This is a genomic window from Tsukamurella serpentis (assembly GCF_054780975.1).
In genome coordinates this window covers 851,500-1,079,689 of the sequence record NZ_BAAGVH010000002.1, presented here as the reverse complement: position 1 = coordinate 1,079,689, position 228,190 = coordinate 851,500, and the positions used below count along the sequence as shown (strand labels likewise).

207 protein-coding genes, 1 tRNA gene and 2 riboswitches (2 of these 210 running past the window's edge) are annotated in these 228,190 nt (G+C 69.3%); of the genes, 105 read left to right on the top strand and 103 right to left on the bottom strand.

Annotation, left to right across the window (positions count from 1 at the left end):
- Positions 1–183, top strand: the 3' portion of a protein-coding gene (locus tag ACYVHG_RS07600) for an MBL fold metallo-hydrolase (RefSeq protein ID WP_461166792.1). It extends 663 nt beyond the left edge of the window; only the last 183 of its 846 coding nucleotides appear in the window; the start codon falls outside the window, past its left edge; the stop codon is at positions 181–183.
- A gap of 25 nt (positions 184–208) precedes the next feature.
- Here the strand turns inward: ACYVHG_RS07600 and ACYVHG_RS07595 are convergent, their stop codons facing one another.
- Both ACYVHG_RS07595 and ACYVHG_RS07590 read right to left on the bottom strand, forming a co-directional pair.
- The gene (locus ACYVHG_RS07595; RefSeq protein ID WP_461166791.1) at positions 209–883 is read right to left on the bottom strand and encodes a Crp/Fnr family transcriptional regulator; all 675 of its coding nucleotides are present in this window, start codon (positions 881–883) and stop codon (positions 209–211) included.
- Positions 884–1,091: 208 nt separating this feature from the next.
- A complete protein-coding gene (locus ACYVHG_RS07590) occupies positions 1,092–1,307 on the bottom strand; it encodes a hypothetical protein (RefSeq protein WP_461166790.1) in 216 nt (71 codons plus the stop codon).
- Positions 1,308–1,382: 75 nt separating this feature from the next.
- On the opposite strand from ACYVHG_RS07590, the gene nth reads away from it, so the two are divergent.
- The 4 genes from nth to ACYVHG_RS07570 are packed head-to-tail and all read left to right on the top strand — an operon-like array spanning position 1,383 to position 4,709.
- Entirely contained in the window at positions 1,383–2,150 is a 768-nt protein-coding gene (nth, locus tag ACYVHG_RS07585; protein WP_461166789.1) for an endonuclease III, read from the top strand.
- Positions 2,147–2,806, top strand: a complete 660-nt coding sequence (locus ACYVHG_RS07580; RefSeq protein WP_461166788.1) for a TlpA family protein disulfide reductase — start codon at positions 2,147–2,149, stop codon at positions 2,804–2,806. The genes nth and ACYVHG_RS07580 overlap by 4 nt, the downstream gene beginning before the upstream one ends.
- Positions 2,807–2,850: 44 nt before the next feature.
- Complete coding sequence (locus ACYVHG_RS07575; protein WP_461166787.1) at positions 2,851–3,513, top strand: NUDIX hydrolase; 663 nt, start codon at positions 2,851–2,853, stop codon at positions 3,511–3,513.
- Complete coding sequence (locus ACYVHG_RS07570) at positions 3,510–4,709, top strand: MarP family serine protease (RefSeq protein WP_461166786.1); 1,200 nt, start codon at positions 3,510–3,512, stop codon at positions 4,707–4,709. Before ACYVHG_RS07575 ends, ACYVHG_RS07570 begins: the two co-directional genes overlap by 4 nt.
- A 9-nt stretch (positions 4,710–4,718) precedes the next feature.
- Here the strand turns inward: ACYVHG_RS07570 and ACYVHG_RS07565 are convergent, their stop codons facing one another.
- Genes ACYVHG_RS07565 through nhaA form a run of 3 tightly spaced genes read right to left on the bottom strand, consistent with a single transcriptional unit; the run spans position 4,719 to position 7,420 of the window.
- Complete coding sequence (locus ACYVHG_RS07565; RefSeq protein WP_461166785.1) at positions 4,719–5,684, bottom strand: alpha/beta fold hydrolase; 966 nt, start codon at positions 5,682–5,684, stop codon at positions 4,719–4,721.
- 25 nt (positions 5,685–5,709) lie between these two features.
- Entirely contained in the window at positions 5,710–6,168 is a 459-nt protein-coding gene (locus ACYVHG_RS07560; RefSeq protein ID WP_461166784.1) for a phage holin family protein, read from the bottom strand.
- 37 nt (positions 6,169–6,205) lie between these two features.
- Positions 6,206–7,420: a Na+/H+ antiporter NhaA gene (nhaA, locus tag ACYVHG_RS07555; RefSeq protein ID WP_461166783.1), complete on the bottom strand. Its 1,215-nt coding sequence runs from the start codon at positions 7,418–7,420 to the stop codon at positions 6,206–6,208.
- 62 nt (positions 7,421–7,482) lie between these two features.
- Between nhaA and ACYVHG_RS07550 the strand changes: the two genes are divergently transcribed.
- Positions 7,483–8,802: an MFS transporter gene (locus ACYVHG_RS07550; RefSeq protein WP_461166782.1), complete on the top strand. Its 1,320-nt coding sequence runs from the start codon at positions 7,483–7,485 to the stop codon at positions 8,800–8,802.
- On the opposite strand, the gene mug is transcribed toward ACYVHG_RS07550, so the two are convergent.
- Positions 8,762–9,364: a G/U mismatch-specific DNA glycosylase gene (gene mug, locus ACYVHG_RS07545; RefSeq protein ID WP_461166781.1), complete on the bottom strand. Its 603-nt coding sequence runs from the start codon at positions 9,362–9,364 to the stop codon at positions 8,762–8,764. The genes ACYVHG_RS07550 and mug overlap by 41 nt on opposite strands.
- Before the next feature lie 49 nt (positions 9,365–9,413).
- Positions 9,414–11,360, bottom strand: coding sequence for an acetate--CoA ligase (gene acs / locus ACYVHG_RS07540; protein WP_461166780.1), 1,947 nt, complete (start codon positions 11,358–11,360; stop codon positions 9,414–9,416).
- 115 nt (positions 11,361–11,475) lie between these two features.
- On the opposite strand from acs, the gene ACYVHG_RS07535 reads away from it, so the two are divergent.
- From ACYVHG_RS07535 to ACYVHG_RS07515, 5 genes are read left to right on the top strand one after another with little or no spacing between them, the layout of a single operon-like run.
- On the top strand, positions 11,476–13,125 hold the full coding sequence (locus ACYVHG_RS07535; RefSeq protein ID WP_461166779.1) for a peptide ABC transporter substrate-binding protein: 1,650 nt from the start codon (positions 11,476–11,478) through the stop codon (positions 13,123–13,125).
- Positions 13,126–13,131: 6 nt separating this feature from the next.
- Positions 13,132–14,058 (top strand): ABC transporter permease, encoded by a 927-nt coding sequence (locus ACYVHG_RS07530; RefSeq protein ID WP_461166778.1) that lies wholly within the window; start codon positions 13,132–13,134, stop codon positions 14,056–14,058.
- Complete coding sequence (locus ACYVHG_RS07525) at positions 14,051–15,004, top strand: ABC transporter permease (protein WP_461166777.1); 954 nt, start codon at positions 14,051–14,053, stop codon at positions 15,002–15,004. The genes ACYVHG_RS07530 and ACYVHG_RS07525 overlap by 8 nt, the downstream gene beginning before the upstream one ends.
- Complete coding sequence (locus tag ACYVHG_RS07520; RefSeq protein ID WP_461166776.1) at positions 15,004–16,698, top strand: dipeptide ABC transporter ATP-binding protein; 1,695 nt, start codon at positions 15,004–15,006, stop codon at positions 16,696–16,698. The genes ACYVHG_RS07525 and ACYVHG_RS07520 overlap by 1 nt, the downstream gene beginning before the upstream one ends.
- A gap of 36 nt (positions 16,699–16,734) precedes the next feature.
- On the top strand, positions 16,735–17,472 hold the full coding sequence (locus ACYVHG_RS07515; protein ID WP_461166775.1) for a Fic family protein: 738 nt from the start codon (positions 16,735–16,737) through the stop codon (positions 17,470–17,472).
- Between the two features lie 433 nt (positions 17,473–17,905).
- Here ACYVHG_RS07515 and ACYVHG_RS07510 read toward each other — a convergent pair whose 3' ends face one another.
- Positions 17,906–18,730, bottom strand: a complete 825-nt coding sequence (locus ACYVHG_RS07510; RefSeq protein ID WP_461166774.1) for an HAD family hydrolase — start codon at positions 18,728–18,730, stop codon at positions 17,906–17,908.
- Between the two features lie 149 nt (positions 18,731–18,879).
- On the opposite strand from ACYVHG_RS07510, the gene ssd reads away from it, so the two are divergent.
- Genes ssd through ACYVHG_RS07470 form a run of 8 tightly spaced genes read left to right on the top strand, consistent with a single transcriptional unit; the run spans position 18,880 to position 23,828 of the window.
- Positions 18,880–19,947: a septum site-determining protein Ssd gene (gene ssd / locus ACYVHG_RS07505; protein ID WP_461166773.1), complete on the top strand. Its 1,068-nt coding sequence runs from the start codon at positions 18,880–18,882 to the stop codon at positions 19,945–19,947.
- Positions 19,944–21,134: a TadA family conjugal transfer-associated ATPase gene (locus tag ACYVHG_RS07500; RefSeq protein WP_461166772.1), complete on the top strand. Its 1,191-nt coding sequence runs from the start codon at positions 19,944–19,946 to the stop codon at positions 21,132–21,134. The genes ssd and ACYVHG_RS07500 overlap by 4 nt, the downstream gene beginning before the upstream one ends.
- Positions 21,131–21,931 carry a type II secretion system F family protein gene (locus ACYVHG_RS07495; protein ID WP_461166771.1) on the top strand — a complete coding sequence of 267 codons (801 nt, stop codon included), beginning with the start codon at positions 21,131–21,133 and terminating at the stop codon, positions 21,929–21,931. The genes ACYVHG_RS07500 and ACYVHG_RS07495 overlap by 4 nt, the downstream gene beginning before the upstream one ends.
- A complete protein-coding gene (locus ACYVHG_RS07490) occupies positions 21,928–22,527 on the top strand; it encodes a type II secretion system F family protein (protein ID WP_461166770.1) in 600 nt (199 codons plus the stop codon). The genes ACYVHG_RS07495 and ACYVHG_RS07490 overlap by 4 nt, the downstream gene beginning before the upstream one ends.
- Positions 22,528–22,554: 27 nt before the next feature.
- On the top strand, positions 22,555–22,749 hold the full coding sequence (locus tag ACYVHG_RS07485) for a DUF4244 domain-containing protein (protein ID WP_461166769.1): 195 nt from the start codon (positions 22,555–22,557) through the stop codon (positions 22,747–22,749).
- A gap of 23 nt (positions 22,750–22,772) precedes the next feature.
- Positions 22,773–23,081 carry a TadE family type IV pilus minor pilin gene (locus ACYVHG_RS07480; RefSeq protein ID WP_461166768.1) on the top strand — a complete coding sequence of 103 codons (309 nt, stop codon included), beginning with the start codon at positions 22,773–22,775 and terminating at the stop codon, positions 23,079–23,081.
- A gap of 59 nt (positions 23,082–23,140) precedes the next feature.
- Positions 23,141–23,461 carry an Rv3654c family TadE-like protein gene (locus tag ACYVHG_RS07475; RefSeq protein WP_461166767.1) on the top strand — a complete coding sequence of 107 codons (321 nt, stop codon included), beginning with the start codon at positions 23,141–23,143 and terminating at the stop codon, positions 23,459–23,461.
- A gap of 37 nt (positions 23,462–23,498) precedes the next feature.
- Positions 23,499–23,828, top strand: coding sequence for a TfoX/Sxy family protein (locus ACYVHG_RS07470; RefSeq protein WP_461166766.1), 330 nt, complete (start codon positions 23,499–23,501; stop codon positions 23,826–23,828).
- Positions 23,829–23,831: 3 nt separating this feature from the next.
- Here the strand turns inward: ACYVHG_RS07470 and ACYVHG_RS07465 are convergent, their stop codons facing one another.
- Positions 23,832–26,147, bottom strand: coding sequence for a DEAD/DEAH box helicase (locus ACYVHG_RS07465; protein WP_461166765.1), 2,316 nt, complete (start codon positions 26,145–26,147; stop codon positions 23,832–23,834).
- 353 nt (positions 26,148–26,500) lie between these two features.
- Here ACYVHG_RS07465 and ACYVHG_RS07460 point away from each other — a divergent pair, with 353 nt between their 5' ends.
- The 3 genes from ACYVHG_RS07460 (at position 26,501) to topA (ending at position 30,498) form a co-directional block, all read left to right on the top strand.
- A complete protein-coding gene (locus ACYVHG_RS07460) occupies positions 26,501–26,704 on the top strand; it encodes a cold-shock protein (RefSeq protein ID WP_068523077.1) in 204 nt (67 codons plus the stop codon).
- 135 nt (positions 26,705–26,839) lie between these two features.
- Positions 26,840–27,415 (top strand): hypothetical protein, encoded by a 576-nt coding sequence (locus tag ACYVHG_RS07455; RefSeq protein ID WP_461166764.1) that lies wholly within the window; start codon positions 26,840–26,842, stop codon positions 27,413–27,415.
- A 158-nt stretch (positions 27,416–27,573) separates the two neighbouring features.
- Positions 27,574–30,498, top strand: coding sequence for a type I DNA topoisomerase (topA, locus tag ACYVHG_RS07450; protein WP_461166763.1), 2,925 nt, complete (start codon positions 27,574–27,576; stop codon positions 30,496–30,498).
- 12 nt (positions 30,499–30,510) lie between these two features.
- Here the strand turns inward: topA and ACYVHG_RS07445 are convergent, their stop codons facing one another.
- Positions 30,511–32,052 carry an adenylate/guanylate cyclase domain-containing protein gene (locus tag ACYVHG_RS07445; protein ID WP_461166762.1) on the bottom strand — a complete coding sequence of 514 codons (1,542 nt, stop codon included), beginning with the start codon at positions 32,050–32,052 and terminating at the stop codon, positions 30,511–30,513.
- A gap of 52 nt (positions 32,053–32,104) precedes the next feature.
- Here ACYVHG_RS07445 and ACYVHG_RS07440 point away from each other — a divergent pair, with 52 nt between their 5' ends.
- A complete protein-coding gene (locus ACYVHG_RS07440; protein WP_461166761.1) occupies positions 32,105–33,325 on the top strand; it encodes a DNA polymerase III subunit delta' in 1,221 nt (406 codons plus the stop codon).
- Between the two features lies 1 nt (position 33,326).
- On the opposite strand, the gene ACYVHG_RS07435 is transcribed toward ACYVHG_RS07440, so the two are convergent.
- The 5 genes from ACYVHG_RS07435 to ACYVHG_RS07415 all read right to left on the bottom strand — a co-directional run bounded on the left by ACYVHG_RS07435 (position 33,327) and on the right by ACYVHG_RS07415 (position 38,125).
- The gene (locus ACYVHG_RS07435; RefSeq protein ID WP_461166760.1) at positions 33,327–34,889 is read right to left on the bottom strand and encodes a serine/threonine-protein kinase; all 1,563 of its coding nucleotides are present in this window, start codon (positions 34,887–34,889) and stop codon (positions 33,327–33,329) included.
- Positions 34,890–34,971: 82 nt separating this feature from the next.
- The gene (locus ACYVHG_RS07430) at positions 34,972–36,465 is read right to left on the bottom strand and encodes a flavin-containing monooxygenase (RefSeq protein WP_461166759.1); all 1,494 of its coding nucleotides are present in this window, start codon (positions 36,463–36,465) and stop codon (positions 34,972–34,974) included.
- A gap of 285 nt (positions 36,466–36,750) precedes the next feature.
- Positions 36,751–36,826, bottom strand: a tRNA-Thr gene (locus ACYVHG_RS07425).
- A 118-nt stretch (positions 36,827–36,944) separates the two neighbouring features.
- Positions 36,945–37,193, bottom strand: coding sequence for a type II toxin-antitoxin system antitoxin (locus tag ACYVHG_RS07420; RefSeq protein ID WP_461166758.1), 249 nt, complete (start codon positions 37,191–37,193; stop codon positions 36,945–36,947).
- A complete protein-coding gene (locus ACYVHG_RS07415; protein WP_461166757.1) occupies positions 37,193–38,125 on the bottom strand; it encodes an SPFH domain-containing protein in 933 nt (310 codons plus the stop codon). Before ACYVHG_RS07415 ends, ACYVHG_RS07420 begins: the two co-directional genes overlap by 1 nt.
- 277 nt (positions 38,126–38,402) lie before the next feature.
- Here ACYVHG_RS07415 and ACYVHG_RS07410 point away from each other — a divergent pair, with 277 nt between their 5' ends.
- Both ACYVHG_RS07410 and ACYVHG_RS07405 read left to right on the top strand, forming a co-directional pair.
- Positions 38,403–38,861, top strand: coding sequence for an SgcJ/EcaC family oxidoreductase (locus ACYVHG_RS07410; protein WP_461166756.1), 459 nt, complete (start codon positions 38,403–38,405; stop codon positions 38,859–38,861).
- 157 nt (positions 38,862–39,018) lie between these two features.
- Entirely contained in the window at positions 39,019–39,681 is a 663-nt protein-coding gene (locus tag ACYVHG_RS07405) for a hypothetical protein (protein ID WP_461166755.1), read from the top strand.
- A gap of 4 nt (positions 39,682–39,685) precedes the next feature.
- On the opposite strand, the gene ACYVHG_RS07400 is transcribed toward ACYVHG_RS07405, so the two are convergent.
- From ACYVHG_RS07400 to ACYVHG_RS07380, 5 genes are read right to left on the bottom strand one after another with little or no spacing between them, the layout of a single operon-like run.
- Entirely contained in the window at positions 39,686–40,312 is a 627-nt protein-coding gene (locus ACYVHG_RS07400; protein WP_461166754.1) for a PaaI family thioesterase, read from the bottom strand.
- Positions 40,313–40,315: 3 nt separating this feature from the next.
- Complete coding sequence (locus ACYVHG_RS07395) at positions 40,316–41,488, bottom strand: lipid-transfer protein (protein WP_461166753.1); 1,173 nt, start codon at positions 41,486–41,488, stop codon at positions 40,316–40,318.
- Positions 41,485–41,901, bottom strand: a complete 417-nt coding sequence (locus ACYVHG_RS07390; protein ID WP_461166752.1) for a MaoC family dehydratase — start codon at positions 41,899–41,901, stop codon at positions 41,485–41,487. Before ACYVHG_RS07390 ends, ACYVHG_RS07395 begins: the two co-directional genes overlap by 4 nt.
- Positions 41,898–42,911: a bifunctional MaoC family dehydratase N-terminal/OB-fold nucleic acid binding domain-containing protein gene (locus ACYVHG_RS07385; RefSeq protein WP_461166751.1), complete on the bottom strand. Its 1,014-nt coding sequence runs from the start codon at positions 42,909–42,911 to the stop codon at positions 41,898–41,900. Before ACYVHG_RS07385 ends, ACYVHG_RS07390 begins: the two co-directional genes overlap by 4 nt.
- The gene (locus tag ACYVHG_RS07380; protein ID WP_461166750.1) at positions 42,908–45,199 is read right to left on the bottom strand and encodes an acyl-CoA dehydrogenase; all 2,292 of its coding nucleotides are present in this window, start codon (positions 45,197–45,199) and stop codon (positions 42,908–42,910) included. Before ACYVHG_RS07380 ends, ACYVHG_RS07385 begins: the two co-directional genes overlap by 4 nt.
- A gap of 99 nt (positions 45,200–45,298) precedes the next feature.
- On the opposite strand from ACYVHG_RS07380, the gene ACYVHG_RS07375 reads away from it, so the two are divergent.
- A complete protein-coding gene (locus tag ACYVHG_RS07375) occupies positions 45,299–46,168 on the top strand; it encodes a TIGR03619 family F420-dependent LLM class oxidoreductase (RefSeq protein ID WP_461166749.1) in 870 nt (289 codons plus the stop codon).
- Positions 46,169–46,185: 17 nt separating this feature from the next.
- On the top strand, positions 46,186–46,602 hold the full coding sequence (locus ACYVHG_RS07370) for a nuclear transport factor 2 family protein (protein WP_461166748.1): 417 nt from the start codon (positions 46,186–46,188) through the stop codon (positions 46,600–46,602).
- A gap of 9 nt (positions 46,603–46,611) precedes the next feature.
- Here ACYVHG_RS07370 and ACYVHG_RS07365 read toward each other — a convergent pair whose 3' ends face one another.
- The 6 genes from ACYVHG_RS07365 to ACYVHG_RS07340 form a co-directional block, all read right to left on the bottom strand.
- Entirely contained in the window at positions 46,612–47,469 is an 858-nt protein-coding gene (locus ACYVHG_RS07365) for a MaoC/PaaZ C-terminal domain-containing protein (protein WP_461166747.1), read from the bottom strand.
- An 8-nt stretch (positions 47,470–47,477) separates the two neighbouring features.
- Complete coding sequence (locus ACYVHG_RS07360) at positions 47,478–48,545, bottom strand: 2Fe-2S iron-sulfur cluster-binding protein (protein ID WP_461166746.1); 1,068 nt, start codon at positions 48,543–48,545, stop codon at positions 47,478–47,480.
- Positions 48,546–48,866: a hypothetical protein gene (locus ACYVHG_RS07355; RefSeq protein ID WP_461166745.1), complete on the bottom strand. Its 321-nt coding sequence runs from the start codon at positions 48,864–48,866 to the stop codon at positions 48,546–48,548.
- Between the two features lie 4 nt (positions 48,867–48,870).
- On the bottom strand, positions 48,871–50,037 hold the full coding sequence (locus ACYVHG_RS07350) for a Rieske 2Fe-2S domain-containing protein (protein WP_461166744.1): 1,167 nt from the start codon (positions 50,035–50,037) through the stop codon (positions 48,871–48,873).
- Positions 50,034–51,755 carry a 3-oxosteroid 1-dehydrogenase gene (gene kstD, locus ACYVHG_RS07345; RefSeq protein ID WP_461166743.1) on the bottom strand — a complete coding sequence of 574 codons (1,722 nt, stop codon included), beginning with the start codon at positions 51,753–51,755 and terminating at the stop codon, positions 50,034–50,036. The genes ACYVHG_RS07350 and kstD overlap by 4 nt, the downstream gene beginning before the upstream one ends.
- A gap of 131 nt (positions 51,756–51,886) precedes the next feature.
- Positions 51,887–53,353: an FAD-dependent oxidoreductase gene (locus ACYVHG_RS07340; protein ID WP_461166742.1), complete on the bottom strand. Its 1,467-nt coding sequence runs from the start codon at positions 53,351–53,353 to the stop codon at positions 51,887–51,889.
- Positions 53,354–53,511: 158 nt separating this feature from the next.
- On the opposite strand from ACYVHG_RS07340, the gene hsaA reads away from it, so the two are divergent.
- The 4 genes from hsaA to hsaB are packed head-to-tail and all read left to right on the top strand — an operon-like array spanning position 53,512 to position 57,072.
- Complete coding sequence (gene hsaA / locus ACYVHG_RS07335) at positions 53,512–54,687, top strand: 3-hydroxy-9,10-secoandrosta-1,3,5(10)-triene-9,17-dione monooxygenase oxygenase subunit (protein WP_461166741.1); 1,176 nt, start codon at positions 53,512–53,514, stop codon at positions 54,685–54,687.
- A 2-nt stretch (positions 54,688–54,689) separates the two neighbouring features.
- Positions 54,690–55,568, top strand: coding sequence for a 4,5:9,10-diseco-3-hydroxy-5,9,17-trioxoandrosta-1(10),2-diene-4-oate hydrolase (gene hsaD, locus ACYVHG_RS07330; RefSeq protein ID WP_461166740.1), 879 nt, complete (start codon positions 54,690–54,692; stop codon positions 55,566–55,568).
- A gap of 2 nt (positions 55,569–55,570) precedes the next feature.
- The gene (hsaC, locus tag ACYVHG_RS07325; RefSeq protein ID WP_461166739.1) at positions 55,571–56,497 is read left to right on the top strand and encodes an iron-dependent extradiol dioxygenase HsaC; all 927 of its coding nucleotides are present in this window, start codon (positions 55,571–55,573) and stop codon (positions 56,495–56,497) included.
- Positions 56,497–57,072, top strand: a complete 576-nt coding sequence (hsaB, locus tag ACYVHG_RS07320) for a 3-hydroxy-9,10-secoandrosta-1,3,5(10)-triene-9,17-dione monooxygenase reductase subunit (protein WP_461166738.1) — start codon at positions 56,497–56,499, stop codon at positions 57,070–57,072. Before hsaC ends, hsaB begins: the two co-directional genes overlap by 1 nt.
- Positions 57,073–57,146: 74 nt before the next feature.
- Here the strand turns inward: hsaB and ACYVHG_RS07315 are convergent, their stop codons facing one another.
- From ACYVHG_RS07315 to ACYVHG_RS07295, 5 genes are read right to left on the bottom strand one after another with little or no spacing between them, the layout of a single operon-like run.
- A complete protein-coding gene (locus tag ACYVHG_RS07315; RefSeq protein ID WP_461166737.1) occupies positions 57,147–58,196 on the bottom strand; it encodes an acyl-CoA dehydrogenase family protein in 1,050 nt (349 codons plus the stop codon).
- Complete coding sequence (locus ACYVHG_RS07310) at positions 58,193–59,188, bottom strand: acyl-CoA dehydrogenase family protein (protein WP_461166736.1); 996 nt, start codon at positions 59,186–59,188, stop codon at positions 58,193–58,195. Before ACYVHG_RS07310 ends, ACYVHG_RS07315 begins: the two co-directional genes overlap by 4 nt.
- Positions 59,185–60,345, bottom strand: coding sequence for an acyl-CoA dehydrogenase family protein (locus ACYVHG_RS07305; RefSeq protein WP_461166735.1), 1,161 nt, complete (start codon positions 60,343–60,345; stop codon positions 59,185–59,187). The genes ACYVHG_RS07310 and ACYVHG_RS07305 overlap by 4 nt, the downstream gene beginning before the upstream one ends.
- Positions 60,345–61,271 (bottom strand): enoyl-CoA hydratase, encoded by a 927-nt coding sequence (locus ACYVHG_RS07300; protein ID WP_461166734.1) that lies wholly within the window; start codon positions 61,269–61,271, stop codon positions 60,345–60,347. Before ACYVHG_RS07300 ends, ACYVHG_RS07305 begins: the two co-directional genes overlap by 1 nt.
- Positions 61,268–62,797 (bottom strand): FadD3 family acyl-CoA ligase, encoded by a 1,530-nt coding sequence (locus ACYVHG_RS07295; protein ID WP_461166733.1) that lies wholly within the window; start codon positions 62,795–62,797, stop codon positions 61,268–61,270. Before ACYVHG_RS07295 ends, ACYVHG_RS07300 begins: the two co-directional genes overlap by 4 nt.
- 112 nt (positions 62,798–62,909) lie before the next feature.
- Between ACYVHG_RS07295 and ACYVHG_RS07290 the strand changes: the two genes are divergently transcribed.
- The 4 genes from ACYVHG_RS07290 to ACYVHG_RS07275 are packed head-to-tail and all read left to right on the top strand — an operon-like array spanning position 62,910 to position 66,640.
- Positions 62,910–64,088 (top strand): acyl-CoA dehydrogenase family protein, encoded by a 1,179-nt coding sequence (locus ACYVHG_RS07290; protein ID WP_461166732.1) that lies wholly within the window; start codon positions 62,910–62,912, stop codon positions 64,086–64,088.
- Positions 64,085–64,873 (top strand): SDR family oxidoreductase, encoded by a 789-nt coding sequence (locus tag ACYVHG_RS07285; RefSeq protein ID WP_461166731.1) that lies wholly within the window; start codon positions 64,085–64,087, stop codon positions 64,871–64,873. The genes ACYVHG_RS07290 and ACYVHG_RS07285 overlap by 4 nt, the downstream gene beginning before the upstream one ends.
- Entirely contained in the window at positions 64,866–65,480 is a 615-nt protein-coding gene (locus ACYVHG_RS07280; RefSeq protein WP_461166730.1) for a TetR/AcrR family transcriptional regulator, read from the top strand. Before ACYVHG_RS07285 ends, ACYVHG_RS07280 begins: the two co-directional genes overlap by 8 nt.
- The gene (locus tag ACYVHG_RS07275; protein ID WP_461166729.1) at positions 65,477–66,640 is read left to right on the top strand and encodes an acetyl-CoA C-acetyltransferase; all 1,164 of its coding nucleotides are present in this window, start codon (positions 65,477–65,479) and stop codon (positions 66,638–66,640) included. The genes ACYVHG_RS07280 and ACYVHG_RS07275 overlap by 4 nt, the downstream gene beginning before the upstream one ends.
- Before the next feature lie 5 nt (positions 66,641–66,645).
- Here ACYVHG_RS07275 and ACYVHG_RS07270 read toward each other — a convergent pair whose 3' ends face one another.
- Genes ACYVHG_RS07270 through ACYVHG_RS07255 form a run of 4 tightly spaced genes read right to left on the bottom strand, consistent with a single transcriptional unit; the run spans position 66,646 to position 70,119 of the window.
- Complete coding sequence (locus ACYVHG_RS07270; protein ID WP_461166728.1) at positions 66,646–67,704, bottom strand: NAD(P)H-dependent flavin oxidoreductase; 1,059 nt, start codon at positions 67,702–67,704, stop codon at positions 66,646–66,648.
- Entirely contained in the window at positions 67,701–68,444 is a 744-nt protein-coding gene (locus tag ACYVHG_RS07265) for a CoA-transferase subunit beta (RefSeq protein ID WP_461166727.1), read from the bottom strand. Before ACYVHG_RS07265 ends, ACYVHG_RS07270 begins: the two co-directional genes overlap by 4 nt.
- Positions 68,441–69,316 carry a CoA transferase subunit A gene (locus ACYVHG_RS07260; protein WP_461166726.1) on the bottom strand — a complete coding sequence of 292 codons (876 nt, stop codon included), beginning with the start codon at positions 69,314–69,316 and terminating at the stop codon, positions 68,441–68,443. Before ACYVHG_RS07260 ends, ACYVHG_RS07265 begins: the two co-directional genes overlap by 4 nt.
- Entirely contained in the window at positions 69,313–70,119 is an 807-nt protein-coding gene (locus ACYVHG_RS07255; RefSeq protein ID WP_461166725.1) for an enoyl-CoA hydratase family protein, read from the bottom strand. The genes ACYVHG_RS07260 and ACYVHG_RS07255 overlap by 4 nt, the downstream gene beginning before the upstream one ends.
- Before the next feature lie 104 nt (positions 70,120–70,223).
- Between ACYVHG_RS07255 and ACYVHG_RS07250 the strand changes: the two genes are divergently transcribed.
- Complete coding sequence (locus ACYVHG_RS07250) at positions 70,224–71,030, top strand: SDR family oxidoreductase (protein ID WP_461166724.1); 807 nt, start codon at positions 70,224–70,226, stop codon at positions 71,028–71,030.
- 10 nt (positions 71,031–71,040) lie between these two features.
- A complete protein-coding gene (locus ACYVHG_RS07245; protein ID WP_461166723.1) occupies positions 71,041–71,946 on the top strand; it encodes an SDR family oxidoreductase in 906 nt (301 codons plus the stop codon).
- A gap of 91 nt (positions 71,947–72,037) precedes the next feature.
- Here the strand turns inward: ACYVHG_RS07245 and ACYVHG_RS07240 are convergent, their stop codons facing one another.
- Both ACYVHG_RS07240 and ACYVHG_RS07235 read right to left on the bottom strand, forming a co-directional pair.
- Positions 72,038–73,024: an NAD-dependent epimerase/dehydratase family protein gene (locus tag ACYVHG_RS07240; protein WP_461166722.1), complete on the bottom strand. Its 987-nt coding sequence runs from the start codon at positions 73,022–73,024 to the stop codon at positions 72,038–72,040.
- Positions 73,025–73,028: 4 nt separating this feature from the next.
- Entirely contained in the window at positions 73,029–74,189 is a 1,161-nt protein-coding gene (locus ACYVHG_RS07235) for a steroid 3-ketoacyl-CoA thiolase (protein WP_461166721.1), read from the bottom strand.
- A gap of 245 nt (positions 74,190–74,434) precedes the next feature.
- Here ACYVHG_RS07235 and ACYVHG_RS07230 point away from each other — a divergent pair, with 245 nt between their 5' ends.
- Positions 74,435–75,658, top strand: a complete 1,224-nt coding sequence (locus tag ACYVHG_RS07230) for a cytochrome P450 (RefSeq protein ID WP_461166720.1) — start codon at positions 74,435–74,437, stop codon at positions 75,656–75,658.
- A 116-nt stretch (positions 75,659–75,774) separates the two neighbouring features.
- Here ACYVHG_RS07230 and ACYVHG_RS07225 read toward each other — a convergent pair whose 3' ends face one another.
- The 3 genes from ACYVHG_RS07225 to ACYVHG_RS07215 are packed head-to-tail and all read right to left on the bottom strand — an operon-like array spanning position 75,775 to position 79,000.
- The gene (locus tag ACYVHG_RS07225; protein ID WP_461166719.1) at positions 75,775–76,950 is read right to left on the bottom strand and encodes a thiolase domain-containing protein; all 1,176 of its coding nucleotides are present in this window, start codon (positions 76,948–76,950) and stop codon (positions 75,775–75,777) included.
- The gene (locus tag ACYVHG_RS07220; protein ID WP_461166718.1) at positions 76,947–78,023 is read right to left on the bottom strand and encodes a thiolase domain-containing protein; all 1,077 of its coding nucleotides are present in this window, start codon (positions 78,021–78,023) and stop codon (positions 76,947–76,949) included. The genes ACYVHG_RS07225 and ACYVHG_RS07220 overlap by 4 nt, the downstream gene beginning before the upstream one ends.
- Positions 78,023–79,000 (bottom strand): Zn-ribbon domain-containing OB-fold protein, encoded by a 978-nt coding sequence (locus ACYVHG_RS07215; protein WP_461166717.1) that lies wholly within the window; start codon positions 78,998–79,000, stop codon positions 78,023–78,025. The genes ACYVHG_RS07220 and ACYVHG_RS07215 overlap by 1 nt, the downstream gene beginning before the upstream one ends.
- A gap of 123 nt (positions 79,001–79,123) precedes the next feature.
- Between ACYVHG_RS07215 and ACYVHG_RS07210 the strand changes: the two genes are divergently transcribed.
- Positions 79,124–80,692, top strand: a complete 1,569-nt coding sequence (locus ACYVHG_RS07210; RefSeq protein WP_461166716.1) for an AMP-binding protein — start codon at positions 79,124–79,126, stop codon at positions 80,690–80,692.
- A 62-nt stretch (positions 80,693–80,754) separates the two neighbouring features.
- Here ACYVHG_RS07210 and ACYVHG_RS07205 read toward each other — a convergent pair whose 3' ends face one another.
- Positions 80,755–81,549: a crotonase/enoyl-CoA hydratase family protein gene (locus ACYVHG_RS07205; RefSeq protein WP_461166715.1), complete on the bottom strand. Its 795-nt coding sequence runs from the start codon at positions 81,547–81,549 to the stop codon at positions 80,755–80,757.
- 118 nt (positions 81,550–81,667) lie between these two features.
- Here ACYVHG_RS07205 and ACYVHG_RS07200 point away from each other — a divergent pair, with 118 nt between their 5' ends.
- Together ACYVHG_RS07200 and ACYVHG_RS07195 are read left to right on the top strand one after the other, a co-directional pair.
- On the top strand, positions 81,668–82,768 hold the full coding sequence (locus ACYVHG_RS07200; protein WP_461166714.1) for an NAD(P)H-dependent flavin oxidoreductase: 1,101 nt from the start codon (positions 81,668–81,670) through the stop codon (positions 82,766–82,768).
- A gap of 4 nt (positions 82,769–82,772) precedes the next feature.
- On the top strand, positions 82,773–83,270 hold the full coding sequence (locus tag ACYVHG_RS07195) for a pyridoxamine 5'-phosphate oxidase family protein (RefSeq protein ID WP_461166713.1): 498 nt from the start codon (positions 82,773–82,775) through the stop codon (positions 83,268–83,270).
- A gap of 71 nt (positions 83,271–83,341) precedes the next feature.
- On the opposite strand, the gene ACYVHG_RS07190 is transcribed toward ACYVHG_RS07195, so the two are convergent.
- Positions 83,342–84,349, bottom strand: coding sequence for an LLM class F420-dependent oxidoreductase (locus ACYVHG_RS07190; protein WP_461166948.1), 1,008 nt, complete (start codon positions 84,347–84,349; stop codon positions 83,342–83,344).
- Positions 84,350–84,408: 59 nt separating this feature from the next.
- Here ACYVHG_RS07190 and ACYVHG_RS07185 point away from each other — a divergent pair, with 59 nt between their 5' ends.
- Positions 84,409–85,989, top strand: coding sequence for a succinic semialdehyde dehydrogenase (locus tag ACYVHG_RS07185; protein WP_461166712.1), 1,581 nt, complete (start codon positions 84,409–84,411; stop codon positions 85,987–85,989).
- A 3-nt stretch (positions 85,990–85,992) separates the two neighbouring features.
- Here ACYVHG_RS07185 and ACYVHG_RS07180 read toward each other — a convergent pair whose 3' ends face one another.
- From ACYVHG_RS07180 to ACYVHG_RS07165, 4 genes are read right to left on the bottom strand one after another with little or no spacing between them, the layout of a single operon-like run.
- On the bottom strand, positions 85,993–87,534 hold the full coding sequence (locus ACYVHG_RS07180) for an AMP-binding protein (protein WP_461166711.1): 1,542 nt from the start codon (positions 87,532–87,534) through the stop codon (positions 85,993–85,995).
- 1 nt (position 87,535) lies between these two features.
- Positions 87,536–89,179 carry a GMC family oxidoreductase gene (locus ACYVHG_RS07175; protein WP_461166710.1) on the bottom strand — a complete coding sequence of 548 codons (1,644 nt, stop codon included), beginning with the start codon at positions 89,177–89,179 and terminating at the stop codon, positions 87,536–87,538.
- A complete protein-coding gene (locus ACYVHG_RS07170; protein WP_461166709.1) occupies positions 89,176–90,255 on the bottom strand; it encodes an acyl-CoA dehydrogenase family protein in 1,080 nt (359 codons plus the stop codon). The genes ACYVHG_RS07175 and ACYVHG_RS07170 overlap by 4 nt, the downstream gene beginning before the upstream one ends.
- A gap of 18 nt (positions 90,256–90,273) precedes the next feature.
- Positions 90,274–91,455: an acyl-CoA dehydrogenase family protein gene (locus ACYVHG_RS07165; protein ID WP_461166708.1), complete on the bottom strand. Its 1,182-nt coding sequence runs from the start codon at positions 91,453–91,455 to the stop codon at positions 90,274–90,276.
- Between the two features lie 118 nt (positions 91,456–91,573).
- Here ACYVHG_RS07165 and ACYVHG_RS07160 point away from each other — a divergent pair, with 118 nt between their 5' ends.
- Positions 91,574–92,461: a 3-oxoacyl-ACP reductase gene (locus ACYVHG_RS07160; RefSeq protein WP_461166707.1), complete on the top strand. Its 888-nt coding sequence runs from the start codon at positions 91,574–91,576 to the stop codon at positions 92,459–92,461.
- 20 nt (positions 92,462–92,481) lie between these two features.
- Entirely contained in the window at positions 92,482–93,243 is a 762-nt protein-coding gene (locus ACYVHG_RS07155; protein ID WP_461166706.1) for a glucose 1-dehydrogenase, read from the top strand.
- Between the two features lie 6 nt (positions 93,244–93,249).
- Here ACYVHG_RS07155 and ACYVHG_RS07150 read toward each other — a convergent pair whose 3' ends face one another.
- Positions 93,250–94,023, bottom strand: coding sequence for an IclR family transcriptional regulator (locus ACYVHG_RS07150; protein WP_461166705.1), 774 nt, complete (start codon positions 94,021–94,023; stop codon positions 93,250–93,252).
- A 40-nt stretch (positions 94,024–94,063) separates the two neighbouring features.
- On the opposite strand from ACYVHG_RS07150, the gene ACYVHG_RS07145 reads away from it, so the two are divergent.
- Together ACYVHG_RS07145 and dmpG are read left to right on the top strand one after the other, a co-directional pair.
- Positions 94,064–94,972 carry an acetaldehyde dehydrogenase (acetylating) gene (locus ACYVHG_RS07145; RefSeq protein ID WP_461166704.1) on the top strand — a complete coding sequence of 303 codons (909 nt, stop codon included), beginning with the start codon at positions 94,064–94,066 and terminating at the stop codon, positions 94,970–94,972.
- A complete protein-coding gene (gene dmpG, locus ACYVHG_RS07140; RefSeq protein WP_461166703.1) occupies positions 94,969–96,015 on the top strand; it encodes a 4-hydroxy-2-oxovalerate aldolase in 1,047 nt (348 codons plus the stop codon). The genes ACYVHG_RS07145 and dmpG overlap by 4 nt, the downstream gene beginning before the upstream one ends.
- A gap of 50 nt (positions 96,016–96,065) precedes the next feature.
- On the opposite strand, the gene ACYVHG_RS07135 is transcribed toward dmpG, so the two are convergent.
- The 13 genes from ACYVHG_RS07135 to rfbB form a co-directional block, all read right to left on the bottom strand.
- Complete coding sequence (locus tag ACYVHG_RS07135) at positions 96,066–96,254, bottom strand: ferredoxin (protein ID WP_461166702.1); 189 nt, start codon at positions 96,252–96,254, stop codon at positions 96,066–96,068.
- Positions 96,255–96,274: 20 nt separating this feature from the next.
- Positions 96,275–97,060 (bottom strand): 2-keto-4-pentenoate hydratase, encoded by a 786-nt coding sequence (locus tag ACYVHG_RS07130; protein ID WP_461166701.1) that lies wholly within the window; start codon positions 97,058–97,060, stop codon positions 96,275–96,277.
- Positions 97,061–97,119: 59 nt separating this feature from the next.
- Complete coding sequence (locus ACYVHG_RS07125; protein ID WP_461166700.1) at positions 97,120–99,210, bottom strand: acyl-CoA dehydrogenase family protein; 2,091 nt, start codon at positions 99,208–99,210, stop codon at positions 97,120–97,122.
- Between the two features lie 21 nt (positions 99,211–99,231).
- Complete coding sequence (locus ACYVHG_RS07120; protein WP_461166699.1) at positions 99,232–100,317, bottom strand: MlaD family protein; 1,086 nt, start codon at positions 100,315–100,317, stop codon at positions 99,232–99,234.
- The gene (locus ACYVHG_RS07115) at positions 100,314–101,333 is read right to left on the bottom strand and encodes an MlaD family protein (RefSeq protein WP_461166698.1); all 1,020 of its coding nucleotides are present in this window, start codon (positions 101,331–101,333) and stop codon (positions 100,314–100,316) included. Before ACYVHG_RS07115 ends, ACYVHG_RS07120 begins: the two co-directional genes overlap by 4 nt.
- Entirely contained in the window at positions 101,333–102,451 is a 1,119-nt protein-coding gene (locus tag ACYVHG_RS07110; RefSeq protein WP_461166697.1) for an MlaD family protein, read from the bottom strand. Before ACYVHG_RS07110 ends, ACYVHG_RS07115 begins: the two co-directional genes overlap by 1 nt.
- Positions 102,421–103,413 (bottom strand): MlaD family protein, encoded by a 993-nt coding sequence (locus ACYVHG_RS07105; RefSeq protein ID WP_461166947.1) that lies wholly within the window; start codon positions 103,411–103,413, stop codon positions 102,421–102,423. Before ACYVHG_RS07105 ends, ACYVHG_RS07110 begins: the two co-directional genes overlap by 31 nt.
- Positions 103,410–104,408 carry an MlaD family protein gene (locus ACYVHG_RS07100; protein ID WP_461166696.1) on the bottom strand — a complete coding sequence of 333 codons (999 nt, stop codon included), beginning with the start codon at positions 104,406–104,408 and terminating at the stop codon, positions 103,410–103,412. Before ACYVHG_RS07100 ends, ACYVHG_RS07105 begins: the two co-directional genes overlap by 4 nt.
- Positions 104,408–105,430 (bottom strand): MlaD family protein, encoded by a 1,023-nt coding sequence (locus tag ACYVHG_RS07095; protein WP_461166946.1) that lies wholly within the window; start codon positions 105,428–105,430, stop codon positions 104,408–104,410. The genes ACYVHG_RS07100 and ACYVHG_RS07095 overlap by 1 nt, the downstream gene beginning before the upstream one ends.
- A gap of 19 nt (positions 105,431–105,449) precedes the next feature.
- Positions 105,450–106,325 (bottom strand): ABC transporter permease, encoded by an 876-nt coding sequence (locus ACYVHG_RS07090; RefSeq protein ID WP_461166695.1) that lies wholly within the window; start codon positions 106,323–106,325, stop codon positions 105,450–105,452.
- Positions 106,325–107,143: an MlaE family ABC transporter permease gene (locus ACYVHG_RS07085; protein WP_461166694.1), complete on the bottom strand. Its 819-nt coding sequence runs from the start codon at positions 107,141–107,143 to the stop codon at positions 106,325–106,327. The genes ACYVHG_RS07090 and ACYVHG_RS07085 overlap by 1 nt, the downstream gene beginning before the upstream one ends.
- A gap of 127 nt (positions 107,144–107,270) precedes the next feature.
- A complete protein-coding gene (gene kstR, locus ACYVHG_RS07080) occupies positions 107,271–107,906 on the bottom strand; it encodes a cholesterol catabolism transcriptional regulator KstR (RefSeq protein WP_461166693.1) in 636 nt (211 codons plus the stop codon).
- A 146-nt stretch (positions 107,907–108,052) separates the two neighbouring features.
- Positions 108,053–109,054, bottom strand: coding sequence for a dTDP-glucose 4,6-dehydratase (gene rfbB, locus ACYVHG_RS07075; protein ID WP_461166692.1), 1,002 nt, complete (start codon positions 109,052–109,054; stop codon positions 108,053–108,055).
- Positions 109,055–109,098: 44 nt separating this feature from the next.
- On the opposite strand from rfbB, the gene rfbA reads away from it, so the two are divergent.
- Both rfbA and rfbC read left to right on the top strand, forming a co-directional pair.
- Positions 109,099–109,968 carry a glucose-1-phosphate thymidylyltransferase RfbA gene (gene rfbA, locus ACYVHG_RS07070; RefSeq protein ID WP_461166691.1) on the top strand — a complete coding sequence of 290 codons (870 nt, stop codon included), beginning with the start codon at positions 109,099–109,101 and terminating at the stop codon, positions 109,966–109,968.
- Entirely contained in the window at positions 109,965–110,537 is a 573-nt protein-coding gene (rfbC, locus tag ACYVHG_RS07065; RefSeq protein ID WP_461166690.1) for a dTDP-4-dehydrorhamnose 3,5-epimerase, read from the top strand. Before rfbA ends, rfbC begins: the two co-directional genes overlap by 4 nt.
- A 61-nt stretch (positions 110,538–110,598) precedes the next feature.
- Here the strand turns inward: rfbC and ACYVHG_RS07060 are convergent, their stop codons facing one another.
- The 5 genes from ACYVHG_RS07060 to ACYVHG_RS07040 form a co-directional block, all read right to left on the bottom strand.
- Entirely contained in the window at positions 110,599–111,897 is a 1,299-nt protein-coding gene (locus tag ACYVHG_RS07060; RefSeq protein WP_461166689.1) for an RNA polymerase sigma factor, read from the bottom strand.
- A gap of 31 nt (positions 111,898–111,928) precedes the next feature.
- Positions 111,929–112,282, bottom strand: coding sequence for a YciI family protein (locus ACYVHG_RS07055; protein ID WP_461166688.1), 354 nt, complete (start codon positions 112,280–112,282; stop codon positions 111,929–111,931).
- A gap of 154 nt (positions 112,283–112,436) precedes the next feature.
- Positions 112,437–113,813, bottom strand: a complete 1,377-nt coding sequence (locus ACYVHG_RS07050) for a M1 family metallopeptidase (RefSeq protein WP_461166687.1) — start codon at positions 113,811–113,813, stop codon at positions 112,437–112,439.
- Positions 113,814–113,869: 56 nt separating this feature from the next.
- Positions 113,870–114,358, bottom strand: coding sequence for a GNAT family N-acetyltransferase (locus ACYVHG_RS07045; RefSeq protein WP_461166686.1), 489 nt, complete (start codon positions 114,356–114,358; stop codon positions 113,870–113,872).
- Positions 114,358–118,266, bottom strand: coding sequence for a Pls/PosA family non-ribosomal peptide synthetase (locus tag ACYVHG_RS07040; RefSeq protein WP_461166945.1), 3,909 nt, complete (start codon positions 118,264–118,266; stop codon positions 114,358–114,360). Before ACYVHG_RS07040 ends, ACYVHG_RS07045 begins: the two co-directional genes overlap by 1 nt.
- A gap of 147 nt (positions 118,267–118,413) precedes the next feature.
- On the opposite strand from ACYVHG_RS07040, the gene ACYVHG_RS07035 reads away from it, so the two are divergent.
- Both ACYVHG_RS07035 and ACYVHG_RS07030 read left to right on the top strand, forming a co-directional pair.
- The gene (locus tag ACYVHG_RS07035) at positions 118,414–119,385 is read left to right on the top strand and encodes an alpha/beta hydrolase (protein ID WP_461166685.1); all 972 of its coding nucleotides are present in this window, start codon (positions 118,414–118,416) and stop codon (positions 119,383–119,385) included.
- Complete coding sequence (locus ACYVHG_RS07030) at positions 119,382–119,963, top strand: hypothetical protein (protein ID WP_461166684.1); 582 nt, start codon at positions 119,382–119,384, stop codon at positions 119,961–119,963. The genes ACYVHG_RS07035 and ACYVHG_RS07030 overlap by 4 nt, the downstream gene beginning before the upstream one ends.
- A gap of 28 nt (positions 119,964–119,991) precedes the next feature.
- Here ACYVHG_RS07030 and ACYVHG_RS07025 read toward each other — a convergent pair whose 3' ends face one another.
- Positions 119,992–121,860, bottom strand: a complete 1,869-nt coding sequence (locus ACYVHG_RS07025; protein WP_461166683.1) for an ABC transporter ATP-binding protein — start codon at positions 121,858–121,860, stop codon at positions 119,992–119,994.
- Positions 121,861–122,038: 178 nt separating this feature from the next.
- On the opposite strand from ACYVHG_RS07025, the gene ACYVHG_RS07020 reads away from it, so the two are divergent.
- From ACYVHG_RS07020 to ACYVHG_RS07000, 5 genes are all read left to right on the top strand, one after another.
- Positions 122,039–122,971, top strand: coding sequence for a SpoIID/LytB domain-containing protein (locus tag ACYVHG_RS07020; protein WP_461166682.1), 933 nt, complete (start codon positions 122,039–122,041; stop codon positions 122,969–122,971).
- Between the two features lie 83 nt (positions 122,972–123,054).
- Positions 123,055–124,065, top strand: a complete 1,011-nt coding sequence (gene fgd / locus ACYVHG_RS07015; RefSeq protein WP_461166681.1) for a glucose-6-phosphate dehydrogenase (coenzyme-F420) — start codon at positions 123,055–123,057, stop codon at positions 124,063–124,065.
- A 64-nt stretch (positions 124,066–124,129) separates the two neighbouring features.
- The gene (pta, locus tag ACYVHG_RS07010; protein ID WP_461166680.1) at positions 124,130–126,235 is read left to right on the top strand and encodes a phosphate acetyltransferase; all 2,106 of its coding nucleotides are present in this window, start codon (positions 124,130–124,132) and stop codon (positions 126,233–126,235) included.
- Positions 126,232–127,389 (top strand): acetate kinase, encoded by a 1,158-nt coding sequence (locus ACYVHG_RS07005; protein ID WP_461166679.1) that lies wholly within the window; start codon positions 126,232–126,234, stop codon positions 127,387–127,389. Before pta ends, ACYVHG_RS07005 begins: the two co-directional genes overlap by 4 nt.
- Positions 127,389–128,957 carry an adenylate/guanylate cyclase domain-containing protein gene (locus ACYVHG_RS07000; RefSeq protein WP_461166678.1) on the top strand — a complete coding sequence of 523 codons (1,569 nt, stop codon included), beginning with the start codon at positions 127,389–127,391 and terminating at the stop codon, positions 128,955–128,957. The genes ACYVHG_RS07005 and ACYVHG_RS07000 overlap by 1 nt, the downstream gene beginning before the upstream one ends.
- Before the next feature lie 8 nt (positions 128,958–128,965).
- Here ACYVHG_RS07000 and ACYVHG_RS06995 read toward each other — a convergent pair whose 3' ends face one another.
- Positions 128,966–129,886 (bottom strand): iron-siderophore ABC transporter substrate-binding protein, encoded by a 921-nt coding sequence (locus tag ACYVHG_RS06995; protein WP_461166677.1) that lies wholly within the window; start codon positions 129,884–129,886, stop codon positions 128,966–128,968.
- A gap of 42 nt (positions 129,887–129,928) precedes the next feature.
- Between ACYVHG_RS06995 and ACYVHG_RS06990 the strand changes: the two genes are divergently transcribed.
- The 3 genes from ACYVHG_RS06990 (at position 129,929) to ACYVHG_RS06980 (ending at position 133,037) form a co-directional block, all read left to right on the top strand.
- Complete coding sequence (locus ACYVHG_RS06990; protein ID WP_461166676.1) at positions 129,929–131,032, top strand: FecCD family ABC transporter permease; 1,104 nt, start codon at positions 129,929–129,931, stop codon at positions 131,030–131,032.
- Positions 131,029–132,141, top strand: coding sequence for a FecCD family ABC transporter permease (locus tag ACYVHG_RS06985; protein WP_461166675.1), 1,113 nt, complete (start codon positions 131,029–131,031; stop codon positions 132,139–132,141). Before ACYVHG_RS06990 ends, ACYVHG_RS06985 begins: the two co-directional genes overlap by 4 nt.
- A gap of 86 nt (positions 132,142–132,227) precedes the next feature.
- Complete coding sequence (locus ACYVHG_RS06980) at positions 132,228–133,037, top strand: ABC transporter ATP-binding protein (RefSeq protein ID WP_461166944.1); 810 nt, start codon at positions 132,228–132,230, stop codon at positions 133,035–133,037.
- Between the two features lie 56 nt (positions 133,038–133,093).
- Here ACYVHG_RS06980 and ACYVHG_RS06975 read toward each other — a convergent pair whose 3' ends face one another.
- Genes ACYVHG_RS06975 through ACYVHG_RS06965 form a run of 3 tightly spaced genes read right to left on the bottom strand, consistent with a single transcriptional unit; the run spans position 133,094 to position 137,751 of the window.
- Positions 133,094–135,421 carry a serine/threonine-protein kinase gene (locus ACYVHG_RS06975; protein ID WP_461166674.1) on the bottom strand — a complete coding sequence of 776 codons (2,328 nt, stop codon included), beginning with the start codon at positions 135,419–135,421 and terminating at the stop codon, positions 133,094–133,096.
- An 18-nt stretch (positions 135,422–135,439) separates the two neighbouring features.
- Positions 135,440–136,417, bottom strand: a complete 978-nt coding sequence (locus ACYVHG_RS06970; RefSeq protein WP_461166673.1) for a glutamate ABC transporter substrate-binding protein — start codon at positions 136,415–136,417, stop codon at positions 135,440–135,442.
- Positions 136,414–137,751 carry a hypothetical protein gene (locus ACYVHG_RS06965; RefSeq protein ID WP_461166672.1) on the bottom strand — a complete coding sequence of 446 codons (1,338 nt, stop codon included), beginning with the start codon at positions 137,749–137,751 and terminating at the stop codon, positions 136,414–136,416. The genes ACYVHG_RS06970 and ACYVHG_RS06965 overlap by 4 nt, the downstream gene beginning before the upstream one ends.
- A gap of 154 nt (positions 137,752–137,905) precedes the next feature.
- Here ACYVHG_RS06965 and ACYVHG_RS06960 point away from each other — a divergent pair, with 154 nt between their 5' ends.
- Positions 137,906–138,376 carry an NUDIX hydrolase gene (locus tag ACYVHG_RS06960; protein ID WP_461166671.1) on the top strand — a complete coding sequence of 157 codons (471 nt, stop codon included), beginning with the start codon at positions 137,906–137,908 and terminating at the stop codon, positions 138,374–138,376.
- Between the two features lie 8 nt (positions 138,377–138,384).
- Here ACYVHG_RS06960 and thiE read toward each other — a convergent pair whose 3' ends face one another.
- Positions 138,385–139,056: a thiamine phosphate synthase gene (gene thiE / locus ACYVHG_RS06955; RefSeq protein ID WP_461166670.1), complete on the bottom strand. Its 672-nt coding sequence runs from the start codon at positions 139,054–139,056 to the stop codon at positions 138,385–138,387.
- 31 nt (positions 139,057–139,087) lie between these two features.
- Positions 139,088–139,200, top strand: a riboswitch (TPP riboswitch).
- On the opposite strand from thiE, the gene thiO reads away from it, so the two are divergent.
- The 5 genes from thiO to ACYVHG_RS06930 all read left to right on the top strand — a co-directional run bounded on the left by thiO (position 139,196) and on the right by ACYVHG_RS06930 (position 144,010).
- Positions 139,196–140,230 carry a glycine oxidase ThiO gene (thiO, locus tag ACYVHG_RS06950; RefSeq protein ID WP_461166669.1) on the top strand — a complete coding sequence of 345 codons (1,035 nt, stop codon included), beginning with the start codon at positions 139,196–139,198 and terminating at the stop codon, positions 140,228–140,230. (Overlaps the previous riboswitch by 5 nt.)
- Positions 140,221–140,418: a sulfur carrier protein ThiS gene (gene thiS / locus ACYVHG_RS06945; RefSeq protein WP_461166668.1), complete on the top strand. Its 198-nt coding sequence runs from the start codon at positions 140,221–140,223 to the stop codon at positions 140,416–140,418. Before thiO ends, thiS begins: the two co-directional genes overlap by 10 nt.
- A complete protein-coding gene (thiG, locus tag ACYVHG_RS06940) occupies positions 140,411–141,208 on the top strand; it encodes a thiazole synthase (protein ID WP_461166667.1) in 798 nt (265 codons plus the stop codon). Before thiS ends, thiG begins: the two co-directional genes overlap by 8 nt.
- Positions 141,209–141,266: 58 nt before the next feature.
- Positions 141,267–142,616: an ABC1 kinase family protein gene (locus ACYVHG_RS06935; RefSeq protein ID WP_461166943.1), complete on the top strand. Its 1,350-nt coding sequence runs from the start codon at positions 141,267–141,269 to the stop codon at positions 142,614–142,616.
- Between the two features lie 11 nt (positions 142,617–142,627).
- The gene (locus ACYVHG_RS06930) at positions 142,628–144,010 is read left to right on the top strand and encodes a TetR/AcrR family transcriptional regulator (protein WP_461166666.1); all 1,383 of its coding nucleotides are present in this window, start codon (positions 142,628–142,630) and stop codon (positions 144,008–144,010) included.
- On the opposite strand, the gene ACYVHG_RS06925 is transcribed toward ACYVHG_RS06930, so the two are convergent.
- Both ACYVHG_RS06925 and ACYVHG_RS06920 read right to left on the bottom strand, forming a co-directional pair.
- Positions 143,997–145,346, bottom strand: coding sequence for an MFS transporter (locus ACYVHG_RS06925; protein ID WP_461166942.1), 1,350 nt, complete (start codon positions 145,344–145,346; stop codon positions 143,997–143,999). The two genes, ACYVHG_RS06930 and ACYVHG_RS06925, sit on opposite strands and share 14 nt — an antisense overlap.
- Before the next feature lie 177 nt (positions 145,347–145,523).
- Complete coding sequence (locus ACYVHG_RS06920; RefSeq protein ID WP_461166665.1) at positions 145,524–146,390, bottom strand: LuxR C-terminal-related transcriptional regulator; 867 nt, start codon at positions 146,388–146,390, stop codon at positions 145,524–145,526.
- A gap of 134 nt (positions 146,391–146,524) precedes the next feature.
- On the opposite strand from ACYVHG_RS06920, the gene ACYVHG_RS06915 reads away from it, so the two are divergent.
- The 3 genes from ACYVHG_RS06915 (at position 146,525) to ACYVHG_RS06905 (ending at position 149,485) form a co-directional block, all read left to right on the top strand.
- Complete coding sequence (locus ACYVHG_RS06915) at positions 146,525–147,463, top strand: ATP-binding cassette domain-containing protein (RefSeq protein WP_461166664.1); 939 nt, start codon at positions 146,525–146,527, stop codon at positions 147,461–147,463.
- A complete protein-coding gene (locus tag ACYVHG_RS06910; RefSeq protein ID WP_461166663.1) occupies positions 147,460–148,218 on the top strand; it encodes a hypothetical protein in 759 nt (252 codons plus the stop codon). The genes ACYVHG_RS06915 and ACYVHG_RS06910 overlap by 4 nt, the downstream gene beginning before the upstream one ends.
- Positions 148,219–148,300: 82 nt before the next feature.
- Positions 148,301–149,485, top strand: coding sequence for an AbrB family transcriptional regulator (locus tag ACYVHG_RS06905; RefSeq protein WP_461166662.1), 1,185 nt, complete (start codon positions 148,301–148,303; stop codon positions 149,483–149,485).
- Here ACYVHG_RS06905 and thiD (ACYVHG_RS06900) read toward each other — a convergent pair.
- The 5 genes from thiD (ACYVHG_RS06900) to ACYVHG_RS06880 form a co-directional block, all read right to left on the bottom strand.
- Positions 149,451–150,299: a bifunctional hydroxymethylpyrimidine kinase/phosphomethylpyrimidine kinase gene (gene thiD / locus ACYVHG_RS06900; protein WP_461166661.1), complete on the bottom strand. Its 849-nt coding sequence runs from the start codon at positions 150,297–150,299 to the stop codon at positions 149,451–149,453. The genes ACYVHG_RS06905 and thiD (ACYVHG_RS06900) overlap by 35 nt on opposite strands.
- Before the next feature lie 10 nt (positions 150,300–150,309).
- Complete coding sequence (gene thiD / locus ACYVHG_RS06895; protein ID WP_461166660.1) at positions 150,310–151,203, bottom strand: bifunctional hydroxymethylpyrimidine kinase/phosphomethylpyrimidine kinase; 894 nt, start codon at positions 151,201–151,203, stop codon at positions 150,310–150,312.
- Positions 151,200–152,888, bottom strand: a complete 1,689-nt coding sequence (gene thiC / locus ACYVHG_RS06890; protein WP_461166659.1) for a phosphomethylpyrimidine synthase ThiC — start codon at positions 152,886–152,888, stop codon at positions 151,200–151,202. The genes thiD (ACYVHG_RS06895) and thiC overlap by 4 nt, the downstream gene beginning before the upstream one ends.
- Positions 152,885–152,996: riboswitch (TPP riboswitch) on the bottom strand. (Overlaps the previous gene by 4 nt.)
- Before the next feature lie 30 nt (positions 152,997–153,026).
- Positions 153,027–154,175, bottom strand: coding sequence for an ABC transporter permease (locus tag ACYVHG_RS06885; protein ID WP_461166658.1), 1,149 nt, complete (start codon positions 154,173–154,175; stop codon positions 153,027–153,029).
- Complete coding sequence (locus tag ACYVHG_RS06880) at positions 154,172–155,011, bottom strand: ABC transporter ATP-binding protein (RefSeq protein WP_461166657.1); 840 nt, start codon at positions 155,009–155,011, stop codon at positions 154,172–154,174. Before ACYVHG_RS06880 ends, ACYVHG_RS06885 begins: the two co-directional genes overlap by 4 nt.
- A gap of 133 nt (positions 155,012–155,144) precedes the next feature.
- Between ACYVHG_RS06880 and ACYVHG_RS06875 the strand changes: the two genes are divergently transcribed.
- Positions 155,145–155,489 (top strand): GNAT family N-acetyltransferase, encoded by a 345-nt coding sequence (locus ACYVHG_RS06875; RefSeq protein ID WP_461166656.1) that lies wholly within the window; start codon positions 155,145–155,147, stop codon positions 155,487–155,489.
- A 36-nt stretch (positions 155,490–155,525) separates the two neighbouring features.
- On the opposite strand, the gene ACYVHG_RS06870 is transcribed toward ACYVHG_RS06875, so the two are convergent.
- From ACYVHG_RS06870 to ACYVHG_RS06860, 3 genes are read right to left on the bottom strand one after another with little or no spacing between them, the layout of a single operon-like run.
- Positions 155,526–156,008 carry a DUF1990 family protein gene (locus tag ACYVHG_RS06870; protein ID WP_461166655.1) on the bottom strand — a complete coding sequence of 161 codons (483 nt, stop codon included), beginning with the start codon at positions 156,006–156,008 and terminating at the stop codon, positions 155,526–155,528.
- Positions 156,005–156,901, bottom strand: coding sequence for a GNAT family N-acetyltransferase, cg3035/Rv0428c family (locus ACYVHG_RS06865; protein ID WP_461166654.1), 897 nt, complete (start codon positions 156,899–156,901; stop codon positions 156,005–156,007). The genes ACYVHG_RS06870 and ACYVHG_RS06865 overlap by 4 nt, the downstream gene beginning before the upstream one ends.
- 1 nt (position 156,902) lies before the next feature.
- Positions 156,903–157,493, bottom strand: a complete 591-nt coding sequence (locus ACYVHG_RS06860) for a peptide deformylase (protein WP_461166653.1) — start codon at positions 157,491–157,493, stop codon at positions 156,903–156,905.
- 121 nt (positions 157,494–157,614) lie between these two features.
- Here ACYVHG_RS06860 and ACYVHG_RS06855 point away from each other — a divergent pair, with 121 nt between their 5' ends.
- From ACYVHG_RS06855 to ACYVHG_RS06815, 9 genes are all read left to right on the top strand, one after another.
- Positions 157,615–157,923 (top strand): DUF3263 domain-containing protein, encoded by a 309-nt coding sequence (locus tag ACYVHG_RS06855; protein WP_461166652.1) that lies wholly within the window; start codon positions 157,615–157,617, stop codon positions 157,921–157,923.
- Positions 157,924–157,946: 23 nt separating this feature from the next.
- Entirely contained in the window at positions 157,947–158,417 is a 471-nt protein-coding gene (locus ACYVHG_RS06850) for a LytR C-terminal domain-containing protein (protein WP_461166651.1), read from the top strand.
- A 61-nt stretch (positions 158,418–158,478) separates the two neighbouring features.
- Positions 158,479–159,234: a superoxide dismutase[Cu-Zn] gene (gene sodC / locus ACYVHG_RS06845; RefSeq protein WP_461166650.1), complete on the top strand. Its 756-nt coding sequence runs from the start codon at positions 158,479–158,481 to the stop codon at positions 159,232–159,234.
- A gap of 2 nt (positions 159,235–159,236) precedes the next feature.
- A complete protein-coding gene (locus tag ACYVHG_RS06840) occupies positions 159,237–160,373 on the top strand; it encodes a glutamate--cysteine ligase (protein ID WP_461166941.1) in 1,137 nt (378 codons plus the stop codon).
- A gap of 67 nt (positions 160,374–160,440) precedes the next feature.
- Positions 160,441–161,508 carry a FecCD family ABC transporter permease gene (locus ACYVHG_RS06835; protein WP_461166649.1) on the top strand — a complete coding sequence of 356 codons (1,068 nt, stop codon included), beginning with the start codon at positions 160,441–160,443 and terminating at the stop codon, positions 161,506–161,508.
- A complete protein-coding gene (locus ACYVHG_RS06830) occupies positions 161,505–162,254 on the top strand; it encodes an ABC transporter ATP-binding protein (protein WP_461166648.1) in 750 nt (249 codons plus the stop codon). Before ACYVHG_RS06835 ends, ACYVHG_RS06830 begins: the two co-directional genes overlap by 4 nt.
- A 26-nt stretch (positions 162,255–162,280) precedes the next feature.
- Positions 162,281–163,276, top strand: a complete 996-nt coding sequence (locus tag ACYVHG_RS06825) for an ABC transporter substrate-binding protein (RefSeq protein ID WP_461166647.1) — start codon at positions 162,281–162,283, stop codon at positions 163,274–163,276.
- Positions 163,273–164,079, top strand: coding sequence for a Rossmann-like domain-containing protein (locus ACYVHG_RS06820; RefSeq protein ID WP_461166646.1), 807 nt, complete (start codon positions 163,273–163,275; stop codon positions 164,077–164,079). Before ACYVHG_RS06825 ends, ACYVHG_RS06820 begins: the two co-directional genes overlap by 4 nt.
- Positions 164,079–165,293 (top strand): MFS transporter, encoded by a 1,215-nt coding sequence (locus ACYVHG_RS06815; protein WP_461166645.1) that lies wholly within the window; start codon positions 164,079–164,081, stop codon positions 165,291–165,293. Before ACYVHG_RS06820 ends, ACYVHG_RS06815 begins: the two co-directional genes overlap by 1 nt.
- A gap of 16 nt (positions 165,294–165,309) precedes the next feature.
- On the opposite strand, the gene mnhG is transcribed toward ACYVHG_RS06815, so the two are convergent.
- From mnhG to ACYVHG_RS06785, 6 genes are read right to left on the bottom strand one after another with little or no spacing between them, the layout of a single operon-like run.
- The gene (gene mnhG / locus ACYVHG_RS06810) at positions 165,310–165,642 is read right to left on the bottom strand and encodes a monovalent cation/H(+) antiporter subunit G (RefSeq protein WP_461166644.1); all 333 of its coding nucleotides are present in this window, start codon (positions 165,640–165,642) and stop codon (positions 165,310–165,312) included.
- Entirely contained in the window at positions 165,639–165,962 is a 324-nt protein-coding gene (locus ACYVHG_RS06805) for a monovalent cation/H+ antiporter complex subunit F (protein ID WP_461166643.1), read from the bottom strand. The genes mnhG and ACYVHG_RS06805 overlap by 4 nt, the downstream gene beginning before the upstream one ends.
- Positions 165,959–166,594 carry a Na+/H+ antiporter subunit E gene (locus ACYVHG_RS06800; RefSeq protein WP_461166642.1) on the bottom strand — a complete coding sequence of 212 codons (636 nt, stop codon included), beginning with the start codon at positions 166,592–166,594 and terminating at the stop codon, positions 165,959–165,961. The genes ACYVHG_RS06805 and ACYVHG_RS06800 overlap by 4 nt, the downstream gene beginning before the upstream one ends.
- Entirely contained in the window at positions 166,587–168,260 is a 1,674-nt protein-coding gene (locus tag ACYVHG_RS06795; RefSeq protein ID WP_461166641.1) for a Na+/H+ antiporter subunit D, read from the bottom strand. Before ACYVHG_RS06795 ends, ACYVHG_RS06800 begins: the two co-directional genes overlap by 8 nt.
- Positions 168,257–168,826, bottom strand: coding sequence for a Na(+)/H(+) antiporter subunit C (locus ACYVHG_RS06790; RefSeq protein WP_461166640.1), 570 nt, complete (start codon positions 168,824–168,826; stop codon positions 168,257–168,259). Before ACYVHG_RS06790 ends, ACYVHG_RS06795 begins: the two co-directional genes overlap by 4 nt.
- Positions 168,823–171,717, bottom strand: coding sequence for a Na+/H+ antiporter subunit A (locus ACYVHG_RS06785; protein WP_461166940.1), 2,895 nt, complete (start codon positions 171,715–171,717; stop codon positions 168,823–168,825). Before ACYVHG_RS06785 ends, ACYVHG_RS06790 begins: the two co-directional genes overlap by 4 nt.
- Positions 171,718–171,798: 81 nt before the next feature.
- On the opposite strand from ACYVHG_RS06785, the gene ACYVHG_RS06780 reads away from it, so the two are divergent.
- A complete protein-coding gene (locus ACYVHG_RS06780) occupies positions 171,799–172,227 on the top strand; it encodes a hypothetical protein (protein ID WP_461166639.1) in 429 nt (142 codons plus the stop codon).
- A gap of 108 nt (positions 172,228–172,335) precedes the next feature.
- On the opposite strand, the gene ACYVHG_RS06775 is transcribed toward ACYVHG_RS06780, so the two are convergent.
- From ACYVHG_RS06775 to ACYVHG_RS06750, 6 genes are read right to left on the bottom strand one after another with little or no spacing between them, the layout of a single operon-like run.
- On the bottom strand, positions 172,336–174,579 hold the full coding sequence (locus tag ACYVHG_RS06775) for an AAA family ATPase (RefSeq protein ID WP_461166638.1): 2,244 nt from the start codon (positions 174,577–174,579) through the stop codon (positions 172,336–172,338).
- 42 nt (positions 174,580–174,621) lie between these two features.
- Entirely contained in the window at positions 174,622–175,515 is an 894-nt protein-coding gene (locus tag ACYVHG_RS06770; protein ID WP_461166637.1) for a CDP-alcohol phosphatidyltransferase family protein, read from the bottom strand.
- The gene (locus ACYVHG_RS06765; protein WP_461166636.1) at positions 175,512–176,234 is read right to left on the bottom strand and encodes a phosphatidylserine decarboxylase; all 723 of its coding nucleotides are present in this window, start codon (positions 176,232–176,234) and stop codon (positions 175,512–175,514) included. Before ACYVHG_RS06765 ends, ACYVHG_RS06770 begins: the two co-directional genes overlap by 4 nt.
- 56 nt (positions 176,235–176,290) lie before the next feature.
- The gene (locus ACYVHG_RS06760; protein WP_461166635.1) at positions 176,291–176,599 is read right to left on the bottom strand and encodes a GlsB/YeaQ/YmgE family stress response membrane protein; all 309 of its coding nucleotides are present in this window, start codon (positions 176,597–176,599) and stop codon (positions 176,291–176,293) included.
- Entirely contained in the window at positions 176,596–177,819 is a 1,224-nt protein-coding gene (locus ACYVHG_RS06755; protein WP_461166634.1) for a molybdopterin molybdotransferase MoeA, read from the bottom strand. The genes ACYVHG_RS06760 and ACYVHG_RS06755 overlap by 4 nt, the downstream gene beginning before the upstream one ends.
- A complete protein-coding gene (locus ACYVHG_RS06750; protein ID WP_461166633.1) occupies positions 177,816–179,195 on the bottom strand; it encodes a M20/M25/M40 family metallo-hydrolase in 1,380 nt (459 codons plus the stop codon). Before ACYVHG_RS06750 ends, ACYVHG_RS06755 begins: the two co-directional genes overlap by 4 nt.
- A 73-nt stretch (positions 179,196–179,268) precedes the next feature.
- Here ACYVHG_RS06750 and ACYVHG_RS06745 point away from each other — a divergent pair, with 73 nt between their 5' ends.
- Positions 179,269–180,435, top strand: a complete 1,167-nt coding sequence (locus tag ACYVHG_RS06745; RefSeq protein ID WP_461166632.1) for a DUF7373 family lipoprotein — start codon at positions 179,269–179,271, stop codon at positions 180,433–180,435.
- 11 nt (positions 180,436–180,446) lie between these two features.
- Here ACYVHG_RS06745 and ACYVHG_RS06740 read toward each other — a convergent pair whose 3' ends face one another.
- Positions 180,447–180,905: an SRPBCC family protein gene (locus tag ACYVHG_RS06740; protein ID WP_461166631.1), complete on the bottom strand. Its 459-nt coding sequence runs from the start codon at positions 180,903–180,905 to the stop codon at positions 180,447–180,449.
- Between the two features lie 253 nt (positions 180,906–181,158).
- Between ACYVHG_RS06740 and groL the strand changes: the two genes are divergently transcribed.
- The 3 genes from groL to htpG all read left to right on the top strand — a co-directional run bounded on the left by groL (position 181,159) and on the right by htpG (position 185,603).
- On the top strand, positions 181,159–182,781 hold the full coding sequence (gene groL / locus ACYVHG_RS06735; protein WP_461166630.1) for a chaperonin GroEL: 1,623 nt from the start codon (positions 181,159–181,161) through the stop codon (positions 182,779–182,781).
- 225 nt (positions 182,782–183,006) lie between these two features.
- Complete coding sequence (locus ACYVHG_RS06730) at positions 183,007–183,477, top strand: hypothetical protein (protein ID WP_461166629.1); 471 nt, start codon at positions 183,007–183,009, stop codon at positions 183,475–183,477.
- A 191-nt stretch (positions 183,478–183,668) separates the two neighbouring features.
- Entirely contained in the window at positions 183,669–185,603 is a 1,935-nt protein-coding gene (htpG, locus tag ACYVHG_RS06725; RefSeq protein WP_461166628.1) for a molecular chaperone HtpG, read from the top strand.
- A 21-nt stretch (positions 185,604–185,624) separates the two neighbouring features.
- Here htpG and ACYVHG_RS06720 read toward each other — a convergent pair whose 3' ends face one another.
- A complete protein-coding gene (locus tag ACYVHG_RS06720; RefSeq protein ID WP_461166627.1) occupies positions 185,625–186,551 on the bottom strand; it encodes an LLM class F420-dependent oxidoreductase in 927 nt (308 codons plus the stop codon).
- 162 nt (positions 186,552–186,713) lie between these two features.
- On the opposite strand from ACYVHG_RS06720, the gene ACYVHG_RS06715 reads away from it, so the two are divergent.
- The 8 genes from ACYVHG_RS06715 (at position 186,714) to ACYVHG_RS06680 (ending at position 206,080) form a co-directional block, all read left to right on the top strand.
- The gene (locus ACYVHG_RS06715) at positions 186,714–187,589 is read left to right on the top strand and encodes a siderophore-interacting protein (RefSeq protein WP_461166626.1); all 876 of its coding nucleotides are present in this window, start codon (positions 186,714–186,716) and stop codon (positions 187,587–187,589) included.
- A 656-nt stretch (positions 187,590–188,245) separates the two neighbouring features.
- Positions 188,246–189,541, top strand: a complete 1,296-nt coding sequence (locus tag ACYVHG_RS06710; RefSeq protein ID WP_461166625.1) for a lysine N(6)-hydroxylase/L-ornithine N(5)-oxygenase family protein — start codon at positions 188,246–188,248, stop codon at positions 189,539–189,541.
- Positions 189,541–190,479, top strand: a complete 939-nt coding sequence (locus tag ACYVHG_RS06705) for a methionyl-tRNA formyltransferase (protein ID WP_461166624.1) — start codon at positions 189,541–189,543, stop codon at positions 190,477–190,479. The genes ACYVHG_RS06710 and ACYVHG_RS06705 overlap by 1 nt, the downstream gene beginning before the upstream one ends.
- Positions 190,480–190,516: 37 nt before the next feature.
- On the top strand, positions 190,517–191,521 hold the full coding sequence (locus ACYVHG_RS06700; protein ID WP_461166623.1) for an iron-siderophore ABC transporter substrate-binding protein: 1,005 nt from the start codon (positions 190,517–190,519) through the stop codon (positions 191,519–191,521).
- The gene (locus tag ACYVHG_RS06695) at positions 191,514–191,720 is read left to right on the top strand and encodes an MbtH family protein (RefSeq protein ID WP_461166622.1); all 207 of its coding nucleotides are present in this window, start codon (positions 191,514–191,516) and stop codon (positions 191,718–191,720) included. The genes ACYVHG_RS06700 and ACYVHG_RS06695 overlap by 8 nt, the downstream gene beginning before the upstream one ends.
- Entirely contained in the window at positions 191,717–193,516 is a 1,800-nt protein-coding gene (locus ACYVHG_RS06690) for an ABC transporter ATP-binding protein (RefSeq protein WP_461166621.1), read from the top strand. The genes ACYVHG_RS06695 and ACYVHG_RS06690 overlap by 4 nt, the downstream gene beginning before the upstream one ends.
- Positions 193,517–193,559: 43 nt before the next feature.
- Positions 193,560–204,410, top strand: coding sequence for a non-ribosomal peptide synthetase (locus tag ACYVHG_RS06685; RefSeq protein ID WP_461166620.1), 10,851 nt, complete (start codon positions 193,560–193,562; stop codon positions 204,408–204,410).
- Positions 204,407–206,080 (top strand): ABC transporter ATP-binding protein, encoded by a 1,674-nt coding sequence (locus tag ACYVHG_RS06680; RefSeq protein WP_461166619.1) that lies wholly within the window; start codon positions 204,407–204,409, stop codon positions 206,078–206,080. The genes ACYVHG_RS06685 and ACYVHG_RS06680 overlap by 4 nt, the downstream gene beginning before the upstream one ends.
- 1 nt (position 206,081) lies before the next feature.
- On the opposite strand, the gene ACYVHG_RS06675 is transcribed toward ACYVHG_RS06680, so the two are convergent.
- Entirely contained in the window at positions 206,082–207,266 is a 1,185-nt protein-coding gene (locus tag ACYVHG_RS06675) for an alpha/beta hydrolase-fold protein (protein WP_461166618.1), read from the bottom strand.
- Between the two features lie 127 nt (positions 207,267–207,393).
- Here ACYVHG_RS06675 and ACYVHG_RS06670 point away from each other — a divergent pair, with 127 nt between their 5' ends.
- Positions 207,394–208,479 (top strand): isochorismate synthase, encoded by a 1,086-nt coding sequence (locus ACYVHG_RS06670; protein WP_461166617.1) that lies wholly within the window; start codon positions 207,394–207,396, stop codon positions 208,477–208,479.
- Here the strand turns inward: ACYVHG_RS06670 and ACYVHG_RS06665 are convergent.
- Positions 208,440–209,090, bottom strand: a complete 651-nt coding sequence (locus ACYVHG_RS06665) for a TetR/AcrR family transcriptional regulator (protein ID WP_461166616.1) — start codon at positions 209,088–209,090, stop codon at positions 208,440–208,442. The genes ACYVHG_RS06670 and ACYVHG_RS06665 overlap by 40 nt on opposite strands.
- A gap of 88 nt (positions 209,091–209,178) precedes the next feature.
- Here ACYVHG_RS06665 and ppk2 point away from each other — a divergent pair, with 88 nt between their 5' ends.
- The 3 genes from ppk2 to ACYVHG_RS06650 are packed head-to-tail and all read left to right on the top strand — an operon-like array spanning position 209,179 to position 211,874.
- On the top strand, positions 209,179–210,117 hold the full coding sequence (gene ppk2 / locus ACYVHG_RS06660; protein ID WP_461166615.1) for a polyphosphate kinase 2: 939 nt from the start codon (positions 209,179–209,181) through the stop codon (positions 210,115–210,117).
- Between the two features lie 54 nt (positions 210,118–210,171).
- Entirely contained in the window at positions 210,172–211,038 is an 867-nt protein-coding gene (locus tag ACYVHG_RS06655; protein WP_461166614.1) for a hypothetical protein, read from the top strand.
- Positions 211,035–211,874, top strand: a complete 840-nt coding sequence (locus ACYVHG_RS06650; RefSeq protein WP_461166613.1) for an alpha/beta fold hydrolase — start codon at positions 211,035–211,037, stop codon at positions 211,872–211,874. The genes ACYVHG_RS06655 and ACYVHG_RS06650 overlap by 4 nt, the downstream gene beginning before the upstream one ends.
- A gap of 74 nt (positions 211,875–211,948) precedes the next feature.
- Here the strand turns inward: ACYVHG_RS06650 and ACYVHG_RS06645 are convergent, their stop codons facing one another.
- Positions 211,949–212,641 carry a L,D-transpeptidase family protein gene (locus ACYVHG_RS06645; RefSeq protein ID WP_461166612.1) on the bottom strand — a complete coding sequence of 231 codons (693 nt, stop codon included), beginning with the start codon at positions 212,639–212,641 and terminating at the stop codon, positions 211,949–211,951.
- A gap of 65 nt (positions 212,642–212,706) precedes the next feature.
- On the opposite strand from ACYVHG_RS06645, the gene ACYVHG_RS06640 reads away from it, so the two are divergent.
- Positions 212,707–213,144, top strand: coding sequence for a DoxX family protein (locus ACYVHG_RS06640; RefSeq protein WP_461166611.1), 438 nt, complete (start codon positions 212,707–212,709; stop codon positions 213,142–213,144).
- Here the strand turns inward: ACYVHG_RS06640 and ACYVHG_RS06635 are convergent.
- Both ACYVHG_RS06635 and ACYVHG_RS06630 read right to left on the bottom strand, forming a co-directional pair.
- On the bottom strand, positions 213,132–213,437 hold the full coding sequence (locus ACYVHG_RS06635) for a thiamine-binding protein (RefSeq protein WP_461166610.1): 306 nt from the start codon (positions 213,435–213,437) through the stop codon (positions 213,132–213,134). The two genes, ACYVHG_RS06640 and ACYVHG_RS06635, sit on opposite strands and share 13 nt — an antisense overlap.
- Positions 213,434–215,533 (bottom strand): prolyl oligopeptidase family serine peptidase, encoded by a 2,100-nt coding sequence (locus tag ACYVHG_RS06630; RefSeq protein ID WP_461166609.1) that lies wholly within the window; start codon positions 215,531–215,533, stop codon positions 213,434–213,436. Before ACYVHG_RS06630 ends, ACYVHG_RS06635 begins: the two co-directional genes overlap by 4 nt.
- On the opposite strand from ACYVHG_RS06630, the gene lpdA reads away from it, so the two are divergent.
- Positions 215,522–216,910, top strand: coding sequence for a dihydrolipoyl dehydrogenase (lpdA, locus tag ACYVHG_RS06625; RefSeq protein ID WP_461166608.1), 1,389 nt, complete (start codon positions 215,522–215,524; stop codon positions 216,908–216,910). The genes ACYVHG_RS06630 and lpdA overlap by 12 nt on opposite strands.
- A gap of 18 nt (positions 216,911–216,928) precedes the next feature.
- Positions 216,929–217,792 carry a hypothetical protein gene (locus tag ACYVHG_RS06620; RefSeq protein ID WP_461166607.1) on the top strand — a complete coding sequence of 288 codons (864 nt, stop codon included), beginning with the start codon at positions 216,929–216,931 and terminating at the stop codon, positions 217,790–217,792.
- 44 nt (positions 217,793–217,836) lie between these two features.
- On the opposite strand, the gene ACYVHG_RS06615 is transcribed toward ACYVHG_RS06620, so the two are convergent.
- Entirely contained in the window at positions 217,837–218,379 is a 543-nt protein-coding gene (locus ACYVHG_RS06615; RefSeq protein WP_461166606.1) for a carboxymuconolactone decarboxylase family protein, read from the bottom strand.
- 10 nt (positions 218,380–218,389) lie between these two features.
- On the bottom strand, positions 218,390–219,790 hold the full coding sequence (gene ramB / locus ACYVHG_RS06610) for an acetate metabolism transcriptional regulator RamB (protein ID WP_461166605.1): 1,401 nt from the start codon (positions 219,788–219,790) through the stop codon (positions 218,390–218,392).
- Positions 219,791–220,195: 405 nt separating this feature from the next.
- On the opposite strand from ramB, the gene aceA reads away from it, so the two are divergent.
- The 3 genes from aceA to ACYVHG_RS06595 all read left to right on the top strand — a co-directional run bounded on the left by aceA (position 220,196) and on the right by ACYVHG_RS06595 (position 223,310).
- Positions 220,196–221,488 carry an isocitrate lyase gene (aceA, locus tag ACYVHG_RS06605; RefSeq protein WP_461166604.1) on the top strand — a complete coding sequence of 431 codons (1,293 nt, stop codon included), beginning with the start codon at positions 220,196–220,198 and terminating at the stop codon, positions 221,486–221,488.
- A 156-nt stretch (positions 221,489–221,644) separates the two neighbouring features.
- The gene (locus tag ACYVHG_RS06600) at positions 221,645–222,514 is read left to right on the top strand and encodes a 3-hydroxybutyryl-CoA dehydrogenase (RefSeq protein ID WP_461166603.1); all 870 of its coding nucleotides are present in this window, start codon (positions 221,645–221,647) and stop codon (positions 222,512–222,514) included.
- Between the two features lie 43 nt (positions 222,515–222,557).
- Positions 222,558–223,310: a class I SAM-dependent methyltransferase gene (locus tag ACYVHG_RS06595; RefSeq protein ID WP_461166602.1), complete on the top strand. Its 753-nt coding sequence runs from the start codon at positions 222,558–222,560 to the stop codon at positions 223,308–223,310.
- 133 nt (positions 223,311–223,443) lie between these two features.
- Here the strand turns inward: ACYVHG_RS06595 and ACYVHG_RS06590 are convergent, their stop codons facing one another.
- Positions 223,444–224,295 carry a polyphosphate kinase 2 family protein gene (locus tag ACYVHG_RS06590; RefSeq protein ID WP_461166601.1) on the bottom strand — a complete coding sequence of 284 codons (852 nt, stop codon included), beginning with the start codon at positions 224,293–224,295 and terminating at the stop codon, positions 223,444–223,446.
- Positions 224,296–224,473: 178 nt separating this feature from the next.
- On the opposite strand from ACYVHG_RS06590, the gene ACYVHG_RS06585 reads away from it, so the two are divergent.
- The 5 genes from ACYVHG_RS06585 to ACYVHG_RS06565 all read left to right on the top strand — a co-directional run.
- Positions 224,474–225,700, top strand: a complete 1,227-nt coding sequence (locus tag ACYVHG_RS06585) for a DUF445 domain-containing protein (protein WP_461166939.1) — start codon at positions 224,474–224,476, stop codon at positions 225,698–225,700.
- A gap of 81 nt (positions 225,701–225,781) precedes the next feature.
- Positions 225,782–226,195, top strand: coding sequence for a helix-turn-helix domain-containing protein (locus ACYVHG_RS06580; protein ID WP_461166600.1), 414 nt, complete (start codon positions 225,782–225,784; stop codon positions 226,193–226,195).
- A complete protein-coding gene (locus ACYVHG_RS06575) occupies positions 226,192–226,857 on the top strand; it encodes a heparin-binding hemagglutinin (protein WP_461166599.1) in 666 nt (221 codons plus the stop codon). Before ACYVHG_RS06580 ends, ACYVHG_RS06575 begins: the two co-directional genes overlap by 4 nt.
- A 115-nt stretch (positions 226,858–226,972) precedes the next feature.
- Positions 226,973–227,269: a DUF2516 family protein gene (locus tag ACYVHG_RS06570; protein WP_461166598.1), complete on the top strand. Its 297-nt coding sequence runs from the start codon at positions 226,973–226,975 to the stop codon at positions 227,267–227,269.
- A 24-nt stretch (positions 227,270–227,293) separates the two neighbouring features.
- Positions 227,294–228,190, top strand: the 5' portion of a protein-coding gene (locus ACYVHG_RS06565; RefSeq protein WP_461166597.1) for an alpha/beta fold hydrolase. 156 nt of this gene lie beyond the right edge of the window; 897 of the gene's 1,053 nt are visible here — the first part of the coding sequence; its start codon is at positions 227,294–227,296; its stop codon lies beyond the right edge, outside the window.

Below are 228,190 nucleotides of genomic sequence, written 5' to 3'. Positions count from 1 at the left end.
GTGCGCACCGCCCTGGACGAACTCGGTGTCACCGCGGCCGAGGCCAAGCCGATGAAGGTGGTCAAACACGTCTACCGGGACGTCGACAAGAAGGCCTGGCCGGCAGCCCGGATGTCAGTGCGGGTGCAACTCGCCTACCTCACCGACCACGACGCCGATCAGGACGTCGCACCCGACCGCTGAACCCGGCCGGACGCCGGCCCGGGGGTCACCGGGCGCGGCGCGCCAGACGCTCGGAGTCGGTGATCACCACGGACTTGCCCTCCAGCCGCAGCCAGCCGCGGTGCGCGAAGTCGGCGAGGGCCTTGTTGACGGTCTCCCGGGAGGCGCCCACCAGCTGAGCGATCTCCTCCTGGGTGAGGTCGTGCGTGACCCGCAGGGCACCGTTCTCGTGGGTACCGAAACGCTGCGCCAACTGCAGCAGCTGCTTGGCCACGCGACCGGGCACGTCGGTGAAGATCAGATCGGCCAGGTTGTTGTTGGTACGGCGCAGGCGGCGGGCCAACACGCGCAGCAGCTGCTCCGCGATCTCCGGCCGGTCCCGGATCCACGTCCGCAGGGCCTCACGGTCCATCGTCATCGAGCGGACCTCGGTGATGCAGGTGGCGCTGGAGGTGCGCGGGCCCGGGTCGAAGATCGACATCTCACCGAACATGTCCGACGGGCCCATCACCGACAGCAGGTTCTCCCGGCCGTCCGGCGAGCGGCGTCCGAGCTTCACCTTGCCCGACAGGATGATGTACAGCCGGTCGCCCGGCTCACCCTCGTTGAAGATCACGTGACCACGGGGGTAGTCCACCTCGTGCAGATCCTTGGTGAGCGCCTCGACCGCGCTCGGCTCGACACCCTGAAAAATGCCGGCCCGCGCCAGGACCTCGTCCACGGGGTACCTCTTCCTTGATCGACCAATCACCCACGTGCGTGCATTGCAGCGAGCGAAAAACAGTGTGAGTTTATGCAGCGATCCGTGACCATGTGGGAAAACGCACAGACAACCACAGTGAAGACTACCTGTTCACATAGCGAAGGGCACGTTGACATCGCGTAACCGTAACCCCCCAGGGGTGTCTTCACGGGGCGCCGGGGCGGCGTCAGCTGGCGCGGCGGACAGCTCCTCCATCGAGGTCAAGACTGTCCACGGCCTTCGGCAGGCCGATCGTCGCGAGGGTCTCCACATCGGGAGCGTCGTCGTCGGCGAGGACGGGGACCGGTGCGGCCTCCGACGTCACGCGCGCTTCGATGCGTTCCATGGCAAGTGCGAAGAGCATCAGCACAACCGGGAACAACAGCCCGAGCATTCCTTGCATGCCGGATAGTAAACACAGCCAAGGTCTCGATACGGCAACGAAGCAGCCACGGCACCGTCGTTAGAATCGGATCCCATGCCCTCGGAGCCGGAATCCCACCTCGCGTTGGTGCGCCGCGCCCGGCGCATGAATCGCACCCTGGCGTCGGCCTTCCCCCACGTGTACTGCGAACTCGACTTCACGGACCCGTTGCAGCTCTCAGTCGCCACGATACTGTCTGCACAATGCACGGATGTGCGCGTGAATCAAGTCACACCTGGGCTTTTCGGAAGATATCGGACAGCCGCCGACTACGCCGGAGCCGATCGCACCGAACTCGAAGAGCTGATCCGCCCCACCGGCTTCTATCGCAACAAGGCCACCTCGATCATGGGTCTCGGCCAGGCTCTGGTGGACCGCTTCGACGGTGAGGTGCCGCGCACCATGAAGGAACTGGTGACCCTGCCAGGCTTCGGGCGCAAGACCGCCAACGTGATCCTGGGCAACGCCTTCGACGTCCCCGGCATCACCGTCGACACCCACTTCTCCCGCCTGGTGCACCGATGGGAATGGACCGAGCTGACCGATCCGGTGAAGATCGAACACGCCGTCGGCGAACTCATCCCGCGCAAGGAGTGGACACTGCTCAGCCACCGCGTGATCTTCCACGGCAGGCGCGTGTGCCATGCCCGTAAACCCGCCTGCGGCGTCTGCGTGGTCGCCAAGGACTGTCCCTCGTTCGGGACCGGCCCCGTCGACCCGGCGCAGGCGGCGGAGCTGGTCAAGGGACCCGAACGCGAGCATCTGCTCGATATCGCGCCGCCGCCACCACGGCGCCGCCGGACCGCGGGGACGGCGAGGTGACCGCGCCGCTGCTGCCCGGGGAGCGGCCCGGTCGCGTACCCGCCCGGGTGCGCTGGCTGATCGTCTGCGCCGTGGTGGCGGTCGCACTCACGGTGGCCATCTGGCCGCGCAGCCCACAGTCCGCGCCCGCTCGCCAGAGCGGTGAGCCGGTGCAGACCAGCGTCAGCCCGGACCAGCTCGCCGCGTCCCGGGCCCGCGCCGCGCTGCCCCCCTGCCCGGCAGGTACCGGCAGTGCTGCCCTCGCCGGGCTGACGCTGGACTGCCTGGGCGACGGGCGCCCCGTCGACCTGGCCGCCGGCTCCGGCCGTCCCACCCTGCTCAACGTCTGGGCCTGGTGGTGCGGACCGTGCCGGGTCGAGCTCCCGGCATTGGCGACGGTGGCTGAACGCGCCGGTGACCGGCTCACCGTGCTCACCGTGCACGCCGATGCCAATCCGGCCGCGGGCCTGGACCTGCTCGCCGAACTGAAGGTGAGACTGGCGACCGTCTCCGATCCGCAGGCCCTGGTGGCCACCAAGCTCGGGGCTCCGCGCGCCTACCCCGTGACCGTTCTGTTGCGTGCCGATGGCACTGTGGCCGGTGTGCACGCGCGCCCCTTCACCTCCTTCGACGACGTCGCCGCCGTGGTGCGGTCCGAACTCGGGGTGCAGCTATGAGCGCGCCGCGGTGGATGGATCCACTGCTGCATAACCTCGGCGGCGTGCCCGAACAGCTCAAACACCGCGGAGGTGCGGTCGCGGCGCTGCAGCGGGTCCGGAATCCACGGCGTGCTTCGGTCCTGATCCTGTTCGACGGTGACCCGTCGGCCGGCGGCTCGCAGCCGCCCGGAGATGCGACGGTGCTGCTCACGCAACGTGCCTCCGCGCTGCGCCAGCACTCCGGGCAGGTGGCCTTCCCCGGTGGCGCCCGCGATCCGGAGGACGCCGACGATGTGGCCGTCGCGCTGCGCGAAGCCTGGGAGGAGACCGGGCTGGAACCGGATTCGGTCGAGGTGGTCGGCGAGCTCGACCCGATCGACGTGCCGGTTTCCGGTTTCCAGGTGGTTCCGGTGATCGGCTATGCGGCGCACGCCTCGCAGGTGCACGCGGTGGATCCGGCCGAGACCGCTCTGGTCCGGAAGGTGCCACTGGCCGAACTGATCGACCCCGCGCACCGTTTCCAGGTGCGCAAATCCTTCTACCGCGGTCCGGCCTTCGCGGCCGGCCCCATGCTGGTCTGGGGCTTCACCGGGGGCCTGATGAACGCGCTGCTCGGGGCGGCCGGCTGGGAGCAGCCGTGGAACACCTCCGATGTGCGACCGCTCACCGACGAGGTGCGGGCCGCCGCGGCACGCGCCGAGAGCTGGCAGGAGGGGGTCCGATGAGCGGTTCCACCATCGTCGATCTGCTGGTGGTGATCCTGATGGTCGTCGCTGCGGTCTCCGGCTACCGGCAGGGCGCCGCCGCCTCGGTGCTGGCGTTCATCGGTGTCGTCCTCGGGGCCACCGCGGGGGTGCTGCTGGCCCCGCATGTCCTCGGCTCGGTGCAGGACGCCCGCGGCCGGCTGCTGCTCGGTGTGGGCCTGCTGGCGGGCCTGGTGATCATCGGCGAACTGTCCGGCATGGTGCTCGGCCGGGCGGTGCGCAGCTCAATCCGCAGCCCCGGGTTGCGCGCCGCGGACTCCGGGGTCGGCGCGGTGGTGCAGGTAGGGGCGCTGCTGCTGGCGGCGTGGCTGGTCGCGATCCCGCTGACCACCGCCGCGGCCCCGCAGATCTCCCGCGCCGTGAACGGCTCGGCGGTGCTGGGCAAGGTCAACGATTTCGCGCAGCGCATCGGTGCCGACGGCCTGCCGCAGAAGTTCTCGGCGATCATCGACGACTCCGGCCTGCCGCAGGCACTCGGACCGTTCGTCAAGACGCCGGTGGTCACCGTCGACGCACCGGAGCGTGTGGACTTCACCGATCCGGTGGTGCAGCGCGTCCGCTCGTCGGTGGTCCGCATCGACGGGCAGGCGCCGGGTTGCAGCCGCGCCCTGGAGGGCTCGGGTTTCGTCTCCACCGCCGGCCGGGTGGTGACGAATGCGCACGTCGTCGCGGGTACCACCAGCGTGCAGGTCACCGTCGAGGGCGTCAAGAAGTACGGCGCGAAGGTGGTCTACTACGACCCGCGCACCGACGTCGCCGTGCTGGAGGTCCCCGGACTGCAGGCCAGGCCGCTGCCGATCGTGTTCAACGGCGCCAAGCCCGGCGATCCGGGATTCGTGCTCGGCTACCCGGGCGGAGGGCCGCTGACCCTGTCGGCGTCGCGGGTGCGCAGCCAGCAGACGCTCGAGGGGCTCAACATCTACCGGGACGCCCAGGTGCGGCGTGATGTGTACCTGCTGCGCGGTCAGGTGCGGCCGGGCAACTCCGGGGGGCCGATGTTCGACCGTCAGGGCAACGTGGTCGGGGTGATCTTCGGGGTGGCCGTCGACGACGGTGACACCGCGTTCGCGCTCACCGCCAAGCAGGTCGAGCCCGCTCTGCAGGCCGGCGCCGCCTCGACCGTGGCGGTGGGCACCGGGGGCTGCGTCAAGCGGTAGGTGAGGCGGTCAGGGCAGCAGCCGCGGCCCGGGCAGGCCCGCCAGGAAGTGCACGAGCTGCGGCCCGACGGTGTCCGGCGCCTCCTCGTGCGCGTAGTGCCCGGCGTCCTCCACCGGGCGCATCCGGAAATCCGTGGCCCAGTCGTGGCTCGAGTACATCGGCTGCGGCAGGACGTACGGATCGGATTCCCCGCGGAAGGCGAGCACCGGGATGTGCAGCCGCTGGTTCATGCTGCTCAGGAATCGGCTCCCGTCCGGCCGGAACTGGCTGCGCCAGGCCCAGCGGGCGTATTCGAGGGCGCTGTGCGCGGTGCCGGGGATGCCGATCGCACCGCGGTAGCGGCGCACGGCGTCCGCGTAGTCGGCTGTGCGGCGCCACTGCGGTGCGCTGCGGTCGGCCATGATGGTCTCGATCGCGGCACCGTCGTCCCTGGTCAGTCGGTCTTCAGCGATTCGGGGTAGTTGCGCGAAGGTGATCGGACCGAGCATCGCCGAACGCTGCTCCCGGTTGCGCAGCGCCGAACGTTTGAGCGCGATCGGGTGCGGTGAGGAGATCACGCAGATGGCCGAGACCGTCCGTGGGTGCAGGGTGGCCGTCGCCCAGCAGCCGAGTCCACCCTCGGCGTGCCCGACCACGGCGGCGGTGGTGTGCCCGAGCGCGCGGATGAGACCGTTGACGTCACCGGCGAGGGTCCAGCCGTCGTAACCGCGGGGCGGCTTGTCGCTGTCGCCGTAGCCGCGCAGGTCCACCGCGACCGCGCGATGACCGGCGGTGTGCAGCTGCGGCATCAGGTGCCGCCAGCTCCACCACAGCCCGCCGAAACCGTGCAGGAACACCACCAACGGTCGGTCCGGCGACGGTGCCGCATCGCCGGGACGGTACTCGGCGGCGTGCAGCCGGATGCCGTTGGCGCGGACGTCCAGGTGCTCCCAGGGGCCGGGGTACCGGACGCTCGAGGGATCTGGATTGGTCACCGCGAGTGCCTGGCAGACGGTCCGGTCAGGAGCGGCCGCCGGACAGCAGCGACTGCGACTGCTTGAGCGAGTCGATGGTCTTCTGCGGGCCGCGGATGCGCTTGACCTTGAGGTAGCCCAGCAGCGCCGCGATGCCGGCGACCACCAGCATCAGCACGAAGACGATCAGCGACGAGGCCCACATCGGCAGCCAGATGTTCAGCAGCCAGGTGAGGAAGAAGAAGAAGAAGAACGACGAGTACAGCGCCACGACGCCGGCGATGGCGAAGAACGCCGAACCGGTAGCGGCCTTCTTGACCTCCGCGACCGTCTCCGCTTTGGCGAGTTCGACCTCGGCGCGGACCAGCGATGAGACCTGCGTCGACGCGTCACGGACCAGGCTGCCGAGCGTCGGGTCACCCGAGGCCGTCACGTTCGGGTCGGTGAGGGGGATCGCCGAGAGGGTCTGCGGCGTTCCGGTGGTAGGTGTGCTGTCCAAGCTCACTGTCGTCCTCCTCTAGTTGCTGTCATCGTGCCAGAGGTCAGGCGTCCGCGTGTACGCGACCGCGCCGCAGCAGCAGCAGCGACCCGACCACGGATGCCGCGATCGAGGTGAACAGGACGGTGGCCTTGGCCAGATCCGCCTCTCCGGCGGGCAGTGCCAGCTCGGCGACCAGCAGGCTCACCGTGAAGCCGATCGCGCCGAGCACGCTGAGCGCCAGGATGTCTCGGTTCGCCAAACCCTCGGGGCGGTCGGCCAGTTTCAGTTTCACCGCCAGCAGGCTGGCCCCGGAGATGCCGATGATCTTGCCGAAGAACAGGCCGACCATGATCGCGATCGCCAGATCGTCGGTGAACATCTCCTTGAAGACGGCACCGTTCACCGCGACGCCGGAGGCGAAGAAGGCGAAGATCGGCACGCAGATCAGGGCGGAGACCGGCTGGATCCGGTGTTCGAGCCGTTCGGCCGGCGAGGCGTGTTCGTCCGGGTCCGGCTTGACCCGGGTGAGCAGGCCCAGGGCCACACCGGCGATGGTGGCGTGTACGCCGGACTGCAGCACCGCGACCCAGACGATCAGCGCGACCGGCAGGTACAACAGCGGCGTGGTGATCCGACGGTGCTGCCCGAACCAGTAGACGGCGCAGCCGGCTGCGGCCACCGTGATCCAGAACAGGCTCAGCGCACCGGCGAACAGCACTGCGATCACCATGATCGCGATCAGATCGTCGACCACCGCCAGGCCGAGCAGGAAGACCCGCGCGCCCGACGGCAAGCGCGACCCGGTGAGCGCGAGGATGCCGAGCGCGAAGGCGATGTCGGTGGCGATCGGAATCGCCCACGCGGTGGCGATGTCCGGGTTGTTGTTGGCGATGGCGAAGGCGAGTGCGGCGGGCACCACGACGCCGCCCACCGCGCAGATCACCGGCAGTGCCGCGCCGCGCAGGGTGGAGAGCTCACCGACCACCAGCTCGCGTTTGAGTTCGAGTCCGGCGACGAAGAAGAACACGGCGAGCAGCCCGTCCTTCGCCCAGTCGGCCAGGGTGAGCTTCAGGTGCATGCTCTGGCCGAACACCGACCAGTCGTCAGTGCCGATCTTGAACTCGCCCAGTGCTTCGTAGCCACCGGCCCAGGGGGAGTTGGCCCAGATCAGGGCGATGAACGCGGCGATCAGAAGTGCGGTACCGCCCACCGTCTCGGTGCGCAGGAACCGGATCAACGCGCGTGAGGCCCTGACTGGTGACGGTGCATCGGTCATTGGATGAAGGTACCGCAGGGGTGGTGGGTGATGCGGGTCACCGAAACTGTAACCTACGCGAAATGAATCGCAGGCGCATCGTCGTAGCCTCCATGGTGGGGACCACCATCGAGTTCTTCGACTTCTACATTTACGCGACCGCAGCAGTGCTGGTCTTCCCGACGCTCTTCTTCCCGAAGGGGAACGACGCGGCAGCGCTGTTGGCGTCGTTCGCGACCTTCGGTCTCGCCTTCGTCGCGCGGCCGCTGGGTTCGATCCTGTTCGGCCACTTCGGTGACCGGGTGGGCCGCAAGGCCACTCTGGTGGGGTCACTGCTCACCATGGGCGTCGCGACCTTCCTCATCGGTGTCCTGCCGACCTACGCGATGGCGGGCTACCTGGCGCCGGCCCTGCTGGCACTGATGCGCTTCACCCAGGGCCTGGGGCTCGGCGGGGAGTGGTCGGGTGCGGCGCTGCTGGCCACCGAGACGGCGGAGAAGGGCAAGCGGGCGTGGGCCGCGATGTGGCCGCAGCTGGGCGCCCCGTTCGGGTTCTTCCTCGCGAACGGACTGTTCCTGCTGATCATGCAGGTGATGGATTACGACTCGAAGACCGCCGATGTCAATCACGCCTTCCTGGACTGGGGCTGGCGCATTCCGTTCCTGCTGTCCGCGGTGATGGTGATCGTGGGCCTGTACGTCCGTCTCAAGATCGCCGAGACGCCGGTCTTCGCGCAGGCCGTCGAGGAGGGCAAGAAGCTCAAGACCCCGCTGGGCGAGGTCGTGCGCACCGCGTGGCGCCCGTTGATCCTCGGCACCTTCGTGATGGTGGCCACCTACACGCTGTTCTACCTGGTGACCACCTGGATCGTCTCGTACGGCACCGGCAAGGTCACCGACAGGTCCGGGGTGAAGCTGGGCATCTCCTACATCGAGTTCCTGCAGATGCAGCTGATCGCGGTGGTCTTCTTCGCGGCCTTCGTCGCGGTCTCCGGACGCCTGGCCGATCGGTACGGCCGGCGATTGGTGCTGATCATCGCGACGCTCGCGATCATCGTCTACGGCCTGTCGTTCAACTGGATCCTCGATCCCGCGACCATCAGCGCCGACTCCATGCTGGTGGTCCTGATCGTCGGCCTGACGCTGATGGGCCTGACCTTCGGTCCGATGAGTGCGGTGCTGCCGGAGCTGTTCGCCACGAACGTCCGCTACACCGGCAGTGGCGTCTCGTACAACTTCGCCTCGATCATCGGCGCCGCAGTCGCGCCGTTCATCGCGACCTGGCTGGTGAAGGACTACGGAGTCGGCTGGGTGGGGGTGTACCTGGCGATCGCTGGCGTGGCCACGCTGATCGCGCTGGTGCTCATGAAGGAGACGCGGGAAGTGGATCTGGAGAAGGTCTGAGCTCGACCCCGGCGGCGGCTGCGGCACGGCGGTACGCCGCCGCGAGCGTCGCTACCGTCTCGTGCGCGTTCAAACCGCTCGGGTTCGGCAGCACCCACACCTCGGTATCGCCGACGGTGCGGTGCTGCCGCCCGGCGGTCGCCGAGGGACGGCCGAAGGCGGTGCGGTAGGCGGTGATCCCGAGTACCGCCAGTACCCGCGGCCGAACCTGCAGGACCAGCTGCGTCAGGGCCCGTCCGCCCTCCTGGAGTTCCTCGGCGGTGAGTTCGGAGGCCTTCGCCGTCGCCCGCGGCGCCACGTTGGTGATTCCGATTCCGGCGGCCACCAGGGCGCTGCGATCGGCGAAGCTCATCCCGTCGGCGGCGTCGATGACGTGGCCGACGATCCCGGCGGCGTGGAGCGCCGGGTAGAAGCGGTTGCCGGGCCGCGCGAAATGCGCGCCCGTCGCCGCGGTCCACAGTCCCGGGTTGATGCCGGCGAACAGCAACCGGCAGTCCGGTCCGATCAGGTCCGGCACCGTCGTATCCGAGTAGGCGAGCAATTGCTCGCGGGTGAAGCCCATGGCTCCTGCCTACCAGCCGGACGCGGCCACCCGCGTCCGGCCGGAAGTGCTAGCCCTTGTTCCTGCTGATGTTCTCGAATACCGACGGGTCGACGAGGGTCGAGGTGTCGCCGAGCTCGCGGCCCTCGGCGACGTCGCGGAGCAGGCGGCGCATGATCTTGCCGGATCGGGTCTTCGGCAGCTCCGGCACGATGTTGATCTCGCGCGGCTTGGCGATCGGTGAGATGTCCTTGGACACCTGGGCGGTCATCTCCGCGATCAGCTTCTCGGGATCGGAGTCGTCCACGCCCTGACGCAGGATGACGAACGCGGCGATGGCCTGACCGGTGGTGGCGTCGGAGGCACCGACGACCGCGGCCTCCGCCACCGCAGGATGACCGACCAGCGCCGATTCGACCTCGGCGGTCGAGATCCGGTGGCCGGAGATGTTCATGACGTCGTCCACCCGCCCGAGGACCCACAGCGCGCCGTCCTCGTCGAACCGGGCACCGTCGCCCGCGAAGTACCAGCCCTGATCGGCGTAGCGCGACCAGTACGTGTCCACGAACCGGTCCGGATCGCCCCAGATCCCGCGCAGCATCGCAGGCCAGGGCTGGTCGAGTACCAGCAGGCCCTGTTCGCCCCGCGGCTCTGTGTTGCCCTCGTCGTCGACGATGTTCGCACTGATCCCGGGCAGCGGCTCCATCGCCGAGCCGGGCTTGAGAGTGGTGGTGCCGGGCAGTGGTGCCACCATCGCGGCGCCGGTCTCCGTCTGCCACCAGGTGTCGACGATCGGTGCCGTTCCCGCGCCGATCACGTCGCGGTACCAGCGCCAGGCCTCCGGGTTGATCGGCTCACCGACGCTGCCGAGCAGCCGGATCGATGACAGGTCGTGCGCGTCGGGGATCTCGCGGCCCCACTTCATGAAGGTGCGCACCAGCGTCGGAGCGATGTAGTAGATCGAAACGCCGTACTTCTCGATGATCTCGAAATGACGGTGCTCGTTCGGCGAGTTCGGGGTGCCCTCGTAGACGATCTGCGTGGCACCGTTGGCCAGCGGGCCGTAGACGATGTACGTGTGCCCGGTGACCCAGCCGATATCGGCGGTGCACCAGAAGACGTCCTGCTCGGGCTTGAGGTCGAACAGGTAGTAGTGCGTGTACGCGGCCTGCGTGAGGTAGCCACCCGAGCTGTGCACGATGCCCTTGGGTTTGCCCGTGGTACCGGAGGTGTACAGCAGGAACAAGGGGTGTTCGGCGTCGAAGGCCTCCGGGGTGTGCTCGGGGGCGGAGGTGGTCACCGATTCGTGCCACCAGACGTCGCGGTCGTGCCACTCGATGTCGTTGTTGCACCGCTTGACCACGATGACCTTCTCGACCGATTCGGCCGTCTTGCCGTCGACCTCGAGATCCAGTGCCTCATCGACGTTGGCCTTGAGTGCGGTGGGCTTGCCGCGGCGGAACTGTCCGTCGGTGGTGATCACCACACGGGCCTGCGCATCGTCGATGCGCGAACGCAACGCGGCCGCGGAGAAGCCGCCGAAGACCACCGAGTGGGTCAGGCCCAGGCGGGCGCACGCCAGCATGGAGGCGATGGCCTCGGGGACCATCGGCATGTAGATCGCCACCCGGTCGCCGGCCTGCAACCCCAGCGAGCTGAGGTAGTTCGCGGCGCGGCTCACCTCCTCCTGGAGATCGGAGTAGGTGATGTCACGGGTGTCGCCGGGCTCGCCGACCCAGTGGATCGCGACCCGATCACCGTTGCCCGCTTCCACATGACGATCGACGCAGTTGTAGGCCACGTTGAGCTTGCCGCCCACGAACCACTTCGCGAACGGTGCGCCGCTCCAGTCCAGTACCTCCCCGAACGGGGTGTCCCAGTGCAACCTGTTCGCCTGCTCCGCCCAGAAGCCGAGCCGGTCAGCTTCGGCACGGTCGTACAGTTCACGACCCTGGGTGTTCGCCTGAGCTGCGAATTCCGCGGACGGCGGGTAGGCGGCGGTGGAGGAATCAGTCATGGGTCAATCGTAGGGAGAGGCCGCTCCGCGGGCAGCGGAAAGCCGAAAATCGGTGAGCGGCGCAACCGGTTATCGGGACAGACGGCGTAGGGCGACCTAAAGTGCTCAGAATCTGATGGCCGAGACCGGCGGAGGAACTGTGGCAATTCGAAGAAGACGGTGGCCGGTGCGGGCGATCCTCGCAGTCGCGGTCGCCGCGAGCCTGACGGTGTCGGGCTGCAGCATGGACGGCGCGAAGTCCGTCTACGGCACCGGGCCGGACGCGGTTCTGCGGGTCAATGCGGGTGAGCCGCAGAGTCCGCTGATCCCGACGGATACCAATGAGAACATGGGCGGTCGCATGATCGACGCCCTGTTCACGGGCCTGTTCGACTATGCGCCGAGCGGCGATCTCGTCCTTGCGAACGCAGAGTCGGTGGAGACCACCGACAACCAGAACTTCACCGTGAAATTGAAGCGGGACTGGACTTTCCACGACGGCACCCCCGTCAAGGCGCACAACTACGTCAAAGCGTGGAACTTCGGCGCCGCCACCGTGAACCTGCAGAAGCAGCAGTACTTCTTCGAGCCGATCGAGGGCTACGACCAGGTCGCGGACAAGGGTGCCACGGCGACCGAGATGTCCGGACTGCGTGTGGTCGACGATTACACCTTCACCGTCCGGCTCAAAGCCCCCAGCTCCGATTTCAAACTCTCCCTTGGACACTCACCGTTCAAGCCGCTGCCGGACGTGTTCTTCACCGAGGGGAAGGAGAAGTTCGGGCAGCAGCCGATCGGCAACGGTCCGTACAAGTTCAAGCAATGGCGGCACAACGTCCAACTGGACGTGACCCGCAACGACGAGTTCAAAGGCACGAAGCCGAAGAACGGCGGGTTGGCTTTCGTCATGTACGAGTCGTACGACGCCGCGTACGTCGATCTGCAGTCGGGCAACCTGGACGTGCTCGACACCATCCCCAACAGCGGCTTGCGCTCGTACCAGAGCATCCTGGGTTCGCGGGCGCAGATCCGTCCGGTGGCCGTCACCGAGACCGTGGTGATCGGCAACTACCTCGACCACTTCTCCGGTGAGGAGGGGCGGCTGCGCCGGCAGGCGATCTCGATGGCCATCGACCGCGGGGCGATCACGGACAAGGTCTTCCGGGGCACCCGTAACCCGGCGTTGGACTTCACCGCGCGGGCGATCCCGGGCTGGCGCGGTGATCTGCCCGGCAACGACACCGTGAAGTACAACCCGGAGCGGGCCAAGCAGTTGTGGGCGCAGGCGAATGCGATCCGTCCGTGGAGCGGGCAGTTCCAGATCGCCTACAACTCCGACGGTGACCACAAGCAGTGGGCGGACGCGGTATCGAACCAGGTCAAGAACACGCTCGGCATCGACGCCTCAGGTAGGCCCTACGCCACGTTCAAACAGATCCGCGACGAGATCACCAAGCGGACCATCAGAACCGCGGCGCGATCCGGATGGCAGGGGGACTACCCCTCGCAGTTGAACTTCCTGGTCTCGAAGTACACAACTGGCGCATCGTCGAACGACGGTGACTACTCCAATCCGGCCTTCGATCTGCTGATCACGCAGGCCCAGGCCGCTGCCGACCAGACGGCGTCCAGGGATCTGATCGCCCGTGCGCAGGAGATCCTGCTCAACGAACTCCCGGCGATCCCACTGTGGGATCGCTCCCAGCCGGCCGGCACCGGTGCGGGTGTCAAGGCCGAGCTCACCTGGAACGGCCTTTTCGACTACGTCGGCGCCGAGAAGAGGTAACCGGACATGCTGAGATATCTCCTGAGCCGACTCGGGCAGATGGTCATCGTCTTCTTCGGTGCCACGCTGCTCATCTACGCCATCGTCTTCCTGGTTCCGGCGGACCCGATCGCCGCGCTCGGCGGCGACCGGACACTGCCGCCGGACGTCGTCGAAGGTCTTCGCGCCCAGTACCACCTGGACCAGCCCTTCCTGGTCCAGTACTGGTACTACATCAAGGGCGTGTTCACGCTCGACTTCGGCACCTCGTTCTCCGGACAGCCGGTGTGGGACGTGATGAAGCGGGCCTTCCCGGTCACGGTCAACCTGGCACTGATCGCGCTCGTCGTGGAGGCGGTCCTCGGTGTCTTCTTCGGCGTGCTCGCCGGTTTGAAGAAGGGCAAGTGGTTCGATTCGACGATCCTGTTCGTGTCCCTGGTGATCATCGCGGTGCCGATCTTCGTGTTGGGCTTCATCGCGCAGTTCGTCTTCGGTGTCGAACTCGGCTGGTTCCCGGTCACCGTCGGCGGCAACCTGGACTTCTACCATCTGTTGCTGCCGGGCATCGTCCTCGGACTGGTCTCGTTCGCCTACGTCGTGCGGCTCACCCGCTCCCAGGTCGCGGAGAACCTCACAGCCGATTACGTGCGCACGGCCACCGCCAAGGGACTCCCGCACTGGCGGGTCGTGGTGGTGCACGTGCTGCGCAACTCGCTGATCCCGGTGGTCACCTTCCTCGGTGCCGATCTGGGAGCCCTGATGGGCGGTGCGCTGGTCACCGAGGGCATCTTCAACATCCCCGGCGTCGGCGGCACCATCTACCAAGCGGTGATCCGCGGTGAGGCCACCACGGTGGTCTCCTTCGTGACCGTGCTCATCATGATCTACCTCATCTCCAACGTGGTGGTCGACCTGCTCTACGCCGCCCTCGACCCGAGGATCCGCTATGCCTGAGAAGAAGATTCATCCCGGTCAGGAACGGTTCGTCGCCGCACCCGGCGACGTCGAACTCGCCGCTGTGGACGCCGTCGATACCGAGTCGGCGCCCACCGGATTCTGGAAGTCGGCGTGGATCGAGCTGCGGCGCAAGCCGGTCTTCATCATCGCCTCGATCATGCTGCTGCTCATCCTGCTGATCGTGCTGTTCCCCAAACTGTTCGTGTTCACCGGCCAGGACCCGATGTACGCCTCCCTGGACCGATCGTTGCTACCGCCGAGCTCGACCCACTGGTTCGGCACCGACCTGCAGGGGTACGACATCTACGCCCGCACCATCTACGGCGCCCGCGCCTCGGTGCTGGTGGGGGTACTCACCACCGCTGCGGTGGTGCTGATCGGCGGATTGCTCGGTGCGGTGGCCGGCTTCTACGGCGGCTGGCTCGATTCGGTCATCGCGCGGCTCGCGGACGTCTTCTTCGGGATCCCGCTGATGCTCGCGGCCGTGGTGGTGATGCAGATGGTCACCGAGCGCACCGTCTACTCGGTGGTGATCGTCCTCGCGATCTTCAGCTGGCCGCAGATCGCCCGCATCGCGCGGTCCGCGGCGATCGCGATCCGCAACGAGGAGTTCATCACGGCCTCGAAATCGTTGGGGGCCTCGAAGGTCCGTACCCTGTTCACCCACGTGATCCCGAACTGCCTGGGGCCGGTGATCGTGGTCGCGACCATTTCCCTCGGCATCTACATCGTCACCGAGGCCACGCTGTCGTTCCTCGGTATCGGCCTGCCCACCAGCGTCGTCTCGTGGGGCCAGGACATCTCCGCAGGGCAGCAACTGCTCCGCGAGGGCAACGCGATCCTGTTCTACCCCGCCGGCGCGCTGGCGCTCACCGTGCTCACGTTCATGATGCTCGGCGACGTTCTGCGTGACGCACTCGATCCGAAGGCGAGGACCCGCTGATGACCGATCACACCAAGCCACTGCTGGAGATCAACGATCTCGTCGTCGATTTCCGGGTCCAGGACCGCCGGGTCCCCGCCGTGCGCGGTGCGAACCTCACCGTCTACCCGGGGCAGACGGTGGCCATCGTCGGCGAGTCGGGTTCGGGCAAGTCGACCACCGCCGCCGCGGTCCTCGGACTGCTGCCGGGTACCGGAAGGGTGGCCGGAGGGAAGATCGTTTTCGACGGTAAGGATCTCGCGAACGGCTCCGAGAAGGACTTCCAGGATGTCCGAGGATCAGGGATCGGGCTGGTGCCCCAGGACCCGAACTCGAACCTCAACCCGTTGTGGCGCATCGGCTATCAGGTGCGGGAGGCGCTCAAGGCGAACGGCGCGGAGCAGGGTGACTCCCGCAAACGCGCTGTCGAACTGCTCGCCGAGGCGGGCATGCGGGACCCGGACAAGCGGGTCAACCAGTACCCGCACGAGTTCTCCGGCGGTATGAAGCAGCGGGCTCTCATCGCGATCGGCCTGGCCTGCCGGCCGAAGCTGTTGATCGCCGACGAGCCCACCTCCGCCCTGGACGTCACCGTGCAGCGACAGATCCTCGACCACCTCGAACAACTGACAGACGAGCTGGGAACAGCCGTGCTGCTCATCACCCACGATCTGGGTCTGGCTGCGGAGCGGGCCAGCCATCTGGTGGTGATGTACCGAGGTCGGGTCGTCGAATCCGGTCCCGCACTGGAGATCCTGCAGGACCCGCAGCACGAGTACACGAAACGCCTGGTCGCGGCCGCACCGTCGCTCGCGGCCCGGCGCCCGGTGTCCGGCGTGGTGGAGCGTCCCGTCGCCGAGCCGGCGGTCGCGCCTGCTCGGCGGGCCGGTGAGTCCGATTCCGGGGGCGATGCACCGGCGGACGTGCTCGTGGCCTCGAACCTGGTGAAGGACTTCCCGATCCGAGGGGCAGTCCCGTTCCGCAGCAGTACTTTCCGTGCCGTCGACGATGTGAGTTTCACGATGCGCCGGGGCACCACCACGGCGGTGGTGGGCGAGTCAGGTTCGGGCAAGTCGACCGTCGCACAGATGGTGCTCGGGCTACTCGAACCGACAAGTGGCACCGTCGAATTCGACGGTACCGACGTCGGCGGGCTCACCGGCGCAGCGGCGAAGAAGTTCCGCCGCAGGGTGCAGCCGGTCTTTCAGAACCCCTACGGCTCACTCGATCCCATGTTCTCGGTGTACCGGGCGATCACCGAGCCGCTTGCGGTGCACGGCATCGGTGACAAGGCCTCACGGGTGGATCGAGCCCGTGAGCTGCTGGAGATGGTGGCTCTGCCCACGGCCACCATGCACCGGTACCCGAACGAGCTGTCCGGTGGCCAGCGTCAGCGCGTCGCCATCGCGCGGGCGCTGGCGCTGAATCCCGAGGTGATCGTGCTCGACGAGGCGGTCTCCGCGCTGGACGTGCTGGTCCAGGCGCAGATCCTCACCCTGTTGGAGGGGCTGCAGTCCGAGTTGGGGCTGACCTACCTGTTCATCACGCACGATCTGGCCGTGGTCAAGCGGATCGCGCACCAGACGATCGTGATGTCGCAGGGCAAGGTGGTCGACGCCGGCCCCACGGACCGGGTCTACTCCGATCCGTCGTCGGACTACACCCGGACCCTGATCGAGGCGATCCCCGGCGGTTCGATCGAACTGGCCGGCTGAACGGGTGGGTCCGCGCAGGCGGGTTAGGGTTGGTCCGTGACCGACCCGCTCAGCCCGCTAGCCCAGGTACCCGCCGTCGCGGAGGCCTCCGCCGCCGCCCGCGAGGCGCTGGCGAAGGTGCACCGTCATCCTGCGAACCGGCGGGAGTGGCGTGCCACGGCCACCGAATCGTCGCTGCGCGGAGCACGCGCCTCCGCGGCGCTCGACGGCGGTGCAGTGGCGCTGAGCCGGGACGAGCTGATCGACGATCCGGTCCTGGCCGGTGCGATGCGTGCCTATCAGGCGATCGACGGTGATGCCCTGGACGCCACCGTCGGTGTCTGGCGGCGGGCTCCGCTGCAGGTGCTGGCCCGTCTGCACACCCTGGCCGCGGCGGATCTGGTCGACGGTGACAACACCCGGCTGGGGCGTCCCCGCCCGGGCGCGGGTGAGCGACTGACCTTGCTCTCCCAGTTGGTGACCGGTGGTACGCAGGCTCCGGCGCCGGTGCTCGCCGCCGTGGTGCACGGTGAACTGCTGGCGCTGCGGCCGTTCGAGGTGGCCGACGGCGTGGTGGCCAGAGCTGCATCGCGGCTGGTGACGGTGTCGTCCGGGCTGGACCCGCATGCGCTGGGGATCCCGGAGACCAACTGGCTCAAGTTCGCGCCCAGCTACGCCGAGGCGGTGGACGGGTTCGGGATGGGTGATCCGGATGCGGTGGTGGCCTGGGTCGTGATGTGCTGTCAGGCGCTGGAGGCCGGCGGCCGGGAAGCGCTGGCACTGGCGGAACGCTGACCGTGCGTGGACATGCGCAACGGCGACCCGGCCTGAGCTGAGGAATGTGCACCCAGGGTGGCGCAGTCCTCAGAACGGGTCCGAATCGCCGTTCGCTAGCACGGATCCCGGTTACCAAGCGTGCATGGGGTGGGCTGTGTGGCGGCCTCGGCGTACACCGGTGGAGAGGTCCACTATCCGCAGACCCGGTTAACTGACCACTGATTTCCCCGGTGGCGCAGGCTTACAGCGCTTTCCGCCATAGGTGGCGAGCTCCGCGTGGGTGCCTGGTGTCCGTGCTGGGAGCCTTGACGCTCGGGAACCCTCGACCTTCTCTTCCGGTGGGGGTTTGGCTTTGCGCCGCTCCGTCCTTCATTTGTACCCTGTGACAGCTGTCACATCAAGGGGTGCGGCGAAGAAATTTCGTCACATCCCACGCAACCCCGGTGCGTCCTCAATCGTTCTTCCTGCGGTGCAGCACAAGGTAAGTGGCCAATCCTGCGCCGGCCGTGACCAGGCCCAGTCCGGCCGAGGCGAGCAGCGAATTGCGCGACGGCGTGGGAATCCGGTCCCGCAGCGGCGTGGGGTTCGAGAAGGAGAGCACCGGCCACCCGCGCTCGGCGGCCTCCTTGCGCAGGCCGCGGTCGGGGTTGACCGCTGTGGGATGGCCCACCGCGGCGAGCATCGGCACGTCGGTGATCGAATCGGAGTACGCGAAGCACTGGGTCAGGTCGTACCCGTGCTCCATCGCCAGTGCCTCCATGGCGAGAACCTTGTTCTCGCCGTAGCAGTAGAACTCGATCTCACCGGCGTACTTGCCGTCTTCCACCAGCATCTTCGAGGCAACCGAGTAGTCGGCGCCCAGCATCTCCGCGATCGGTGCGACCATCTCCTCGCCGGATGCCGAGACCACGACCACGTCGTGGCCGCGGGCTTGATGGCCGGCGATCAACTCAGCGGCCTCTGCGAAGACGAGGGGATTGACCACATCGTGCAGCGTCTCCCGCACGATCGATTTCACCTGTTCGACGTTCCAGCCCTCGCACATCTGGGTGAGGTGACCGCGCATGCGTTCCATCTGGTCGTGATCGGCGGCGGTCAGCATCATCAGGAACTGGGCGTAGCTGGACTTCAGTACTGCGCGACGGTTGAGCAGGCCCTCGTCGAAGAACGGACGCGAGAAGGCCAGCGCGGACGACTTCGCGATGATGGTCTTGTCCAGGTCGAAGAATGCGGCGATCCGGCGCGCCGGGACCTGCGCGGGCGAGGTTGGACTCACACCGGTCAGCCTACCGCCGCAGTCTCGGTGCGTGCTGCGCAAGAGGGGGCCGCGGATTCCTCCACAGGTTTTTCGAATCGGGCGGTTTCCTCCACAGGCCGGTGACGGAACGGACGAAACGGACCGGGACTGTGGTCACAGTTGACCGCATGCGGGGTATCGAGATCGGGATGGCAGTGGCCGACGCCGGCTTGGCCGACGACGTTCGGCGGGCCGCTGCGGCGGCGTCGCGCACCGTCACCGACGTCGATCGGGGCCGCCCGCGTGCGGCATGGGCCTCGGCGGCCGGACTGGTCCTGGACCTGGCCGCAGCGTCGGCGATGGCGGAGGCGGCGCGCGCGGGCGGCCTGCCGCGCCGGGAGGGGATCGCGCTGGTGGCGCACCAGGCGGGCATGTCCGAGTTCGCCGCGGCGGTGCAGATCGGTGCCGCGCAGGTCTTCGCGCTGCCCGAGCAGGTACGTGAGCTGGCGCGGTTCCTCTCCGCCCGGGAACGTGACGACGGTATCCGCTCCCGAGTGATCGCCGTACTGGGCGGGCACGGTGGAGCCGGGGCGTCGGTCCTGGCCGCGGCGATCGCCGTCGTCGCACCCGGCCACGGGGTCACCGCACTCGCAGTGGACGCCGATCCGTGGGGCGGCGGCCTCGACCTGCTTCTCGGCTGCGCCGACCTCCCCGGTCTGCGCTGGGGTGATCTCGCGCTACGCGGTGGGCACGTGCCCTCGGACGCACTGGTCGCAGCGCTTCCCGGCCGGGCCGGGTCGGTGGCCGTGCTCTCCGCGGGTGGAGCACCGTCGCCCGAGATACCGGTGGAGGGGCTGCTCGCGGTGATCGATGCGGGGCGTCGGAGCGTGGGAGTCACCGTCGTCGACCTGCCGCGTCGTGACGATCCGCTCACCACCGCCTGCCTGGAGGTGGCGGATGTGGTGGTGGTCGTGGTCGCCGCGACGGTCCGGGGCGCGTCGGCGGCGCGATCACTGACCCCGTCGGTGACGGGCCGAGCGCGCCGGGTCGCGCTGGTGGTGCGCGGTCCGTCCCCGGGAGGACTCTCGGCACGGGACGTCGAGCGCGCCGTCGGGATACCGCTGCTGGCGTCGATGCGCCCCCAGTCCGGTCTCGATGCGCAGCTCGACGGTGGGGGCCTGCGCCTGCGCAAGGGTTCGCCGCTGGCGGTGACCGCGGGACGGATCCTCGACGGTGTGCGGCGAGGTGCGGCGTGAGCGCCGCGGCGGCGTCGCGGTCGGACCTGTTGGCGCGGGTCCGAGAGCGGCTGGCGCACACCTCCACGGTGCTCACCCCGGATGTGATGGCGGCGGCGCTGCGGGCCGAATGCGGCGGAGTGCTCGGCGATACCGATCTGCTGGACGGACTGGCCTACCTGGAGACCGAACTGATCGGCGCCGGGCGTCTCGAACCGCTTCTCACCGACCCGGACGTCGCCGACGTGCTGGTGTGCGGTCCGCAGCGGGTCTGGGTGGACCGTGGCGCCGGACTCGAGCGCACCGGCATCGTCTTCGAGGACGACGATGCCGTGCGTCGGCTGGCGGCGCGGCTCGCCCTGTCCGCCGGTAAGCGGCTCGACGACGCCGCGCCCTGGGTCGACGGGCAGTTGTCCTCGGGGCCGGGGGGCCGGGCCGGCAGCGGGATCCGGCTGCACGCGGTTCTACCGCCGCTCGCGCACGGGGGCACCTGCATCTCGCTGCGTGTGCTTAGGCCGGCCACGCAGACCCTCGACTCGTTGATCGCTTCGGGGGCGGTGCCCGCGCAGGTGGCGGACGTGGTGCGCGCGGTGGTCGCGGCACGTCTGGCCTTCCTGGTGATCGGTGGCACAGGCAGCGGCAAGACCACACTGCTCAACGGGTTGCTCGGCGCGGTCGACCCGGCCGAGCGGGTGCTCTGCGTGGAGGACGCGCACGAGCTGGATCCGGTGCACCCGCACGTGGTCTCGCTCCTGGCGCGGGGCGCGAACGTCGAGGGCGTCGGCGAGGTCACCGTGCGCGAGCTGGTGCGGCAGGCGCTGCGGATGCGACCGGACCGGATCGTGGTGGGGGAGGTCCGCGGCGGCGAGGTGGTCGACCTCCTGACCGCACTCAACACCGGGCACGACGGTGGCGCGGGTACGGTGCACGCCAACTCACCGCGGGAGGTGCCGGCCCGGCTGGAGGCGTTGGCCGCGCTCGGAGGGCTCGGCCGCGAGGCGCTGCACGCGCAATTGGCTGCGGCCTTCCACGTGATCTTCTCGGTTCACCGCTGGCCGTCCGGGGAGCGGGGGCTGCGCAGCATCGGTGTCGTCGAGCGGGGCGAGGACGGGTACGTCCGAGTGCGGTCGGCGTGGGACCGCGACGGGGGATTCACCGATTCGGCGAACCGTCTGCACACGCTCCTGGCGGAGCGGGGTGCATCGTGATCGCCGCCGGACTGCTGCTCGGCGTCGCCGTCCTGGCCTGGCCGAGTGGTCCGGGCACCGCGCGACTACGGGCGGCGTGTGCGCCCGCGCGTGCGCCGCGGACACGGCGCTGGGGGTGGCTGGTGATCGCGGTGCCACTGGGAGCGCTGTTGATCGGTCCAGGTCAAGCGCTGGCAGCGGGGATCGCCGTCGGCACTCTCCGCGAACTGCGGACCCGCCGACGCACCCAGCGCACGACCGCGGCCAGGCTCTCGGCGGTGCTCGCCGGTGTCGATGCGATGGTCTCCGAGCTGTCCGTGGGTGCGCACCCCGCCGCGGCGTGCGCCACAGCCGGGCGAGACGCCGAGGATCCCCATGTGCGGGCGGTGTTCAACGAGATGGCCGGCCGGGCGGAACTCGGCGGCGATGTGGCTGCGGGGCTGCGACCGCACAGCTCCGCGAGTGCAGCGTGGCCCCGGATCGCGGCCGCGTGGGAGACCGGAACCCGCCACGGGATCGGCATGGGGGAGCTGTTGGCGTCGGTCCGTGACGATCTCCGCGCCCGCGAACGGTATGCGCGCCGGGCGCATTCGGCACTCGCGGGTGCCCGCGCCACCGCGCAGGTCCTCGCCGCACTTCCGGTGCTGGGGATCGTCATGGGGCAACTGATCGGGGCGAACCCGGTCGGCACTCTGCTCGGAACCAGTGCCGGCGGAGTGCTACTGGTGATCGGAATGTGCCTGACCTGTGCTGGTCTGCTCTGGGCGGAGACCATCGCCGACGGTGCCGCCGGGCGCTCTCCGGGAGGCGGGGTATGAACGGTCACGGCCCGTTGGCGGCGGCCTTGGGGCTCATCGCTGCGGCGCTGGTGGTCCTGCCGTTGACGGCACGAGAACGGTTGACGGTCAACGGTTCCGCTGGAACCGCCCGACGCGGGCTCACTCTCGTGCGGCGTGCACCCGCACCGGATCCGTTCGAGGCGGCCGCCGCGTACGACCTGTTCGCTGTCTGCCTGCGTGCCGGTATGCCGACTGCCGATGCCGCGCGCGCCGTCGCAGCGGGCGCACCTGCCGCGCTGGCGCAGGTGCTCGATCGGGCGTCGGAACTGCTCGTCCTGGGGTCCGATCCGGAGACCGCCTGGCGCACCGAATCCGACGATCCGCAGGTCCTGGGGCTGACCAGGATGCTCCGGCGGTCGGCGCGTGCCGGTTCTTCGCCGGCGACGGGGCTGGTGGACCTGGCGCGCACCGAGCGTGCGCAGGCGGAGGACCGCGCGGTGGCTGCCGGTGAACGGGCCGGGGTCGCCGTGGCCGGACCACTGGGCTTGTGCTTCCTACCGGCGTTCGTGTGCCTGGGCATCGTGCCGGTGGTGATGGGACTCGCGGGCAAGGTGCTCGGGGAGGGGCTGTTGTGAGCGGCCCGATCAAGAAGGGGGATAGCGATGTGGAATCGACTGCGCTGCCGGGTGACCGAGTTGATGATCGAGGAGGAGGGCATGAGCACCGTCGAATACGCGATCGGCACGATCGCGGCCGCGGCCTTCGGCGCGGTGCTGTACGGGGTGGTCACCGGCGACAACATCGTCAGCGGTCTCACCTCGATCATCGGCAAGGCACTGGGCACCTCCACCGGTTAGCCGGCGAGGCGGGCGCGGTCACCGTGGAGGCCGCGTTCGCCGTCGCCGGACTGATCGCCGTGCTGGTGCTCGGAATCGGGGCAATCCTCGGTGTCACCGCGCACGTGCGGTGCGTCGACGCGGCGCGAGAAGCGGCACGGCTGAGCGCCCGCGGCGACGACGAGCGCGCCGCTCGCGCGGTCGCAGAGGTCGGACCGCCGGGCGCGTCATCGGCGATCACCCGCGCCGGAGACACGGTGACGGTGCAGGTCAGAGCTCCGGTGGTGGTTCTCCCGGGGCTGACCGTTTCGGCCACCGCGGTCGCCGCGCTCGAACCGGGCACCGGCCCGTGAACCTGCCCGTGAACCGGCCGGTGCCGCGGGGGCGCCGGTGCGCCGGTTCGGAGGACGGAGTGGCCACGGTGCTCGCCGCCTTCCTCATCGCGGTGATCGTCGCGGTGCTGGTCCTGGTGATCGATGTCGGGGCCGCGGTCTCGGCGCGGCACCGGGCGCAGACCGCCGCCGATATGGCGGCGCTCGCCGGGGCCGCGAGCGCCGTCGATCCCGAGGCGGCCTGTGCCGCCGCGGGGCGCCTGGCGGCTGCCAACGGCGGATCGTTGCGCGGATGCACCGTGGACGGCTTCGATGTCGCAGTGCGGGTCGGTGTGTCCGCGCCGCTGGTGGTGTTCGGGTCCGGTGAAGCCCTCGCCACCGCCCGGGCCGGCCCCGAATGAGCTGCCGTGCCGGGCTGGTTCGGTGCACACTGGTCTCGTGGCCTACGACGAAGCGCTCGCGGAACGGATCCGGGACGCGATCGACGGTGAACCGGGTGTGCGTGAGAAGCGCATGTTCGGTGGGCTGGCGTTCCTGGTCGACGGTCACATGGCGATCGCCGCGAACAGTCGGGGTGAAGCGATGGTCCACCTCGATCCGGACGTGGCGGAGGGGCTGCTGGCCCCGCACGTGACCCGCACGGTCATGCGCGGGCGGGAACTGCGCGGCTGGCTCGACCTCGCTCCGGAGGCCACCGCCTCGGACGTCGAGCTCGCAGCGTGGGTGGCGCGCACCGTCGAATACGCCCGGTCGCTGCCGCCGAAGTAGCCGTCAGTCTCGGGCCAGCGCCGCCAGCACCAGATCGAGCACGATGATCGCGCCGGCTTTGTCCAGTGGATCGTTGCCGTTGCCGCACTTGGGGGACTGTACGCACGATGGGCACCCCGACGGGCACTCGCACGCCGCGACCGCATCGCGGGTGGCGACCAGCCAGGTGGCGATCGATTCGTAACCCCGTTCGGCGAAACCCGCACCACCGGGATAGCCGTCGTAGACGAAGATCGACGGTAGTCCGGTGTCCTCGTGCAGTGCCGTCGACAACCCACCGATGTCCCACCGATCACACGAGGCGACCAGCGGGAGCAGTCCGATCGCCGCGTGCTCGGCCGCGTGCAGCGCACCCGGCCAGCGTTCGGGTGCCAGTCCCGCACCCTCCAGCGTCTCCGGCGTGAGGGTCAGCAGCGCCGCCCGGGTCGCCAGCGTGGTCTCCGGCAGATCCAGTTCCACCGCGTCGAGCACCTCGCCGGTGCGCAGCGTGCGGAGGTAGCCGACCACCCGGCTGGTGACCTCCACCGAGACGAACCGGGCCGTCACCTCACCGAGCACCTCCGCCGAGTGCACGGCGGTCACCCGCACGTCCAGATCCTCCCGTGCGGAGGTGGTCCACTCCGGCTCCTCCGCGTGCACCAGTGCCAGGCCGTCGTCCAGATCCAGCTCGTCGACCAGGTACGACTCGCCCTGGTGCACGTGCACCGCGCCCTCGTGCACCGTCGACAACGCGCGGGTGAAGTCCACCGTCCCCAGCAGTCGGCCGGTGGCCTGCTCAACGATCAGGATCTCGCTGCCCGCGCCGCCGCGAATGTTCACCCCGGCGTGCGGATCGATGCCGGCGGCGAGGAAGTAGCCCGACGGGCGCTCGCGAAGCAGTCCGTCGGCGGTCAGCCGGCCCACCACGTCCACCGCCCCGTATCGGGTGACTTCCTCTCGGGTGAGCGGGATCTCGGACGCGGCGCACAGCAACTGAGGTCCCAGTACGTACGGGTTCCAGGGATCGGTGATGGTCGCCTCCACCGGGCGGCCGAGCAGCGACTGCGGATGATGCACCAGGTACGTGTCCAGTGGGTCGTCCCGAGCGATGAGCAGGATCAGCGCCCCCTGCCCCCGTCGCCCGCTGCGACCGGCCTGCTGCCAGAACGAGGCGACGGTGCCGGGGAAGCCCGCCATCAGCACCGCATCCAGTCCCGCGATGTCGACGCCGAGTTCCAAGGCGTTCGTGGTCGCCACTCCCAGCAGTGCACCGTCGTTCAGGCCCTTCTCCAGCGCCCGGCGATCATCGGAGAGATATCCGGCGCGGTACGCCGCGATGCGCTCCGCGATCTCCGGCGCCGTCTCCGTGAGCATCCGGCGCGCGGAGAGCGCGACGGACTCGGCGGAGCGCCGCGATCGCACGAAGGCCAGTGTGCGGGCCCCCTCGACGGACAGGTCGGCCAGCATCCGGGCGGCCTCCGTGGTGGCGGGCCTGCGGACGGGGGCGCCGTTCTCCCCCTCGACGTCCGGCAGTAGCGGAGGCTCCCACAGCACGACGGTGCGCGACCCGTGCGGAGACGAATCCTCGGTCACGGCAACGCACTCGGCACCGACCAGCCGGCCCGCCGCGCCCGCCGGATCGGAGGTGGTGGCTGAGGCCAGGATCACCGTCGGGGTGCTGCCGTAGTTGGCCGCCACCCGGAGCAGCCGGCGCAGCACCAGCGCGGTGTGTGAGCCGAAGACGCCCCGGTAGTGGTGGCATTCGTCCACCACCACGTACCGCAGGCCCCGCAGCAGTCGTGCCCACTTCGCGTGCCGGGGAAGCAATCCCACGTGCACCATGTCCGGATTGGTGAACACCCACCGGCTGTCGGAGCGCGCCCAGCGGCGCATCTCCTGGGAGGTGTCCCCGTCGTACATCGCAGGCGCGGCGTCCGCCGGGCCGAATCGCGTGGTCAGCGTCACCGCGGTACGGTGCTGGTCGGTGCCGAGCGCCTTGGTGGGCGAGAGGTACAGCACCGTGGCGTGCGGATCCGCGTCCAGCGCGGCCAGCACCGGTAGTTGGTAGGCCAGCGACTTCCCCGAAGCGGTACCGGTCGAAATCACCACATTGCGGCCGGAATGGGCGTGCTCGGCGGCCAGCGCCTGATGCCGCCATGGACGCTCGACGCCCTGCTCGATCAAGCCATCGCGGACCCGTGAGGGTACCCAAGCCGGCCAATCGGAGAATTCCGCTCTGCGGGGAGCAATATCCATCACATGCGTCAGGCTCTGCTCGTGCGCACCGGCCCCGCGCTGGATCACCCCCAGGAGCTCTCGGCCGAAGGTGTTGTCCGACAACGATTATCCCCTCAATCGTGCCCGCCGGTCCGGTTGCCCGGCGGATGCCCGCCCGGTGTCGCGGTGGCGGTTGGTCGGCGGACTCCGGCCGCACAGTGGGTGAACGGGAGGCGAATTCCGTCCGCCCGCTGTTGCTCGCCTGAAATTCGTGATTGACTGTACGCGGTCGCAGCTCCCGCCGGGGGTCCGAAGGGGCCATCGGGGGATCGATGTTGCGGGCGTGGTACTGAAGGTTTTTGTGTGCGGTCTCCGCAAACGGCTCCAGAAAGTATGGCGGCCGGAACCGGCCAGGAACCCGGCCCTCTCGGGTAGTGGTTCCTACACCGGTAGAAAGACAGTTAGGAAACATCTCAATGGCACAGGGAACTGTGAAGTGGTTCAACGCGGAGAAGGGCTTCGGCTTCATCGCACCGGCCGACGGCTCGGATGACGTGTTCGTCCACTACTCGGAGATCCAGGGCAACGGCTTCCGTACCCTCGAGGAGAACCAGCTCGTGGAGTTCGAGGTCGGCCAGGGCACCAAGGGCCCGCAGGCCACCGGCGTCCGCGCCCTCTAAGAAACCCGCACCACGCGTCAAGTTTCTGCCGACGTCCCCCACTTCTTCCGGAGTGGGGGACGTCGCGCGTTTCGACTCGGTCACGAGTCCCGTGTCGGCGATCGCCGCCGGGATCGAGGGCTCTAGTCTTAACTGGTGTCCCAGCTGTCACTCTTCTCCGCGGAGCAGACCGAGCCGTCGCCCCGCGATCTCGCGGGCCTGCTCGCCGGACCGGGGCAGATCGTGCAGTTCGGCGGTAGCGCCCGCGTCTCGGTGGTGGTAGCCGCCCCGTGGCGTGCCGAGGCCATCGCCGTGATGATCGACGAGGCGGGCCTGCGCGCACAGACCGACACCTCCGACGAGGGATCGCCACTGGTGCGCACCCTCGCGGCCCCCGAACTGCAGCCCATGGCGCTGGCCTGGACCCGCGGAGCGATCAAGACGCCGCCCCCTGGGTGGGTGCCCGGGCCGCGCGCACTCCGGGCCTGGGCGCTCGCGGCGGGCGAGGTGGACGGTGCCCACTACCTGCTCCATCTCGATCCTCACACCCCCGACAGCGCGCCCGTGCTGGCGACCGCGCTGATGCGTGCGGGCGTCGCTCCCACGCTCGTCGGAGCCCGCGGTAACCGGCCCGCGTTGCGGGTGTCCGGACACCGCCGGCTGCTACGCCTGCGGGAGAGCATCGGCGACCCGCCGGCCCCCGCGGCGGAGGCGAACTGGCCGCAGCCCTGACCCGTCCTCGGTGAATTCCACGACGTGCGCAGCGGACCCTGTATATAAGGTGGGGCGAAAGGTGCGGCAGAATGGGCACCCGAGTGACCGGTGCGTCGGAGGAGACGCCAGGGGCGAGGTGGTGATGATGACGCCACCGGAACAGAGCAGGAGGGTCCATGGCGGCACGAGGGAGTAGAGGCGGCTCGGCTGATGGAGCCCTGCAGCGCCTGGTGATCGTGGAGTCCCCCGCCAAGGGCAAGAAGATCGGCGACTTCCTCGGTCCGGACTACACCGTCCGCGCGTCGATGGGGCACATCCGCGATCTCCCCAGCCGCGACAATCCGCTTCCCGAGGCCGATCAGGGCAAGCCCTGGTCCCGGCTCGGCGTGGACGTCGACCACGAGTTCGAGGCCCACTACGTCACCTCGGCCAGCAAGCGCTCCACCGTCTCGGAACTGAAGTCCCTGCTCAAACAGGCCGACGAGCTGTACCTCGCGACAGACGGTGACCGCGAGGGCGAGGCCATCGCATGGCACCTCAAAGAAGTCCTCAAGCCCAAGGTTCCGGTCAAGCGGATGGTCTTCCACGAGATCACCCGGCAGGCCATCCTCGCCGCCGCCGAGGAGCCCCGCGAGCTCGACATGAACCTGGTCGACGCCCAGGAGACCCGCCGCATCCTCGACCGCCTCTACGGCTACGAGGTCAGCCCGGTGCTCTGGCGCAAGGTCAACCAGGGCCTCTCGGCGGGCCGGGTCCAGTCGGTGGCCACTCGCATCATCGTCGACCGCGAACGCGAGCGCATCGCCTTCCGCACCGCCGGGTACTGGGACATCGCCGCCACCCTCGACGCCGGAGCCGACGCCACCCCCCGCACCTTCGGCGCGCGCCTGGTCAGCGTCGACGGTGACCGTGTGGCCACCGGCCGCGACTTCGACGCCCAGGGTCGGCTGAAGAAGCCGTCCGGGATCACCGTGCTCGATGGTGCCCGCGCGAATGCCCTGGTCACGGGCCTGCAAGGGGCGAACCTGACGGTTACCTCCGTCGAGGAGAAGCCCTACACCCGCAAGCCCTACGCACCGTTCATGACCTCCACGCTGCAGCAGGAGGCGGGCCGCAAGCTGCGGTTCACCACCGACCGCACCATGCAGGTCGCTCAGCGGCTCTACGAGGGCGGCTACATCACCTACATGCGTACCGACTCGACCACGTTGTCGGAGTCGGCGATCGCGGCCTCCCGGGATCAGGCACGCCAGCTCTACGGCGCCGAGTACGTCCACCCCACGCCGCGGCAGTACACCCGCAAGGTCAAGAACGCGCAGGAGGCGCACGAGGCGATCCGCCCGGCCGGCGAGACCTTCCAGACCCCCGGCAGCCTGGCCTCGGTCCTCAACTCCGACGAGTTCCGTCTCTACGAGCTGATCTGGCAGCGCACCGTCGCCTCCCAGATGGCGGACGTCAAGGGAACCACCCTGAGCCTGCGGATCGGTGGCACGGCATCGTCGGGCGAGAACTGCGAGTTCGCCGCGTCCGGCCGGACCATCACCTTCCCCGGCTTCCTGCTGGCCTACGTCGAGACCGTCGACGATCAGGCCGGCGGCGAGGCCGACGACGCCGAATCGCGGCTGCCGCAGCTGGTCAAGGGGCAGCAGGTCACTGCAGCGGACCTGGCGGCCGCCGATCACGTCACCAGTCCGCCCGCCCGGTTCACCGAGGCCTCACTGGTCAAGACCCTCGAGGAACTGGGCATCGGCCGACCGTCGACCTACGCCTCGATCATCAAGACCATCCAGGACCGCGGCTACGTGGTGAAGAAGGGCAACGCCCTGGTCCCGCAGTGGGTCGCGTTCGCCGTGATCGGGCTGCTCGAAGGGCACTTCGGCGGCCTGGTCGACTACAACTTCACGGCCTCCATGGAGGACGATCTCGACGAGATCGCCGGTGGCCGTGAAGGCCGGGTGCAGTGGCTCACCCGCTTCTACTTCGGTTCCGACGTGGTCGAACCGAACGGCAGCGAGCGGGTCTCTCCGGGCCTGAAGAACCTGGTCGACGAGAACCTCGACGCGATCGACGCCCGCGAGATCAACTCGATCCCGCTGTACACGGACGCCGACGGCAACGTGGTCTACGTGCGGGTGGGCCGCTATGGTCCGTACCTCGAGCGCACCGTCGCCGCGAAGGCCGGCGAGACCGAGCCGCAGGTCCAGCGTGCCAACATCCTCGCCTCGATGACGCCGGACGAGCTGACCGAGGAGGTCGCGGAGAAACTCTTCGCGACCCCGCAGGACGGCCGTCCGCTGGGTGTCGACCCGGCCACCGGTCACGAGATCGTGGCCAAGGAGGGCCGTTTCGGCCCGTACGTCACTGAGATCCTGCCCGAGCCGGAGGCCGACGCGGAGGCTGAGAACCTCGACGAGGCCACGTCGAAGCCCAAGCGCAAGAAGAAGGCCGACGCGCCCAAGCCGCGCACCGGTTCACTGCTCAAGAGCATGGACATCGAGACGGTGACTCTCGAGGACGCGCTACGACTGCTGTCCCTGCCGCGGGTGGTGGGCGTCGATCCCGAGTCCCAGGAGGAGATCACCGCGCAGAACGGCCGGTACGGGCCGTACCTGAAGAAGGGCACCGATTCCCGCTCGCTGGCCACCGAGGAGCAGATGTTCACGGTGACCTTGGAGGAGGCGCTCAAGTTGTACGCCGAGCCCAAGCGCCGGGGCCGTGGCGCCGCCGCCGCGCCGCCCTTGCGCGAGCTGGGCGACGATCCGGTCTCCGGGAAGCCGATGGTGATCAAGGACGGCCGGTTCGGCCCCTATGTCACAGACGGTGAGACCAACGCTTCGCTGCGCAAGGGCGACGAGGTCGCCTCGATCACCGACGAGCGCGCCTCCGAACTGCTCGCGGACCGTCGCGCACGGGGGCCGGTGAAGAAGAAGGCCACCAAGAAGGCGGCCGCGAAGAAGGCGCCCGCCAAGAAGACCGCTGCGAAGAAGACGGCCGCCAAGAAGACCGCTGCGAAGAAGACGGTGGCCAAGAAGACCACTGCGAAGAAGACGGTCGCGAAGAAGGCCCCGGCGAACACCGAGGAGACCGCACCCGCGGAGTGACCTGCGGCTCCGTCAGCCGTCGTACTCCTCGTCGATCGGGCGCGCCAACTGGGTGAGCTGGCCGCGCCCACGTAGCTCGATGGCCTCGCCGAGCGACCACAGGGCCTGCTCCGCGGGGGTGCTGGCCTTCACCGCGCGGCCGGCCGCCAACAGGCACGACGGTTCCGACTTCGCGATCTCGGTGATCCTCGCGGCCTCGTTCACCGGGTCACCGATCACCGTGTACTCGAAGCGCGCTTTCGCCCCGATGTGGCCGGCGACCACGGAACCGGCGGAGACCCCGATACCGAAACCGGTTCCACCCAGGACCTCGCTGAGCTGGACTCGCATCTCCCGGGCGGCGGCCAGCGCCGCCCCCGCCGGATCGGGACGCGGCAACGGGGCTCCGAAGATGGCCAGGGCTGCGTCACCCTGGAACTTGTTGACGAAACCGCCGTGCAGATCCACCAGGTCCACGACCACCTTGAAGAAGTCGTTGAGCAGGTCCACCACCGCCGCGGGCTCCTCGGTGACCGCCAGCCTGGTCGATCCGACCAGATCCACGAACAGCACACCAACCTCGCGGATCTCCCCGCCCAGGTGCGTGCCGTGTTCGAGCGCCTGCCGGGCCACGTCCTCACCGACGTAACGGCCGAACATGTCGCGCATGCGCTGCCGCTCGGCCAGGTCGTGCACCATGTCGTTGAAGCCGGCCTGCAGCAGGCCGAGCTCACTGGAGTCGTAGATCTTCACCGAGGCGTTGAAGTCACCGTCGCGCACCTTGCGCTGCGCGATGAACAGGTCGCGGATCGGGTCGCCGATGGACTTCGCGGCGCGGACGGTGCCCAGCAGGCCGGCGGCGAGCGCGACCACCGACAGCAGCAGCACCGGGTCGACGACGGTCTGGGCCGTGGGATCGATCACGCCGGTCTGCTGCGAGATGATCACCATGATGATGCCCACGATCGGTGTCGCGGTGCCCAGCACCCAGCTCAGCATGATCCGCGTGGTCACCGACAAGCCGGCGCTTCCCTGCGGTTCCTGCGCCAGCGCGGCCACCGTGATCGGTCGCAGCACCCGCTCGGTCTGCATGTAGCTCAGCGCGCAGGTGGTGATCGCGCCGAGCAGCACCGTCATCGCGATCACCACGGGGGCGCCGCGCGCGGCACTGAAGTTGATCACCACGAACAGCACGCCGCCCACCAGCCACAACACCGCCTGGAGCAGCGCCATCCGGCCGGGGATCGCCAGCGCCCGCCGGGAGATCTCCGGGTCGGTCGGGGCGCTGCGACGGTGCCAGCGCAGCACCGGGAGCACCAGCCGCAGGCACAGCACCATCCCGACCAGCGTCGACGCAATCAGGTAGGCGACGAAGACGAGAAGGTTCACGCCGCTGATGTCCTGCAACTGCACGGTCTGCGTGACCGGCAGCGCGAACCTCAGGAAACCGAAGACGAAGACCGCACCCAGGATGTTCGAGCGCAGGATGTCCAGCGCGAAGATCGGCCACGGCGTCCTGGCCAGCCACCGCGCCAGCCGCAAAGCGCGACTGAGTCTGTTCTGCGGTGGTGCCACTGGTCCAATTTAGCCTGCGATCGTGGATCTGCGAACGGGCTAGGGTATGGGGGTGAGTTCCGTCTTCGATCGCCTGGTGGGCCAGGACGCGGTGGTGGCCGGCCTGCGGAGCTCCGCGGCAGCCGCGCGGGAGGTCGTCGCCAGCGGCGGAACCGTCGCCGACCTCGCCGGATCCGCGATGACACATGCGTGGCTGTTCACCGGCCCGCCCGGTTCCGGACGGTCGGTCGCGGCCCGCGCCCTGGCTGCGGCACTGCAGTGCGACGACCCGTCGGAGGCCGGCTGCGGGCGGTGCCGGGCCTGTACCACTGTATTGGCCGGCACCCACGCCGACGTCCGATCGATAGCGCCGGACGGCCTGTCGATCGCGGTCAAGCAGATGCGTGAGGTGGTCGCGGACGCCTCCCGCCGCCCGTCCGTCGGCCGCTGGCAGATCGTGCTCATCGAGGACGCCGACCGGCTCACCGAACAGGCGGGGAACGCGCTGCTCAAGATGGTGGAGGAGCCGCCGGCACAGACCATCGTGCTGCTGTGCGCGCCCACCGTCGACCCGGAGGACATCTCGGTCACCCTCAAATCCCGGTGCCGGCACGTACAACTGGTCACCCCGTCGGTCTCCGCGATCGCAGCGGTCCTGCAGCGCGACGGCATCACCGACGAGCAGGCCGTGTGGGCGGCCGGTGTCGCCGGCGGACATGTGGGCCGGGCGCGCCGTCTCGCGACCGATCCGCAGGCGCGGGACCAGCGCAGACAAGCGCTCGGTGTGGCACGTGCCGCCACCTCGGAGGGGGTGTACGGGGTGGTCGAGCAGTTGCTGCGGGACGCCGAGAGCGCGGCCAAGGAACTCAACGCCGACCTCAACGAGCGTGAGACCGAGGAACTGAAGACGGCGCTCGGCGCCGGCGGCACCGGCCGGGGCACCGCCGCGGTCATGCGTGGCTCCGCCGGGCAGCTCAAAGACTTGGAGAAGCGGCAGAAGGCCCGCGGCACCCGTGCGGTGCGCGACTCCCTCGATCGCGCGCTGATCGACCTCGCCGCGTTGTTCCGGGATGCGCTGGTGCAGGGCGCCGGAGCCCGGGTCGAACTGATGCATCCCGACGAGGCCGAGCAGACCCGCCGGCTGGCCGGTTACGCCCGGTCGGAGGGACTGCTGGCCTGCGTCGAAGCAGTTCTCGAATGCCGGGAGGCGATCGAGATGAACGTCAAACCGGTGGTGGCACTCGACGCGATGGCGGCGGGGGTGTCGTCGGCGCTGCGGGACAATCGCCGCTGACTCATCCGATTCCGGTGAGCTCGACCCGCCCGATCGTGGTGGACCAGCCCTTGGGCATCTTCACCAGCCCGGTGATCCACACCAGCACGTACTTCGACGACGGTGCCCCGCTCGCGGTGAAATCGGTGCTCCCGCTGCGCAGGGTGCCGTCCCACACCTTCTGGGTGGCATCGAGGGAACCGGGTGAATCGGAATCGGCGATCCGGATCTGCACCGTGGAACCGTCGCTCGGTGAGGTGATCGTGCCCGAGGTGAGCTTGGCGGCCCGGTCCAGCGTGATCAGCAGTCCGGTACCGGATTTGAGGCCGGCGAAGCCGGGCCCGGAGAGGTAGTAGTCGGTGCGCCAGGACGGCTCGGCGCCGGTCAGGACGTTGCCGATGGTGTCCGAGGCTTCTGCTTTGCCCTGGAAGTAGACCTGCTTGACCGAGGTGGCGGTGAGCGTCCGGCCGCCATCCGAGCCGCCGTCGGAACCGGCGCCGGTCAGGTAGAACGTGGCCGCGGCGATCGTGAGCAGCACGACGACCGCGGCCGCGGCGACGGCGCGGCCCCAACGTCGCGGACGCATCTGTGCAGGTGCGGCGAGTCGTTCCCGGGCGGCGGGCATCGCGGGCTCCGTGCGGGTCGGGGCCGGCTGCGCCGTAGTGTGCGGGCCCGGATAGGCGGCGGTGTGCCGCGGCGGGTACTCACCGGTGGCGGCGGGAATCGGCTGCGGGGAGGTCCCCGTCGGCACCGGTTCTGCGAGTTCGCCGCGCAGCCCGGCGACGAACTCGGCGCAACTGCTGTAGCGATCTTCCGGGCGCTTGGCGAGAGCCTTGCGGAACACCGGGTCCAGGTGCGCGGGCAGCGCGGGATTGTGGGAGGTGATGCGCGGGACGGGCTGGTTCAGGTGCGCCGCGATCACCGCGGCCGGGGAGTCTCCGGGGAACGGCGGAGCGCCGGTGAGCAGCTCGAAGACGGTGCAACCGAGGGAGTACAGGTCGGCCCGGTTGTCGAGGTTCCGGTTGTCGAAGGCCTCGGGGGACATGTACGACATGGTCCCGATCGTGATCCCGGTCGAAGTGACGGCGACCGCTTCACCGGCCGCTTTGGCGATCCCGAAGTCGGCGAGCTTGACCTGTGGGGCGCCGTCGGAATCGAAGGCCACCAGGATGTTCGCGGGTTTGACGTCGCGGTGGGTGATCCGCGCCTGCCGGTAGGCGTAATCCAGGGCCGCACCGGCACCGTCGGCGATCTCGACGGCCAGCGGCAGCGGCACGGGCCCGCGCTGAGCCAGCATCTGCGAGGTGTCCGGCCCGGCGACGTACTCCATGGTCAGCCAGAGGCGGCCGTCGAACTCACCACGGTCGTACAGGTGGATGATGTTGCGGTGGTTGAGCTGCGCGAGCACGTAGGCCTCGCGTTCGAACCGCGCCTTGTACTGGGGATCGCTGCTGACGGAGGTGTGCAGCAGTTTGAGGGCGTCCTGCCGGGGGAGGCGGGGATGCTGGACGAGGTACACCTCGCCCATCCCGCCGCCACCGAGCTTGCGGACCACCCGGTAGCCCGCGATCTGCTGCACGTCCATCCGCTCCTTCCGCCCGGCCACCGCGCCGGACGCATCCCGTCAACGGTAGCGTCAGGCGGGCGGTGAGCGGATTTCGTGCAGGTCAGACGCTGGCCCATGCCCGCGGTGCGGCGCACAGGTGCAGTCCGGACTCCTCCCCGAACGAGGGATCGCGGCGCAGCCGCTTGGCATCCTCGAAGTAGCTCATCGACATGCGCCAATCGTCGGAATCACCCTGCCGGGGCAGCTCGTGCAGGGCCCGACGGACGTACCCGGCGTCGAAGTCCAGGGCGGGGCGGGTCGGCATGTCCGGGTCGGCGACCGCGACGGCGATGTCGAGGCCGCGCTCGTCCATGGTCGTGATCAACGTGGTCATGTACTTCCAGAGCATTCCGACCTTGAGCGTCCACGACGAATTGGTGTAGCCGATCGCGAGCGCGGCGTTCGGGACACCGGAGAGCATCGCCCCGCGGTGGACGACGGCGTTCGGCAGGTCGACGGGGCGTCCGTCCACCGACAACCGCACCCCGCCGAGCACCTTGAGCTTGAGGCCGGTCGCGGTGACGATGATGTCGGCATCGAGGTGCTCACCACTGGCGAGCTCGATCCCGGTCTCATCGAAGGTGCTGATGGTGTCGGTGGCGACGTGCGCCCGGCCGGAACGGATCGCCGCGAACAGGTCACCGTCGGGAACGGCGCACAGCCGCTGGTCCCACGGGTTGTACGGCGGGTTGAAGTGCACGTCCACCGGGTAGTCCTTGGGGAGCCGTTTGGCGTTCTCGTGCCGGATGATCCTGCGCGCCAGGTCCGGGAAGCGCTGCGCGAAGACGTACACGCCGCGCTGCTGCCAGATGAACCTCTTGCGGGAGAGGACATGTCCGAGCCGGTGGCCGAACAGGCGGTGGAAGGCGATGGTCAGCGGGTCCTGCTTGGGCACCGGCATGATGTAGGTGGGCGTGCGCTGCAACATGGTGACCTCCGCGGCCTGCCCGTCGCCCTCCAACAGAGACGGAACCAAGGTCACCGCGGTCGCGCCGGAACCGATGACCACCACCTTCTTGCCGGCGTAGTCGAGATCGTCCGGCCAGAACTGCGGGTGGACGATCTGACCGGCGAAGCGGTCACGGCCGGTGAACTCGGGGGTGTAGCCCTGCTCGTAGTCGTAGTAGCCGGTGCCGGCGAGTACCCAGTTCGCGGTCATCGGAACCTGCTCGCCGTCCCGTTCGACCTGGAGCGTCCAGCGGGCGTCGTCGCTCGACCAGTCCGCCGAGATCACTTTGTGGCCGTAGCGGATCTTGTCGGTGAGGTCGTTCTCCTCGATGGTCTCCCGGAGGTAGTCGAGGATCTTTCCGGCGTCGGCGATGGAGTCCTTGGCCTCCCAGGGCTTGAACTCGAAGCCGAAGGTGTGCAGATCGGAGTCCGAGCGGATGCCCGGGTAGGTGAACAGGTCCCAGGTGCCGCCGAAGGTCGAGCGGCTCTCCAGGATCGCGAACGACTTCTCCGGCAGGTCACAGGTGATGTAGTGGCCGGCGCCGATGCCGGAGATCCCGGCCCCGATCACGAGGATGTCGTGGTGTTCGGGCGTGGTGCTCGTCATGGATGTCTCTCCTACTCCGAGGGTTCAGTGGCCGGACTGCAATACCCACTCCTGCGGGTTCTGCGTCGATGCGACCACTCCAGAGTGCACTCCGATCGTCGAGATCGTGGTGCATATCGTCACGCATCCCCAGATCCCACCCGCACGTCGACCTGTCGATTCGAGAACCGGGGCTTCAGCTGGCTTCTGGACAGGTGGGGATGGTCTGGAACCGTCGACGCAGGCAACACTTGCGGGGACGACGAAACGCCAGGCAGGAAATGGGTCCTGACCTGGCGTTTCGGGTGGAGCCGCCTGGGGGAATCGAACCCCCGACCTTTTCATTACGAGTGAAGCGCTCTACCGACTGAGCTAAGGCGGCGTGGCCCCACACGCATGCGGGACCGAGGACCAAGTGTACTGATCGCCACGGCAACCGTCCAAATGTGCCGTTCACCTGGTCGTTCCCGGATCACGGGGTGAGTCGACTGCCATTCCGACTACTCGCTGCTCGGATCGGCATCGGCGGGAGGTCGGCCCGGCCCGCGCATCGGGCGCGCCTTCGCCGGCATCCGCCCGGCGTCGTCGAGCGCTCGACGCAGCAGGAACTCGATCTGGGCGTTCACGCTGCGCAGATCGTCGGCGGCCCACTTGGCGAGCGCCTGATGCACCGCAGGATCGATCCGGAGCGGGACCGACTTACGGCCTCGCCCCGGTCCTGTTGCGCCCGGGGAGTCCGTGGAGCCCACTAGCTGTACAGGCTCCCGGTATTGACCACCGGAGTGGTGCGACTGTCCGAGCACAGCACCACCAGCAGGTTCGAGACCATGGCGGCGCGCCGTTCGTCGTCGAGCTCGACGATGCCCTGCGTCTCCAGGCGGGTCAACGCGTTCTCCACCAAGCCCACTGCACCCTCCACGATCTTCTCCCTGGCGGCGAGCAGGGCCGATGCCTGCTGTCGTTGCAGCATCGCCTGGGCGATCTCCGGAGCGTAGGCGAGCGCCGAGATCCGCGCCTCGAGGATCTCCAGGCCCGCTAGTTCCACCCGCGCGGCGACCTGCTCGGCGACCTGCTCGGCGAGCTCGGCGGCGACCTGGTCGGTCGAGCCGCGCAGGCTGGTGGCGCCTGCGACGGCGTCGTCGGCGTCGTACGGGTGGCTGGTGGTGACGTGCCGCAGCGCGGCTTCGGCCTGCGCGACGATGAACTCCTCGTAGTCCTCGACGGCGAAGGTCGCTCGTGCGGTGTCGGCCACCTGCCAGACGATGATCGAGGCGGTGTTCACCGGATTGCCGGTGGAGTCGTTCACCTTGAGCTCGGCGGTCTCGAAGTTGTGTACTCGCACCGACAGGCGTCGCCGCGTGGTTAGCGGGAGCACCAGCCCGAGCCCTGGACTGCGCACCGTTCCGACGTACTTGCCGAACAACTGCACCACCAGGGTGTGCCCGGGAGCGACCACTACGACCATGCTGATCAGCGTCACCGCTGCGAGTGCCAGCAGCACACTTCCGGCGATCAGCAGAGGCGTCTGGGTCGCGATCGCCAGCGGTGTCAGTGCGGCGGCGCCCCCGATCAGGGCGATGACGCCCAGGCCCGCGGCGACTGCGGCACCCGCTCCCGTGTGCCACGCGGCACGCTCGGTGATCGCCACCTGTGTGTCCTCCGGTTGAACGATTCCGGTCATCACCCCTCCTTGAAAACTGATATCACTTAACTAAAGTGATATCAGTTTTCTGAGCCGGACGTCAAGGATGCGTCAGGGCCCCGTCAAGACGGGTACCGTGCCGCGCGGCTCGGCTCTAGCGTTCGGCCCATGACGTTCATCTTGGTTCTGGCGACGATCATCGTGGTGGTCCGCCTGGTCAACGACTTCTACTATCGCCGCTCGGACCGGACGGTGATCGAACCGCGGTGAATCGAAGCCTTGACCTCAACCGGGGTTGATAGGCGAACCTGTACGCATGGCTGACGTTCCGTCCGGAGTCCATCCGGAGATCCTCGGCGACGGTGCTCCGTCGGATGCCACTGCGATCGCCGAGTTCGTGACCGAGATTCACGCCGCGCAACGTGCCGGCAGTGTGCCGAGGGTGCGCGCACTGTTCCGGGACGACGCGGTGTGGACCACCGCGCACGGCCGCCGCCTGCACGGCCGAGCCGCGATCGATGCCTTTCTGGCTCGTACCGTGCGGGAATCGGCCGCCCGGACGCGGGCGCGGTACAGCGTCGAGCGCATCCTGTTCATCCGTCCGGACGTAGCCGCCGTCAGCGTCCGGGTGCGGGCGAGCGGGCTCGACGGCGCGCCGCCCGATGCGGTCCCGCTCTACGTGCTGTCCAAGGACGACGATCGCTGGCGCATCGTCGCCACGCAATCCACCGCGGTCTTCGACGATCCCGCGGTCGGCCGGACCCGAGCGGGGTAGTCTCCGGCTGCGCCGCTACGCCGGTCTTCATCTCCGATCCAGTGAGAACGCCCCGGTCCAGAACTGGAACGTGTTACAGTTCGCCCCACGATACCGCGGGTTCCCACTGCCCCCAGTCCCGGGCCCACACACGACTCCGCGGGAGAGGGGAAACGGCATGGCCGCAACGAAATCGGACGTGAACGAGACCGTCGATCCGGACGGCGAGAGCGCCACCGAATCGGCATCGAGCAAGTTCGCCGGGGCGGACCGGAAGCCGGATCCGAAACCGCAGCCGAAGGGTGTTGTCGTGACGCCGATGGCGATGGCGCTCACCGCCCTGGTCGTGGTCCTGGCCGTCGCAGCGACGGCGTTCGGGTTCCTGTGGCAGTCCGCCGCGTCCGATCGGGATCAGGCCCGCGCCGACCTCGCCGCGTCTTCCGAGACCTCGGACATGAATCTGCGAGCACAGGACGTCGCCAAGAAGTACGCGATCGGTGCCGCCACCATCGACTACCAGAATCTGGCCGGCTGGCGCACTGCACTGACCGCGAACACCACCCCGCAGCTGGCCAACCAGCTGCAACAGGCGTCGAACGATTTCGAGCAGGTCGTGGTCCCGCTGCAGTGGCAGTCCACGGCGACTCCGCTGGGCACCATCGTCACGTCCAACAAGGACGGGCTGATCACCGTCAACGTCTTCCTGAACATGATCACCAAGAGCACTCAGCGTCCCGAGGGGATCCCCTCTACCGCGACCTACACGCTCACGATCGACACCAAGCAGAACTGGATGATCAGCGATGTCCGCGGCCTCGACGCCGCGCTGGGCGGCAAGTAGTCGCTCAGGGCTGGCCGGGGAGCAACTCCACCATCAGGCCCTCGCCATCGGCGAGCAGGGTGCCGTCCTCCTCGGTCAGTCGCGCGGTGATGAAGGTCTTGCGTCCCTCCATCCGGTCCACCCTGCCCTCGATCACCAGCGGCACGTTCAGTGGAGTCACCTTGCGGTAGTTCACATGCAGGTACGCGGTGCGGCTGATCGGGCGGTTCGCGGCGAAGACCACGTTGCCGAAGTTGTCGTCGAAGATCAGCGGCAGCACGCCGCCGTGCGCCACGCCGCCACCGCCGAGGTGGTAGCGGCGCAGCATCCCCCGCGCCACTACCGATTCCGCGTCGAACTTCTCGATCCGCCACGGCGGCATCAGCAGACTTCCGCGGCCGGGCAATTGCATGGACCGGTTCGCCGGGCCTTGACCCTCGCGCGCCGCGTACGGTGCCAGTAGCTCCGCCAGCTCGGCGGTCTTCTGCTGCGCGGCGAGGTACACCTCCTCGGGCGCGTCGATGCACACCGCGAGATCTTGCAGCCGCCGCATGTTCTCGATGAACTCACCGAACGCGGGTGGCGGAGTGGCCTCCTTGAAGCGAGGGATCTCGCTGCGCAGGTCCACCTTCTGAGAATCAGACTCGCTCATCCGTCAGACTCTACTCAGTACCAATCCGCTGGTCGGAACTCCGGTCCCGGCGGTCACAACGGCCCGCGACGCTCCCGTCACCTGATTGGCGGCGGTACCGCGGAGCTGCCGCACCGCCTCGGCGATGCCGTTCATCCCGTGGATGTAGGCCTCGCCGAGCTGCCCACCGTGTGGATTCAGTGGCAGAGCGCCGTCCATCTCGCAGGTGCCGGCCGCCAGGAACGACGGTGCCTCGCCCCGCTCGCAGAAGCCCAGCTCCTCGAGTTGCATGAGAACGTACGGGGTGAAGTGGTCGTAGAGGACTGCCAGATCCATGTCCGACGGTGTCATGGCGGACTGCTGCCACAGTTGGCCGGCGACCACACCCATCTCCGGCAACCCGGTGAGCCCGTCGCGGTAGTAGCTGGTCATCACGTACTGGTCGGGGCCGCTGCCCTGTGCGGCCGCGGCGATCACCACTGGTGTGCGGGACAGGTCGGCGGCGCGTTCGGCACTGGTGATCACCAGTGCCACACCACCGTCGGACTCCTGACAGCAGTCCAGTAGATGCAGAGGTTCGGCGACGAACCGGGAGGACTGATGTTGCTCCAGGGTGATCGGTTCGCCGTGGAACCAGGCCTTCGGGTTGGTCGCCGCCCGCGCCCGGTCCAGCACTGCGACCCGGCCGAAATCTTCACTGGTGGCGCCGTACTCGTGCATGTACCGGCGTGCCGCCATGGCGACGGTGGCCGCCGGTGTGGCGATCCCCGCCGGGTAGTGGAAGGCGTTGTCGATACCGTTGGTGTTCACCTGCTGCGCCGCCGCGGACGAGACCTGTCCGAAGCGATGCCCGGAGCGTTCGTTGAACGCTCGGTAGGCGACCACCACGTCCGCGACGCCGGTCGCCACAGCCATCGCGGCCTGCTGGACGGTCGCCGCGGCCGCACCGCCTCCGAAGTTGATGCGGCTGAAGAACTTCAACTCGGGAATGCGGAGCTCACGAGCCACCGCGATCTCCGAGTTGGTGTCCATGGTGAAGGTGACCAGCCCGTCGACGTCCTGCGCGGTGAGCCCGGCGTCGTCGAGCGCCGCCCGGATGCACTCGACAGCCAGCCGTAGCTCGCTGCGGCCGGAGTCCTTGGAGAACTCGGTGGCGCCGATACCGGCGATCGCGGTCCTGCCGCTGAGCCCGCTCATGCCGGCAGCACCAGAGTCGCGGTGCCGGTGATGTGATCGCCCAGACTGTCGCGGGCGGTCACCGCGACGGTGACGGCGTCCCCGTCGACCGCGGTGACAGTGCCCGAGAAGTCCAGGGTGTCACCGGCGTAGCAGGGTGCCCCGAGCCGGATGGAGATATTGCGCACGAAGGCCTCCGGGCCCGCCCAATCGGTGACGTACTTCTGGACGAGGCCGTTGTCGGTGAGGATGTTGACGAAGATGTCCTTGCTCCCGCGCGCATGTGCCGCATCCCGGTCGTGGTGCACGTCCTGGAAGTCGCGGGTGGCGATGGCCGTGGTGGCCACGAACGTGGTGCTGGCGTGGATCTGCAGCGGCGGCAGCGTGGTCCCGACGGTGACCGCCTCGCTGCGGAGGGTTCTCGGGTACGTCATCGTGCCTCCCAGGCGGGCAGGGTCAGGTCGTCGTCGACGCGGAGGAAGACCGCGCGGACCGGCATGCCGATGTGCACCTCGGCGGGGTCGACGTCGATCAGCTCACCGAGGATCCGCACGCCCTCATCGAGCTCGACCAGTGCGACCACGAAGGGCAGGCGCTTACCGGGGACCTTCGGGTGGTGGTGCACCACGAAGCTGAACACGGTGCCGGTACCGGGAGAGACGATGTGGTCGGGTGTCAGTGCCAGATCGCCGCCCGGGTCCATCGGGCCGGGCGGATGCCGCAGCGTCGTTCCCCAGCGCTGGATCCTCAGTTCGCCGAGCTTGGCGCCCTCCCAGTAGAACGCGGTGTCCCGGGAGACCACCGGCCGCAGCACGCCGCCCGCGTAACCGGAAGCGTCCACGATCCGCCCGCTCGGGCCCGCCGTGAGCGGCTTCTGCGAGGCGGCGTCCGGATCCTGCGCCGGGGGACGGAACTTGAGGATGCGGAAGACCATCTCCGCGACCACTTCGTCACCCACCCGCCACAGGGTCCGGGTGGTGAAGAACCAGCCCACCCCGAGGCCGGTCTTCTTCGGACCCACGACGTCCTCCAGGCGCGAGGACGCCGTGATCTCCTCGCCGGGTCGCACGTGCCGGTGGTAGGTCTGGTCGGAGTTGGTGGCCACCACCGAGGTGAATCCGGCGTCGTCCAGGGCCGCGGTCATCAGGCCCAGTGGGTCGTCGTCGGAACGAGCGCCGTGCAGCCCGCGCATGTTCCAGACCTGGGCCATGGCGGGCGGGGCCACCGGGCCCCCGAAGGCCGACTGCGCCGCGAACTCCGGATCGGAGTACAGCGGATTGGTATCGCCGATCGCCTCGATCCAGTTGTTGATCATCGGCTGGTTCACCGGGTCCCGGCCGGCGCGCGGGGCGCTGTCGCCGAGGGCGCGGATCCGCTCCGCGGCGGCGAGCACCGCTTCGGTGGATGCATCCGTTCCCGTTTCGCGGGTCTGCGGGGCGTTCATCGCGGCACCCGCGGCAGCTGCAGGCCCATGGTGGCGATCAGCTCGCGTTGGATCTCGTTGACGCCACCGCCGAAGGTCAGTACCAGATGTCGTTTCGCCTGCACATCGAGCCAGCGCAGGAGCTCCGCGGTTCGCGGCTCGGCAGGATCGCCGTGCGTGCCCACCGTCTCCTCCAGCAGCGCCGTCAGTCCCTGGATCCGGTCCGAGCCGAAGACCTTCGTGGCGGAGGCGTCGGCGACGTCCACCGGGCCACCGGCCTCGGCGGCCGCGACCTGCCAGTTCAGCAGCTCGTTGATCAGTTCCGCAGCACGCACCCGGGTGAGCGCAGCGCAGACGTCCGGATCGCCGCTCAGATCCTGGTCCTGCGCCCACCCGGCGACGCGGTCGTACAGGGAGCCGATCCGGCCCGACGGTCCGAGCATCACCCGTTCGTGATTGAGCTGCGTGGTGATCAGTTTCCAGCCCTCGTTCTCCACGCCGACCAGCATGTCCACCGGAACCCGCACGTCGTTGTAGTACGTCGCGTTCACGTGGTGCGCGCCGTCGGCGGTGATGATCGGGGTCCAGCTGAATCCCGGATCGCTGGTGTCGAGGATGAGTATCGAGATGCCCTTGTGCTTGGGGGCATCCGGGTCGGTGCGCACCGCCATCCACACGTAGTCGGCGTCGTGGCCACCGGTGGTGAAGATCTTCTGGCCGTTCACCACGTAGTGGTCGCCCTCGCGTACCGCGGTGGTGCGGAGCGATGCCAGATCGGTGCCTGCCTCCGGCTCGGTGTAGCCTATCGCGAAATGCACCTCGCCGGAGAGGATCTTGGGCAGGAAGGCGGCCTTCTGCGCCTCCGTGCCGAAGGCCTGCAGCGTCGGTCCCACGGTCTGCAGGGTCACCGACGGCAGTTGTACGTCGGCGCGAGTGGCCTCGTTGACGAACAGGTACTGCTCGATCGCGCCGAACCCCTTGCCGCCGAACTCGGTGGGCCAGCCCACTCCGAGGCGATCGTCGAGGCCCATGCGCCGCACCACGTCCCGGAAGACGTCTCCGTGGCGCTGCACCAGCATCTCGGTGCGCTCCTGCGGTGTCATCAGGGTCGAGAAGTAGTCGCGGAGTTCCGACTGCAGTTCGCGCTGCGCCGGGGTGAGGGCGAGGAACCTGCCCTCCCCGGACTCCCCGGACTCCCCGGACTCCGCGGCGCGCACGGTGTCGTCCCGATCGGCCGCGGCGAGCGCTCGCAGGGTCTGAGGGACACCGCCGACGAAGCGCGCCAGATCCTTGATCATCGAGGAGAAGCGGTGCAGCGGGTAGGTGGCGTCCACGCCGATCCCGCCGTGCAGGTGGTGGCAGGTGCGTACGGCTGGAGGTGCCTCCGCAGCCGTCCAGTGGGCGGCCAGTGCGGTGGCCTCGTCGGCGGGGGAGCCGGTGGCCAGCCGCCACGCCGCCGACACCGCCGCCAAGTGGAGCGTCCGCGAGGCGATGTAGACGTCTGCGATCTGCTGGGTGACGGCCTGGAAGGTGCCCAGCGGGCGACCGAACTGCTCACGCTTGCGCAGGTGATCGACGGTCAGCGCGAGCGCACCGGCCAGCGCACCGTCGGCCAGGGCTGCCGCACCCGCCAGTCCGTACTCCCGGAAGACCCGGGCCACGGCACCGTCGGTCGAGCCGCCCAGCGCGGCGTCCGCCGGTACCTCGACTCCCGCCAGTTCGACGGTGGCCTCCGGGGTTCCGGTGGAGGTGGGGCTCGGGGTCACCGTCACCCCCACGGCCTCGGCCGGCACCACGAAGACGGCGGCACCGGCATCGGTGGAGGCGCTGACCAGGAGGTGGGTGGCGTGCTGTGCGTAGCCGACGGCGGTCTTGCGGCCGGTCAGGGTCCAGCCCGCCGCCGAGCGCGCGGCCCGTGTCGACGGCGTGCGCGGAGCAGCGGTCCCCGGCTCGTCGATCGCGCCCACCACGAGCTCCTCACCGGCGATCGCCGCGGGCAGCAGGTAGGAACGCTGCTCTGCCGTACCGAGAGCCGCGATCGGGGCGATCCCCAGGGCCAGCGCCGGAAGCAGGGGAGCGGCGACTGCGAGCCGTCCGGCCTCGGTGAGTACGGCGCAGACCTCCTCAGCGCCCAGGCCCGCTCCGCCGAGGTCCTCCGGGACCGCCACTCCCAGAAGGTCGGCCTTGGCGAGGTCGGTCCAGGTGCCGCGCCAGTCACCCCCGGTATCGGCGCGGGCTGCGGCGTGCGCCAACACGTCGGCGGCAAGACCGGCGACGGCCACTTGGTTCTCGTCCGGACGGAAGTCCACGCACACTCCTGAATCTCGATACCGCGTACAAACGGTGAAACGTGTTCTATTTTTAGCAAGTGGGGTGAACGCTCGCAAGCAGTTCGACGAAAGGCGACCATGCGATTCACGTACGCCGAGGCGATGACGGATCCGTCGTACTACGCGCCCCTGGCGCAGGCTGCCGAGGAGGCCGGCTATCACAGCATGTGCGTGGCCGACAGCATCGCCTACCCGCAGGTCTCGGACTCGACGTATCCGTACACCCCGGACGGGAGCAGGGAGTTCCTGGACGGGAAGGAGTTCGTCGAGACCTTCGTGCTGGCCGCGACCCTGGCGGCATGCACCACCACATTGAGGTTCACCCCGTTCGTGCTCAAGCTGCCGATCCGTCCACCGGTGCTGGTCGCGAAGCAGGCTGCCTCACTCGCCTCGATCAGCGGCAACAGATTCTCACTCGGTGTGGGCATCAGCCCCTGGCCGGAGGACTTCGAGATCATGGGGGTGCCCTTCGAGCGGCGCGGCAGGCGGATGAACGAGTGCATCGAGGTGATCCGCGGACTGTGCACCGGCGACTACTTCGAGTACCACGGTGAATTCTTCGACATCCCGTCGATCAAGATCGCACCGGTCCCCACCGAGCCGCTGCCCATCCTGGTCGGAGGGCACGCCGACGCCGCCCTGCGCCGCGCCGTCCGTCTCGGCGACGGGTGGATGCACGCGGGCGGTGAGGCCGGTGAGCTCGACCGAATGCTCGCCCGGATCACGGAGTTGCGCACCGAGTACGGCAAGCAGGACTTCCAGATCCATGTGATCTCCCTGGACGCCTACACGGTGGACGGGGTCAAGCGCCTGGAGGACAAGGGCGTCACCGATGTCATCGTCGGTTTCCGGCTGCCCTACCGAGTAGGACCGGACACCGAGCCGCTGCAGCCGAAGCTCGATCACCTGCGGCGGTACGCAGATGCCGTGATCAGCAGATTCACCTGACCGTCAAGGAGCCGTTCATGAAAGACGATCATCCCGCCGTCGTAGCGGGACGTGCCTCGCAGGCCGCTGCCACCGCCCACCGGAAACAGGACTGGCTCGATCTGTTCGCCGCCGACGGCGTGGTCGAAGACCCGGTCGGACCGTCCGGATTCGACCCCGAGGGACGAGGGCACCACGGTCGTGAGGAGATCGCCGCCTTCTACGACAAGACCATCGGCATCGCGGAATCGCTGGAGTTCCGTTTCGACGACGGCTTCGCCTGTGGCGATGAGGTCGCCTTCACGGGCCTGATCCGCACCGTCCTGGGCGGACACGTCATCGACGCCGAGGGGGTGTTCACCTACAAGGTCGATACGGAGGGCAAGATCGTCGCGCTCCGGGCGTTCTGGGAGGTCGATCGAGCGATGGCCACCGCCCGTCCGGTGGATTCCTGAACTCCGATGTCACCGCCGGGTGAACACCGCGTCGGCGAGCACCGGAGCTCCCCGCTCCAGTGACTCCGCAGTCACCAGTTCACGCTCGCCGTCGTGCCAGATCCGCACCCGCAGAGTCTCCCCGGGCAGCATGATCCCGGCGAACTTCGCCGACCACGAGGCCACGGCGGAGGCGTCACCGTCGACCACGGCATCGGTCACTGTCTTGGCCACGATCCCGTAGGTGCACAGACCGTGCAGGATCGGCGCGTCGAAGCCGGCGGCTCTGGCGAACGCCGGGTCCGAGTGCAGGGGGTTGCGGTCGCCGCACAGTCGGTACAGCAGCGCCTGCTGTCCGAGTGTGGGCACGTCGATGGTGAGGTCCGCCCCACGTTCGGGTAGTTCGATCTTGTCCGAGGGGCCGCGTTCACCGCCGAAGCCACCCTCACCGCGGGCGAAGATCGATGAGCGCGCCGTCCACAGCGGCTCGCCGGAGGCATCGACCACCTCGGTCTCCTGCCAGATCACCGCGGCCTTGCCCTTGTCGTGCACGTCGGAGATGCGGGTGCGGGCGGTGGCGGAGCCGTTCGCCGGAAGCGGACGATGGGCGGTCACCGACTGGCTTCCGTGCACCACCTTCGCCAGATCGATCTCCACACCGGGGAAGGAGACCTTTGGCGGCTCGGTGGCGTGGAAGTTCTGCGCCACCGTGGCGAAGGTGGGCAGCACGACGGTGTCCTGTTCGGTGGCGTAGCGCAGCTCGCGGGCGGCGAGCGGATCGCCACCGGCGCCCAGCGCCAACTGATACAGCAGCACATCGGATGTGCTCCACGAGAACTCGGTGGTGCCGAGATCGGCGCCGATCGCGATCGCCGGATCGATGGGCATGGAACTCCCTATTCGTAGGTGATACGCACCGACGGGGTGCGGCGCATGGACTGGCAGGCCAGGATGATGCCGTCGTCGAGGTCCTCCTGATCGAGAACCTCGTTGTGCGCGAGTTCGACCTCGCCGTCGACGATGCGGCAGGCGCAGGCGCTACAGGCGCCCTCCCGGCACGAGTACGGTGCATCGATACCCGCTTCGAGCATCACTTCCAGCAGCTTCTTCTGCGCCGGCCACACCAGCTCCTGCGTCGACCCGTCGATCTCCACGGTGACGGTGCCGTTGTCGGTCGCCGGCGCCGGTAGATCCTCCGCCTCGGCGACAGCGACCTTCTCCTCGGCCTCCTCCTGCGCCTGCTCCACCTCGAACGGGTTGCGGGGCAGCGAGCGGAACTTCTCGATGTGCACTTCGCGTCGACCCTTACCGAGAGAGGTCATCGCCTCGGAGACGGCGTCCATGAACGGGCCGGGCCCGCACACGAAGACCTCCCGGCCGGCGTACGGCGCCGCCAGCGTGGCCAGGTTCGCCGCACTCGGCAGGCCCTGTACGGATTCGAGCCAATGGATCACCGCGAGCCGGTCCGGATGTTCGCGGCACAGCTCGGCCAGCGCGGAGGCGAAGATCACCGACTGCGCATCGCGATTGGCGTAGATCAGCGTGACCGCACCGGTGCCGCGTTCGAGTACCGAGCGCAGGATCGACATGATCGGAGTGACGCCGCTGCCTCCGGCGAACAGCAGCATGTCGGTGTCCAGCGACTTCGGCGTGAAGATGCCGGCGGGCGCCAGCACGTCGATCTCCATTCCCGGCGTGGCGTTGTCGCACAACCAGTTCGAAGCGTAGCCGTTCGCGGTGCGCTTGACCGCCACACGCAGCGGTCCGCCGTCGTGCGGAGCACTGCACAGCGAATAGCAGCGCGCCACCGATCCGGTGCGATCACTGGGTACGCGGATCGTGAGGAACTGACCAGGCTTGTAGGTGAACTGTTCCGCGGATTCGGCGGGCACCTCGAACTCGATCGAATGCGCGTCGTGCGTCTCCGCGACCACCTTCGCGACGAGCAGACGGTGGATGCTCACTTAAGGACTCTCCTCCTGGGTAACGGATTCCGGCACCGGGACCGTGCCGAGCTTCGCCGCACGGGCGATCGATTCCATCAGGCGCGGGCAGGTGGCCCGCAGTGTGGTGCCGGAACCGTCGGCGGAGAACACCGAACAGGTCCGGGCTGGACCGCACCACTGGATGGACGTCTGCTCCCGACTGTTCTTCTTGACCTGGACCGCGACCCCGCACGTGCTGCACTCCAACGGGGTGTAGCCGTCGGTGAGGAACCCCTCACGGTCGGCGACGGTGTCCGCACACGTCACCGGCTCACCGAAGACGGTCACCGTGGGGGACATCGGATCAGGCTCCGGTGGGATGCGGCGAGGCGGCCTTCTCGGCCTCTTGGCGGGCGATGTTGTCGGCGACCTCGGCCTCCCACGCCTGCACGGCGTGGGCGGTGTCGATCTCGAATTCGAAGCGCTGCGTCATGTCCTCGGTGACCTCCGCGGAGTCCACGTAGAACTGCTCGTACCAGCGGCGCAGCTGGTATACCGGGCCGTCCTCCTCGCACAGCAGCGGGTTGTCGATGCGGGTCTTGTTCTGCCAGATCTCCACATCCTGCAGGAAGCCGAGCCCGACGTTCTTGGCGAACTTCCCGGCGATCACGTCGGCCTTGTCGTCGTCGAGACCGGGCAGCTTCTTGACCTTCACCCCGTACATCAGCTTGAACGAGGTCTGGTCGATCGGGTAGTGGCAGTTGATCAGGACGTTCTCGATCAGCAGGCCCTTGTAGTCGTTGTGCAGGTAGTTGATCATGTACGACGGCCCGAAGTAGTGCGCCTCGGACTTGAGCAGGACGTCGTCGCCGCCGGAGAGCCCGATGTCGCTGACGTCGTTGCGACCCTTGGTGTCCAGGTACTGCGAGGCGATGTGCCCATCGAAGACGTTCTTGAAGTAGGTGGGCAGGCCGTAGTGGATGTAGAAGAAGTGCGGCATGTCGACGATGTTGTCGACGATCTCCCGGCAGTTACTTCCCTCGATGACGATCTCGTTCCACACCCAGTTCGACCACTCGGGTCCGTCGACCTCGCCGTCGATCTTGGGGATGGCGAGTTCCTCAGGGGGCTTGGAGTTCTCGGTGTCGTGCCAGACGAACAGCTGATCGTTCTCGATCATCGTCGGCCAGGTGCGGGTGCGTGCGCGCAGCGGTACCCGCTTGGCGTAGGGGATCGACTTGCATTTGCCGTCGCCGCCCCACCGCCAGTCGTGGAACGGACAGGCCACCTCGTTGCCCTTGACGGTGCCCTGGGTGAGGTCGCCGCCCATGTGCCGGCAGTACCCGTCGAGCACGTTGACCTTGCCGTCGTCGCCGGCGAAGACCACGAGCTTGGTCCCGAAGGCGTGCACCGCATGCGGCTTGCCGTCGGCGAAGTCCTTGAGCAGTCCCAGGCAGTGCCAGCCCCGGGCGTACCGGGTGGGTGCGGTGCCGCTGTCGATGAGACGGGCTGCGGTCTCGGTGTCGGTCATGAGATCTCCTCTTCCGCGAGGGTCGGCGCTGAAGCCGTGGGGGCTGACTGGGCGGTGGCCATGTCTTCCACGGCCAGGTATGCGAACACCATCGCGGGGCCGATGGTGGCGCCCGGTCCGGCGTAGGTGTGGCCCATGACGGGCGAGCTGGAATTACCGGCGGCGTAGAGGCCGTCGATCACGGTGCCGTCGGCGCGCTGCACCCGGCCGGCCACGTCGGTCCGCAGTCCGCCCTTGGTGCCGAGATCGCCGGGAACCATACGAGCAGCGTAGAACGGGCCGGTGGTGAGCTCGGCGAGACTCGGGTTCGGCTTGTTCCGCGGGTCACCGTAGTAGTGGTCGTACGAGCTCTCGCCGCGATGGAAGTCGTCGTCGCGTCCGGCACGCGCGAATCCGTTGAACCGGTCGACGGTGCTGGTCAGTGCCGCAGCGGGCACACCCATCTTCTCCGCGAGTTCGGGGATCGAGCTCGCTCGCACCATGCACCCGGATTCGAACCAGCGCTTGGGCAGTGGCTGGCGCGGCGGCTGGCCGGCGAACAGATATCGATTGCGGTAGCGCTGATCGAAGACCAACCAGCAGGGCACGTTCTCACCGGGGCCCTCACCCTGCCCGAATCGGCCGCCGTACATCGAGTGCACGGCTTCGACGTAGGGCGCGGACTCGTTGACGAATCGCTCACCGGAGGTGTTGACCATCAGGCTGCCGGGCAGTGAGCGTTCCGAGAGCGCGAACCAGGCCATCTTCGGCAACTGGATCGACGGTCCCCACCACGCGTCGTCCATGAATTCGAGGGCGCCGCCCACCTGCTCGCCGGCGCGGATAGCGTCTCCGGTGTTGGCGGGAACGCCGTTGGTCCACTCGGTACCGATCGGCTGGCGCTGGTACTGCTCACGCATCTGCTGGTTCGCTTCGAAACCGCCGGCGGCGAGGATCACGCCGCGTCGGGCGGTGAGCTCGACCCGCTCCCCGTCGCGATCGACGACGACGCCGGTGACCCGGCCGTCCTCGGTGCGCAGCGAGACCAGTGCGGTGTTGCGCCACAGCGGCACGTTCGCCTGCTGCAGCCCGACGCGCAGTGCGGCGATCAGGGCCTGCCCGCGGCCGAGCAGGTGCTTGCCGCGGGCCTTGGCCAGGTAGAAGCGGCCCGCCACGCGCATCGCTCGCGCCACGCCCTTGGGGTGGCGCATGATCAGGTTGAGCCACTTGAAATCGGCCTGCGTGACCACCAGGTTCATCGGAGCCTTGGTGTAGTCGGGCTCGAGGTGGTCGAGCTCGTCGCCGAGTTGCTTACCGTCGAACGGCTTCGGCTCGCAGGAACGCCCGTGTGCCCGGCCACCGGGTGCCTCCGGGTAGTAGTCGGAGTAGCCCGGCACCCAGGTCAGCTCCAGGGGACTCATCCGGTGCAGCATCGCGATGACCTCGGGCCCGCGGTCGATGTAGGTGTCGATCCGCTCCGCGGGCACCACGTCGCCGATGATCGAGTGCAGGTACTTGCGCGCCTCGTCCGGGGTGTCCTTGACCCCCGCCCGCTCGAGTGCCTCGTTGCCGGGGATCCAGACGCCGCCACCGGAGCGGGCGGTGGACCCGCCGTAGTGCGGTGCCTTCTCCACGACCAGCACGCGTAGGCCGGTGTCCGCCGCCTTGAGCGCTGCGGTCATACCCGCCGCGCCGCTCCCCACCACGATCACGTCGTACTCGGTCGTTTCCGGCGCCATCGACTCTCCTCGTTGATGTAACACGTTCTCCGGCTCTACCTGCACTTTCAGGCAGCAGGTATGCGCCATGACTGCAGTCTAGACTAGAACAGGTTCCACCCGCTGCGAAAGGCTCAAGAAGGTGGTGCGAACTACCGCCGCGCAGCGGCGGTGACTCCGGCCCGGCGGCCGAAGAAGCTCCCGTCCCCGAGGCTGGTCCCACTGGCGTAACCGCCGGCGCACACACCTGAGGTGCATCGGCCCGCCGCGAACAGTCCGGCTATCGGCTCACCGTCGACGTGCAGCACCCGGGAGTCGGTGTCGGTGCGCAGCCCGCCGAGTGTGAACCCGGCGGTGAATCCCCGCATGTCCCAGGCCGCCACCGCCCCGGTCAGCGGCCGAACCCACTGCGTCTTCTTGTGCAGGAGCGGATCCCGGCCATCGGCCGCGTGTCGGTTGTACGTCTCGACGGTGCCGGTGAGCGACCCGGCGGGCAGGCTCATGTCCGATTCGAGTTCCTCGACGGTCTCCGCGGCCCAGGTCGGAGGTTGGCGGAAGAATTCGGTCGCGGTGCGGGTGGTGAGTGCTTCCTCGTGGGAGTCGAGGTCCATCACCAGGTAGACGCTGTTGTCCTGCTGGATCAGTGCTGCCTGCCCGATCCGGCCGCCGTAGGTGTCCTCGGCGATGAAGCGCTGCCCGCGACCGTTGACCAGGATCCCGCGCGCCATCATCTGCGGATCGCCGAAGAAGGCCACTTCGGTGGCGTCCATGTGGGCGAGTGCGGCACCCGCGGCCTGCGCCATCAGGATCCCGGCTCCGTCGTGCTCCTCGATCGCAGCGGCCGGGCGCCCGATCAGTCGGGGAGCGTACGTCTCGATCATGTCCGCGTTGTACGCGAAACTCCCGGTCGCCAGGACCACGCCCCGTCGTGCGCGGATGTAGTACTCCTCGCCGAACCTGCGGGCGGCGATCCCCTCGACGCCGCCGTCCGGGTCGCATACCAATGTCCTTGCCCGCAGGTCGTACTCGGCGCGGACACCGAGCGCCTCGGCGGTCTCGACCAGGGGTTTCATCAGCATGTAGCCGGCGCCTCGCACGCCGGTGCGCTTGTCCGTCATCTGCGGTACGTGCCCACGAGGTGCGGGCGGTACGAGCTCGTTGAACGGGGCGGCGTTCTCGCCCCCGGAGTAGCCCAGGCCCTCGTCGTGCGCGACCTCCCAGCCGGGCTCGCCCCAGAACTCCTCCTTGAACCGCACTCCGCACTCCGTGAGCCACCGGTAGTGCTCGACACTGCCGTGTGCGTAGTCGTGGATCTTCGCGACGTCGGCGCCGGGGCCGAGGGCCGCGGTCATGAACCGCTCCATGTTCTCGGCGGTGTCCTCGAAGCAGAGGGCGTGTTGCAGTGGTGTGCCCCCGCCCAGGTAGATCCAGCCACCGGATTGTGCGGCTGCGCCGCCCCAGCCTCCGGAGCGGTCCAGTACGAGTACCTCGGCGCCGGCCCGTGCCGCTTCGATGGCGGCGCACACACCGGCGATCCCGTAACCGGCGATCACCACGTCGGCCTCGAAGTGCCAGGTGTCGACCTCTGCCGATGGGATCGGGCGACGGCTGTTGGACATGGCTCTCCTTCACGGCGGGGCGTAACCGGTTACATCAGCAACATAGGCGGATCGAGACTTTTGATGTAGCGTTTCGATCCAGAAAACGAGAACGTGTTCTAGTATGAGACCAAGGGCGGGCGCTGGGCCCGCCGGAGCGTCGGAGAAGGCGAGGAAAGATGAGCGAACAGAGCGTCAGCGCGGTGCTGGCCGAGGTGGCGGAGATGCTGCCCGCGCTCCGCGAGCGGGCCCAGGAGACGGAGGACACCCGCCGTGTTCCGGACGAGTCGATCAAGGCGCTGCAGCAGTCCGGGTTCTTCCGGCTGCTCCAGCCCAAGCGGTACGGCGGGTTCGAAGCGGACCCGGCGGATTTCTACACCGGCGTCAAGATGCTCGCCAGCGCCTGCGGGTCCACCGGCTGGGTCGCCTCGATCCTCGGTATCCATCCGTGGAACGTCGCGCTGTTCGACGATCGAGCTCAGCAGGAGGTGTGGGGAGACGATCCGGACACCCTGGTGTCCTCGTCCTACGCGCCGATGGGCCGCTCCGAGGTGGTCGAGGGGGGCTACCGGCTCACCGGCAAGTGGAGCTTCTCCTCCGGCTGCGATCACGCCACCTGGGTGCTGCTCGGCGGTCCGGCGTTCAAGGACGGCAAGCCGGTCGACTTCCTCACCTACCTCATCCCGATCAGCGACTACACCATCAACGACGTCTGGCACACCGTCGGACTGCGTGGCACCGGCAGTAACGACATCGTGGTCGAGGACGTCTTCGTACCGGACTACCGTGCGCTGAGCTTCCAGCACGTGTCCAAGTGCAAGGGGCCCGGCCAGGAGGTCAACACCAGCCCGCTGTACAAGCTGCCCTTCGGCTCGGTGCACCCGTCCACCATCACGGCGCCGATCATCGGCATGGCGCAGGGGGCTTACGACGCCCACGTCGAACACCAGCGCAAGCGCGTGCGTGCGGCCTACGCCGGTGAATCCGCCAAGGAGGATCCGTTCGCCATGGTGCGCGTCGCAGAGGCCGGCAGTGAGATCGACGCCGCCTGGCTCCAGCTGATCTCCAACATCAACGAGGAGTACGAGCTGGTCAAGGCCGGTGAGAAGATCCCGTTCAATCTGCGCCTGAAGGTCCGACGCGACCAGGTCCGCGGGACCGAGCGCGCGATCTTCGCCGTTGACCGCATGTTCGAGAACTCCGGTGGTCGGGCACTCGCCGAGGGGACCCCCATCCAGCGGTTCTGGCGCGACGCCCACGCCGGCCGGGTGCACGCCGCGAACGATCCCGAGCGGGCCTACAAGATGTTCGGCACCGGCGAGTTCGGCCTGCCTGTGATGGACGGGATGGTCTGAGCGTGACGCAGACCGACGTGGACGTTCTCAAAGAGGGGAAGTTCGCCACCACCGCAGCCGGTCTCACGCTGCACTACCACGAGGCCGGCGAACAGAACCGGGCCAACGGCACCGTCGTCCTGCTGCACGGTAGCGGTCCGGGAGTGTCCTCCTGGAGCAACTTCGGCCGGAACATCCCGGTGCTGGCGCAGCGCTTCCATGTGCTCGCCGTCGATCAGCCGGGCTTCGGCCGCTCCGACAAGCCGACCGAACACCCGCAGTACTTCGTGCACTCCGCGACGGCGCTGAACGACCTGCTCGACGTGCTCGGCGTCACCGAACGGGTCCACCTGGTGGGCAACTCGCTCGGCGGAGGCACCGCGGTGCGGTTCGCGCTGGACTTCCCGCAGCGTGCGGGCCGGCTCGTCCTGATGGGCCCGGGCGGGTTGAGCGTCAACACCTTCGCCCCGGACCCGACGGAGGGCCTGCGCACGCTGCAGAGGTTCTACGCCGCCCCGAGCAAGGAACGACTGGAGGACTTCCTCCGGATCATGGTCTTCGACCAGAAGCTGATCACACCGGAGCTGATCGACGAACGCTGCGAGCGCGCCCTCGACCCGGATGCGATCTCCGCGTTCAAGGCGATGGGCAAGTCCTTCGCCTCCGCCGACTACGAGAAGGGCATGCTCTGGCGCGACGCCTACAAGCTGCGCCAACCGGTCCTGATGGTCTGGGGGCGTGAAGACCGGGTCAACCCGCTCGACGGTGCCCTCCTGGCGCTCAAGCAGATCCCGCGCGCTCAACTGCACGTCTTCGGGCAGTGCGGGCACTGGGCGCAACTGGAGAAGTTCGACGAGTTCAACCGGCTCACGGCGGATTTCCTGGACGGTACGAAGGAGTGACGATGCCGATCAAGGCGCTCGGCTACATGCGCATCGAGGCCACCGACGTCGACGCCTGGCGCGAGTACGGACTCAAAGTGCTGGGCATGATGGAGGGTGCCCCCAGCGGCGCCGCCGCCTCGGCGGACAGCGCGAAGAACCTCTACCTGCGGATGGACGAGTTCGCAGCCCGCCTGGTGATCGTGCCGGGTGAGAAGGACCGCCTGCTGGTCTCCGGTTGGGAGGTCGCCGACGCCGCCGGTCTGGCGGAGCTGCGGGCGACGCTCACCGAGCACGGAATCGACTTCACCGAAGGCACCACCGAGGAGAAGCTCGAGCGCAGGGTCGAGGACTTCATCCGATTCCAGGACCCGTCCGGTAATACCCTCGAGGCGTTCCACGGCGCGCAGTACCTGGGCCGCCGGTTCGTCAGCCCCTACGGGCACAGGTTCGTCACCGGTGAACAGGGCCTCGGTCACGTTGTTCTGACCTGCTCCGACGATGCCGCAGCGCAGAGCTTCTACCAGGACGTGCTGGGATTCCGATTGCGCGATTCGATGCGGTTGCCGCCGCAGATCGTCGGCCGGCCGGCCGACGGTGACCCTGCCTGGTTGCGGTTCTACGGCTGCAACCCGCGTCACCACGCGCTGGCCTTCCTGCCGCTGCCGAACCCGACGGGCATCGTCCATCTCATGGTCGAGGTGGAGAACTCCGACGACGTCGGTCTGTGCCTGGACCGGGCGAACCGTAAGAAGGTGAAGATGTCGGCCACCCTGGGGCGGCACATCAACGACAAGATGCTCTCCTTCTACATGAAGACGCCGGGTGGCTTCGACATCGAATTCGGCTGCGAAGGACTCGAAGTCGAGAACGACGACTGGATCGCGCGGGAATCCACGGCGGTCAGCCTGTGGGGCCACGACTTCACCGTCGGTTTCAAGGAGCAGTGATGACGACCGCGTCGAACGCCCCCGCACCGATCGAGCCACTGGACTACCGGACCGCGATGGGGCACTTCTGCACCGGCGTCACGGTGATCACCGCGGCGGATGAGCAGGGCCCGGCCGGTTTCGCCTGCCAGTCCTTCTCGGCGCTGTCCCTCGATCCCATGCTGGTGTTGTTCTGCCCGATGAAGACCTCCGGCGCCTGGCGAACCATCGAACGGACCGGCCATTTCGCGGTCAACGTACTCGGCGAGGGACAGCAGGATGTCAGTTCGGTCTTCGGTTCCCGGCATCCGGACAAGTTCGGGGCCGTCAAATGGAAGCCCTCCACCACCGGTTCGCCGCTACTCGACGGTGTCCTGAGCTGGATCGACTGCGCTGTGGAGACCGTGCACGACGGTGGCGATCACTACATCGTGGTCGGCCGGGTACTGGAATTGAGTCCGCCGAACGCGGCTCGCCCGCTGCTGTTCTACCGCGGGCGGTACACCCAGACGGTGACCGATCCGGGGCAGGCGATTCCCCGTGCGCTGTCGCTGGACTCGTTCCTCACCTGGCCGGTCGGCGACGACTGGGTCTGATGATCCCCGCGAAGCGGCCGGGCACCCGTAGGTGCCCGGCCGCTCTTCGTGTCGGGCGGCAGCGCCCGAGAGTGTTACGAGTGGGTCAGTTCGCGGCGCGCCAGGTGATGAGCGGGATCGCCGAACAACTGCGATGACGAGTGCGCTCGTTTGAAGTACAGGTGCGCATCATGTTCCCAGGTGATGCCGATGCCGCCGTGCAGCTGGATCATCTCAGCGGCGACTGTGCTGAAGGCCTCCGAGCAGAACACCTTCGCGGCGGCCACGGCCAGTTCCCGGGTGCGCGCGCCGGCCTGGGGATCGTCGAGGGCCTCCCCGGCGGCCGCGGCCGCCGAGCGGGCGGATTCGACCAGCACGAACAGGTCCGCCATCCGGTGCTTGAGCGCCTGGAACGAACCGATGGGACGCCCGAACTGCACCCGGGAACCGGTGTATTCCACCGTCGTCGCGAGCGCCTGCCCCGCTGCGCCGGCCTGCTCCCCCGCGAGCACCGCGCAACCGACGTCCAGCCCACGTGCCAGGGCGGGGGAGGCATCGTCGAGCAGTAGCCGGGCCGGGGTGTCGTCGAAGGTGACCTCCGCGAACCGGCGGGTCGGGTCCATCGAGGGCGTGTGCCTGCGCTCGACATCGGAGCCGGTCACCAAGTACAGCCCACCTCCGGCGATCACCAACAGGTCGTCCGCGAGATCTCCGTCGAGGACCAGGCCCGTAGTCCCCGAGAGCCGCCCGCCGGAGGCGGTGACCGGGCGCTCATCGAAGGTGCGGCCCGCGAAAGCCAGCGCGGCGGTCCGCTCTCCACTCGCCAGGGCCGCCAGCAACGCGGTCTCCCGGGTGTATGCGAGCACCGTCGTGGCCAGTACCGCGGAACCCAGGAAGGGGGAGGGGACCAGGTGCCGGCCCAGTTCGGCCGCGACCACCTGGAGGGCCCGCACACCGGCACCGAGCCCGTCCTGCTCCTCCGGAACGGCCAGTGCCGCGACGCCGACCTGTTCGCACAGCACCGACCACAGCCCCCGGTCGTGGCCCTGGTCGCCGGTGATCACCGTGCGTAGTGCCTCCGGCGACCAGCGCCGCTCGATCACACTGCGGACCGCGCCCGCAAGATCGTCCAACTCCGAGCTCATCGGGCCGCCTCCCGGACTGCATCGAGCACCGTCGCTCGGTGTTCGGCCTGGGTACCCCACGCCGACTGCAGGGCGCGGACCTTGGTGATCCACAGGCCGAGGTCGTACTCCGCGGTATAGCCGATCGCGCCGTGCACCTGCAGCGCGGTCCGCGCGGCGAGGTACGCGGCATCGGCGGCCGCCACGCGTGCCGCGGCGACGTCGCGCGCGGCGTCCAGATCCACCCCGCGCGGCTCCGCGCCGGAGAGCGCGACCGCGGCGCCCTGCACCAGGGGGGCGGCCAGTTCGAGCCGGGTCGCGACATCGGCCAGCAGGTGTTTGATCGACTGGTACTCACCGATCGCCCGGCCGTACTGGGCGCGGGTCCTGGCGTAGGCGACGGTGTCGTCCAGCAGTCTGCGGCCGGCACCGAGAACCTGCGCGGCGGTCGCGAAGGTCGCCACGACCAGCGCCCGGTCCCGGTCGCCGGGGGCGCCTGCGCGGACGTCGGGCGCCTCGAACAGGCGCCGGGTCCGGTCCACGGAGCCGTGCGGCGCGGTGGTCGGCTCGCCGGTCTCGGTGACTCGGCCGTCCCGGTCCACCACCAGTCGCAGATCCGCGGCATCGGCGTCCAGCAGCAGGGGAGTCCTCGGTGCGATGGCGACGGTGCCGATCGTTCCGGCGGCCAGCGCAGGTAGGTGCGTACTGAGATCACCGGTGAGCAGCGCCGGTAGCACGGCGATCGATTCCACTGCCGGGCCCGGAACCCCGTGGTAGCCGAGCCGGTCGAAGGCGACCGCGAGATCCGCCGAATCGGCGCCGGCACCGCCGTGCTCCTCTGCGATCGCGAGTCCGGTGACGCCCAGGTCGGCCAGCGCCGACCACAGTTCGCGGCCGCGCTCGTGATCACCCTCGGCCCAGGCCCGGGCGGCCGCCGCGGTTCCGGCGTTCGCGAGCAGATCGTCGAGCGACTCCGCGAAGGCCCGGTTCTCCTGTGACGCTGCGAATCTCATCGGGCCCCTCGAGGTAGGCCGAGGAGACGCTCGGCGATCGTATTGCGCTGGATCTGGTCGGTGCCGCCGTAGATCGGGCCGGCCAGTGAGAACAGGTACCCGGCGGGCCAGCGTCCTGCGTCGGGTGCGCAGGGTCCGGTGAGCTCGGCCGACGGGCCCAGCAGGTCCAGGGCGGTCTCGTGCAGGGCGACGTCGAGGTGACTCCAGAACAGCTTGTTCACACTCGATTCCGGTCCGAGTTCGCCACCGTCCTGCAGTCGGGTGACGGTGCCGAAGGTGTACAGCTGATACGCCCGTGCACCGATCCAGGCGTCCGCCACACCCCTGGCTGCGGCACTCGCGGTGTCACCGTCCTCGCGCTCCCACAGGTCGATCAGCGCGTCGGCGGCGGACAGGAACCGTCCGGGACTGCGCAGTGAGAGGCCGCGCTCGTTGTTCGCCGTGGTCATCGCCACCCGCCAACCCTGACCCGGCTCACCGATCACGTCCGCGTCGGGTACGAAGACCTCGTCGAGGAAGATCTCGGCGAAACCCGGCTCGCCGTCGAGCTGGGGGATGGGGCGCACCGTGACACCGGGGGCGCGCAGGTCGAACATCACATATGTCAGTCCGCGATGCCGCTCGGAACCGGGTTCGCTGCGGAACAGGCCGAAGGCACCATCGGCGAACGCGGCGCGCGAGCTCCACGTCTTCTGCCCGGACAGTTTCCAGCCACCGTCCACCCGTACCGCGGTCGACCGCAGCGAGGCGATGTCGCTACCGGCCTCCGGCTCCGACCAGGCCTGTGCCCAGACCCGTTCCGAGCGGGCCATCGACGGCAGGATCCGCGCCCGCTGCTCGTCCGTGCCGTGGCTGAACAGGGTCGGGGCCAGCATGAACAGGCCGTTCTGGTTCACTCGCAGCGGAGCCCGCGCGGCGTAGTACTCCTCCTCGAAGACCACCCATTGCAGCAGCGTGGCATCGCGGCCGCCGAACTCCTTCGGCCAGGAGACCGCGGCGAAGCCCGCGTCGAAGAGCGTGGCCTCCCAGTCCCGATGCGCCTGGAAACCCTCGGGTGTGTCGAAGGAAGGCAACGGCTCAGCGGGCAAGTTCGCGGCGAGCCAGGACCGTACCTCGTCGCGGAAGGCGACGGTGGCGTCGTCGAATTCGAGGTCCACTAGCGATCCCTCCCGGCGCCGCCCGCGCCCTCGCCGGCATTGCGCGCACCCGAGGCCATCGACTTGGCGTCCTGGCCGCCCAGCGAATCGCCGCCGGACGCCTCGGCGTTGTGCGCGTGCGCGAAGTGGTGCAGCCCGAAGACCGAGTCCATTCCGGCGCGCATGCCCATCAGATCCTCGCACTGGTTGACGGCCTTCTTCGTCAGTGCCAGACCGAAACCGGGCATGTCGGCGATCCGCTCGGCGAGCGTCATCGTCTGCTCCTCGAGATCGGCGCGCGGTACGACCCGGTTGACCATCCCCCACAGCTCGGCCTGCTGTGCGGAGAAGCGGTCGCCGGTGAACAGGAACTCCTTCGCCGCGCGCGGGCCCATCATCCACGGATGCGCGAAGTATTCGACCCCCGGAATACCCATGCGTACAACGGGATCGGAGAAGAAGGCATCGTCGGAGGCGACGATCAGATCGCAGCTCCAGGCCAGCATCAGCGCACCCGCGATGCAGGCACCCTGCACCGAGGCGATCACCGGTTTCGGGATCTCCCGCCAGCGTCGGCACATGCCCAGGTACACCTCGGACTCGCGTGCGAACCGCTGGTCCCCGCCCTCGCGTCCCACGTGGTCCCACCACAGCACCGCGCGGTTCTCGAAGTGCTGATCGACGTCACGGCCGGGGGTGCCGATGTCGTGACCGGCGGAGAAGTGCTTGCCCGCGCCGGCCAGCACGATCACCTTCACCCGGGGATCCTCCACCGCGCGCACGAACGCCGCGTCGAGTGCGTAGGTCATCGCCGAGTTCTGCGCGTTGCGGTACTCGGGACGGTTCATCGTCACCACCGCGACCGGGCCGCGCAGCTGATAGGTCACCACCTCCTGCTCGTCGGGGGAGTCACTCGACTCGGAGGCGGCGGCTGTGCTGTCGGTCATCGATTCTCTCCTGCTGCAGGGGCTTCGCTCGCGCGCAGTACACGCTTGAGCACCTTTCCGGTGGCATTGCGCGGCAACTCGTCGACGAAGACCACGCTGCGGGGCACTTTGAAGTTCGCCAGGTACTGCCGGCAGTGATCGATCACCGCCTCCTCGGTCACCCGGTGACCGGGAGTGAGCACCACGAAGGCCTTCCCCACCTCCCCGAGACGAGCCTCGGGGACGCCGATCACCGCACTCTCGGAGACACCCGGGATGCGGGCGATCACCTGTTCGACCTCCGCCGGGTACACGTTGAATCCCCCGTTGGTGAACATGTCCTTGATCCGGTCGGTGATCCGCAGGTTGCCCGCTTCGTCCATCGATCCGGCGTCGCCGGTGTGGAACCATCCGTCGGCGTCGATGGCCTTGGCGGTGGCCCCGGGATCCTCGAAGTACTCGGTGATCACGTTCGGTCCGCGGACCAGGATCTCGCCGTCGCCGGCGATCCGGACCTGCATGTCCGCCACCGCCCGGCCGGAGGTGGTGGCCACCGTCTCCGGGGCGTCGTCGGCGCGGCACATGGTGACCACCGGGGCCTCGGAGAGCCCGTACGCGGTGAGCACCCGGTCGTACTGCAGCTCGCTGCGCATCCGCTCGATCAGCACCACGGGGATGGTCGCGGCGCCGGTGGTCGCCGCCCGCAGGCTGGACAGGTCGTAATTCGTGCGATCGGGGTGATCGAGCATCATCTGATGGACCGTGGGAACCCCGGGCAGGATCGAGATCCGTTCCCGCTCGACCAGTTCGAATGCTGTGACCACGTCGAAGGTCTGCGCCGGGTAGATCGCCGCACCGTGCTGCAGCGCCGCCAGGATTCCGGCCTTGTAGCCGAAGATGTGGAAGAAGGGGCTCAGGATCAGGTACCGGTCGTCGGGGCTCACCCCTACCAGGTCGGCCCAGTTCGCGGCGTTGGCCAGTGTCTGCGCGTGGGTGCTCACCGCGCCCTTGCTCCGGCCCGAGGTCCCCGAGGTGAAGAAGACGTCCGCGGGGGCGTCCGGGGTGACCGCGGCAGCGGCGGCGTCGAGGTCGGCGTCGGAGACCGAGGCGCTGCGGGACGGAACCGATTCCCACTCGGGCAGCCGGAACACCGCCGAGATCGCCTCCGGCAGAGACCCCGCGGTCTCGATCACCGCTTCCAGGCGGTCCACCCCGAGGAACGGGCCGGCGACGACGAACGCCCGCGCCCGCGTCCGTTCGAGGAGGTCCACGATCTCCGGGCCGGTGTAGCGGGTGTTCACCGGCACCAGGACGGCGCCGATGTAGGCGGCCCCGAGTGCCGCCTCGATCCACTCCTCGCTGTTCGGTGCGCACACCGCGACCCGGTCGCCGGGGCCGATGCCTTCGGCGAGCAGCGCCTTGGCGAATACACGGACCCGGTCGTGCAGGTCCGTGTAGCTGATCCGCTGCTCCCCGTCGACCACGGCGGTACGCCCCGCGAACTGCTGCGCGACGTTGCGCAGCACTGTTGCGATGGTGCGTGACATGCGCAAACCCTTCTGCCTAGCAAGTGCTTGGTAGAACACGTTACAGTGCGAGTCGAGTCTGTGTAACCTGATTCCACCAAGCAACTGCTTGGTGGTGGTGAAGGGAGAGCCGGTGACGGCGGTGAGCAGCGAGACCGACGCGGAATTCCGCGCCAGGATCCGCGATTGGCTCGAGACGAATCTCTCCGGTGAGTTCGCCGGTCTGCGTGGCGCCGGCGGCCCCGGACGCGAACACGAGTACTTCGACGAGCGCGTCGGCTGGGAGAGACACCTCGCCGCCGCGGGCTTGAACTGCATCGGCTGGCCGGCCGAGGACGGCGGTGGTGGAGCGAGCATCGCCCAGCAGGTGATCTTCCACGAGGAGTACGCCCGCGCCGGTGCACCGGCGAAGGTCTCGCACCTCGGCCAGGAACTGCTCGGGCCCACCCTCATCGCCTTCGGCACCGACGAGCAGAAGCAGCGCTTCCTGCCCGCGATCCGAGACGTCCGCGAGCTCTGGTGTCAGGGCTACTCCGAGCCGGGGGCCGGCTCCGACCTGGCGAACGTGAGCACCCAGGCGCGGCTCGAGGGTGACGAATGGGTGATCTCCGGTCAGAAGGTCTGGACCTCCCTCGCACACGTCGCCGACTGGTGCTTCGTGGTCGCCCGCACCGAACCCGGTTCGGCCCGGCACCGGGGACTGTCGTACCTACTGGTGCCGATGGACCAGCCCGGTATCGAGGTCCGTCCGATCGTGCAGCTCACCGGTACCTCGGAGTTCAACGAGGTGTTCTTCGACGGTGCCCGCACCGCGGCGGCCAACGTGGTCGGCGAACCCGGCGACGGTTGGCGCGTGGCCATGGGGACTCTCGGCTTCGAGCGCGGCGTGGCCACTCTCGGGCAGCAGATCGGATTCCGCCGCGAACTGCAGCAGCTCACCGACCTGGCCCTGGACAACGGCGCAGCGGAGCGCCCGGAGATCGCGTCGGCCCTGCGCCGCGCGTGGACCGAACTGGACGTGATGCGCGCACACGCGCTGCGCACGCTCGGATCCGCCGAGACCGGGACGGCGGAGGTCGCGAAACTGCTGTGGGCCAACTGGCACCGCAGGCTCGGCGAGATCGCGATGTCGGTGCGCGGTGCTGCAGGACTGCTCGCCGCGGGCAGCGGCCCGGCGGGCGCCGGCCTGGACGACTGGCAGCGGCTCTACCTGTTCACCCGGGCCGACACGATCTACGGCGGTTCCAACGAGATTCAGCGCAACATCATCGCCGAGCGCGTGCTCGGCCTGCCCAGAGAGGCCCGTCCATGACCGCGATTCCCGCACCCACCTATCCCACCGGCCGTGACCTGCTCTCGGACCGGGTCGTGGTGGTCACCGCCGCCGCCGGTACGGGCATCGGCTCGTCGACCGCGCGCCGTTGCCTGGAGGAGGGGGCGCGAGTGGTGATCTCCGATTGGCACGAGCGCCGCCTGGGGGAGAAGTACGACGAGCTCGCCGCTGAGTTCGGTGACCGCGTCCACGCCCTCGTCTGCGACGTCACCGACGAGCGGCAGGTCCAGGCGCTGCTCGGCGGTGCCGCAGAGCGGTTCGAGCGGATCGACGTCCTGGTCAACAACGCCGGACTCGGCGGTAGCGTCGCGGTCCAGGACATGACCGACGAACAGTGGTCGAAGGTCCTCGACGTCACCCTCACCGGCACCTTCCGTGCCACCCGTGCCGCGATCAACAGGTTCATCGCTCAGGGCGGTGGCGGAGTCATCGTCAACAACGCCTCGGTGATCGGCTGGCGCGCGCAGGCCGAGCAGGCTCATTACGCCGCCGCGAAAGCCGGTGTCATGGCGCTGACCCGGTGCGCAGCGGTCGACGCCGCTCCGCACGGAGTCCGGATCAACGCGGTCTCGCCGAGCATCGCCATGCACCCGTTCCTGGCCAAGGTGACCTCCGACGAACTGCTCGACGAGCTCTCCCGGCGCGAGGTCTTCGGCCGCGCCGCCGAACCCTGGGAGGTGGCCAACGTGATCGTCTTCCTGGCCTCCGACTACAGCTCGTACATGACCGGCGAGGTCGTGTCCGTGAGCAGTCAACATGCCTAAACCCGATCCCTCCACCGCTTCCGCACGGCGCGCGGAGGTCCTGGCCCTGAGCGCGAAACTGTTCGCCGAGAACGGTTATCGTGCTACAACGGTGCGCGATATCGCAGACGCCGCCGGCATCCTGTCCGGCAGCCTCTATCATCACTTCGACTCCAAGGAGTCGATGGTCGACGAGATCCTGCGGGCCTTCCTCGACCGGCTCTTCGGCGAGTACCGCGAAGTGCTGGCCCGCGGCGATGATCCCCGGGATCAACTGCGCGGCTGTGTGATCGCCTCCTTCCAGGCGATCGATGCCGACCCGGACGCCGTTGCGATCTACCAGGCGCAGTCGCGGACCCTCGCGCAGCAGCAGCGGTTCGCGTACATCGCCGAATTCCTCCAGGAGTTCCGCTCGATGTGGCGTGGGATCATCGAGCGCGGTATCGAATCGGGCTCCTTTCGAGCTGATCTGGACGTCGACATCACCTATCGCTTCCTCCGCGACACCGTCTGGATCGCGGTCAGTTGGTACCGGCCCGGCGGTGAACTGCCGGTGAGCGCGGTGGCCGATCAGTACCTGACGATCCTCGAACACGGGATCGTCCAGCCCTCGAAGGAGAAGTCATGACCAGTCTCGCCCCCGGTGCCTACATTCTGGACGCTGTGCGCACCCCATCCGGTAAACGCGGCGGATCGTTGTCGGCGATGCACTCCGCCGACCTCGGTGCCCACGTCCTGCGACAGTCGGTGCTGCGCTCGGGTGTCGATCCGGAACTGGTCGACGACGTGATCATGGGGTGCTGCGACACCATCGGCCCGCAGTCCGGCAACATCGCCCGCACCTCCTGGCTGGCCGCCGGCCTGCCCGAACAGGTTCCCGGGGTGACCGTCGACCGGCAGTGCGGGTCGAGCCAGCAGGCCGTGCATTTCGCTGCCCAGGCCGTGCTCTCGGGCACCTCCGAGGCGGTGGTCGCCGCCGGTGTGCAGAACATGAGTGCCGTTCCGATCAGCGCGGCCATGGTGGCCGGCCGTGAGTACGGCTTCGACGATCCCTTCTCCGGCTCGCAGGGCTGGCGCGAACGGTACGGCGATGTGGAGATCTCCCAGTTCGCCAGCGCCGACATGATCGCCACCAAGTGGGGTGTCTCCCGCGCGCGGATGGAGGAGTTCGCACTCGCCAGTCACCACCGGGCGATCGATGCCATCGACGCGGGCCGGTTCGAGGCCGAGATCGCCCCGGTCGAGGACTTCGCCACCGACGAAACTCCGCGCCGCGGAACATCACTGGAGAAGATGGCGGCTCTGGAGCCGCTGGCCGAGGGGTCGGCGGTCACCGCTGCCGTGGCCAGTCAGATCGCCGACGGCGCCGCCGCGGTCATGGTCGCCTCGGGTGATTTCGTCCAGCGGCACGGGTTGCGTCCACGGGCCCGGATCCACCACATCTCGGTGCGCGCGGCCGACCCGGTGTGGATGCTCACCGGCCCGATCCCGGCCACCCGGTACGCCCTGGAGAAGACGGGGCTCGCGGTCGGGGAGATCGACCTGTTCGAGTGCAACGAGGCGTTCGCCTCGGTGCCACTGGCCTGGATGGACGAGCTCGGGATCCCGCACGAGAAGGTCAACGTCAACGGTGGCGGCATCGCTCTGGGGCATCCGCTGGGCGCCACGGGCGCCCGGCTGATGACCACCCTGCTGCACGAGCTGGAGCGGCGCGGAGGCCGCTACGGCCTGCAGACCATGTGCGAGGGTGGCGGCACCGCCAACGTCACCATCATCGAGCGGATCTGAACGGATCAGCCTCGCAGGTCGGTGAGCTCCTCGATCCGGTTCGTCGCGTCGGCGACGATCCGGTCGATGAGTTCGGCCACCGTCGGCAGATCGTCGATGATTCCGGCCACTTGACCGGAGGCCAGGACCCCGGCATCGGTGTTTCCTTCGACCAGCCCGGCGCGCAGCAGCATCGGGGTGTTGGCCGACATCATCAATTGGCTCCAGGTGCGCTCTCCACCCTTCTTCAGCGCCAGGCCCTCGTTGATCAGACCCTTCCAGGAGACCCCGGTCAGGGCCTGGAAGCGCAGGGTGTTGCGGGCCGCGTGCGCCAGCGTCGCCACGCCGTGCGAGCGTTCCAGCGCCTCCACCAGCGCGGTCCGCAGCACCCGGTGCGGCATCCCGTCGACCTTGGTGGTGACCACGGTGTCCGTCAAACCTCGCTGCAGGTACTGCTCCTTCACCGAGTCCGGGACCCGGCTGTCCCGGGTGAGCAGGAAGCGGGTGCCCATCGCCACCCCGGACGCACCGTACGCCAGAGCGGCCGCGAGGCCCCGTCCGTCGAAGAAACCGCCGGCGGCGATCACCGGGATGTCCACCGCGTCCAGGACGGACGGCAGCAGCAAAGTGGTGGCCACACCACCGGTATGCCCGCCGCCCTCACCGCCCTGCACCACGACCGCGTCGGCGCCCCAGGAGGCGACCTTCTCCGCGTGCCGGGCCGCCCCGACCGACGGGATCACCACCAGTCCGGCGTCCTTGAGCTCGGCGATCATCTCCTTGCGGGGGGCCAGGGCGAACGAGGCCACCTTCACGCCCTCCCGGATCAGCAGATCGACCCGCTGCTGCGCATCCTCGGCATCAGCGCGCAGATTCACTCCGAAGGGCTTGTCGGTGCGCTCCTTGGTCTTGCGGATCGCCGTCGCGAGCTCGTCGTAGGTCATCGTCGCGGAGGCCAGGATGCCGAGCCCGCCCGCGTTCGCGGTGGCGGAGGTCAGGTGCGCGCCGGAGACCCAGCCCATGCCGGTCTGCACCACCGGGTGCTCGATGCCGACCAGCTCGGTCAGACGAGTTCGCAGCGTCATGCCGGAACCTCCTTGTTGCGCAGCCCTTTCGGGTCGATCACGGTGCGGATCAGGTCGAGTTCGGTCTCGGTGGGCAGGCGGGTCTGCGGCACGTCCGAGCCGGCCAGCTCGAAGCCCGTGGCCTCGCGGACCTGCTGTTCGGTCACTCCCGGATGCACCGAGAGCAGGGTCATCGCGCCGTCGTCGCCGAAGCCGAGCACCGCCAGGTCGGTGACCACCCGGTGCACGTCGTGGTACCTCGACGCGGCCGGGCCCGCCGCGCGCGCCCGGTCGTAGCCGACCCCGGAGACCACGTCCACCGATTCGACGAAGACGCGGGTGGAGTGCTTGGGGATCCAGTACGAGGTGCGGTTGTTGACCGTGTTGCCGGGGCCGCCTCGCACGCCGAGCAGTTGCCGGGTGGGTGCGCTGTGGTCACCGATCGCGGAGATGTTCTGGTTGCCGTACCGGTCGATCTGGCTGGCTCCCATGATCACGTGGCGCTGACCGTTCGGCACCACCACGTCGAGCACCTTCTTGAACGGTTGCCAGCCCTCGATCCCCGCGGACGGGCTCGCGGCGTCGGCGATCAGATAGGCCTCTCCGTCGGAGAGGACGAGGTCCGGGGCGAAGGTGAGTCGGGCCAGCCGCCCACCCAGGGCCGGGATCAGGCCCATGGGGCTGGCGGTGATCTCACCGTCGCCGCGGAACAGATCGGCGATCGCGCCCACGCAGACCTCCGCACGGGTGATGTCGGTCATTTCTTCTCCTCGGCCTGTTCGGACGCCCAGGCTGCGACCTGGGCCTGGTAGTGCGCCTCGTCGCCCGAGAGGAACCGCTGTTCGAACTCGGCCCAGGCGGCGGGATCCTTGGCGCTCGCGGCGTAGTGCCGCTGGAATCTCTCGTCCCGCTCGTGATCGGGGACGGCGGAGGTGAAGTGCGCCCCGTTGGGGGTCTCCACCACGCCGGTGACGGCGCTGCGGTTGATCAGCAGAGACTGCACGGGCCCCCCGGCGACCAGTTCCTCGGTCGGGACGATCCGTTCGCACGAGAGGTAACAGCGGTCGGCAGCGAGGGCGAAGTCGTCGTCGAAGTACGGGTCGGGACCGAGGTACTGCGCATTGCCCCGGGCATCGGCACGGTTCATGTGGATCAGCGAGGCGTCCAGCCGCAGTGCGGGCACCGCCACCAGTTCCTCACCGTCCGGATACGGGGAGACGACGGTGCGCAGGTCCGGGTTGACGTCCATCACCGACGAGCCGAGACCGGCCCGCAACGGCAGGAAGGGCAGGCGCTGGACGGCGGCCCTGAGCCCGGCGGCGAACATGCCCTCGTCCCATTCGGCGACCTCGATGGAGCCGGACTGCCTGGCGCGGGCGAAGTTCGGGTCGATCGGGACACTGTCGAGGGTGACGAATCCGAAGACGAGTTTGCGGATCCTTCCCGCCGCGGCCAGGAGGCCCACATCGGGGCCGCCGTACGAGACCACGGTGAGATCCTTGAGATCCGAACGCAGGATCTCCCGGACCAGCGCCATCGGCTTGCGGCGCGAGCCCCAGCCGCCGATGCCCAGCGTCATCCCGTCCTCGAGTTCGGCGACCACCTGTTGGGCGGTCATGATCTTGTCGGTCATCGGTTCTCCTGCTCTGTGTCCCGGGCCGCCTCGCCCACGGTGCGGCCGGTGCTGACGAATTCCCGCCGGTGCTCGTCGGAATAGCCTGCGAGGTTGAGCTCGAAGGTGAAGCCCTGCTCGAAGCGATAACTGGTGTGCACGTTCACCGGGTCGATGCCGTTGATGGCCTCCTTGGCCTTGCGGATCACCCGGGTGTCCTTCGCGGCGATCGTCCGGGCGAGCTCCTGCGCCGCCTCGTCGAGATCGGCACGCGGCACCACTCGGTACACCGAGCCGAAGTGGTGCAACTGCTGCGCCGTGACGGTGCCGGCGGTGAAGTACAGCGTGCGCATCAGGTGCTGCGGCACCAATCGCGCCAGGTGGGTCGCGGCGCCGAGCGCACCCCGGTCCACCTCGGGCAGCCCGAAGGTGGCGTCGTCGGAGGCGACCACCACGTCCGCATTGCCGACCAGCCCGATACCACCGCCGAGGCAGAAGCCGTTCACCGCGACGATCACCGGGACCTCGCAGTCGTACACCGCGGAGAAGGCGGCGGCGCAGCCCTGATTGGCGCCGATCAGCTTCTGGTATCCGCTGCCCGCGGACTGGGCGGCGTCGATCTCCTTGATGTCGACTCCGGCGTTGAAGCCGCGGCCGACCGCGCGCACCACGACGACGTGGCACGCGGGGTCCCGTCCGGCGGCGGTGATCGCCTCGGCGAGGTCGAACCAGCCCTGCACGGTGAGGGCGTTGACGGGGGGTGCATCGACGGTGATCGTGTGGATTCCGACGTCGTCGACTGTGCTTGTTATCGGTGAGGACACACCGACTCCTTCGAGGTAGACAGGTAGAACATGATCTAAACCTAGCAATTGCTTGGTACGCTACCACCGAAGTCCACTGCCCCGGAACGAAGAAGGCGGATCAGATGTCGAGCAGTACCCGATCGGACCTCGCCGGCGCGGTGGTCCTGGTGACCGGAGGGGTGCGCGGTATCGGCGCGGGCATCGCCCGCGTCTTCCTGCGTCACGGAGCCACCGTGGTGGTCTGCGCCCGGCGTGAACCGGACGGCCCGGTCGAGGCCGGCGGTGCCGTCGCCGAGTTCACCGCCGCCGACGTCCGTGACCCGGAGCAGGTCGATGCCCTGGTCTCCGGCATCGTCGAACGGCACGGCCGGCTCGACGTCCTGATCAACAATGCCGGCGGAGCGCCGTTCGCCGATGCCGCGACCGCGTCACCGAGACTGCACGAGAAAGTGGTCGGACTGAATCTACTGGCGCCGCTGTTGGTCGCGCAGCGCGCGAACTCCGCCATGCAGGCCGCCGGTGGCGGCGCGATCGTCAACGTCTCCTCCGTCAGTGCCACCCGCCCATCGCCCGGAACCGCGGCCTACGGTGCGGCCAAGGCCGGACTGGACTCGCTCACCGCGAGCCTGGCCGTCGAATGGGCTCCGGCGGTGCGGGTCAACGCACTGGATGTGGGAATGGTGCGTACCGAGGCCGCCGAGCAGCACTACGGCGACGACGCGGGGATCGCCGCGATCGGCGCCACCGTTCCGCTGGGACGGCTGGCCCACCCGGAGGAGATCGGCGAATGCGCCGCCTTCCTCGCCTCGCCACGCGCCTCGTACGTCAGCGGAGCCACGCTCCTGGTGCACGGCGGCGGTGAGCGGCCGGCCTTCCTCGCCGCCGCCAATGCCGATCACAGCCATGATTCGGACCGGAACAACAAGTAGGAGAACGCCAATGACAGGAATCGTCGACGGCCGGGTGGTCATCGTCACCGGAGCCGGCCGCGGTATCGGCCGGGCGCACGCACTGGCCTTCGCCCGCGAGGGCGCCGCCGTGGTGGTCAACGACTACGGCGTGGGCCTCGACGGTGCTGATGCATCGTCCGGACCGGCCCAGCAGGTGGTGGACGAGATCCGGGCGGCCGGGGGCCGCGCCGTCGCGAACGCCTCGGACGTCGCCGACTGGGAGGGTGCGGCCGCTCTGGTCCGTACCGCGGTCGACGAGTTCGGCCGCCTCGACGTGCTGGTGAACAATGCCGGATTCCTCCGCGACCGGATGCTGGTGAACATGTCCGAGCAGGAATGGGACGCCGTGACCCGGGTGCACCTCAAGGGGCACTTCGCGATGCTCCGGCACGCCGCCGGGTACTGGCGGGACGAGTCCAAGGCCGGCCGGCAGCCGCAGGCGCGGGTGATCAACACCAGCTCCGGAGCGGGGCTTCTGGGCAGCGTGGGGCAGGGCAATTACGCGGCTGCCAAGGCCGGCATCGCCGAGATGACGATCCAGGCGGCCGCGGAGATGGGCCGCTACGGCATCACCGTCAACGCGATCGCTCCGGCAGCGCGGACTCGCATGACCGAGGTGACCTTCGCCGACGACATGGCGGCTCCCACGGAGGGTTTCGACGCCATGGCGCCGGAGAACATCTCCCCGCTGGTGGTGTGGTTGGGGAGTGCTGAAGCGGGCGATGTCACCGGACGGGTATTCGAGGTCGAAGGCGGCAAGGTCTCGGTGGCGCAGGGATGGCGGCACGGTCCGGAGCAGGACAAGGGCGCCCGCTGGGAACCCGCCGAACTCGGCCCGGTGGTTCGCGATCTGATCCGGACGGCTCCGTCGCCGGAGCCCGTCTACGGCGCCTGACCCGGATCCGGTGATGCCGGGCCCGCACCCGCGCGGCCCCGGCATCACCGGCCGGGTGTGGAGCCGCCCGACACGTGTCGCCGGACGGTGGTCAGACCCGCACGGTCAAGCGGGAGTTCTCGGTGAAGAACTGCACCAGGTCCGCAGCAGTGGTGGCCATCGATCGTGGGGAGTAGCCGAGTTCCGTACGGGCCTTGGTGATATCCACCAGTGGCGACGCGAACAGCGGACCCAGGGCGGCCTTGGAGAGTACGTCCGAACCCAGCAAGGCGCCGATCGGCTCCAGCACCGGCATGATCGCCGCGAGTGCGCCGATCGGCACCGCGATCTGCGGCCCGGAGCGCCCGGCCGCTTGAGCGGCGAGCCGCATGGTATCGATGATCGGTGCGAATTCACCACCGAGCAGGTAGTTCTCGCCGGTGCGCCCCTTCTCCGCGGCCAGCATCACACCCTCGGCCACATCGCGTACGTCCACCAGATCGAAGCCGGCCTTGGCCACGAACGCGGGGAGCCGGCCGCGCGCGGCGGTGTGCGCGAGACGGTTCAGGCGGGAGAGGCTCGCGCCGTGATCGGCCGGGCCCCAGACGCCTGTCGGATTGCAGACGGTGGCGTCGAGACCGTCGTCGATGACTCGCCGCAGTTCCTGCTCACCAGCCCATTTGGAGCGGTCGTAGACCGGGATCTCCGGGCGTTCGGATCGCGGGGCACTCTCGTCGATCACCTGCACCAGATCCTGGTCGTAGGCGTGGATGGAACTCAGGTGCACCATCTTCGAGACACCTGCATCCAGCGCCGCGCGTGCCACGACGCGTACGCCCTCGGTGTTCAGCCGCCAGGCGACCTCGTCCTCCATCCGCAGGGTGATCATCGCGACCAGGTGGTAGACCACGTCGACGCCCTCGAGCGCCGCGCGCATCTGATCCGGTTCCAGGACGCTCGCCCGTACCCAGTGCACCCCGTCGGGGGCGTGCGGCGACGCGGTGCGGTCGATCGCGACGATCTCGTGGCCCTGCTCGGAGAGCAACTGCAGGAGGTTCCCCCCGACGAATCCGGCCGCGCCGGTCACTGCCACCCGCATCGATTCAGATCCGTTCAATGATCGTGCCGGTAGCCATCGCGCCCCCGCAGCACATCGCGATCAGGGCGGTGGAGGCGTCGCGGCGCTCGAGTTCGTGCAGCGCGGTGGTGATCAGGCGTGCACCCGTGGAACCGACCGGGTGGCCCAGGGCGATCGCGCCGCCGTTGACGTTCACCTTCGTCGGGTCGGCCCCGGTCACCTGCTGCCAGGACATCACGACCGAGGCGAAGGCTTCGTTGACCTCGAACAGGTCGATGTCGCGCAGGGCGCGGCCGGATCGCTCGAGGACTCGTTCGGTGGCGCGGATCGGACCGTCGAGGTGGTAGTACGGCTCGCCGCCGACCAATGCCTGGGAGACGATCCGGGCACGGGGCCTGAGCCCGAGCGCCTCGGCACGATCGGAGTCCATCAGCATCACCGCGGCGGCACCGTCGGAAACCTGCGACGAGGTTCCAGCGGTGTGCCGACCGTCGTCGAGCATGGGGCGCAGCCTTCCCAAACCCTCGAGGGTGCTCTCCCGGGGCCCCTGATCGCGGGAGACCTCGATGGTCTCGCCGGTGGGGGCGCCGTCGGCCATGGCGGGTGCCTTCAACGGCGCGATCTCACGGTCGAAACGACCCTCCGCCCACGCCTGTAGGGCCTTGTTCTGCGATTCGAGACCGAAGGTGTCGATCTGCTCGCGGGTCAGGCCCCGGCGTTCGGCGATCCGCTCCGCGGCGAGGAACTGGTTCGGCATGTCGATGGTCCACGACGGCGGCCGGGAGTTGCCGAGTCCCTCGGGGCGGTTGGCGCCCAGCGGTATCCGGCTCATCGATTCGACACCGCAGGACATGCCGATCGAGATGGTATCGGTGGCGATCAGTCCCGCGATCAGTCCGGTGGCCTGTTGCGCGGAGCCGCACTGCGCGTCGATGGTGGTGGCGCCGGTGGTGTCCGGCAGGCCCGCGCCCAGCCATGCCGTGCGGGTGATGTTGCCGGCCTGCTCGCCGGCCTGAGTGACGTTGCCGCCGATGATCTGCTCGACCTGAGCGGCGTCGACGCCGGTGCGCTGGAGCAGCGCGCTGACGGTGCCACCGAGGAGTTCGGCGGGGTGCAGGCCACTGAGCCAACCACCGCGTTTGCCGATGGGGCTGCGGACGGCGTCGACGATGACGGGGATTCCCATATCGATCGTTCCTCACATTCTCTGCTCCGCCGGGAGAGGTAGAGCACGTTCTCGATTGTGGCGCCTGATCGGGGGCCTGTCGAGCCCCTGGGGATGGCGCCGGGACCGGATACGTCCCAGATGAACTGCTACTGCGGCAGCGTCCTTCGCAATCTAGCTCACACGCGGACCGTCTGTGTTTCAATGAGTAGAACATGTTTCATCTACGCCCGGTGAGGCCGGGTGCAGGCGCTTGAGGAGGCGGCGTGAGCGTGCACTTCCCCGCAGGGTTCGATTTCACCAGCCCTGACCTGTGGTCGGAACGGCGGCCCGAGGCCGAGTTCGCCGAACTGCGGCGATCGGCTCCGGTCTGGTGGCAGGATATCCCGCCGGGCACCACCGGCTTCGACGACGGCGGTTTCTGGGTCGTCTCCAAGCTCGACGACATCAAGGCCATCTCCCGCAACCCCAAGCAGTTCTCGAACTGGGAGAACGGAGCAGTCGTCCGGTTCGGCCCGGAGATGGAGCGCGAGCAGATCGACGTACAGCGCATGCTCCTGCTGAACATGGATCCGCCCCAGCACACCAAGACGCGGCGCATCATCTCGCGCGGATTCACCCCGAAAGCGGTGCAGTCGCTGCACGACGCGCTGGCCGAGCGCGCTGAGAAGATCGTGCACGAGGCCCGTTCGGCCGGTGGCGGAGACTTCGTCGAGCAGGTCGCCAGTGAGTTGCCGCTGCAGGCCATCGCCGAACTGCTCGGCGTCCCGCAGGAGGACCGCAGGAAGCTCTTCGACTGGTCGAACTCGATGATGGCCTACGACGATCCCGAGTTCGAGGGCAATTACATGACCGCCATGACCGAGTTCGTGGGGTACTCGTGGAACCTCGCCGAGGAGCGTCGCGGCTGTCCGATGGACGACATCGTGACCTCGCTGGTCCAGGCCGATATCGACGGCGAGGCTCTGGGCAGCGACGAGTTCGCGTTCTTCGTGCTGCTGCTGGCCGTCGCCGGCAACGAGACCACCCGCAATGCGATCACCCACGGCATGAAGGCCTTCGTCGATCACCCCGACCAGTGGGAGATCTTCAAGGAGCAGCGTCCCCGGACGGCACCCGATGAGATCGTCCGCTGGGCCACCCCGGTCTCGGCCTTCCAGCGCACCGCCATCGAGGATCTCGAGCTCGGCGGTCAACAGATCAAGAAGGGGCAGCGGGTGGCGCTGTTCTACGCCTCCGCGAACTTCGACGAGGACGTCTTCGACGATCCGTACACCTTCGACATCCTGCGGGACCCGAACCCGCACGTCGGATTCGGTGGCTCGGGCACGCACCACTGTGTGGGCGCGAACCTGGCCCGGCTGGAGATCGACCTGATGTTCAATGCCATCGCCGACGTCATGCCCAACCTACGGGAGCTCGAGCCGCCGCAGCGGCTCCGGTCCGGCTGGCTCAACGGCATCAAGCACTGGAAAGTGGCCTACGAGTAGTCGGTTCGCCGACGACGAGAGCCCCCGGCCTGCCCGGGGGATCTGCTCGTCTCCGGATCGCCGCCCGGACCGCTGATTCGGCGATCACTGATGAGATCGCGACGCGCAGGAACGGTTCACAGAGGCTTCTCGGCGCCGACCAGCCACAGTGAGAAGTACTGCGAGCCACCGCCGTAGGCGTGGCCCAGCGCGGTTCGGGCACCGTCGACCTGGTGATCGCCGGCGCGTCCCATGACCTGTCTGGCGGCCTCGGCGAACCGGATCATGCCGGAAGCCCCGATCGGATTCGAGGACAACACTCCGCCGGAGGGATTCACCGGCAGCGTGCCCCCGATCTCGGTGCCGCCGGATTCGGTGAGCCTCCAACCCTCGCCGGCGGCCACGAAGCCGAGGTTCTCCAGCCACATCGGCTCGAACCACGAGAACGGGACGTAGATCTCGGCGGCGTCGACCTCGCGCAGCGGGTCGGTGATACCGGCATCGCGCCACAGGGCGGCCGCGGCGTCCCGACCGGCCTGCGGGCTGACGTTCTCCCGCCCGGCGTAGGCCAGTGGCTCGGTGCGCATCGCGGTGGCGAGCACCCACCCGACGCGGTTGCCGGTGGCGGCCTCGGACTGCGCTGCGGCGTGCTCGTCACCGAGCACCATCGCGCAGGCCCCGTCGGACGACGGGCAGGTCTCATCGAACCGGATCGGATCCCACAGCATCTGGGAGGCCTGCACGGACTCCAGGGTGATGTCCGGCTGGTGCAGGTGGGCCAGAGGATTCCGGGCGCCGTTGCGACGGTCCTTCACCGCGACCAGTGCACCGATGTGAGCGGGAGCGCCCGACCGACGGATGTACGAACGCACATGCGGGGCGAAGTAACCACCGGCGCCGGCGCCCACCGGGACGGTGAAAGGTACCGGTATCGACAACGCCCACATGGCGTTCGACTCGGACTGCTTCTCCCACGCCACGGTGAGCACCCGCCGGTGAACCCCGGCTTTGACCAGGCCCGCTGCGACCGCGGCGGTCGAACCGCCCACCGAGCCGGCGGTGTGCACACGCAACAGGGGCTTGCCGACGGCGCCCAGCGCATCGGCGAGGAACAACTCGGGCATCATCACGCCCTCGAACATGTCGGGTGCCTTGCCGATCACCACTGCGTCGATCTCCGTCATCGACACGGCGGCGTCGATCAGTGCGGCATCGACCGCCTCACGGATCATTCCCGCCATCGAGACGTCGGTGCGCTTGGCGCGGTGGTGCGTCTGGCCGGTTCCCAGAACGGCGGTGGGCTGCGGGCTCACGAGGCCTCCATCACGGCGATCAGGTTCTGTTGCAGAGCATGTCCACTGGTGGCGTGCGCGAGGACCCGGTCCGCCTCCTTGTTCCACACCGCGCGGGCCGCCTCGCCGATACGGGCCAGGCCCGCGGAGAACATCGGATTGCCCACCAGTGCGCCGCCCGACGGGTTGATCCGTACCGACTCGTCGAGCCCGATCGCTGTGCGCAGAATCAGCTCCTGGTGCGTGAACGGGGCGTGCAGCTCGGCGATCCGCACCCCGTCCGTGCCCGCGGCGCGGGCGGCCGCCTGGGCCGACGGTGACAGGGTGAGATCGCGCGAGCCGAGCGCAGGTGAGTCGATCCGATGTTCCAACCCGGTGATGAACGCCGGGATCTCGCGGAGCTCACGAGCGCGATCGGCGGAGGCCAGCACCACCACCGCGGCACCGTCGGTGACCGGGGCGATGTCGTGCCGGCGCAGCGGATCCGCCCACATCGGCTCGGCCAGGAGGGATTGCACGTCAACGGTGCGCGAGAACTGCGCCGTCGGATTGTCTGCCGCATCGGAGAGGCTGCGCGCCGCGACCTGCGCCATATCGGCCTGTGACCACGCACCGCTGTCGAGGCCGGCCCGGGCCTGCAGAGCCGCGACCGACACCGAATCCGGCCACAGCGGGGCGACGGTGTACGGGTCCAGTTGCATCGTCAAGGTGCGGCGCAGCGTGCCCGCCGACGATTTCCCGAAGCCGTACACGAGCGCGGTATCGACCTCGCCGGTGCGGATCTTCACCCACGCCTCGTACAACGCCCATGCGGCGTCCATCTCCACGTGCGACTCGTTGATCGGTGGTACCGCGCCGATCGAGTCGATCGCCGCGATGAACGAGAACGCCCGCCCGGCGAGATAGTCCGATGATCCCGAACACCAGAAACCGATGTCCGACTTCGTCAATCCGGTTTGGGCGAAGACCTCGGCGAACAGCGGGATCAGCAGCTCCACACCGTTGGTGGTGGTCTCGGCGCTGCGCAGTGACGGGGTCGCCGCGTAGCCGACGACGGCGACGGAGCCGTCGGGATCGGTGCAGGAACGTGCCATCACAGGTGCCTCTCGTAATCGGAGTACGGGGCGTCGGGCTCACCGGTCGGCTCGAAGTGCGAGATGTTGCCGGGACTCTCGCTCCATTCCGCACGTGGTCTCCAGGACGCCCGGACCCGCATACCCATGCGCACCTCGGACGGCTCGCAGCCGAGTACCAGGTGGAGGAAGGGGATGTCGGCACCGTCGATCAGGACGTACGCGGCCACGTACGGCGGGGTGATCCGCTGGCCCAGGAACGGAACGTTGACCACGCAGAAGGTGGTCACCACACCGGTGTCCGGCAGATCCACCTCCTCAGTGGTGGGGATGCCGTCGATCGGGCAGGCGTTGCGCGGAGGTACGTAGACGTTCCCGCAGGTGCTGCACCGCTGCCCGAGGAGCCGGCCCTGCGCCAGGGCACGCAGGTACCGGGTCTCCGGCTCGGAGGCCGAGTGCTGCAGGCTCAGCGAGACCGGGGTGGTCAGCATCGTCACCGGATCCGCCGTTGGCGCCGGCTCCGGCGGGGGCTCGGAGGGGGTGTTCGCACCTTCGCCGGGAACGAATGCCTCGATGTCTCCGATCGCTCCGCGGGTCTCGGCGGCCCACCGCGCGTGCACCCGCATCCCGGTCGCCATCTGCTCGGGACCGGAGACGTCGACGGCGTGCAGGAGGGCGGTGTCGGCACCGTCGAGCGTGATCAGGGCGTAGGCGAAGGGGCGGTCGAAGGGTTGTCCGTCCACCGGGTGCTGGTTCCATGACCAGGTGGTCACCGTGCCGGTGTCGGCGACGGGGACGATCTCCGTGAGCGCGGCGGTGGTGTCCGGATCGAACTCCAGCGGGGGTACATGCACCCGTCCGGCGCTGTCGCGGCTACCGACGACACGGCGCTCGCGCAGTCCGGTCATGAACGCGCCGAGCACCGGCCCGAGAGAACGGGTGTAGTCGAAGGACAGATTCAGCGGGGCCGAGAGGGTCTGCGGTTCTGCGCTCACCATTCGAGTGAAACATGTTCTAACTTTTTGCCGCAAGACTATCCCGGAAAGGGCGGATCCACCTACCGTGGTCAGGAGTCCGAGCCCGTCCGAGACGGGTGCCCCGCTCCGACGACGAGGTGTTCCATGGCCGACGACCTACACCGCGAGCCGCTCCCGGGTGACATCCTGCTCGGCTCGCTCGCCACGTACCCGGACCGTGTGGCGGTGCATGTCAACGGGCCCGACGGTGACCGCACCCTCACCTACGCGCAGGTGCGCGACGAGGTCAGCAGGTATGCGCAGGCCTACGCCCACTTCGGAATCGGCGCCGGCAGCAAGCTCGCCGTGCTTTCCGGCAACCGCTACGAGGTGCTGATCGCACAGTCGACGAACCTCATCACCGGTGCTCGGTTCGCCGCACTGCATCCGATGGGCTCTCTGGACGATCACGCGTACGTCCTCGCCGACGCCGGTGTCGAGACGCTGATCTACGACCCGACGCTGTACCAGCAGCGCGCCGCGGACCTGCGAGACCGCGTTCCGGGCCTGAAGAACCTGCTCTCCCTGGGGCCCACCGACGTCGGGACCGATCTCACCGCGGTCGCGGGCGGTTTCGCGCCCGCACCGCTGAGCGCCCACACCGCCGATCCGTCGTCGACCGCGAGCCTCGCGTACACCGGAGGGACCACGGGTAAGAGCAAGGGGGTGATGCTCAGTTACTCCGGAGGCGCTGCGCTCCTGCGTATCCAGCGGACCGAATGGGAATGGCCGCAGGACATCCGGTTCCTGGTCTGCGCCCCACTCAGCCACGCCGGCGGCGCCTTCTGGAATCCGACGGCCATGGCCGGCGGGTCGATGGTGGTGCTGCCCCGGTTCGAGCCGGAGGCGGTGCTCGCGGCGATCGAGAAGTACCGGATCACCGCGACCATGTTGGTGCCGACCATGATCTACGCGCTGCTCGATCATCCGCGCTTCGACCACTACGACCTCTCCAGCTTGGAGACGGTGTTCTACGGCGCTTCCTCGATCTCACCGACCCGCCTCGCCGAGGCGATCGAACGGATCGGGCCCAAGTTCTTCCAGTTCTACGGTCAGGCGGAGTGTCCGATGACCATCTCGGTGCTCCGCCGCGACGAACACGACCCGGCGAATGCCCATCGTCTCGCCAGTTGCGGCAGGCCGGTGCCGTGGGTGCGGGTCGCCCTGCTCGACGATGCCGGACGCCCCGTCGAACCCGGCGAGCCCGGGGAGATCTGCGTGCGCGGCCCCCTGGTCATGCAGGGCTACCTCAACAAGCCGGAGCAGACCGCTGAGGCCACCGAGCACGGCTGGCTGCACACCGGAGACATCGGTCGATTCGACGACGAGGGCTTCCTCTACATCGTGGACCGGAAGAAGGACATGGTGGTCAGCGGTGGTTTCAACGTCTTCCCCCGTGAGGTGGAGGATGTGATCTCCACGCACCCGTCCGTGGCCGCCGTCGCCGTGATCGGAGTGCCCGATGACAAGTGGGGCGAGGCCGTCAAAGCGGTGGTCGTTCCGCGAGCGGGTGCGGACGTCGATGTCGATGAGCTGCGCGAGCTGGTACGCGAGTGTAAGGGCGCCGTCCACACGCCGAAGACCGTCGACCTGGTGGAATCGATCCCGGTCAGCCCGCTCGGCAAACCCGACAAGAAGGCGCTGCGGGCCCGCTACGCCCCGCCCCGCAATTGAACACTGTTACGGCCGCCGAAACCGCAGGTCGCGCCGGACAGTAACAGTGTTCAATTGGGGAGTCAGCGGCCTTCGAAGACGGGGGTGCGCTTCTCGGTGAAGGCGCGGGGCCCCTCTTTGGCGTCGTGGGAGCCGAACACGGGCAGGCCGTTCTGGGCGTCGATCGTGAAGGCGTCGTCTTCGCTCATGCCTTCAGTGGCGCGCATGGTGCGCAGGACGGCCTGAACCGCGAGGGGACCGTTCGCGTTGATCGACTCGGCCAGCTCCATCGCCTTGTTCAGTGCGGTGCCGTCCGGGACCAGGTGGCCGATCAGGCCGTACTCCTTGGCCTCCGCCGCAGTGATGTGCCGGCCGGTGAGCAGCAGATCCGCCGCGACCGTATACGGAATCTGTCGCGGCAACCGCACCGCGGAACCGCCCATCGGATACAGGCTCCATCTCGCCTCGGAGACACCGAACGTCGCGCTCTGCGCCGCGACCCGGATATCGGTGCCCGCCAACAGTTCCGTACCCCCGGCGATCGCGGCACCCTCGACCGCGGCGATCAGCGGTTTACTCGGACGACGGCCCTTGATCAGTCCGGGGATGCGCGCGGGATCCCACCCGCCGCCGGACATCGCGGCACCCGGATCCGACGACGCCATGTTCTTCAGATCCGCTCCGGCGCAGAACGCACCACCGGCACCGGTGAGCACCGCGCTGCGGATCTGCGGGTCCTCATCGATCCGGTCCCAGGCGTCGGCGAGGATCTGCAGCATCTCGCCGGTGAGGGCGTTCTTGCGTTCCGGCCGGTTCATGGTGATCACCAGCGTGTGACCGCGCAGCTCGACGAGGGCGTGCGGGGCGTCTGCGGTCATGGCCAGCTCCTGAGTCCGGGGGGTGCGCGGCAGAAGAAACGGCCCGGCAATTCCGGGAATCCGCTTCCCCGGACAGTAACAGGTTCTAGTTTGTGGGGAAGTTCTTCAGGAGGACCCCATGCGCACACCTCTGTGCGAGGACCTGGGTATCGACTACCCGGTCATCGCCTTCACACCGTCCGAGCACGTCGCCGCAGCGGTCTCCCGAGCCGGTGGACTCGGCGTCCTCGGCTGCGTCCGGTTCAACGATCCGGACGAACTGGACGCCGTCCTCGACTGGATGGATGCCAACACCGGCGGCCGACCCTACGGCGTCGACGTGGTGATGCCGAACAAGGTGCCCACCGAGGGCAGCGCGGGCGATCTGGCCGAGCTGATCCCGCCCGAGCACCGCGCCTTCGTCGAACGGACGCTCCGCGAGCTCAACGTCCCGGAACTACCCGACGACGACGGATCCGGCGTCCTCGGCTGGCTCCACTCGGTGGCCCGCTCACACGTGGACGTCGCCTTGCGGCACCCGATCGCGCTGATCGCCAATGCACTCGGATCACCTCCGGCGGAGGTGATCGCCGCAGCACACGAGCGCGGGGTGAAGATCGCCGCACTCGCCGGCCGTGCCCGCCACGCCCTGGCGCACGTGGCCGGCGGTGTCGACATCGTGATCGCTCAGGGCTACGAAGCGGGCGGGCACACCGGCGAGATCGGCTCGATGGTGCTGCTGCCGGAGATCGTCGACGCCGTCGGTGACGCGGCCACCGTGGTGGCCGCGGGCGGGATCGGATCGGGACGGCAGATCGCGGCGGCCGTGGCCCTCGGGGCCGACGGTGTCTGGATGGGTTCGTACTGGCTGACCACCACCGAATACCTGGAGACCATGAGCGGCTCGCGCACCATGCAGGAGGCGCTGGTCGCAGCCTCCTCCGCCGACACGGTGCGCACCCGGATCTTCTCCGGCAAACCCGCACGCCTGCTCCGGTCCCGTTGGACGCAGGCCTGGGAGCAGCCCGGGGCACCCTCGGCGCTACCGATGCCGCTGCAGAACCTGTTGGTGGGGCAGGCGCACCGGCGGATCAGCGCCTCGGGTGATCCGTCCGTCGTGGCCATGCCGGTCGGTCAGATCGTGGGCCGGATGAACGCCGTACGCCCGGTCGCCGAGATCATGGCGGAGCTGGTCGGCGAGTTCGACGATGCCGCTGCCCGCGTCAACCTGGCACGCTGATCCCATGGGAGCGAACCAGCGGGGCCAGATCCAGATGACCGACACCGAGATCGGCGACTTCCTCCAGCGCAGCCGGACGGCGACCATCGCCACCGTCGGATCCACCGGGATCCCGCACCTGGTGGCCATGTGGTACGCCGTGATCGACGGTGACCTGTGGATCGAGACGAAGGCGAAGTCCCAGAAGGTGGTGAACCTGCGCCGCAATCCGGTGATGAGCGCCTCCGTCGAAGCGGGCCGGTCCTACGACCAGTTGCGGGGGGTGACCTTCGAGGGGGTCGCGGAGATCGCCGACGACGAGGCGACCGTGCGCGCGGTCTGCGAGCAGGTCTACCGGCGGTACTTCGGCCCGTACTCCGACGAGGCCCGGCCCGCCGTCGACGCCATGATGAACAAGCGGGTCGCGGTGCGGTTGCGGGCCGAGCGTGTTCGCAGTTGGGACCACCGCAAGCTGGGCATGCCGGCCATGCCGGTCAGTGGCAGCACCGCCGAATACCTCTGACCGGATCGCCGCGACGCCGGTGGCCGATTCCGCGGGGCAACCGTGCCCGTGCGAGGCCGTGACCTGCGGTGTCATCCTCGGACGGCGTCCGCCAGCAGTCGCAGTGTCGGTTCGTCCCGAACGCCGCTGAACAGCACCGTCGTCACCGGGGAGTCCCGCCAGAGCTCGATCCGTTCGGCGATCCGGTGCGCCGGGCCGAGTAGTGAGATCGAATCCACGAGCGCGGCCGGGACCGCGGCGACCGCGCCCGCTCGGTCTCCGGCGATGAACTTCTGCTGCACCGCCACGGCCGCGTCGGCGTAACCGAGTCGCCCGATCAGGTCCAGGTGGAAGTTCGTGGACCGGTGGCCCATACCGCCGATGTAGAAGGCGAGTGGCGCCTTGGCCCGCAGCAGCGCCTCGTCGAGATCATCGGAGACGATCACCGGAACGGTCGCGGCGATCTCGAAGTCCGCCGCACGGCCGGCGAGCGATTCACCGAAGACGGTGTCCACCTGTTGCGGGTCGATGAACAGGGGCAGCCAGCCGTCGGCGATCTCGGCCGCGAGTGCCACGTTCTTCGGCCCTTCCGCACCGAGGAAGACGGGGATCCGGGGCCGCACCGGCAGGGCGATCGATGTGAGTGCCTTCCCCAGGCCCGTGCCGCCCGGCAGCGGCAGGGGGTAGTGCGGGCCGTTGCTGGTCACGGGACGTTCGCGGGCGATCACCTGACGGATGATGTCGACGTACTCGCGGGTGCGGGCCAGCGGCTTGGGGAACGGATCGCCGTACCACCCCTCGGCCACCTGCGGCCCGGACGCACCGAGGCCGAGAACCATCCGGCCTCCGGAGAGGCCGTCGATGGTGAGCGCGTGCATGGCCGTGGCCGCCGGAGTGCGAGCGGGGATCTGCGCCACCGCTGTTCCGAGCCTGATCCGGCTGGTCTGCGAGCCGTACCAGGCCAGTGTCGAGAAGGCGTCCGAGCCGTAGGCCTCGGCGGTGAACAGGTAGTCGTAACCGAGCCGGTCTGCGGCGATCGCCGTGGCGCTGTGGTCCTCCGGCCCGCGGGTCCAGTAGCCGAGGTTGAGTCCGAGTCGCAGATCATTGACCATCACTCAAATCTAGAACAGGTTCTACGAAGATGGGTTAGAGTTCGCCTATGGCTTCGCCGACGCAGACCCGCAACACGCTGCCCGCGCGTGTGACCGACGAGCTGATCTCCCGGCTCACCGCACTGGTGGTCGCGGACGGCTCCCGTGAGCGATTCACCATGACCGAGGTGTTCACCGGCGCCCCGATCGGCAGCCTGCCGCAATCGACCCCGGCCGACGTCGCCGCCGCGTTCGACACCGCGCGCCGGGCCCAGCAGCGGTGGGCTCAGCAGCCGCTGGAGGAACGGCTGGAGGTCTTCCGTCGCCTGCACGAGTTGATCCTGCAGAACAACGAACTGCTGGTGGACCTGATCCAGAGCGGGACCGGCAAGAACCGCCGGATGGCCTTCGAGGAATCCTGCGACGTGCCCATGGTGATCAGCCACTACCTCAAGACCGCACCGCGACTGCTGCGCGCACAGCGACGCGGCGGCCCGATCCCGGTACTGAGCAGCTCCGTCGAACTGCACCGGCCCAAGGGCGTGATCGGTGTGATCGCGCCGTGGAACTTCCCCTTCGCGATGGCCCTCTCGGACGCGATCCCGGCGCTCATCGCGGGCAACGGAGTAGTGCTCAAACCGGACAACAAGACCGCTCTGGCCGCGCTGTACGGCGTCGAACTGCTGCGCCGGGCCGGTGCGCCCGACGGTCTGTTCCAGGTGGTCTGTGGACAGGGGCCGGACGTCGGCCCCACTCTGATCGACGAGTCCGACTTCGTCATGTTCACCGGATCCAGCGCCACCGGCGTCACCGTCGGCGAGCGGGCCGGCCGCAACCTGATCGGCTGCAGCCTCGAACTCGGCGGTAAGAACCCGATGATCGTGCTCGACGATGCCGACCTCGACGAGGCGGTGACCTCGGCGATCTTCGCGGTCTTCGCCAACGCCGGTCAGGCGTGCATGCACATCGAGCGGATGTACGTTCACGAGCGGATCTTCGACGAGTTCTGCCGACGCTTCGTCGCCGCCGCCGGTGCGCTGAAACTCGCCGCGGGTTACGACTACGACTCCGACATGGGATCGCTGGCCTCACCGGAGCAACTGCGCCGGGTCTCCGCACAGGTCGAGGACGCCCGCGTCAAAGGGGCGACGGTGCTCTGCGGTGGGCGCGAACGCACCGACGTCGGCCCGGCCTTCTACGCACCCACGGTGCTCACCGGAGTCACCCCGGAGATGCAGATCGCCACGGTGGAGACCTTCGGGCCCGTCGTCTCGCTGTTCCGCTACCGCACCGAGGACGAGGCCATCGCCCTCGCCAACGACACCCGGTACGGACTCAACGCCAGCGTCTGGGGCAAGGATCTGCGCCGCGCAGCACGGGTGGGTGCCCGGCTGGAAGCCGGCAATGTGAACATCAACGACGGTTTCGCCGCCTCGTTCGCCAGCAAGGGCACCCCGTCCGGCGGGTGGAAGGCCTCCGGTGTGGGTGCACGGCACGGCGACGCGGGCCTGCTCAAGTACACCGACACCACGAACCTGGCCACGCTGAAGAAGCAGGTCTACGGGCTGCGGCCGGGACAGACCTACGGCCAGTACGCCCAGCAGACGGTCCAGGTGCTGCGCTGGATGCGCAAGCTGCGGATCCGCTGAACGTCACCGACGTTCCGGGAGCGGCACCGTGGCCGCGATACCGTCGGCCGCCAGCGCCCGCTTGAGCACCTTGAACGACGGTGTTCGGGGGAGCGCGTCCAGGATGCGCAGCCGGCGCGGGTGCTGCCGCGCGCTCAGATCGGTCTGCGCGGTCAGGAACGCATCGAGATCGCGCACCGACAGTCGGCTGCCCGGCGTCAGCACCACGGCCGCCACAACCTGGTCACCCACTCGATCCGGGAGCGCGTACACCGCGGCCTCCGCGATGTCGGGATGCCGGAGCAGGATCCGCTCGATCGGCGCGGTACCCAGGTTCTCGCCGTCCACCCGCAGCCAGTCGCCGGTGCGGCCGGCGAAGTGCACGAACCCCTCCTGATCGACGTAGGCGAGATCACCGGTGCGGTACACCCCGCCCGCGGACCGCTGGGCGTCGGCGACGGGGTCGTTGTAGTAACCGGAGAAGCCGCCGGTCCCGGCGGTGTTCACCAGTTCTCCGATGGCCTCCTCCGGATTGAGCAGGGCGCCGTCCGAGGCGAGCCGCGCTCGCGGGCACTCGTCGGTGGTGCCGGGGCGCCAGACGGCCACGCCGCCGGGCAGCGGTCCCAGTGCGTCGGCGGGGGTGTCCGGCGTGCGGGCGATCGCCACTCCGTTCTCCGACGATCCGTAACCGTCCTGGACGTGGCAGCCGAAACGCTGGGCGAAGGCGGCGATGTCCTCGGGGCGTCCCTCGTTGCCGTAGAGCACCCGCAGGGGATTGTCGGCGTCATCGGGGTGCGGCGGCGTGGCGAGGACGTAGGCCAGTGGCGTGCCCACGTAGTTGGCGTAGGTGGCCCCGTAGCGTCGCACGTCCGGCAGGAATCCGGTGGCCGAGAAGCGCTCCGCCAGTGCGATACCCGCTCCGGAGGCGACCGCCACCGACCATCCGGCGAGCAGGGCGTTGGAATGGAACAGCGGCATGCTGATGTAGACGGTGTCGTCGCCGGTGATCCCGAACCGCTGCGCGAGCATCAGGCCGGCGCCGCAGAACTTCCCGTGCGTGGCGCGCACCGCCTTCGGCTCGCCGCTGGTGCCCGAGGTGAACACCAGCGCCAGCAGATCGTCGGCGCTGCGCGGCACGGACGACGGTGGCGCACCGTCGTGCTGGGACACCATCCGCCGCCACGGCGCACCGTCGAGGTCGATCACCGGGACCCCTATGCACACCTCCTCCAGCGCCGCGGCGTGATGGCCCGCGGTGAGCACCAGCGCGCAATCGGAGATCGCGATGTCACGGCGCAGGCCCTCGGCGCTGCGGGTCGGATTGAGCCCCACCAGTACCGAACCGGAGAGCGCGGCGGCGCCCAGCAGCAGGGAGAACTCGGGGATGTTGTCGGCGAGCACCCCGAAGTGTGGGGGAGCGCCCTCGGGCAGCAGGTCCGACAGCGCCGACGCGCGCGCCGCCGACGCCGTGACGTGTTCGGCCCAGGTCCAGGTGGCGTCGCCGGATCTCAGGCCCGTGCCGTGGTCCTGCATGCGGGCGAGGAGGAGATCGGCGACGCTGTTCATCTCACGCGCCCAGAAAACGCGCGCACATCTCACCGATCAGGTACGACGGTGCGTTGGTGTTACCGCCCGTGATCGAGGGCATGATCGAGGCATCGGCGACCCGCAGTCCCTCGATGCCGTGCACCTTCAGTTGCGGGTCGACCACGGCCCGCTCGTCCACCCCCATCCGGCAGGTACCGACCGGGTGGTACACCGAGTGCACCCGGTTCGGGAGCTCACGGCGCAGCGCGGTCTCGTCGCGGTACGAGGCACCCGGGGTGAACTCCTCACTGACCTTTCCCCGGACCGACGGATGGTTCATCACCTCGCGGATCATCGAGATGCCCTCCATCAGTACCTCGGTGTCCTGGGGATCGGAGAGGTAGGCGGGATCGATCAGCGGGGAGTCCAGCGGATCGGTCGAGTTCAGCCGCAACTCGCCGCGGCTGCGCGGGTAGATCAGAGTGGGCAGGATGGTCAGGCCCGGCCGCGGATCGACCCGGTGCATGGTGTCGGCGTCCTGATTCGGCACCGGGTAGTTCCACGGCAGGCAGTGGATCTGCAGGTCCGGGACGTCCTTGGCGAAGGAGGTCCGCACGAAACCGACCGCGTCGAAGACCGTGTTCGCCATCCACGTACCGCCGGGCCTGCGGTACTCGTCGGCCAGCCCCTTCGCGAAGTACGCGGGGGTCCCCTTGTTGACGGCGTCCTTCATCAGGAAGGTGGTCGGCACGAACAGGTGATCGTGCAGGTTCTGGCCGACCGGCAGATCGGCCGCGACGTCGATCCCGTGCTCGCGCAGGTGCGCGGCCGGGCCGATGCCGGAGAGCATGAGGATCTGCGGGGTGCCGATCACGCCCGCGCTCACGATCACCTCGCGGTTCGCGCAGATGGTGGTGACACCCGAACCGTCGAGTACCTCCACGCCGACGGCCCGTCCGCCCTCGATCACCACCCGCTTGACGTGGGCGCCCACGTGCACTCGCAGGTTCGGCCGGTCGGCGCGCAGGTATCCCTGTGCGGAGCTGTAGCGGGTGCCACCCCTGGCGCTCTGCTGGAAGACGCTCACCCCCTCCTGGGAGGAGCCGTTGTAGTCGTCGTTGCGTGGCGCGGAGAGCGTCTCGCCGAGTGCCGTCATGTACGACTGCGTGGCGTCGGTGAGGTGCTGTTGCCGGGTGACCTCGATCGGGCCGCCCGAGCCACGGAGGTCGTCGGCGCCGCCCTCCCAGTTCTCCATCCGTTTGAAGGCGGGCAGCACACTCCCGTAATCCCAACCGGTGGCGCCCTCGGCGGCCCAGGAGTCGTAGTTGGCGCGGTTGCCGCGCACGAACAGCATGCCGTTGATCGAGCTGGAGCCGCCGAGGATCTTGCCCCGGGTCATCGGGATCCGGCGGTCGTTGGCGAACTTCTGCGGCACCGAGTACTGCTTCCACGCCACCCGCGCCTTCATCTGCGGGACGGTGTGCACCATGGTGATCATGCCGGGGACCTGCGTCATCCGGGTCTTGTCCGACCTGCCGGCCTCGAGCAGTGCGACGCCGGCGCCGGTATCGGCGAGCCGTCCGGCGACGACCGAACCGGCACTGCCGGAGCCGATCACGATGTAATCGACGGTCTCGTCCCGCGACAGCGGGGAGGTCGTGGTCTGGTACAGCTTGCGGATCATGCGGGGTTCCTTCCGGCGAGCGTCGCGCCCAGGGCGCGCAGCGAAGCAGTGGCGCCGCCGAGGGTGAACTCGGCGCGTTTGGCGGCCACGAAATAGCGGTGGACGGGATGGTCGGTATCGATGCCGACACCGCCGTGCACGTGGACGGCGGTGTGCGCCACCCGGTGCCCGGCTTCGGCGGCCCAGAACGCGGCGGTGGCGATCTCGGCGGATGCGTCCAGGCCCTCCGCTTCCCGCCAGGCCGCCTCCAGGCAGGTCAACCGGACGGCTTCGACATCGATGTAGGCGTCGGCCAGACGCTGCCGGACGGCCTGGAAGGCGCCCAGCGGTTTGCCGAACTGCTCGCGGGTGCGCGCGTAGTCGGCGGTCAGTTCCAGGGCGCGTTCGGTGATCCCGGACTGCAGCGCGCACCAGCCGATGCTCGCCAGTCGCCTCGCCCGTTCGGCGGCCCCGGCACCACTGACCAGCGCATGTGGCGGGAGGGCTGCGTGCGCCTCGACCAGGGCGGCATCGGTGCCGTCGACCACCTGCTGGGCGGTTATCGTCAGGCCCGCGGTGTTCCGGTCGACGGCGAACAGGGCCGGCCCCTGTGAGGTGCTCGCCTCGATCAGCAGGAGATCGGCGAAGGCCGCCGATGGTACGGCGGTCCGGACACCGTCGAGCTGCCACCCGGGACCGGCCTGCCGCGCGGTGAACCCGGTCGCCTCGTCACTGAGGACCACGGTCGCGGTGGCGGTGCCACGGATCAACGGCAGCAACAGTTCTTCGACCTGCGTGGGGCTGCCGTGCTCGGCGAGGATCTCGGCAGCGACCAGGATCGAGTCCAGGTACGGCGCCGGTGCGGTGACGCGGCCGAGTTCGGTGAGCACCGCGCAGTGCCCGAGCAGTCCCAGCCCGCCCCCTCCGACCGAGGCCGGAAGTGCGGCGTCGAGGACGCCGGAGCGCGCCAGCGTGGTCCAGAGCTGTTGATCGAGGCCGGAGTCGGTGGGGTGCGGTGTTCGAGCCGACCACTCCTCGGCGATCTTTCTGGCCAGACCAGCCAGATCGGTCCGGGGCTCGGGAACGGTGAAATCCATGTCTCTCCTTCGCCCGGTTCAGCGGCTGACCGGGAGCCGCAACCCGGCGCCGGCGATCAGGTCGCGTTGGATCTCGTTGGTGCCTCCGCCGAAGGTGAGGATCAGCGAGCTGCGGTGCAGTCGTTCGATCCGTCCGCGCAGTAGCGCGCCCGGTGATCCGGCGCGGACCACCGCGGCGGTGCCCAGGATCTCCATCAGCAGCCGGTAGCCCTCGGTGGCGAACTCGGTGCCGAAGACCTTGGTCGCGGAGGCGTCCGCGGGTCCGAGTTCACTGTGGTCGGCGGCCCAGGCGATCTTCCAGTTGCGCAGCTTCAAGTACTGGGCGTGCGCGTGCACCCGCGCCAGGTGGATCCGCACCCACTGCGCGTCGATCACCCGGGATCCGTCGGCGAGCCGGGTGTTCTGCGCCCACAGCCGCACCTGCCGCTCGGCGTCGAGGAGGGGTGCGGCGGAGGTCAGGGCGACCCGTTCGTGGTTGAGCTGGTTGGTGATCAGTTTCCAGCCGCCGTGCAGATCGCCGACGACGGAGGTCTTCGGTACGCGCACGTCCTGGTAGTAGGTGGCCGAGGTGCCCGGCCCGGCCACGGTATGCACCTTGGTCCAGGAGAAGCCCTCAGCGGTGGTGGGGACCAACAGGATCGAGATTCCCCGGTGCCGCTCGGCCTGTGGGTCGGTGCGGGCGGCGAGCCAGACGTAATCGGCGTACTCGATCAGCGAGGTCCACATCTTCTGGCCGTTGATCACGTAGTCGTCGCCGTCGCTGACGGCCCGGGTCCGCAGGGAGGCGAGGTCGGTACCGGCGTCGGGCTCGGAATAGCCGATGGAGAAGTGCGTGTCGCCGGCAGCGATACCGGGCAGGATCTGTGCCTTCTGCTCCGCCGTGCCGCCGGCCATGATGGCGGGCCCCACCGTGTTGACGGTCAGGAAGGGAACCGGGACACCGGCGATCGCCGCCTCGTCGGTGAAGATCAGTTGGTCGAGAGTGGGACGGGCCTGACCACCGAACTCCTTCGGCCAGCCGATCGCGAGCCATCCGTCCGCGCCGAGAGTGCGGGTGATCTCCCTGTAGACCTCACCGTCGCCGTACTCCCCGCCGGCTCCGGCCAGCGCTTCGCGACGCTCATCAGTCATGAGTTCTGCGAAGTAGCGGCGCAGGGTCGAGCGCAGCTCCTGCTGCTCCGGCGCATAGTCGATCCGCATGGCGCCACTGTAGAACAAGTTCTAGAAAAGCGGAACGGAACTGCGGACTCAGGGGTACTTTCCCTTCCAGTGGACGAGTAGTCCGCGGTGACCGGGTTCTCGATCGAAGGGTGGCGCGATGGCGCAGGACGGTGTGGCGAGTCTCGACGGCAGGGTGGCGATCGTCACCGGCGCCGGAGCCGGACTGGGCCGGGCCGAGGCGCTGGCGCTGGCCCGGGACGGCGCCGCAGTGGTGCTCGGAGACGTCTCACCCGCCGCCGAGGAGGTCGCCGAGCTGATCCGCGCCGACGGAGGCCGTGCCGAACTCGTGCTCGGCGACTCCGGCGACCGGGAGACCGCCGACGCCCTGATGGCGGCGGCGCAGTCCCTGGGCGGCCTGCACGTCGTGGTCAACAACGCCGGATTCTGCCGCGACAAGATGATCTTCTCGATGTCCGACGAGGAGTTCGACTCGGTGGTCCGGGTGCACCTGCGCGGGCACTTCCTGCTCTCCCGCAACGCCTCCGCCTATTGGCGCGGCGCCGCCAAGTCCACCGGTCAGCAAGTGTACGGGCGGGTCGTCAACACCTCGTCCGAGGCCTTCCTTTTCGGCTCGGTCGGGCAGCCCAATTACGCTGCGGCGAAGGCCGGTATCGCGGCTCTGACCATCGCCACCGCCCGCGGGCTCGGCCGGTACGGCGTCCGCGCCAATGCCATCTGCCCACGAGCGCGCACCGCGATGACCGAGGGCGTCTTCGGGGACGCACCGGCCGGCGCCGTCGACCCGCTGTCGGTGGATCACGTGGCCCGGTTCGTGCGGTTCCTCGCCGGTCCCGAGGCGGAGAAGATCAACGGGCAGGTCTTCGTGGTGCACGGCGGCATGGTCGCCCTCATGGCTCCGCCGACCCTCGAGCGTCGTTTCGACGCAGCGGGCGGGCAGTGGGACCAGGAAGGTCTGGCCGCCTCGGTCGGCGGCTACTTCGCGGACCGGGACGACGCGATGTTCGTCGCGCAGCAATTGGAATGACACCGTAGGGAGTTACAGGCATGGCACGACTGCACGGAAAACGGGTACTGGTCACCGGGGCGGCGCGAGGGCAGGGCGCGGCGGTGGCCCGCCGGTTCGTCGCCGAGGGAGCGAAGGTTCTCATCGCCGACGTCCTGGACGAGCAGGGTCGGGCCCTGGCCGACGAACTCGGCGACGCGGCGCGGTACCAGCACCTCGACGTGACCGCGGAGGACGACTGGACCGTCGCGATCGAGCAGATGCAGGAGAGCTTCAGCGGCCTCGACGTGCTGGTCAACAATGCCGGCGTGCTGTTCTTCTCGGCCCTGGAACAGACCTCACTCGCCGACTACGAACGGGTCGTCCGGATCAACCAGTTCGGGTGCTTCCTCGGTATGCGCGCCGCTGTCGAGCCGATGAAGGCCGCAGGCGGCGGATCCATCGTGAACACCTCGTCGATCGAGGGACTCGGCGGAATGCCCTATCTGGCCGCCTACACCGCCAGCAAGTTCGCCATCCGCGGAATGACCAAGTCGGCGGCGATGGAGCTGGGGCAGTACGGAATCCGGGTGAACTCGGTGCACCCCGGCATGATCGACACCGCCATGGTGGCCGAGGCGCTCGGCGGTAACGAGCCGCCCACCGAATGGCTCAAGCAGCGACTGCCGATCGGACGGCAGGGCAGCGCCGACGAGATCGCGTCCATGATCCTGTTCGTGGCCTCCGACGAGAGCAGCTACAGCACCGGAGCGGAGTTCGTGGCCGACGGTGGCGCCACGGCCACCCACGCGCTCAAGCTCTGAACGCGCTCAGGTGGCGGCGTCGAGGTGGCCGGTACCCGCACGGGTGCGGGACAGGCTGAGTGCGGCGGCCCGCACCGCCGGGGCCACCCGCTCGGGCCGTAGGCGATTACTCCACCCGGTCACCGAGACCGCCGCCAACGGCGCACCGTCGGCATCGAGGATCGGGCAGGCCACACACACCGTGCCGTCACCGGACTCCTCCCGTTCGTAGGCCACACCCTCGGTGCGGATCCGCTGGAGCTGGCGCCGAAGTATCGCCGGCGAGGTGATGGTGCGGGCGCTAAGCCGGGGCAGCCCGGCGGCGATCACCGCCTCGACGGCGGCCTCGTCGGCGTGCGCCAGAATCGCCTTCCCGACGCCGGTCGCGTGAGCCGGCATCCGCCCGCCGACCCGGGACGGGAGGTTCGGTGCGTCGGGGCCGGGCAGCACCTCGAAGTAGATCACCTCCGTACCCTCCAATCGCGCAAGGTGGACGGTGTTGCGGGTCGCCGAGCGCAGGTCGGCGAGCAGTGGCCGGGCCGCATCGACCAGATCCTGGTGACCGGTGGCCAACTGCCCGATCTCGAACAGTCGCAGCCCCAATCGCAGACCGGCGCCGGCGCGTTCGAGCAGCCCGGCGGACACCATGTGTCCGGTGAGCCGGTGCACCGTGGACTTGGGCAGTGCGGTGCGCCGCGCGAGCTCGGAGACCCCGAGAGCGCCGTCCGCCGGGCCGAAGGCGGAGAGCAATTCCGTGATGCGGGCAACGGTCACGCCGTCGTTCCGCTGAGCGGGACACATGTGTTGAGTGTCCGGCATCGGCGGCCGCATCGTGGTCGGTATGACGGAGAAGGTGACCGCGGCCATCGTGGGCCCGGGCAACATCGGAACGGATCTGCTGGCGAAACTGCAGCGCAGCGAGCGGATCGAGGTGCGCTACATGGTGGGCGTGGACCCGGAATCGGACGGCCTCAAACGGGCCGCCGCCCAGGGTGTGCAGACCTCCGCCGAGGGAGTGGACTGGCTGCTGGCGCAGCCCCGGCCGCCGCAGATCGTCTTCGAGGCCACCTCGGCGAAGGCGCACCGCGCGAACGCACCCCGCTACGCAGAGGCCGGCATCGTCGCGGTGGACCTCACCCCTGCGGCGATCGGACCACTGGCCTGCCCGGTGGTGAACCTGCAGTCCCAGCTCGACGCCCCCAACGTCAACATGATCACCTGCGGTGGACAGGCCACCATCCCGATCGTGCACGCCGTCAGCCGGGTCACCCCGGTCAGTTACGCCGAGATCGTGGCCTCGGTCTCGTCCCGCTCCGCCGGACCGGGGACCCGTGCCAACATCGACGAGTTCACCGAGACCACCGCCCGCGCCATCGAGGAGGTCGGTGGTGCCGCCCGCGGTAAGGCGATCATCATCATCAACCCGGTCGAGCCGCCGATGATCATGCGCGACACCGTGTTCTGCGCGATCGACCCCGACGCCGACCGGGACGCCGTCACCGCGTCGATCGAGAAGATGGTGGCGGACGTGCAGGTCTACGTGCCGGGCTACACGCTCACCGCGCCGCCGCAGTACGACGAGCCGCGTCCCGGCTGGGAGGGCAAGGCCCGCGTGGCCGTCTTCCTGGAGGTCGCGGGCAACGGTGACTACCTGCCCACCTACGCGGGCAACCTAGACATCATGACGGCGGCCGCAGCACAGGCCGGCGAGCTGCTGGCGCAGCGAATCCTGGATGGAGTGAAGGCATGACCGGTATCAACGGCGATCTGTGGAGCGATCCGAATCGGGACGTGCGCATCGTCGACACCTCCCTGCGCGACGGCAGTCACGCGATGGCGCATCAGTTCACCGAGAAGAACGTGCGCGATACCGTCCGTGCGCTGGACGACGCCGGTGTCTCGCTGATCGAGGTCACCCACGGCGACGGGTTGGGCGGATCCACCTTCAACTACGGCTTCTCCCTGGTCGACGAGCGCAAGCTGATCGCCGCCGCCGTGGACGAGGCGCAACAGGCGAAGATCGCGGTGCTGATGCTCCCCGGTCTCGGCACCGTCGAGGACATCCGGGTGGCGGCCGATCTCGGCGCCGGTGTGCTGCGCATCGCCACCCACTGCACCGAGGCCGACGTGTCCATCCAGCACTTCGGCGCGGCCCGCGAGTTGGGCCTGGAGACCGTGGGTTTCCTCATGCTCTCGCACATGTCCACTCCGCAGGCGCTGGCGAAGCAGGCGCGGATCATGGCCGATGCCGGCTGCCAGTGCGTGTACGTGGTGGACTCGGCCGGTGCGCTGATCCTGGAGGACGCCGGCGAGCGGGTCGAAGCGCTGGTGGCCGAACTGGGGGAGGACGCGCAGGTGGGCTACCACGGGCACCAGAACCTCAGCTTCGGCGTGGCCAACTCGGTGCTGGCGTACCGCGCCGGTGCGCGGCAGATCGACGGCTCGTTGCTGGCGCTCGGCGCCGGTGCCGGCAATTCGCCGACCGAGATCCTGGCGGCGACCTTCGAGCGCCTGGGCGTGCGCACCGGTACCGACAAGGACGCGTTGATGGCCGCGGCCGAGGACGTGGTCAAGCCGTACACCACCCGCCTGCCGGTGATGGACCGCAGCTCGATCGTGCAGGGCTACGCGGGTGTGTACTCCAGCTTTCTGCTACACGCCGAACGCGCGGCCCAGCGGTACGGGGTCGCCGCGCACGAGATCCTCTACGAGTGCGGTCGCCGAGGTTACGTCGGCGGCCAGGAGGACATGATCATCGCGATCGCCGTCGAGATGGCTGCCGAGAAGGCCTGATCGACGACCGGTGCACCCCGCCTCGCCGGCGGTGGGGTGCACCGGTGCGTTCAGTCCTCGATGCGGATGGCCTGGGTGGGGCACTGGCTGACCGCGTACTCGATGTCCTCGCGGTCGGCGTCGGTGAGCCCTTCCGAACTCGCCTCGGCGAAGCCTTCGTCGTTGACCTCGAAGACATCGGGGCGGATGCCCTCGCAGACGCCGAAACCGGTGCAGGCGTCGCCGATGATGATCTTCATGTCGTATCTCCGTTCGGTGATCAGGGGGCGAGGACGGCGGTGACCGACCCGAGCGGACCCATGTCCGCGACGATGGTGTCGCCGGCGCGCACCGGTTCGGCTCGGGTCATGGATCCCGGTAGCACCACGTGGCCGGGTTCGAGCGAGGTGCCGAGCGGACCGACGGTGTTCGCCAGCCACACCAGGGCGTTGATCGGGGAGCCGAGAACCGCGCCGCCGGCGCCGGTTCCCACCTGCTCGCCGCTGATCCGGAAGGTGCAGCCCACCGTGCGCAGGTCGAGGGCGTCGATCCGGGTGGGCCGGCTGCCCAGCACGACTCCGCCGGAGGAGGCGTTGTCGGCGACGGTGTCCACGATGGAGATGTTCCAGTCGCGGATCCGGGAATCGACCACCTCGAGTGCGGGAACCACGTAATCGACGGCCCGGATGGCCTCCGCCACGGTGACACCGGGACCGCGCAGTTCGCGACCGAGGATGAAGGCGATCTCGGGCTCGATCCGCGGCTGCATCCAGGAGGAGGAGTCGATCGGCAGGTGTTCGAGGTGGAACATCGACGCGGTCAGGTGTCCGAAGTCGGGCTCGAAGACGTTCATCTGCCGCTGCATGGCCAACGACGCCAACCCCACCTTGTGGCCCTTGACCAGGTCACCGTCGGACTCCCAGCGACGCACCTGCTGCTGCTGGATCCGGTAGGCGTCGGTGATCGTGGCGTCAGGGAACATGCCGATGATCGGATCGATCGGGGTGCCACTGGCGTACGCACCGAGCAGCGCGTCCGCGGCGGCGGAGACAGCGGATTCGTCCATGCCGCCAATGGTAGAACAGGTTCCACTTCCGCGAGGCGGATCCTGCCGCTCCGTCCGCGTCAGGATCGGGGCAACCCCAACAGGTGCTCGGCGGCCACATTGCGCAGGATCTGCGAGGTGCCGCCGGCGATCGACAGGCAGCGGGACAGGAGGAACTCGTACCGGTCATCGGCCGGGTCCTCCGGTGCGGCGAGGGCACCGTCGGGACCCAGGCGCCGCAGGCAGGCCTCCGCGACCGCCTGACGGTGCTGCACCCCCACCAGTTTGCGCACGCTCGACGCCGGACCGGGGTCCTGCCCACCGACACTGGCGATCACCGCGCGCAGATCCAGCAGTGAACACGATGCGGCCTCGGTGATCAGCGCACCGAGCAGGTCGGGGTCGGGCGCCGGTCCGGGATCGGTCAGCAGCGACTCCAATCGCGCGCCCAGCCCGGATCCGCTCATCGCGACCCGCTCGTTGGCGAGTGTGGTGCGGGCCAGACGCCAGCCGCCGCCCAACTCCCCGACCACGCAGTCGTCGGGGACGAAGACGTCGGCCAGGAAGACCTCGTTGAACCGCACATCGCCGGTGATCTCCCGCAGTGGACGCACATCGAGACCGTCCGAGCGCATGTCCACCAGGAAGTAGGTGATCCCCTTGTGCTTCGGGGCGTCCGGATCGGTCCGGGCCAGACAGATCGCCCAATCGGCCCGATGCGCCAGCGAGGTCCACACCTTCTGACCGGTGAGTGACCAACCGCCCTCGACCCGAACCGCCCTGGTGCGCAACGACGCCAGATCCGAACCCGCCTCCGGCTCACTGAACAACTGGCACCACGTGATCTCCCCACGCAAGGTGGGCCAGACGAATCGTTCCGCCTGCTCGGCGGTGCCGTGCTCGACGATGGTCGGCGCCGCCCACGCCCCGATCACCAGCGACGGCCGCTCGACTCCCGCGGCCTCCAGGGCGGTGTCAAGAACCAATTGCTCAGCCGGTCCCGCACCCCGGCCGTAGGGCGGATTCCAGTGCGGCACCAGCAGGCCCGACTCAGCGAGCGCGTTCCGGCGCTGCTCCTCCGGAAGCGCGGCGATGGCCTGCGCCTCGGCGGCCGCGGCGCTGTGGTCACCGTCGACCCGGTAGTCCAGGCTGCGCCGGACCCCGGAACGGGCCAACTCCGTGACCCGGGCACGCCAGGGCGGGGTGTCGCCGAGCAACTGCCGCAACGCGACGGCGCGACGCAGGTACATATGCGCATCGTGCTCGAAGGTGAAACCGATCCCGCCGAGCACCTGGATGGCGTCCTTGGCGTTGTCGACGGCCGCGTCGAGGGCACCGGCTGCGGCGGCAGCGGCCGCCAGGTGATGCTCCGGGCCGCTGCCGAGCGAGCGTGCCGCGTCCCAGGCCAGCGCCGCGGACTGCTCCGCGCGGCAGAGCATCTCGGCGGCGATCTGCTTGATCGCCTGGAAGGAGCCGATGGGCTTGCCGAACTGCACCCGGATCTTCGCGTACTCGGCGGCGGTCGCCAGTGCCCACCCCGCGATCCCCGCCGCCTCCGCCGCGGCGAAGGTCGCCAGTGCCGCGCCGGCGTCCTCGGCGGTCAGGCCGGTCACGACGGTGTCCGCGCCGAATTCCGGATCGGTGAGTCGGACGCGGGCCAGTGGGCGGGTCGGGTCCAGGGCCTCCACCGGTTCGACCCGCACCCCGGGATGACCCGGTGGAAGCAGATGCCAGCTGCCGGAGGCCGATTCCGCCAACAGATGCGAATCCGGGGTGGCATCGGGGACCAGTGAACCGTCGCCGCCGATCACGATGGCCGCGCACGCCTCGCCCGCGGCGATCGCCGCGCGCTCCGGGGCCAGCCGGTCCGACTCGCCGAGCAGGCTCTCCAACAGGGCCGCCACTGCGACGGTGCCCGAGACCGGTCCGGGGACCAGCACCGAGGTCGCGGCCTCGACCGCAGCCGCGGCGTCGTCGGCGCCGCCCCCCATTCCCCCGTGCGCCTCGCTCAGGGTGATCCCGAAGACGCCGATGTCGGCCAGCCCGCGCCACATCTTCTCCGCAGCACCGGCATCGCCGCTGCGGACCGCGTCGACAGGACGCGCACGCTCGGCCCACCCACGGATCGTCTCCGCGAGCGTGAGCTGGACATTGGTCAGGGCGAGGGGCACGGTTCTCCTTCGGTCTGCGCGTCAGCGCGGTACGGCGGTGGAGCTCGACGGTGCTCCGGCGGCTCCGCTCGGCGCGGTGGCCGGACGGGACGACGGAGGAGCCGAACGCGTGGGCGCAGCGGCCGATGGCGCCGCTGAGGGACGCGGCGGCGCACCGGATTCGGGTGCGAGCCGCATCGTGACACCGCCGTTGCGGCTGCGCACCGCGGTCAGTGCGGTATCGAGCAACTGGCCGGCGTCGATCGTCGACAACGGCGCGGCGATCGCCCGTACCGAGGGCAGGACCAGCTCGGAGAGGTACTGCACGCTGGGGGCGGAGTCGTCCTCGAATTTCTGGATCACCTTGAACAGCTCCAGGACACCGTCCTTGATCACGTCCGGGTAGTTCGCCTCCTTGATGTAGAGCACGGTGGCCGGGGCCATTTCGCCGTAGCCCCAGCCGAAGGTCCGCAGCGGCCGGTCCAGGCTCAGCAGCAGCGCGCCCACATCGCTCGCGCGGGGGGTGATGGAGTTGAACGAGCCCAGCAGATCCCCGATGTCGGGCAGCTGTCGCAGGATCGAGGTGGCCGCCAGTACCGCACCCGAATCGATGGTGACCGGCGTCTGCTCATCCCGGGGGAGGGCCTCGTCGGCCTGCTTGAGCAGCCGCTGCACCACCGACGGGTCCAACTGCTTCATCAAACGGGACAGCGAACTCGACAGCGCGCCCACTGTGGAGTCGGCGGTATCGACGATCCCGGCCAGGCGTGCGCCGTCGCGCAGCGGCTCACCGTCGCCCTTCTCGATGGTCAGGTAGGTTTCGCCGAGGCCGGAGAGGTTCTGCACCCGGACCTTCGCATCGGAGGTGATCGTGGTGTTGGGGGAGTAACCGATCTCGATCTCCACCCGCTGCGCATCGGTGCTCAGTGAGCGGACGGTACCGACCTCGACACCCCGGTCGAGTACCCGCGAGCCCTCCATCAGCCCGTTCGCATCGGTGAGCGCGATGAACGCGGTGCGTTCACCGGACGGGCCGAGCCAGCGCACGCCCTGTTGCCCGAGCAGCAGCATCGGGATCACGACCAGAGCGATCAGTCCCAGAGTGGAGGCGATCGTCGAGCGGCTCATCGTGCACCTCCGATCAGTCGCAGCACCTTGATCGCCCCCTCGGAGAGGTCCTGTCCCTGAGGGTCGGTGACCGAATCGACCTTCACAGTGGGCTTCTTCAAGAACGGGACCAGATTCTTGTTCACCAGGATCGATCCGCCGTGGATCGCACTGCCGAGCGCCACCATGTCGGCGGTGAGCAACTCGAACAGGTCGGAGGACGAGTTCATCAGCGGGATCAGCCAGGACCCCTGCTGCAGCATCCCGCCCACCGCGGGCAGCAGGACGCCGATGTTCGACATCAGCTTGCCCTGGTTCTTCCAGTACTTCATGTTGTGCGGGCTCAGGGTGAACCTGAAGTTGGCTTCCTGCTTGGCGATCCGGTCCGCCATCGAGGTCGCCGAGTCCAGCAGCCGGTTGACCTCCGCGGTGGCCGAGCCCAGCCCGGTCACGTCCCGGCTGAGCTGCTGGGAGAGCTTGTCGAACTGCGGGCGGTCCTTCGGCAGGGCGGTGTTGAGCCGGGTGATGGTGCGGCTGACGTCCTGCACCGAGCCGCTGCCGAAGTAGTCGGCGAGGATGGTCAGCGTGCTCTCCACCGAGCGCGGCGGACTGGTCTGGGTCAGTGGCAGGGTCGCGCCGGCGCGGAGCGGCGCGCCGCTTCCGGAGGTGCCCTCGGGCATCTCGAGCCGCACGTACGCCTCACCGAGCAGGGTGTCCTGCAGCACCGAGGCGTGGATCTCCGAGGGCAGCGTGGTCGCCCGATCCACGCGTGCGGTCACCGTCGCCGCCTGTTCACCGAGCTCGACGGCCTTGACCCGGCCCACGGTCAGTCCGCCGAGAGCCAGGCGGGAGCCGATCGGGAGGTTGAGCACGTCGGCGAACTGCATCTTGATGTCGTACTGATCGGATCCGCCGAGCGGATTGCGCATGTCCATGTTCGCCGGGCTGACCGAACAGCCCGCGAGCACGACGGTGGCGCCGGCCGCGAGTACGCTCGCGGCCCGGCGGGGGAGCCATCCGGCGATCGGGCGCTTCATCATCGGCCTCCTGGTCCGAGCGGCAACGCGAGCAGGTCGACGGTGGCTGCCTGCGCCGCGCCGGCGACCACCGCGCAACTTCCCGGGGCCTGCGCATTGATCCGGGCGCACAGCCCCGCCGGGTCCGCGGTGGCGACGGTGGTCACAGGTACCCCGGACACCGACGTCGGTGGAGCACCGCCGCCGCGCGGGAGGTACGGCGCGACCATCGAGCCGAACACCGGCAGCACCCGGGCCAGCTCGGGGGTGGACCGCACTCCGGTCGCCGCGAGGCGGACCGCGTCGGCGGCCGCCACACCGCCCGGCCGCAGGATGTGCCCGTAGCGGCGCATGATGTCGTCGCCGGCCAGGAAGAACGTCGGCAGGGTCTCGTAGATGTCCTTCACCGCAAGGAAGGTGACGCTGCCGTACTGGTCGAGGACGTTACCCACGTGCCGCAGAACCAGCATCAGCTCGCCCCATTGCGCATCGAAGTCCTGCATCATCGGCCGGATGTTGGAGACCACCGTCGTCACATCGCCGAGGAAGCCGGCGGGATCGCTGAGCAGTGTGGACAGATTGTTCAGCGAGCGGGACGCGCGCGGCGGCACGGACGGCCCCACCTGGGTGTCGAGTGTGGTGAGCAGCTTGCCCAGATCGGCGGAGGCGCCGCCCTCGGTCACCGAGTTCACCAGCTCGGTGGCGGCGGCGGTCGTCTCCGAGATCGACTTCGGGGTGGCGGTCCGGTCCCGGCTGATGCAGTTCCCGGAGCTGAGCGTGGGCCCGGACGAGTAGTTGCCCACCAGCTCCAGCGTGCGATCGGCGAGGATCGAGGTGCTGCGGGTGACCGCCTTCACCGATGCGGGCAGGGTGCGGCCGGCGACCTCGAAGGTGACCTTCACCCCGTCGCCACTGGGCTCGACCTTGCGCACCGAGCCGATCTTGACGCCCATCTGAGTGACGTCGTTGTCCGGGTACAGGCCGATCCCGTCGGCCAGGTACGCGCACTGCGTGGACGCGGCCGCGGCACCGCCCACGGCCGGTGGCAGAGCCGGCGCGATCACCGCGGCCGCGAGCGCGAGCATCGAGATCCTCGTGGGGCGGCGCATCAGCAGCTCGCCGTCGCCGTCGGGAAGCACAGGCCACTGGCCAGAACCGTGTTCGCGGGCATGGGCTTTCCCTTCTTCTCCAGTGATGCCTGCATCGCCCCGATCGCCTTCTGCAGTTCGGCGATCATGGCCGGGATGGTCACGTTCGCCGTGCTGAGAGCGGCCTCGAGCTTGGCGAAGGTGGCACCGACCGGCTCGCGGTACTTCCAATACAGTTCGAGGAAGGGCTTGATCTTCCCGAACATTCCGGCCAGGCCCACGTACGCGACGCCGAAGTTCGCGGCGGTCTGATCCAGCGTGACGATGGTCAGTGAGGCCTTGCGGATCATGGTCATGATCGCCTCGCGCTGCTGGTTGAAATCGGCGGCGTACTGGGTGCTGATGTTGACGATCCGGCCCACCTGATCGCGCTGCTCGGTGAGCTGCCCGATGAGGGAGTTCACACCCTTGACCACGTTGTCGATCGAGCCAGGGTTGGCATCGAGCCCGGTGCTGAGTGCCTTGATGGACGAGGCCAGTTGGGTCCGGTCGATCGGGGTGATCTTCTCCGGGGCGTCCTGCAGCAGGTCACCGATGGTGTACGGCAGGCTCACCCGGGCACGGGGGATCTGCTTGTCCCCGAGCGGGGCCCGGCCCGCTGAGTTCACCGCCACATAGAACCCGCCGGCCACGGTGAGCATGCGCACCGCCACCGAGGCCTGATCTCCGACGAAGACCGAGTCGTCGATCCGGGCGGTCACCTTCACCTGCTCCTTCTCCAGATCCACAGAGGAGATCGATCCGATCCGCACACCCGACGCGCGGACCTCCACACCGGGTTTGAGCAGAGCGGCGTCCTGGGTGACGAAGGTCAGTTCCTTCTGCCCCGGAGGACGCATGTACAGGTAGGTCAGTCCCGCGGTGATCAGTAGTGCGACCGCCACTGCGAGTGCACCCAGTTTGGTGCTGCGGGAGATCAGTGTGCGCCACGGCGGACGTCCGGTGAAGATCATTTCAGGCACACCGTCACATTCGTTCCGCCGAGCAGGACGTTCGTCGAATTCGGCAGCTGCGCATCACCCTGGGTGCACGTCTTGGGGGGCGCGCCCAGCAGGGCGGCGACGCCGGTGAACAGACCCGGCAGTTTGCTCATCGCCTCGACCGCGGCACCCGGATCCTTGATCGCGGTGAACATCAGCTTCTCCACGTCGAGATCCTTGGACAGCCCCATGGCGGAGAGCACTCGGTTTGTGGCGGCGCCGAAACCGGGACCGTAGACGGCGGTCCGGGTGAACTCGTCGATGTTCTGTTGAACCTTGGTCAGGAGCAGGTCGAAGTTCAAGATGAACTCAACCACCTGTGGGGAGTAGCCGTTGATCATGTTCGCCACCCGGGTGACGTTGTCGACCAGTGTCTTGATCACCGCCTGACGGTCCGCGACGTTCGCGGTGATCCTGTCGATCGCGCCGAAGGTCTGCGTCGCGGTGGTGTCGTCACCCTGCAGCAGTCCCAACAGGTTCCGGGTCAGTTCGTTGACGTCCTCGGGGCTGAGGGTGCGCAGCACCGGGGCGAGTCCGTTGAACAGAGTGGTGATGTCGAACGAGGGGGTGGTGCGAGCGAGGGGGACAGATCCGGTCGGGGTGCCGCCCGCGGACGTGCCCGGTTCGATCTCGATGAAGCGCTCACCGGTGAGGTTGCGGTACTTGACCGCCAGCCGGGTGGTGGAGGTGACCCGGTGCTCGTTCTGCGCGGTGAACCCGACCACCGCCACGTTGCCGCCGTCGCCGCCGCGGACTCCGACGGAGGTGACCTTGCCGATCAGCACGCCGCGCAGTCGCACGTCGCTCCCCACTCGCAGACCGGAGGCATCGGAGAGGGAGGCCTCGTACTCGCGGGTCTCGCCGCTCGCCGGATTGCGCAGCGCGGCGAAGATGCCGGAGGCGATGACCACGGTGATCAGCAGGGCGATGGCCAGCGTGATCGTGGCGCGGGTGTTCTTGCCGCGCATCAGCGTCCTCCCTCGATGACCGACGCCGCGGCCGGGAAGCGATCGACGATGACGTTCATGCGCAACGCATTGCCTTCCGGAAGGGAGATGAAGGAGCTGTTGAGGCCGTTGATCAACGGGACCACCTGACGCGGGATGCTGACGGTGCGCATCACCTTGGTGGTGCTGTCCATGACCACCCGCAGCAGAACGGTCCCGGGCTTGAACTCGGCCTCGTGCGAGCCGAACATGTCCGCCAGCGGGGTGAAGAAGCCGGTGCCGAGCAGGGTGGTGGTGGCGTCGATCCGCTCGTAGTTGTTGACCGTGTAGTCGAACGAACCGGCAGCCGTTCCGCCGTGGATCTGCGGAACGAACCAGCCGTCGAACGCCGCCTCCACGAGGCCGGGGGCGCCGTCGAGTGTGGTCCGCACAGTACGCAGGGTGGTCCCGATCGGCACCTTCACCGACTTCGCGTTCTGCTGCTCGACCGAGAACGCCACCTGCAGGAGCGGAGTGATGGCCTGGGTGTACTCGGTGGCCCGCTTGGTGACGTCGATCAGTCTCGGGGTGATCACCCCGGAGACCGAGACCGCGCTGCGGGTGAGTAGGTCGGAGATGGTGTCATTGCTGGACTTCGGGCGCAGGGTGGCGCCGGAGCGCAGCGCACTGCCGCCGGACTGGGGGAGCAGCGCCATCTCGGTGACGCCGAAGTAGTTGCCCGGCTGGTAGCGCACCGCGAGCGCGTCGGTGAGACCGTTGATGCCGCCCTGCTCGAGCCGCACGGAGACCTTGGCCTGGCCGGCCCGCGGGATCTGCACGGCCTCGACCTCACCGACCGGTACGCCCCGCAGGGTTACCCGGGTCCCGGCCTTGACACCCGGCCCGACGTCGGTGGATTCGACGGTGACGGCGAGCCGGTCGTCGTCGGCGGGCAGGCGGCTGGAGATCAGGCCGGCGAGTACCGCCACCAGGATCACCGCGACCGTGGCGGCACCGACGAGGAAGAAGATGCGCTGTTGGCGTTGTGGTGTGCCGCCGAGCATTTCGTACACGTGGGCCCCCTTATCCCTTGAAGATGATGGTGGGAGTGACGCCCCACATCACGACGGTCAGGATGAAGTCCAGCGTGAGCACCGTGACCAGGCTGGCGCGGACCGCGCGGCCACTGGCCAGGCCCACACCCTCCGGACCGCCCTTGGCGAAGTAGCCGTAGTAGCAGTGGATGATGGTGACGGCGGCGCAGAAGACCACGGCCTTGACGGTGGACAGTGCGATGTCACCGGGGCTGAGGAACTGCTCGAAGTAGTGGTTGTAGGTGCCCTCCGCCTGGCCGTGGAAGACCACCACGATCAGTTTGCAGGTGAGAAAGGCCAGCAGCAGGGTCAGCAGGTAGGCGGGGATCACCACGATGATGCCGGCGATCAGCCGGGTGCTGACCACGTACGGGATGGAACGGATGCCGAGCGCCTCGACCGCGTCGATCTCCTCCGCGATCCGCATCGAGCCGATCTGCGCGGTCATCCGGCAACCGGCCTGGGCGGCGAAGCCGATGCCGGCGGAGATCGGGATCATCTCGCGGATGTTCGCCAGGCCGCCGATCACACCGGTCAACGGCCCGAAGCCGATCAGGTTCAGCCCGGCGTAGGCCTCGATCGCCACCGCGGCACCGCTCGCGGCACCGAGGATGACCATCATGACCACCACGCCACCGTCGACGATGACCGACCGGCGGCCCCAGGCGAGCGTCTTGAGCACCCGGGAGGTTTCGCCGCCGTACTTCAGGACGGCCAGCGGCACCAGGTAGATCGACTGCGCGACGAAGACGACGGCCTCGCCGATGCGGGCGATCAGGCTCGCGGGCGGCGAGTTGAGTGCCCTGCCGCTGCTGCGGCGCGGCGGCTGCTGCCGGCTCTGCGGGGCGGGTGCGGTCGTGGTCATCACGCCACCTGACTCGGGAAGAACATGGTCTGCACCTGGGTCAGGCCCAGGAAGGACAGGAAGATCAGCGTGATCGAGAGCACCACCGACGAGTTCACGCCGTCGGCGACGCCGCGCGGGCCGCCGCTGGCCTCCAGGCCGCGCAGCCCGGCGACCAACCCGACGATCATGGCCCCGGTCTCGGCTTTGAGCACCGCGAAGGCGAGGTCCGCCGGTGCGGAGAAGGCTCCGAAGGACGACCAGAAGCCACCCGAACTGAGCCCGAACTGCCACACCGAGATGGTCAGCGCGACGACCATGGCCACCGCCACGATCGCGACCAGCAGCATCGGGGCGATGATCATCAGCGCCAGCATCCGGGGCACGATCAGCCGGGCGATCGGATCGACGCCCATGACCTGCATGGCCTGAAGTTCTTCGCGGACGGTGCGCGAGCCGAGGTCGGCGGCGATCGCCGAGGCGCAGACTCCGCCCAGCAGCACGCCGGTGGCCAGAGGTGCGCCCTGCCGGATGATCCCGATGCCGCTCGCCGCGCCGACCAGTGAGTTCGCGCCGACGGTGTCGACCAGGGCGCCGACCTGGACCGAGACCACCGCGCCGAACGGGATCGCGACCAGGATCGCCGGGAGGGTGGTCACCCGCAGCAGGGTGACCGCCTGCGTGACGGTCTCGCCGACGGCGAAGTTGCGGTGCACGATGCCGCGGACAGTCCACATGATGATCTGCCCGGCGAGCAGGACCGAACGGCCGATCGTCGACAGGCTCTTGGTGAAGACAGCGACCAACCGGTACAGCCGGTAGAGCGCTGCGGCCCTCATGCCGCGCCTCCGAACGTGACCATCGGTGTCCTCTCGCTGAAATTCAGCAGGAGCGTATCAACTACCGAGGCAAACTAGTACGTGTTTCAGTTTTTGGCCCGAAGACCAGCTGTGAACTGGGAGGTTCTCAGTCCTTAATCAGAAGGTCAACGGCCACCGAGAGGCGTTTCTGCACCTCGGTCGCCGACGCCCGGTGTGTGACCCATGCCACAAGATTGGCCATCCACACATCGGCGATGAGGTGGAACGTGTCGCGCTGCCGGTCGTCCGGTTCGGTGATCCCGAGCGCGTGCGCGAACATCCCCTCCAGCAGGCGGCCCACTCGCTCGACCTCCGCCGCGGCGGTGGCGTCGGCGAACATGAAGGCCCGGACCATCGCCTCGGTGAGCAACGGAGCGCGCTGCAGGGCCTCGGTGTTGCGGTCGAGGACGAACATCAGCCGCTGTGCGGCGGTGTCACCCGGGATGGGTGTCTTGCCGATCCGCTCACCGGCGCGCTCGAACTGGCTGACCATGCCGGCCACCAGCAGGTGCACCTTGGACGGGAAGTACCGGTACAGGGTGCCCAGGGCCACGTCGGCCTTCTTCGCCACGGCGCGCATCTGCACGGCCTCGTACCCGCCCTTGCGGGCAAGCGCCAGCGTCGCGTCGATGATGCGCTTACGACGCTCCCGCTGTCCTGCGGTGTCGAGTTCCTCGCGGGACGTCGCGGCCGGAGCGGGGGCGGCCGGAGCGGGAGCGGCGGGAGTGCCTTCGGGCGGCATGGATGGTCACCTCGTGGTCGTCTACTGCAGGGCGGCTCGGTTCTCGGCCGCCGTGGATGTCGAACAATTGAAACAGGTTTTCGTACCGGACCTGTACGTTCCGCGAAGCATCGGGCGAAGATCACACTCCGCCGCGGACGAGGAACCTAGCCGCGGTTCTCCCGACACGCGTAACCGGCCTCGACTCCCGCCTTCGACGGTTCCCACCACGAACGGTTGTCCCGGTACCACTGCACCGTCCCCGCAAGACCCGACGCCAGATCCGGATGCGAGGGCTCCCATCCCAGCTCACGGCGCAGTTTCGAGGAGTCGATCGCGTATCTCAGATCGTGGCCGGCGCGGTCGGGGACGGAGTCGAAATCGTCCGCCGGGCGGCCCATCGTCTCCAGGATCATCGCCAGGACGTCCCGGTTGGAGCGCTCACCGTCGGCGCCGATCAGGTAGGTCTGGCCGAGCGTGCCCCGGTCCAGGATCGCCCACACCGCGTCGTTGTGATCGTCGACGTGGATCCAGTCCCGCACGTTCGCGCCGGCGCCGTACAACTTGGGGCGCTCACCAGTGAGGATGTTGGTGATCTGCCGGGGAATGAACTTCTCCACGTGCTGGTACGGGCCGTAGTTGTTGGAGCAGTTCGAGATCGTGGCCCGCACCCCGAAGCTGCGCACCCAGGCCCGCACCAGGTGATCCGATGACGCCTTCGAGGCCGAGTACGGACTGGACGGGCGGTACGGGGTGTCCTCGGTGAACCGCTCTGGCGTGTCCAGCGGCAGATCGCCGAAGACCTCGTCGGTGGAGATGTGGTGCAACCGCACGTCGTGCCGGCGCACCGCGTCGAGCAGGACCGCCGTGCCTCGGATATTGGTGTCCAGGAACGGCCACGGATCGCTCAGCGAGTTATCGTTGTGGGTGTCCGCGGCGAAGTTCACCACCGCGTCGCTGCCCGCGACCACCTCGTCGACCAGTGCCGGGTCCGCGATCGAGCCCTTGACGAAGTCGATCCGGTCGCGCAGGCCGTCGAGCGAGGACTCGTTCGCGGCGTAGGTCAGTGCGTCGAGCACGGTGATCCGAACGTCCGGGCGGGTCTCGGCGGTGCGCCGGACGAAGTTCGCACCGATGAAGCCGGCGCCGCCGGTGACCACGATGTGCATGTGCATACCGTAACGTGCCCGGGTTGTGCGGCTAGGGTGAGCACATGCGAGGGATCATCCTGGCCGGGGGCACGGGCAGCAGACTCCACCCGATCACCGTCGGCGTGAGCAAGCAATTGCTCCCGGTCTACGACAAGCCGATGATCTACTACCCGCTGTCCACCCTGATGCTCGCCGGTATCCGTGAGATCCTGGTGGTGACCACGCCCGGCGACGCGGACCAGTTCCGGCGGCTGCTCGGTGACGGATCGCAGTTCGGGGTCTCGATCGAGTACGTGGTGCAGCCCCGCCCCGAGGGCCTGGCGCAGGCCTTCGTCCTCGGCGCGGACTTCATCGGCGACGAGACGGTCTCGCTCATCCTGGGCGACAACATCTTCTACGGTCAGGGGCTTGGAACGCAGTTGCGCCGGTTCGACGGAATCGACGGCGGCGCGGTCTTCGCGTACCGGGTCGCCGACCCCCGCGCGTACGGGGTCATCGAGTTCGACGATGCCGGGCGCGCCGTCGGTTTCGAGGAGAAGCCGGAGCGCCCCCGTTCGCCGTACGCGGTACCGGGCCTGTACTTCTACGATCCGTCGGTGGTCGAGGTCGCGCGGAACCTCAAGCCGTCCGCGCGTGGCGAACTCGAGATCACCGACGTCAATCGGCACTACCTGAACGAGGCGCGCTTGACCGTCGAGGTGCTGCCGCGCGGCACCGCCTGGCTCGACACCGGAACCTTCGACGCCCTCGCCGACGCCACCGGTTACGTGCGGGCCGTGGAGCAGCGGCAGGGCACCAAGATCGGGGCGCCCGAGGAGGTGGCGTGGCGGTGCGGCTTCATCGACGATGCGCAACTGCGCGCGCACGCCGACCGGTTGGTCAAGTCCGGTTACGGCACCTACCTGCACGGACTTCTCGAGGAGGGGCGGTGAACGTCGCGCCGCTGCCCGTCGCCGGCGCCTTCGTCCTGGACCCGCGGGTCTTCCCCGACGAGCGCGGCGAGTTCTTCGAGTTGTTCAAGGCCTCGGCCTTCCGTGAGGCCACCGGCCGTGACCTCGTCGTGGCGCAGACCAACGTCTCGGTGAGCCGGCGCGGCGCGATCCGCGGCATCCACTACGCGGACGTGCCACCGGGGCAGGCGAAGCTGGTGGCCTGCCTGCACGGTGCGGTGCTCGATGTGATCGTGGACCTCCGCGTCGGATCGCCCACCTTCGGCGCGGTGGAAACGGTGCACCTGGACGCCGAAGGGCACCGCACGGTCTACCTCGCAGAGGGGCTCGGACACGGTTTCTGCGCCTTGACCGACGACGCCGTCGTCGCCTATCACGTGTCCTCCGAGTACAACCCGTCCGCCGAACACGGCGTTGACCCGCTGGACCCGGACCTGAACATCGCCTGGCCCCGCGAGGTTCCGCCGATCCTGTCCGAGAAGGACACGGGGGCACCGTCGCTCGCCGAGGCGCTCGCTGCGGGCGCCCTGCCCGTCTGGCAGGGGCCGTGAAGACCGGTGCCTGACGACCGGCACCTGACGACCGGTGCGGGATGCGCACCGGCGCGGCGCCTCACCCGGTTCGGTTCTCCGTGGCCCTGCCCAGGAGCAGTGCGCGTTCGCCCGCGTTGCGGGTGCGGCGCGCGGCCTCGTCGAACTGCTCCGCCGATTCCGCATGCCGTCCGGCACGCTCCAGGAGGTCGCCACGGACGCTCGGTATGAGCGGAGCGTCGCCGAGCGTCGCCGGATCCACGGCGTCGAGCACCGTCAGACCCGCCCCGGGGCCGAACGCCCGGCCGTGCGCCACAGCCCGATTGACCTCGACGACCGGGCCGGGAGCCGCCTGGGCGAGGGCGTCGTACAGGCGGGCGATACGTGTCCAATCGGTGTCGGCGGGCGTCGCCGCGCGTGCGTGCTGTGCGGCGATCGCGGCCTGCAGGTAGTACCTGCCCACCGGTATCCCGCGGGCGGCGAGGTCCTCGGCCCGGCCGAGCGCGGCCAGTCCCCGCCGGATCAGGAGGCGGTCCCAGCGGTCCCGGTCCTGCTGGTCGAGCAGTACCGGAGCACCGTCGGCGCCGGTGCGGGCGTCGATGCGGGAGCCCTGCAGTTCGACGAGGGCCTGCAGTCCGTGGGCCTCGGGCTCGTCGGGCGCGAGCTCGGCGAGCATGCGAGCGAGCCGGATGCCCTCGCGGGCCAGATCCGGCCGCATCCAGTGGTCGCCCGCTGCGGCGGAGTAGCCCTCGGTGAAGATCAGGTAGATCACGGCCATCACATCGTCGAGCCGGCGCGCCCGGTCCTCCCCGACGGGTAGCTCGAACTCGGCGCGGGAGGTGGTGAGGGTCTTCTTCGCGCGGGAGATGCGCTGGCCCATCGTCTTCTCCGGGACCAGGAAGCCGCGGGCGATCTCGGCGGTGGTGAGCCCGCCGACCACGCGCAGCGTGAGGGCAGCCCGGGATTCGGCGGTGAGCGCCGGGTGGCAGGACAGGAAGATCAGGCGCAGCGCGTCGTCCTCGATGAAGTCGACCTGCGCGTCGAGGTCGGGCATACCGTCGTCCTCCCGCAGGCCGCGGCCGATCTCCTCGGTCTTGCGGCGCAGGGTCTCGGCGCGGCGGATCGAGTCGACGCCGCGGCGCTTCGCGGTGGTCATGAGCCACGCGGCCGGGTTGTTCGGGACTCCCGTCTCCGGCCACTGTTCCAGCGCGGCGACCAGTGCGTCCTGCGCAAGGTCCTCCGCGAGCTGGATGCTGCGGGTCATGCGGGTGAGCGCGCCGACGAGGCGCGTGGATTCGGCCCGCCAGGTGGCGGTGATCGCTTCGGCTGATTTCGACCCGCTCGCTCCGTTCCCGGCGTCGGCGGTGGTCCCGGCTGGCACTCGACCAGCGTAGGACCACCGCCGAGGCGTGTCAGGCGTCCGGCGTCTCGGGGCCTTCCGAGATCTGACGCAGGGTGGCGACCATGGAGACCTCCGGCCAGTGTTCGGCGTGCAGTTCGGCGAACTCCGCCTGCCCGGCGACGGCCTCCTCGACGGTGTCGTACTGCAGCAGGGCCCAGCCGCCGACGATCTCCTTGGACTCGGCGTACGGGCCGTCGACCCGGGTGACCTCGCCCTTGCGGACGACGAAGTTGACGGCGTCCTCGGTGCCGTACAGACCGCCGCCGTCGAGGAAGTGGCCCTTCGCCGCCTGTTCCGCGATGTGGACGTCCATCGCGTCGAAGAGCGCCTGGGGCGGCGTTCCGACCTCGGGGCCCTCTGCCATCCGTACGAATCCCATGAAACGAGGCATATCGATCAGTCCTTCATCTGTGTGGTGGTGAGCGTGTCTCGTACAGACGTCGAACGGGACGACCCCGTTTCGACATCCTCCCCACGACGAGTTTCCACCGCCTCGCAGACGGGCGAGCAGGATCGGATCAGGAGAGGGTGAGCACCGGCAGTGGGGGCAGCGCCGTCTCGTAGAGCCAGGTGCGCCACAGCTCGCGCAGCGGGACCGGGCTGTACTTCGCGGCGAGGGTGATGAAGTCCTCGGTGGTCACCGACTGGTGTGCGTACTCCGCGGTCCACTCGCGGAGCAGCGAGAAGAACGCGGCGTCCCCGATCGCGGCGCGCAGCGCGTGCACGGTGAGTGCGCCGCGCTTGTAGACGCGGTCGTCGAACATCAGATCCGGACCGGGATCACCGATCACGATGTCCGTCGGGGAGGCGGCCAGTTTCGCGTAGTACCGGGTGGCCATCTGCTGGGTGGTGGCCTCGTCGCACTCCTGCGACCACAGCCACTCCGAGTAGCAGGCGAACCCCTCGTGGAGCCAGATGTCCTTCCAGCGGGTGAGGGTCAGCGAATTGCCGAACCACTGGTGCGCGAGCTCGTGTGCCACCAACCGCTCGGCGTCGCGGGTGCCGTCGCAGTGGTTCGCTCCGAACGTCGACACACCCTGCGCCTCGACCGGGATCTCCAGGGTGTCATCGGTGATCACCACCGTGTACTGCGGGAACGGGTACGGGCCGAACCACTCCGTGAACGCCCGCATGATCCGCTCCTGGTTGCGGAAACTGCGCTCGAAGCCGGCGCTCAACCGCGGCGGCAGGGCCGCCTTGATCGGCACCGGCTTATCGGCGACCTTGATCAGGTCGTAGTTGCCGATCTGGATCGTCGCCAGGTACGAGGCCATCGGGGCTGCCTGCTCGTAGACCCACGTGGTGTGCGCGGCGGCCACCTTGCGGGAGACCAGCACACCGTTGGACACCACCCGGTACGGCGAATCGGTGGTGATGGAGATGCGGTACGAGGCCTTCGAGGCGGGATGGTCGTCGCACGGGAACCACGACGGTGCACCGCTCGGCTGCGATGCCACGATCACGCCCTCGGTCAGTTCCTCCCAGCCGACCTCACCCCAGGTGGAACGGATCGGGCGGGGCGTGCCGGCGTAGCGCACGGAGACGGTCATCGCTCCGCCGGCCGGCACCTCGCTCGCGAGGGTCAGTTCGAGCTTGTCGCCGCGCTGCAGATAGCGCTGCGGGCGGCGGCCGTTGATCGTGATCTTCGAGGCGGTGAGCGCGCGGGAGAGGTCCAGCGAGAACCGTTTGAGCGGCTCGGACGCGGTCGCGGTGATCTCGGCCCTACCGGTCAGCCGGTTGCTGTGGACCTTGTACTCGAGGTCCAGATCGTAGCGCGAGACACGGTAGCCGGGGTTGCCGTGACCGGGCACGTACCTGTCGACGGCGCGGGCGTGCTGCGGATTCGGTGCGGCAATGAGCTTCGGCTTCGCCGATTTGCGCACCACGGATCGCACTTCCTTTCGCCTGGGGTAGGTATGTCACCATACCGGCGCTCGCGGGTGATCGCCGGTCAGGGCGCGGGTTTGCGGAGCGTCACCGTGGCCGGGCCACCGTCGGGATCGGGGACCGGGTCGGAGGCGGCGTACCCGGCACGCCGGTAGGTGCGGATGTTGCGCTCACTCCCCGCGCCGGTGAACATGACGAACTCGCGCGTGCCCTTCGGCGCGAGCGTCTCCATCAGCGTGATCAGCTCGGAGCCGAGTCCGCGCCCGGCGAGATCGGGGGCCACCATGACCCGACCGATGTGCCAGCGGCCGCCGGGCTCCGCGCGGCCCCGTACCGCCCCGATCAGCCGGCCGTCCAGGCGCATCACGAAGGTGGCCCAGTGCGCCGCCCAGGCGAGGATGTCGTCATGGGTCTCGGTCAGCGGAGCGATCGCCAGGCTGTTGTTGGCCAGCGCCTCCGAGACCCAGCAGCAGCGCTGCAGGACCAGCAGTTCGGCCACGTCGTGCGGCTCGAACGGGGTGACCGAGAGACCGTCGTTCTGGGAACCCGTCATCAGTCGCGCTTGCGCTTGCCCTGGTTGAACACCCACGGCGAGATCGGATTGCCCTGCCACTTGGTGTTGGCGGGCACCGAGTCCCCCCGCATCACCAGCGACGCCGGGCCGACGGTGGCACCGTCGCCCACCGACGCCGCAGGAAGCGCCACGCAGTGCGGGCCCAACGTGGCACCCCGGCCGAGTTCGACGGTGTCCATCGCCATGATCCGGTCGTGGAACAGGTGCGTCTGCACCACGCAGCCGCGCGAGACCGTTGCGGCGTCGCCCAGGGTGACCAGATCGGCCTCCGGCAGCCAGTAGGTCTCACACCACACGCCGCGACCGATCTTCGCTCCCAGCATCCGCAGCCACAGGTTCAGGATCGGAGTGCCGGTGGCGGCGTGCGCGAACCACGGCGCGGCCACGCACTCGACGAAGGCGTCGGAAAGCTCGTTGCGCCACACGAAGGAGCTCCACAGCGGATGCTCCTCACGTCCTATCCGCCCCACCACCAGCCACTTCGCCGCCGCCGCGAGGCAGCACGCGCAGGCGCCGGCCACCAGGAGGGTGGCGCCGGAGAGCAGCGCCGCGAGCCACCAGCCCACATTGATCACGAAGTAGTTCAGTGCCACCAGTACGCCCAGTCCCAGCCCGAAGCTGACGAAGACCGCCAGTAGACGCGCGGTCTCGACGGCGCCGCGGGCCACCCGCAGACCCATCGACGGGTTGTAGGTGAACGTGGAATCGGTGTTGCCGGCGGTGCGGCGCAGGCGCACCGGCGGGCTACCCAGCCAGGAACTGCCACTCTTGGCCTTCGACGGGGTGGCGCTGAGCACCGCGACCAGACCGTCCTTCGGGACGCGGCGGCCGGGCCCCGTCATCCCCGAGTTGCCGAGGAACGCACGTTTGCCGATCTTCGCTTCGTCGATGCGCATCCAGCCGCCGCCGAGCTCGTAACTGCCGACCATGGTGTCGTCGGCGAGGAAGGAACCGTCGCCGATGCTGGCGAACTTCGGGATGACCATCGCGGTGGAGATCTCGGCGTCCTTACCGACCTTGGCGCCGAGCAGGCGGAACCAGATGGGCGTGAGCAACGAGGCGTACAGCGGGAACAAGAAGGTGCGGGCGGCGTCCATCAGGCGCTCGGTGGCCCACACCTGCCAGCCGACGCGGCTGCGGACCGCGTGGTACCCGGACCGCAGGCCGATCGCCAGCAGCCGCACCGCGATCAGCGTCAGCAGCGCGTACACCGTCAGCGAGACGATGACCGCGATCGGCAGCGCCGGCAGCGCCCGGAGGGTCGCTTCCTCGAGATTGGTCGCATCGCGCACGATCCAGCCGATCAAGGCCAGCCCGGCGGCGATCGCGACCATCGGCAGGCCCGCCAGCAGCACCGAACTCACGCCGTAGATCCACACCCAGTGCGGCTTGCGCGGCGGGCGGTCAGCGGGCCACGGGTGCTCGGCCTTGCCGATCTTCTCCGCGGGCGAACCGGCCCAGTGCTGCTTGGCCTTGACCTTGCCGAAGACCGCCGAACCCGGTCCCACTTCGGCGCGGCGCCCGATCTTCGCACCCGGGAGCAGCGTCGAACGGGCCCCGATGGAGGCCTCCTCACCGATGCTGATGGCGCCGATGTGCAGCTCGTCGCCGTCGAGGTAGTGCCCGGCGAGATCGACCTCGGGCTCGACCGAGGAATGATCGCCCAACTCCAGCATGCCGGTCACCGGCGGCAACGAGTGCAGGTCCACACCGCGGCCGATCTTCGCGCCCAGACCGCGGGCGTAGTAGATCATCCACGGTGCACCGGAGAGGTTCTCGGCGCCGGAGGCGGCGGTGAAGCGTTCAGCGATCCACAGTCGCAGGTGTTCGGGGCCGCCGCGACGGTAGACGCCGGGTTCGATACCGCCGAGCAGCAACCGGCAGGCGATCACCGACATCGTCATCCGGCCGATCGGGGTGATGAACACGATGAACAGCACCAGCACCAGCCACCAGTTCAGGGTGGGCAGCAGTTCCGAGCCGGAGGCCGCGGCGAAGACGTTGTTGGCGATAGCCATCCAGGTCAGCCACTGCAGACCGGTCAGCGTGGTCAGCGGCACCGAGAGCAGGATCTGCGCCAGCCCCGTGGTCCACGGCGTGGGCCGCACATGCCGCGGCTCGGCGACCTCGGCCGGACGCAGCGAATCCAGATGAGCAGCCAGCGAGCCGAGCCGGGGATGGTCGTACAGATCGGCGACGGTGACCGACGGGTACTGCTCGCGCAGTGCCGTGACCAGCTGCGCGGCGCTCAGGGAGCCGCCGCCCTCGGCGAAGAAGTCGGCGTCCTCGGTGGTGATCGAGGCACCGAGGATCCCGGACCAGCGTTCGGCGACCCACGCGGCGGTGCCGGCGAGATCACCGGTATCGGCGTCGTCGGCGCCGGGGAGCGGCCACGGCAGCGCATTGCGGTCGACCTTGCCGGAGGTGCGGGTGGGCAACTCGTCGACCAGGGCCAGGCGCGGCACCAGCGCCGCCGGCAATTGCTCGGCGAGTAGGTCACGGGCCGCTTTCAGATCGAAGTCCGGCGACGTCGAGGCCAGGTAGCCGACCAGCATGGACGTGCCCGCGGAGTTCTTGCGCACCGCGGCCGCGGCACCGGAGACGCCCGGCAGGTTCTGCAGCGCGTTGTCGACCTCGCCCAGCTCGATCCGCCGTCCGCCCACCTTGACCTGATCGTCGGCACGCCCCTCGAACAGCAGTCCCTCGAGTTCCAGGCGGACCAGATCGCCCGAGCGGTAGGCGCGCTCCCAGCCCAGGGTGGGCATCGGCGCGTACTTCTCGGCGTCCTTCGCCGGATCGAGGTAGCGGGCCAGGCCCACCCCGCCGATCACCAGTTCACCCGATTCACCGACCGCCACCGGCAGCTCCGTCGCCGGATCCACCACGGCCAGATCCCAGCCCTGCAGCGGCAGGCCGATCCGGACCGGGCCACGACCGTCGAGCGGTGCGGCGCAGGCGACGACGGTGGCCTCGGTCGGGCCGTAGGTGTTCCACACCTCGCGGCCGTCCACGGCGAGCCGCTGCGCGAGCTCCGGCGGGCAGGCCTCGCCGCCGAAGATCAGCAGCCGGACCGCTTCGAGGGCCTCGGCAGGCCACATGGCGGCCAGTGTGGGCACCGTCGAGACCACCGAGATGTCCCGGGAGACCAGCCACGGACCGAGGTCCATGCCGGAGCGGACCAGCGAGCGCGGCGCCGGGACCAGGGCGGCGCCGTGCCGCCACGCCAGCCACATCTCCTCGCAGGAGGCGTCGAAGGCCACCGACAGTCCGGCCAGCACCCGGTCACCGGGGCGCAGTGGCTCGGCCTGCAGGAACAGGCGAGCCTCGGCGTCGACGAAGGCCGCGGCGTTGCGGTGGGTGACGGCCACACCCTTCGGGGTGCCGGTGGAACCGGAGGTGAAGATGATCCAGGCGTCGTCGTCCGGGGTGGGCAGCCGGTTTCCGGGTTCGGCGGAGCCGGCCTCGATCGCCGCGGCGCGAGCCTTGGTCTGCGGGGCGCGCCACAGCCCGTCGCCGGTAAAGATCGCCGCGGCCTGGGCCTCGCCGAACACCAGGTCGGCGCGTTCCTGCGGGTCATCGGCATCGACCGGGACGTATGCGGCGCCTGCGGCCAGCGTCGACAGGATCGCGACGTACAGCGATCGCTGTCCGGACGGCATCCGCACCCCCACCCGGTCGCCGGCCCGGACGCCGCTGCGGCCGAGGAACTCGGCGCCTTCGAGCACCTCGTCCCACAGTTCGGAGTAGGTGAGCACCGATTCGCCGTCGTCGATCGCGGGGACCTCGGGTTGGGCATCGACGGTGGCCCGGAGGATGTCGATGAGGGTGCGCGGCTCGGGGGCCTGCGCCGAGAGCAGGTACTGCAGGGGGATCTCGTTCGGGACCACGATGGCCGACTTCCTCCGGTTCACTGCGACGGGGTACTAGTGAGAACGCAACATTGGCGAATGTGATTCTGTCAGGTCGTCTACGCCTTGCAGCACGGACGGGCAGGGCTATCCTGTGAAAAGGCCATTACCGGCGAGTAACCAGGAGTGATCAAGTTGTCGGTCATCGCACATCGGGGCGCCAGCCTGCGTTCCCGGCTTCTGCTGTGGTTGGTGCGAATCGTGATGAAGACCGCGTTCCGGTTGTACCCGATGAGCGACCGGACGCTGCCACTGCTGCGTGCCGTGGAGCCGTACCTGAGCCGCGCCCCGCAATCGGTGCGCGGTGTCCGGATCGAGCGGATCACGCTCGGCGGTGTGCCGACCGAGCGGATCGTTCCCGACGGTGACGCCGACCCCCACCCACGGGCCGCGCTGGTCTACTTCCACGGCGGCGCGTTCGTCGGCTGCAACCTGGACACGCACCGTCGGATCGCGGTGCTGCTGGCGCGCGGCCTGCGGGTGCCGGTCTTCAACGTCGAGTACCGGCAGTACCCGGACGGCGGCGTCGGCACCTCGGTCGCCGACGGGTTCGCCGCCTACCGGGAACTGCTGGACACGGGCGAGTTCGACCGGATCCTGGTGGCCGGTGATTCCGCGGGCGGTTTCGTCTGCGCGAAGGTGATCGAGTACGCCGCCGAGGCCGGGATCCCTCGGCCGACGGCGTTCGCCGGTTTCTCGCCGTTCCTCGACATCAGCGCGTCGCTGCCGAGGTCGTCGCGGCACGACGCGATGCTGCCGCTGGCCAAGATCCGCAAACTCCGCAAGGTGCTCGGCCGTGGTCCGGAGCTGCTCAGTGGCCCGGAGGACATGACCACCGCCGGCACCGCCGCGCACTTCCCACCCACCGTGCTCATCGTCGCCGCCCGGGAGGCGCTGGAGGTCGACTCGCTGGAACTGCACGAGTCGCTCGACCGGGCCGGTGTGGAGAGCGAGGTGCACATCTACGACGGCCAGGTGCACGCCTTCGTCGTCGGCGCCGGACTCACTCCCGAGTCCTGGGCCGCCTACCAGGTCACCGTCGGGTTCCTGTCGGACAAGCTCACCGAGGCCGAAGCGGCCTGGAGCGAGGCGGCGTGATCCGCAGGGCCGCGGCAGCGCTGACGGTGCTGCTCGCGGTCCTGGGCGTGGCGGTGGTGCTGCCCGGTGCGGGCGGGACGGCGTACGCGTGTTCCTGCGCCGTGTCGCCTTCGGAGCGGATCCCACCGGGCCGGGTCGTGATCCACGGGATCGTGGAGAAGCAACGCGTGGGATTCCGCGATGTCGATGTGCAGGTGCGGGTGACGTCGATGTACGGCGCGGCCCCGGAGCGGACGACGGTGATCCGCGCGCTCTCGGACAATTACTCGTCCTGCGGAAGCTCCTTCACCGACGGACAGCGATTGAGCATCGTGGTCGAACGCGGCGGTCCGCGCTGGGTCTACCCGACATGTGCGAACGCGGTACTCAACCTGCCCGATGCGCCTGCCTTCACCGGCGTCGCGCCCGGTCCGGACGCAGCCGAGTACCGGCTGCCCGGGCCGCCGTTGTCGTGGTTCCTGGCCTTGTTGCAGCCGCAGTCGGTGGTGATCGGAGCAGTCCTGATCGTGATCGGGGTCGCGGTCCTGGGCGTGGCGGTGGCGCTGCGGCGATTGCGGCGGGCACGGCTCTCCCGGTAGCCAGACACGCCGGGCACGTGGTCGGACGTCACGCCGCCTGATCGGCGAACTGCGTGCGGTAGAGCTCGGCATAGCGGCCGCCCTTGGCCAGCAGTGCCTCGTGCGTTCCGCGTTCGACGATGCGCCCGGATTCGAGCACCAGGATCTGATCCGCCGCCCGGATCGTGGACAGCCGGTGTGCGATCACCAGCGACGTCCGGTCGGCCAGCGCCTCACCGAGGGCCGCCTGGACCGCGGCCTCCGACGTCGAATCCAGGTGCGCGGTCGCCTCGTCGAGGATCACCACGGAGGGCTGGGCGAGGAGCAGCCGCGCAATGGTCAACCGCTGCCGCTCACCGCCGGAGAGCCGGTAACCACGCTCTCCGACCACGGTGTCCAGGCCGTCCGGCAGATGCGCGATCAGCTCGTCGAGTCGTGCCCGTTGCAGGGCGTCGCGGACCTCGTCTTCCGTCGCTTCCGGGCTCGCCAGGAGTAGGTTCGCGCGGATGGAGTCGTGGAACAGGTGCCCGTCCTGCGTCACCAGGCCGACGGTGCGGTGCAGGCTGCGCGCGGTGATCTGCCGCAGGTCGGTGCCGTTGAGCGTGATCGCACCGCTGTCCGGATCGTAGAGGCGGGTCGCGAGCTGCGCGATCGTCGACTTACCGGCACCGGAACTGCCGACCAGCGCGACCATCGATCCCGGTTCCGCGGTGAACGAGATGTCGTGCAGCACCGTCTCACCGCCGCGGGTGTCGAGCTGGGCGACCTCCTCCAGGGAGGCGAGTGAGACCTTGTCGGCGGACGGGTAGGCGAAGTCGACACCGTCGAAACGCAGTTCGGTGGGGCCGTGGGTGACGTCGACGGCGCCGGGGGCGTCGCGCACCATCGGCTCCAGGTCGAGCACCTCGAAGACCCGCTCGAACGAGACCAGCGCCGTCATCACCTCCACCCGGGCGTTGGCCAACGCGGTCAGCGGCATGTACAGCCGGGTGAGCAGCAGTGCCAGGGCCACCACCGCGCCGGCCTGCAGCTCGCCGCGGATCGCGTAGTAGCCGCCGAGACCGTAGACCAGGGCCAGCGCCAGGGAGCTCACCAGCGTCAGCATGGTCACGAAGGTCATCCGGGCCATCGCGGTGCGCACTCCGATGTCGCGCACCGCACCAGCGCGCCAGGCGAACTCGCGCGATTCGATCTCCGGGCGGCCGTACAGTTTGACCAGCGTCGCGCCGGGCGCGGAGAACCGCTCGGTCATCTGATCGCCCATCGAGGCGTTGTGCCGGGCCGCGCGCCGCGACAGCGCGGCGATCCTGCGGCCCATGGTGCGCGACGGGATGATGAACACCGGTAGCAGCACCAGGGCGAGCAGGGTGATCCGCCAGGAGATGCTCAGCATCACACCGAGCGTGAGCAGCAGCGTCACCACGTTGGTCACCACTCCCGCGAGGGTGTCGGAGAACGCCCGCTGGGCGCCGAGCACGTCGTTGTTGAGCCGCGAGACCAGCGCTCCGGTGCGGGTGCGGGTGAAGAAGGCCACCGGCATCGTCTGGACGTGGTCGAACACGGCGGTGCGCAATTGGTAGATCAGACCCTCCCCGATCCGGGCGGACAGCCAGCGCGAGAGCAGATCGACCCCGGCTCCGACCAGCGCGATCGCCGCGATCAGCAGAGCCAGTTCGACGACGGTGCCGGTCGGTCCGCCGCCCACGATCCGGTCGACCACCCGGCCGGCGAGCAGCGGGGTGGCCACCGCGAGCAGTGCGGACAGCACCGAGAGCACCAGGAACCCGGTCAGCCGCCAGCGGTGCGGCCGGGCGAACGGTCCCATCCGGCGCAGCGTCCGGCTGGGGCGCTGAGCAGGAGCGTCCGGGGCATGCGTGCCGCGGTACAACGTGTTCCATGCAACTGATTCCATGCTCATGCATATAAGGCTAGGACCTGAAGTTCGGTTCATGTCCACCTGAAGCGGCAGCTTCTTGACAATCCGCGCGATGTACACGAACCTCAATAACAACTACAGTCACATCTGTAACAGTTCCGACGCAGTTCCGGCCATCGCGTCCGAACTGTCCGCAGCCACCGATCGAAGGAGCCTTCCGATGCCCGTGTGGATCGACGGCGGCCCCCGCCGCTCCGGGCGAAGGCGCGCCGCTCGCGCTGCGGCGGTCACCGTCGTACCCGCACTGCTGGTCGCCGCCGGCCTGAACTGGGAACAGCCCGGCCCCGGTGCGAACGACCCGAAACTGGTCGACGAGGCCAATGTGGGCAACACCGCGCCCGGCGCGGCCGGCGGCCACGGGCGGGGGCTCAGTCAGCTCGGCGCCTACCAGTACTCCAAGCAGGGATGGACGGTGCAGCAGATCCTGGACCGGTACTACCCGGGCACCACCCTCGGCTCGGTGCACACCGGCCTGCCGGTCACCGTTCAACTGACCCAGCGCAACGCCGTGGACGTGCTGGCCCCGGCCGGTGCAGTGGTCGGGGGGACTCAGGTCGCGCCCGGTCAGGCGGTCAGCATCGACGGGACCACGGCGACGGTGCGCGCCGGTTGCGGCGGGCCGGTGGTCGAGACCCGGCAGGTGCCCGACGGCACCGTCAACCCGCCGCGTGCCGACCAGTCCCAGGCGCCGAACCAGGTGCTGCGGTTCTGCAGTGACAACGCCGGCTACCGCGGCAGCCTGGCCTCCCGCGGGGGCAAGGTGCTCAACGTGGTCGGACTCGAGGACTACGTACGCTCGGTGGTGCCGGTGGAGAGCTCGGCCGGGTGGGCCGACCAGGGCGGGGTCGCGGCCCTGCAGGCGCAGGCCATCGCCGCCCGCTCCTACGCGCTGGTGCGCGGTCCCGAACGCGGTGACGGCTTCAACGACACCCAGGAGTCGCAGGTCTACGGCGGCGTCGACAAGGAGGACCCCCGCACCGACGCCATCGTCGCGAGCACCGGCGGGTTGGTGATGTCGCAGAACGGCCGCGTCTTCGAGACCGAGTACGGCGCCTCCCGCTCCGACGATCCGGTGGCCGCCCCGGCTCCTTAGCCCCGGCTCCCCGACCCGCCCGCCGGGCCGGCCTCCGGGTTCTGGTTCGGCAGGCCGTCGGCCCGGCACCGTAGGGTGAATCCATGGCGAAGTTGCAGCTGGGATACAAGGCGTCAGCGGAACAGTTCGACCCGCGCGAGCTGGTGGAGATCGCCGTCGAGGCCGAGCGGGCCGGAATGGACTCGGTCGCCGTCAGCGATCACTTCCAGCCCTGGCGCGTCAACGGGGGCCACGCCCCGTTCTCGCTGGCCTGGATGGCCGCGGTCGGTGAGCGCACCGAACGGGTCACGATCGGCACCTCGGTGATGACGCCCACCTTCCGCTACAACCCCGCCGTCGTCGCGCAGGCCTTCGCCACCATGGCCTGCATGTACCCGGACCGGATCTTCCTCGGCGCCGGCACCGGCGAGGCGCTCAACGAGTACGCCACCGGCTTCCAGGGACCGTGGCCCGAGTTCAAGGAGCGGTTCGCCCGGCTGCGTGAGTCCGTTCGCCTGATGCGAGCCCTGTGGTCCGGCGAACTCACGAACTTCGACGGTGACTACTACAGCACCAAGGACGCCGTCCTGTTCGACATCCCGGAGCGGCCCGTCCCCGTCTACATCGCCGCCGGCGGGCCGGTCGTCGCCAAGTACGCCGGGCGGGTGGGCGACGGCATGATCTGCACCTCCGGTAAGGGTATGGAGCTCTACACCGACAAGCTGATCCCCGCCGCCCAGGAGGGCGCGGGCATCGCCGGCCGCGACTTCGCCGCTCTGGACAAGATGATCGAGATCAAGATCAGCTACGACCCGGACCCGGACCTCGCGCTGGAGAACACCCGCTTCTGGGCTCCGCTGTCGCTGACCGCCGAACAGAAGCACTCGGTGGACAGCGCCGCGGAGATGGAGCGTCTCGCGGACGAGCTGCCCATCGAGCAGGTGGCCGAGCGGTGGATCGTCGCCTCCGATCCGGACCAGGCCGTCGCCGCCGTCAAACAGTACGTGGACGCGGGCATGAACCACCTCGTCTTCCACGCCCCCGGGCACGACCAGCGGCGATTCCTCGACAACTTCCAGCGCGACCTCGAGCCCCGGCTGCGCGCGCTCGCCTAGCGCATCGGTCCGGCGAGCGGGCGCGCCGAGGCGCCGTCACCGGCGCAATGCCATAGTGGATGGCATGGTCGCGAGTCCCAAGACGAGCAGCATCTACATCGCCTCCCCGGAAGGGGACACCGGAAAGTCCACCATCGCGTTGGGTGCGATGAACCTGCTCACCTCCACCGGGTGGACGATCGGGGTGTTCCGGCCGATCCCGCGCTCGACCGGCGAGCACAAGGACTACATCCTGGAACTGCTCATCGAGCAGTCCACCGCCGACCTGGACTACGACGAGTGCGTCGGGGTGAGCTACGAGCAGGTGCACCGCGATCCGGACGCCGCGATCGCGCAGATCGTGGACCGGTTCCACGCCGTCGCGGCCAAGTGCGACTTCGTGCTGATCCTGGGGTCGGACTACACCGACGTCACCACCCCGACGGAGTTGTCCTTCAACGCCCGGATCGCGGCGAACCTCGGGGCGTCGATCCTGCTCGCCGTCAAGGCCCTCGACCGGAGCCCGGAGCAGGTGGTCTCGGTGGCCGAGCAGTGCATCGCCGAGATCAAGGCGAACCACGCCCAGACGGTCGCGGTGATCGCCAACCGGTGCGCGCCGAACCTGCTCGACGAGGTGGGCTCGGCACTCGAGAGCGCCACCGGCGTCCCGGTGTGGGTGCTCCCGGAGGAGCCGGTGCTCACCGCCCCCACCATGGGGGAGTTGATGGACGCACTGGACGGACGACTGCTGTGGGGCGATCCCGAACTGCTCTCCCGCGAGGCGATGGAGGTGCTCGTGGCCGGTATGACCGCCGAGCACAGCCTGGAACGGCTCACCGAGGGCGTCGCGGTGATCGCGCCGGGTGACCGCTCCGAGGTGCTGCTGGCGATGGTGACCGCGCACCGCGCCGACGGTTTCCCCTCGCTGGCCGGGATCGTGCTCAACGGCGGTTACGCACCGCATCCGATGACCGCCGCGCTGGTCGACGGTCTCAAGCCGAACGTGCCGATCATCGCCGTCGAACACGGAACCTACGAGACCGCGCGGATCGCTGCCACCACGCGCGGCCGCGTCGGCCCGGGCTCGGACCGCAAGGTCGATCTGGCGATCGCGCTCACCGAGAAGCACGTGGTCTCGGCCGACCTGCTCGAAGCGCTGCAGGTGTCGAACCCGGGTGTGGTGACGCCGCAGATGTTCGAGTACGACCTGATCGCCCGCGCCCGCGCCGACCGCAAACGGATCGTGCTGCCCGAGGGCGCCGACGACCGGATCCTGCGCGCCGCGGGCCGGCTGCTGCAACGCGAGGTCGCCGACCTGACCATCCTGGGCCAGGAGTCACGGGTGCGGGCCCGCGCCGCCGAACTCGGTGTGGACCTGGGCGAGACCGCGGTGATCGATCCGAAACGCTCCCCGGACCTGATCGAGAAGTTCGCGCAGACCTATTACGAGCTGCGCAAGCACAAGGGCATGACACTCGAACGGGCCGCCGAGACGGTGGTCGACGTCAGCTACTTCGGCACGCTCATGGTGCACCTGGGGATGGCCGACGGCATGGTGTCCGGCGCTATGCACACCACCGCGCACACCATCCGGCCGTCGTTCGAGATCATCAAGACCAAGCCGGGCGTCTCCACCGTGTCCTCGATCTTCCTGATGTGCCTGGCCGACAAGGTGCTCTCGTACGGCGACTGCGCCGTCGTCCCCGATCCGACGGACACCCAGCTCGCCGATATCGCCATCTCCTCCGCCGAGACCGCCTCCCAGTTCGGGATCGAACCGCGGGTGGCGATGCTGTCCTACTCGACCGGTGAGTCCGGCAGCGGCGCCGACGTCGACAAGGTGCGCGCCGCGACCGCCCTGGTCCGCGAACGCGCACCGCAGCTGCTGGTGGAGGGGCCGATCCAGTACGACGCGGCGGTCGACCCGGGTGTCGGCGACGCCAAGATGCCCGGCTCGGACGTCGCCGGACGGGCCACGGTCCTGGTCTTCCCGGACCTCAACACCGGCAACAACACCTACAAGGCGGTGCAGCGGTCGGCGGGTGCCATCGCGATCGGCCCGGTGCTGCAGGGCCTCAACGCCCCGATCAACGACCTCTCGCGGGGCGCGCTGGTCGAGGACATCGTCAACACCGTCGCGATCACCGCCATCCAGGCGCAGGGCTTCGCGGCCGAGAGGAGCGATCGGTGACCGGTACAGCGGGGACGGTCCTCGTCCTGAACTCCGGCTCGTCGTCGCTGAAGTACCAACTGCTGCACCCGGACACCGGAGTGGTGGTGCACGGCGGCATCGTGGAGCGGATCGGCGAGACCGACGTGCCCGACCACAAGGCCGCGCTGCGCATGGTCTTCGACGAGTTCGCCGACCAGGGCCTGGACCTGGCCGACGGTGCCGGTACCGCGGACGGGATCGCCGCCGTCGGACACCGTGTGGTGCACGGCGGACGCTCGTTCCACGCCCCGACCCTGATCGACGACGCCGTCCTGGCCGAGATCCGGCGACTGAGTTCGCTCGCGCCGCTGCACAATCCGGCGAACGCGCAGGGCATCGAGGTGGCGCGGGAGCTGCTACCGCAGGTCAAACAGGTCGCCGTGTTCGACACCGCGTTCTTCTTCGACCTGCCGGCCGCGGCCGCCATCTACGCCATCGACCGGGAACTGGCCCGCGAGCACTCGATCCGCCGGTACGGCTTCCACGGCACCTCGCACCAGTACGTCTCGCAGCAGGTCGCGCAGTTCCTCGGCCGGCCCGGCGACGAGGTGAACCAGATCGTGCTGCACCTGGGCAACGGCGCCTCCGCCTCGGCGGTACGCGGTGGCCGCGCGGTGGACACCTCCATGGGCCTGACCCCGCTGGAGGGCCTGGTCATGGGTACCCGGTCCGGTGATATCGACCCGGGCCTGGTGCTGCACCTCGCCCGCGGACTCGGAATGGGAGTCGACGAGATCGACACCCTGCTCAACCGGAACTCCGGGCTCAAGGGACTCGCCGGGGAGAACGACTTCCGCGCGCTCGGTGCACTGATCGAGCAGGGTGATCCGGACGCGCAACTGGCCTACGCGGTGTTCATCCACCGGCTGCGCCGTTACATCGGCGCGTACCTGGTGGATCTGGGCCGGACCGATGCGATCACCTTCACCGCCGGGGTCGGGGAGAACTCGGCTCAGGTGCGCGCCGACGCCCTGGCCGGGCTGGAGGGCTTCGGCATCGTCGTCGACCCGCATCGCAATACCGGCCGGGTCACCGAGCCCACCCGCATCTCACCGGAGGACGCGCCGGTCGCCGTGCTGGTGGTACCGACCAATGAGGAGCTCGCGATCGCCCGCGAGGCCGCGGCGCTCTGATGCCGCGCGGGCGGGCCGCGTCGGGGGAGGGCAGCGGCAGCGGTAGCGACTACGGGTCGCCACTGCTCGGCACTCGGACGGCGGGGGCGCGTGAACGCCGGATGCGCACCGTCCTGCTGCTCAGCGGTGGTACCGCCATCGCGACGATCCTCGGTGCCGGATACGCGGCGATGCTGATCCTGGTCGGCCTGCCCGAGCCGTCGGTACTGCAACCGGACCTGCACACGGTGAACACGGTGTGGGTGCCGTCCTATCTGGTCGCGGGGACCGTCCTGGGGTTCCTGTACGCCGGGATCGTGGTGCACCGGGCCCTGCACTGGTCCGGTACGGACGCCCCGCCGACCCCCGACCAGGCCCGCCGGACCCTGATGCTGCCGCGTCGGATCTTCCGGTTCCAGCTGCTCAACTGGGGTGCGGCCGCGGCGCTGTTCGGCTTCGCGTACGGCATCAACGATCCGCACCTGGTGATCAAGGTGGTGCTGGTGCTGTCCGGCGTCGGATTGGTGACCTCCGGCGCCTCGCACGTACTGGCCGAGTTCAGCCTGCGGCCGGTGACCGCGATCGTCCTGCAGACCAACCGTCCGACCCCCAAGCACCAGAATCTGTCCGCCCGTTCGCTGTGGCTGTGGTTCCTCGGCTCGGGCCTGCCCGCGGCCGGGGTGGTGATGCTCGGCCTGTTCGCGATCGCCGACCCGTCCCGGTCGTCGGTGCAGGGTGTGGCGATCAGCATCTGCGCGGTGGCCGGAGGCGGCATCGTCTCCGGAATCGCGCTGAACCTCCTGGGCGTGGCCCGGATCTCGGCGCCGGTGCGCAGTGTCCGGGACGCGATGCGCAGGGTCTCCGACGGGCGGTACGACACCGAGGTGGTGGTCTACGACGGCACCACCCTGGGTGATCTGCAATCGGGGTTCAACGCCATGGCGGCGGGGCTGCGCGAACGCGAACGGGTTCGTGACCTCTACGCCCGGCAGGTGGGCGAGCAGGTCGCGCGGGCAACCATCGCGCGGGAGCCGGAGCTCGGCGGGGTTGAGCAGGTCGTCGGGGTGGTGTTCATCGACGTGATCGGATCGACGGCGCTGGCCGCGCAGCGTCCGGCCGGTGAGGTGGTGGAGATCCTCAACCGGCTGTGCGCGGTGGTGGTCGAGGAGGTCAACAGCCGCGGCGGACTGGTCAACAAGTTCGAGGGCGACGCCGTTCTCGCCGTGTTCGGGGCTCCGTCGCCGCTGCCCGATCCGGCCGGTGCGGCGCTGGCCGCCGCCCGGGCGACGATGCGACGGCTCGCGGTGGAGGTCCCCGAGGTGCAGGCCGGGTGCGGAGTCACGCACGGCGTGGTGGTAGCCGGTTACGTGGGCGCCGCGGACCGCTTCGAGTACACGGTGATCGGCGACCCGGTCAACGAGGCCGCGCGGATCTCCAGCTACGCCAAAGCCGATCCGACGGTGCCCTGGGCCTCAGCCGCAGCGGTCGCGGCGGCCGACCCCCGCGAATGCGTGCGCTGGCGCACCGGCCCCGTCGACCTGCTGCGCGGGCGCACCGAACCCACCCGCATGTACCTCGCGAAACGCTGACCCGCCGGTCAGGCGGGGAGCTTCGGCGGCAGCGTCTTGAGCACCCATTCCAGAGTCACCGGGTTCGGCATCGACATGGCGTTGCCCAGGTTCTGATCGATGGTCGCCACGCGCTTGTCCCGGCTGACCTTGAGCGAACGGAACGCGGTGTCCTCGCTGACCTTGGTCCCGTAGTCGAGGTACACCAGCATGTCCAGGTCCAGGACGGACAGGTTCTCGGCGGAGATCTCGGCGAAGAACTTGCCGGCCGGGATCAGCTTCGAGACGCTCTCCGGCAGGGTGAATCCGAGCAGCTGGAGCACCTGGCCGCGGCCGTCGCCGGTGGAGTACACGTAGAACCCGCCGTCGGACTTGGGCAGGATGCTGGCGCCGGTCCGGCCCTGGAACTGCGGGTACTGGGCCTTGGTCCGGTTGATCGTCTCGTTGGTCTTGGCGATCAGAGCATCGCCCTCGGCCGCCTTGCTCACACCGGCCGAGATGGCTCGCACCTGCTCCTCCCAGGGCACGCTCCACGCCTCGAACTTCGCCGGCCGGCGCACCACCGGTGCGATCGCCTCCAGCCGCTGGTAGGTGGCGTCGTTGAAACCGGAGTTCACCGCGACGATGACGTCGGGTTTGGTGGCCGCGAGCTTCTCCAGCGCCTTGGTGTCGACCTCGGTGCTGGTGCCGAGCACCATCTGCGGCTTGCTCTTGAGCAGGGGCTTGGCCCATTCGCCGACCGGCTCCACGGCGTCCTTGGCCCACGGCGCCACCAGCACCGGTTCGATGCCGAGCGCGAGCAGGGTGTCCACGTCGCCGAGGCCCAGTGCGGCGACCCGTTTCGGGGTCTGCGACGAGCCGTCGGCGGATGAGGAGCCGTCGCCCGAGGACGAGCAGGCCGTCAGAGTGACGGCCAACAGGAGTGCGATCACCGAGGTTGCCAGACGCATACCGATCCTTCCTAGTGAGGAAGGGCAGCCTATCATTAGGGGGTGACTGTCATCTCGACCCAGAAGGCCGCCGCGGGAGGGGGTCCGCCCGCCGGGCCGGAACCGCACGCCGGCACGGCGCGCCGCAACCGCCGCATCGTCGGCCTGGTCCTGCTGCTCGTGCTGCTGCTGCTGACCGTGATCGCCTCGCTCGCGATCGGCTCGCGGAGCCTGGCGCCGGCGGATGTGTGGGCGGGTCTGAGCTACCGGTACACCACCGGTCCGAATCCGGAGAATCCCCAGCTCAACGAGGCTGCGATCATCGTCCAGACGCTGCGCGTACCGCGGACTCTGCTCGCGCTGCTGGCCGGTGGCGCACTGGCCCTGGCCGGGGCCCTGATCCAGGGGCACACCCGCAATCCGATCGCCGATCCGGGCATTCTGGGCATCACGCAGGGCGCGGCCTTCGCAGTGGTCTGCGCGACCTTCCTCGGCGGCCTCACCGCCCCGATCCAGTACGTGTGGTTCGCCTTCGCCGGCGCCGCGATCGCAGCGGTGGTGGTGTTCGGACTCTCCAGTGTGGGTCGAGGTGCGGCCTCACCCCTGACGCTGGTCCTCGCCGGTACCGGAGTGGCGATGTTCCTGAGCTCGATGACCTCGGCGGTCGCCCTGAGCGACAGCGCCTCACTGGACACCCTGCGCTTCTGGAACGCCGGCGCAGTGGTCGGCCGCGGCTTCGACGTGATCGCCGTGGTGACCCCGTTCATCGTGGTCGGCGCGATCCTCGCACTGTCCAACGGTCCGGCGGTGAACCTGCTGAACATGGGCGACGACGTGGCCAAGGGGCTGGGACTGAACGTCAACCTCTCCCGCACCGTCGGCGTGATCGCGGTGACGGTACTGGTGGGCGCGGCGACCGCGGCCTGCGGCAGCATCTCGTTCCTCGGCCTGATGGTCCCGCACATCGTGCGTTACTTCACCGGCCCGGACTACCGCTGGCTGTTGCCGGCCTCGGCGCTGATGGGTGCACTGCTGCTGCTCGCCGCCGACATCGTCGGGCGGGTGGTGGCCCGGCCGGGCGAGCTCGAGGTGGGAATCGTGATCGCGATGATCGGTGCGCCGTTCTTCGTCGGTCTGGTCTGGTGGCGGAAGGCGGTGCGAGTGTGAGTACCACGGTGCAGGGGCCGGAGGGAGCCGGCGCGTCCGCCGGGGAGTCCTCCCTTCCCCCGATCCGGCCCGGAGTGCGTTTCGGCAACGTGGTCTCGTTCGTCTGGCGGCCGTGGCCGGTCGCGGTGACCGGACTGCTCGCGGTGGTCGCCTTCGTCGCCATGTGCGCGAGCATCCGGATCGGCGAGTTCCCACTGTCGTTCGGTGAGGTGTTGGGTGCCATCGCCGGGCAGGGTGATTCGACCACGCAGTTCATCGTGATGGACCTGCGGATGCCGCGGGCCCTGGTCGGCGTGGTGGTCGGAGCGGCGTTGGGCATGTCCGGCGCGATCGTTCAGTCCATCGCCCGCAACGCCCTGGCCAGTCCGGACATCCTGGGCATCACCGCCGGCGCCGGGGTGGCCGCGGTCTTCCTGGTGACCTCCACCGGCACCCTCGCGGCGACCCTCAACAACGACTACGGTCTACCGCTGGTCGCGCTGGCCGGCGGCCTGGCGACCGGCGCCGTGGTGTACCTGCTCGCGGTGCGCGGCGGCGTGGACGGCATCCGGCTGATCCTGGTCGGTATCGCCATCACCGCCCTCATGCGGGCCCTGATCGACTGGATGCTGGTGCGCGCCGATATCCGGGATGTCGCCCGTGCGCAGGCCTGGCTGGTCGGCTCACTGGAGGGCCGCGACTGGGGTGATGTGCGATCGGCCATGGTCATCGCGGTGCCCGCGTTCGGGCTCGCCGTGCTCGGCGCATTCGCGTTGCGCGCGGTCCAGCTCGGCGACGACGTGGCGCTCGGTCTCGGTGTCCGGCTGGGGCTCACCCGTGCGGTCCTGCTGATCGCGGCGGTGCTGCTGGCCGCGGCAGGTGTCTCCGCGGCCGGGCCGATCTCCTTCGTCGCCTTCGTCTCTCCGCAGCTGGCGATGCGGCTGACGCGCCTGCCGACCCCGCCGCTGATCCCGTCCGCTCTGATGGGTGCCGCCCTGCTGGTCTGCGCCGATCTGATCGCGCGCACCGCCTTCCCGGTCTCACTGCCGGTGGGCATCATCACCGCAGCCGTCGGCGGCCCGTTCCTCGTGTACCTGCTCGTCCGTCAGAACCTCAAGGGGGCCAAGTGAACCCGACCGTCACCAGCACCGCGAGCACACCGGCGCAGTCCGGCGGGTCCGCACCGGCGGAGTCCGGTCGGACGGCACCGTCGCGCCTGGGAGCGAAGTCCGTCTCGTCGGGTTACGGGCACGTCACCATCCTCGACGAGTTGGATCTTCAGATCCCGACCGGTGTGGTCACCACGATCATCGGGCCCAACGGCTGCGGTAAGTCGACCTTGCTGCGCACGCTGGCCCGGCTGATCAAGCCGTCGTCCGGGCAGGTGGTGCTCGACGGGGTGGACATCGCCACTCTCAAGTCCAAGCAGATCGCCACCACCATGGGTCTCCTGCCGCAGAGCCCGCAGGCCCCCGAGGGGTTGACCGTGGGCGATCTGGTCGCCCGCGGGCGCCACCCGCACCAGTCCTGGCTGCGGCAGTGGAGTTCCGACGACGCCGACGTGGTCGACGCGGCGCTGGCGCAGACCGGGGTGCGGGATCTGGCGGACCGGCCGGTCGATTCGCTCTCCGGCGGGCAGCGGCAGCGGGTGTGGATCTCGATGACCCTCGCCCAGGGCACCGACCTGCTGCTCCTCGACGAGCCCACCACCTTCCTGGACCTCTCGCACGCGCTCGACGTGCTGGATCTGGTGGACGAGCTGCGCAGTCAGGGCCGCACCATCGTCATGGTTCTGCACGACCTGAACCTGGCGATCCGTTACTCCGACCACCTGATCGCCATGCGCGACGGTGCGGTGGTCGCGCAGGGCACCCCGTCGGAGATCATCAGCGAGCAGATGCTCAGCGAGGTCTTCGGTCTCAGCTCGACGGTGATCGACGATCCGGTCTCGCCCGGCCGGCCGTGCATCGTGCCGATCGGCGCCCGGCGCACCGCCGCACGGCGTTCGGACATCGCGGACCGGTAGGCACGGTAGCGCTGGGGATTTCGGTGCTCGAGTGGTCCGTGCCGGAAGTCCGTGCCTCAGAAGGTGGTGCGGGGTCGGATCGCGTTCGCCAGATCTACCAGCGCGTGCCGCTGCCGCTTCCGTTCGGCCAGTAGTGCCAGCTCGCGCAGCGACTTCTCCGCAGCGGTGCGCAGGCCCCGCTCGGTGAGCGGATGATCGAGCAGGTTCGAGTTCTCGTCGAGCCTGCCGTGCTGGTTCGGGTGCTGCACCCAGCCCAGCGCCACCCCGAGCACCAGTGCCCGCAGCTGCAACCGCCGGAACTCGGACCGCGGCAGCGTCCGGACCCGGCGCGCCGCCTCCTGCAACTGCGCCTGCGTGACTTCGGCGAGGTCGCGGCCGTGCACCAGTGCGACCACCGACGAGCACAGCGCGTTGTGGTAGTGCCGGCTGGTCGCTGGAACCTGGTCCAGAATCTCGACGGTGCCCGGTACATCCCCTGCGGCACGGCGCATCCGGGCGGCGCCGAAGGCCGCCGAGATGATGCCCCGGTCGGTGCGCCACACCCCCTCGTAGCGTTCGCACGCCCGGTCGCGCCAGCCGTCGGGATCGGATTCGCCGGACAGGTAGCAGAACTCGGCGGCCACGGCGGCGGCCAGCTTCGGTGCCGCCTCCCCGGGCGCCTGATCGGTGACCGACTCGAAGTAGTCGTAGGCACTGACGTAATCGCCCTGCATGAGCGCGGTCTCGGCGCGGTACCAGGTGACCTGCCAGCGGTGCGGCTCCCGCGCGGCGAGCGCGTCGAGCAGCCCGGTCGCGGCGTCCACTTCACCGAGTTCGAGGTGCGCTCGCGCCTCGGCCAGATCGATCTCGACGGTGCCGGCCATCGCCTCGCGCAGTTCCGCGAGGGAGTCCAGGATCTGCGTGGGATCACTGCGCATGGTCAGCGCCAGCACTCCCGCGGCCGGGTCCGAGGGGTTCGCGATCGGGATCGGCAGCGCCGCCAGCACCTCCGGGGCGCGGAGCATGTCGTCGTGCACCTCCGGGTCCGGGTCCACTGCGCGCAGCATCAGTTCCACCCCGAAGGTCGAGCGTTGCGGGGTGAACACCACGGACAGTCCCGGTCGCGGCTCACCGGACTTGGTGGACAGGCACTCCCGCAGCACCCCCAACAGTTGGTCGGTGAGCTCGGCGGCGGAGGTGAAACGCTCGTCCGGGTTCTCGGCGGTGGCCTTGACCAGGAGCCGGTACAGCGAGTTGTACGCCGCCAGGGTGTCGTCCTCGGTGGGGTCGGGCAGACCGTCGACGTACCTGCCCTTGACCATCGGGATGTCGGCGACCAGCACGGCGAGGGTGCGGCCCACGGTGTAGACGTCCGAGGCCACGGTCGGTCCGGTGGAGGAGATCTCCGGCGCCTGGAACCCCGGTGTGCCGTAGATGAAGCCGTATCCGCCCAGCGGCGCCACCGCGCCGAGGTCGATCAGTTTCACGTCCTCGTCGCTGATCATGATGTTGTCCGGCTTGAGATCGTTGTAGGCCAGGCCCAGGCTGTGCAGGTAGCCGAGTGCGGGCAGCACCTCCAGGATGTAGGCGATCGACTGCTCCACCTCGACCGCCGTACCGGATTCACTGGAGGCGGCCTCGGCCAGGATCTCCTTGACCGTCTTGCCGGGCACGTACTCCATCACGATGTAGCCGATCTGGGTGCCGTCCGGATCGGGGTGCTCGACGAAGTTGTAGATCTTCACGATCGACGGGTGCGTCATCTCCGCCAGGAACCGTCGTTCCGAGACCGCGACGGCCTGTGCCTGCGCGTCGCCGGAGTTGAGGAGCCCCTTGAGCACCACCGGCCGGTCCACCACGTTCAGATCGGTCGCCAGGTAGATCCAGCCCATTCCGCCGTGCGCGATCGCTCCCTGGATCTCGTACTGATCGGCCACGATGTCGCCGGGTTCGAGTGCCGGTTCGAAGGAGAACCGGGCTCCGCAGTGCGGGCAGGTGCCGATCAGTTGCCCGGGCTCACCGTCGTGCGCACGGCCGACGGGCTTGCGGCAGTTCCAGCAGTACCGTTTGCCTTCGGCGATGATCGGATTGGTCTTGATCGCCTCGGACGGATCGACCTCCAGGATCCGCGGGATCTCCACCAGGCCGCCGCCCACCCGGCGCCGTCCGGCACTGCGGGAGGTGGTCACCACCGCCCGGGTAGGCCCGTTGCCGAACCGCGGCGTCGCCTCGGTGTGCGCGGTGGCGTCCGGTGCCGCGACCGCGGTCAGCTGCGTTCCCACCGGTGGGGGTTCGGTGTCGAACAGGTTCTCCATCGGAGCGCCGACGGTGCCCTGGTCCTCGTCGTCATCGTCGAAGACCACTACCTGAGCCTGGGTGCTCTCCGGTTCCTCATCGTCAGTCATATCCGCACTCATCCTCGATCACCCCGTGTACTGCGCCGCGGGAGCCGACCAGACCTGGCCCAGCGAGGGCGAGAACCACTGGTTGTACAGTCGCATCCAGGTGCCGTCGAAGGCCATCCGCAGCAGCACGCCGTTGACGAAACGCACCAGGTCCGGGCGGTTCTTCCCGATACCCACCGCGTAGTACTCCAAACCCATCGACGGTCCGGTGAGGGTCAGGTTCGGATCCTGGTCCTGTAGTCCCGCGAGGATCGCGTCGTCGGTGGAGACCGCGTCCACGTGCCCCTGCTGCAGCATCACCAGGCAGTCGGACCACGAATCGGCGGCGGTGACGATCGCGCTGGGGACCAGGCGCCGTACCCGATCCAGGGAGGTGGTGCTGCGCACCTCGCACACGCGGCGCCCGGACAGGTCACCGACGGTGTTGATCGGGGCGCCGCGCGGCGCCAGGATGCGCTGTTGCGCGATGAAGTAGGTGGCCGAGAAGTCCACCTTCTTCGCCCGGTCGCAGGTGGCCGACATGGTCTTGACCACCACGTCGACGGTGCCGTCCTCCAGCGCCTTGAGCCGCTCGGCGCTGGAGAGGATGCGGAACCGGACCCGTTTCGGGTCACCGAAGATCGCGGTGGCGATCTGCCGGGCGATGTCGGCGTCGAAGCCCTTGATCTCACCGCTGATCGGATCCCGGAAGGACAGCAGGTTCGAGCCGATGTCGATGCCCACGATCAACTGTCCGCGTTCGAGGATCGTGGCCGCCGTGGAGCCCGGAACCATCTGTCCGGGCGGCGGCAGTGGGGACGGCGAGAGCGTGCCCGGGCACATGGACACCTCGGCGGGGATCGGGGTGTCGGCGGGGACCACCGAACCGGAGCCGGGGATCGGCGGCGGGAACGCGGTCACCGCATCGCCGGGAGCGTCGGGCGCGGAGACCGTGCAGCCGCCGGCCAGGGCGACGCTGACGGTGAGCGCGATCGCGCCGAGCAGTCTTCGCATCATCGGTACTCCCTGACCCGGGGGTAGAAGCCGGCGGTGACGCCCGCTGCGGCCACCACGCACAGGATGAAGGCGCCGGGCCCGGAGAAGGCGATCGCGAACCGGGCGGTGTTCTCGTTGTCGCGGTAGATGGTGCGGGCCTGCGAGATCGCAGAGGTGAGGTTGCGATCGAGGGAGCGGTAGGCGACCGCAGCGGAACCGGGATCGGTGCCGATCGCCAGCCGGATCGCACCCAGGTAGTCACCGGTGGCCTCGCGCGCGGCGATCTGCTGGTGCGCGGCGATCCACCGGCCGGCGTCGCCGCGCGCGGCGGTGACGGCTGAGGTGATCTCGGCGTCGGAGTCACCGAGGGCGTCGAGAGCGCGCTGGGCGCGCTGCATGGTCTCGGCGAACGCGCCGGCCGGTGCGCCGCGTCCGGCGCCGCGTTGGACCAGGCCCATCGTCTCCATCGAGCGGGCCTGCTGGGTGAGCGTGCGCGCCTGGGAGAGCGCGTCCACTGCTGCGGTACCTCGTTGCTCGGCGCGCAGCGAGTAGGTCGAGGAGGTCAGTCCCGCGACCACCACCCACAGCAGGGCCACCGCGAGCGCGACCGCTGCCACCACCAGTCCCCGGTTGATCAGCCGTTGGGTGCGCAGCGCCAGGTAGCGGTGGGTCAGCAGGACCGAGGCCAGGGCCACACCCAGTACCCCGTAGACCGCGAGCGGCGGTGAGGCCGAACGCGCGTGCGTGGCGCGCAGCGTCTCGGTCTCCTCCCGGTAGAAACTCTCCGCCGCCGGGAGCAGAGTGTCCTGCATCAGGGTCGACGCGGTCGCCAAGTACGCCGCGGCCACCGAGTTGTCGAGCCGGTTGTTCGCGCGCGCGGTCTCCACCAGGCCGGTGTACACCGGCAGGTTCATCGCGATCGTGTCCAGGTTGGCGTGCGCCAGGGTGTCTTCGGACGGCAGCCGGGTCGACGAGGTGATCAGCGCCTTCCCGGCGGTGGCCAGGGCCAGGGTGTAGCTGGTCTGGATCTCGTCGGACGGGATACCGCCGGCCACGAAGACGGCGTTCGCGGATTCGTTGGCCGCCGACAGCGAGCTGTAGAGCACCTGCGCGGCGTGCGCGCGGGGTTCGAAATCGGCGAGGTTCTGTTCGAGCACCTGGGTGCGGGAGAGCTGCGCGGCGGAGGTGAACCATCCGGTGAACAGGCACATGGTGATGAGCACGATCGCCATCGAGACCAGTTTGCCTGGGCTGGAGGTGAAGAACTCCCGCAATTCGGCCAGCACCGACGATTCGGGGAACGATCGGAGGCGGAGCGAGGACAGCTGCCGATTCTTCGACGTGTGGGCTGTCACCGCCTGCTCCCTTCCGCCTGATCGCCCGCGCGGCCGCGGGGAGTCCCACGCCGGCCGGTGTTGTTCGACCCTATCGCGCAGCGGTGTCTCCGGCCCGCGATGACGCGCCTTTTCTCCCGCCCCTGAGCGGCTCTCGTCGGCTACGGTGGAGTGCATGTTGGGTGACGGGAACGGCTGGGTCCGGGACCCGGACGGGTCCCGGTTCTGGGGCCGTTTCGGCGCCGCGGGCCTACTCGCTCTGTCGCCCGATCGGGACAAGGTGTTACTGCAGCACCGCTCCTGGTGGAGTCATCAGGGAGGCACCTGGGCGCTGCCCGGCGGCGCGCGCGATTCGCATGAGTCCGCCGCCGATGCGGCGCTGCGGGAGGCCTTCGAGGAGACCGGCCTGCCACCCACCTCGCTGCACGTGCTCTCCGAGGTGGTCACCACCGTTTCGCAGGCCGGCTGGACCTACACGACGGTGTTCGCCCGGCTGGTGGAGCCGCGCGAGCTGGTGCCGAACGAGGAGTCCACGGCTCTGGACTGGGTGCACCTCGGTGAGGTCCCGGACCGGAAACTGCATCCGGCGTTCGCGAAGTCCTGGCCGCAGCTGCACGCGCACGTGCACGCCCTCGGCTCCGATTGACGCCCCGTCTACGGCCGGCCCAGCGCGGCCGACAGATCGCGGGCAGCGGCTTCCGGATCGGGCGCTTCGGTGATCGCGCGCACCACGACGATCGCGTCGGCGCCCGCCTCCCGCACCTGCGGTACCCGCTCCAGGTCGATCCCGCCGATCGCGAACCACTTGCGCGCGGGCGCCGCCGCCGCAGTGCTGCTGACCAGTGGCAACCCCGGTGCCGGACGGCCCGGCTTGGTCGGCGTGGGCCAGCACGGCCCGGTGCAGAAGTAGTCCACCCCGGCCTCGCCCGCGGCCGCGCGGGCCTGCGCGTCGTCGTGCGTGGAGCGCCCGATCAGCACGTCCGGCCCCAGGATCCGGCGGGCGACGGTGACCGGTAGATCGTCCTGCCCCAGGTGCAGTACATCGGCGCGCGCGGCGAGCGCGACGTCGGCGCGGTCGTTCACCGCGACCAGCGCACCGTGCGCGTGCGCGATCTCCCGCAGCTCGGAGACGAGCTCCACCTCCTGGGCGGCCTCCAACGGCCCCAGCTCGCGTTCACCGGCCGAACCCTTGTCCCGCAACTGCACGATGTCCACACCGCCCCGCAGGGCCGCGGCGACGAACTGCGCCAGATCACCGCGTTCCCGGCGGGCATCGGTGCACAGATACAGGGAGGCGGAGGCGAGACGATCACGCGGGGAGAGCATGCCCCCACACTAGGCGCCCGGAGTAGGCTGGCGGCGTACACACGGGAGCTCCGGGCAACGGGGCTGAGAGTGGGGCTGACCGCGTCCCTGACCGTCGGACCTGATCCGGGTAATGCCGGCGAAGGAAGGATATCCGCAGGTGAATGGTGTGTCCGTGGTGGGCGGGGGAACCGTCGGGCTCAGCGTCGCGTGGTCGCTCGCCCGCCGCGGCGCCGCCGTTACCGTCTTCGATCCGGAACCGGGTTGCGGTGCCTCCTGGGTCGCCGGCGGCATGATCGCCCCGTACTCGGAGGCGTGGCCGGGGGAGCAGGAGCTCTCCGAACTGGGCGCGCGGTCGCTGCGCCTGTGGGAGGGGTTCGCCCGGGATCTGCAGTCCTACGCCGACGGTCCGCTGGTCACCGCGCGCGGCACCGTCTGGCTGGCGGTGGACGACGGGGACGCCCAGGACCTGGCCACCATCGCCGCCGCGGTGAACGACGAGGCGCTGTTCTCGGCACTGCGCCCGTCCGAGGCGGTGCGCGCGGTGGCTGGGGCGGCGCCCCGGATCCGGGCGGCGGCGCAGGCGCCCACTGAGATCGCGGTGGACAACCGGCTGGTGCACCGCGCCCTGCTCGCCGCCTGTGCGGACACCGGCGTCCAGCTGCGCGAGCAGGCGGTCCCCGCTCCGATCGACCCACGGACCCTCCCCGGTGAAGCGGTGATCGTGTGCGCCGGAACGGATTCGGCGTCGCTGGTACCGCAGCTGGGGATCCGTCCGGTGAAAGGGGAGGTGGTGCGGCTGCGCCGCGGACCGTCCTGCCTGCCGCCGCCGACGGTGACCGTGCGGGCCCGCGTGCACGGCCGGCAGGTGTACGTGGTGCCCCGCTCCGACGGAGTGGTGGTCGGTGCCACCCAGTACGAGGACGACCGCAACCTGACACCGCGGATCGGCCCGGTGGTGGATCTGCTCGATGACGCTTTCACGGTGTTGCCGTTCCTCCGCGAATACGACCTGATCGAGGTGATCGCGGGCCTGCGTCCGGCGTCACCGGACAATCTGCCGGTGATCGCGCCGCTCGGCGACCGGCTGTTCGCCGCCACCGGGCACGGCCGCAACGGGATCCTGCTCGCTCCGGTCACAGCGGTGCGCGCGGCGGATATGGTGCTCAGCGAGGAGGTACAGGCATGGAGCTGACGGTCAACGGTGAGGACCGGCTGGTGCCGGACGATACGTCCGCCGCGCTGCTGCTCGACCGGCTGGGCCTACCGGACAAGGGCGTGGCGATCGCGGTCAACGGCGCGGTGCACCCGCGTTCACGCTGGGACGAGACGCTTCCCGCGTACGCCGAGGTCGAGGTGCTCACGGCGGTGCAGGGTGGCTGACGGTGCGGACCCGCTGGTCATCGCCGGCCGCGAGTTCGCCTCGCGGCTGATCACCGGCACCGGTGGCAGCTCGAACCTCGAACACCTGCGGTCGGCGCTGATCGCCTCCGGCACCGAGATGACCACGGTCTCGCTGCGGCGTACCAGCATCGCCGAGGGCGGCGGGGTGCTCGACCTGATCCGGGAGCTGGGGATCACGCCGCTGCCGAACACCGCAGGCTGTCTCGGTGCCGCCGAAGCCGTCCTCACCGCGCGATTGGCCCGCGAGGCGCTGCACACCGACTGGATCAAGCTCGAGGTGATCGGCGACGACGAGACCCTGCTTCCCGATGCGGTGGCGCTGGTCGAGGCCGCGGAAGAGCTGGTGGCCGACGGTTTCGTGGTGTTGCCGTACACCAATGACGATCCGATCACCGCCCGCAGGCTCGCCGATGTCGGCTGCGCCGCGGTGATGCCGGCGGGCTCCCCGATCGGTACCGGCCTGGGTGTGCTCAACCCGCACAACATCGAGATGATCGTGGCGCAGTCACCGGTACCGGTGATCCTCGACGCCGGGATCGGTACCGCGAGTGACGCCGCTCTGGCGATGGAACTCGGCTGCGATGCGGTGCTTCTCGCGTCCGCGGTGACCCGCGCTGCTGATCCGGAGGCGATGGCCACCGCGATGCGGCTGGCGGTCGCCTCGGGCCGGCTCGCCCGCTCGGCGGGCCGCATCCCGCGCCGACGGTGGGCGCTGGCCTCGTCACCCACGGCGGGCCGGATGGACGGGCGGATCCGCGCGGGTGGTTGAACCCTCCGGTGACCGCGACCGGCCGGCGGAGGGAGCCACCTCGGCACCCACCGGCCGGGTGCGTCGCGGTGCACGCCTGGGTGGGGTCGCGGTGCGGCACGTGGCCCGGTCGGCATGGGCCGCTGCGCCGCTGCGGGGCGACGAATCCGCGCGGCGGGCCCGCGACGCAGCACTGCTCGCACTGGCCGACGATCTGGTCACCGTGCTCGGCGGGATGCGCGGCGCCGCGATGAAAGTGGGACAGCTGCTGGCGGTGATCGATCTGGGGATCACCGGGGAATCCGCCCGCGACGAGTTCGCAGCGCGCCTGCAGCCGTTGCTGCGCACCGCACCGTCGTGGACCGATGCCGCGATGATGAGACTGCTCGATCAGCAGCTCGGGCCGCGGCGCAGTCGGATCACGGCCCTGGAGGGGCCGATCGCCGCGGCGTCCATCGGGCAGGTGTACCGCGGTGTGCTCGACGATGCGCGCCCGGTGGCGGTGAAGATCCAGTACCCGCGGGTCGAGTCGATGGTCCGCGCGGACCTGAAGAACCTGCGGCTCCTGGTCAAGGTGCTCGGCCGGTACCTGCCCGCGTCGAACGCGCAGGCGCTCACCGAGGAGATATCCCGGCAGGTGACCGCGGAACTGGACTTCGCCGCCGAACGTGACCACCACCGATACTTCGCCGACGTCTTCGACGGGCACCCGGCGATCGTGGTGCCCCGACCGGTGGAGGATCTGTGCACTCCCCGGGTGCTGGTCACCGACTTCCTCGACGGGCGACCGCTCGCGGCGGTCCGCGACGCCGGCCAGGGCCTCCGCGACCGGCTCGGGGAGGCGATCTACCGGTTCTACTGCGGCGAGATGTACCGGACCGGCCGGTTCTGCGCGGATCCGCATCCGGGCAATGTGATCGCCCTCCCGGACGGGCGAGCCGGTTTCGTCGACTTCGGGATGACGGTGCGGCTGGCACCGGACGTGCACGCCTTCGAGCAGGACCTGCTGCGCACCGTCCTGGACGGCGACCTCGACCGGGTGCACGCGATGGCGGTGCAGGCCGGATTCATCGGCCGCCCGGATCTGATGGGGCCGGCCGAACTGGGCGAGTACATCGATCAGGTGGTGGGCTGGCATCTGCGGGAGGGGCCGGAGACGATCACCCCGCAGACCGCGCGGACCGCGGTCGCGGCGGCCGCACTGCCCGGCGGCGGCTTCTACGATCTGCTCGAGGGGCAGACGCTGCAGGAGGCGCACGCGCTCGGGCGGCGTACCGACATCTCGACGGTGGCGCTGCTCGGCGAGTTGCGCGCGTGCGCGCCGTGGCGGGCGATCGCCGCCGAAGCGGTCGGCGCCGGGCCACCGTCGACCCCGATGGGCCGGGAGATTGCCGCGTGGTCGGCCCGCAGACCGGATCACCGCGGATAGACTCGGAAACCATGTCGGAATCGGATCCGGTTGCGGTCGTGGACGCGCGTCCACGGCGCGGGCGTCCGCGCTCGCAGGGGCTGCCCGAGCGCCGGCGCGAGGAGGTCACCCGCGCGGCGTTCGCGGTGTTCGCCGAGATGGGTTACGAGCGGGCGACGGTCAGTGAGATCGCCAAACGCGCGGGTATCGGGCAGGGCACGCTGTACCGCTACGTCGACGGGAAGCGGGAGCTGCTGGACCTGGTCTTCGACCACTGCGTCGAGCAGTTGATGACGGCGATCTCACCGGAGGCGGTGATCGCTGCCACCGAGTCCGGTGACCGCGAGGCGTCCGAGCAGACCGTCCTGGATCTCGCCGCCCGCCTGTTCCACCTGCTCGACACCGAGCCGGAGATCCTCAAAGTGGTGTTGGTGCAGGCCGGCACCGTCGACGAGGAACTGCGCTACCGGATCCAGGGGCTCTACCAGAGCTTCGACGCGATGATGGGCCGCGCTCTGCGACTGGCCCGGGAGCGGGACTGGATCATCACCCGCACCGCGCACCCGGACACCGAGACTGTCCTGCTCGGGCGGCTGTTGCCGGCGCTCGGCGTCCCCGGCGTGGTGATGGCGCTGCGCGGCGAGAGCGAGCCCGCCGTCCGCGAGGTCTACGTCCGGTCGGCGGTGCGCATGTCCGGTCGCGGAATCCTGGCCGACGGTGCCCGAGCCGCCCTGAGCGCCACCTGCCCGGATACCGATCCGCCGCCGGTCGCGGCCGCGGAACCGGTCCCAGGACGCGCCGGTGAGCTCTTGCGCGCCGCGGTGGATGCGTTCACTTCGAGCGGCTACGCCGAGGTCGGTGTCACCGAGATCACCGAGCGGGCCGGGGTCAGCCACGGCACCTTCTACAACTACTTCGACAGCAAACGGCACATGCTGGCGGTGCTCGTCGAACACAACACCGCCGCACTGATCCGAATGGTCGACGAGGTGGCCGCCGATCTGCCCGAGCCGCTGACCGCCGACGGCCTGCGCGACGGCATCCACCGGGCGAACCTGACCGTGCTCAGTGATGTCGGCGAGCGATTGGACGAGTTCCGTTTCCTGCTCATGGAGGTGCCGGGGGTGGACTCGCAGGCCTACGGCGAGCACCTGCAGCTGTACGTCACGGCGGCCGAGCGGTGCGCCCGGATACTCGCCCCGGCGAAGCAGGCAGGGTTGCTCGACGAGCGGCTCGGGATCGCGTTCATCGCCGAGGCGTGGGTCGGTTATCTGCTGGGGGTGGTGGCGGCGATGGTCAACGACGTGGACGTCACCAACCCCGCCGAGAGCGCCCGGATCGTGACCGGACAGCTCCTCGGCGGGGCTCGTACCCCCGGCGCCGGAGCGCCGGGGGCGGCCGCTACACCGGAGTGAGGTCCTCGTCGGACTCGGCGCCGTCGGCGGAGCTGCGACCGGACTGCAGGATGTCGTGGTCCTTCGTCTCGACCATCAGATAGCAGCAGAACACGCTCACCGCCGACAACGCGGCCAGCATGATGCCCACCCACAGCACCTGCCCCTGTGCCACCAGTCGCGCGGCCAGCAGCGGCGGGATCGCGCCGCCGAAGATCCCGGCGAGGTTGTAGCCCAGGCCCGCGCCGGTGTACCGGTAGCGCTCGTGGAACAGCTCCGGTAGTGCGGCACCGGCCGGCCCGTAGGCGATGCCGAAGATGATCAGCGTGCCGATCAGTCCCACCGCGTACATCGGCAGTGATCCGGTGTCGAGGATCGGGAACAGCGCCAGCGTCCACACGACGGCCATCGCGCAGGAGGCCATGATCACCTTGCGGCGGCCGATCCGGTCCGAGTACACGGCCGAGACCGCGATGGAGACGCCGAAGAAGACCGCGGCCACCATGCCCATGGCGAGCACCGTGGTGCGCGGGAAGCCGAGGTTCTTGGTGGCGTAGTTGGTCAGGAACGCGGTGCCCATGTAGAACAGCGAGAACAGGCTGGCCAGCGCTCCGCCGGCGATGAGGATCTCCTTCCACTGGAAGCGGATCGCGTCCAGGAAGGGCAGTCGGGTGCGGTTGATCTCGGACAGGGCTCGTTTGCGGACCTCGGTGAACACCGGTGTCTCCTCGACCGAGAGCCGCACCCACAGGCCGACTGCGACCAGCAGCGCGGACAACAGGAACGGGATGCGCCAACCGACGGTCATGAAGGCGCTGTCGGCCGACGAGGTATCGCCGGCGGCCAGTGTGAACAGCAGGAACGTGCCGCTGGAGAGGAGGAACGCGAAGGCCGGGCCGAGCTGGGGGAACATCGCGTACATGCCGCGCTTGCCGCGGGGCGCGTACTCGGCGGTGAGCAGCGTCGCGCCGGCCCACTCGCCACCCACGGCGAAGCCCTGCAGGAACCGCATCACCACCAGCAGTACCGGCGCCAGTGTGCCGATCCCGTCCGGGAACAGGCCGAAGACACCGCTCTCGCTGCCGGGGAGCAGACCGATCATCACCGTGGCGAGGCCCATGATGAGCAGCGTCCACACCAGGGTGCGTTTGCGGCCGATCCGGTCGCCGAAGTGCCCGAACAGGATCGCGCCGACGGGGCGGGCGAAGAACGCCACCGCGAAGGTCGCGAACGAGGCCAGTGTCGCGACGCCGGGCGACATGTTCGAGAAGAAGACGGTGGGGAAGACCAGCGCGGCGGCGGTGCCGTAGATGAAGAAGTCGTAGAACTCGATCGTGGTTCCGATCGAACTGGCCATCGCGACGCGGCGTAGCCGCGGTGCCGGGACGGCCGGGAGGTCCGGTGCAGTCACATGCGCTCCTTGGATTCCGGGGACCCGACGAACGTTAGTGATGCGCGTCACATCGGAGGTACCCCCGAATGGGGGTGCGGGAACCTGGCTGTGGCTGTGGCTGTGGCGGTCGAGGCGGGCGGCTCAGGGGAGCAGGCCGAGGCTGCGGGCGCGGGTCACCGATTCGAACCGGGTGCCGGTTCCGAGTTTCTGTGCGGCACTGCGAAGATAGGCCTTCACCGTCTCGGAGCTGATCGACAATCGGGACGCCACCTCACCGTTGGTGCAACCCAGCGCCACCTGCGCCAGCACATCCACCTCGCGCGCGGTCAGCGACCGCTGCGGCAGTGGCGCGCGCAGTGCCGCAGCACCGTCGGCCGCGGTGCGGCCCAATCCGCTGATCCGTCCGCAGGCCGCCTCCAGTCGTGAGCGCAGTGGACCGTCGGTGATCTCCCCGGCGAGCGCCCGCAGCTCGGAGAAGACCTCCCGCAACAGTTCTCGGTCCGAGCCGGTGAGGGCGGTGCGCTCGGCGGTGGCGGCCTCCGCGAAGCGCATCCGGCGCTGTACCTCCTCGCGGACCCGCAACTCGTACCCGAGGTCGCGCACCGTCCGGGCGACGGCGCCGAGCACGCTGTCGCCGAAACCGGTGTCCCGGCGGTCCGCGGCGTAGAACACCGCCCGGACGGTGTCGTCCACCAGCAGCGGAACCGCGACCATCGCGCGCAGTCCCTCGGCCTGGACCTGCGCGCGATAGTGCTGGGTGATCTTCGCGCTGCCGTAATCGGTGACCGAGGTGGGGCGGCCGGTGCGCAGCACGTGCCCGCCGAGGCCGGCACCGCGAACCACTGGTAACCCGCTCAGCGCCGCGGTCCGCAGGCCGACTCCGCCGCGCAGGATCACCCGATCGCCGTCGACCACTCCCGCGAACGACACCGGTAGATCGGTGCGGGTGCGAATGGTCTTCAGGGCCGCCCGCGTCGCGTCGTCGTCCAACGAGTCGTGCGAGGGCATGGCGTCTCCGGCGGTCAGGGTGACCCATCATGGCATGTCCGGTTCGTCGCCCGGGCCGAAAACGCCGCACCGTCGGTGCCGGAGCCCGGGCCGCGTTCCGGACCGGGAGCGCCCGCGATTGCTAGCGTGCAGGCATGATCGAAGTCGCAGGACTGACCAAGACGTACGGCGCGGTTCGCGCGGTGAACGATCTCTCGTTCACCGTCCGGCCGGGCCGGGTGACGGGATTCCTCGGGCCCAACGGCGCCGGGAAGTCCACGACGATGCGCTGCATCCTCGGCCTCGATGGACCGACCGCCGGATACGCCACGATCGGCGGCCGCGACTACCGCACCTTCGACCGGCCGCTCACCGAGGTCGGGGCCCTGCTCGACGCGAAGTGGGTGCATCCGAACCGCTCCGCCCGCGACCATCTGCGTTGGCTGGCGGTGGCGAACGGGCTTCCCGCCGATCGCGTGGACACCTGCCTTGCCGCCGTCGGCCTGACCGACGTGGCGCGGAAGAAGGCAGGTGGATTCTCCCTCGGGATGGCGCAGCGTCTCGGCATCGCCGGCGCGCTGCTGGGCGATCCGGGGGTCCTGCTGTTCGACGAGCCGGTCAACGGACTCGACCCGGAGGGCATCGTCTGGGTGCGCACCTTCATGAAGTCGCTCGCCGCCCAGGGGCGCACCGTCCTGGTCTCCAGTCACCTGCTCGCCGAGATGGCGCTCACCGCCGACGACGTGGTGATCGTCGGCCGCGGGCACCTGGTGTGGAACGGGCCCATGGCGGACTTCATCGCGCAGAACTCCGAGCACACCGTGCGCGTGCGCAGCCCGCGCGAGCACGACCTGGCGCAGGCGCTCACCGCGCGGGGCGTGCAGGTCGAGGTCACGACCGAGGCCGCACCGCAGGGCGGCGGGCGGACGGTGCTGACGGTGCGGGGCACGACCAGCGACGCGGTCGGCGAGATCGCCGCCGCGGAGGGGCTGCCGCTCGCGGAACTGTCCCCGCAGGCCGGCTCTCTGGAGCAGGTGTTCATGCGGATCACCGGCGGAGCGGTGGAGTACCGCGGTGCAGGAGGGATCGCATGATCACGCGGGCGATCGGGGCGGAACTGGTGAAGATCACCACGGTCCGCGCCACCAAGTGGCTACTGCTCGGCTCGATGGCGGCGGCGCTGGCGCTGACGGTCGTCACGGCGCTGGTGGTGCGCAACGTCGGTGAGACGATCAGTGACGTCGGAGCGGTAGCGCTCGGCCCGCTCACCGGGTTCGGTGGACTGCCGGGGCTCGCGATCACCTTCGCCGCGGTGATCGGGGTGCTCTCGGTGACCACCGAGATCCGGTACAACACACTGCGGTCGACCTTCCTCGCGATTCCTCGCAGGTGGTTGGCGCTGTCGGCGAAGACGCTGGTGGTCGCCGTGGTCTGCGCGCTCGCGTACGCCGCCGTGATGATCGTCTGCGTCGTCGTCTTCGGGGTCATCGTCGACGGTTCCCCACTGTTCGCGTTCGGTTCCGGCGCCGCCTTCCTGTTCACCTTCCCGGTGGCCACCGCGATCTCGGCGGTGCTCGGAGTGGCGGTGGGCTGTGCGGTGCGCAACGGGGCGGGGGCGATCACGCTGCTGCTGGGTTATCTGTTCGTGGTCGACAACGTGGTCGCCGCGATCCCGCAGACCCGCGATGCCGGGCCGTACCTGCTGCTGTCGAACCTGCAGAACTTCCTCGGGGTCCTGATGAACCCGGAGTTCCCGTGGTCCGCGACGGTATCCGCGGTGTACCTGGTGGCGGTCGTCGGACTGCTGTGGGTGGGCGCTGTCGCCCTGATCTCGCGTCGCGATGTGTGACGGACCACAGCCCAGGTAAGCACTGTGTGAACGATGCCCCGCCGCCCTGGCAATCAGTAGTTCGCGGTGCTACACACAATGTGTGACCGTCGAGAGCCAAGCGCCGCCGACCACAGCCGACGCACCGCCGCCGCCGGATCCGGACCCCGGATCCGAGCGGCGGAGCGCCGGCCGGCGCTGGAGCCGCTATCTGGCGGTGCTCACCGGAGCCTGGTTGCTCGCTGAGATCCTCGGTCGGGCCGGTGTACCGGCTCCTGCTCTCCTGGCCGCACTCCTGCTCGGTGCGGCACTGCGATGGGTGATCGGACGTGAGGTCAGCGTCCCGGAGACGGCGGGGCGGTGGACCCAGGCGTTCATCGGCGTGATGCTCGGCGGGTACCTCAATCTGGAGGCGATGCGCGCGGTCGGACCGGTGCTCGCGCCCTTCGTGGTGATCTCGGTGCTGACCATCGTGCTCTCGGTGGGTACCGCTTGGGCACTGAGCCGCTGGATCGCGGGGCTGGACCAGCGAACCGCCATCCTCGGGCTGATGGCCGGAGGTTCCTCCGCGGTCGTCACCCTCAGCGACGAGCTCGGTGCCCGCAAGGACGTGGTCGGGGTGATGCAGTACTCCCGGGTGCTGCTGGTCAGCCTCACCGCGCCGTTCGTGATGGTGGGCCTCGCCGCGGGCTCGACCGCGTCCGCCGGACCGTGGAGCCTCGACCTGCAGATCGTCGGCCGCGGTGATCAGGTCGCCGGCGTGAGCACCGCCATCGTGTTCGCGATGGCCGGTATGTGGCTGGGCCGCCGGCTGAACCTGCCCGGCGGTGGTCTGATCGGCCCGATGCTCGTGGCGGCCGCTTTCGGCGCCGCCGAACTGACCCGTGGTTTCGCGCCGCAGGGAGCGTTCAAGGAACTGCTGCTGATCGTGGTCGGTCTGGAGGTGGGGCTGATGTTCGATCGCCGGGTGCTGCGCCGGCTCGCGCACCTGCTGCCCGCGATCGCGGGTGGGATCCTGGTGCTCTGCGCGCTGGTGGCGTTACTCGCGGCCGCGGCGGCCCGGATCACCGGTGTGCCGCTGGCCGATGCCTACCTCGCCACCACTCCGGGCGGGATCAACGCGGTGGTGGCATCGGCGTCGGGCAGCGCCGAGGCCGATATGGCGCTCATCGCCACCGTGCAGAGCCTGCGACTGATCGTGGTCGTTCTCGCCCTGCCCCTGGTGGTGACGGCGATCAACCGGCTCTCCGAGGTCAGGGACTCTCGCGCAGCCGCCACGACGCATTGACCGGACCGTGCCCCGCCCCCACCGGGTACGCGGCGGCGATCGACCGGGTCACCCACTGCTTGCCGAAGGCGATCGCCTGGGGCACCCGGTAGCCGTGCGCCAGCGCGCAGACGGTGGCCGCACCGAGTGTGTCCCCGGCGCCGTGATCGTGCCGGGTCGGTAGCCGCTGCTCCTCGAACTCCAGGAAATCGGTTCCGTCGAACAGGACATCGGTGCTGGTGGCGGCGCTTCGCAGGTGCCCGCCCTTGACCAGCGCCCAGCGCGGCCCCAGAGCGTGCAGGGCGCGCGCGGCCTCCCGCTGCGAGGCACCGTCGACCACCTCGATCCCGGTGATCAGCCGCACCTCGTCCAGGTTCGGGGTCACCACCGTGGCCCGCGGGAACAGGCGCCGCAGCAGGGTGTCCATCGCCTCGGGGGTGAGCAGCGGATCACCGTGCTGCGATGCCGAGACCGGGTCCACCAGTAGCGGCACCGCGCCGTCGCCCCCGATACCGAGTTGTTCGGTGGTATCGGCGATCGCGTCGATGATCTCCGCGGTGGCCAGCATCCCGGTCTTCACCGCACGCACGCCGATGTCCTCGACCACGGCGCGGATCTGCCCGGCGACCGTCTCCGGTGGCACCGGATGGAAGCCGGTGACTCCGAGGCTGTTCTGCACCGTCACCGCGGTGACCGCGCTGGTGCCGTGAACCCCCGCGAGTGCGAAGGTCCGTAGATCGGACTGCAATCCGGCGGCCCCGCCGGAGTCCGACCCGGCGATCGTCATCACCGTCACCGGTGCGGCGCCGGACTCGGGCAGGGGGAGGTGCTGCATGCGAGTGAGACTACCGCCGGGCCACCGACCACAGCGGATTCACCGGCCCGTGGCCGGCGCCGAGCGGGTATGCCCAGCGCAGGCCCTCTGTCACCCACGCCTTGCCGAACTCGACGGCCTCCGGCACGCTCCGGCCGTGGGCGAGCGCCGCGGTGACCGCGGCGGCGAGGGTGTCGCCGGCTCCGTGGTCGTGGCCGGTGGGCACCCGCGGTGCGGTGAACTCGATGAACTCGGAGCCGTCGGTGAGCAGGTCCGGGCTGCTGTCGTCCTCCCGGAGGTGCCCGCCCTTGACCAGGGCCCACTGCGCGCCGAGTGCCAGTAGAGCGTCGGCGGCAGCGCGCCGGCCTGCGGCGTCACGCACCTCGACGCCCGTGATCAGTCGCACTTCGTCGAGGTTCGGCGTGACCAGGGTGGCGCGTGGTATCAGCACGGTACGCAGGGCATCGAGGGCGTCGGCGGCGAGCAGCGGATCGCCGTGCATCGACGCCGCGACCGGGTCCACCACCAGCGGTGCGGACCGGCCCGCACCGATGTCCGACTCGTCCACGGCGGCGGCGACGGACTCGATGATCGCCGTCGACGCCAACATGCCGGTCTTGGCCGCCTGCACTCCGATATCGCCTGCGACGGAGCGGATCTGCGCTGCAACCACCGGCGGATCGATCTCCTGGAAGTCCTGCACGCCGACGCTGTTCTGCACCGTTACGGCGGTCACCGCGACACAGGCGTGCAGACCCAGGGTGACGAAGGTGCGGAGATCGGCCTGGATGCCCGCGCCGCCGCCTGAGTCCGATCCGGCGATGGTCAGCACCCGGTGCGGAGTCGTGCCCAGCGCGGCGGTCGGCAGTTCCGACGCCGCGCCGACGGTCACCGCACGTGCCGGGGGAGTGGGGGTGCCCGTCACGCGCGAGTGGCCTCCAGCGGGATGTACACCCGCGAACCGGCTTCGGCGAACTCCTGCGACTTGGCGGCCATGTCGGCCGCCAGTTTGGCGTCGATGTCGTCCTGAGTGACCAGGTTGTGCTCCTGAGCGTAAGCGCGGACATCGGCGCTGATCCGCATCGAGCAGAACTTCGGGCCGCACATCGAGCAGAAGTGCGCCGTCTTCGCGGGCTCGGCGGGCAGCGTCTCGTCGTGGAACTCGCGAGCGGTGTCCGGATCGAGCGAGAGATTGAATTGATCGACCCAGCGGAACTCGAAGCGCGCCTTGGAGAGTTCGTCGTCACGCGCCTGCGCGCCTGGGTGTCCCTTGGCCAGGTCGGCGGCGTGTGCGGCGATCTTGTAGGTGATCACTCCGGTCTTGACGTCGTCCCGGTTGGGCAGCCCCAGGTGCTCCTTGGGTGTCACGTAGCACAGCATCGCGGTACCGGCCTGCGCGATGATCGCGGCGCCGATCGCCGAGGTGATGTGGTCGTAGGCAGGCGCGATGTCGGTGGCCAGCGGACCCAGGGTGTAGAAGGGCGCCTCCTCGCACAGTTCCTCCTCGAGTCGCACGTTCTCCACGATCTTGTGCATCGGGACATGGCCCGGACCCTCGATCATCACCTGGACCCCATACGATTTCGCGACCTTGGTCAGTTCGCCCAGGGTGCGCAGTTCGGCGAACTGGGCCTCGTCGTTGGCATCGGCGATCGACCCCGGACGCAGGCCGTCGCCGAGCGAGAAGGTGACGTCGTACTCCCGCAGGATCTCGCACAACTCGCCGAAATGCGTGTACAGGAATGACTCCTGGTGATGCGCCAGGCACCACGCAGCCATGATCGAGCCGCCGCGGCTGACGATGCCGGTGACCCGGTTCGCGGCCAGCGGCACGTACCGCAGCAGCACTCCGGCGTGCACGGTCATGTAGTCCACACCCTGCTCACACTGCTCGATCACGGTGTCCCGGAAGATCTCCCAGGTGAGCTTGGTCGGATCGCCCTTGACCTTCTCCAGTGCCTGGTAGATGGGAACCGTGCCCACCGGGACCGGGGCGTTGCGCATGATCCACTCGCGGGTCTCGTGGATGTCCTTGCCGGTAGACAGGTCCATGATGGTGTCGCCGCCCCACCGGGTGGCCCACACCATCTTCTCCACCTCCTCGGCGATGGAGCTGGTCACCGCCGAATTGCCGATGTTCGCGTTGATCTTCACCGCGAAGGCCTTGCCGATGATCGCGGGCTCCAGCTCCGGATGCTGGCGATTGGCCGGGATCACCGCGCGGCCGGCGGCGACCTCCTCGCGCACCACCTCGGGATCGAATCCCTCCCGAGCAGCGACGAAACGCACCTCGTCGGTGATGATTCCAGCACGGGCCCAAGCGAGTTGGGTACTCGCTCCGTCGACCGGCGCCGGACGGGACCAGCTCTCGCGGGTCTTCGGCAGGCCGACTGCAAGATCGTGCAATTGCTCCTCACCGGTGTAGCCGGTGTACGGGCCGGAGGTGTCGTAGACGTCGTGGTGATCGCCGTTGGTCAGGGCGATGCGCCGGAACGGGACGTGCAGATCGGCGCCGCCGTCGGCGCCGGCGAGCGTGCGGTACTGCTTGGACGATCCTTCGATCGGACCGACGGTGACGGTATCGACCGGATCGGAAACGGCACTGGACATGTGGGACTCCTCTTCCCTACGCCGGCATTACCCGGACAGGTTCATACGGTCGACGCCGGCGTCGGGCGTCCTCTCAGCTCGTTGCCACGAGCTCCCGTTGGTGTGCGCTTCCGAGGGTAACGCACGCGCGCCGCGGGTTCAGGCGATCCGGACTCCACGGGGCAGTCTTCCCGCCGGAACCCGCAGCCGATGCGCAGCGAAGGCCAGGCCGATCCCGCCCAGAGCGAGGTTCGCCAGTAGGCCCCAGTACCAGGACCGCCCGAGGTTGCGCTGCGATTCACGGCTGTTGCCGGAGTAGGTGACGTCGTCGTCGATGATCACCGGCAGGTTGCGGCCGACCGGGCACTGCCGGTCCCGGACCGGGCCGGGCCCGGTGCGGGCGACGGCCACGGCGTCGGCGACCTCGGCCAGAGCCGACTTCGAGGGCCGGCGCTGCCCGGCGTCGGTGTAGTCGGCGTACCGGCGACCGGCGAGGGAGTTCTGCGCGTCGCGTCCGTAATCGCGCTGCGCGGCGGCATCGGCGAAGATCACCAGCGGGTTCGGTGCGGTGATCCACCAGATGCGTTCGGTGTGCTCGACCGTCATCTCGGTCGGTACCGCGCGGCAGGTCCAATCGTCGGTGCCGGCGTTGTGCGAGAAGTCCGGCTGCAGCGCGGTGGTCCTGGTCTCCGTGGCCGGCACCAGCAGTGCGGTGATGATCGGCAGGCCGGCCAGCAGGAACAGCGTCGCCAGCTGGGTGATCGCCGCCGAACCGATCGGCCTGGACAGTAGCGCCGACAGGCCCAGGCCGATGCCGCAGTAGCTCAAGAAGATCAGCGCGACCACGACCACGCCCAGGATCGAGTACAGCGGTGGGTACTCGGCGACGACGATCGCCCAGATCAGGTACGGGGCGGTCACCAGCAGCAACGCGCACGAGGCGATCCACGCGCCCAGCAACTTCCCGGTCGCGAGTTGTGAACCGGTCGCGGGCGTGGCCTGCACCACCGCCAGCGTCGCGTCCTTGCGGTCACCGTTGATGGAGGTCGCCGTCATCGTCGGGGCGATCACCAGTCCCAGGAAGCCGACGAATCCGAGCACGATGAAGTACAGGTTCTCGAGGAAGGCCCGACCGCCCGTATCCGGCGAGATGGTGGTGATGAACCAGTACAGCCCGAACACCACCGTCGTCACCACCAGGAAGAACACCCCGAGCAGTACGCGCCAGCGGGTGGTGCGGGTGCGCTGGCGCAGTTCCAGGCCGACCACGATGCCGACGGTGCGCCACCAGTTCGCGATTCGGCTCATGTGCGGTCTGCCTCCAGTGCGAAGTAGGAGTCCTCGAGGGCGTTGGTGGCGCGGGCGAATTCGATCACCGCGGCGCCGGCGGCGATCTGCTGCGCGAGATACTGCGCGGCCTCGGCCTCGGAGTCGAAGGTGACCTGCTTGCCGCCGCTCGGCGGCTCGCCGACCAGTCGAAGCCGCCACGTGCTCGCCGCCGGCTGCGGTGGCGGTGCGGTGCGGCCGCCGGCCATCATCACGATGTCGTCGGCCATCTCCGCCAGTTCGGAGAGGATGTGCGAGGACACCAGCACACAGACGCCGCCGTCTGCCACCGCGCGCAGCGAGTCCCGCAGTTCGAACCTCGAGCGCGGATCCATCCCCGATGCCGGCTCGTCCAGCAGCAGGATCGGGGGCCGGTGCACCATGGCGCGGGCGAAGCCGAGCCGTTGCTTCTGACCGCGCGATAGGACCTCGGCGGGGCGGTCCGCGAACTCGGCCAGGTGCACGTTTTCGAGCAGTTCGTGCGCCCGCCGGGCGGCGTCGGCCGGTGCTGCACCGTACAGCCGGGCGAAGGTGGTGAGGATCTCGGTGGGGGTCAGCGAGTCCCACGTGCCGAAGACGTCCGGCATCCAGCCGGTGCGCGAGCGCAGCGCCTCCGGTTCGATCGCGGCGCCGTCGACCTCGATGCTGCCGCTGGTGGGGCGGAGCAGTCCCGCGAGCATCAGCAACAGGGTGGTCTTGCCTGCGCCGTTCGGCCCGACCAGGCCGGTGATCCGGCCGGGGGTGAGGGTGAGGGTGGCGTCCTCGACCGCGACGTGCTGTTTGAAGGTGCGGCTGAGCCCGCGGGCGATCAGCGTCATGCCCGCCACGATAGCCCCGCCTGGAGTTCGCGATCGAAAAATGTGACAGATGTGAAAACGTGTCGGCGCGTCTCCGGAACTGTCAGGATTCGAGCGTACGGTGGGTGATACGCATCACAGGGAGGTTCGTTCAATGGCAGACAAGGTCGAGGTTCCGCCACCCGCGCCGGATCTGGGGGAGCCGCTGCGGCTCTTCGACAACCCGGTGCGCGATCGGTACGAGATCTGGTCCGGTGAGGAGCTCATCGGGGTCGAGGGCTACGAGGTCACCGACCACGGTGACGTGATCCTCCTGCACACCGTGGTCATGGAGAAGTTCGGCAAGCAGGGCTTCGCCCGCGCACTGGTCGCCGGTGTGCTCGACGACCTGCGTTCGCGCAATCGCCGGGTGATCCCGGTGTGCACCTACGTCCGGTCGTTCCTGGCGCGCTTCCCGCAGTACCAGGACGTGGTCACCCCGTCCGCCGCGCCCACGTAGGAGTACCGGGCCCGCGGCGCCCGGTGGGCCGGATCGTCAGCGGATCAATGCCCGTGCGTACCTTCGGTGTGCGATGCGCTGTGCCACCAGCAGTGCCGGGTACGCCGTCCGCCACCAGCCCGAGGGTGCCGGGCGGGTCAGCGAGCGGATCGTGAGGAACACCCGGTCACCCTCGCGGTGCACCACGAACGCCTCCTCGCCGCGCACCGGATGTCCCGGAAGTGCGCAGTAGGAGAAGCCCACGCGGTCCACGCTTCGCGTCACCCGGTCCACTCGCACCGGCTCCCGGACGGTGAATCCCGCGATCCGGGCGGTCACCGTGAGGTGTTGTCCTTCCGTCACCGGGGAATCGTCCGAGACGGTGAACCCGCTCGCCGTCTTCACTCCCCACCGCAGGACCAGGTGCGCGGCGCGAGCGAAATCGGCGTCGCCGCGGCCGATCGGGGTGGTGATCTCGATGCGCCGATGGTCTCGGTGGTGCGGTTGGTCGGGCCAGTCGGCCGAGTGCGGCGCGGTCACAGCTCGGTCCAGGTGTGGGACCGATGATGCTGGGCGAACCCCAGGTCGCGGAACCGTGCCAGCGCAGGGTCGTCCGGCCCGGCCTCGGTGAACAGTCGCCGCGCACCCGCCGCATCGGCGTACGCCGCCAGGCCGCGCACCAACTCCGGCCCGGGGTCCGCACCCGGGTACCCCGCGGCGACGGTGACCGCACCGATCCCGCCCCACAGCGCTCCCGCTGCATCGGCGGTGATCGACAGCCGCGCGGCGGCCAGCAGGCCGCCGTCGGCCCCGTCGATCGAGGCGAAGCTCACGGCACCGTCCACCGATTCTGCCAGGCGCTGCGGGACGCCGGTGAGTGCGAGCCACTGTGGACTCGGCGAGTCCGCGAAGCGCACCGTCACGCCCCGCGGCCCGTCGGCCGATCCCTCCGGTACCCGGTCGGTGACCAGGACCACCGTCTCCAGTGCCGGGTCGGCGCCGCCCGGGTCCGCGCCGCGTAGCAGCCGCTCCGAGACGGTCAGTCGCAGCGGCAGCGAGCGGGAGGCGAACCACTCCCGTATCGGGTCCAGGCCCGCCGGTGAGGCGTCGGGATGCAGGGGAGCCGCGCAACCGGAACGGGCACCGCTGTACCCGGGGGCGGCGCGGCAGAGCCAGCCGTCGATCCACTGCTGTTCGAGCGACCACCACGATCGGGCCCTCGCCAGATCCAGGGAACGGATCTCACTGGCCCGGACCGGTCGGGCCGGCACCGTCTTGACCGCGACGATGGCGGACCGGTCGATCGCCCGGTGCAGGCCGTCGCGTTCGACGATCACCGGATCGCCGTCGTCGATCAGGATGCCGATGACGTCCGTGGCCTGCCCGGAGGCGAGCAGATGCCGGACCACCACGCGGTCGCCGGCGGCCGGCATCTCAGTGACCGAACGGATCGTCGACGGTGCCGGGAACCCAGGTGAGGCCGGGCTCGGTCCACCCGTTCTTCTTGATCGCCTTCTTCGCCTGTCGCGCGTATCTGCCGGTGAGAACGTCGGTGTAGAGGAATCCGTCCAGATGGCCGGTCTCGTGCTGGAGCATCCGCGCGAAGAACCCGGTGCCCTCGATCTCCACGGCGTCGCCGTTGCGATCGGTGCCGACCACCTTGGCCCAATCGGCACGGCCGGTGGGGAAGGATTCGCCGGGCACCGAGAGGCAGCCCTCCCAGTCGTCGTCGGGATCGGGCATCGTCTCGGGGACGTCCGACGAGGTCAGCACCGGGTTGATCACCTCACCGCGCCGCCGCTCACCGGTCTGCTCATCGGGGCAGTCGTAGACGAACAGCCGAAGGTCCCGGCCCACCTGGTTGCCGGCCAGGCCCACACCGTTCGCCACGTCCATGGTCTCGAACATGTCGTCGAGCAGGGTCACGATCTCGGCCGCCGGCCGCCCGTCCGCGTCGAGGTCGACGGTCCGGGTGGGGTTGTGCAACACGGGGTCGCCGACGATGACGATGGGGAGGACGCTCATGTGAGACAAGGTAGTACTTCGGATCCGGCGACACGCGCCCACAGCCCTCTCGGTGCGTGCTGCACCGTGGTTAGATTCGTAGCGAACTACAGAAGTGTTATTTCGAATGCGAGGGGAACGCATGGAGGGCGCGACGGCCGCGCGGAACGACGCGCAGCCCGCCCACGAGCGGGGCGAAGACGGTCTGACCAGGCGTGAGCACGACATTCTGGCCTTCGAGCGGCAGTGGTGGAAGTACGCCGGTGCCAAGGAGGACGCGATCAAGGAACTCTTCGGCCTCTCCGCCACTCGCTACTACCAGGTGCTCAACGCACTGGTGGACACTCCCGAGGCGCTGGCCGCCGATCCGATGCTCGTCAAGCGGCTGCGACGGGTGCGCGCCAGCCGGCAGAAGGCCCGCGCTGCCCGCAAGCTCGGCTTCGAGATCTGAGAGATCCGATAGAGTCGACTGTCGTGAGCAGTACCCAGAACAGCCGCGCCGTCCCCATCCGGACGATCATCATGATCCTCGTCTCTGCTGCGATCATTCTCGCGGCGGTCGGGATCCATGGCCTGATCACCCGCGACGATGATCCGCAGGCCGCGCTGAACGCGCAGGAGGCCAAACTCTCCGCAGCGGCCACCGAGACCACCCCGGCGCCTGCGCCGGCCGCGAAGGCACCCGTGTGCCTGTTGTCGGTGGCCCGCGCTGCGACCACGGAGACCGAGGACACGCTCAAGCGGGCGGGCTTCGAGATCACCGCCGGCCACGAGGCCTGGCCCGCCCGGCCCCCGGCTCCACGCGGCACCACCGTCTTCTTCGGTGAGGGCGGCGAAGCCGAGGCGAAGACGGTGGCGAGCGCCCTGGACGTGCCCACCGCGCCCCGCCCCGCCGGACTCGAGGCCTGCGCCGGCCCGGTCGCGGTGGCCGTCGTCAAGAAGTAGAAACGCTCCCGATATGATTCCGGGCAAGCCAGCCCGGTAGCCCTTCCATAAGGAGTCGTCGATGACGAAGCGCCAGTTCCTCGCCCCGATTGCGATTCTTCCGGTGGCGGCCCTCGCCCTGGCGGGCTGCACGACGCAGGAGAAGCCGGCGGCGCCGGGCGCGGGCACCACTCCCGCAGTCGTGACCGGCGCGTCGGTGCCCGCCCAGGGGCCCGTGCGCAGCCTGGAGCCCGGCGGCCACGGGAAGAAGGACGAGGAGAAGTCGGAGAAGGGTGCGGGCGAGAGCTCCCCGGAGGCCGGCACCGCCAAGGCGTCGCTGGTCAAGCCGGACGGCACCAGCGCCGGCGAGGCGACCCTGACCGAGAAGAACGGCGTCGTGGTGGTGGATGTGAAGGTCACCGGCCTGCCCGCCGGCTTCCACGGTATGCACATCCACGAGGTCGGCAAGTGCGAACCCAATTCGGTCGCCCCGGGTGGCGCGCCCGGCTCGGCCGCGAACTTCGCCTCCGCGGGCGGCCACTGGCAGAAGACCGGCGCCACCGGGCACCCGATGACCGGCGACCTGGTTTCGATGTACGTCAACGCCAACGGCACCGGCCAGACGGTCACCAGCACCGGCGCGTTCACCCTGGCCGATATCAAGAAGAACTCGGCCGGTAACGCGCTGATGATCCACGCCGGACCGGACAACTTCGGCAACATCCCGTCCTCGCGCTACGCGAACATCGTTCCCGGCCAGCCCGTGCCGGATGAGACCACCATCGCCACCGGCGACGCGGGCGGACGTATCGCGTGCGGTGTGATCAAGGTCGGCTGACCATCGAACCGGTCGCCTTCGAGGCGTCGCCGCGGTCCACCCTGGGCGTCGAGTGGGAGTTCGCACTCGTCGACCGGGGCACCGCGGATCTGGTCAGCAGGGCCGATGAGCTGTTCGACGGTGTCCGATCGGGGCACCCCGAGGTCGCGCAGCAACTGCACTCGGAGATGCTGCGCAACACCGTCGAGGTGGTCACCGGGGTATGCGAGAACACGGCCGGCGCGATGGCGGATCTGCGCCGGGTGATCGCCGCCGTGCGCGAGACCGCGGACCCGCTCGGGGTGGACCTGTTCGGTGCGGGCACCCACCCGTTCGCGCAGTGGAACGCACAACTGCTCACCGAGAACCCCCGTTACGACGAACTGATCGCCCGCACCCAGTGGTGGGGCCGACAGATGCTGATCTGGGGCGTGCACGTGCACGTGGGTGTGCGCCACCGCGACAAGGTGCTGCCGATCATCTCCGCGCTGCTCAACTACTACCCGCACCTGTTGGCGCTCTCGGCCAGCTCCCCGATGTGGGGCGGCCACGACACCGGCTACGCCAGCACCCGGGCGATGATGTTCCAGCAGCTGCCCACGGCCGGTCTGCCCTTCCAGTTCGAGCGGTGGAGCGAGTTCGAGCGCTTCGTGCACGATCAGAAGACCACCGGGATCATCGATCACCTCAACGAGATCCGCTGGGACGTGCGGCCCGCGTGCCACCTGGGCACGATCGAGGTGCGGATCTGTGACGGCATGTCCGGCTTCGCCGAGCTCGAAGCGGTGGTCGCGCTGATCCACTGCCTGGTGGTGTGGCTCGACGAGCGGCTCGACGCCGGGGAGCGGCTGCCGACACTGCCTCCGTGGCACGTCCAGGAGAACAAGTGGCGCGCCGCGCGGTACGGTCTCGACGCCATCATCATCCAGGACGCCGACAACAACGAGCAGTTGGTCACCGAGGATCTCGACGCACTGCTGGAGCGGCTGGAGCCGGTGGCCCGGCGGCTCGACTGCGCGCGGGAGTTGGCCGCGGTCGCGGAGATCCCCCGGCGCGGGGCCTCCTACCAGCGCCAACGCGCCGTCGCGGGCGGAGTGTGCAGTCCCGATGCCTACCGGGACGTGGTGCGCTCGGTGACCGGAGACCTGATCCTGCCCTAGACCGGGTGCGTGACGTATAGACCTATGCGTCTTTGTTAACGATAACTGTTGTCGTTAATGTTGCCGCGTGATTCCCCACCCGTTCGGCCCGCGCACCGGCCTGCCCCCGCTGCTCCCGGCCGGGGCGCTCACCGTGGTCCTACTGGCGTCGATGGCGCTCGCGGTCTGCCAGGGAGCGGTCACCGTTCCCCTCGGCGACACCGGACGACTGATCTGGGCCGCACTGACCCGCGGAACCGTTGCCCGCGAAGACTTCTCCACCTATTCGATCCTGTGGGACCTGCGGCTGCCCCGCGTGCTGCTGGCCGCGTTGGTCGGCGCGGGACTCGCCGTTGCCGGAGTCGCCTGCCAGGCTCTGGTGCGCAATCCGCTCGCGGATCCGTTCATCCTCGGCATCTCCAGCGGCGCCAGCGTCGGAGCCAGCTTCGTGGTGACCACCGGTGCATTGATCGGGTTCGGCGTCGCGGGCACCGCCGGTGCGGCCTTCCTCACCGCGCTGCTCGCGTCACTGCTGGTGTACCTGCTCAGCCGTGAGGCCGACGGCGCGCTCAGCCCGGTCCGGCTGGTGCTGACCGGCGTGGTACTCGCCTTCGCCTTCCAGGGCCTGGCCGGCGCCATCGTCTTCCTCGATCCGGTGGGCGATGCGGCCCGGTCGGTGATGTTCTGGCTGCTCGGCGGACTGGGCGGCGCCCAGTGGCCGGTGCTACCGCTGGTCGCGGTCACCGTCGGAGCGGTCGTCCTGATCACGGTCCAGCAGGCCGGTACCCTCGACGTCCTGGCCCAGGGCGACGAAGCCGCCGCCGCACTGGGATTGGATCCGCATCGGGCCAGGCGAACGCTCTTCCTCCTGGTGGTCGTCCTGACCTCGGTACTGGTCGCGGTCGCGGGCACCGTCGGATTCGTCGGACTGGTGGTTCCGCATGCGGTCCGAATGATCGTCGGCCCCGCGCATCGCAGAGTCCTGCTGCTGGCACCGCTGCTCGGTGCGCTCCTGCTGGTGTGGGCGGATCTGCTGAGCCGGTTGATCGTCGCCCCCCGGGAGCTGCCGCTGGGCATCGTCACCGCGTTGATCGGGGTACCTGTGTTCATCGGCCTGCTCCGCCGCCGCGGCGGACTCCTCGGCGGCGGCGCATGACTCTCGAGATCGACTCGGTCACTGTCGAACTGGGCGGCAGAACCGTCCTGGACCGGATCCGTCTCCGGATAGACGACGGGGCGCACGTAGGCCTGATCGGCCCCAACGGCAGCGGGAAGTCGACGCTCCTGCGCTGCCTGTACCGCGCGCTCGCCCCGGACTCCGGGACGGTACGGATCGATGGACAGGACCTGCACCGGCTGCCACGGAGCTCCAGTGCTCGCCTGATCGCCGCTGTCACTCAGAGTGATTCGGGGTACCTCGGGTTCACCGCAGGCGAGACCGTCATGCTCGGCAGGTTCGCCCGCGGTGACGCCGGCACCCGGACCGCGAAGAAGGTCTGCGCCGCCGCACTCGAGGCCGTGGACGCGCGGCACCTTCGCGGTCGCAGTGTCCTGAGTCTGTCCGGCGGTGAACGCCAACGCATCATGATCGCCCGGGCGCTCGCGCAGCAGACCCCGGTCCTGCTGCTCGACGAGCCGCTCAACCACCTCGACGTCCGGCACCAGCTGGAACTGCTGCGATTGCTGCGGACGGCGAGCAAGACCACCGTCACCGCCATCCACGACATCGACCTCGCGGCGCAGAGCTGCGACCAACTGGTGCTGCTCGACGCAGGCCGGGTGGTGGCCATCGGGACCCCGGCGGACGTCCTCACCGCCGAACGCATCCGGCAGGTCTACGGGGTGCGTCCCACCGTGCTCCCCAGCGACGCCGGCCCGCCGCGCGTGCGCTTCGAACTCTAGAACCGAACCGATCGGAAGGACCGACCATGCATTCCCGTCCCCTCCTCGCCGCCGCCCTGGCGGCCACCGTCCTCACCGCTGCGTGCGGTGCGAAACCCGCTGACCCCGGCGCAGACCGGATCGGTGTCACCAATTGTGGAATCGATCGGCAGTACCGGTCGCCGAGCGCCGCCGTCCCCTACGACGTCTCCGCGATCGAGAAGATGTTCGCGCTCGGACTCGCCGACCGGATGAAGGGCATGGTGCTACCCAAGACGGTGCAGGGGGTGATCGCGAAGTCCCCGTACCGAGACCAGTACGCGAAGGTCCCGATTCTCAGCGACGGTGTCCTGACCCAGGAACCACTGGTCGGCGCCAAGGCCGACTGGGTCTTCGCCGGATGGCAGGCCGGATTCAGCCCGGCCCGCGGGGTGACCCCGGAGTCGTTGGGCAAGCTGGGAATCGACAGCTACATGCAGGAGGAGACCTGCTACAACTACGGTGACAAGCCCGCACAGCGCGCGGCGAACCCGATCGAGGAGACCTACACCGATCTGGTCAACCTCGGGAAGATCTTCCGCGTCGAGGACCGGGCCGACGCGCTGGTCGGTGCGCTGCGCGGGCGGGAAACGGCACTGCGTCAGCGCGCGGCCGCTAAGAATGTGAAACCGACTGTGTTCATCTATGATTCGGGAACCTCGGAGCCGTACACCGCGGGCAACCGCACCGCCGCCGATCAGATCGTCGCCCTGGCAGGCGGCCGCTCCGTGACGCACGAGGTGGATGGCCGGTGGACCACGGTAGGCTGGGAATCGGTGGTGGCTGCGCAACCGGCGGTGATCGTGATCGTCGACTACGACAAGCAGCCCGCCCAGCAGAAGATCGACTACCTCCGGCAGTCGTCGCCGATCAAGGACTCACCCGCAGTGAGGGAGAACAGGATCCGGGTGGTGGATTACGCCGAGCTGGTCTCCGGACCACGGAACCTGGACGCGGCAACGGCACTCGCGGACTACCTCGAGCAGAGCGGAGCCGCACGATGAGCCCGGCACCGGTCACCGTCGACGACGCCCTCGACCTCGCCCGCGGGGCCGCGACCGATCAGGTGGCGCGCAGCGTCTTCTTCGTCTCCCACGGCACTCGCCTGGCCGGCGGAGACCAGCGTTACCGCAACCGCTACGTGCTGGTCCGCGTCGCCGATTCGTTCGGGGCGTGCGCCTTCGAGGAGGGCGAACTCGACCCGTCGATCGCCGACCTCTCCGGTGAGCCGCTGGCCGCGCTGATCGACCACCCGTCCCGGCCGCTGTCCCTGGCCGCAGCCGATGCCGCACTCGGCGCCGCATCCCCGCACCGCACCGACCCGCGCGCCCAGCTGCGAATGCTCCCCACCGGCACACCGGACCAGCGGGCCGTCGCGCGCGATGCAGCCGTCGCCGAACTGCTCACCGTGGGCGACGGGGCCCGTGTCGCGCTGATCGGCGTGGTGAACCCGCTGGTCGCGGCGATCCGTGAGCGCGGATGCGAGCCGCTGCTCGCCGACCGGAACCTCGACCGCACGCAGTGGGGAGACCCCGTCGCCGACGACCACCTCGCCGTACTCGACCGGGCCGATGCCGTCCTCGCCACCGGAATGACCCTGGGCAACGGCACCTTCGACGAGATTCTCGGCGTGTGCCGAGAGCGCGACCTGCCGCTGGTGGTGTATGCACAGAGCGGCGCCGCAGTGGCCCGCGGATTCCTCGGCGCGGGCGTGACCGCGCTGTCGGCGGAGCACTTCCCGTTCTCGCAGTTCTCCGCGGACGCCACCGCGATGTACCTCTACCGAACCGATACAGGAGCCGATTGATGAGTGCACCCGCCCCGGTACCCGACCGCGTCCTGGTGCGGCGGCTGTGGCCACTGCTGGCCGCCGCCGCGCTGGGCCTGGTCCCGTTCACGATCATGGCGAACTTCCTGGTCGCCATCGCCGAGGACGCGGGCGCCGGAGTCGACCTGATCGGAGGCCTGCGCGGCCTCGGCGGTGTCGCCGCGCTGATCGTCGGCGTGGCCGCCGCGCCACTGCTGGACCGGCTCCCACGGTCGACGGTGGCTGCACTCGCGCTACTGGTCATGGGAATCGGGTGCGGGCTCTCGCTGCAGGGCAGCACCGCGGCGTGGATCGTCTTCTGCCTGCTGATCGGCGCGGGTACCGCGGTCCTGAATCCGGCACTGTCGGCGATGGCGGCGGACCGGTTCGACGCACCCGGCGCCTCCGCCCGGGCAGCCACGCTGGTCTCGTCGACCATGACCCTGACCGCGGTACTGGCGGCGCCGGTACTGGCACTGCCGGCCGTGGTGTGGGGCTGGCAGGCCGATATGGCCGCCGCCGCGGTGGTACTGCTGATCGTGGCCGCCCTGGTGGCACGCCGGCGGGACCCGAACGGGGGTAACACCGGCGTCGGCTACCTGCAGGCGTTCCGCACCGTCCGTTCCATCCCCGGTGCCCTGGACGTGCTGATGGTCTCGCTGCTGCGCACGCTCGCCTTCATGGGCTCGCTGGCCTACATCGCGGCGGCGTTCAGTGAACGCTTCGGCCTCGGCACCGGATGGTTCTCCCTGGTGTGGGCCACCTCGGGATCGGCCTTCTTCCTCGGGAACTTCTTCGCCGGCAAGCTGATGCAGGACCGGTCGGCGCGAACCCTGCTCGTGTTCGTGGCCGGCGCGGTGGTGCTCGCCGCGGTCGGCATGATGCTGCTGTACACCGCGCCGAACCTGGTACTGGCCTGGTTGATGGTCGCGGTCGTCTCGGCCTCGCACGCGGCGATCGCGGCGGCGGTCACCACCACTCTGGTGCGGGCCGCGGACGGGCTGCGGGGCACCGTCCTCTCGCTCAACGGTGCGGCGCAGAGCGTGGGCGTCTTCGCCGGTGCGGCCATCGGTGGCACCGCGCTGGCGACCTTCGGCTGGTCCGGTGTGGGCGCGGCGCTGGGCGGCACCACCTTGATCGCCGCGGCGTTCGCGCTGAAGGCCCGGCGCGCGCTGGGCGCACCGTCGGACGCGGCGCAGGCCTCCCCGTCCTGACCTGCCCCCGGGAGGGTCAGTCCCGGGCGCCGGTCTCCATGTCGTCCTTGTCGATGGTGGCGTCCTTGAGACGCTGCTCCTGGTACGCGACACGACCCACCCGGTGCGCCACCACCGGTGCGGTCAACATCGCGAACATCCCGGCCAGTACCAGCATCCACACGTCCATCGAGTCGCTCAGCCGCATGATCGCACCGAGCAGGAGCAACAGCAGGCCCATCGTCTGCGGCTTGGTGGCGGCGTGCATCCGGGTCATGGTGTCCGGGAACCGGATGATGCCGATCGCGGCGGTGAGCGCGAACAGCGCACCGGTGAGGAACAGGGTCCCGGAGATCACGTCGAGGATCATCGGCCGTCACCCCCTCGGCCGGAGACGTCCGGCGTCTCGTTCGGAGCGGTCGGGGCGAGGCCGGCATCGTCGGGCACGCGGAACCGCGCCACCGATGTCGACCCGACGAAACCGACCAGCGACAGCGCCACCACCCCCGGGATCACCGAGGAGTTCAGGCTGAACGCCGCCCACACGGCCAGACCGCCCATCGCGATCGCGACCAGCGCGTCGACGGCCACCACCCGGTCCAGCGTGCTCGGCCCCACCAGTAGGCGGTACGTGGTCAAGAAGGCCGAGAGCACCAGGATCACGCCGGTCACGGTGAACACCACGGTCATGACTGCTGCTCCTCGGTCGGGGGTGTGCGACGGGCCGGGGCGGAGTAGGCACCGTCGTCGACGCCGTGCAGGGGGCTGGCGTGCCACTCGTTCTCCCGCTCGAAGGCACTGATGAACAGTCTTTCCAACCGCTCGGTGCTGCGGTAGAACTGGCGCACCGCGCGCTCGCTGCTGACGTCCACCACGTGGGTGTAGAGCAGGCGGCGCTTGGTGTCGATGTCGATCACCATGGTCCCGGGAATCAGGTTCATCACGTCCACGATCAGGGTGAGCACCAGATCGGATTTGATCCGCACCTTCGCCCGCAGCACCGCACTCATCGGCGGCGGCCCGGGCCGCACCGCCATCCACGCGACCTGCACCGACGACTTGAACATCTCGATGGCGAACACGGCCAGTAGTTTCAGCAGTGAGCCCAGGTGCACCCGGCCCTCCACCGGCACCGGCGGCAGCGGCAACAGCAGCAGGATCACCAGGCCCACGATCAGGCCGCCCACGATGTTGCCCCAGGTCACCTGGCCCCACAGCATCACCCACACCGCGTCCAACCAGGCCAGCTGCCCGAGTTTGAGAGCGACCGCGCGGCCGTCGCGCAGGTCCGGCAGAATCCGGTTCACCAATCGCTTAGCCACGGGGGCCTCCGTCCTGCCCGACGGGGACCGCGCCACCGTCGGGAGTCTTGATCGCGGTGAGTGCGTCCGGGCCGAGGACCGCCTCGATGTAATCGGCCCGCCTGATCAACTGCTTGGCGGCCTGATCGGTGATCTCGAACATCGGCCCGGCCCAGAGGGCGATGAACAGGCCCACCGCCAGTAGGCCGGCGGTCGGTGCAACCATGCTCAGCGGCATCCGGCCCGGGTCCTCGCGGTCGGCGAACTCGATGACGTCGGCGTCGTCGAGCAGCGCCTCCGGATGCGCTCCCGCCAACTGCCCCTCGGGGGCGTCGGCACGGGCCCGCCAGAACGCCTTGGTCCACACCCGGACCACCGCGTACAGGGTCAGCAGGCTGGTGACCACGCTGCCCCCCACCAGTACCCAGGCCAGCACCGAGCCCTGCTGCGCGCCCGCCTCGAGCAGGCCGACCTTGCCGATGAACCCCGAGAACGGCGGGATCCCGCCCAGGTTCAGCGCCGGAATGAAGAACAGCAGCGCCAGCACCGGGCTGACCGCGGCGAGACCGCCGAGGCGGCGCAGCGAGGCCGCTCCCGCCTGCCGCTCGATCAGTCCCACCACCAGGAACAACGTGGTCTGGACCAGGATGTGGTGCACCACGTAGTAGATGGCGGCGCTCAGGCCCTGCGCCGTCGACAGCGAGATCCCGAAGATCATGTAACCGATGTGGCTGACCAGTGTGAACGAGAGAAGCCGCTTGATATCGGTCTGTGCGATCGCACCGAGGATGCCCACGATCATGGTCAGCAGGCCCGCGATCATCAGCACGTCGTCGAGCGCGCCACCGGGGAAGATCAGGGTGTGGGCGCGGATGATCGCGTACACGCCGACCTTCGTCAGCAGGCCCGCGAAGACCGCGGTGACCGGGGCGGGAGCCGTCGGATAGGAGTCGGGCAGCCAGGTCGAGAGCGGGAAGACCGCCGCCTTGATCCCGAAGCCCACCAGCAGCACCGCGAACAGTGTGGTGCGGGTCCCGGCCGGCAGTTCCTGAACCCGTAGCGCCATATCGGCCAGATTCAGGGTGCCGGTGGCGGCGTAGGCGTAGACGATCCCCAGCAGGAAGACCAGCGAGGAGACCATCGAGACCATCACGTAGGAGATGCCGGCCCGCACCCGGTCCGGGCTGCCGCCCACGGTGAGCAGCACGAAACTCGCCGCCAGCAGAACCTCGAAGGAGACGAACAGGTTGAACAGGTCGCCGGAGAGGAACGAGTTGGACACGCCCGCAGCGAGGATCAGGTACGTCGGGTAGAAGATCGAGACCGGCTGATCGTCGCTACCGTCGCGGATACCCTGGCCGACCGAGTACACCAGCACACCGAGCAACACGGTCGCCGAGACCAGCACCATCAGCGCGGCGAGTTGGTCCGCCACCAGGGTGATGCCGAGCGGACCGCCCCCGCCGTCCCGATCGCCCCAGCCGCCCACGTGCAGTGCGACCGCGCCGTTGCGGTCGGTGTAGTACAGCATCACTGCGCCGACCAGCACGAGAACGGTCAGCGAGAACAGCGAGATCACCTGCTGGAGCCGGCGGTGTCGTCCCATCACCAGGGCGATCGCCGCAGCCACGATCGGCAGCACCGTGGGCAGCGGCATCAGTGTGAGCATCGTCGATTCGGTGATCATCGGCCGGCCTCCGGTCCATCGCCGGCCGGCCGTGCGGTGTCCACCGGCAGGGCGCCGGTGTCCACCGCGTCGAGCCGGGCCTGCAGCATCTGCTCGGGGGTGAGCGGCTCGCCGTCGGGGCCGAAGGCGTCACCGAGCGCCGACGGTGCGCCGGTCACCGGATCGTCCGACGCGTCGTAATCGGGTTCCTGCGAGGCGATGTCGCCGTCGCGTTCGAGCACCTTCGCGTCCTCGGGATCGTCGTCGACCTCGTCGTCGGTGTTGATCACGAACGAGCGGTACGCCAGTGCCAGGATGAACGCCGCCAGGCCCATCGTGATCACGATCGCGGTGAGGATCAGCGCCTGCGCCAGCGGATCGGCGTCGGCGCCGCGGCCGGCGGAGAAGTACCCGATGATCGGTGGCGCACCGGGCGGTGAGGCCAGGGTCAGCAGTAGCAGGTTGATCGCATTGCCGAACAGGATGATGCCCATCAGCATCCTGGTCAGGCTGCGGTCGAGCAGCAGGTACACGCCGGTGGCGATCATCACGGCCACCGCGGCGAACAGGCCCACGTCGATGCTCATCGGTTTCCCCCGCTCTGCACGGGCAGCGGTGAGGTCATGTCGGCGGGTGAGCCCTCCAGGTCGAGTCGGGCGCCGAGGCTGCGCAGCACGTCCAGAACCAGCCCGACCACCACCAGGTAGACACCGGCGTCGAAGATCAGCGCGGTGACGAACTTGACGTCACCGAATACCGGGGCGGTGAACTCGAAGGCCACCGACGACAGTGCCGGCGCCCCGAACAGCAGTGACACCACGCTGCCGGACGCCGAGAGCAGCAGGCCGGTGCCCAGGATCCGGCCCGCGTCCAGCGGGATCGTCTCACCGATCTCGTACCGCCCGCCGGCGATGTACCGCAGCACCAGGGCGAGCCCGGCGGTGAGCCCGCCGGCGAAGCCGCCGCCCGGAGCGTTGTGACCGGAGAAGAAGAAGTACACCGAGAGCGCCATGATCGTCGGGAAGACCAGTCGGGAGGTCACCTCCAGGACCAGCGAACGGTGCCGCGGATCGCGCAGCGCGCTTCCGCGCAGCCAGGTGGTGCCCGGGGTGACCTCAGCGGCCGCGGCGGCCTCCGCACTCACCCGCGGAGCGGCGCCGAACCGCCGGTTGCGGAAGACCAGCGAGGCGACGCCGGTCGCCGCGACCACCAGGACGGCGATCTCTCCGAAGGTGTCCCACGCCCGGATGTCCACCAGGATCACGTTCACCGCGTTCTTGCCGTAGCCGAACTGGTAGGCCTGATCGGGCAGGCGATCTGCGACCGGTGCTGCCACTCGCGCCGCGCGCGCGGCGATGGCGACGGCGACCACCGTCACGGCCACGGACACCCCGATCAGGGCTCGTGCCAGGCGGGTGCGGGGACTGCCGATGATCGGGGCCTCGGCGGGCAGCTTGCGCAGCACCAGCACGAAGATCACCAGGGTCACCGTCTCGACCAGGAACTGGGTCAGGGCGAGATCGGGCGCACCGTAGACCGCGAACACCACACCGGTGCCGTACCCGGTGACGCTGACCACCAGCACCGTCGCCAGGCGGTTGCGCAGTACCACCGCGGTGATCGAGGCGATGCACATCAGCGCGGACAGCAGCAGGAGCAGTGGGGAGAAGTTCACCCGCAGGTCCGGCTTGGCCTGCGCTCCGAGCAGCAGCACACCGATCGGTAGCGCCACCAGGGTGAGCAGGATTGTGCCCTGGGTCTGCGGGAGCGAGCCGCGCTGGGTGCTCTGCGTCATGCGCAGTGAGAGCACGTCGGCGCCGCGGAGGGTGGCGTCGTAGAGCCGGTCGGCGTTGCCCAGCAGCACGCTCTTGCGGCGGCGCAGCTTCGCCAGTGGACTGCGCGGCTGCACGATCAGGGTGCCCACCGCGATGATCACACCGGTGAGCAGCAGCGTCAGCGTCCAGCCGTGCCACAGGGCGAGGTAGTAGGGCGCGTCGGCCGGGGCGAAGGCGGAGTCCGGGTACTGCGCGAGCACCGGGTCCAGCCAGGACGAGGCGATCCCGCACACCAGGCTCAGCGTCGCCAGCAGTGCCGGTCCGGCCAGGAAGAGCGGGCTGATCGTGTGCATCTCGGCGACTGCGCGGGTGGGGCTCTGCTGCCCCTTGCCGCCGAACGCTCCCCACAGGAAACGGATGCTGTAGGCCATGGTCAGAGCCGAACCGATGCACAGTCCCACCAGCAGCACGATCGGCAGCGGTGCCGGGAGTGCAGCGTGCATCATCGTCTCCAGCACGGCCTCTTTACCGACGAAGCCGTACATCGGCGCCAGGCCCGCCATCGACGCCGCCGCCAGCGCGGCGATCACCGCGAGCGGGCGCTGGGCGCGCCCCAGACCCGCCAAACGACGGATGTCGCGGGTGCCGGTGGCGTGATCGATGATGCCCACCACCATGAACAGGGTCGCCTTGAACAGTGCGTGCGCGGTGAGCATGGTGATGCCCGCGAGCGCGACGTTCCGCTCGCCGGTGCCCACCAGCACCACCATCATGCCGAGCTGGCTGACTGTGCCGAAGGCCAGGATCAGCTTGAGATCGAACTCGCGCAGCGCCCGCCATCCCGCCAGGACCATGGTGACGATTCCCAGTCCCAGCACGATCGCCCGCCAGGAGACCAGATGAGAGAACGCCGGCGCCAGAAGTGCGATCAGGTACACACCGGCTTTGACCATCGCCGCCGCATGCAGGTAACCGGAGACCGGGGTCGGCGCGGCCATCGCGCCGGGCAGCCAGAAGTGGAAGGGCACGATCGCGGACTTGCTGATCGCGCCGATCAGCACGAGCACCACACCCACTTCGACGGCGAGTGAGATGGTCGACGGATCGGCGGTGGCCCGCGCGATCACCTCGGAGAACAGGTAGGTGCCGTACCGCTCACCGACGATGACGATGCCGATCAGCATCGCCAGGCCGCCCATCGTGGTCACCAGCAGCGCCTGGGTCGCGGCACGGCGGCTGGTGGCTCGTTCGGCGTAGTAGCCGACCAGCAGGAAGCTCAGGACCGAGGTCAGCTCCCAGAAGACGTACATCGCGAGCATGTTGTCGCTGACCACCAGACCGAACATGACGGCCATGAAGGCGACCAGTTCGGCTGCGAAGACCGGTAGTTTGCGGGTGCTGGTCACGCCGGTGAAGTACCCGGCGCAGTAAACCAGGATCACCGAGCCGATACCCAGGACGAGTAGCGACATGATCGCGCTGAGCGGGGTCAGTCGCAGGTCGACGTCCATGTTCAGCACCGGCACCCACCGGATGGACTCGGTGCGGTCGGGCTCGCCCGCCGATGGCCACGCCGAGATCACCCACACCATGGCCGCTGCGGGCACGACTGCGAGACCGAGGAAGGCGCGCGCGCCTAATCGGTTGACCACGACCGGTGCGGCTAAGGTCGCCAATGACAAACAGACGAGGATGACGAACAAGGGCACTCCGTCCTTTTTGTGAGCGGCGTGTCATTCTTCGGACATTCTACCGGCCGGTTATTCGGGAGGCGTACGGAGCAGATGAGTGATCGCGGCGGCAACGGGGGCGGACGGCTCGCGCGGGCAACGGCGGCGGGCTTCGTAGTCGGTGCACTGCTGCTCGGATCGGCTTGCAGCAGTGGTGGATCGGAGCCGACCGAGTCCACCGTGACGCTTCCCGCGAGCTTCCCCAAGGCCGAGGTTCCCCTGGTCGAGGGCAATCTGATCGACGCCGGGGAACGCGCACAGGACGGCGTGACGGTGTTCAACGTGACGGTGCAGGCGCAGCCGGGCGGTTACGACGCCGCGAAGAAGAAGCTCACCGATGCCGGCTACCTCGCGCTGGGCGCCGGCGATCCCGGCGGCTCGCAGTCCTCCCAGTTCTCCGGTAAGGGCTACGTGATCACCGTCAGCTCGGTGCAGGACGCCGCGATTCCGAACGCGGTGTTCTACTCCGTCAGCAAGGCGTAGCTCCAGGAACCGTGCCCGAGATGGCCCGGATCGGACCGTTCGTGGTCTGCTGGACCGGCTCGACCCACTGGCCGGACCGGGGGACCGAGCTGAGGCCGGTTTGCGAACCTAGTTGCTGCGGCGATCGGCGTAGGCCTGCAGATCGGCGACCTGTGCCGGGTCCAGCGAGGGGCGCACCACTTCGGTCGCGGCTCGCACATCGGCGGCGGTGACGGTGGCTGTATCCATATCGCGCCGCATCGCGGTCAGTGCGGACTCCCGCAGCAGCGCCGCGCAGTCCGCCGCCGAATAGCCGTCCAGGTTCTCGGCCAGTGCGTCCAGATCCACGTCCGGGGCCAGCGGGATGGACCGGGACGCGGTCCGCAGGATCGCGGCGCGGGCCTCGGCATCGGGTGGCGGCACGAAGATCGGACGCTCCAGCCGGCCCGGCCGCAGCAGCGCCGGATCCACCAGGTCCGGGCGGTTGGTCGCACCGAGCACCACCACGTCCCGCAGCGGTTCGGCGCCGTCGAGTTCGGTGAGCAGCGCGGCCACCACCTTGTCACCGACACCGGAATCACTGGACTGGCCCCGGCGCGGGGCCAGCGCGTCCACCTCATCGAGGAAGATCAGCGACGGTGCGCTGCCCCGGGCCCGCGCGAACAGGTCCCGGACCGCCTTCTCCGATTCACCGACCCACTTGTTCATCAGCTCCGCGCCCTTGACCGCGTGCACCGACAACTGCCCCGAGGCCGCCAGCGCCCGGACCACGAAGGTCTTCCCGCAGCCGGGGGGACCGTACAGCAGCACACCGCGCGGCGGCTCCACTCCGAGCCGGGCGAAGGTGTCCGGATGGCGCAGGGGCCACAGCACCGTTTCGGTGAGCGCCTGCTTGGTCTCGACCATGTCGCCCACGTCGTCGAGGGTGACCGACCCGACCGAGACCTCCTCGGTGGCCGAGCGCGATACCGGCCGGATCACCGTCAACGCACCCACCAGATCGGGCTGGGTGATCGCGACACCGTCGGAGGTGCCCTCGCCCAGGGACCGTGCCGCGGCTCGCAGCGCCGCCTCGCGGCACAGCGCCGCGAGATCGGCGGCCACGAAACCGGGTGCCCGTAGTGCGATCTCGTGCAGGTCGACATCGTCGGTGGGGGCCTCGCGCAGCAGCAGGGCCAGCAGCGCCTCCCGCTCCCGCGCATCGGGGAGGTCGACGGTGACGGTCCGGTCCGCCAGGTCCGGCTCACGCAGGCGCGAGTCCAGATCCCCCGGAGCGGAAGTGGTCGCCAGCAGCGCGACCCGCGGCGTCGACACCGCTGTGCGCAGTTCGTCGAGGATCATCGTCGAGACGGGCTCGCGGGTGGCCGGCAGCAGCGCCTCCACATCGCGGATCAGCAGTGCGGCCCCTCCGGCGTTCTCGGCGGTGCGTGCCCGGGTCACGGCCCGCTGGACCGCGGCCAGCCGGGCCTGCGGCTCCAGTGCACCGGTGAGTGCACCGTCGAGTTCGATCAGCGGCCGGGGCGCCACCACCGCCCGGGCCACGGTGGCCTTACCGCCGCCGGTGGGCCCGGTGATGAGCACCCCGAGCCGGGCGGGGGCGCCCAGGCGTTCGAGCAGTTCCGGCTCGTCCAAGGCCAGGGAGATCCACTCGGTGAGCCGTTTGACCGCGTTCTCCGCGCCGACCAGATCGGCCACCGCCCGCTCCACCGGTGCGGCGACGGGCTGGTCCTCCGCAGGTGACGCCGTCCCGGCCGCCGGTCCTGCCCCGGTCCCGGTGCCGGGCTCCGCTGGAGAACCCGCGAAGGTCCCGGGGCCGGCGTCGTCCGCCCACATCACCGCCGAGTTCGGCTGCACCGATACCGGACCGGGTGCCGGATCCACCGAGACGACGGTGAGCAGCTCATTGGTCCAGGTGATCCCGACCAGCCGTGACAGCTGCGCGGTGGCCTCGGCGTTCGAGGTGCCCGGTCCGAGGTCCCGGGGGAGCAGCGAGACACTGTCTCCGGGCATCATCACCTTGCCGAGGAGCGCCTGCCGCAGCGCGGCACCGTCGAGCGCGGTGCGGGTGAGGGAACTGCCGCGCAACAGGACCAGTCGGGCGCCGTGCACGGTGGCGGGGGAGATCACCACGGTCGCGTTCTCGTGCAGGCCGCAATTGGTCATGGTCAGTTCGTCGAGCAGGGCGACGCCGGGCGGGGTGCCGGACGGTGTGGCCGCGACCACCGCCGCGGTGCGGCGCGCGCCGAGCAGTTCGATACCGTCCCATTCGCGCAGCCCGAGCGCTGCCAGCGCCTCCGGATGGATCCGGACGATGCCCCGACGGGCTTCGAGGGCCGAGGTCTGCAGGCGGACGGTCAGCGACAGTTGTGGCACACCGTCAACACTAGTTCGCGCGCGGCGGGTGCGACGGTGCGATCAGTCCTCGCGGGTGGGGCGGCGCAGGCCCAGGCGTGCGGCGGTGCGGCGTCCGCCCCGTCCGGCGGTCGCGGCCCGGCGGCGGGGCCGGACCGGCCGGCGCTGCTCGCGGCGCATCGCACGACGCTCGGCGGGTTTGGTGTCCCAAGCGGCCGGACGGGCCGCGACCCAGCGCTTGGAGCGCCACGCGAACGGGATGTGCAGCAGGTAGGCCAGCGCCACCACCAGCAGGGCGATGTACGGGTAGGTGACGACCAGAGCGGCCAGGCCGGCCACCAGTACCAGCACCAGCGCGGCCTTGGCCGGGTCGACGGTCATCGTCTTGAAGCTGGAGGTAGGGATCCGGGAGACGGTCAGCGCGGCGATCGCCAGGGTCCACACGGCGACGGTGGCGGTGTTCGACCACCAGCCCGCGCCCCACTGCTGCAGCGCCGCGAGCGGCGCCATCACCAGCAGGGCGCCGGCGGGTGCGGGTACGCCGACGAAGAAGTCCTTGGTGTAGGCCGGGGCGGTGGGATCGGCGGCCAGGGTGTTGAACCGGGCCAGCCGCAGCACCATCGCGACCGCGAACAGCAGCGCCACCATCCACGCCACCGGTGAGCCGGGGAAGCACGCGAAGTACAGGATCAGGGCGGGTGTGACACCGAAGTTGATGGCATCGGCCAGGGAATCGAGCTCGGCGCCGATCTTGGTGGAGGCACCCAACAGCCGGGCGACCCGGCCGTCGACGCCGTCCAGGATCGCCGCGACCATGACCAGCATGATCGCCAGGTCGACCTTGCCGTCGGCGGCGAAACGCACGCCGGTCAGGCCGGCGCACAGTGCGGCCACCGTCAGCATCGACGGCAGGATCATCACGCCGACCGGGCGGGGGGCGCCGTTGCCGGGGGTCATTGCAGCCGCGCGATCACGGTCTCGGCGGCGATCGCCCGCTGACCGCTGTAGACGGTGAGCTCGGTGCCGGTGGGGAAGTAGGTGTCCACCCGCGAACCGAATCGGATGATGCCGTAGGTCTGGCCCAGTTCGAGGCTGTCGCCGGGTCCGGCGTCGGTGCGGATGCGGCGGGCCACCATGCCCGCGATCTGCACCACGCCGATCGGGCCGTACTCGGTGGCCAGGCGCAGGGAACTGCGCTCGTTGCGGTCGCTGGCCTCGGGGAGGTCGGCGGAGAGGAACTGTCCGTCGGTGTGCACGACGGTGTCGACCACGCCGGGCAGCGGTGCGCGCTGGACGTGGGCGTCGAAGACGGACAGGAAGATCGAGACCCGGGGTAGCGGCTCGGAGCCCAGACCGAGCTCGGCGGGCGGGACGTGGGTGTCGACCAGGGTGACCTCGCCGTCGGCGGGTGCGACGGCGACCGCCTCCGTGGTCGGGGGGACGCGCGGCGGGTGCCGGAAGAAGCCGGCGCAGGCGGCGGCGGTGAGGAGAGCGGGGACGCGGATCCAGCGCCGGCGCCGCCCGACCGCGGCCACCCCGAGGGATCCCGCGATGAACGGGACCCCTGCGGGGTGCAGCGGCGGAACGGTGTGCCGGATGAGCTCGGTGACGTGCTCGATGCCGGTGGAGTGCTCGGTCAGATGCCCGTCGACCGGCGTGCGGGGTCGGCGCGCCACCTGACGTCCTCTCTGTTCGCGGTCATGATCGGGTGACATTCTCGCACCCGCGGCCGCTATCCCCTGCGGCCGGTGACCAGCTTCACGATGAACAGGAGGATGCATGCGCCGGCGACGGCGGTGAGGAAGGTGAAGAAGTAACCTCCGCCTGCGACGTTGACGCCGAGGAGCTTGAGGATGAAGCCGCCGAGCAGGCCGCCGACGATGCCGACGACGATGTTGAGCAGCAGGCCCTGCTGCCTGTCGGTTCCCATGAACATGCTGGCGATCCAGCCGGCGAGGCCGCCGATGACGATCCAGGCGATCCAGCCGACCTTCTCCACGCCACCAGCGGCGTATAGGGCGTCTGCGTACTGAGTAATCATGGTGTCTCCTTCTTCGGTTGTCGCAGGAGGATCACGTCCACGCTCGCGCCGTCGGCCAGGTGCTTGACCTCTGGTGCCACATCCAGCAGACAGTCCGCCTGTGCCAACCATCGTAGGTAGTGCGAGCTCGCGCCACCGTGAACTGAGACCGAATCGGTACCGTCCTCGGTCCGAATCAGGCATCCGCGGAAGTACTGGCGCTTCCCCGGGGTGGACTGGACCTCCCCTTCGAGCGGTAGTCGCACCCTCGGCCGGTCCGGCAGGCCCATGACGGCCCGGAGTGCGGGCCGCAGGAAGACCTCGAACGAGACCATTGCACTGACCGGATTGCCGGGGAAGGTGACGAAGGGGGTGCTCACTCCGCCCAGGTCGACGGTGCCGCAGCCCTGCGGCATCCCGGGCTGCATCGCGACCTTGGTGAACCGCACACCACGGTCGGTGAGCGCGTCCTTGACCACCTCGTACGCCCCGGCGCTGACCCCGCCGGTGGTCACCACCACGTCGATGTCACCGCGCGCCAGCCGGTCCGCGAGCCGCTGCAGCAGATCGTCGGGGTGATCGGCGACCATCCGCAGGACCTCGGCTCCGGCTCCGGCCTCGCGGATCGCGGCGGCCAGCATCGGCGCGTTCGACTCGTAGATCTGCCCCGGCAGTAGCGGGGTCCCGGGTTCGACCAGTTCGGAACCGGTGGACAGCACCGCGATGTGCGGCGGGCGCAGAACCGCGATGGTGGTCAGTCCGAGTGCCGCCGCGAGACCGACGGTGGCCGCGTGCACCGTCTCGCCGGCGTGCAACGCGATCTCCCCGGCGGCGATGTCGCTACCCGCGGCGCGGAAGAAGCGGCCGGGTTCGGGGGTGGTGTCGATCCGCACCCGCTCGATGCCGCCGTCGGTCTGCTCGACCGGAACGATCGCGTCGGCGCCGTCGGGGACTGCGGCGCCGGTCATGATCCGGCAGGCCGCACCGGTTGGAAGCGGCGGTACGTCGCTGCGCCCGGCGGGAACGTCGTAGGCCACCGGTAACACCGCCCCGGCGACCGCCTCGGCCGCGCGGACCGCGTAACCGTCCATCGCCGAATTGGTGAACGGGGGCAGGGATATCGGTGCCCACAGATCCCGCGCCAGGGTCAGTCCGAGGGCCTGCTCGGGAGGCAGTTCGACCAGGCGTGGGCCCGGTACCAGTGCCGCGACCTCGGCGCGGTGATCCTCGACCGGTCTCATTCGCGTGGGCCCGCGAGCCGGGAGAGCAACAGCGCCTCGGCCAGCGCGGTGCGCCGCAGCTCCTCCGGATCCACCGATTCATTGGGCGCGTGGATCCGGCACAACGGCTCCTCCACCCCCAGTAGTGCGATCTCGGCGTCCGGTGCCGCGCGGCGGAGCTGGGTGCACAGCGGGATCGAGCCGCCCTGCCCGCTGGCGACGACCTCCGCGCCGTCGTAGGCCTCGGACAGTGCGGCGCGCAGCGCGGTGTACCCGGGGCCCCCGGTCTCGGCGGCGAAGGGCTCACCGACGGATTCGATCTCCGCGTCGAGCTGTGCGCCCCACGGGGTGTGCGCGCGTAGGTGCGCCAGCAGCAGCTCGCCCGCGGCCCGCGGATCGGTGCCGGGCGGTACCCGCAGGTTCAGCAGTGCACCCGCCTGCGGCTGGATCGCCGCGGCGGCGGTCGCGGTCGGCGGGGCGTCGAGTCCGATGACGGTGACCGCGGGTCGCGCCCACAGCTGGTCGGCGATGGTGCCCGAGCCCAGCACCTCGGCACCGTCGACCAGTGCGGCGTCAGCGGTGAAGGCGCCCCGGTCGTAGGGCTCACCGGCCCACCGGCCGGTGGCGTCCAGACCGTCGATCGTGGTGTCGCCGTGCTCGTCGCGCAGGGTCGCGAGGAGCGCGATCAGCGCGGCGAGGGCGTCCGGAGCGGCGCCGCCGAAAGCGCCGGAGTGCAGATCGCTGCGGCCGGTGCGCAGCCGCACCCGCACCATGGCAACGCCGCGCAGGGAGGTGGTCAGCGTGGGACGTCCGACGGCGACGTTCCCGGTGTCGCCGATCACGATCAGGTCGGCCCGGGCCAGATCGGGGCGCGCGGCGATCAGGTCGTCGAGTCTGGCGCCTCCCGCTTCCTCCGAGCCCTCGATGATGATCCGCACGCCCACCGGCGGCTCGCCGTACTGCCGTCGGACCGCCCGGAGAGCGGTCAGGTGCGCGATCAGGTTGCCCTTGCAGTCGGCCGCGCCGCGGCCGTACCAGCGTTCGGCACCGTCGGGTCCGGGGCGTGCGGTGAGGGTGAACGGGTCGCTGTCCCAGGCCTCGCGCGGGCCGGGTGGCTGGACGTCGTGGTGGCTGTAGAGGAGCACCGTCGGAGCACCGTCCGGCGCGGGGCTGTGGCCGACGATCGCGATCGAACCGTCGGAGGTGGTGATCTGCTCGATCGCCCCGATTCCCGCGTCGGCGAAGGCGTCCGCGACCCACTGTGCGGACCGGCGGCCCGGTTCGGGTCCAAACTCGGCGCTCTGGTGCACGGACGGGTGCGAGAGCAGTTCGGCGAGGTCCGTCCGGGCGGTTCCCATCAGAGCGGCGACGGTGTCGCGCAGGCTGCTGTCCGTCATCGGCTCACGATAGCGCGGGTCGGCGTGCCGGAGTGGTCCGTGATTGACTCGGGTGGATCCAGAGGAGGAATCGATGGTGCGCAAGTTGGTCGCGGTCGCGGTGGGAGCGACCTTGGTACTCACCGGATGCTCGACGACGGTGGCCGGTGATCCGGTTGCCGACCCGTCGGCGATCCCCAAGCCGGATACCGGTTCTTTCGCCACGACCCCGCGCTCGATCGGTCCCACCAGCGAGACGGAGGGGCGAGCGGTGGAAGGCTACCGGATGGTCGAGACCATTCCGCTGCCCCCGGACATCGATCCGTCGACGCGGTACAACGGGCGGTCGACCGTGGGCAAGCCGAGTCTGAGTTCGACGTTCGGTGAGGGTATCGGTGTTGCGCTGCACGATATGGAGGTCGGGAGTTACACCTCGGCGAACGACACGAAGCCGGGCACGAGCAGTTCGGCCGGCAGCAAGCAGGTCGTGATGGGGGTGTTCCGGATGAAGGATCCCGCCGCGGCCGCCGCGGCGGTGGCCAATCCGGCGATCATGGGGCCGGAGAAGGACGTCTTCGGCGCGGCGTCGCAGCCGAAGGTTCCGGAGAGCGTGCCCGGCTATCCGGAGGCGAAGGTGTACTCGAAGAAGTGGGACCGCACCAATACGGTCTCGTACGCGGGCGTGCTGGCGCGGGGACAGTTCGTGCTGGCCTTCTACATGACGGTCGGCCCGGAGTCGATCAAGAAGTTCTTCGACCTGCAGGGCAAGGCGCTCGACGGTTTCGCCCCCACTCCGGTGGACAAGTTCTCCACCCTGGCCGTCGACCGCGACAACCTGCTCCGGTACACCCTGGCCGCACCGTCACAGAGGAACGCGACCGTCCCGGCGCGCTCCACCGTGGTCAACCAGACGGACATCCCGGCGTCGGTGAAGAACTTCGCCGATACCGGTGTCGATCTGGTCGCCCGGGCCGGCAACATGGTCTACCGGGCGAAGGACGCCGCCGCTGCGGAACTACTCGCGGACCGATTCCTGTCCGAGATCAAGAGCTTCTACGAGGGGTCGGTCGAGTCCACGATCAAGGGGGTTCCCGGCGGTCGGTGTGCGACCTACCGGAAGTATCCCAGTGCGAGGGACACCGAGGCGTACTGCGTGGTGCCGGTGGGCCGGTACCTCGCCGAGGTCGGTGACGGGCAGGAGGCTCGCGCGAAGCAGGCCGCGGGTGCCTCGTACCTGCTGCTGCAGGGAGCCCCGAAGTAACTGCGGCGCGGCTACTTCTCGGCGTCGGTCTTGATGTGCGAGAGGGTCTGCTTCATCCCGACCAGCAGGCTGCGCTCGAAATCGGCGTTGCCGCCGAGCAGTGCGCCGACCAGCAGGCTGCTCACCGCGGAGGTCCGTCCGCCGGGTGCCTCCCGTCGCTCGACGACGGTGGTCCGGTCCCCGTCGGGCACCAGGGTGAAGCTCCAGGTCGAGTTGTTCTCGATGACCTTGAACGCGACCCGCTCGTTCTCGGTGAACTCGGTGACCTGAGTGTTGGTGGGCCAGACCTTCCAGCCCTGTCGGTTGATGTTCAGCATGCGGGTGCCCACCTTGATGGGGCCGCCGAAGACGAACACCTTCTTGCACTGCGGGCTGCGCCGCCCCATGCTCGCGAGGTCCGACACCACGGCCCAGACCTTCTCGACGGGGGCGTCGATCACGACGCTCGACTCCAATACCGGGGTTGCCATGACCGGATACTACCCAGCAGTGGACCGGCCCCGCCGGGGCGGCGATGGACGACCTTGCACTCGATTGTGTCGAGTGCTAGAAACGACTTAGCACTCGGATAACGTGAGTGCTAGGTCAGGTAGGTGAGGCCGGGCCCTCCGCGTAGCCGCGGAGGTGACACGCCGGGTCGTCCGTCGCGGGCACCGAATCGACCTAGAAGACGTGTCCAAAGTACGGGCCGGACCGGCCCCTATCTGGAGGAATCACTTCGCAATGGCCAAGATCATCGCGTTCGACGAAGAGGCCCGCCGCGGTCTCGAGCGGGGCCTGAACGTCCTCGCCGACGCTGTCAAGGTGACGCTCGGTCCCAAGGGCCGCAACGTCGTCCTGGAGAAGAAGTGGGGCGCCCCCACGATCACCAACGATGGTGTCTCCATCGCTAAGGAGATCGAGCTCGAGGATCCCTACGAGAAGATCGGTGCCGAGCTCGTCAAGGAGGTCGCCAAGAAGACCGACGACGTCGCGGGCGACGGCACCACCACCGCTACCGTTCTGGCTCAGGCGCTGGTGCGCGAGGGCCTGCGCAACGTGGCCGCGGGTGCGAACCCGATGGGCCTCAAGCGCGGCATCGAGAAGGCCGTCGTGGCCGTGACCGATCAGCTGCTCAAGGAGGCCAAGGAGGTCGAGACCAAGGAGCAGATCGCTGCCACCGCGGGTATCTCGGCCGGCGACCCGGCCATCGGTGAGCTCATCGCCGAGGCGATGGACAAGGTCGGCAAGGAAGGTGTCATCACCGTCGAGGAGAGCAACACCTTCGGTCTCCAGCTGGAGCTGACCGAGGGTATGCGCTTCGACAAGGGCTTCATCTCGGGCTACTTCGCCACCGACGCCGAGCGTCAGGAGGCCGTGCTCGAGGACGCCTACGTCCTGCTGGTCTCGAGCAAGATCTCGAACGTCAAGGACCTGCTGCCGCTGCTGGAGAAGGTCATCCAGTCGGGCAAGCCGCTCGCGATCATCGCCGAGGACGTCGAGGGTGAGGCCCTGTCGACGCTCATCGTCAACAAGATCCGCGGCACCTTCAAGTCGGTCGCCATCAAGGCCCCCGGCTTCGGCGACCGTCGCAAGGCGATGCTGCAGGACATGGCCATCCTCACCGGTGGCCAGGTCATCTCCGAGGAGATCGGTCTGTCGCTGGACACCGCCGGCCTCGAGGTGCTCGGCCAGGCCCGCCAGGTCGTCGTCACCAAGGACGAGACCACCATCGTCGACGGTGCCGGCTCGAAGGAGCAGATCGCGGGCCGCGTCTCGCAGATCCGTGCCGAGATCGACAACAGCGACTCCGATTACGACCGTGAGAAGCTGCAGGAGCGTCTGGCGAAGCTGGCCGGCGGCGTGGCCGTCATCAAGGCCGGTGCCGCCACCGAGGTCGAGCTCAAGGAGCGCAAGCACCGCATCGAGGACGCCGTGCGCAACGCCAAGGCGGCCGTCGAGGAGGGCATCGTCGCCGGTGGTGGCGCTGCTCTGGCCCAGTCCGGCAAGGTCTTCGACTCCCTCGATCTCGAGGGCGACGAGGCCACCGGCGCGAACATCGTCAAGGTCGCGCTGGACGCTCCGGTCAAGCAGATCGCCATCAACGCCGGCCTCGAGCCCGGCGTCGTGGCCGAGAAGGTCCGCAACTCGCCCGCCGGCACCGGCCTCAACGCCGCCACCGGTGTGTACGAGGACCTGCTGGCCGCCGGCATCAACGACCCGGTGAAGGTCACCCGCTCGGCGCTGCAGAACGCAGCTTCGATCGCGGCGCTGTTCCTCACCACTGAGGCCGTCGTCGCCGACAAGCCGGAGAAGGCCGGTGCCCCGGTCGATCCGACCGGCGGCATGGGCGGCATGGACTTCTGAGTCCAGCCACTCGGCTACTACCGGGCCCGGCATCGTCGCACTGCGACGGTGTCGGGCCCGCCCCGTTTCAGGAACCGGCGTTCTGCTGCCCTGCACCGCCATGGCCGGCTGTATGGCAACAGAACGCCGGTTTCTGATGTAACGGAGTGCGCGCCCGTACCGAATTGGCTACTGGAATCGCGCTCAAGCCCAGGGCGCCACCCTTTCGAGCACGGAGGATAGATCGTGAACACGACCAAGAAGCTCCTCGTCGCCGGAATCGTCGGCGCCGGATTCATCTCCACGACCACTGCGGGAACGGCCCAAGCCGCACCGCTACCGATCGCCCAGGTCCCGGCCGTCACCACTACTCACAGCGGCATGCTGATCCCGAAGATCTGGCGCGCATCGATCGCCGTTGAGAGCACCGATGTCTCCGGGAAGGTGCGGATCTCCGTGCCGACCCCTCCGGACGTCTGCGCGACGACGGCCGGGCAGCGCTACATGCGGGTCGACTTCTGGAACGTCTCGGTGAACCGCGGCGGTAGCGTCACCGTCAACCCGTGTGGGTTCGGCTACGGCAACGCACCGAAGGTCGTCGACGCGTACGTGAACCCGGGCAAGATCACTTTCACCAGCCATATCACCCCTGCGCCGGGTGCGAACGGACCGTTCTTCCCGGCCACACCGGGAAGCGGATCGTTCACCGCGCGCTGACGGATCGGCAGCCCACCCACGTCAGCCCTTCCCGCCCGAGTCGGTCCGACCGGCTCGAGCGGGGAGGGCTGACGTGCATCGCTCGCCCGTGCACCTCGCGTTCGACTTCCGACGGTGATACCGCCTGAAATCCGCGCCGACGCGGTTGGCAGAATCGACGGTGCACCGTCGTACGAGGAGAGGCGAGAGACGTGACCGCGCAGACCCTGCAGTTCCAGGCCGAAACCGACCAGCTGCTATCGCTGATGATCCACTCCGTGTACTCGGAGAAGGACATCTTCCTGCGTGAGCTGATCTCCAACGCTTCGGACGCACTGGACAAGCTGCGGTTGCAGGCCTACCAGGACAAGGATCTCGACGCCGACGTCTCCGATCTGCACATCGAGCTGCGCACCGATGCCGAGTCCCGCACCCTCACCGTCGCGGACAACGGCATCGGTATGAGCCGCGACGAGGTGGTGGAGCTGATCGGCACGCTCGCCAAATCCGGCACCGGTGAGCTGCGGCACAAGCTGGAGGCCGCCAAGCAGGCCAAGGAGCAGGGCGCCTCTGCGGAGCTGATCGGCCAGTTCGGCATCGGCTTCTACTCGGCCTTCATGGTCGCCGACAAGGTCACCCTGGTCACCCGGAAGGCCGGTGCGGATACCGCTACTCGCTGGGAGTCCGAAGGGCACGGCACCTACACCGTCACCGACCTCACGGGTGACGACGTGCCCGACGGGCACGGCACCGCGATCACCCTGCAGCTGCGCGCGCAGGATGACGTCGACAGTCTGCACGACTACACGTCCGAGCAGGTGCTGCGCAGCATCGTCCGCCGGTACAGCGATTTCATCGCTTTCCCGATCCGCCTCCCCGCTCTCCCGGCACCGGACGGCGACCAGGCGGAGGGCGAGACGGAGGGCGAGGCGCCGAAGCCGGAGACCCTCAACTCGATGCAGGCGCTGTGGGCGCGCCCGAAGGACGAGGTCTCCGACGAGGAGTACGCCGACTTCTACCGGCACGTCAGCCACGCTTTCGACGAGCCGCTGGAGACCATCGCGGTCCGCGCCGAGGGCACGTTCGAATACCAGGCGCTGCTGTTCATCCCCTCGATGCCACCGTTCGACATGTTCTACCGGAACACCAAGCCTGGCCCCGCGCTGTACGTCAAGCGGGTGTTCATCATGGACCACTGCGAGGCGTTGCTGCCCGGCTACCTCCGGTTCGTGGCGGGCGTCGTCGATGCGCAGGACCTGTCGCTCAACGTCTCCCGCGAGATCCTGCAGAACGACCGGCGCCTGGTGATGATCCGCAAGCGCCTGGTGAAGCGCGTTCTGCAGTCCGTGACGGCGATGCGGGAGAACGAGCGGGAGAAGTACGACACCTTCTGGACCGCCTTCGGTGCGGTCCTCAAGGAGGGGCTGCTCGACGACCAGGAGAACCGCGAAACCCTGCTCAAGGCATCGGCGTTCGAGTCGACGTTCAGTGAGAGCGGCACCACGGGCCTCGCCGAGTACGTCGCGCGGATGCCCGAGGGGCAGGACGTGATCTACTACGCCACCGGCGAGTCGCGGCGCCAGCTGGAATCCTCCCCGCACCTGGAGGCGTTCGCCGCCAAGGGCTTCGAGGTGCTGTTGCTCACCGATCAGGTCGACGAACTGTGGACCACCGGCGCGGAGTTCGACGGGAAGCGGTTCGTCTCGGTCGCCAAGGGCGAGGCCGATCTGGGGGACGACGACGCCCCGCAGGCCGAGGGCTTCGAGCCGCTGACCACGTGGCTCGCCGAGGTTCTCGCGGACAAGGTCTCCGGGGTTCGGCTGACCTCCCGGCTGACCACCTCGCCGGCGTGCCTGGTGGGCGGTGAGTTCGATCTGACACCGCAACTCGAGCAGATGTACCGCGCCAGCGGACAGGAGGTGCCGCACACCCGCCGCACGCTGGAGCTGAACCCGGACAACGAGCTGGTGCAGGCGCTGCGGGACCGGGTGCCGGACCCCGGTGACGCCTCCGGTGACGATGCCGCGCTGCAGGACGCCGCCGAGATCCTCTACGGCACCGCGGTGCTCGCGGAGGGTGGCGCGGTGGCCGAGCCCGCGGAGTTCGCCGCGGTGCTGGCCCGGCACCTGGCCCGCAACCTCGGCTGACGGTACCGGCCGGCCGCCGGACTAGCTCCGGTCGAGTTGGGGGAGTACCTGCGAGCCGATCCATTCGACGTGCGCCAGATCGCCCATGTCGAGCACCTGCAGGTACACCCGCGACGCCCCGGCCTGAGCGAATGTGCCGAGCTTGTCGACGATCTCATCGGCGGACCCGGCCAGTCCGTTCTCCCGCAGCTCGGGTAGCTCCCGGCCGATCGCTGCCGCGCGACGGTCGACGGTGGCCGCATCCGGGCCACCGCACACCACCAGTGCGGCCGATTTGAGCATCGTCTTGGGGTCACGCTCGGCCGCCTCGCAGGCAGCGTCGATCCGGCCCCACACCGCGGCCGCTTCCTCGACCGGCACGAACGGGGTGTTGTACTCGTCGGCGAAGCGGGCGGCGAGGGTCGCACTGCGCTTCTTGCCCGCGCCGCCGAGAATGATCGGCACGTGCGCCTGCACGGGTTTGGGCAGCCCCGGTGAATCCGTGACCGTGTACCAGGCACCGTCGAACGAGTAGGGCTCGGTCGCGGCCCACAGTCCGGTGACGATCTCCACCGTCTCCTCGAAGCGGGCGAAGCGTTCCGGGACGTCGGGGAATGCGATGGCGTAGGCGGCGTGTTCGGATCGGTACCATCCCGCACCGATCCCCAGCTCCACCCGGCCTCGGGACATCTCGTCGACCTGCGCGACGGAGATGGCCAGGGGGCCGGGCCGGCGGAAGGTCGCCGAGGTGACCAGTGTGCCGAGCCGGATCGACGAGGTCTCACGGGCGATGCCGCCGAGGGTGATCCACGAATCCGTGGGTCCGGGTAGACCTTCGGCGTTCATCGCCAGGTAGTGGTCGGAGCGGAAGAAGGCTCCGAATCCGGCGTCCTCGGCGGTCCGTGCGACGGCGAGCTGATCGGCGTACGTGGCACCCTGCTGGGGTTCGACGAAGATGCGTAACTCCATGCCTCAACTCTGCCTCACCAGCGCCGGACTCGCTCCGGGACGCCTCCCTACCAGGAACTATGGTTATCCAACACTAAGTTAGTCTACCCTGACCTCAGGGATGGCAGACGGTGTCGGACCCGCACGAAACGGAGTGATCGCGTGAAATGGAATGATTTCGTCTTGACGCTGAGGCATGCCTCGCCCGTCACCGAGAACCTGCTGCGTCTCGAATTCGAGGTCGACGGTGGTTCGGGCGAGGGGTACCTGCCGATCATCGCCGGTGACGAGGCCATCGCCTTCTACTTCTCGCCCGACGGCGCCGAACTGCGGACCCGGCTCTCCGAGGATCCCGGAGCGCTCGGCGGGTGGGAGATCGTCGACTCCGAGCGCGAACGGGGCAGTCGCAACTACACCGTTCGCCGCTTCGATCCTCGAACGCGCCGGATGCTGGTGGATGTGGCCGAGCACGGTCACGGTCCGGCGATCGACTGGTTCCGTGCGGCGCAGCCCGGCTGGCGGCTGCTCGCCGCCGGTCCGCGCTCCTGGTACGAGCCCCCGGTCGACGCGAGCAGGCACGTGCTTGCCGGCGACCTCGCCGCGCTTCCGGCGCTGGCGCGGATCGTGGAATCGACTCCTGCAGAGGTGAATGTGACGGTGATCGCCGAGGTCCTCGACCGTGACGATCTGCGGTACCTGCCCGAACGGCCACGCACCGAGGTGATCGAGCTGGTCGGCACGGGCAACGGTGCGGCGCCCAGCCGGTTGCCGGAGGCTCTGCGCGCCCTGGACATGCGCGCCGACGATTACCTGTGGCTGGCCGGTGAGGCGGCCGACACGCGGGCGGCGAAGAAGCACGTCCGAGGTGTCGGCATGGCGCGCGATCGAGCTGATGTGGTGGGCTATTGGCGCTTCCGTGCGGAGGAGTGGAACGCTCGGTTCGAGGCGGCAGGAGAGGACCGCCTGCGCGCCGTTTACGCCGAGGCGCTGGCCGCAGGTCTCTCGCGCGATGAGGCCATCGATCGCTACGACCAGGCTCTGGAGGCCGCAGGTCTGTGACCCGCGGCCTCCAGAGTGGACGGATCAGCTGGCGTGCCCGGCCGCCGCGGAAAGCAGCGGAACGTAGCGCTCCACCAGCCACGGCATGTTGAGCACGTTGGGTGAGCTCACCGCGAACACCAGCGGCGGATCGATCAGCGGTAGAAAGGACTTGCGCTGACGCCGAGAGCGAGTGCGGCCTCGGTGCTTCCCCAGCCGAGAGTGACCACCCGTTCGGGTTGCTTCGTTATCTCGACGGCGCTGAGGGCGGAGGTGATCGATACCGGGAATCCTGAGGCGAGGCGTGTGGACTGTTCGCCGGGTGCGTTGCCAGAACCACAAGCGGCGAGCAAGGTGGCCAACGCCGCGGTGGCAGCGAGCGCGATGCGCGATCGACGGAAACGGAGTGTCGCTGGGTGATCCCTTCTTCTGTCCGCAGGAGTGCGGAATTCAGTCCTGCCCACCCGAGTTGCCCCGCCGTCGTCGATGGTGGAAACCGGATCTCCCCGAAGTTCGATGGATGGGAGGGTGCTACCCCTCCATGGGGAAGTAGGTTAGGCTAACCAATAACCCGAGAGCGGTCTGTGATCGACACAGGCGCACTCCCGTCAAGCTGGCAGTCGGGTGTAGGTATGGCTATCCTATCCATGCCGCCGTTGGAAAGTGAATGGAGTCTCATGGCACAGCAGGAGACCACTGTGGATGTGGTCGGTATCGGAGCGGGACCGTCGAACCTGGGCCTCGCCGCAGCGGTCGACGAGTACAACCGCGCCGGGCTCGGTGTGATCTCAATGGCGATCCTCGAACGCAAGCCGGCTTTCGCGTGGCATCCGGGCATGCTGCTCGACGGTGCGACGATGCAGATCGCGTTCCTCAAGGACCTTGTCACGCTGCGGAATCCGCGTAGCCCGTTCACCTTCCTCAGCTATCTGGAGGATCGTGGCCGGCTGGTGGATTTCGTCAATCACCAGACCTTCTTCCCCACCCGCGTCGAGTTCACCGACTACCTGAACTGGGTCGCCGACAGTGTCGGCTCACCGATCTCCTACGGCTGCACCGTGACCGCCGTCGAATCCCTCGGCGCCGACACCACCGACGGTGCGCGCTGGCGCGTCGTGTACTCGGGTCCGGAGGGCGAGCAGGCGGTGCGGTCGCGTTCGGTGGTCGTGGCCACCGGTCTGCGGGAGCGACTGCCGGAGTGGGCGCGGGGAGATCAGCGGATCTTCCACAACCACCGCCTGCTGGAACATGTGGCGGCTGCGAACCTGGACCCGCAAGCGCCACACCGATTCCTGGTGGTCGGTGGCGGGCAGAGCGCGGCGGAAGTCGCGCAGTACCTGCACCGCGAGTATCAGCAGGCGGTGGTCGAGTGCGCATTCAGCTCCTACGGCTTCCAGCCCGCCGACGACAGCCCCTACGCCAACCGGGTCTTCGACCCGTCCGCGGTGGACGACTTCTTCGACGCACCTGCGGAGGTACGTTCGGAACTGATGATCCGTCACGCCACCACGAACTACGGCTGCGTGGACATCGAACTGATCAACGAACTGTTCGCCGTCGAGTACCAGGAGAAGGTCACCGGCCGCCGGCGTCTACTCATGCGGCCGGCCACCGAGATCTGTGCGGTGACCCCTGCCCAGAGCGGTGTTCGTGTCGAGCTCCACGATCGGCTCTCCGGAGTGCGTCACACCCAGGAGTACACGGCAGTGGTGTGCGCCACCGGATTCCGCTCGATCGGTGTCTCCGACGTGCTCTCCGGCTGGGACATCGATCCCGAGCGGATGAGCGTGGCCCGCGACTACCGGCTCGAGATCGACGGAGCGCCGGTGGCGGGGCTGTACGTGCAGGGCGCCACCGAGGCGACCCACGGGCTCGGCTCCACGCTGCTGTCGAACGTCGCGGTGCGCTCCGGTGAGATCCTGGAGAACCTGGTCGCCGACACCAGCCTGGCCGGCATCGCCAAGGGGGCCTGATGCGCGTCGTCACCTTCGGCTTCCAGACCTGGGGGCACCGCACCCTTTCGGCAGTGCTCGACGCCGGGCACGAGGTCACGCTCGCCGTCACCCACCCGGTCTCGAACAACCCGTACGAGATGATGTGGAACGACTCCGTCGAGCAGCTGGCGCGCGAGCGCGGCGTCGACGTGCACCTGGCCAAGAAGCCGGACGACGCCCTGCTGGAGGCCGTCACCCGGGCGGAACCCGACATCATCGTCGCGAACAACTGGCGCACCTGGCTGCCGAAGTCGATCTACTCGATGCCGCGCCTGGGCACCCTGAACATCCACGACTCGCTGCTCCCGCGCTACGCCGGTTTCTCGCCGCTGATCTGGGCGCTGATCAACGGCGAGACCCACGTGGGTGTCACCGCACATCTGATGGACGACGGCCTGGACACCGGTCCCATCGTCGCCCAGGAGTCCATCACAGTGGGGCCGGCGGACCGCACCGTCGACCTGTTCCACCGCACCGTCGACCTGATCGGGCCGCTGGTGACCCGGTCGCTCGCGGAGCTGGAGGCGGGTACCGCGCAGCCGGTTCCGCAGGACCCGGCCGCCGCCACCTACTTCCACAAACGTTCCGATGCCGACAGCAGAATCGATTGGTCCTGGCCGGCGGAGGCGATCGAGCGGTTGATCCGCGCACAATCCGACCCGTACCCGAACGCGCACACGGTATTCCGGGGTGAGCGGCTCGCTATCACGCGAGCATCGTTGTCCTCGAAGCGATTCGGCGGTACTCCGGGCCGGGTCTGCGTTCCCGACGGTGACGGCATCGCCGTCGTCGCCGGACCTGACGCATGGCGTGGGACCAACCGAGCGGTGATCGTCGAGCGGGTCCGCACCGCCGACGGAGCCGAGCACCCGGCCGAGAAGATCCTCGGTGACTCGGGTGCGTATCTCGGCCGATAATGGCGGAAGAGTAGTCACATAGATGCAAGGAGAGTCAATGTCATTCAAGCGGATCCTCGGTGCCGTCACGGCGTCGATGGCGATCGTGCTGGCGGCGAGCGGGTGCGGCTCGTCGACGGACGATAAGGGGGCCTCCGGCAACACCCGCTCGGTGGAGCACTTCTTCGGCACCTCCAAGGTGCCCGAGACGCCGAAGCGAGTGGTCACGGTGGGCTACACCGACGACCAGACCGTGCTCTCGCTGGGCATCAAGCCGGTCGGTATGACGGACCAGTATCCGAACACCGGCAATCAGAAGCCCGACATCAACACGCAGTGGCCGTGGGTCAAGGATCTGTGGGGCACGGACACCCCCGCGGTCGTGATGACCAACGGCGACTCCGGGCCGGACGTGGAGAAGATCGCCTCGCTCAAGCCCGATCTGATCATTGCGGTGTACTCCGACATCGACGAGGACACCTACAAGCGGCTCAACGCGATCGCGCCGACGGTGGCCCGTAACAAGAGCGAGGCCAAGGCGTTCGCCGGTACCTGGCGCGAGACGATCGAGCAGATCGCCCGGGCCATCGGCAAGGAGGAGCAGGCCAAGGCGAAGCTGGCGGAGATCGACGCGCTCAACACCAAGTTGCGCACCGCGAACCCGCAGTTCGCGCAGCAGACCGCGGCAGCCGTGTCCTGGTACAAGAACCAGGTCTACCCGTTCGCGAACACCGATGTGCGCGGCCAGATCATGCAGGGCCTCGGTTTCAAGCCCGCCCCCGAGCTCGACGCCCTCTCCGGCGGGAAGTTCTCGTTCCCGCTCTCCAGTGAGCGGCTCAACGCCATCGACGTGGGCCGGCTGCTGGTGATCAACGATCCCGAGGATCAGAACGCCATCAAGGCGCTTCCCGCATTCGCCGCGCTCAAGGTGGTGCAGTCCGGCCAGGTTTCGTACCTCAACGACTCGGACGCACCGTCGATCGGTGCCGCGCTGTCGCAGGCCACCCTGCCCGCGATGCCCTACGCGATCGAGGGCGTGGTGAAGGCTGTGAACGGTGCCTAACCCCTTCGACGACGAAGCGGGCACCTTCTACGCGCTGCGCAACGCGGAGGGGCAGTACTCGATCTGGCCCACCTTCCAGGAGGTTCCGGGCGGGTGGCAGATCGTGCACGGCGCCGATGCGCCCGCCTCCCGCCTGGAGTGCGTGGAGTTCGTCGATGAGCACTGGACCGATATGCGGCCGGTCAGCGCGCGCGAGTGAACACCCCTGAATCCGTCACCGCCGGAGACGCTCGCCTGGCGACCGTCTCCGGCGGTGACGGCCTACGTTGGCTCCTGAGTGGCCTGCGCCGGCACGGTTGGCTCACCGCGGCCACCGCGCTGTCGACGGTGCTCGGCGCGGTGGGGCAGGTCGTCCCGATCCTGCTGCTGCAGAAGATCGTCGATGGCGTCGGTCGACCCGGCGTCGACCCCGCCGACCTGCTGCTCAGTGTGGGGATACCGGCGGCGATCGCGGCGATCGTCGGCGCAGTGCTCACCGGTCTTTCGACGTACCTGATCGGCCGCCTCGGGGCACTGCTGCTCGCGGAACTGCGTGAGGGAGTCGTTCACTCGGTGCTGCGGCTGCCCAGCACCCGGATCGAGCAAGCGGGTCGCGGTGATGTCCTGGCCCGGGTCGGTGACGATGTCGCCCAGGTCGCGCAGGGCGTCGCGAAGGCGGTCCCCACGGTGCTCTCGGCGGCCGTGCTGGTCGCGATCGCCGTGGCCGGCATGTTCGGCCTGGACTGGCGACTCGGCCTGGCCGGCGCCATGGCACTGCCCTTCTACGCCATCGCCCTGCGCTGGTACCTGCCCCGGTCGGCACCGCTGTACCGGCAGCAGCGGATCGCCCAGGGCGAGCGCTCGCAGGCGGTGATCGCGGGCCTCGACGGTATCGACACCGTGCGGGCTTACCGGATCGAGGGACCGGTCGTGGCGGACGTGCGCACCAGATCGCGGCGAGTACGCGACCTGGGGATCGAGGCCTTCGGTTACTTCGGCCGATTCGTCGGCCGGGAGAACCGCGCCGAATTCATCGGCCTCGCGCTGATCGTGATCGTCGGTGCTGCGCTGCTGCCGTCCGGGGCGATCACGCTCGGAGCCGTGGCCAGCGCGTCGCTGCTGTTCCACCGCCTGTTCGGGCCGATCGGTGCGATCCTGTTCACCTTCGACTCGGCGCAGCGCGCCGGAGCGAGCATGACCCGCCTGGTCGGTGTGTTGCACGAGGCACAGAACACACCGATGGTCGGCGGCCCCGGTTCCGCCCCCGGAGTCGACTCGAATGCGCTGCCGGTCACCTTCGACGGCGTCGGATTCCGTTATCCCGGTTCGACGCACGCGGTGATCGAAGACGTCAGTTTCGAGATTCCCGCCGGCGGAACACTGGCACTGGTCGGTGCGACCGGCGCCGGGAAGTCCACGGTCGCCGCGCTGCTCGGCGGCCTGCAGACCGCGAACACCGGCCGGATCGACATCGGTGGGATCGACGTCGGCGCAGACGATCCCACCCTGGTACGCCGCGCCGTCGGCCTGCTGACGCAGGAGACGCACGTGTTCTCCGGATCGCTCGCCGACGACCTGCGGCTGGCCGATCCGGAAGCGACCGATGCGGAGCTGATCGCCGCACTGACGATCGTCGGTGCCGACGACTGGCTCCGGAGCCTTCCGGACGGTCTCGAGACCGCCGTCGGTGATGGCGGTGAGCCGCTCGACGGCACCGTCGTCGCGCGGCTCGCGCTCGCCAAACTCGTCCTGGGCCGGTTCCCGGTGGTGGTCCTCGACGAATCGACCGCCGAAGCCGGCAGCAAGGGAGCGGCCGATCTGGAGCGGGCCGCGGCCGCCGCCTGCGACGGCCGCACCGCACTCCTGGTCGCCCACCGACTGAGCCAGGCCGCCGTCGCGGACCGCATCGCCGTGCTCGACGCCGGCCGGATCGTGGAGTACGGCAGCCACGACGAACTGGTCGCCGCGAACGGTCGATACGCCACCTTCTGGAAAGCCTGGCAAGCGGGCACCTGATCCGCTGCCACGCCCGAGACCGCCACAAGGAGACACCGCACACATGACCCGCACTCTCGACACTCTTTCGCTCACCGCGAGCCAGGTCGATGAACTCCGCCGCCGCCTGGGCGAGGACGCGCCGCTCGGCGACGACGCCGCAGTGGCGGCGGCCGTCGCCGCCGTCCTGGCCCGGTGGGTGACGCCCGATGGTACCGATCCGGAGACCGACGTGGTGGAGTTGCTGTGCGGGGCGGGTACCGGCGAGTGGCCGCTGTCGCCCGACGGCGACGGTGGCTGGCGGATCGACCTGCCCGACGGTGCCGGCCTGCACTCTCGTGATCAGATCCAGTCCGCTCTGGACGATCTGATCGACTTCCCGCGCAGGCCGCTGGGCAGCGTCGGCCCGGGGGACCACGAAAGCAGGCTCGAGCAGCTGCGCCGGTGGAACGCCACCCATCATCCCCGCGAACGTCCCGATCTGGTTTCCCTGATTGCCGAACAGGCCCGTATCCGACCGGAGGCGGTGGCCGTCGAGCACGGGGAGCGGCGCCTGACCTACTCCGAACTGGTGGCGGCGTCCTCGGCACTGGCGCAGCTCCTGCGCGAGCGCGGCGTGCGCACCGAGACGGCGGTGGCCATCTCGGTCCCGCGTTCGATGGAGATGGTCGTCGGACTGCTCGGTGTGCTGATGGCCGGCGGCGCGTTCGTACCGCTGGACCCGGCCCTGCCCGCGGACCGTCGCCGTATGGTGATCGACGACGCCGGTGTGACGGTGCTTCTGGTCGAGCCGAACGCGCCGGTGACGGCCGGTGAACCGCAGGCCGTGGTGATCGACCTCGACGAACTCGCGGCCGCGGCACCGCACCGTGGTGAGGTCCCGCGTCCCGGGCCGGACACCCTCGCCTACGTCATCTTCACCTCCGGCTCCACCGGCCGGCCCAAGGGCGCGATGATCCGGCACGCCGCGATCTCCGAGCGACTGCTGTGGCAGCGCGATCAGATCCTGCACTTCGGTCCGGACGATGCCTCGCTGTTCAAAGCTCCACTGTCTTTCGACATCTCGATCAACGAGATCTTCCTGCCCCTGGTCTGCGGCGGACGACTGGTGGTAGCGGATCCGGGCGGCGAACGGGATCCGCTGTACCTGCTCGACACCATCGAGCGGCACCGCGTCTCCTTCGTCTACCTGGTGGCCTCCATGCTCGACGTGCTGCTGGCGATCGACGCCGGGGCGGGAAGGCTGCGGTCGCTGGCGCACGTTTGGTGCGGCGGTGAGGTTCTCACTCCGGACCTGTACGAGCGGTTCCGGCGCCAGCTCGACATCACGCTCTACCACGGATACGGCCCCGCCGAAGCCACCATCGGTGTCTCCCATGTCATCTACCGCGGTGCAGCCGAACGTCTCTCGACGTCGATCGGGGCTGCGAACCCGAACACCCAGTTGTACGTGCTCGACGACGAGCTGCGTCCCTGCCCGGTGGGGGTGGGTGGGGAGCTGTACGCCGGCGGCGAGTTGCTCGGTCGCGGTTACGTCGGCGCACCGGGCCTGACCGCGTCCAGGTTCGTGGCGAACCCGTTCGCCGCCGACGGCTCGCGCCTGTACCGGACCGGAGATCTCGCCCGGTTCGCCGCCGACGGCTCCCTGGACTTCCTCGGCCGCGCCGACAACCAGGTCAAGGTGCGGGGGATGCGGCTCGAACTCGAAGACGTGGAGGTGGCGCTGGCAGCCCACCCCGGTGTTCGGCACAGCTGCGTGGTGGCCCGCAAGACCCCGGGCGGTAGTACGCAGCTCGTGGGGTACGTGATCGCCGGGGACGAGTCGGGATCGGAACCGGGGGCCGTCCGCGACTGGGTCAGCGGCCGGCTCCCCGAGTACATGGTTCCCGCACATGTGATCGTGCTCGAGGAGTTCCCGCTCACGGTCAACGGGAAGATCGACCGGCGTGCGCTGCCCGAGGTCCCGGCCACCGTCGAAAGCGGCGCCGCCCCCACCACCGACACCGAGCGCGCCATGTGCCGAGCCTTCGCCACGGTCCTGGGACTGGAGGCTGTGGGAGCCGATCAGGACTTCTTCGAACTCGGCGGTGACAGCATCGTCGCGATCTCGCTGCTCGCGGCGCTTCGGGAACAGGGCCTGTCGGTACGCACCAGCCAGATCTTCGACTCGCCCACTCCGCAGGCGCTGGCCCCGCTCGCCGTCCCCGCGACCGCCGCTGCCGACCTCGACGACCGTCCCCACGGGCGCGTGGACGGCCCCCCGATCGTCACCTGGCTGGGGGAGACCACCGATGCGGTGGCCGGTTTCGTGCAGGCGGTCACCGTCGCCCTGCCCACCGCGACCACCGATGCGGACGTCGACCGGTTGCTGGCCGCACTCGTCTCCCGTCATCCGATGCTCGGCGCTCGCCTGCTGCGCGGCGACCGCTGGGGATTCGACGTGCCCACCGCCGACGCCGTGCGAGCTGTCCCGGTGCACACGCTCGCGCCGGGAAGCTCGGCCGAGCAGGCCGAGCAGGCCGCCCGCACGCGCCTCGACCCCGACGGTGGCGTCATGCTCGCAGCCGGTTGGCGGCCGGACGACCTCGCATTGACCCTGGTCGCGCATCACACCGTGGTGGACGGCATCTCCTGGCGCATCATCTGCGATCAGTTGACCGCCGGTGACCTCGGCACCGAGCCCTCCGGTACCTCCATGCGGCGGTGGACCGAACTGCTCGCCGCGGCCGCCGCCGGATGGACCGACGACGCCGCCTACTACCGAACGCCGCTGCCCGGACCGGACGCACCGGTGGGTACCCGTGCGCTGGACGCGCGGGACACCGTCGCCACTGAGCGCACTCTCACGGTGCAGTGCACCCCGGCCACCACTGCCGCGGTGCTCTCCGAGATTCCCACCCGGTTCCACGCGCACGTCAACGACGTGCTGCTCACCGCCCTGGCCCTGGCACTGGCGCAGTGGCGCGCGCGGCGCGGTGTGCACCAGAGCCATGCCCTGATCGAGCTGGAGGGGCACGGCCGGGAGAGCCGGCACGTCGCTGCCGAGGGGCTCGCCGAACCGGATCTCAGCGCCACCGTCGGCTGGTTCACCACGCTGTTCCCCGTGGTCGTCGATCCGGGTACGACGACCGACCCGGCGGCTGCACTCAAGGCGGTCAAGGACGACCTGGCCCGGGTGCCGCGGTCCGGGATCTCCTACGGAGCGCTCAAGCATCTGGCCGGGGTGGACTGCGGCGACCGAGTCCCGCAGGTGCTGTTCAACTACCTCGGACGGTTCGCCGAGCGCACCGGACAGCTCGGAGAACGGCGCGACCCCGGCATGCTGCTGCCCCGGCCGCTGGAGTTCAACGCCGTCACCGAGCCCGGTGACACCGGCGAGCCGGTGCTGGTGACTACCGTCTCCTGGCCCGACGGGGTGCTGGAGGAGGTCGACGTCGCCGAACTCGCCGCCGACTTCACCGCCGCACTCGACCGGTTGGCCGCCGAGCGGACCGGTGGGCACTCACCGAGCGATTTCGACCTGGTCGGACTCACCCAGGCCGATGTGGACCGGCTCGAAGCCGACGGCCCGGTCACGGCGGTGCTTCCGCTCAGCCCGCTCCAGGAGGGGCTGTACTTCCACGCGGTGTTCGACCACGACGATCGCGGCGACTACGTCGAACAGCAGGTGATGCGCCTGACCGGCACCGTCGACCCGGATCGCCTGCGCGCCGCCGCACGTCGGTTGCTGGCGGTGCATCCGAACCTGGGCGCACGTTTCGTCTCGCTCGCGGACGGCCGGGTGGTCGCCGTGCTCCGGCCCGATGCCGAACCCGCGGTGACGGTCGCCGCTGCCGCACCGGGCGAGGTGGTCGCACTGGCCGAACGGGACCGGACCGCCGGGATGGACCTCGCTCACGACATCCCGATGCGGTTCACCCTGCTCACCCACGACGACGGTCCGGCCGGCGAGTACACCCTGATCCAGACGGTGCACCACATCGTGGCGGACGGCTGGTCGGTCCCACCGATGCTGGACACCCTTCTGGCCGAGTACCGGTGTCCCGGATCCGGCCGCGCGAGCGGGGAGTACGCGGACTACCTGCGCTGGCTGCACGAGCGCGACGACGCCGAGAGCTCCGCCGTGTGGGCCCGGCTGCTCGACGGTTGCCCCGCCCCGACCCTGCTGGTACCCGATCACGCACCGTCGGGCCGGGCGGCGCACGAGATCACCGAGCCGATCACCGGCCTCGACGCCGGAGCCCGGGCCGCGGGGGTCACGCTCGGCGTCGCGGTGCACGCCGCCTGGGGAGCGGCGCTGGGCGGACTGCTCGGCCGCGACGACGTGTGCTTCGGCTCCACGGTGTCCGGTCGTGACGCAGACGTCACCGGCATCGAGGACATGGTGGGCCTGTTCATCAACACGGTGCCCTTGCGGGTGCGGCTGCGCGGGCGCACCGGCCGGGAACTGCTCGACGAGGTCTCCACGTTCAGCGCCGACGTCCGAGCGCACCAGCACCTCTCGTTGTCTCGGACCCTGCGTGCTGCGCCGCAGGCGCAGCACGACACCCTGGTGGTCTTCGACCTCGCCACCGACGTCAGCACACTCGGTGCCGAGGACGACGAGTTCCGCATCGTCGACCTGAGCAACGAGGGCGCACCGCACTACCCGCTGACCCTGGTGGTGATGCGCGGCGCAGACGGTGTCCGTTTCCAGCTGATCCGCGACCCGGAGGCGGTCACACAGGCCCAGGCGCGCGCGCTGTACGACACCTTCCGTCGGCGACTCGACGGGCTGCTGAACGATCCCCAGAGCTCGGTCGTGGCGCCGGCCGCGCGTGTGCAGCCGCAGACTCTGGCCACGATGTTCCGCAGGGCTGCACTCGAATTCGGCGATCGGACCGCGCTGACCGTGGCCCGGCTCGACGGCGGCCGTGACCAGCGGACCTACACCGAGCTCGCGGCCGCCGCGGAAACCCTCGCGGCGCACCTGGCCACGCAGGGGGCCGGACCCGGCGGGCGGGTCGCCGTGCTCACCGAACGATCGGTGGACCAGGTGGTCGCCGTCCTCGCGACCGTGCTCGCAGGTGCGGCCTACATTCCGCTCGACCCGGCCCACCCGGAACAGAGGTTGCAGTACATCGTCGACGACAGCCTCCCGCACGTGTTGCTGCACAGCGCCGGTCACCGGGACCTTGCCGCCGCACTCACGGACGGGAACGGCACCCGCCTGATGCAGGTAGGAGTGTCGACCCAGCCATCCCCGAACGGACACCAGGACGGCGGAGCCGACTGGGACCAGGCGGCGTACGTGATCTACACCTCCGGTTCCACCGGGCGACCCAAGGGCGTCGCGGTACCGCACCGCGCGGTGGTCTCACTGCTGCAACGGACCGATCCGCTGTTCGGGCACGACGAGACCGACGTCTGGACGATGTTCCACTCCTACTCCTTCGACTTCGCCGTCTGGGAGATGTGGGGCGCGCTGACCTCAGGGGCCAGGCTGGTACTACCGGACTATCCGCTCAGCCGCTCACCGCTGGACTTCCACGCCCTGGTCCGGGACGAGGGGGTGACGGTCCTCAACCAGACCCCGTCGGCCTTCCACCGCTTCGACGAGGCCGATCGTGCCGCCGAGGCTGGCCGGTCACTGAGCCTGCGCCGCATCATCTTCGGTGGAGAGGCACTGGAGCCCGCCCGACTGCGTGACTGGGCGCGGCGGCACCCGCTCGCGGACACCGAACTGGTCAACATGTACGGGATCACCGAAACCTGTGTGCACGTCACCCACCGGGTGCTCGGCGAACAGGATCTGCGCGGTGACACCAGCCCGATCGGTGGCGCACTGCCCGGGCTGCGGGTACACGTGCTTGACGACCGGCTGCGTCCGGTGCCGCCCGGCGTCGCCGGCAACGTCTTCGTCTCCGGCGATCAACTGGCCGTCGGCTACCTCGGCAGGCCGGGGCTGAGCGCCACCCGGTTCGTGGCCAACCCGTTCGAGGACGACGGATCACGGCTCTACCACACCGGTGACATCGCCCACCGCACGCTCGACGGCGAACTCGTCTTCGAGCGCCGTGACGACGACCAGGTGCAACTCAACGGCTTCCGGATCGAACCGGGCGAGGTGGAGAGCGCGCTGCGCGACATCGACACGGTGATCGACGCGGCGGTCACGGTGACCGAGGACCGGTTGATCGCACACGTCGTGGGCGTCATGCCGGAGCACCCGGCGCAGCTTCTCGGCCGAACGCTGCCGTCGTACATGATCCCGCACAGTTACCGAAGCCTCGACGCCCTACCGATGACGGTGAACGGGAAGCTCGACCGGGCGGCACTGGCCGCGGCCGGCCGGGAGGCGGCGCCGGAACCGGTATCCACCGCGACCGGAAACGCCACTGCGACCGGGGGAGCCGCCGATATCGAGTCCGCGCTGGTGCGGATCTACTCCGACGTACTCGGCGAGGCCGGAGTCGATACCGATTTCTTCGCCGGCGGCGGAGACAGCATCATCGCGATCACCGTCGTCGGGCGCGCCCGCGCCGCGGGTCTGACGGTGACGCCCCGCGAGATCTTCCTGCACAAGACCCCCGCCCGGCTGGCGGCCGCATTGTCCGCCCGTGAGGGGGAGCGCGCCGGAACCCTGGCGCCATCGAGTGCCGTCACCACCGGTGGGCGGCTGCCGCTGACTCCGATGATGCTCCGGCAGTGGGAGATCGACGAGGGCGTGCTGCGGCCCGGATTCGCGCAGGCACGCCGGGTGGAGGGCGTGGGAACCCGCGCCGCGGTGGAGCGGGCGGCGCATGCCCTGCTCGACCGGCACGATGCGCTGCGGATGCAGGTGGCGACCGACCGCGGCGGATGGTCGGCACGGATCCGCGACACCGCCGATCCGGTGGTGCTCATCGCCGCCGACGAGCAGCGGGCGACCTCGGCTGCGATCGCCGCCCTCGACCCGGCCGACGGCGTGATGATCGCCTTCGCCTGGGTGGAGTCCACCGCCACCGTGGTGGTCGCGGCGCACCATTTCGCCGTCGACGCCGTCTCCTGGCTGGTCCTGACCGACGAGATCGCGGCGCGGGGAGCAGAGTGCCGGCCGGAAGCAGGACGGTTCCTCGATCACGCGGTGGCCTCGGCGGTGCGCGGGAACGACGCCTCCGACCTGGGTCGGTGGACCGACCTGCTCGACGCACCGGAGCTGGTGCTGCGCACCGACCCGGCGCTGCCGGCACGCACCGTGACCGTCGACACCCCGGCCGATGCGGTGCAGGACCTCGCCGCCCGCACCGGCACCGACCTCACCGATCTGCTGGCCGGGGCGCTGCGGGTGGCCCTGACCGCTGAGCAGCCCGAACCGCAGGACGTGGTGATCGAACTCGAAAGACACGGCCGCGGAGGCGAGCTCGCGGCGGCGCATGCGATGACGGTGGGCTGGTTCACCGCGATCGCACCGGTGCGCATGGCACCCGCGCAGGACCCGGTCGCCGCCGCCCGCGAGCTGAGCGCCACCGCGCCCAGCGCGGACCGCCACCGCCGCTACGGCGAAGTACGCTACCTCGACCCACAGGGCCGGACCCGGCTCAGCGCACTCCCGCGACCACAGGTGTTGATGAACTACCTCGGTGCGGGAACGGAGGATTCGACGATCCACGTGCCCGACCCCGGTGCACGGAACGCGCACGCGGTGGAGCTGAACACCTGGATCACCGATGGCCGCATCCGCGCCGAATTCACCCTAGCCGCGGGCATTCCGAGCGAACTCGCCGAGCACTGGACCGCGGCACTGGAGAACGCGGCACGGACCACCACCGGATCCGTGGCACCCAGCCCGCTGCAGCGCGGCCTGATCTTCCAGGACCACGCCGGCGGCGACGGCGGCAGTTACGTCGCGCAGAGCTGGTTCGAGTTCTCCACCCGTCTGGACACCGGCGCGCTGGCCGAGGCCATGTCCGTGGTGATCGCCCGGCACCCGGTGGTCGGTGCCGCGTTCACCATCGACGACGGGGCGCCGCTGATGGTGCTCCCGCGGGAGCGGATGCACGTGCCGGTCACCGTCGTCGACGGCGCAGCCGGATCCGACCCGGTCGACGTGGCGGCGTTCCGCGAGCGCGACCGCGCAACCGGATTCGACCTCGAAGCGCCGCCGCTGGTGCGGATGCACGTGCTCCGGGGCGCCGATACCGACGCCCTGCTGCTGAGCTACCACTTGGTGTTGTGGGACGGCTGGTCGCGGGAGATCGTGCTGCGTGAGCTGTTCGACGCCTACGCCGCGATCATCGCGGGAGCCGAACCCGAGACCCGCCCCGCGAGTCCCTCGTTCGCCGAGGTCGTTCGCGCGATCACCCAACGGACCGATGCGGAGACCGCGGCGGCGCACCGGTTCTGGGCCTCCCACCTGGGCGAAGCGGCGGGTCCCACGCTGCTCGCGGGCGATCCGCGTCCGGCCGGTCCCGAGGCGGCCGCCAGCGCGCTCCCAGAGCAGGTGTTCCGCACCCTGGACGCTTCGCTCAGCGACCGGCTGCGTGGCCTGTCGAGGCGTCTCGGCATCACCCTGAACACGCTCGTGACCGGCGCCTTCGGGCTGCTGCTCGTGCGCCGGACCGGACGCGACGACGCCATCTTCGGTGTCACCGTCTCCGGTCGTGACGCCGTGGTGCTCCCCGGAGGCACGGAGCCGTCGGACGTCTCAGGCGTGGTCGGCGTACTGCTCAACACCGTCCCGATGCGCACCGCCGCCAGGCCCGATCAGAGCCTGGCCGCCTACCTCGACGGGATCCAGCAGGACCGGACCGAGGCGATGCGGCACGAGCACCTGGGACTCGGCGAGATCGCGCGTGCCGCAGGCATGTCCGAGGTGTTCGACAACCTCTTCGTGCTGCAGAACTTCCTCGACCTGGACGCACTGGGCGAGATGGAACGACGGCACTCGATCACCCACTCGGAGGCGGAGGACTCCACCCACTACCCGCTCACCTGGGTACTGACCCCCGGCGAGCGACTCGCCCTGAAGCTCGAATACCGGACCGACCGCGTCTCGCAGGCGTTGGCGACCGGCCTGATCGACGAGTACTGCGCGATCCTGGCCGCACTCGCCGACTCCGGACCGGAGCAGCTTCTGGCCGCTGTGCCGGTGCCCGGTGCGGGCGCGCCGATCGGCGGCGGTGAGAAGCCGATCGGAACCGCCACCGTCGTCGACTACTTCGACGAATCCGCCGACCGACATCCGGACCGCATCGCCCTGGTGGCCGGTGACCGGCGGATGAGCTTCGCCGAGCTGCGCGACCGCAGCCGCGACGTGGCCGGTGACCTGCACGCCCGCGGCATCGGTGTGGGCGATCTCGTGGCGATAGCCGTGCCGCGGTCGGCGGAGTCGATCGTCGCACTGTTCGCGGTACTACGAGCGGGCGCCGCGTACGTGCCCCTCGAACTCGACCACCCGGATGCGCGGCTGGCCGATGTTCTCGACGACGCCCGGCCGGCGGCCGTGGTCACCGTCGGCGCGGTGGCGCATCGGCTGCCCGGAGCGATCCCCGCACTGCTGCTGGATGCGCCGCTCTCCGGAGCCGCACCGGTCACCGGGTTCGCACCCGGCGATCCGGACCGGCTGCGCGCGGCCGCCTACGTGATCTACACCTCCGGCTCGACCGGGCGACCCAAGGGCGTGCTCACCGATCATCTCGGCCTGACCAACATGCTGCTCAATCACCGGCGGAGGATCTTCGAGCCGGTTCTCGCGAGCGCCGGTGACCGGATCTTCCGGGTGGCGCACACGGTGTCGTTCGCCTTCGACATGTCGTGGGAGGAACTGCTGTGGCTCGCCGACGGCCACGAGGTGCACATCTGCGATGAGGAACTGCGCCGTGACGCCCCGGAGCTGGTGCGGTACGTGGCCGATCACGGGATCGACGTGATCAACGTGACGCCCACCTACGCCACGCAATTGGTCGGCGAGGGATTGCTGTCCTCGCAGAGTCCGCCGCAGCTGGTGCTGCTGGGCGGTGAGGCGGTGGGCGCCGGACTGTGGAGCCTGCTCGGTGACACCCCCGGGGTCACCGGCTACAACCTGTACGGCCCCACCGAGTACACGATCAACACCCTCGGTGTGGGCACCGACGAATGCGACGACCCGGTGATCGGCGGGCCGATCGACAACACCGTCGTGCACGTCCTCGACGGGTGGCTGCGGCCGGTACCCGACGGTGTTCCCGGTGAGCTGTACGTCTCGGGGGCCGGTATCGCCCGCGGCTACCTGGGGCGGCCCGGGCTGACCGCGGAGCTGTTCGTGGCGTCCCCGTTCGGCGCACCGGGGGAGCGGATGTACCGCACCGGTGACGTGGTGCTCCGCCGACCCGACGGGCACCTCGCCTACCTCGGGCGCTCCGACGACCAGGTGAAGATCCGTGGGCATCGAGTCGAACCGGCCGAGGTCGCCGCGGCCTTCGAGGCGCACCGGGACGTTCGGCAGGCGACCGTCCTGGCCCGAGCCGGGGCCGACGGTTCCCGGCACCTCGCCGCCTACCTGGTGCTGGACCCGGACGCCGATCCACGCACCCTGGTCGACGAGGCCACCGCGAGCCTCCCCGATTACCTGGTGCCGGCCCGGTACGCACTGGTGGACTCGATCCCGCTCACCGTCAACGGGAAGGTCGACGTGGCCGCGCTGCCCGAGGCGGGCCCGCTGCCCGGCGGTGGTGGCCGGCAGCCGCAGACCGAGACCGAGGAGATCGTCTGCGAGATCTTCGCCGAGGCGCTCGACCTCGAACCCGAGGAGGTGACCGCGACCGGAGACTTCTTCGATCTCGGAGGACACTCGATGGTGGCGGTACGGCTCGTCGGACTCCTGCGCGCGCAGTTCGGCCCGTGCCTGAGCATCAAGGACCTGTTCGCGCTGCGCAGCGTCGAGTCGGTCGCCCAGCACGTGGAGGAGAACCGATGAACGGTCGCCAGATCCTGCGGACCGCGATCCGCAGGAATCGTCGGGCACTGGTGGCCGGCACCGTCCTGATGACCGGCTACCAGCTCGCCGAGACCGCGGTGCCGGTGGTCCTGGGCCTGACCACCGGGCACCTGCTGCAGCGCGGGATGACCGGCGCGGCGATCGGCGTCGCACTGCTCGGCGTCACCCTGCTGACGGTCTCGATGTGCTGGCGGTTCGGTATGCGGATCCTGCAGCGGGCCAACACCACCGAGGCTCACCGGCTGCGGGTGCGGGTCGCCGACCGGGTGATCCGGCCGGTGCCGCCGCGTACCGACCTGACCTCCGGGCAGGTGCTGACGATCGGCACCGATGACGCCGACCAGACCGCTGACATCATCGAGGTGGTGCCGCTGCTGGTCTCGTCGCTGCTCGCCGTCGTGGTGACCGCGGGGCTGCTGGCCTGGATTGACATCCCGCTGGGCCTGTTGATCGTGGTGGGAACACCGGTGACCCTCGCGGTGCTGGGGGTGCTCGCCCGCCGGATCGGTGAGGCCACCCGTGAACAGCAGTCCCGGGTCGCGGTCGCGACCGCGCGGGTCGCCGACCTGATCGCGGGACTGCGCCCGCTGCACGGCTTCGGCGGCAACCGCGCCGCCTTCGACGGCTACCGCGTGGTCAGCCGCCGTGCCGCCGGGCAGGCGGTGGGGGTCGCCCGGGTGTCCGGCGCCTACGCCGGCGCGGCCCTGCTGCTCAATCTCGCGCTGGCGGTGGCGGTGACGCTCACCGCTGGATGGTTCGCACTGATCGGCAGGATCTCAGTGGCGGAACTGGTGATGGCGGTGGGGCTCTCGCAGTTCATCATCGAACCGATCAAGCTCTTCTCCGAGATGCCCAAGTACGTGGCCACCGCCAGGGCCTCCGCGGATCGGCTGGCACTGGTGCTCGACGCCGAGCCCAGGTTCGCCGACGGCGACGGCACTGCACCGCAGGCACCCGCGCTGGAGCTGCGGGACGTCCGTGCGCCGGGGCTGGGCCTGTCGGTGCGGATCGAGCCGGGTGAGTTCGTCGCGGTCGTCGGTTACCAGCCGGGACTGGGACGGGCACTCGGCGATCTGCTGGAACTGCGGCTTCCGCCGGCCGAGTACGGCGGCGAGGTCCTCCTCGGCGGACTGCCGTTGGCCTCGCTCTCCGCCGAATCGGTGCGCGCAACGGTCCTGGCACCGTCGCACCACGATGCGGTGTTCTCCGGGACACTGCGGGAGAACGTGATGCTCGCGCCGCGACGTCCGGGCACCGAGACCTTCGAACGGGCCGCCGAAGCAGCCCTGCTGGGTGATGTGATCGACCTGCACCCGGCCGGTGCCGACCAGGTGATCCGCGACCGTGGCGCGAATCTCTCCGGTGGTCAGCGGCAACGCCTGTCCCTGGCCCGCGCGCTGGCGACCGACCCGGAGATCCTGGTGCTCGACGATCCGACCAGTGCCGTGGACGCGGTCACCGAGCAGATGATCGCCTCGAACCTGGTTCGAACCCGCACCGGACGCACCACCGTGGTGGTGACTGCGGCTCCGGCGCTGTTGGACCTCGCCGACCGGGTGATCGTGGTGGACGGCGGCTCGGTGGTGGCGGAGGGCACCCACCGCAGCCTGGCCGCCGGTCAGGATTACCGGCTGGCCGTCGCGCGCTGAGTCACCGCAGCGCGGTCAGGGCCGCGCACAGGTCCCGTACCAGAGCGTGTCGCCAGCCCGCGCAGTCGTGACCGGCAGGGGAGACCTGCGTGTGCACGTCGGCGCCGCACCGGCCGGCGAGATCGGCGACGGCCTCGATGTGCCGGTGCATCCGCGGTTCGGCGGCACCGGTATCGAGGAACAGCCGCAGGCCGCCGAGATCTGCCCCCGCTTCGAGGCGCTCGGCGATCTCCCCACCCGCCGGTCCGGCGAGCGGATCCCCGCTCGGTGGTGCCGGCCACCAGAACGCTCCGGATTGCACAGCCGCCGCGCGGAGCAGACCGGGGTGGTCGAGTGCGGCCCGCAGGACCGACAGCCCGCCCAGGCTCTGCCCGGCGGCGACGACGGTGCTGCGGTCGGCGGGTCCGCTCTCGGCGACCAGGTCGAGCAGTTCCCCGATGATCGCCCGCCACAGTGCCCCGCCGGTGAACTCGGCTTCGCGATCGGTCGCCGGGACGATCACGAAGGTGGCGTCCGGGATACGGCCGTCGGCGTGCGCCGCGTCCAGGGCGGGCGCGATCGGGTGCCGGAACAGCCAGTCGTCACCGTCGAGCAGGATCGCCACCGGGCCGCCCGTCCCGGTGCGGTGCACTCGCACCGTCCGGCGGTTGCCGAGAATATCGCTGCGCCAGCGGATCCGGGGCCGCGGTAGGGGTTCGATCCGGTCCGGTGTGCGCGGCGGCCAGTACGGCTGGGGTGCGGCGTCGGGCGCTACCGCCAAGGACCGTCCCGGCCCGGCGCTCTCCTGATTGTGCGGATCAGCGCTGTCGGAGGCGGGCGCGGCGGAGGGCTCGTCCTCGAACCAGTACGTCTGCCGATGGCCGGACGGCAGGTGGAACGTGGTGAACCAGACAGCGGCGCCGGGGACCGTAGGATCGCCCAGGACAGCAGGCGCGTCCGGGACAGCAGGGTCGGCGGGGGCACCGGAGAGCCGCCGCAACGGCACGGGGCCTCGCTCGCATTCGCGGCGAAGCACACCCGCGGTGGCCCGCAGGACCAATGCGTCGAAGCCGCCGTCGGTCCTGATGAACACCGGAGTTCCGTGCTCGACCAGTGCGTTCCAGAACTCGGGGGTTCCGGGGACTGCGGTGATGCCGGCGGCGCGGAGCGCAGCCACTGCGGTGCGGTCGTGGGGATCGGAAGACACACCGGACGGTATCACTACCTAAGGATAGGGTTGGCTTTGTATCGGCCACGGGGTGTTGTCGGATGCCGGGACGGCGACCCGATGCGGCAGAGTGGAGAGCACCGATCGGATTGTTGGAGGTGCTGCGATGACCCGGCCCGCTGCGCGGCCGCACTTCATGCTGGCCGCAGCCGGGCATCGGCTGGCGGCCCGCGGCACCGAGGACGTCTTCACCGATCCGCACGCCGCAGCCGATGCGCTGCGCTCGGGCGGGGCATCGTCGGTGGTGGGGGCGCTGCCCTTCGACCTGACCGGGCCCGCCGCCCTGACCGTGCCCGAGTGGTTCGGGCCCGCCGAGGCGCCCCGGACCGCTGAACTGCCGCGGCTTCGCCGCACAGCCGAACATCCCGCACCCGAAGTGCACCTCGACCGGGTGCGCCGCGCGATCGCGGTGATCGAGAGCTCCGACCTGCGCAAGGTGGTGCTGGCGCGGGCGCTGGACTTCACCGCCGACGACGACATCGATCCGCTGGTGCTGGCCGCCGCCCTGGAGGCCCGGGACCCGCAGGGCAATGCCTTCGCCGTCGATCTCAGCGCGGCCGGCGAAGGCTGGCGCGGCCGCTGGCTGGTGGGATCGAGTCCGGAGATCCTGGTCCGGCGGGTGGGAGCGGATCTGTACTGCCACCCCTTCGCCGGCACCGCGACCTCCCCGGACGGGTTGCTCGATTCGGCGAAGGACCGCGAGGAACACGCCTACGTGGTCGACGAGATCGCCGCCGCGCTCGCGCCGCTGTGCGCCGAACTCGACGTGCCGGCCCAGCCGTCGGTGACCCGCGCCGGACCGGTCTGGCACCTGGGCACCCCGATCTCCGGCCGGCTCGCGGACCCGTCGACCACCGCCCTGGACCTGGCACTGGCACTGCATCCCACCGCCGCCGTATGCGGCGTGCCCCGGCCCGCAGCCGCTGCGGCGATCGCCGGCCTGGAGGGTGAACGCGGCTTCTACGCCGGCGCCGTCGGCTGGACCAGCGCCGACGGTGACGGCCACTGGCGGGTCGGGATCCGATGCGCACGACTGGACGGGGCGAACCTGCGTGCCTACGCAGGGGGCGGCATCGTCGGTGCCTCCGATCCGCTGGCCGAACTCGCCGAGACCGCGAACAAGCTGCGGACAGTGCTGGGGCCGTTCGAGATTCAGGCTCCCACGAACGCCCGGTACATCGCCGAGCCGTAGAACCGCCCGATCCGCTCGGAATCGCCGCGCCACTGCGGGCCGGCGTCCTCCGGTCGGTCGGCCAGCATCGATCGCACCGCCGCCTCGCAGCCGGAGACGAACAACTCCATCAGCAGTGGCACCTTCGCGTCGATGTCACGCACGTCCCACCAGCGGTCCAGCGCCGGACGGATCCACGCCTGCGCGTGCTCGGTGACGATCGCACGGGCGGCCCGAAGGCGGTGCGCGACCTCCGGATCGGTTCCGCCGGAGAACAACAGCTGCCAGGTGTCGATCCGCTCGTTGACCACCGCGAGCAGACTGCGGAAACCGTCGATGAAGACGGTCTCCGGATCGTCACCGCGGGTGCTGTGCAGCGATTGCAGCACGTAGGTGGTCAGGATGGTGGTCTCACGGTCGAGCAGTTCGCTGATCAGGGCCACCCGATCGGGGAAGCACGAGTACACCACCGGGCGTGTGACCTGCAACTTCTCGGCGACGGTACCGATCGTCACACCGGCCAGGCCATCCCGGACGGCGATCTCCAGTGCGGCGTCGAGCACGTGGGGTCGACGCTTCTCCGGGCCGAGGTGTTCGGCTCGGCGCCGGGTGCGATGGGTGGTCTCGGGCACCGGTGGGAGTTTACCGGTGCGGCCGCACGAACCACCGGTTCATGTGCAGTTCACCGAGCGGACTCGGTTTGCAACTAGCGTGCGCAGGGTGATTGATCTTGATCTGCCGGTGGGAATCGACCTCAGTAGCGTCAGCGGCCGCGAGGCGCTGCAGAAGATCGTGGACCTGCGGGCGACCGAGGGTTTCGCGGTCAACGACGACGATGACGACGACCCGGTGCTGCTGACGCCCGAACGGCACGTCGTGGACACCTGGCGCGAGGGCTACCCGTACTCCGAGCGGATGCCCCGCTCGGAGTACGAGCGCGACAAGCGGCTGCTGCAGATCGAACTGCTGAAGCTGCAGCGGTGGGTCAAGGACACCGGCCAGCGTCTGGTGATCGTCTTCGAGGGGCGCGACGCCGCGGGCAAGGGCGGAACCATCAAGCGCTTCATGGAACACCTCAACCCTCGTGGCGCGCGGGTGGTGGCGTTGGTCAAGCCCACCGAGCGCGAGGCCGGCGAGTGGTACTTCCAGCGGTACATCGACCACTTCCCGACCAAGGGCGAGATCGTCCTGTTCGACCGCTCCTGGTACAACCGCGGCGGCGTCGAGCGGGTCATGGGCTTCTGCTCCGACGAACAGCACGAGCGCTGGGCGCACCAGGTGCCGCTGTTCGAGAAGATGCTGGTCGAGGACGGACTGGACGTGACCAAGTTCTGGTTCTCGGTGACCCGGCTCGAACAGCGCACCCGCTTCGCCATCCGGCAGATCGACCCCGTCCGGCAGTGGAAGCTCTCCCCGATGGACCTGGCCTCGCTGGACAAGTGGGACGACTACACCGCCGCGAAGGAGGAGGTGTTCGCCGCCACCGACACCGACTACGCGCCGTGGACGGTGGTCAAGAGCAACGACAAGAAGCGGGCGCGGCTCAACGCCATGCGTCACATCCTCAGCAAGTTCGACTACGACAATAAGGACTACGACGTGGTCGGCGTACCGGACCCGCTGATCGTTGGCCGAGGTAAGAACCTTCTCAGCGACTGATCCGGTGCCGGGAGTGGGGCGGGAACCGTCGGCCCGTCGAGTAGCGTTGACGCCGTGCGCTCTCTGACGGCTTTCCTCCTCGTGCTCGTGGCGATCGTCGCCACGTTCGTGGCGGTCCCCGCCAACTGGGCCAAGCAGACGGTCCTCGACCGCGGCGAGTTCATGGCGCTGATGGAGCCCCTCGGCCGTGACCGCGGTGTGCAGGACGCGATGACCCAGGAGATCGCCCAGCAGGTGCAGCGGCTGCTCACCGAGCAGGGCGACGTGCGGCCCCCGCTCGATGCGATCACCCCGTACGTCTCCGAGTACGCCCACGGTCCGAAGTTCCCCGGCACCTTCACCGAGGCCGTCGGGCAGGTCCACACCTGGCTGCTGGTGCGGCCCACCGACGAGCAGCGCCTGCGCGGCGCGACCACCGCCGAGATCGACCTGGCGCCGATGATCCGCGACGTGGCCGCCGCGAACGACGTGAAGGTGCAGGTCCCGCAGCGGGTGACCATCGACCTCTCCGGGACCGGTGCGAACCGGGACCTGTTCCGCGCCGGACGGTACGCGGCCGCCGCGGATCTGATCCGTCAGGCCGCGTGGATCGCCCCGATCGTCGCGGTGGTGGCCGCACTGCTCGCGCTGTGGGCGGCGCGGCGCCGCGGAATGATGCTGTTCTACCTGGGGCTGGGGGCTGCGGTCGCGGCCGGAGTGACCTGGGTGCTGTGCGTCGCGGCACCGTCGTACGTGGCCGGGCGGGGCGGCACCGGCGGATTGAGTCCGACGGTGCTCGACGCCGCGATCGGGCAGGTCACCAAGAGCCTGACCCCGTGGATCGTGACCGAGGCGGCGATCGGCGGCGCGATCGCGCTGATCGGACTGATCTTCGGTGGTCTGGGCGCGATCGCTGCCCGCCGCGCGGAGACCCGCTGGTGACCTCCCCGGCCCGTCGGCCCACCGTCGCGACGCTCACCTACCGCGACGGCACCACAAACCCGGTGCGGATCTTCCGTGGGCCGGAGCCGTCGGCGCCGGTGGTGATGATGTGGCCGGGTGTGAACGTGCCCGCCGGATACTTCGACGACCTCGGGCGCGCGCTGGTGGACGCCGGGTACAACGCGGTCGCCGCCGAGCACCGCGGGCAGGGCGACTCCCGGCCGCGCGGCGCTTCCGGTGGGCACGGCTTCCAGGACGTGGTGGTCGAGGACTACCCCGCGGTGTCCGCGCTGGTCCGCCAGAAGTTCCCCGACGCACCACGGATCCTGCTCGGGCACAGCCTGGGCGGGCTGATGGGCGTGATGTACGCGGCGCGGGCCCGGCGCAATCTCGCCGGGCTGGCGCTGATCGCCTGCGGCACCGGCTACCACAAGCTCGACGGCCTCTCCGGGACGGCGCGGCGGATCGGCACCTCGGTGGCAGCGCGTGCCGCTGCCCGGCGCGGCCACTGGTCCGGCCCGGACGGCTTCGGCGAAGTGCCCCGGGGCATCGTCCGCGACTTCGACCATCTGGTGAGTACCGGCGATTTTAACGTCGACGGTGCCGACGTCGATTACGAGGTCCGGCTGGCCGGTACGCGGACCCCGGTGCTGACAGTGGCCGTCGCCGGTGATGAGCTGGTCAGTGATCGGCAGTCACGGTTCGTGGGGGAGAAGTTCCCCGCCGGATCGGTGACCCATGAGCGGATCGCCGAGCCGCTCGGGCACAACCAGTGGGTGGGGTCACCGGAGTTCGTGGTTCCGGTCCTGGACCGCTGGATCCGCACCCTTGAGTGAGGAACAACTTCCGAAGCGTTCTGCGGTGAAACGGCGGTCTCCGGCCGCGGAGTGCGTCGAAGGGAGCTCGCCGGTCAGCTCGCGAGACCGGTGACCAGCACCGGGTTGTGTGCGGGTGCGAGCCATTTGAGCAGCGTGACCATTCCCTCTTTGCTGATCGAGACGCAGCCGAGCGTGGGATTGCCGTCGCTGACGTGCAGGAACATGGCGCCGCCCTTACCCGGGGTGTGGGTGGGGTTGTTGTCGAAGTGCACCGCGTAGTCGTAGACCGGCCCGGCATCGTAGAGATTCTCGCTCTCCGGGCCGGGGCTCTGCGGCTGGACCACCATGCGGTCGTACGTGGGGGAGGCGACGTTGCCGTCCCACCAGTGCTGATCGGTCACCTTGGTGTACGGCAGCGTGGTGCCCGGATTGTCCAGCCGGCCGAATGCCAGATCGAGTTCGAAGACTCCGTACGGGGTGCGCGGGACACCGTCCTTGCCCTCGCCGATCCCCTGCTGGCCGACCTTGCCCGGCACCGGTCCGTAGACCTTGGACCAGCCCTGCGCGAGCAGCGCCCACGCCGAGACCTGCACGTCGGTCGCGGTGAACGACGGCGCCGCCACCGTGATGACTTCGCGGGCCGTCGGTGCGGCCGCGACTGCCGCGTCGAGCAGCGCCTTGTCGGCGTCGGCGGCCGCAGCGTGCGGCACCGTCATCGACGAGACGACCGCCGCAGCGGGAACCGTAGCCAGCCCCACCAGTATCTGGCGTCTCTTGAGCAACATGCGTCACAGTATTGCACGGGGTGCTCCGGCCCGCAGCGACGCGATGGATCGGTACCGTGGTGTCAATGGAGCGGATGCGGGACTTCTGGTTGTTGGCGGCGCGGGTGAGCGTCGGAGTGATGTTCTTCATCAGTGGCTGGGGTAAGGCCGCCAACCCCGCCAAGTTCACCGCCGACTTCACCGCCTGGGGTATCCCGGAGCCTGCGCTGGCCTCCACCATCACCGCGTGGGCCGAGCTCGTCCTGGGCGCGTTGCTGGTACTGGGCCTGCTCACCCGCGTCGCCGGGCTCGGCCTGGCGGTGACGATGATCGGCGCGATCTACTACTCGACCTGGCCCACCGCCGTGGCGGCATCGACCACTGTCCCCGGCTTCCTCAGTCACTTCTTCTACAGTTCCGAGTGGCTCCTGCTACTGGTACTGCTCGGCATCGTCGGCAGCGGACCGGGGCGTGTGGCTGCGGACGAGCCACTCGGCGTGGAGGCCCGGCTTCAGCGCAGGTGACGCTCCACCCGCTCGACCTTGCCGCTCAGCTCACCACTGCGGCCCGGCCGGATATCGCACTTGACCACCAGCGATACCCGCGGTGCCGTCTCGGCGAGGCGATCGACGCACGCCTTGATCACCGCCATCACCTCGTCCCACTCGCCCTCGATGTTGGTGAACATGGAGTTGGTCTCGTTCGGCAGGCCACTGGCCCGCACGATCGCCACCGCTTCGGCGACCGCAGCCGCGACGCCGCCGTCGCCGGACTCATCCGCACCACCCATCGGGCTGATCGAGAACGCCGCGATCATCGCTGCTCCCGACCGTCGCTCAGCTCGCGCCACAGGAACTCGTACGCGAGAGCGGATTTGAACGCGGCCTGCTTGTTGTCGGCGGCGCCGCCGTGCCCACCCTCGATGTTCTCGTAGTAGTCCACCTCGATGCCGTGCTCGCGCAACGCGGCGACGAACTTGCGCGCATGCGCGGGGTGCACCCGGTCGTCACGGGTGGAGGTGGTGACCAGCAGGGCGGGCAGATCCCCGGGTTCGCCCGGACCGTCGGGCAGGTTCTGGTACGGCGAGTACTCGCTGATGAACGCCCACTGCGCGGGATCATCCGGATCGCCGTACTCCGCCATCCACGATGCCCCCGCCAGCAATTGGTGGTAGCGCCGCATGTCCAGGAGCGGCACCTGACAGACGATGGCGCCGAACAATTCCGGGTAACGGGTGTACATCACGCCCATCAGCAGCCCGCCGTTACTGCCGCCCTGGGCGCCCAGTTGCTCGCGAGTGGTGATTCCGCGCGTCACCAGATCCCGCGCCACCGCCGCGAAGTCCTGATACGAGCGCAACCGGTTCTGCTTGAGCGCGGAGGTGTGCCAGCTCGGCCCGTACTCGCCGCCGCCGCGGATGTTCGCCAGTACGTACACCCCGTCCCGCTCGATCCACGACGCCCCGGAGACCGGCGTGTAGTCCGGGGTCAGCGAGACCTCGAAACCGCCGTACCCGTACAGCAGCGTCGGTCTCGGTCCGGGCGCCGCGTCCGGCCCGCGTCGGCCCACCACGAAATAGGGGACCTGCGTCCCGTCGTCGCTGGTAGCGAAGAACTGCTCGACGGTGACCCCGTCCGCGTCGTAGAAGGCGGGCGCGGACTTCAGTGGAGCCACCGCACCGCCGGCGAATCCGTGCAGCAGGGTCGGCGGCAGGGTGAAACCGCTCGCGGTGGCCAGGATCTCGTCACCCTCACGCGGATCGGTGTAGTACACGCCGATCTCCGCCAACTCCGGGAAACCCGTCGTCCGGACCTCCTCCCAACTACCGGGTGTGAGCGTGTGCAATTCCGAGCGCACATCGCGCATCGTCTGCAGCAGCAGGTACGACTTGGTCCAGGCGAACCCGGCCAGAGCGGTGTGCGCATCCGGTGTGAAGACGGTGTCGTACTCGCGCGAGCCGGACCGGTAGGAGTCGAAGTCGAAGGCCACCAGCGAACCCGGTTCGACGGTGCCGCCGGGCAGCTCCCACGCCGTCTTCGGGCGCACCATCAATCGGGACTCGTGGACGTCGGCGTCGGCGTCGGAGGGCACGTCGATCCGCTCCAGGGCCAGCGTCTGCGGATCGAGAAGATAGAACTCGCGGTTGTGGAAGTCGATGGCGCGGTTGACGAAATGCCGCTCGAAACCAGGGGTGTCGTCGTATCCGGCACCCACCGCGACATCGGACGGATGTCCCTCGAAGACGGTGTCCGCATGCCCGATCGGAGTACCGCGCCGCCACCGCTTGACGATCCGCGGGTACCCGGAGTCGGTGAGCGAGCCGGCGCCGAAATCCGTGCCCACGTACACGGTGTCACCGTCGATCCAGGAGATCCGGGTCTTGGCCTCCGGGAGCTCGAAGCCGTCGGCGACGAACTCGCGGCGGGAGATGGAGAACTCGCGCACCACGGTTGCGTCGGCCCCGCCCCGCGAGAGCGAGACCAGCGCGCGGTCGTAGGGCTCACCGTCGGGGGAGACCGACCGCAGGACGGCGGCGCCGTGCCACACCCAGTTCTCCTCCTCCGCGGTGCGGAGTGCGTCGACGTCGATCACCACGTCCCACTCCGGCGACTCGCTCCGGAAGGACTCGAGAGTGGTGCGCCGCCACAGGCCGTAGGGGTGCTCGGCATCGCGCCAGAAGTTCCACAGGTACTCGCCGCGGCGCACCGGATACGGGATGCGCTGGTCGGTGTCGAGGATGGCCAGGGCGCGCGACTCGAGTTCGTCGAACCGGGGGCCGGCCAGGCGGGAGGTGGTGGCCTCGTTCATCGCGCGCGCCCAATCCAGGGCAGTGGCGGATTCCACTTCTTCGAGCCATGCGTACTGGTCCATGGACTCCACACTAGGGCTAGGCTGAAAGCCGTGGCTGATCACTTTGACACTGTTGTACTCGGCGCCGGCCCAGGAGGCTACGTCGCCGCTATTCGCGCCGCCCAACTCGGGCAGAAGGTCGCGGTCATCGAGGAGAAGTACTGGGGCGGTGTGTGCCTGAACGTGGGCTGCATCCCGTCGAAGGCACTGCTCAAGAACGCCGAGCTGGCGTACACCTTCCACAACAAGGCGCAGCTGTTCGGCATCTCCGGTGACGTCTCCTTCGACTTCGGGGCGGCGTTCGACCGCAGCCGCAAGGTCAGTGAGGGCATCGTCAAGGGCGTGCACTACCTGATGAAGAAGAACAAGATCACCGAGATCAACGGGTGGGGCACGTTCGTCGATGCGCACACCATCTCCGTGGGCGATCGGACGATCACCGGTGAGAACATCATCATCGACACCGGTTCGACGGTGCGCCTGCTCCCCGGCGTGCAGCTCTCGGACAACGTGGTCACCTACGAAGAGCAGATCCTCACCCGCGAGCTGCCCGAGTCGATCGCCATCGTCGGCGCCGGCGCGATCGGCATGGAGTTCGCGTACGTCCTCAAGAACTACGGCGTGGACGTGACCATCATCGAGTTCCTCGACCGTGCGCTGCCCAACGAGGACGCGGACGTCTCCAAGGAGATCGCCAAGCAGTACAAGAAGCTGGGCGTGAAGCTGCTGACCTCCACCAAGGTCGAGTCGGTAGACGACCAGGGCGACAAGGTAGTGGTCAAGTACACCGGCGCCGACGGCTCCGGAGGCGGCGAACTGACGGTGTCCAAGGTGCTCATGAGCATCGGCTTCGCCCCGCGCGTCGAGGGCTACGGTCTGGAGAAGACCGGGGTCGAGCTCACCGAGCGCGGCGCGATCGCGATCGACGACCACATGCGCACCAACGTGCCGGGTGTGTACGCGATCGGCGACGTCACTGCGAAGCTGCAGCTCGCGCACGTCGCCGAGGCGCAGGGTGTGGTGGCCGCCGAGACCATCGCCGGCGCCGAGACCCAGACGCTGGGTGACTACCGGATGATGCCGCGCGCCACGTTCTGCCACCCGCAGGTCGCCTCCTTCGGCCTCACCGAGCAGCAGGCCCGCGACGAGGGCTATGACGTCAAGACCGCGACCTTCCCGTACTCGGCGAACGGGAAGGCCCAAGGACTCGGCGACGCCGTCGGCTTCGTCAAGCTGGTCTCCGACGCCAAGTACGGCGAGCTGCTCGGCGGCCACCTGATCGGCCCCGACGTCTCCGAACTGCTGCCCGAGCTGACACTGGCGCAGAAGTGGGACCTGACCGTCAACGAGCTGGCACGCAACGTGCACACCCACCCGACGCTGTCGGAGGGCCTGCAGGAATCGATCCACGGACTCGCCGGCCACATGATCAACCTGTAACTGTCTCCACCGTTCACGTTGACCACAACCCGCTCGGTGCGCATCGGCGCTCTGCTCCATGCCGCCGGGCGGGTTGCCCTGTCTGTGGCCATGGTCGCCTTCGGGATGGTCAAGGTGATTCCCACGCAGTTCATCGCGTACACACTTCCCGGTGCACTGCTGGAACCGGTCGCGGACCTCAGCGACCGCTCCTTGCTGTGGACGTTCATGGCGGCGTCGTCCCCGTACACCGTTGCCACCGGTGTCGTCGAGGTGATCGGTGGAATCCTGCTGGTGTGGCGGCGCACCGTTCTGGCCGGTGCAGGGGTGTCCACCGTCGCGATGACCCAGGTTCTCCTGCTCAATCTCACCTACGACGTCCCGGTCCTGTTCCCGCCTGCTGCGATGCTCGCGTGCGCGGTCGCTCTGACGGTGCCCTGGTGGCCTCGGTTGTGGGCGCTCGTCTGCGGTTCTGCGGTGCCCGCAGCGCCGGAATCGTGGGGGTGGAGTCGAGGCCGGGCACACGCGGTACACCTCATGGTGCTGGCGGCCGTCGCTGTGGCGATGGGGGTGAACGGTGCCCGCACGCACCGCGACTACACCCAACGGCTCTCCGGGTTGGACGGGCTGTGGTCGATCGCCGAGTTCCGGGGCGCTGGTCCGCGGTGGCACCGGCTCGCCGTCGAGGCACGTCCGGTCAGTACCGCACTGATAGTCGAGGTCGATGGTGGTGTGCTCCGCCGGATCCCGGCGCGCACCGTCGATGGCGGCATCGTCGCCGACGGCCTCGCGCTTGCGCGGTCAGACGAGGGCGCGGTCGTCGAGGGAACCTGGAACGGTGCGCCCGTGCTGATTCGACTGAAGCCGGAGCCGTTGCGTACGCCTCTACGTGAGTTCCGCTGACGCTGGCCGCGTTCGCACCGAGCAGCGCGGGACCGCCATCCCGCTCAGCGGGAAACGTCGTCGGGTGAATGCTCCGGTTCGATGCCGAGGACGTCGATCGTGGTGGCCAGGCCGTCGTAGTTGGTCGCCAGCATCACGATCTCCACCAGCCGCCGCTCGTCGTAGAACTGCGTCAGGGCGGTCCAGGTGGCGTCGGAGACGGACTTGCGCCCGACGATCTCGGTGACCGCCGCCAGCAGGGCGGCGCTGCGCGGGTCCCAGCCCGTACCGTCGAAGATCCGGTCGAACTGGGTGGCGGTGAGCCCGGCCCGCGCCCCGATCCGGCGGTGATGGCCCAGCTCGTAGGCATTGCCGCGCAGGTGTGCGACTCGCACGATCACCGTCTCCGATTCGGCCCGGCGCAGCGCACCGAAGGGCATCAACATGCCGGAGTAACCGAGCCAGCCCAGGAACAGGCGCTTCGTGCGACCGAGCGTTGCGAACAGGTGCATGTCGTCCGCGCGCACCGCCCGCGCACCGATCCGCGCGATCGCGTAGTTGATCGGTCCGAGCCGGCGCAGTCCGCCGGGAGTCACGCGCGGTGTCATGGCATCGACGCTACTGGACCAGGTACGGCGAGGCCGTCGACCTGTGCTCATCGATGTCGAGGTTCTTGCCGATCGCCGGGAAGGCGCGCTGCGGGCACCCCGCCCGCTCGCACACCCGGCAGCCGGCGCCGATCGGGGTGGCCTCGGGTTCGGCCAGATCCAGGCCGCGCGCGTAGACCAGACGATGAGCGTGCCGCAGCTCGCACCCGATCCCGATGGCGAAGGTCTTGCCGGGCTGCCCGTACCGCGCGGCCCGCCGCTCGACGGTGCGGGCCACCCACAGGTAGTTGCGTCCGTCGGGCATCTCGACGATCTGCGTGATGATCTTGCCCGGCCAGGCGAAGGTCTCGTAGACACTCCACAGCGGGCAGGTGCCGCCCGAGGCGGAGAAGTGGAACCCCGTCGAACTCTGGCGCTTGCTCATGTTGCCGGCGCGATCGACCCGGACGAAGGACAGCGGCACTCCGCGCAGGTTCGGACGCTGGAGCGTCGAGAGCCGGTGCGCGATGGTCTCGTAGCTCACCGTGAAGAACGACGAGAGCCGTTCGATGTCGTACTGGAACTCCTCGGCCGCGCCGTGGAAGCGGGTGTACGGCAGTACCACCGCCGCAGCGTAGTAGTTCGCCAGGCCCAGCCGGGCGAGCCGTCCGGCCTCCTCGGAACCGAAGCCGGCACCGTCGACCAGTTCCTCGATCTCCCGGCCGCACTCGAGGTAGGCCAGCTCGGCGGCCATCTTGAAGACCTGCTGCCCCCCGGACAGGTGCCGGTTGATCTCCAGTACGCGGGTGCGCGGGTCGTAACGGTGCAGCACCGTCTCACCGAGGTCGACGCGCTGGCGGATGGAGACGTTGTGCACCGCCTCGAGGCGGGTCACGATCTCCGCGCGCACATCCGCGCTGTGCATGCGCATCCGTGCGGTCAGTTCCTCGGCTGCGGTATCGAGCTCGTGGAAGTAGTTCTGCCGCTGGTAGAAGAAGTCCCGCACCTCCTCGTGCGGGTTGGGGATGGCGCCGCGCGCACCGGGGTCGTTGCGGCCGTCGGTCACCTGGGCGAGCTGATCGGCCGCTCCCAGGTACCGACGGTGCAGCGCGACCATCGCGCGGGCGAAACCGGGGTGATCGCGCGCCAGCTCGGAGAGCTCGTCGGTGCTGGTCGGTGCGTCCACGTCCATCGTGACCTCGCGCAGCTCGGCGATCAGGCGAGTCTGGTCCTGGGTGTTGAAGAAGGAGGTGTCCACGCCGAAGACGTCGGTGATCTTCAACAGCACCGGCACGCTCAGCGGACGCACGTCGTGCTCGATCTGGTTCAGGTACGACGGCGAGATCTCCAGCGCTTCTGCCAGAGACGCCTGCGAGAGCCCGCGTTCCTTGCGCAGGCCGCGAAGGCGAGCACCCACGAAGGTCTTGGACATGGCGCGAATATTAGCGCCGGAAGCCCAGCTACCGGTCGGTTCGGGCACCCTTCGCAGCACTTGGCAGTGAAGTGCATCACACAACGACGCCGATGGTGCCCGTGATCCGACGGTGCGGCCCGGTCGCCGGCTCCGCACGGTCCGGCGACCCGCCCCGGCAAACTCCCAGTACGGGCGTACTTTTTTCGCGGGTTCTCGAACCGGGACTTCGCAAGATTAGCAAGATCGGTGCGCTTTCGTGGCTTGCTTTGGCATCGGGTAGGCCCTTGGCCTGCGGCTTTAGCTGTGGCACAGTGATGTCGGGCGCAACGCCGGAAGTGTGAAGCGGGTTAGCGATCAGCCTCTCTCGCCCGCCGCCGGTGGCCTAATAGATCCACTATCGACGCAACGAAGAACGGGGAGCCAATGAGCACCGTCGGACAGCCGAGGACCGCCGCAGAGATCCAGCAGGATTGGGACACCAACCCGCGGTGGAAGGGCATCACGCGCGAGTACACCGCTGAGCAGGTCGCCGAGCTGCAGGGCAGCGTCGTCGAGGCCAACACGCTCGCGACCCGCGGCGCGGAGATCCTGTGGGAGGGCGTCACCAAGGGCGACGGTTCCTACATCAACGCTCTGGGTGCCCTCACCGGCAACATGGCCGTGCAGCAGGTGCGCGCCGGCCTCAAGGCCATCTACCTCTCCGGCTGGCAGGTCGCCGGTGACGCGAACCTCTCCGGACACACCTACCCGGACCAGTCGCTGTACCCGGCCAACTCGGTGCCGTCGGTCGTGCGTCGCATCAACAACGCCATGCTCCGTGCCGATGAGATCGCGCGCGTCGAGGGTGACAAGTCGGTCGACAACTGGGTCGTGCCGATCGTGGCCGACGGCGAGGCCGGTTTCGGTGGCGCCCTGAACGTCTACGAGCTGCAGAAGGCCATGATCGCCGCGGGTGCCGCCGGTACCCACTGGGAGGATCAGCTCGCCTCGGAGAAGAAGTGCGGCCACCTCGGTGGCAAGGTGCTCATCCCCACCCAGCAGCACATCCGCACCCTGACCTCGGCCCGCCTGGCCGCCGACGTGTCGAACACGCCGACCGTGGTGATCGCGCGCACCGACGCCGAGGCCGCCACCCTGATCACCTCGGACGTCGACGACCGCGATAAGCCGTTCGTGACCGGTGAGCGCACCGCCGAGGGCTTCTACAACATCAAGAACGGCATCGAGCCGTGCATCGCCCGCGCCAAGGCCTACGCGCCGTACGCGGACATGATCTGGATGGAGACCGGCGTTCCGGACCTCGAGGTCGCGAAGAAGTTCGCCGAGGGTGTCAAGGCGGAGTTCCCGGACCAGCTGCTGTCCTACAACTGCAGCCCGTCCTTCAACTGGAAGCAGGCCCTGGACGACGCGACCATCGCCAAGTTCCAGAAGGAGCTGGGCGCGATGGGCTTCACCTTCCAGTTCATCACCCTGGCCGGCTTCCACGCCCTCAACTACTCGATGTTCGACCTGGCGCACGGCTACGCCCGCGAGGGCATGACCGCCTACGTCGACCTGCAGGAGCGCGAGTTCGCTGCTGAGGAGCGCGGCTACACCGCCACCAAGCACCAGCGTGAGGTCGGCGCCGGCTACTTCGACCGGATCGCCACCACCGTCGACCCGAACACGTCCACCGCGGCGCTCAAGGGCTCGACCGAGGAGGGCCAGTTCCACTAGGAACTGTTCCCGCCGCCGAAGGCGGATCCAGCGCGACCACAGGCGGCCCGTGACTATCGTCGCGGGCCGCCTGTCGCGTAGGCGGGCACCGTCTGGGCGCACCCCAGCGGGGTTACCCTCGTCCCACTTGAATCTGTTGTCACGTTAGGGAATTTCATGAGCGAAGTAGTTTCGCGCGTCGGTGTCGTCGGCGCTGGTCAGATGGGTGGCGGCATCGCGGAGGTGTCGGCACGGGCCGGCGCCGACGTGCTGGTCTGGGAGGCCACAGAGGACCTCGCCGCGGCCGGCCGCACCCGCATCCTCGCCTCGCTCGATCGCGCCGTCTCCTCCGGGAAGATCACCGAGCGCGAACGGGACCAGGCCGCCGAGCGGTTGACCTTCACGACCGACCTCGCCGATTTCGCCGACCGGCAGCTGGTGGTCGAGGCGATCGTGGAGAACGAGGCGGTCAAGGCCGAGGTCTTCGGCAAGCTCGACGAGGTGGTCACCGACCCCGACGCCGTGCTCGCCTCGAACACCTCGTCGCTGCCGATCCAGCGGATCGCCACCGCTACGAAGAACCCCGGCCGGGTGCTGGGGCTGCACTTCTTCAACCCGGTTCCGGTGCTGCCGCTGGTCGAGGTGATCAGTTCGCTGTCCACCTCCGAGGCCGCCGCCGAGCGCGCCGAGCAGTTCGCCTCCGAGGTACTCGGCAAGCAGGTCGTGCGTGCCACCGACCGGTCCGGGTTCATCGTCAACGCGCTCCTGGTGCCGTACCTGCTCTCCGCGATCCGCATGTACGAGTCGGGCTTCGCCACCGCCGAGGACATCGACAAGGGCATGATGCTCGGCTGCGCGCACCCGATGGGCCCGCTCAAGCTGGCCGACCTGGTGGGCCTGGACACGGTGAAGTTCATCGCCGACGCGATGTACGCCGAGTACAAGGAGCCCACCTACGCCGCGCCGCCGCTGCTGCTGCGACTGGTGGAGGCCGGTTACGTGGGCAAGAAGTCAGGTCGCGGGATCTACCAGTACCCCGCGAAGTAGCGTCCCCGGCGCGGGAGCGTCGACGGCGCGTTAGCGTTGCGGCATGACCACCGCACTCGACCGTGCAGAGGCACTGCTCGATCCCGCACGGATCGGACGCGCCCCCGATCGCACCCGCGGCTACCTCGACGTTCTCGCCCCTGAGAGCGCGAGGCCCGCGGGGCTGGGCAACGTGCTGATGCAGAATCCGGCGCTGGCCGCGGTCTACGAGAAGGCGTGGCGGCCGGCGTTCACCCGGCTTTTCAGCCTCGGTGGGACCGGCACGATGAGTCGCCAGGAGGTACTGCTCGACGAGCTGGTAGGCCGTGGTGAGCAGCGGGTCCTCGATGTCGCCTGCGGACCTGGCCTCTACACCAGGCCGCTGGCCCGCAAACTCACCGGCGACGGTGTCGCCATCGGACTCGACGTCTCCGAGCCGATGCTCGCTCGCGCCGTCCGCGACAACTCCGGCGACCACGTGGCGTACGTCCGTGGCAGCGCGTTGGAACTGCCCTTCGCGGACCGGACCTTCGACACCGTCGTCTGTCTGGCCGCGCTGTACCTGATTCCGGCGCCGCGGCTCGCGGTCCGGGAGATCTGCCGGGTGACCCGTGGCGGTGGCCGGATCGCCCTGTTCACCTCCCTGCAGACGCCGCTGACCTCGGTCTTCGGTTCCTCCACTGCGGAGCGGATATCGGGATTCCGGTGGTTCGGGCGCGAGGAGGTCACCGGCTGGCTGCGGGAGAGCGATATGGCCGACATCGACCAGGTGATCAGCGGCCAGGGCCAGTTCGTCACCGCCCGCCGCCCTGCCTGAGCGTCCCGGCCTTCCCTAGCGGGGCGCCGCGCTCCCCACGGATCTGGACGGGGGGAGGGCATGGTCGGGCTGGGGAGCGTGCGTCCCGCTAGGGAGTACGACGGTGACGGCTGCGGTCGGACGGGCGCGGCGGTCAGGCGCCGGCGAGCCGGGCCTTCTCGGCGTCGACGTCGAAGTCGGCGGGAGGCCAGTCGAGGTCCAGGCCCTCCAGAGCCTCGATCAGCAATTCGGTGACCGCGACGCGGGCGAACCATTTGCGGTCGGCGGGGATCACGTGCCAGGGGGCACCGTCGGTGCTGGTGCGGTCGAGCATGTCCTGATAGGCCTGCTGGTACTGGGGCCACAGGGAGCGCTCGTCGAGATCGCCCGGGTTGTACTTCCAGAACTTGTCGGGCCGATCCAGGCGCTCGGCGAGGCGCTGCTTCTGCTCGTCCAGGGAGACGAACATCGCGCACTTGACCACCGTCACGCCGGACGAGGCCAGATCCTCCTCGAAGCTGTTGATGATCTCGTAGCGCGGCTCCCACACCGACTGCGGAACCAACTCGTGCACGCGCACCACCAGCACGTCCTCGTACTGCGAGCGATCGAACACGCCGATCTGCCCACCCTTGGGCACCTGTCGGTGGATCCGCCACAGGAAGTCGTGCGCGAGTTCCTCCGGTGTCGGTTTGCCGAACGACGCCGTGTGCACGCCCTGCGGGTCGACCATCCCGATCACGTGCCGGACGATGCCGCCCTTGCCCGCGGTGTCCATCCCCTGCAGCACCAGTAGCACCGAGCGGTGGTCACCGGCGCGGCCGTTGGCGTACAGCAGCTCCTGCAGCTGCGAGAGCCGTTCACCGCGTGCCACCATGAGTCGTTCGCCGAACTGCTTGTCGCCGTCGAAGCCGGGGCGGGCCGAGGTGTCGATCTCCGAGACCTGTGTCCCGGGGCGCCAGCGCAGGGCCTCGGACGCGGAGGTTTGCCAGCCGTCGTTCGCCATTCCCCAACCCTAACCATCGAAGTCCCCGGACTTCGGGCAAGATCGAATCGTGACGGTGTTTACATCCCCGGGGTCTCCGCGCCACGCCGCGGCGACCTCGCAGTCCGTACCGCCCGCGAGCCCGGCCGTCGGCCCGTTCGGCACGCCGGACGAGCAGAAGCGGCGCGATCTGCGGAAGATGAAGGCGGTCGCGCTCGGCTTCCTCATCGGTGCGGCCATCATCTACCTGGTCTGCGAGTACCTCGACACCAAGGGTGCCGGGCTCGCCATCGCCGGACCGTGGGTCGGCTACGTCAAGGCCGCCTCCGAGGCCGGCATGGTGGGCGGGCTGGCCGACTGGTTCGCGGTGACCGCGCTGTTCCGGCATCCGCTGGGCCTGCCGATCCCGCACACGGCGATCATCAAGCGGAAGAAGGACCAGCTCGGTGATGCCCTCGGTGGCTTCGTCCAACAGAACTTCCTCACCCCCGATGTGATCGCCGAGAAGGTCGGATCGCTCGAACTCAGCGGCCGTGTCGCCGGCTGGATGTCGGACCCGGCGAACTCGCAGCGGCTCGGTGGCGAGGCGGCCAAGTTGGTCAAGGTGATGAGTGAGGTGCTGCGCGACGAGGACGTCGAGGCGGTACTCAACAGCACCATCATCAAACGGCTCGCCGAACCCGAGTGGGGTCCGCCCATCGGCCGCCTGGTCGAGACCCTGCTGCAGGAGCAGCGACAGCTCCCGCTGATCAACCTGCTCTCCGAGCGGGCGCACCACTGGGCGCTGGGAAGCCAGGGCGTGATCGACAAGATCGTCGACACCGACGGTCCGCAGTGGTCCCCGAAGTTCGTCAACTCGCTGCTGGGGGAGCGGATCTACCGTGAACTGGTGGAGTTCACCTGGAAGGTGCGCAGCGATCCGGACCACGAGGTGCGGCAGGCCATGAGCACGTTCCTGTGGGACTTCGCCTCGGATCTGCAGCACGATCCGCGGACCATCGCCAAGGTCGAGGGGGTCAAGGCGGAACTGATGGGCCGGGAGGAGGTGCGCACCGCGGCGCAGGCCGCGTGGCGGGCCGCCAAGCGGACGATCGAGGCCTCGGTCGAGGACCCCGACTCCACGCTGCGGGAGAAGTTCAGCGAGTCCGCGGCCCGGTTCGGGGTACGTCTGCGCGACGACCCGGAGTTGCGCAACAAGGTGGACTTCTGGGTGGACCGGTCCGTGCGGCACCTGGTGGAGAACTACGCCGGCCAGATCACCTCGATCATCACCGACACCGTCGCCCGCTGGGACGCCGAGGAGGCCTCGAAGAAGATCGAGCTCCAGGTGGGCCGGGATCTCCAGTTCATCCGGATCAACGGCACCGTCGTCGGTGCCATCGCGGGCCTGGTGATCTACACGATCACGCAATTGATGTTCGGGTGAAGACAGGTTGCTAACAAACCGCTTGCAAGAGCTAGCACTAGCTGTTAGCGTGGAATCAGCCGCGCAGACGGGAGACCGGGAATGACGAGCGATCAAGAGCCCGGCGGTGATTCCGCGAAATCGGGCTCGGACATCGGCGAGTTCATTCGGGCGCAGCGTCTCGCGGCAGAGGTGTCCATCCGGCAGTTGGCCGAGCGGGCGGGGGTGTCCAACCCGTATCTCAGCCAGATCGAACGAGGGCTCCGCCGACCGTCCGCCGACGTGCTCGGGCAGATCGCCAAGGCACTGCGGCTCTCGGCCGAGGTGCTCTACGTGCAAGCCGGGATCCTCGAGGAGCGTCCGGAATCCCCGGTACGCGATGCGCTGATCGCGGACACGGCCATCAACGAGCGGCAGAAGCGGGCTCTGCTCGACATCTACGAGAGCTTCCGCCGTGAGAACGAGACTGAGATCTCGCGGGATCGGGATCCAGAACTGAAGGAGAACCTGCCATGACCGAACAGAACACCCTCGAAGACCTCAAGACCCCCCTGTTCGCCGCCCTGGGTGCCGGCGACTACGCCTACGAGGCCGTGGCCGAGGTCGTGGAGAAGCTGCGCGACGCCGCCACCGACGCCTCCAAGGACTTCCAGACCCGCGTCGAGGAGGCCCAGGCCAAGGTCGGCGATGCCGCCGACACCGCGCAGACCAAGCTGACCGAGGCTCGCGACGGCCTGCCCAAGGACGTCGACGAGCTGCGCGCCAAGTTCACCGCCGACGAGCTCCGCAAGGTGGCCGCCGCCTACATCCAGGTCGCCACCGACATCTACGAGTCGCTCGCCGAGCGCGGCGAGACCGCCTACGAGCGGATCAAGACCGGATCGGTGATCGAGGACGCCACCGGTCAGGCCACCAAGGCCTACAACTCCGCCGTCGAGCTCACCGAGTCCTCGCTGGGCCAGGTCGCCTCGGCCACCAAGCAGGTCGGCGAGCGTGCCGCCAAGCTGGTCAACCGCGCCGGCGACGAGGTCGCTCAGGTGGCCGACGATGCCCAGGCCGCTGCGAAGAAGGCCTCGGACGAGGGTGCCGCCGCGGTGAAGAAGACCGCCGACAAGAGCGCCGCCGCCGTCAAGAAGGCCGCCCCGCGCAAGGCCGCTCCCAAGAAGGCCGACTCCTAAACAGGGCGGAACCGAGCGTCGCACCCCACGGGGTGCGTCGTCCGGGCACCACCGGAGCAGCACCCGGGCGTCCGGCGGCAACAGCCGCCGGACGCCCGACCTTTAGGCTGGTGACATGAGTCTGCTCGCGGCCTACGGCCAGTTGTCCTTCTACGCCTACCTCGCGATCACCCTGCTGATCGTCGGCGCTGCCGCCTTCGCCCTGGTGCACGCGCTCCGGGCGCCCGCCCAGGCGTTCACCGCCGCCGGCAAGTGGCAGAAGAACTACTGGGCGATCACGCTCATCGGTTGCGCGCTGCTGGCGCTCGCCGGGCTCGGCGGAATGGGGCTGGTGATCGGTGCGGTCGGTGTGCTCGTATATCTGTTGGACGTGCGGCCCAAACTCGATGAGGTCCGCCGCCCGCGCTATTGAGCATTCGTTAGTAAGGTGAGCCGCATGAAGATCTCCAGCAAGCTCGTCGTCGGTGCGCTCGGCGCTCTCGGTGCCGGGGCGGCGGCCGTGGCCGCCGGGGTCACCGCATACGCGCTCTCCGCGCCGAAGGTGCCGGCGAACGCCAAGCTCATCGAGGACTACGACGGTCCGCACGAGGACTCGTTCGTCGTCTCGGGCGACGGGACGCGCCTGCACGTGCGCAGCTGGGGCACCGTCGGCGGGCCGCTGGCGGTCTTCGTGCACGGCTGGAGCTGCAACGTCTCATCCTTCCCGCGCCAGGTGGAACACCTGGTGGCTCGCGGATACCGGGTGCACTGCTACGACCAGCGCGGACACGGTCAATCGGACCCGGGCGCCTTCGCCTACTCCGCCTCCGTCCTCGCCGACGATCTGCACGCCGTGCTCGGCTCGGTGATTCCCGACGGCGAGCGAGCACTGCTGGTCGGGCACAGCATGGGCGGCCTGACGGTGATGGCCTGGGCCGACAAGTACCCGGACGAGGTCGCGGGCCGTATCCACCACGCGGTGCTGATGTCGACCTTCGCCAGCGAACCGATCGCGAACTTCGTCGGAGCCACCCCGCTGGCGGCGCTGACCCGGGTGGCACCGCGCCTGACCGCCAAGGTCGGTGACGCCTTCCTGGGCGCGCCGGTGAAGGTGCGGCACAACCGGCTGCAGACCGCGGTGCTGCGCTACAGCGCACTGTGCGGCTACTCCTCCTACGGTGCGGTGAAGTACACCGAGGACATGGTCACCGCCTGCCCGACGGATGTGCGCTCGGAATGGGGGCACGTCCTCGCCGGCGCCGACGTCACCGAGGGGCTGCGGAAGATCTCAGTACCCACCTCCGTCGCGGTCGGACAGTTCGATCACCTCACCCCGCCGGTGGACGCCGAGGCG

Bases quoted from the DNA above. Each gene is read 5' to 3' on its own strand.
- ACYVHG_RS07590 (WP_461166790.1), bottom strand. From the start codon at position 1,307: ATGCAAGGAATGCTCGGGCTGTTGTTCCCGGTTGTGCTGATGCTCTTC.
- nth (WP_461166789.1), top strand. From the start codon at position 1,383: ATGCCCTCGGAGCCGGAATCCCACCTCGCGTTGGTGCGCCGCGCCCGG.
- ACYVHG_RS07570 (WP_461166786.1), top strand. From the start codon at position 3,510: ATGAGCGGTTCCACCATCGTCGATCTGCTGGTGGTGATCCTGATGGTC.
- nhaA (WP_461166783.1), bottom strand. From the start codon at position 7,420: ATGACCGATGCACCGTCACCAGTCAGGGCCTCACGCGCGTTGATCCGG.
- ACYVHG_RS07550 (WP_461166782.1), top strand. From the start codon at position 7,483: ATGAATCGCAGGCGCATCGTCGTAGCCTCCATGGTGGGGACCACCATC.
- mug (WP_461166781.1), bottom strand. From the start codon at position 9,364: ATGGGCTTCACCCGCGAGCAATTGCTCGCCTACTCGGATACGACGGTG.
- acs (WP_461166780.1), bottom strand. From the start codon at position 11,360: ATGACTGATTCCTCCACCGCCGCCTACCCGCCGTCCGCGGAATTCGCA.
- ACYVHG_RS07535 (WP_461166779.1), top strand. From the start codon at position 11,476: ATGGCCGAGACCGGCGGAGGAACTGTGGCAATTCGAAGAAGACGGTGG.
- ACYVHG_RS07530 (WP_461166778.1), top strand. From the start codon at position 13,132: ATGCTGAGATATCTCCTGAGCCGACTCGGGCAGATGGTCATCGTCTTC.
- ACYVHG_RS07525 (WP_461166777.1), top strand. From the start codon at position 14,051: ATGCCTGAGAAGAAGATTCATCCCGGTCAGGAACGGTTCGTCGCCGCA.
- ACYVHG_RS07520 (WP_461166776.1), top strand. From the start codon at position 15,004: ATGACCGATCACACCAAGCCACTGCTGGAGATCAACGATCTCGTCGTC.
- ssd (WP_461166773.1), top strand. From the start codon at position 18,880: ATGCGGGGTATCGAGATCGGGATGGCAGTGGCCGACGCCGGCTTGGCC.
- ACYVHG_RS07490 (WP_461166770.1), top strand. From the start codon at position 21,928: ATGAACGGTCACGGCCCGTTGGCGGCGGCCTTGGGGCTCATCGCTGCG.
- ACYVHG_RS07485 (WP_461166769.1), top strand. From the start codon at position 22,555: ATGTGGAATCGACTGCGCTGCCGGGTGACCGAGTTGATGATCGAGGAG.
- ACYVHG_RS07460 (WP_068523077.1), top strand. From the start codon at position 26,501: ATGGCACAGGGAACTGTGAAGTGGTTCAACGCGGAGAAGGGCTTCGGC.
- topA (WP_461166763.1), top strand. From the start codon at position 27,574: ATGGCGGCACGAGGGAGTAGAGGCGGCTCGGCTGATGGAGCCCTGCAG.
- ACYVHG_RS07435 (WP_461166760.1), bottom strand. From the start codon at position 34,889: ATGGACGTGCAGCAGATCGCGGGCTACCGGGTGGTCCGCAAGCTCGGT.
- ACYVHG_RS07430 (WP_461166759.1), bottom strand. From the start codon at position 36,465: ATGACGAGCACCACGCCCGAACACCACGACATCCTCGTGATCGGGGCC.
- ACYVHG_RS07415 (WP_461166757.1), bottom strand. From the start codon at position 38,125: ATGACCGGAATCGTTCAACCGGAGGACACACAGGTGGCGATCACCGAG.
- ACYVHG_RS07410 (WP_461166756.1), top strand. From the start codon at position 38,403: ATGGCTGACGTTCCGTCCGGAGTCCATCCGGAGATCCTCGGCGACGGT.
- ACYVHG_RS07405 (WP_461166755.1), top strand. From the start codon at position 39,019: ATGGCCGCAACGAAATCGGACGTGAACGAGACCGTCGATCCGGACGGC.
- ACYVHG_RS07400 (WP_461166754.1), bottom strand. From the start codon at position 40,312: ATGAGCGAGTCTGATTCTCAGAAGGTGGACCTGCGCAGCGAGATCCCT.
- ACYVHG_RS07395 (WP_461166753.1), bottom strand. From the start codon at position 41,488: ATGAGCGGGCTCAGCGGCAGGACCGCGATCGCCGGTATCGGCGCCACC.
- ACYVHG_RS07390 (WP_461166752.1), bottom strand. From the start codon at position 41,901: ATGACGTACCCGAGAACCCTCCGCAGCGAGGCGGTCACCGTCGGGACC.
- ACYVHG_RS07385 (WP_461166751.1), bottom strand. From the start codon at position 42,911: ATGAACGCCCCGCAGACCCGCGAAACGGGAACGGATGCATCCACCGAA.
- ACYVHG_RS07375 (WP_461166749.1), top strand. From the start codon at position 45,299: ATGCGATTCACGTACGCCGAGGCGATGACGGATCCGTCGTACTACGCG.
- ACYVHG_RS07370 (WP_461166748.1), top strand. From the start codon at position 46,186: ATGAAAGACGATCATCCCGCCGTCGTAGCGGGACGTGCCTCGCAGGCC.
- ACYVHG_RS07365 (WP_461166747.1), bottom strand. From the start codon at position 47,469: ATGCCCATCGATCCGGCGATCGCGATCGGCGCCGATCTCGGCACCACC.
- ACYVHG_RS07355 (WP_461166745.1), bottom strand. From the start codon at position 48,866: ATGTCCCCCACGGTGACCGTCTTCGGTGAGCCGGTGACGTGTGCGGAC.
- ACYVHG_RS07350 (WP_461166744.1), bottom strand. From the start codon at position 50,037: ATGACCGACACCGAGACCGCAGCCCGTCTCATCGACAGCGGCACCGCA.
- kstD (WP_461166743.1), bottom strand. From the start codon at position 51,755: ATGGCGCCGGAAACGACCGAGTACGACGTGATCGTGGTGGGGAGCGGC.
- ACYVHG_RS07340 (WP_461166742.1), bottom strand. From the start codon at position 53,353: ATGTCCAACAGCCGTCGCCCGATCCCATCGGCAGAGGTCGACACCTGG.
- hsaA (WP_461166741.1), top strand. From the start codon at position 53,512: ATGAGCGAACAGAGCGTCAGCGCGGTGCTGGCCGAGGTGGCGGAGATG.
- hsaC (WP_461166739.1), top strand. From the start codon at position 55,571: ATGCCGATCAAGGCGCTCGGCTACATGCGCATCGAGGCCACCGACGTC.
- hsaB (WP_461166738.1), top strand. From the start codon at position 56,497: ATGACGACCGCGTCGAACGCCCCCGCACCGATCGAGCCACTGGACTAC.
- ACYVHG_RS07315 (WP_461166737.1), bottom strand. From the start codon at position 58,196: ATGAGCTCGGAGTTGGACGATCTTGCGGGCGCGGTCCGCAGTGTGATC.
- ACYVHG_RS07310 (WP_461166736.1), bottom strand. From the start codon at position 59,188: ATGAGATTCGCAGCGTCACAGGAGAACCGGGCCTTCGCGGAGTCGCTC.
- ACYVHG_RS07300 (WP_461166734.1), bottom strand. From the start codon at position 61,271: ATGACCGACAGCACAGCCGCCGCCTCCGAGTCGAGTGACTCCCCCGAC.
- ACYVHG_RS07295 (WP_461166733.1), bottom strand. From the start codon at position 62,797: ATGTCACGCACCATCGCAACAGTGCTGCGCAACGTCGCGCAGCAGTTC.
- ACYVHG_RS07285 (WP_461166731.1), top strand. From the start codon at position 64,085: ATGACCGCGATTCCCGCACCCACCTATCCCACCGGCCGTGACCTGCTC.
- ACYVHG_RS07280 (WP_461166730.1), top strand. From the start codon at position 64,866: ATGCCTAAACCCGATCCCTCCACCGCTTCCGCACGGCGCGCGGAGGTC.
- ACYVHG_RS07275 (WP_461166729.1), top strand. From the start codon at position 65,477: ATGACCAGTCTCGCCCCCGGTGCCTACATTCTGGACGCTGTGCGCACC.
- ACYVHG_RS07270 (WP_461166728.1), bottom strand. From the start codon at position 67,704: ATGACGCTGCGAACTCGTCTGACCGAGCTGGTCGGCATCGAGCACCCG.
- ACYVHG_RS07265 (WP_461166727.1), bottom strand. From the start codon at position 68,444: ATGACCGACATCACCCGTGCGGAGGTCTGCGTGGGCGCGATCGCCGAT.
- ACYVHG_RS07260 (WP_461166726.1), bottom strand. From the start codon at position 69,316: ATGACCGACAAGATCATGACCGCCCAACAGGTGGTCGCCGAACTCGAG.
- ACYVHG_RS07250 (WP_461166724.1), top strand. From the start codon at position 70,224: ATGTCGAGCAGTACCCGATCGGACCTCGCCGGCGCGGTGGTCCTGGTG.
- ACYVHG_RS07245 (WP_461166723.1), top strand. From the start codon at position 71,041: ATGACAGGAATCGTCGACGGCCGGGTGGTCATCGTCACCGGAGCCGGC.
- ACYVHG_RS07240 (WP_461166722.1), bottom strand. From the start codon at position 73,024: ATGCGGGTGGCAGTGACCGGCGCGGCCGGATTCGTCGGGGGGAACCTC.
- ACYVHG_RS07235 (WP_461166721.1), bottom strand. From the start codon at position 74,189: ATGGGAATCCCCGTCATCGTCGACGCCGTCCGCAGCCCCATCGGCAAA.
- ACYVHG_RS07220 (WP_461166718.1), bottom strand. From the start codon at position 78,023: ATGGCACGTTCCTGCACCGATCCCGACGGCTCCGTCGCCGTCGTCGGC.
- ACYVHG_RS07215 (WP_461166717.1), bottom strand. From the start codon at position 79,000: ATGGTGAGCGCAGAACCGCAGACCCTCTCGGCCCCGCTGAATCTGTCC.
- ACYVHG_RS07210 (WP_461166716.1), top strand. From the start codon at position 79,124: ATGGCCGACGACCTACACCGCGAGCCGCTCCCGGGTGACATCCTGCTC.
- ACYVHG_RS07205 (WP_461166715.1), bottom strand. From the start codon at position 81,549: ATGACCGCAGACGCCCCGCACGCCCTCGTCGAGCTGCGCGGTCACACG.
- ACYVHG_RS07200 (WP_461166714.1), top strand. From the start codon at position 81,668: ATGCGCACACCTCTGTGCGAGGACCTGGGTATCGACTACCCGGTCATC.
- ACYVHG_RS07195 (WP_461166713.1), top strand. From the start codon at position 82,773: ATGGGAGCGAACCAGCGGGGCCAGATCCAGATGACCGACACCGAGATC.
- ACYVHG_RS07185 (WP_461166712.1), top strand. From the start codon at position 84,409: ATGGCTTCGCCGACGCAGACCCGCAACACGCTGCCCGCGCGTGTGACC.
- ACYVHG_RS07180 (WP_461166711.1), bottom strand. From the start codon at position 87,534: ATGAACAGCGTCGCCGATCTCCTCCTCGCCCGCATGCAGGACCACGGC.
- ACYVHG_RS07175 (WP_461166710.1), bottom strand. From the start codon at position 89,179: ATGATCCGCAAGCTGTACCAGACCACGACCTCCCCGCTGTCGCGGGAC.
- ACYVHG_RS07170 (WP_461166709.1), bottom strand. From the start codon at position 90,255: ATGGATTTCACCGTTCCCGAGCCCCGGACCGATCTGGCTGGTCTGGCC.
- ACYVHG_RS07165 (WP_461166708.1), bottom strand. From the start codon at position 91,455: ATGCGGATCGACTATGCGCCGGAGCAGCAGGAGCTGCGCTCGACCCTG.
- ACYVHG_RS07160 (WP_461166707.1), top strand. From the start codon at position 91,574: ATGGCGCAGGACGGTGTGGCGAGTCTCGACGGCAGGGTGGCGATCGTC.
- ACYVHG_RS07155 (WP_461166706.1), top strand. From the start codon at position 92,482: ATGGCACGACTGCACGGAAAACGGGTACTGGTCACCGGGGCGGCGCGA.
- ACYVHG_RS07150 (WP_461166705.1), bottom strand. From the start codon at position 94,023: ATGTGTCCCGCTCAGCGGAACGACGGCGTGACCGTTGCCCGCATCACG.
- ACYVHG_RS07145 (WP_461166704.1), top strand. From the start codon at position 94,064: ATGACGGAGAAGGTGACCGCGGCCATCGTGGGCCCGGGCAACATCGGA.
- dmpG (WP_461166703.1), top strand. From the start codon at position 94,969: ATGACCGGTATCAACGGCGATCTGTGGAGCGATCCGAATCGGGACGTG.
- ACYVHG_RS07135 (WP_461166702.1), bottom strand. From the start codon at position 96,254: ATGAAGATCATCATCGGCGACGCCTGCACCGGTTTCGGCGTCTGCGAG.
- ACYVHG_RS07130 (WP_461166701.1), bottom strand. From the start codon at position 97,060: ATGGACGAATCCGCTGTCTCCGCCGCCGCGGACGCGCTGCTCGGTGCG.
- ACYVHG_RS07120 (WP_461166699.1), bottom strand. From the start codon at position 100,317: ATGAGCCGCTCGACGATCGCCTCCACTCTGGGACTGATCGCTCTGGTC.
- ACYVHG_RS07115 (WP_461166698.1), bottom strand. From the start codon at position 101,333: ATGAAGCGCCCGATCGCCGGATGGCTCCCCCGCCGGGCCGCGAGCGTA.
- ACYVHG_RS07105 (WP_461166947.1), bottom strand. From the start codon at position 103,413: ATGATCTTCACCGGACGTCCGCCGTGGCGCACACTGATCTCCCGCAGC.
- ACYVHG_RS07100 (WP_461166696.1), bottom strand. From the start codon at position 104,408: ATGCGCGGCAAGAACACCCGCGCCACGATCACGCTGGCCATCGCCCTG.
- ACYVHG_RS07095 (WP_461166946.1), bottom strand. From the start codon at position 105,430: ATGCTCGGCGGCACACCACAACGCCAACAGCGCATCTTCTTCCTCGTC.
- ACYVHG_RS07090 (WP_461166695.1), bottom strand. From the start codon at position 106,325: ATGACCACGACCGCACCCGCCCCGCAGAGCCGGCAGCAGCCGCCGCGC.
- ACYVHG_RS07085 (WP_461166694.1), bottom strand. From the start codon at position 107,143: ATGAGGGCCGCAGCGCTCTACCGGCTGTACCGGTTGGTCGCTGTCTTC.
- kstR (WP_461166693.1), bottom strand. From the start codon at position 107,906: ATGCCGCCCGAAGGCACTCCCGCCGCTCCCGCTCCGGCCGCCCCCGCT.
- rfbB (WP_461166692.1), bottom strand. From the start codon at position 109,054: ATGCACATCGTGGTCACCGGCGGCGCCGGCTTCATCGGTGCGAACTTC.
- rfbA (WP_461166691.1), top strand. From the start codon at position 109,099: ATGCGAGGGATCATCCTGGCCGGGGGCACGGGCAGCAGACTCCACCCG.
- ACYVHG_RS07055 (WP_461166688.1), bottom strand. From the start codon at position 112,282: ATGGCAGAGGGCCCCGAGGTCGGAACGCCGCCCCAGGCGCTCTTCGAC.
- ACYVHG_RS07045 (WP_461166686.1), bottom strand. From the start codon at position 114,358: ATGACGGGTTCCCAGAACGACGGTCTCTCGGTCACCCCGTTCGAGCCG.
- ACYVHG_RS07025 (WP_461166683.1), bottom strand. From the start codon at position 121,860: ATGAGCATGGAATCAGTTGCATGGAACACGTTGTACCGCGGCACGCAT.
- ACYVHG_RS07020 (WP_461166682.1), top strand. From the start codon at position 122,039: ATGCCCGTGTGGATCGACGGCGGCCCCCGCCGCTCCGGGCGAAGGCGC.
- fgd (WP_461166681.1), top strand. From the start codon at position 123,055: ATGGCGAAGTTGCAGCTGGGATACAAGGCGTCAGCGGAACAGTTCGAC.
- pta (WP_461166680.1), top strand. From the start codon at position 124,130: ATGGTCGCGAGTCCCAAGACGAGCAGCATCTACATCGCCTCCCCGGAA.
- ACYVHG_RS07000 (WP_461166678.1), top strand. From the start codon at position 127,389: ATGCCGCGCGGGCGGGCCGCGTCGGGGGAGGGCAGCGGCAGCGGTAGC.
- ACYVHG_RS06995 (WP_461166677.1), bottom strand. From the start codon at position 129,886: ATGCGTCTGGCAACCTCGGTGATCGCACTCCTGTTGGCCGTCACTCTG.
- ACYVHG_RS06975 (WP_461166674.1), bottom strand. From the start codon at position 135,421: ATGACTGACGATGAGGAACCGGAGAGCACCCAGGCTCAGGTAGTGGTC.
- ACYVHG_RS06970 (WP_461166673.1), bottom strand. From the start codon at position 136,417: ATGATGCGAAGACTGCTCGGCGCGATCGCGCTCACCGTCAGCGTCGCC.
- ACYVHG_RS06960 (WP_461166671.1), top strand. From the start codon at position 137,906: ATGTTGGGTGACGGGAACGGCTGGGTCCGGGACCCGGACGGGTCCCGG.
- thiE (WP_461166670.1), bottom strand. From the start codon at position 139,056: ATGCTCTCCCCGCGTGATCGTCTCGCCTCCGCCTCCCTGTATCTGTGC.
- thiS (WP_461166668.1), top strand. From the start codon at position 140,221: ATGGAGCTGACGGTCAACGGTGAGGACCGGCTGGTGCCGGACGATACG.
- ACYVHG_RS06930 (WP_461166666.1), top strand. From the start codon at position 142,628: ATGTCGGAATCGGATCCGGTTGCGGTCGTGGACGCGCGTCCACGGCGC.
- ACYVHG_RS06925 (WP_461166942.1), bottom strand. From the start codon at position 145,346: ATGGCCAGTTCGATCGGAACCACGATCGAGTTCTACGACTTCTTCATC.
- ACYVHG_RS06920 (WP_461166665.1), bottom strand. From the start codon at position 146,390: ATGCCCTCGCACGACTCGTTGGACGACGACGCGACGCGGGCGGCCCTG.
- ACYVHG_RS06915 (WP_461166664.1), top strand. From the start codon at position 146,525: ATGATCGAAGTCGCAGGACTGACCAAGACGTACGGCGCGGTTCGCGCG.
- ACYVHG_RS06910 (WP_461166663.1), top strand. From the start codon at position 147,460: ATGATCACGCGGGCGATCGGGGCGGAACTGGTGAAGATCACCACGGTC.
- thiD (WP_461166661.1), bottom strand. From the start codon at position 150,299: ATGCAGCACCTCCCCCTGCCCGAGTCCGGCGCCGCACCGGTGACGGTG.
- thiC (WP_461166659.1), bottom strand. From the start codon at position 152,888: ATGTCCAGTGCCGTTTCCGATCCGGTCGATACCGTCACCGTCGGTCCG.
- ACYVHG_RS06885 (WP_461166658.1), bottom strand. From the start codon at position 154,175: ATGAGCCGAATCGCGAACTGGTGGCGCACCGTCGGCATCGTGGTCGGC.
- ACYVHG_RS06880 (WP_461166657.1), bottom strand. From the start codon at position 155,011: ATGACGCTGATCGCCCGCGGGCTCAGCCGCACCTTCAAACAGCACGTC.
- ACYVHG_RS06875 (WP_461166656.1), top strand. From the start codon at position 155,145: ATGGCAGACAAGGTCGAGGTTCCGCCACCCGCGCCGGATCTGGGGGAG.
- ACYVHG_RS06865 (WP_461166654.1), bottom strand. From the start codon at position 156,901: ATGCCGGCCGCCGGCGACCGCGTGGTGGTCCGGCATCTGCTCGCCTCC.
- ACYVHG_RS06860 (WP_461166653.1), bottom strand. From the start codon at position 157,493: ATGAGCGTCCTCCCCATCGTCATCGTCGGCGACCCCGTGTTGCACAAC.
- ACYVHG_RS06855 (WP_461166652.1), top strand. From the start codon at position 157,615: ATGGAGGGCGCGACGGCCGCGCGGAACGACGCGCAGCCCGCCCACGAG.
- sodC (WP_461166650.1), top strand. From the start codon at position 158,479: ATGACGAAGCGCCAGTTCCTCGCCCCGATTGCGATTCTTCCGGTGGCG.
- ACYVHG_RS06830 (WP_461166648.1), top strand. From the start codon at position 161,505: ATGACTCTCGAGATCGACTCGGTCACTGTCGAACTGGGCGGCAGAACC.
- ACYVHG_RS06825 (WP_461166647.1), top strand. From the start codon at position 162,281: ATGCATTCCCGTCCCCTCCTCGCCGCCGCCCTGGCGGCCACCGTCCTC.
- ACYVHG_RS06820 (WP_461166646.1), top strand. From the start codon at position 163,273: ATGAGCCCGGCACCGGTCACCGTCGACGACGCCCTCGACCTCGCCCGC.
- ACYVHG_RS06815 (WP_461166645.1), top strand. From the start codon at position 164,079: ATGAGTGCACCCGCCCCGGTACCCGACCGCGTCCTGGTGCGGCGGCTG.
- mnhG (WP_461166644.1), bottom strand. From the start codon at position 165,642: ATGATCCTCGACGTGATCTCCGGGACCCTGTTCCTCACCGGTGCGCTG.
- ACYVHG_RS06805 (WP_461166643.1), bottom strand. From the start codon at position 165,962: ATGACCGTGGTGTTCACCGTGACCGGCGTGATCCTGGTGCTCTCGGCC.
- ACYVHG_RS06795 (WP_461166641.1), bottom strand. From the start codon at position 168,260: ATGATCACCGAATCGACGATGCTCACACTGATGCCGCTGCCCACGGTG.
- ACYVHG_RS06790 (WP_461166640.1), bottom strand. From the start codon at position 168,826: ATGAGCATCGACGTGGGCCTGTTCGCCGCGGTGGCCGTGATGATCGCC.
- ACYVHG_RS06780 (WP_461166639.1), top strand. From the start codon at position 171,799: ATGAGTGATCGCGGCGGCAACGGGGGCGGACGGCTCGCGCGGGCAACG.
- ACYVHG_RS06770 (WP_461166637.1), bottom strand. From the start codon at position 175,515: ATGACCCCCGGCAACGGCGCCCCCCGCCCGGTCGGCGTGATGATCCTG.
- ACYVHG_RS06760 (WP_461166635.1), bottom strand. From the start codon at position 176,599: ATGATTACTCAGTACGCAGACGCCCTATACGCCGCTGGTGGCGTGGAG.
- ACYVHG_RS06755 (WP_461166634.1), bottom strand. From the start codon at position 177,819: ATGAGACCGGTCGAGGATCACCGCGCCGAGGTCGCGGCACTGGTACCG.
- ACYVHG_RS06750 (WP_461166633.1), bottom strand. From the start codon at position 179,195: ATGACGGACAGCAGCCTGCGCGACACCGTCGCCGCTCTGATGGGAACC.
- ACYVHG_RS06745 (WP_461166632.1), top strand. From the start codon at position 179,269: ATGGTGCGCAAGTTGGTCGCGGTCGCGGTGGGAGCGACCTTGGTACTC.
- ACYVHG_RS06740 (WP_461166631.1), bottom strand. From the start codon at position 180,905: ATGGCAACCCCGGTATTGGAGTCGAGCGTCGTGATCGACGCCCCCGTC.
- groL (WP_461166630.1), top strand. From the start codon at position 181,159: ATGGCCAAGATCATCGCGTTCGACGAAGAGGCCCGCCGCGGTCTCGAG.
- ACYVHG_RS06720 (WP_461166627.1), bottom strand. From the start codon at position 186,551: ATGGAGTTACGCATCTTCGTCGAACCCCAGCAGGGTGCCACGTACGCC.
- ACYVHG_RS06710 (WP_461166625.1), top strand. From the start codon at position 188,246: ATGGCACAGCAGGAGACCACTGTGGATGTGGTCGGTATCGGAGCGGGA.
- ACYVHG_RS06705 (WP_461166624.1), top strand. From the start codon at position 189,541: ATGCGCGTCGTCACCTTCGGCTTCCAGACCTGGGGGCACCGCACCCTT.
- ACYVHG_RS06700 (WP_461166623.1), top strand. From the start codon at position 190,517: ATGTCATTCAAGCGGATCCTCGGTGCCGTCACGGCGTCGATGGCGATC.
- ACYVHG_RS06685 (WP_461166620.1), top strand. From the start codon at position 193,560: ATGACCCGCACTCTCGACACTCTTTCGCTCACCGCGAGCCAGGTCGAT.
- ACYVHG_RS06680 (WP_461166619.1), top strand. From the start codon at position 204,407: ATGAACGGTCGCCAGATCCTGCGGACCGCGATCCGCAGGAATCGTCGG.
- ACYVHG_RS06670 (WP_461166617.1), top strand. From the start codon at position 207,394: ATGACCCGGCCCGCTGCGCGGCCGCACTTCATGCTGGCCGCAGCCGGG.
- ACYVHG_RS06645 (WP_461166612.1), bottom strand. From the start codon at position 212,641: ATGTTGCTCAAGAGACGCCAGATACTGGTGGGGCTGGCTACGGTTCCC.
- ACYVHG_RS06640 (WP_461166611.1), top strand. From the start codon at position 212,707: ATGGAGCGGATGCGGGACTTCTGGTTGTTGGCGGCGCGGGTGAGCGTC.
- ACYVHG_RS06635 (WP_461166610.1), bottom strand. From the start codon at position 213,437: ATGATCGCGGCGTTCTCGATCAGCCCGATGGGTGGTGCGGATGAGTCC.
- ACYVHG_RS06615 (WP_461166606.1), bottom strand. From the start codon at position 218,379: ATGACACCGCGCGTGACTCCCGGCGGACTGCGCCGGCTCGGACCGATC.
- ramB (WP_461166605.1), bottom strand. From the start codon at position 219,790: ATGTCCAAGACCTTCGTGGGTGCTCGCCTTCGCGGCCTGCGCAAGGAA.
- aceA (WP_461166604.1), top strand. From the start codon at position 220,196: ATGAGCACCGTCGGACAGCCGAGGACCGCCGCAGAGATCCAGCAGGAT.
- ACYVHG_RS06600 (WP_461166603.1), top strand. From the start codon at position 221,645: ATGAGCGAAGTAGTTTCGCGCGTCGGTGTCGTCGGCGCTGGTCAGATG.
- ACYVHG_RS06595 (WP_461166602.1), top strand. From the start codon at position 222,558: ATGACCACCGCACTCGACCGTGCAGAGGCACTGCTCGATCCCGCACGG.
- ACYVHG_RS06590 (WP_461166601.1), bottom strand. From the start codon at position 224,295: ATGGCGAACGACGGCTGGCAAACCTCCGCGTCCGAGGCCCTGCGCTGG.
- ACYVHG_RS06585 (WP_461166939.1), top strand. From the start codon at position 224,474: ATGAAGGCGGTCGCGCTCGGCTTCCTCATCGGTGCGGCCATCATCTAC.
- ACYVHG_RS06580 (WP_461166600.1), top strand. From the start codon at position 225,782: ATGACGAGCGATCAAGAGCCCGGCGGTGATTCCGCGAAATCGGGCTCG.
- ACYVHG_RS06575 (WP_461166599.1), top strand. From the start codon at position 226,192: ATGACCGAACAGAACACCCTCGAAGACCTCAAGACCCCCCTGTTCGCC.
- ACYVHG_RS06570 (WP_461166598.1), top strand. From the start codon at position 226,973: ATGAGTCTGCTCGCGGCCTACGGCCAGTTGTCCTTCTACGCCTACCTC.